Source organism: Citrobacter freundii complex sp. CFNIH9 (genome assembly GCF_002903305.1).
Lineage (GTDB): Bacteria > Pseudomonadota > Gammaproteobacteria > Enterobacterales > Enterobacteriaceae > Citrobacter > Citrobacter portucalensis.
The window spans coordinates 3,898,760-4,129,445 of record NZ_CP026238.1; the positions used below are offsets into that span (position 1 = coordinate 3,898,760).

Consider the following 230,686-nt stretch of genomic DNA (forward strand, 5'->3'; position numbering starts at 1 on the left):
ACCATCGCGGTGACCAATCCCGCCAACGGTCAGCAATTGGGTAGCGTACCTAAAATGGGGGCAGATGAAACCCGCGAAGCGATTAACGCCGCTAACCGCGCCCTGCCAGCCTGGCGTGCGCTGACCGCCAAAGAGCGAGCCAATATCCTGCGCCGCTGGTTCAACCTGATGATTGAGCATCAGGACGATCTCGCCCGCCTGATGACCCTGGAACAGGGTAAACCGCTGGCGGAGGCCAAAGGCGAAATCACCTATGCCGCCTCATTTATTGAGTGGTTTGCCGAAGAGGGCAAACGCATCTATGGCGATACGATCCCTGGCCATCAGGCCGATAAGCGTCTGATCGTCATCAAGCAGCCGATCGGCGTTACCGCCGCGATTACGCCGTGGAACTTCCCCTCAGCGATGATCACCCGTAAAGCCGGTCCGGCGCTGGCAGCAGGCTGTACGATGGTGCTTAAACCCGCCAGCCAGACCCCTTACTCCGCACTGGCGCTGGCGGAACTGGCTAATCGCGCCGGGATCCCGGCTGGCGTTTTCAGCGTAGTGACCGGTTCTGCAAGCGAGGTTGGTAACGAGCTGACCGGCAACCCGCTGGTGCGCAAGCTGTCATTTACCGGCTCGACCGAAATCGGCCGTCAGTTAATGCAGCAGTGCGCCAAAGACATCAAAAAGGTATCGCTGGAGCTGGGCGGCAATGCGCCATTTATCGTCTTTGACGATGCCGATCTCGATAAAGCCGTGGAAGGTGCGCTGGCATCGAAGTTCCGTAACGCCGGGCAAACCTGCGTCTGCGCCAATCGCCTGTACGTGCAGGACGGCGTGTATGAGCGTTTTGCCGAAAAACTCCAGCAGGCGGTGAGCAAGCTGCATCTCGGCGATGGTCTGCAACCTGACGTCACCACCGGGCCGCTGATCGACGAGAAAGCGATAGCCAAAGTGCAGGAACACATCGCCGATGCTCTGGATAAAGGCGCACGCATTATCGCGGGCGGTAAACCTCATGCGCTCGGCGGTAACTTCTTCCAGCCCACCATTCTGGTAGATGTGCCTGATAACGCGAAGGTCGCCAAAGAAGAAACCTTCGGCCCGCTGGCTCCACTGTTTCGTTTTAAAGACGAAGCTGACGTCATCGCTCAGGCCAACGACACCGAGTTTGGTCTGGCCGCCTATTTCTACGCCCGTGATTTAAGCCGCGTCTTCCGCGTTGGCGAAGCGCTGGAGTACGGCATCGTCGGGATTAACACCGGCATTATCTCCAACGAAGTCGCCCCGTTTGGGGGGATAAAAGCCTCCGGTCTTGGCCGTGAAGGATCGAAATACGGCATCGAAGACTACTTAGAAATCAAATATATGTGCATCGGCCTTTAATAAAACAAATACTGGAGAACACCTGATGAGCACCAACAAAGAACTTATGCAACGTCGCAGCAACGCCGTTCCCCGTGGCGTAGGCCAGATCCACCCTATTTTTGCCGAGCGGGCAGAAAACTGTCGGGTCTGGGACGTTGAAGGCCGTGAATTCCTCGACTTTGCTGGCGGTATTGCGGTGCTGAACACCGGTCACCTGCACCCGCAGATCGTCTCTGCGGTAGAAGCGCAGTTGAAAAAGCTGTCTCATACCTGTTTCCAGGTGCTGGCCTATGAGCCGTACCTGGAGCTGTGTGAAATCATGAACAAGAAAGTGCCGGGTAATTTCGCCAAGAAAACCCTGCTGGTGACCACCGGTTCTGAAGCGGTAGAAAACGCGGTGAAAATCGCCCGCGCCGCCACCAAGCGTACGGGGACTATCGCCTTTAGCGGCGCTTACCACGGTCGTACCCACTACACCCTGTCACTGACCGGGAAAGTCAATCCGTACTCCGCCGGAATGGGGCTGATGCCAGGCCACGTGTATCGCGCGCTTTATCCTTGCCCGCTGCACGGCATCAGTGAAGATGATGCTATCGCCAGCATTCACCGCATTTTCAAAAACGATGCCGCGCCAGAAGACGTCGCCGCCATCGTGATTGAACCCGTTCAGGGCGAAGGTGGCTTTTACGCAGCCTCTCCTTCCTTTATGCAACGGCTGCGCGCCATTTGTGACGAACACGGGATCATGCTGATTGCCGATGAAGTACAGAGCGGTGCGGGCCGTACCGGTACGCTGTTTGCCATGGAGCAGATGGGCGTTGCGCCCGATCTCACCACCTTCGCCAAATCCATCGCCGGAGGCTTCCCGCTGGCGGGCGTGACCGGACGCGCCGAAGTCATGGACGCAATCCCACCGGGCGGTCTGGGCGGTACCTATGCCGGTAACCCAATTGCCTGCGCCGCCGCGCTGGCGGTACTGAACATTTTTGAACAGGAAAATCTGCTGCAAAAAGCCAACGAGCTGGGGCAAACCCTGCGCGAAGGCCTGCTGGCTATCGCGGAAACCCATCGCGAGATTGGCGACGTACGCGGGCTGGGCGCGATGATTGCTATCGAACTGTTCGAAAACGGCGACCACACGAAACCAGACGCCAAACTGACTGCGGAAGTGGTGGCGCGTGCACGCGAGAAAGGACTAATCCTGCTCTCCTGCGGACCTTACTACAACGTGCTGCGCATTCTTGTCCCGCTGACTATTGAAGATGCGCAAATCCGCCAGGGGCTGGACATTATCGCCCAATGTTTTGCCGAGGCAAAGCAAGGTTAAACCCCCGAATAAAAACGGGAAATTGTAGGCCGGATAAAGCGCAAGCGCTGCCATCCGGCAATGTTGTGATGCCCGGTGGCGCTACGCTTACCGGGCCTACGGGTAAGGTGCAGGAAGCGACGTCAATAACAATAACGAGGTTTAAAGATGGGGCAAGTGTCACAATCACATGATTTAGGGGGCGGGCTGAAATCACGTCACGTCACCATGCTGTCTATTGCCGGGGTAATCGGCGCAAGTCTGTTCGTCGGTTCAAGTGTGGCGATTGCAGAAGCCGGTCCCGCAGTATTATTAGCCTATCTGTTCGCCGGATTGCTGGTGGTGATGATTATGCGCATGCTGGCCGAAATGGCCGTTGCCACCCCGGATACCGGTTCTTTTTCCACTTACGCCGATAAGGCCATTGGCCCGTGGGCGGGTTACACCATCGGCTGGTTGTACTGGTGGTTCTGGGTGTTAGTTATCCCTCTGGAAGCGAATATTGCCGCCATCATTCTGCACTCCTGGGTACCGGGCATTCCTATCTGGCTGTTTTCTCTGGTTATCACGCTGGCGTTAACCGGCAGTAATTTGCTGAGCGTCAAAAATTACGGTGAGTTCGAGTTCTGGCTGGCGCTGTGCAAAGTGGTTGCCATTCTGGCGTTTATTACCCTCGGTGCGGCGGCGATTAGCGGTTTCTACCCTTATGCCGAGGTTAGCGGAGTTTCACGCCTGTGGGATCAGGGCGGCTTTATGCCCAACGGTTTTGGCGCCGTGATCAGCGCGATGTTAATCACCATGTTCTCCTTTATGGGCGCAGAGATAGTTACCATCGCCGCCGCCGAATCCGATACCCCGGATAAACATATCGTTCGCGCCACCAACTCGGTTATCTGGCGTATCTCTATCTTCTATCTGTGCTCTATTTTTGTGGTGGTGGCGCTGATCCCGTGGAACATGCCGGGCCTGAAAGAAGTCGGTTCTTATCGCTCGGTGCTGGAGCTACTGCATATCCCGCACGCGAAATTGATCATGGACTGCGTCATTTTGCTGTCGGTGACCAGCTGTCTTAACTCCGCGCTGTATACGTCATCGCGTATGCTCTACTCCCTGAGCCGCCGTGGCGATGCCCCCGCCTTTATGGGTAAAACGAACCGTAGCAAAACACCTTATGTGGCGGTATTACTGTCGACAGGTGCTGCGTTCCTCACCGTCATCGTCAACTATTACGCCCCGGCCAAGGTGTTTAAATTCCTGATCGACAGCTCCGGTGCCATCGCGCTGCTGGTGTATCTGGTCATTGCCGTTTCTCAACTGCGGATGCGCAAAATCCTGCTGGCGCGAGGCGGTGAAATTAAACTGAAAATGTGGCTCTATCCGTGGCTTACCTGGCTGGTCATCGCGTTTATTATCTTTGTGCTGGTGGTCATGCTGTTTCGCCCGGCCCAACAGCTGGAAGTTATCTCTACCGGGTTGTTAGCCATAGGAATTATTTGCACCGTGCCCATTATGTCACGCTGGAAAAAACTGCTATCGTGGCAAAAAGCACCATTGCAAAATACGCATTAAACCTGTTCCCGGCGCAGGCCGGGAAATCCTTTCAGGAGTATGACCATGACCGCCATTCCCCAACCGACGGCCATTGATGGATACCGCTGGCTGAAGAACGACATCATCCGCGGTGTGTATCAGCCTGATGAAAAACTGCGTATGAGTCTGCTAACCTCACGCTATGAGCTAGGCGTGGGACCGCTGCGCGAAGCGCTTTCGCAGTTAGTTGCCGAGCGGTTAGTGACAGTAGTTAATCAGAAAGGGTATCGTGTCGCCCCGATGTCAGAGCAGGAATTGCTCGATATTTTCGATGCCCGCGCCAATATGGAAGCCATGCTGGTCGCGCTGGCCATTGAACGCGGCGACGACGCCTGGGAAGCTGAAATTCTGGCGCGCGCGCATATGCTCAGTAAGCTTGAAGCCATTGACGCCAGCGAACAGATGCTCGACGAGTGGGATCAGCGCCATCAGGCGTTTCACTCGGCGATTGTCGCTGGCTGTGGTTCACAATATCTGCTGCAAATGCGCGAACGGCTGTTCTCTCTGGCGGCGCGCTACCGGTTTATCTGGCTACGTAAAACGGTGCTGTCGGTTGAAATGCTGGAAGACAAACACGATCAGCACAAGACGCTGACCGAAGCGATTCTGGCACGTGATGCCACGTGCGCCAGCGAATTAATGCGCCAGCACTTGCTGACGCCGATTCCGATTATTCAACAGGCTATGTCCGGTAAATTACTGACGCAATAAGCCTGAATAACATTACTGTTCCGGAATACGTAAAACCTGCCCAGGATAGATTTTATCCGGGCTTTTTAGCATTGGTTTATTCGCTTCAAATATCTGGTTATACAGGTTGGCATTACCGTAAACCTGTTTGGCAATAGCGCTCAGGGTATCCCCTGATTTCACGGTATAAAACTGGCTTTCGCTCGCGGGTGCAGAAGTTTTAACCTGATCATCTACGCTGGCGATACCAGAGATATTACCAATCGCGATCAGAATTTTTTCTTTCGCTTCCTGACTTAATCCATCACCAGAAACAGTGGCTTTGCCTTCATTAATTTGCACGTCCACTTTATCCGCATCAGGGATGCCGGTTTTGTTCAGGTGTTCCTGCACTTTTTTTGCCAGATCGGCTGTGTCATGGTTTCCAGTGACCGCATCCCACAGTTTTTCACCTGCATCTTTTACGAAATTGAAGAGTCCCATATCCACCTCGGTAATTAACAATCAACACCCAAAAGTGTAGCAGAGGAGAAAGGGACACAAAGAAAACGGCGCCGAAGCGCCGTAGTAGAAAGGAATTAATTACGCGTCTGTATCCAGAAGGCATGGATCAAACCAGGAATGTAGCCCAGCAGCGTCAGAACGATATTGAGGATAAATGCCCAGCCGAATCCCTTCCCCAGCAGCACGCCAAGCGGGGGCAGAATAATAGTAAAAACGATTCTCCAAAAACCCATACACACTCCCTACAAGCAAAAATTAATCATTGTTTAAAAAGAGATTTTATCTCTAAGATTAATCAGTGTAGCTAACTCCTCCCGTCTCGCCCTGCTGTTTTACCCTCCTTTACGCTCTTTACGCTGGCGTACGTTGGCTGTTTATTTTAGAATACACTTAATTTAGACAATACTTAAATACATATGACTGAACTTGAACAACTCCAGGCCAGCGCTGAACAGGCTGCCGCCCTGCTAAAAGCGATGAGTAACCCGAAACGGTTGCTGATTTTGTGCATGCTCTGTGGTTCACCCGGTACCAGCGCGGGTGAGTTAGCCCGTGTTACCGGCCTTAGTCCTTCCGCCACATCCCAGCATCTGGCGCGTATGCGTGAAGAAGGTCTGATAGAAAGCCAGCGCGATGCCCAGCGCATCCTCTACTCCATTAAAAATACGGCCGTGAATTCGCTGATCGCCACATTAAAAACACTGTATTGCCCATAAGGAGCCATCATGACTATTGGGACGATTTCCCCACGCGAAGCGCAGACACTGGTCGCGCAGGGTGCAAAACTGATTGATATCCGCGATGCTGACGAGTATCTGCACGAGCATATTCCTGAGGCACATCTGGCGCCATTACCCGCGCTTGAGCAGGGATCGCTGCCAGCGAATTTACGCGCCGAGCAGGTGATTTTTCACTGCCAGTCAGGCAAACGTACACAAAATGCGGCAACAAAACTGAGCGCCATCGCCGCACCCGCGCAGGTCTGGTTGCTGGAAGGTGGAATTGACGGCTGGAAAGCCGCAGGGTTGCCGGTGGCGAAAGACAGTTCACAACCGTTACCGCTGATGCGTCAGGTGCAGATAGCCGCAGGCAGCCTTGCCCTACTCGGCGTTATTCTGGGCTATAGCGTTAGCAGCGCCTTCTTCCTGCTGAGCGGTTTTGTGGGCGCCGGGCTGATACTCGCTGGCGTAACCGGCTTTTGCGGTATGGCGCGATTACTGGACATCATGCCCTGGAACCGACGTACTCATTAAGCGGTAATCATTGAAACAGCGCTGTACCCGCCGGTTGACGTGATCTATGGTGAGTTCTGCGATAAATGATAAATAAAGGAGCGCAACAATATGTTTAAACCTGGCGATCTGGTTCAACCGCGTATGGGCGGTCCAAAACTGAAGGTTGTCGAAGTCAATGACGATCAAATTGTGGCGGTACAAGCCAGTAATGAAAGCGGTGATAAATTCACGCTGAAAGCAGCTGATGTCACGCGATATACCGAAGAGGGTGATTTCGGCGTTTGCTGAAAATAAGCGGTGAGGATCTCCTCACCGCCTTCGCAATTAGATCAAAAAGTCATCAAGAGATTTACCGGCAGCCAGCGCCTGGGCAATTGGCTTCGGTGTGCGACCTTGTCCGGTCCATGTTTTCGTTTCACCATTGAGATCGATAAAACGATATTTCGCCGGGCGCGGTTGGCGTTTTGTAACTGAACGTGCCGTCGCAGGTGTTATGCTCAGCAGCTCCTCCGGGCTGATCCCGTCTGCCTGCATCTGCGCCAGCAAGGCATTAATTTTTGCCTGCTGTTCTGCACGTTGGCGCTGTAGTTGTTCTTCTTCATCGCGCCGTTCTTTGGTCACTACCCTGAATTTTTCAAGCATATCTTCCAGTACATCAACGGAAAATTCACGCGCCATTGCACGCAGCGAGCGGATATTATTTAAGTTTTTTAACATTGAACTCATATTAACAAAACCTCTTTAACGTAAAACATAAAAACGGTATTACGCTAAATATTGTATGCAACCAATTATTACATTTCCAGTCTAATTTATTCGTTTATCATTAAACAAATAGCCAACTCTGATATTTATAGCATCCATTCTGCTATCGCCCAGACAATATATTCTATTACCCTGATTGCAGCTTTGAATATACCTGCAAGGTATCTCAGCGCATCACTTAAGAAACAAGCCACAGCATCTCGTGGAACCAACGAGTATACCTATTGCACATCAGTCAACATTCAGAAAAGGAGCGCAAAAAATTCAGAAAAACAAGCAACAATAACTCTTTGATCTAAAAAGACTTTAATTAACACAGCAACGAAAACACCAAAACGAACAAAAAACAAACCATTACAGAGCATTTTATCGACAAAAAGACAATAAATAAAAATTTTCAGCTAGTTGCTAGTTATTATCCAGGCAGATATCCTATTAAAAAGCGAAAGCAGCAAGACAAATCACTAGCAGTTAAGGTATTCAAAACCTTTTTTCCCCTTTTTACAAGGAGCATTAACATGTTCTCTCCGCAGTCACGCTTGCGTCATGCAGTAGCAGACACGTTCGCGATGGTTGTTTATTGTTCTGTCGTGAACATGTTGATCGAAATATTCCTTTCTGGAATGAGCTTCGAACAGTCGCTGTATTCCAGATTAGTCGCTATCCCTGTCAACATACTGATCGCGTGGCCATACGGCATGTATCGTGATTTGTTCATGCGCGCGGCCCGTAAAGCCACGCAGGCAGGATGGGCAAAAAATCTGGCGGATGTGCTGGCTTATGTCACCTTCCAGTCGCCGGTGTATGTGATTATTCTGCTGACGGTTGGCGCAGACTGGCATCAGATTACGGCTGCAGTAAGTTCGAACATCGTGGTGTCAATGCTGATGGGCGCTGTCTATGGCTACTTTCTTGATTATTGCCGCCGCTTGTTTAAGGTCAGCAGCTATCATCAGGCTAAAGCCTGACACGCTTCTTCGCGACTGGCACTGCCAGTCGCGTTATTAGTTAGAATTAACGTCGCCAAACAGCCCGCTCAGATAACGTTCAAGCGCAATACGCGAGCTAAAGCCGTGCGGAATACCATAATGCTCATGAGTCTCTCCGGCTAAATACAGCGGGAATTGCTGGTAATGATCGCAAGTTTTAATATCCGTTGCCGGTTCCGCCAGCGAAGAGCTACGCTCTTTCAACGTGGGATGGATAATTAATGCGGTACGTCCCATGCGAGCTTCACGATTAACATACACATAATTTTCGCCACGCCGATAGCCGTACGTTTTCTGCGTCACTACATCAACGGTAAAGCCCACTTTTTCAAGTACGCGCGCCACCTCATCAGGTCGTAAATACATATTATTTTCCTCGTTATCTTTTACTGCGGGCTTACCTTACCTGATTCAGCATTAGCAACGCTTTCAGAAAAGTCCATAAACGAGTGAACACGATGAGACGAATATCTTAAGAACCGTACAGATTTATGTCAGCGCCAACCGCAGTTGGTAGGCCGCCTGTTGCGCCATTTCCGCCGAACTGATATTGGTAAATGACAGCAATATTCCCCCCTTTCCTTCTGACGTTATTCGCCAGCGGCTTAGCGCCTGAACCGCTAACCCGGCCTGATTCGCTTTGCGCACCAGCGCAATATCATCTCCGTCTACACTCACCACCAGTTGAATCCCACCTTCCTGAGGAATGATGCTAAACCCTTGTTCGGTCAGGGCATTTTCCATCCATTGTCGTCGTTCGGCATAATGCTGTCGCATACGTTTTAAGTGTCGCCAGAAGTGGCCGTCTCGCATAAAATCCGCCAGCGTTTGCTGCCATAGAACCGGGACGCTACAGGCCGTTAGCGCCGCTTGCTGGCGAAAGCGTTCAACCTGGGTCAGAGGCACCACCAGCCATGCCGTACGCAAAGCCGGAAACATCGATTTGCTGAACGTTCCGGCATAAATCACCCGCTGAGGCGCATCCAGACTTTTTAGCGGCGGCAACGGCTTACCGTGGTAACGAAATTCACTGTCATAATCATCTTCGATTACCCACGCCTGCGCGCGAGTCGCCCACTCCAGCAACTGGTGGCGACGGTCCAAAGACAGTGCTACCCCCAGAGGGCTTTGATGTGCAGGAGTGAGCAGTACAAAACGCGCCTGCGGGTAGTCGCGGATCCCGGCGCTGACATCCAGACCATCGGCATCCACCACTACCGGCATCAACTCAATGCGTTCCTGAGCCACCACGGGCCGGATCAGCGGAAAACCGGGATCTTCGACCCACATTCCCTCACCGGGATGCGCCAGAGCGCGCAGGATTAACGTCATTGATGCCGCATAGCCTGAAGTGATAAAAATCTGCTCTGGCTGGCATTCAATGCTGCGTGAAACGCGCAGATAATCAACAATTGCCTGGCGTAACACCCGTTCGCCACATACATCGCCCACCGCCAGATCAAAACGCGTTTGGGTGCGTAAACACCGTCCCATCACCCGTGCCCAGACTTCACGCGGAAAAAGATCGAGTGCGGGTAATCCCATCTGAAATAGTTGCGGTCTGGGATTTTCTCCGGCGAAGATGGCAGGCGATGCAGGCGCCCTTTCTGGTCGCAGTTGCTCACTGACAAACGTTCCTGCCTGTCCACGCCGCGCGAGCCAGCCCTGCGCCACCAGCTCTGCATAGGCATTTTCCACCGTCGAGCGTGATACTCCCAGCTCCTGGGCCCAGGTCCGGCTGGAGGGCAATCTGGTACCGGGCTTGAGTTCGCCTTTCTCAATTGCGTTTTTTAACTGGCGGGCGATTTGCTGATAACGTGGCATTTATGGTCTGCTTTTTTGGTAACAATATGGCTCTCTGTTGCAGTCCATTATAGTGCTACATTGCGGGTCATCCAAACGAGGAGAAATACCATGACAATGTTACGCCAGCCCTATTACGAACTCAGTCCCGAAATCTATAACGCTCTGGTTCAGGCAAGCCAAGCGCTGGAAAACTGCGCGCTGGAACCTACGTTGACGGAGCTGATTTACCTGCGGGTCTCGCAAATCAACGGCTGCGCCTTTTGTCTGGAAATGCACAGTAAAGCACTGCGCAAATCCGGTGTTGCGCAGGCCAAACTGGACGCACTGGCAGGCTGGCGGGTGAGTCACCACTTCAGCGAGCAGGAACGTGCGGCGCTGGCGTGGGCCGAATCGGTCACCCAGATTGCCACTACTCACGCCGAAGATGACGTTTATCTGCCGCTGCTCGACCATTTCAGCGCGAAAGAAATTAGCGACCTGACATTTGCCATTAGTCTGATGAACTGCTTTAACCGTCTGGCGGTGGGGATGCGTATGTGATTCTGCGCTGCCGGATGGCGGCATAAATGCCTTATCCGGCCTACGTTGTGCTCTCCTGTTGCCCGTAGGCCCGATAAGCTTAGCGCCATCGGGCAATTTATAACCACCCGTTAGCCTTCCCCCGCCACGCTCATCACCCAGCTCATTATCAATCTAAAATTCCCATATCTTGTATGGTTGAATCTTTTTAAAACTACATCTAGTATCTCTCCTATCAGGACACACACAACCCGACGCCCTTCATCGCGCCGATCCTTTATTTTTAAATGGAAATACGAATCATGCGTATTATTATTTACACTCGCAATAACTGTGTTCAGTGCCACGCCACCAAACGGGCAATGGAAAGCCGTGGTTTTGACTTTGAGATGGTAAACGTCGATTTACAACCCGATTTGGCTGATAGCCTGCGCGATCAAGGGTTTCGCCAGCTACCGGTCGTGGTCGCGGGTGAAACCAGTTGGTCAGGGTTTCGCCCGGACATGATCAACCGTCTGCATCCGGAACACCGTGTGGCCAGCGCATGAGTCAGCTCGTCTACTTCTCCAGCAGCTCCGAAAATACGCACCGCTTTATGCAGCGTCTGGGGCTGCCAGCCATCCGCATTCCGCTTAACGAACGCGAGCGGATCCGGGTAGACGAACCTTACATATTAATCGTGCCGTCCTACGGCGGCGGCGGCACTGCTGGCGCGGTCCCAAGGCAGGTGATCCGCTTTTTAAACGATACGCACAACCGGGCGTTAATCCGTGGAGTGATCGCCTCCGGCAATCGTAATTTCGGTGACGCCTACGGTCGCGCGGGTGATGTCATCTCACAAAAATGCGGCGTGCCGTGGCTCTATCGCTTTGAGCTGATGGGCACCCAAAGCGATATCGACAACGTTCGAAAAGGAGTGAGCGAATTTTGGCAACGACAACCGCAGAACGTGTAATGCAGCCAACGCTGGATTATCACGCCCTGAACGCCATGCTGAATCTGTACGATAAAGCCGGGCGCATTCAGTTCGACAAAGACCATCAGGCCGTGGAGGCCTTCTTTGCCGCCCACGTCCGCCCAAACTCGGTGGCGTTTGCCAGCCAGCAGGAGCGCCTGGAAACGTTGGTGGATGAAGGCTATTACGATGCCAGCGTGTTAGCCCGCTACGATCGCGCGTTCGTGCTGAAGCTATTCGATCACGCCCACGCCAGCGGATTCCGTTTCCAGACGTTCCTCGGCGCATGGAAGTTCTACACCAGCTATACGCTGAAAACGTTCGACGGTAAGCGCTATCTCGAAGACTTTGAGGATCGGGTCACGATGGTGGCGCTCACGCTGGCGCAGGGCGATGAAACGCTCGCGATGCAGCTGACCGATGAAATGCTCTCCGGGCGCTTTCAGCCCGCCACACCAACCTTTTTAAACTGCGGCAAACAGCAACGCGGTGAGCTGGTCTCCTGCTTCCTGTTGCGTATTGAAGACAACATGGAGTCTATTGGTCGGGCGGTCAACTCCGCACTTCAGCTCTCCAAACGCGGCGGCGGCGTGGCATTTTTGCTCTCCAACCTGCGCGAGGCAGGTGCGCCCATTAAGCGTATTGAGAACCAGTCATCTGGGGTGATACCGGTAATGAAAATGCTGGAAGATGCGTTTTCTTATGCGAATCAACTCGGGGCACGTCAGGGTGCGGGGGCGGTGTATCTGCACGCACACCATCCGGATATTTTACGTTTTCTCGATACCAAGCGCGAAAACGCCGACGAGAAAATCCGCATCAAAACGCTCTCGCTTGGCGTGGTGATCCCGGATGTTACCTTTCAACTGGCGAAAGAAAATGCCCGAATGGCGCTGTTCTCACCGTATGACGTGGAACGGATTTACGGCAAACCTTTCGGTGATATCGACGTGAGTGAGCGGTATGACGAACTGGTTGCCGACGAACGTGTGCGCAAAAAATTCATTAACGCCCGCGATTTCTTCCAGCGGCTGGCCGAGATCCAGTTTGAGTCTGGCTATCCTTACATCATGTTTGAAGATACGGTGAATCGCGCCAATCCGATTGCAGGTCGGATCAATATGAGCAACCTGTGCTCGGAGATTTTGCAGGTTAACAGTGCCTCCACCTACGATGAAAATCTCAATTACGCGCAGACCGGGCACGATATTTCCTGCAATCTCGGCTCGTTAAACATTGCCCATACCATGGATTCACCCGACTTTGGTCGTACCGTGGAAACGGCGATTCGTGGCTTAACCGCCGTTTCGGACATGAGCCATATCCGCAGCGTGCCCTCGATTGAGGCCGGAAACAGCGCGTCGCACGCGATTGGTCTTGGGCAGATGAATCTGCACGGGTATCTGGCGCGGGAAGGGATCGCCTACGGTTCGCCGGAAGGGCTGGATTTCACCAATCTCTATTTCTATACCATCACCTGGCATGCGCTGAATACGTCAATGAAGATCGCCCGCGAGCGCGGTCAAACCTTTGTCGGATTCAAACAATCGCGCTACGCCAGCGGCGAGTATTTTAACCAGTATCTGCAGGGCGACTGGCAACCAAAAACCGCCAAGGTTCGCACGCTGTTTGCCGCCAGCGGCATTACGCTGCCGACGCGCGAGATGTGGTCACAGCTGCGTGCAGATGTGATGCGCTACGGCATTTATAACCAGAATTTACAGGCGGTTCCACCCACCGGTTCTATCTCTTACATCAATCATGCCACGTCAAGCATTCACCCGATCGTGTCGAAAGTGGAGATTCGCAAAGAGGGCAAAACCGGGCGCGTTTACTACCCTGCCCCGTTTATGACCAATGAGAATTTGGCCTTGTATCAGGATGCCTATGAGATCGGCCCACAAAAAATCATTGATACCTATGCTGAAGCAACGCGCCATGTCGATCAGGGGCTTTCACTGACGCTCTTTTTCCCCGATACCGCCACCACGCGCGATATCAATAAAGCGCAGATTTACGCCTGGCGTAAGGGCATCAAATCCCTGTACTACATCCGACTACGCCAGCTGGCGCTGGAAGGCACCGAAATCGAAGGCTGCGTGTCATGCGCGCTGTAAGGAGGAGAAAATGACATTATCCCGCGTGAGCGCCATCAACTGGAACAAGATTGAGGATGATAAAGATCTTGAGGTATGGAACCGTCTGACCAGTAACTTCTGGCTCCCGGAAAAGGTCCCGCTCTCCAATGACATTCCGGCCTGGCAAACGTTGAACGCCGCCGAACAGCAGCTAACAATCCGCGTTTTTACCGGGCTGACGCTGCTCGACACCATTCAGAATGTTGCCGGAGCACCAGCGTTAATGGCTGATTCGTTAACGCCGCATGAAGAGGCGGTGCTGTCGAATATCAGCTTTATGGAGGCGGTGCACGCCCGTTCATACAGCTCTATATTCTCTACCCTTTGCCAGACCAAAGACGTGGATGCTGCCTACGCCTGGAGTGAGGAAAATACCCCACTTCAGCGCAAAGCGCAGATCGTTTTGACACATTACGCCAGCGACGAACCGTTGAAGAAAAAAATAGCCAGCGTGTTTCTGGAATCCTTCCTGTTCTATTCTGGCTTCTGGTTGCCAATGTATTTTTCCAGCCGCGGCAAATTGACCAATACCGCCGATCTCATTCGTCTGATCATTCGTGATGAAGCGGTTCATGGGTATTACATTGGTTATAAATATCAAAAAGGTCTGGAGCATATTTCCGAATCCGCACGCGAGGAGTTAAAGAATTTTGCCTTTGACCTGCTGATGGAATTGTATGATAACGAAGCGCGTTATACGGAAGAGTTGTATGCAGAAACCGGCTGGGTGGATGACGTCAAAGCCTTCCTTTGTTACAACGCCAATAAGGCATTAATGAATTTGGGATATGAGGCGCTATTCCCGCCTGAAATGGCGGAGGTTAACCCGGCAATCCTTGCCGCACTGTCGCCCAACGCTGACGAAAACCACGATTTCTTCTCGGGTTCCGGCTCATCTTATGTGATGGGAAAAGCGGTCGAAACCGAAGATGACGACTGGAATTTCTAAATAGCTGCGCGGAATAGTAGATCACTGAAAGGGAACTCAGCCCGGATTGTGCGATCTGATCAATCGCCAAACCAACCAAAATCACCAACCGGACTGAGCGATGCCGATCATAGTACCAATACCCCGTGGCGAACGACGCCTGATGCAGAAAGCTATTCATAAAACGCGTGATAAAAATCATGCCCGCAGACTCACGGCCATGCTGATGCTTCATCGGGGTGAACGGGTCAGCGATGTTGCCAGAACTCTCTGTTGTGCCCGTTCATCCGTTGGTCGCTGGATTAACTGGTTTACGCACTCAGGTATTGAAGGCCTGAAATCCTTACCCGCAGGGCGCTCCCGACGCTGGCCTTTTGAACATATCTGCACCCTGTTACGTGAGCTGATAAAGCATTCTCCCGGCGATTTTGGTTATCAACGTTCACGCTGGAGCACCGAATTACTGGCAATAAAAATCAATGAGATAACCGGTTGCCAGTTACATGCAGGAACCGTTCGCCGCTGGTTGCCATCTGCGGGGCTTGTATGGCGCAGGGCCGCGCCAACTCTGCGTATCCGTGACCCACATAAAGATGAAAAGATGGCGGTAATCCACAAAGCGCTGGATGAATGCAGCGCAGAGCATCCGGTATTTTATGAAGATGAAGTGGATATCCACCTTAATCCTAAAATCGGTGCGGACTGGCAGTTGCGCGGACAGCAGAAACGGGTAGTGACGCCGGGGCAGAACGAAAAATACTATCTGGCCGGCGCACTGCACAGTGGCACGGGTAAAGTCAGCTACGTGGGCGGCAACAGCAAAAGTTCAGCGCTGTTTATCGCTCTGCTGAAGCACCTGAAAGCCACTTACCGGCGGGCGAAAACAATCACGCTGATCGTTGATAACTACATTATCCATAAAAGCCGCGAAACACAGCGCTGGTTGAAAGCAAATCCCAAGTTCAGGGTAATTTACCAGCCGGTTTACTCGCCGTGGGTGAATCATGTGGAACGGCTATGGCAGGCACTTCATGACACGATAACCCGTAATCATCAGTGCCGCTCAATGTGGCAGTTACTGAAAAAGGTCCGCCATTTTATGGAAACCGCCAGCCCATTCCCCGGAGGAAAACATGGTCAGGCAAAAGTGTAGCGGTATTAGGCGCAGCTATTTAGCACTCATTTTCACGGAAAATACCGTACATTTTTCGCGGAAATATTTTAACAGGATCACACTTTTGTCGTGCAAATATAATTGTGTGATCTACACTCAATATCAGCCGCATTATTCGCCTGCATTCCAGCAATTCAGGCGATTTTTCATTGCCATTTACAAAAAATATTAACCCGTTCACATTCGCGCTCAGCCCTTATATCACGGGAAGTCCCGCCATCTGGCCTTTGGCAATATTCATGCCACAACCAAATTCAGGGTTGTCTCAGATTCTCAGTATGTTAGGGTAGAAAAAGGTCACTATTTCCATCAGGTAATATATCGATATAAACAAATAACAGGAATCATTCTATTGCATGGCAATTAAATTAGAAGTTAAAAATCTCTATAAGATATTTGGAGAGCATCCCCAGAGAGCCTTCAAATATATTGAAAAAGGACTTTCAAAAGAGCAGATTCTGGATAAAACGGGGCTATCGCTTGGCGTTAAGAACGCCAGTCTGGCCATTGAAGAAGGCGAGATATTTGTCATCATGGGATTATCCGGTTCGGGTAAATCCACAATGGTACGCCTTCTCAATCGCCTGATTGAACCCACCCGCGGACAGGTATTGATTGACGGCGTAGACATCGCCCGGATATCCGATGCTGAGCTTCGCGAGGTGCGCAGAAAAAAGATTGCGATGGTGTTCCAGTCCTTTGCCCTGATGCCGCACATGACGGTTCTCGACAATACGGCATTCGGCATGGAATTAGCCGGTGTTGGTGCGGATGAACGTCGTGAAAAAGCGTTAGATGCGCTGCGCCAGGTTGGTCTGGAGAATTATGCTCACGGCTACCCGGATGAACTTTCCGGGGGGATGCGCCAGCGTGTAGGCCTCGCCCGCGCATTAGCCATTAACCCTGACATCTTATTAATGGATGAGGCCTTCTCAGCCCTCGATCCATTAATTCGTACTGAGATGCAGGATGAACTGGTAAAACTACAGGCGAAGCATCAACGTACCGTGGTCTTTATATCGCATGACCTCGACGAAGCCATGCGCATTGGCGACAGAATTGCCATTATGCAAAACGGTGAAGTGGTCCAGGTCGGCACGCCAGATGAAATCCTGAATAATCCGGCCAATGATTATGTGCGCACCTTCTTCCGTGGCGTCGATATTAGCCAGGTCTTTAGCGCGAAAGATATTTCACGCCGTAGTCCCGAAGGTTTGATTCGTAAAAACCCCGGGGTGGGTCCACGTTCTGCGCTGCAATTATTGCAGGACAAAGATCGCGAATATGGTTACGTGATCGAACGCGGCAATAAATTCGTTGGCGTTGTCTCTATCGACTCATTAAAAACAGCGTTAAGTCAGGCGCAAGGTATTGAAGCGGCATTGATCGATGAGCCGTTAGCCGTAGATGCACAAACCCCTCTCAGCGAGTTGCTTTCTCATGTCGGTCAGGCCCCGTGCGCGGTGCCGGTTGTAGATGAGGAACAGCAGTATGTGGGCGTCATTTCAAAACGCATGCTGTTACAGGCTTTAGATCGTGAGGGGGTAAACAATGGCTGATCAAACTAATCCGTGGGACACCACACCAGCGGCCGACAGTGCCGCACAAAATGCTGATGCCTGGAGTACGCCATCAGGCGCACCCACTGACGGTGGTGGTGCGGACTGGCTGACCAGCGCACCCGCGCCGGCACCAGAGCATTTCAATATTATGGATCCGTTCCATAAAACGCTGATCCCGCTTGACAGTTGGGTCACAGAGGGGATCGACTGGGTCGTTACCCATTTCCGTCCGGTCTTCCAGGGCATTCGTGTCCCGGTGGATTACATTCTCAACGGCTTTCAACAGCTGCTGTTAGGTATGCCAGCCCCGGTAGCGATTATCCTGTTCGCGCTGATTGCCTGGCAGATTTCCGGCGTGGGGATGGGCGTTGCTACGCTGATTTCCTTAATTGCCATCGGTGCCATCGGCGCGTGGTCGCAGGCCATGATAACCCTGGCGCTGGTGTTGACCGCGCTGCTGTTCTGCGTGGTGATCGGTCTGCCGATGGGGATCTGGTTGGCGCGCAGTCCACGGGCAGCAAAAATTGTTCGCCCGCTGCTGGACGCCATGCAAACCACACCCGCGTTTGTCTATCTGGTGCCGATTGTCATGCTGTTCGGTATTGGTAACGTCCCGGGCGTAGTGGTGACGATTATCTTCGCCCTGCCTCCAATCGTGCGTCTGACTATTCTGGGGATTAACCAGGTGCCAGCCGATCTGATTGAAGCCTCGCGCTCGTTTGGCGCCAGCCCGCGTCAGATGCTGTTTAAAGTGCAGCTCCCGCTGGCAATGCCCACCATTATGGCTGGGGTTAACCAGACGCTGATGCTGGCACTCTCAATGGTCGTCATCGCGTCGATGATTGCCGTCGGCGGACTGGGCCAGATGGTTCTGCGCGGAATCGGTCGTCTGGATATGGGGCTTGCCACCGTCGGCGGGGTTGGGATTGTGATCCTCGCTATCATTCTCGACCGCCTGACGCAGGCCGTCGGTCGCGACTCGCGTAGTCGTGGCAACCGTCGCTGGTACACCACCGGTCCCGTTGGGCTTATCACTCGCCCTTTCACGAAGTAATACACCCGTTGCCCGGTGGCGCATTGCTTACCGGGCCTACAATTCATTAACTTGCACAAAATCATTCAAGTTGCATCGCGGCGGCAAACGAATGTATCCCCAGGAGCGTACAAGTAGTACGTGACTGGGGTGCATGAGTGCAGCCAACAAAGAGGCAGCTTGAAGGATGAAGTGTAATAAGGAACAACGATGCGACAGAAAGTAATTATTGCCACAGCGTTTGCCACCCTTGTCTCCACCAGCACTTTCGCTGCCGACCTGCCGGGCAAAGGCATCACCGTACAGCCAATCCAGAGCACTATCTCTGAAGAATCCTTCCAGACGCAGTTAGTCGCCCGTGCGCTGGAGAAACTGGGTTACACCGTTAACAAAACCAGCGAAGTTGACTACAACGTCGGCTATACCTCCATTGCCTCTGGCGATGCAACTTTTACCGCCGTGAACTGGCAGCCGCTGCATGATGATATGTACGCCGCTGCGGGCGGAGACAAAAAGTTTTATCGCGAGGGGGTATTCGTTACGGGTGCCGCACAGGGTTATCTGATCGACAAGAAAACCGCTGAGCAGTATAAAATCACCAATATCGCCCAGTTAAAAGATCCGAAGATCGCCAAAATCTTTGACACCAACGGTGACGGAAAAGCCGATATGATGGGCTGTTCACCGGGCTGGGGCTGTGAAGCAGTAATCAACCACCAGAACAAAGCTTTCGATCTGGAAAAAACCGTCGAGGTCAGCCACGGTAACTATGCGGCGATGATGGCCGACACCATTACCCGCTTCAAAGAAGGTAAACCCATTCTTTACTACACCTGGACACCGTACTGGGTGAGCGACGTAATGAAACCTGGTAAAGATGTGGTCTGGCTGCAGGTGCCGTTCTCTTCCCTGCCAGGCGAGCAGAAAGATATCGATACCAAACTGCCAAACGGCGCCAACTACGGCTTCCCGGTGAACACTATGCATATTGTCGCCAATAAAGCCTGGGCGGAGAAAAACCCGGCTGCGGCGAAACTGTTTGCCATCATGAAGCTGCCGCTGGCGGATATCAACGCGCAGAACGCAATGATGCACGACGGGAAAGCGTCTGAAGCCGACGTACAGGGTCACGTTGACGGCTGGATCAAAGCCCACCAGCAGCAGTTTGACGGCTGGGTGAACGAAGCGCTGGCCGCGCAGAAATAACCCACTCGCAGGCCTGATGAGTGTAGCGCCATCAGGCCAGTAACCGCATAAATGCCGGATGTTGGTGCGATGCGCCTAATCCGGCCTATCCTCCTTCCCCCAAACGCACAATCCATCACTCAACAAATCAGCAACATTTAATCACTTCCGTTATGATTGTTTTCTGCAACCCATTACTCAGTTGAAAACAATGACGAAAACTACTCAGGGACTTAGCCCTTCGCTGATCCTGTTAATGTCTATTGCCACCGGCCTCGCCGTCGCCAGTAACTATTATGCGCAGCCGCTGCTCGACACCATCGCGCGCAACTTTTCGCTATCTGCCAGTACCGCAGGGTTTATCGTCACCGCGGCCCAACTCGGCTATGCCGCCGGCCTGCTGTTCTTAGTGCCGCTCGGCGATATGTTTGAACGTCGGATGCTGATTGTCTCCATGACGTTGCTCGCGGCTGGCGGCATGCTGATCACCGCCAGCAGCCAGTCGCTGGGTATGCTGATTCTCGGTACCGCTCTGACCGGACTGTTCTCGGTAGTGGCACAGATTTTGGTTCCGCTGGCGGCAACGCTTGCCACACCGGACAAGCGCGGGAAGGTTGTCGGCACGATTATGAGCGGCCTGCTGCTGGGTATTCTGCTGGCGCGCACCGTGGCGGGATTACTGGCGAATCTTGGCGGCTGGCGCACCGTATTTTGGGTCGCATCAGTATTAATGGCGCTGATGTCGGTTGCGCTGTGGCGCGGCCTGCCGAAGATGAAATCCGATACTCATCTTAACTATCCTCAGCTGTTAGGCTCGGTATTCAGCCTGTTTATTCACGATAAATTGCTGCGTACCCGCGCGATGCTGGGCTGCCTGACTTTTGCCAATTTCAGTATTCTGTGGACCTCAATGGCGTTTTTGCTCGCCGCGCCGCCGTTTAACTATTCGGAAGGAATGATTGGTCTGTTCGGTCTGGCGGGTACCGCAGGGGCGTTAGGCGCACGTCCGGCGGGCGGTTTTGCCGATAAAGGTAAATCCCACCTGACCACAACCATGGGGCTGCTATTACTGCTGCTCTCCTGGCTTGCTATTTGGTTTGGGCACGCTTCAGTCCCCATGCTGATTATCGGTATTCTGGTGTTGGACCTTACCGTTCAGGGAGTACACATCACCAACCAGACGGTTATCTATCGCATTCATCCGGATGCGCGTAATCGCCTGACCGCCGGATACATGACCAGCTATTTTATTGGCGGAGCGGCAGGTTCGCTAATTTCAGCCTCCGCCTGGCAGCATGCTGGTTGGGCTGGCGTTTGTCTGGCGGGTACGACCGTTGCCGTACTCAACCTGGTGGTCTGGTGGCGAGGTTTTCACCGTCAGGAAGCCGTAAATTAAGCGTATAGTGCATGTTTACCGCTGATTGGGCTCCACAGGGTGTTAAGGAGCCCATCAGTCTGCTAAGGTTATAACTCATTGAGCCAAGTTATATTAATTTCGGTAATGAAACCTATAACCCTATGGAAAGCCCTGTACCCCAGTCTGAATCCTGTTCGGCAACGTTAACGGAAGGATTCAAAGACAGCCTGCCAATAGTCATCAGCTATATTCCGGTCGCTTTTGCATTTGGTCTCAATGCCACTCGCCTTGGCTTTACGCCGATTGAAAGCGTCTTTTTCTCCTGCATTATCTATGCGGGAGCCAGCCAGTTTGTCATTACCACCATGCTCGCTGCGGGCAGTTCGCTGTGGGTCGCCGCCCTTACCGTCATGGCCATGGATGTCCGCCATGTTTTGTACGGCCCTTCCCTGCGAAGCCGAATAGCCCAGCGACTGAGTAAACCCAAAAGTGCACTGTGGGCTTTTGGCCTTACCGATGAAGTCTTTGCCGCCGCAACGGCAAAACTGGTCCGGGATAATCGGCGCTGGAGTGAAAACTGGATGATCGGCATCGCACTGTGCTCCTGGGCCTCCTGGGTGTTTGGTACGGTGATCGGCGCGTTTTCCGGCAGTGGTTTACTCAAGGATTACCCGGCGGTTGAAGCGGCACTGGGATTCATGCTCCCGGCGCTGTTTATGAGCTTCCTGCTCGCGTCATTCCAACGTAAACAAGCGCTCTGCGTGACTGCCTCCCTGGCCGGGGCGCTGGCTGGCGTCATGCTGTTTTCCATACCTGCCGCTATCCTTGCAGGTATTGTCTGCGGATGCCTGACGGCGCTCATCCAGTCATTTTGGCAGGGAGGTCCTGATGAGCTATGAGGTTCTGCTACTTGGCCTGTTGGTCGGCTGCGTTAATTACTGTTTTCGCTATTTGCCACTCCGTCTTGGGGTAGGCAATGTTCGCCCGACGAAGCGCGGCGCGACGGGCATACTACTCGACACTATTGGCATTGCATCTATTTGCGCCCTGCTGGTGGTGTCTACCGCACCAGAAGTTATGCACGACGCTCGTCGGTTCGTGCCTACGCTGGTGGGGTTTGTCATACTGGGCGCAAGCTTCTATAAGACCCGCAGCATCATCATTCCAACGTTACTGAGTGCTCTGGGCTATGGATTAGCCTGGAAAATGCTTGTTGGCTTATAGATAAAAACAATCATTTTAAAGAAATAATACATTTACTTTATTTGTCACTGTCGTTACTATATCGGCTGAAATTAATGAGGTTATACCCAAATGGATAGTTCGTTTACGCCCATTGAACAAATGCTAAAATTTCGCGCCAGCCGCTACGAAGAGTTCCCTTATCAGGAAGTGCTTCTGACTCGCCTCTGTATGCACATGCAGGGTAAGTTGCTGGAAAACCGCAATAAGATGCTGAAAGCTCAAGGGATTAACGAGACATTGTTTATGGCGTTGATTACGCTGGAGTCTCAGGAAAACCACAGTATTCAGCCTTCTGAACTGAGTTGCGCGCTTGGCTCGTCACGCACTAACGCTACCCGCATTGCGGATGAGTTAGAAAAACGTGGCTGGATCGAACGTCGTGAAAGCGATAACGATCGCCGCTGTCTGCATCTGCAATTGACCGAGAAAGGCCATGCATTTTTGCAAGAGGTGTTACCGCCTCAGCATAACTGCCTGCATCAGCTCTGGTCGTCTCTTAGCACCACCGAAAAAGATCAGCTTGAGCAAATTACCCGTAAACTTCTGACCCGTCTTGATCAGATGGAGCAGGATGGCGCGGTGTTAGAAGCGCTGCGCTAACGCGCCGACTCGCTCAGAAATCCAGATTTATAAATGAAAAAACCGACAGGCCAGCACGCATACTGCTGGCCTGTCTGATAAACAGGTCGGCTCAGCCGATGTGAAAAAAATAAGATCGTGGAGAACAACATGAGCGCAAATGCGGAGACTCAAACCCCGCAGCAACCGGTCAAGAAGAATGGCAAACGTAAAAGTATGCTGCTCCTTCTGACCTTGCTCTTTATTATCATTGCCGTGGCATATGGGATTTATTGGTTTTTAGTACTTCGTCATGTCGAAGAGACAGACGATGCGTACGTGGCAGGGAACCAGGTTCAAATCATGGCTCAGGTATCAGGCAGCGTGACGAAAGTCTGGGCTGATAACACTGACTTTGTAAAACAAGGCGATGTGCTGGTCACCCTCGACCAGACAGACGCAAAGCAGGCATTTGAAAAAGCCAAAACTGCGCTGGCTTCCAGCGTGCGTCAGACGCACCAGTTGATGATCAACAGCAAGCAGTTACAGGCAAGTATTGAAGTGCAGAAAACCGCACTGGCGCAGGCACAAAGCGACTTTAATCGCCGAGTTCCGCTGGGTAATGCCAACCTGATTGGCCGCGAAGAGCTGCAACACGCTCGTGATGCCGTCGCCAGCGCTCAGGCCCAGCTTGATGTCGCGATCCAACAATATAATGCTAACCAGGCGATGATTCTGGGTAGCAAGCTGGAAGATCAGCCCGCTGTGCAACAGGCTGCCACCGAAGTGCGCAATGCCTGGCTGGCGCTGGAACGTACCAGAATTGTCAGCCCAATGACCGGTTATGTATCCCGTCGCGCCGTACAGCCTGGTGCACAAATTAGCCCAACCACGCCGCTGATGGCGGTTGTTCCGGCCACTAACCTGTGGGTAGATGCCAACTTCAAAGAAACACAGCTCGCACACATGCGTATCGGCCAACCGGCGACCGTTATCAGCGATATTTACGGCGATGACGTAAAATATACTGGTAAAGTTGTCGGTCTCGATATGGGTACGGGCAGCGCCTTCTCCCTGCTGCCGGCGCAAAACGCAACCGGCAACTGGATCAAAGTCGTCCAGCGTCTGCCGGTACGTATCGAACTGGATGCGCAGCAACTGGCACAGCATCCATTACGTATTGGTTTGTCTACGCTGGTTACGGTAGATACCTCAAATCGTGACGGACAAATTCTGGCAAGCCAGGTTCGTACCACGCCGGTATCAGAAAGTAATGCACGTGAAATCAACCTTGCTCCGGTCAATAAGATGATCGAAGAGATCGTGCGGGCCAACGCGGGCTAATTCAAAGGTGCGTGTGATGCAACAGCAAAAACCGCTGGAAGGCGCGCAGCTCGTCATTATGACGATCGCGCTGTCCCTGGCGACATTCATGCAGGTGCTGGACTCCACCATTGCTAACGTGGCGATCCCCACTATCGCCGGGAACCTCGGCTCTTCACTGAGCCAGGGAACCTGGGTGATCACCTCATTCGGGGTGGCGAACGCTATCTCTATTCCGATCACCGGCTGGCTGGCAAAACGCTTTGGCGAAGTAAGACTCTTTATGTGGTCAACTATCGCCTTCGTCATTGCGTCATGGGCATGCGGGATGTCCACCAGCCTGAACATGCTGATTTTCTTCCGCGTAATCCAGGGTATTGTCGCCGGTCCATTAATTCCGCTGTCACAGAGCCTGTTGCTGAATAACTATCCACCCGCCAAGCGTTCCATCGCCCTCGCGCTATGGTCGATGACGGTGATTGTTGCCCCGATATGTGGTCCTATTCTTGGGGGCTATATCAGCGACAACTATCACTGGGGCTGGATATTTTTTATCAACGTGCCTATCGGGGCTGTGGTGGTATTGATGACACTGCAAACCCTGCGCGGTCGGGAAACCAAAACCGAGCAGCGGCGCATTGACGCCATTGGTCTGGCACTGCTGGTCATCGGTATCGGCAGTTTGCAGATTATGCTCGACCGCGGCAAAGAGCTGGACTGGTTCGCCTCGCAGGAGATTATCATCCTGACTGTGGTCGCCGTGGTTGCTATCAGCTTCCTGATCGTCTGGGAGCTTACCGACGAGCACCCCATTGTCGATCTCTCGCTGTTTAAGTCGCGCAACTTTACCATCGGCTGTCTGTGTATCAGTCTGGCCTATATGCTCTACTTCGGCGCAATCGTACTGCTGCCGCAGCTGTTGCAGGAGGTATACGGCTATACGGCAACCTGGGCTGGTCTGGCGTCAGCGCCGGTTGGGGTGATTCCGGTGATCCTGTCTCCGATTATCGGCCGCTTCGCGCACAAGCTGGATATGCGTCGGCTGGTAACGTTCAGTTTTATTATGTACGCCGTCTGTTTCTACTGGCGTGCGTGGACGTTCGAGCCGGGTATGGACTTTGGCGCATCGGCCTGGCCGCAGTTTATTCAGGGGTTCGCGGTAGCCTGCTTCTTTATGCCGCTAACCACCATTACGTTGTCCGGCTTACCGCCAGAGCGTCTGGCGGCGGCATCCAGCTTGTCGAACTTTACGCGAACGCTGGCAGGTTCCATTGGCACATCGATTACGACGACAATGTGGACAAACCGCGAGTCGCTGCATCATGCGCAGCTAACGGAATCTGTTAACCCCTACAACCCAAATGCACAGGCTATGTACGATAAGCTGCAGGATTTAGGGATGACGCACCAGCAGGCTTCAGGTTGGATAGCTCAGCAGATCACCAATCAGGGGCTGATTATTTCCGCTAACGAAATCTTCTGGATGTCGGCGGGGATCTTCCTGGTCCTGCTTGGCCTGGTGTGGTTCGCCAAACCGCCCTTCGGTGCGGGCGGCGGCGGCGGTGGCGCACACTAGCTATCTGATAAAAGGGATCTGCGGATCCCTTTTTTATTAGACCTACAATCAGAAGTAATATTTGAATCTCAGACGCCCGCCGTAACGCGCATCTTCGCTGTTATCACCATTATTCGGATTGGCCTCTACCCATGAAGCATAGGCACCGAGGTAGATGTTAAAGTTTTTCATATCCATCACATTGGGGAATAAATATGAGGCATGAATAGTGTGAATGTCATAATTGCCGGGATCGGTGATCCAACAATCGTCCTCACAAACGGCATCGATATTGGTAGCATTGAAGGCTTCGATTTTGTTATGCGCATAGATATAACCCAGTTCAAATCGATGCCACAACGCATTCACCCCAGCGGTAAAATCTGTCTCATCGGTCGCATCCATATAGGCGGTATTCAGGTTAATCACTGCGCCATCTTCCGGGTCCGTTTTTTGACCATTCCAGGTCATGGTAAAACCATAGCCCGTACGATCTGACTGATCGATCCACGTCCCATTTTGGTAATAACCGTAGGCGTTGTTAACGACGTTACTTTCCATCGCTATCGCCGTTGAAAAACGCCCATTTTGCCAGGCGATAACCGGACGGACGTAAGCCACGTTTTTATCGTTGGTTAAATCCATTCCGTGGTACTGCTTCTCGGTATATAACGTACTGCCATTTTCCAGCAATGTGTTAACTTCGAAATACCAGTTGTCGATGGTTTTGCTCAGCAGGAAGTTCCCCCCGCTGTCGCTACGTCCCCGTCCTTCTTTCATCATATAGATATAGCCGTAACCGTCACTGTAGAGATCGTTCGCTGTATTCCCCGAATATTCAACAAACGTATCCTGATTCAGCGGGAACATATCGTAGGCTTCAAAACGACCAACCTTAATTTTCCAGTCATTCTCACGACCAAAGAAGAAAACGGCATCATCGAGGTTCATTTTTCCGGTCAGGTCCGCCAGAGGCTGTACCGAGAACCCTGCAAAATTACCGTTGTCCCGCCGCTGGTAGCCATCAAAGCCCAGCAACAGGCGTCCGTTAATATCCCAGCGTTCATTGGTTCCTGGTGCCCAATCTTTATTCGCTGATGTTCTCATCGATGTCAGGCTACCGGAACGGCTTGCCGCATCCATATTAAATTCGACATCGCCATAGAACTTAATATCGCTGAAGCCGGATAATGTCAGCTTAGGCGGAGTTTCACCTGCTGCAATCGGCTCGGCAGACTGGACATTCACCGTCGGCGTAGCGGCGACCTGCTGCTGCTTCAGCGAGCGAATTTGCGCCTCAGCATCGGATGCCCGTTTTTCGGCATTAACAACACGTTGCTCCAGTTCAGCCAGACGCTGCTCAATAGTGATATTATTTGCTGCCCAAAGGTTATGAGAAAAGCAAGCACCGATCATCAGCGCCAAATATTTAGCCTTCATTTTCATCCCTAAAGTTTAATGTATACCAGATAAGATTTGATAAAAACCCTATCTACCGGCTATTAAAAGAGTCTTGTTATTACCCGGATATCTGGCGCATTCCATTATGTTTTTCTATTAATTATTTATGTTTTTTAGTTTATGTGATCAATACATTCTGGCATCGTTATTTATCCGCATCTTTCTGTTTGCCAGATCACATTTTATTATTTAACAGGTCAAGCATCATTTAAATTAAAATATATTCTCGCCGCAAATATAATAAACACACATTATATTAAGAAATAAAAAACCCCGGACATAAGCCGGGGTTAATTTAAATACTGGAACAGCTAATCAATAAGACTAAATATGCAGTTCCTGCAGTTTCTCTTTCGGTAGCGCCAGCTCTTCATTGCTGTTCACGCGTACATCACGCTCCAGAATATGACGCGCGATATCCTGTGCTTCGCTAAGAGAGTGCATCTGATACGTACCGCACTGGTAAACGTTCAGCTCCGGGATCTGGTTCTGATCCTGTACTTTCAGCACGTCCGCCATTGCCGCTTTCCACGCGTCGGCTACGCGCTGTTCGTCCGGCGTACCAATCAGGCTCATGTAGAAGCCGGTACGGCATCCCATCGGAGAGATATCGATAATCTCAACGCCGTTACCGTTAAGGTGGTTACGCATAAAACCTGCAAACAGGTGTTCCAGCGTATGGATACCTTTCTCAGGCATCACTTCTTTGTTCGGAATGCAGAAACGCAGATCAAACACGGTGATTGCGTCGCCATGCGGGGTGTTCATCGTTTTTGCAACCCGGACCGCGGGAGCTTCCATCCGGGTGTGATCGACAGTAAAACTATCTAACAACGGCATTTAGCCACCTCCGATAAATTTTTTAAAAATAATCTGAACTCTTTGTTCCGGGGCGAGTCTGAGTATATGAAAGACGCGCATTTGTTATCATCATCCCTGTTTTCAGAGATGAAATTTTGGCCACTCCCGAGTGGCCTTTTTCTTTTGTATCAAGCGTGCTTTTCCAGCCACACGCTAAACGGCTCGGTATCAGCCGCTTCGATCTCCTGTTGACGACGCTTTGAAGCCTCGGTTTCAGCAATAAATTCAGCTTCCTGCACTATTTCTAACGGCTCTTCACGCAGCAGATTTCGGTAAGCCTCACCCAACGCTTTGCCCGTGCCGCCAATGCCTTCATCAATCATAGACCGTAGGATCCGGGCAGAGAAAGTCAGTTCAGGATTGTCAAAACAGGCAACCAGTTCATCACAGACCTTCTGATACTCCTCTCCCCCATCGATGCTGTCCAGCGTTTGTGCCACTCGTTTCAGATCGCGGAACAAATCTTTCCCAACCTTCGGCAGCGGGAACTGGGCTGTTTCACAGCCAATACCTAACGTCAGCCCAGGCTTACGCCCTTCGAGAATCACGCGATTCCAGTTTTTACGCGTACACAGCAATTCATCGCTGCTCATTTCCGGGGCATCAGCCAGCGCACACCAGACCATAAACAGATCGAGGAAGCGCACCTGCTGCTCGTCCACGCCGATAGGCGAGAACGGGTTGATATCCAGCGAGCGTACTTCGATGTACTCGATACCGCCACGCAGAAGCGCATCTGATGGCGTTTCTCCACGACGAGTGACGCGTTTCGGGCGAATAGGCGCATACAGCTCATTTTCAATCTGCAGAACATTGCTGTTAATTTGCAGACGCTTACCGTCTTTCTCCAGACCGATCGCCGCGTACTCCTCGGAAGGCGTCTTAATCGCGCGCTTTAATCCTGCCACATACTCATGCAAATCGTTAAACGTAATTCCGAGATTGCTTTGCGACTTATTGGTATAGCCCAAATCACTCAGACGCAGCGACGTTGCGTACGGCAGGTAATACATCCCACAGTCGGTTTTTTCAAACGGCAGAGTTGTTGGTTTTCCTTGCAGGAATGAGGAACAAATGGCCGGGGAGGCACCAAACAAATACGGGATCACCCAACCAAAACGGTAGTAGTTGCGGATCAGACGGAAGTAGCCCGCGGAGATCTTCTCTTTTGCATCCTCACCTTCGGTTACACCGCATTTCGCCTGCCAGAAAGCCATAGGCAGCGAGAAGTTGTAGTGTACGCCCGAGATTGTCTGCATCAACGCGCCGTAACGGTTTTTGAGGCCTTCACGGTACAGCGTCTTCAGGCGACCGGTATTCGACGAACCATACTGCGCCAGTTCTATATCCTGACCTTCGGCAATATAGCAAGGCATGCTCAACGGCCACATACGCTCGTCGCCAAGATTTCTGGCGGTATAACGATGTAAGTCGCGCATGAACGTGAGCATTTTCTCAATGTCGTCACCGGGTGGAGTAATGAACTCCAGCAATGCTTCGGCAAAGTCAGTGGTTATCCACTTATGCGTTAGCGCTGAGCCTAACACCTCAGGATGGCCTGTCGTTGCTAATGACCCATCTGCATTAACACGCAGCGTTTCGCGCTCCAGACCACGTTGAATCCCCTTTAACGCCTGAGGATGGTTTTCCAGCCAGGCCAGCGCCTGTGATACGTCCGGGATCAAATTGACCTCCCGCCTGTCAAAATCGTTTTAATTAGCATAATGGTATTGGTTACCCTGAAGGCTATCCCATAACACAATTAGTGCCACCACATAATGCCTTGTGTCGTAACCGCTGCGACAACAACATAGCGCAGCGCCTTGCCAAGGCATAAGAAAAAGAGAACTGGGCCCCACGAGATGCGCATCCACCCGGCTAACAGGCACAGCAAATCCCCCACAACCGGCATCCAGCTTAATAATAGTGTGACAGCGCCATAGCGCCGCAGCCAGCCAGTGGCTTTTTCTTGCCAGCGCGATGTTTTACGCAATGGAAAGAAACGCCCAAGGATAACGTTAGTTAACCCTCCAAGGCTATTACCCATTGTTGCTGTTAAGACTAAGACCCAGGGATGACTGACCCCGGAAACCAACAAAGCAACCAGAACAACTTCAGAATTGCCGGGTAATAGCGTGGCACTGAGAAAACTGCTGGCAAACAGTGACAGGAGCGACAGTCCATCACTCACAATAACCGGACATCCACGGCATCCATTCCCGCGGCATGCGCCGCCTGTATTCCAAAATCGGCATCTTCAAACACGACGCAACGAGCCGGAACAACCCCCATACGTTCGGCACAAAGCAAAAACGTATCAGGAGCCGGTTTATGGTGTTGTACGTGATCGGCTGCGACTACAGCATCAAAATAGCGACGCAGACCAAGGTGAGCGAGCAGCGCTTCTGCAATTGCGCTTTCACTACCCGTACCTACCGACATAGGACGACGACCATGCCAGGCTTTCACGACATCAACCAACGGCAAAGGCTGGACGCTATCCAGCAGCATGCTTCTCACCTTGTCAGTTTTTTCACGTGCCAGTGCATGAGGATCAAGATCGGCATGGTTTAATTCAATTACCGACTGCGCAATACGCCACGTTGGGGAACCATTGAGAGCGACCATGGCATGTTCATCAAACCGTAGTCCATAATGCCCCAATACCTCATGCCACGCCTTACGATGCGTAGGCTCGGTATCCAGGATGGTACCATCCATATCAAAAATCAAACCCGCATAACGTTCGTACATCGTCTTCTCACAAGCCGAGTGACCAGACGTTATTTTATCGTAATTGATTGATTTTGTCGCTGACAGCGAATTGAGGGGTGTTCAGAGAGTATGTGGAAATGATTTAGAGGGAGGGACAAGATGGTGCATCCGGGAGGATTCGAACCTCCGACCGCTCGGTTCGTAGCCGAGTACTCTATCCAGCTGAGCTACGGATGCATCGGGAATTGCTGATTACTACTGATACTGCGAAGAAGATGGTGCATCCGGGAGGATTACTCGGTTGCGCCTCGCCCTGCGGGCCGTTGCTGAAGCAACGTTATCCTCCCTGGTGCTCGCGATTATCTCGCAGACCATGAAACAACAGTTTTGCTGTTGTCTCGGAGAATATGGTGCATCCGGGAGGATTCGAACCTCCGACCGCTCGGTTCGTAGCCGAGTACTCTATCCAGCTGAGCTACGGATGCATCGGAAAACTTGCTTTACTGCCGATATTGATATCGTGATAAGCGATATCAAGTAAGAGATGGTGCATCCGGGAGGATTACTCGGCTGCGCCTCGCCCTGCGGGCCGTTACTAAAGCAACGTTATCCTCCCTGGTGCTCGCGATTATCTCGCAGACCATGAAACAACAGTTTGCTGTTGCCTCGGAGAAGATGGTGCATCCGGGAGGATTCGAACCTCCGACCGCTCGGTTCGTAGCCGAGTACTCTATCCAGCTGAGCTACGGATGCATCAGGGAAACTTACTTTACTGCAGATTTGATGTCGCTGCTAAAGCGCTATCAAGTAATATGGTGCATCCGGGAGGATTCGAACCTCCGACCGCTCGGTTCGTAGCCGAGTACTCTATCCAGCTGAGCTACGGATGCAAATGGCGGTGAGGCGGGGATTCGAACCCCGGATGCAGCTTTTGACCGCATACTCCCTTAGCAGGGGAGCGCCTTCAGCCTCTCGGCCACCTCACCAACACGCCTCTTGCGAGTGCTTCGAAGAACTTGTTTCTGCTCATCGTCGCTGCGTGGCGCACATATTACTTTCTGGGACTTATAAGTCAAACAATTTTTCCAGAGCTTTTATCGTTTGCACATTTCACGCGCAATTAGTCTGCAAAAACGGCAAAAAGAGTGTTTTATCAACAGATAAATTGGCAATTTCCTGAAGGAGTGAACAAACGGAAACTTCGCAGGAAAAGGCATTACGCGCAGTGGAATCGAAAAAATGGGGAAGACAAAGAAGAAAAGAGAAGAAAAAGAGTAACTCGATCAGGTTGCGCCTCACCAGAAAGGTGAGACGCGAAAACCTTAGTAACTGGACTGCTGGGATTTTTCAGCCTGGATACGCTGGTAGATCTCTTCACGATGGACAGAAACTTCTTTCGGGGCGTTTACGCCAATGCGCACCTGGTTGCCCTTCACCCCTAAAACTGTCACGGTGACCTCATCGCCTATCATGAGGGTCTCACCAACTCGACGAGTCAGAATCAGCATTCTTTGCTCCTTGAAAGATTAAAAGAGTCGGGTCTCTCTGTATCCCGGCATTATCCATCATATAACGCCAAAAAGTAAGCGATGACAAACACCTAAGTGTAAGCAGTCACGGCATCACATTCTGTTAAACCTAAGTTTAGCCGATATACACAACTTCAACCTGACTTTATCGTTGTCGATAGCGTTGATTCAAACGCTGCGGATTGAAGTCCGCAGCGTCGACTTACGCTTATAATTATTACAGTTTTGCGCTGACCCAGCCTTTCACACTGGCTAACGCTGCAGGCAGAGCCGCTGCATCCGTACCACCGGCTTGCGCCATGTCCGGACGACCGCCACCCTTACCGCCGACCTGCTGAGCGACCATTCCAACCAGTTCCCCTGCTTTCACGCGATCTGTCACGTCCTTAGACACACCCGCAATCAGAGAAACCTTACCTTCCACTACCGTTGCCAGAACGATAACGGTAGACCCCAGTTGATTTTTCAGATCATCAACCATGGTACGCAACATTTTCGGCTCAACGTCCGCGAGTTCGCTGACCAGCAGCTTCACGCCGTTGATATCAACCGCTTTGCTGGAAAGATTTGCACTCTCCTGCGCCGCAGCCTGTTCCTTCAATTGCTGCAATTCTTTTTCCAGTTGACGTGTACGCTCCAGCACGGAACGAACTTTGTCACCGATATTCTGGCTATCGCCTTTCAGCAGCTGCGCAACATCGCTTAAGCGATCGCTCTCAGCATGCACGGTTTGGATAGCACCTTCACCGGTTACGGCTTCAATACGACGAACGCCTGCCGCAGTACCTGACTCGGACACAATGCGGAACAGACCGATATCACCCGTACGGCTGGCGTGAGTACCGCCACACAGTTCGGTAGAGAAATCACCCATGCTCAGAACGCGCACATGGTCGTCATATTTCTCGCCAAACAGTGCCATTGCGCCTTTGGCTTTTGCCGCTTCGAGATCCATGATGTTCGTTTCAATCGGCAAGTTGCGACGGATTTGCGCGTTCACCAGATCTTCAACGGCACGGATTTCAGCAGGCTTCATCGCTTCGGTATGAGAGAAGTCGAAGCGCAGCAGTTTATCGTTAACCAACGAGCCTTTCTGTGCCACATGTGTGCCCAGAACCTGGCGCAGCGCTGCGTGCATCAGATGCGTTGCGGAGTGGTTCAAACGAATACGCGCACGACGGGCTTCATCCACATCAGCCTGTACCGCATCACCAATTTTCAGAGAACCCGCAGACAGCTTGCCGATGTGACCGATAGCCTGGCCATATTTCTGCGTGTCGCTAACGGCAAACGCGAAGCCTGCGCCTTTCAGCTCACCCTTGTCGCCAACCTGACCACCAGATTCCGCATAGAACGGCGTCTGATCCAGTACGACAACGGCATCCTGACCTGCGTTAATTGCGTCTACCGCTTTACCATCAACAAACAGCGCGGTCACTTTGCCGTTCAGTTCCAGGTGCTCGTAGCCTTTAAATTCAGAGGCGCCATCAACGCGAATCATCGCATTGTAGTCTGCGCCGAAGCCGCTGGCTTCACGCGCACGACGGCGCTGTTCTTCCATTGCAGCTTCAAAGCCCGCTTCATCAACCTTAATGTTACGCTCGCGACAAACGTCTGCCGTCAGGTCAACCGGGAAACCGTAGGTGTCATACAGACGGAATGCGGTTTCGCCATCCAGCGTATCGCCAGACAGTTTTGCCAGTTCTTCGTCCAGCAGCGCCAGACCACGCTCCAGAGTACGCGCAAACTGCTCTTCTTCGGTTTTCAGAACCTGTTCAACCATAGCCTGCTGACGCTTCAGTTCTTCACCTGCAGAGCCCATGACGTCCACCAACGGACCAACCAGCTTGTAGAAGAAGGTATCCTTCGCGCCCAGCATGTTGCCATGACGTACCGCGCGACGAATGATACGGCGCAGCACATAGCCACGGTTTTCATTCGACGGCACAACACCATCGGCAATCAGGAATGCACAGGAACGGATATGGTCGGCGATAACGCGCAGAGACTTGTTGCTCAGATCGGTTGCGCCAGTGACTTTCGCCACGGATTCGATCAATGAGCGGAACAGGTCGATTTCATAGTTGGAGTTAACGTGTTGCAGCACGGCCGCAATACGCTCCAGACCCATACCGGTATCCACGGACGGTTTCGGCAGCGGTTCCATGGTGCCGTCAGCCTGACGGTTGAACTGCATGAAGACGATGTTCCAGATCTCAATGTAGCGATCCCCATCTTCTTCTGCGCTTCCCGGAGGTCCACCCCAGATATGGTCGCCGTGGTCGTAGAAAATTTCGGTACATGGACCGCAAGGACCGGTATCACCCATCTGCCAGAAGTTGTCTGAAGCATAAGCCGCACCTTTGTTATCACCGATACGGATGATACGTTCGCGCGGAATACCGACTTCTTTTTCCCAGATTTCATAGGCTTCATCGTCAGTTTCATAGACGGTTACCCACAGACGCTCTTTTGGCAGGGCAAACCAGTTTTCACCGGTCAGCAGTTCCCATGCATATTGAATAGCGTCGTGTTTGAAGTAATCGCCGAAGCTGAAGTTGCCCAGCATTTCGAAGAAAGTGTGGTGACGTGCAGTGTAACCGACGTTTTCCAGGTCATTGTGCTTACCGCCCGCACGTACACAACGCTGCGAGGTGGTTGCGCGGGAATAATTACGCTTGTCGAGGCCAAGGAAAACATCCTTGAACTGGTTCATCCCGGCGTTGGTAAACAACAAAGTAGGGTCATTGTTCGGTACCAGGGAGCTGCTGGCAACTACCTGGTGTCCTTTACTATGGAAAAAATCGAGAAACGCCTGACGGATCTCAGCGGTGCTCTTGCTCATAATTATCCTGAAGAAATCAAGCTAACGAAATGTCATTACCAGCATCGGCACGCAAACTGCGCCTCTGGCAATCGAAAAGTGGGAATAAGATAAGTTTTCTTTACTGGGAAGTAAAATCCCGTATGCGGTCAATCGTCAAAATTTCGCCATATTGCCTGAATATCTTCCATCAGATAGCCGCGATAGAGCAAAAAACGCTGGACCTTTATCTTATCTGAAAAATCGACAGGTAAAGGTTCACCGTACTTACGAATAGCCTGCTCGCGTGCAAGCACTGCCCAGTCAATTTCGCACTCACGCATGGCCCGCTCGATAGCTTCACGTGCGATCCCTTTTTGGTTTAATTCCTGGCGCACTCGGGCTGGTCCATAACCTTTGCGGCTACGGCTGGCGATAAACTGCTGCACGAAACGATCATCATCCAGATAACGACTTTCAATACACCAGGCGATGACCTTGTCGTAATCCTCCGGCGTGGCATCAATTTCTTCTGGTCCATTTTTCCCCATCACCGGAGCGGCCAGCTTGCGCCGCAGTTCCTGCTCGCTGTGGTCGCGCATCGCCAGAATGCGTACGGCGCGGTCAAGCAGTCGGGAATAAGCGGAACGGCGGGAAGTTGCTTCTGTCATAGTAAGCCTTCAGAAATGAAAAAGGGCTGCATGATATGCAGCCCTTTACTATATGTGATTCACAACATGCGATTCAAAACAGATTATCAGAAATCTTCGTTCGTTTCTTTTACGTCTTCGCCGCTGTCATCAACGGAGAAATCAGGCGTTGAATCCTGGTTATTGAGCAGTAACTCACGCAATTTCTTCTCAATTTCTTTCGCAGTTGCCGGGTTTTCTTTCAGCCAGTTGGTCGCATTCGCCTTACCCTGACCGATTTTCTCACCGTTGTAGCTGTACCATGCACCGGCTTTTTCAATCAGCTTCTCTTTCACGCCCAGGTCAACCAGTTCGCCGTAGAAGTTGATGCCTTCACCATAAAGGATCTGGAATTCAGCCTGTTTGAACGGCGCTGCAATTTTGTTTTTCACAACCTTAACGCGGGTTTCGCTGCCGACCACATTGTCGCCTTCTTTCACCGCGCCAATACGACGGATATCCAGACGAACAGACGCATAGAATTTCAGGGCGTTACCACCGGTGGTGGTTTCCGGGTTACCAAACATAACGCCAATCTTCATACGGATCTGGTTGATGAAAATCAGCAGCGTGTTGGACTGCTTCAGGTTACCGGCCAGCTTACGCATCGCCTGGCTCATCATACGCGCCGCAAGGCCCATGTGAGAGTCGCCAATCTCACCTTCGATTTCTGCCTTCGGCGTCAATGCGGCAACGGAGTCGACAACGATAACGTCAACCGCACCGGAGCGCGCCAGCGCATCACAGATTTCCAGCGCTTGTTCACCGGTATCCGGCTGAGAACACAGCAGGTTGTCGATATCAACGCCAAGCTTACGGGCATAGACCGGATCCAGCGCGTGTTCCGCATCGATAAATGCACAGGTTTTACCTTCACGCTGTGCAGCGGCAATAACCTGCAGGGTCAGCGTTGTTTTACCGGAGGATTCAGGCCCGTAGATTTCGACGATACGGCCCATTGGCAATCCGCCCGCGCCCAATGCGATATCCAGAGAAAGCGAACCGGTGGAGATAGTTTCCACATCCATGGAACGGTCTTCACCCAGGCGCATGATGGAGCCTTTACCGAATTGCTTTTCGATCTGACCCAGCGCTGCAGCCAACGCTTTCTGTTTGTTTTCGTCGATAGCCATTAATTACTCCTGTCATGCCGCTTTCGGGTTAAACCGCGAAACGTGATAGATAATGTTCTGTTGAGGCAATTATACTGTATGCTCATACAGTATCAAGTATTTTGTAGAAATTGTTGCCACAGGGTTTGTAACGCGTAGACGGTCGCCTGTCGACGTACCGCGTCGCGATCGCCGCTGAAGCATTCCCGACGCGTAATCCCCTCGCCGCTCGCGCTGGCAAAGGCGAACCATACGGTACCTACGGGCTTTTCTTCACTGCCGCCATCCGGCCCGGCAATACCGCTGATCGAGACCGCGAAATGCGCGCGGGCAGCTTTTAGCGCGCCAATCGCCATCTCCACCACTACAGGCTCGCTCACCGCCCCATGCTGGGCCAGCGTCTCTTCGCGCACGCCTATCATCTGTGCTTTGGCTTCGTTGCTGTAGGTCACAAACCCGCGTTCAAACCAGGCGGAGCTTCCGGCAATATCCGTAATCGCTTTGGCCACCCAGCCGCCGGTGCAGGACTCCGCCGTCGTAACGGTCGCCCCACGCGCTTTCAGCGCCAGGCCAACCTGCTCACTTAACTGCATCAGTTCACTGTCGGTCATTTCAGCCTCTGTCAGTTAAAAAATATGCCGGACAAGATAGCACTTTCATAACCAATGTGGGGATGGAGAGAACGTTTTACGAGGGGGATTCCAAAAATTGCTCCGTTGCATAAATAAGACCTGCCAGATGACGATATCAGGGCATCTTATCCGGCCTACAAGAGATTTCTTCCTGTAGGCCGGTGGAGCGATTACTGCACGCGGGCCAGCGCGACCGCCTGACCCAACTGCCACACGGCCATCGCGTAGTGGGTACTGTGGTTGTAGCGGGTGATGGTGTAGAAGTTCGGCAGTCCATACCAGTACTGATAGCCGGTACCAATATCCAGGCGCAGCAGGCTGGCCTGCTGATGATTACCCAACGACTTCTGTGGCGTCAGACCCGCGGCAGCAAGCTGAGAAATGCTGTACTGGGTTTTAAAGCCGTTCGCCAGCCCTGGTGCCTGACCATTTGCCGGCACCGCGACCGTATCGCCTTTCACCCAGCCGTGGCCCTTGAAGTAATTCGCCACGCTACCGATGGCATCAACCGGATCCCACAGGTTAATGTGGCCATCACCATTAAAATCAACGGCATATTGCTTATAGGAAGACGGCATAAACTGGCCGTAGCCCATCGCGCCGGCAAAAGAACCTTTCAAATCGAGCGGATCGTCGCTTTCATCTCGCGCCATCAGCAGGAAGGTTTCCAGTTCACCAGAGAAGTATTCCGCACGACGAGGATAGTTAAACGACAGCGTCGCCAGCGCATCCAGAATCCGCGTTTTACCCATCACGCGGCCCCAACGCGTTTCAACGCCGATAATGCCAACGATAATTTCCGGCGGAACACCATAGACCTGCCACGCGCGGTTCAGCGCATCTTCATATTGATTCCAGAAGGCCACACCATTTTGCACGTTGTCAGGCGTGATGAACTGTTTGCGGTAGCGCAGCCATGCGCCGTTAGGACCGGCTGGCGGTTGAGTCGTCGGTGCCTGGCGGTCCATCAAACGCAATACCGAGTCCAGACGCTTGGCCTGCGACAGGATCTCCTGCAACTGCTGGCGGTCAAAGCCGTGCTTGTTGACCATTTTTTCGATGAACTGCTGCGCGTTGGGATTATTGGCAAAATCACCGCCCGTTTGCATGACGTTGTGCTGTGGCTCAAGCAGGAAGCCGCCGGATGGCGCACCCGTAGTCGTTTGAGTCTCTGAAGGTTTAGGTTTGCTGCTACAGGCAGCGAGCAGTACGAAAAGGGGGAGTAACGCTACATAACGACGCTTGAACATGAGACATCCATTAAACAAATTCAGCCTGGGAGAAGTATGGTAAAGCATCCTCCGGCATACAAGGAAGCGGTAGTCGCTCTCCTTCACAGAATTTACATCCCCTTTCATCTCTGACCTTCACATTTGCGAGCTTTCACGCAATAACTTTCAAATTAAAATATTTATCTTTCATTTTGAGATCAAAATAACACTTTTATATCTTTCAATCTGATTAAAATTAGCCACCGTTTGGCAAGATAACTAAAATCCCTACAGGAGAGAATAATGATCGACACCATCACACTCGGTGCTGAGTGGTTTATCGGGCTGTTCCAGAAAGGCGGAGAAGTGTTTACCGGTATGGTGACCGGTATTCTTCCCCTGCTGATTAGCCTGCTGGTCATCATGAATGCGCTGATTAACTTTATCGGCCAGCAACGTATTGAACGTTTTGCTCAGCGCTGCGCCGGAAATCCACTGTCCCGCTATTTGCTGCTGCCGTGCATCGGCACATTTGTATTTTGTAACCCGATGACGCTGAGTCTGGGTCGCTTTATGCCAGAAAAATACAAGCCCAGCTACTACGCCGCCGCCTCTTACAGTTGCCATTCAATGAACGGCTTATTCCCGCACATCAACCCCGGCGAACTGTTTGTCTATCTAGGGATCGCCAGCGGCCTGACCACGCTGGGGCTTCCGCTTGGCCCACTGGCGGTGAGCTACCTGCTGGTCGGTTTGGTGACTAACTTCTTCCGCGGCTGGGTGACCGATTTCACCACCACTATCTTCGAGAAAAAAATGGGCATTCAACTTGAACAGAAGGTGCATCTGGCGGGAGCAACATCATGACACGTATTCGTATTGAAAAAGGCACCGGCGGCTGGGGTGGCCCCCTTGAACTGGATGCCATTCCGGGCAAGAAAATTGTCTATATCACCGCAGGAACTCGCCCCGCAATAGTCGACAGGATAGCAAGCCTGACCGGTTGGCAGGCAGTTGATGGCTTCAAAGAAGGCGAGCCGCCGGAGAACGAAATTGGTGTGGCGATCATCGACTGCGGCGGCACGCTGCGCTGTGGGATCTATCCCAAACGCCGTATACCGACGGTGAATATTCACGCTACGGGTAAATCCGGCCCGCTGGCTCAGTACATTGTCGAAGATATCTATGTCTCTGGCGTGAAAGAAGAAAACATCACGATAGTCGGCGAGGCATCCGCTGCACCTCAACCTGCAAGCAGCACTATCGGTCGCGATTACGACACCAGTAAAAAGATTACCGAACAAAGCGACGGCCTGTTGGCAAAAGTGGGAATGGGCATGGGTTCAGCCGTTGCGGTTCTGTTCCAGTCCGGACGTGACACCATCGATACCGTCCTGAAAACTATTCTGCCATTTATGGCGTTCGTCTCGGCACTGATCGGCATCATTATGGCTTCGGGTCTGGGAGACTGGATTGCCCATGGACTCGCGCCGCTGGCCAGCCATCCGTTGGGACTGGTTACTCTGGCGCTGATCTGCTCTTTCCCGCTGCTGTCGCCTTTCCTCGGCCCCGGTGCGGTTATCGCCCAGGTTATCGGCGTGCTGATCGGTGTACAGATTGGTCTGGGGAACATTCCTCCGCATCTGGCGCTACCTGCCCTGTTCGCTATTAACGCCCAGGCTGCATGTGACTTTATTCCGGTTGGGTTGTCGCTGGCCGAAGCGCGTCAGGATACTGTCCGCGTCGGCGTGCCATCTGTACTGGTGAGCCGTTTTCTGACCGGCGCACCTACCGTTCTCATCGCCTGGTTTGTTTCTGGCTTTATTTACCAATAAGGGGCACTCAAAAATGACCGTAATTTATCAAACCACCATCACCCGTATCGGCCAGAGCGCCCCGGATGCACTGTGCGACCAGATGCTGATTACCTTTCGTGAAGGCGCGCCAGCGGATATCGAAGAGTTTTGTTTCATCCATTGCCACGGGGACCTGAACGGCTCTTTAAAAGCAGGGATCCAGTTTGAACTGGGCCAGCACCACTACCCGGTCACCGCCGTTGGCAGCGTGGCGGAACAAAACTTACGTGAACTCGGGCATATCACCCTGCGCTTTGACGGGCAGAGCGAAGCGGAATTCCCCGGCACTGTACACGTTGCGGGCCCCGTCCCGGACGGTATCACCCCGGGCTGTATTTTGAAGTTTGTTGCTTAAGATTGAAGGAGATAAAAATGAATCAGGTTGCCGTTGTCATTGGTGGAGGCCAGACCCTGGGGGCATTCCTTTGCCGTGGGCTTGCGACAGAAGGATACCGCGTCGCGGTGGTGGATATTCAAAGCGATAAAGCTGCCAACGTCGCGCAAGAAATTAACGCCGAGTTTGGCGAAGGTACCGCGTACGGTTTTGGCGCAGATGCCACCAGCGAACAGAGCGTGCTGGCGCTGTCGCGCGGAGTGGATGAAATATTCGGTCGTGTCGATCTGCTGGTTTACAGTGCGGGTATCGCTAAAGCCGCGTTTATCAGCGACTTTCAGCTTGGGGATTTCGACCGCTCGCTGCAGGTCAATCTGGTCGGCTACTTCCTCTGTGCTCGTGAATTTTCACGCCTGATGATCCGCGATGGCGTGCAGGGACGCATTATCCAGATCAACTCAAAATCAGGGAAAGTGGGCAGCAAACACAATTCAGGCTACAGCGCGGCAAAATTTGGCGGCGTGGGCTTAACCCAGTCGCTGGCGCTGGATCTGGCGGAGTATGGGATCACCGTACATTCGCTGATGCTCGGCAACCTGCTGAAATCACCAATGTTTCAGTCGTTATTACCGCAATATGCGACCAAGCTGGGCCTTAAGCCAGACGAAGTGGAGCAGTACTACATTGATAAGGTTCCGCTTAAACGCGGCTGCGATTATCAGGACGTACTGAACATGCTGCTGTTTTACGCCAGCCCAAAAGCCTCTTACTGCACCGGGCAGTCCATCAACGTGACCGGTGGTCAGGTGATGTTTTAATGTTGAATTGCCGGATGGCGGCTGCGCTTATCCGGCAAAATCAAAGGAGTACATAATGGTTTCCGCACTGATTACCGTCGCCGCTATCGCCTGGTGCCTGCAACTGGCGCTTGGTGGCTGGCAAATATCCCGCTTTAACCGGGCGTTTGATCAACTCTGCCAGCAAGGTCGGGTTGGTGTTGGTCGCTCCGGTGGGCGTTTTAAACCGCGCGTGGTGGTAGCCATTGCGCTGGATGAGCAGCAACGGGTGACCGACACGTTATTTATGAAAGGTCTTACGGTATTCGCCCGACCAGGCAAAATTGCCACGATAATGGGCAAACATCTTGATGATTTACAGCCTGATGTGATCTTTCCCCATGATCCGTTATCACAGAATGCACTATCATTGGCGCTTAAACTGAAACATGGGTAATTTCGTTGTGAATGCTAATAGCTTGCGAAATTATCATTTTGCAACTTATTAAGTCAGGGTAATCACGCCTATGAAACCTCGTCAGCGTCAGGCTGCCATACTGGAGCATCTGCAAAAGCAGGGCAAATGCTCGGTTGAAGAACTGGCCCACTACTTTGACACGACCGGCACGACCATTCGCAAAGACCTGGTCATTCTGGAAAATGCCGGAACCGTCATTCGTACCTATGGCGGTGTGGTATTAAATAAAGACGAATCCGACCCGCCAATCGATCACAAAACGCTAATCAATACGCATAAAAAAGAGCAGATTGCCGAAGCCGCCGTCCGTTTTATACACGATGGCGACTCTATTATTCTGGATGCGGGTAGCACCGTACTGCAGATGGTGCCGATGCTCACGCGCTTTAGCAACATCACCGTCATGACCAACAGTCTGCACATTGTTAACGCCCTTTCGGAGCTGGACAACGAGCAAACTATCCTGATGCCCGGCGGGACCTTTCGCAAAAAATCTGCGTCATTTCACGGTCAGCTGGCAGAAAACGCCTTTGAGCAGTTCAGCTTTGATAAACTCTTCATGGGCACCGACGGCATTGACCTTAATGCCGGCGTGACCACCTTTAATGAGGTGTTTAGCGTCAGTAAAGCGATGTGCAATGCCGCTCGCGAAGTGATTCTGATGGCTGACTCGTCAAAATTTGGGCGCAAAAGCCCTAATGTTGTATGCAGTCTGGAAAGCGTCGACAAGCTGATTACCGATGCGGGCATCGACCCTGTGTTTCGTCAGGCGCTGGAAGCAAAAGGGATTGAAGTGATCATAACCGGAGAAACCAATGAGTGATGCACTACTGAACGCGGGCCGTCAGACGTTAATGCTGGAACTACAGGAAGCCAGCCGACTGCCAGAACGCCTGGGCGATGATTTTGTCCGCGCCGCCAATACGATTATCCACTGTGAAGGCAAAGTCATTGTCTCCGGTATTGGTAAATCAGGTCATATTGGCAAAAAAATTGCGGCGACCCTCGCCAGCACCGGCACGCCCGCCTTTTTTGTGCATCCGGCGGAAGCGCTGCACGGCGACTTAGGGATGATCGAAAGCCGTGATGTCATGCTGTTTATCTCCTACTCCGGCGGTGCGAAAGAGCTGGATCTCATCATCCCACGCCTGGAAGACAAATCCGTCGCACTGCTGGCAATGACCGGAAAACCGACCTCACCGTTGGGTCTGGCAGCCAAAGCCGTGCTGGATATTTCCGTTGAGCGCGAAGCCTGTCCGATGCGCCTGGCACCGACGTCCAGCACCGTAAATACGTTGATGATGGGCGACGCGCTGGCGATCGCCGTAATGCAGGCGCGCGGCTTTAACGAAGAAGATTTTGCCCGCTCACATCCGGCAGGTGCGCTGGGCGCTCGTCTGTTAAATAAAGTGCATCATCTGATGCGCCGTGACGATGCCATACCTCAGGTGAAGCTCACCACCAGCGTTATGGACGCGATGCTGGAACTCAGCCGCACGGGTCTTGGCCTGGTCGCGGTCTGCGACGACCAGTCACTGGTGAAAGGTGTCTTTACCGACGGAGACCTACGCCGCTGGCTGGTTGGCGGCGGAGCGCTCACCACCCAGGTTAGTGAAGCTATGACTCAGAATGGCATTACGCTGCAGGCGCAGAGCCGCGCGATTGACGCCAAAGAGATCCTGATGAAGCGTAAAATCACTGCCGCACCGGTGGTCGATGAAAACGGTAAACTCACCGGTGCTATCAACCTGCAGGATTTCTATCAAGCCGGTATTATCTAATCCTTCAGACCCAGACGTTTCGCCAGCCGGTGCAGGTTGGCGACGTCTGTTTCCAGCGCCCGCGCACTTGCCGCCCAACTGTGATTATTTTGCGCCAGTGCCCGGCGGATCATCTCCCGCTGGAACGACTCTGTTGCTTCACGCAGATTGTGATGTTGCGGGATCTCCGCAACAACTTCCGCCGCCTGCGGAGCCGGACCTTCGTCCTGCAAGGCAAAATGCTGCGCCTCCAGCACCACTTCATCCCCAGCTCTGGTAGCCCTGGCCAGAACAACCGCCCGGTGAATGGCATGCTCCAGCTCGCGCACGTTTCCGGGCCAGCCGTAATTCAGCAGATGGCTACGCGCGCCGGGGCTTAGCACCACGCGGGAAAGACCCAGCCGCAGTCGGCATTGCTCGCAAAAATAGCCGGCCAGCAGCACCACATCTTCGCCGCGCTCACGAAGAGGCGGTACAAAAAGGGGGAAGACGCTCAGACGGTGGAACAAATCCGCGCGGAAATTCCCGGCCAGCACCTCTTCGCGTAAATCACGGTTCGTCGCCGCCAGCACCCGCACATCCACGCGCAGGCTGCGATCGTCACCCACGCGCTGAATATCGCCGTACTGCAATACGCGTAGCAGCTTAGCCTGTAGCGCCAGCGAGAGTTCGCCTATCTCGTCGAGAAACAGCGTCCCATTGTCGGCCATTTCAAACTTACCGCTACGATTGCTGATAGCCCCGGTAAACGCGCCTTTTACGTGACCAAACAGCTCACTTTCGGCTACGGTTTCCGGCAACGCTGCACAGTTCAGATACACCAGTGGATTCACTGCGCGCGGCGAACCTTCATGGATAGCTTTAGCCACCAGCTCCTTCCCGGGCCCTGTTTCGCCGCTAATCAGCACGTTGAGATCAGACCCCGCCACAATCTCAATTTCTTTTTTCAACTGCATCATATTGGGCGACAGGCCAATCATCTGGGTTTCCGTCACCTGCTCAAAGTTGGTTGACGAACCTGGCAGCATATTCTGGCTTTCCAGTTGTTCAATCAGCAGCGCATTGCTCAGCGCACCCGCCGCCAGCGCGGCAATCAGCCTAAGCTCCTCATCGCTGAAAACATCGAACTGATCGGGCTCCATGCCATCCAGGGTTAACGCACCAATCAAATTTTGACCGGCGAACAACGGCAGCCCAATACAGGCATGCACCTTCAGACTCTCCTGCCCCGGAATCAGACCATCATATGGGTCTGGCAAATCGCTGTCGGCAGGGAAACGAACCACGTCTCCGGCGCGGGCAATCGCCTCCAGACGTGGATGCCCTTCCAGAGTAAAGCGTCTGCCGAGAACATCCTGCGCCAGCCCATCGATCGCCAGCGGAATAAACTGTCGCGACTCGTAGCGCAGCAGTGCCGACGCGTCGCACTCCAGCACCTGACGCAAAGTGGTTATCAGACGTTGAAAACGGTCCTGATGTCCAATACCGCTTTGTAATTCAATGGCGATGCCCGCCAGCACGTCTACGGAAAAGCTCATGACTACCTCATTGTCATTTTGACAATTCATATTGTCATATTGACAATAAAATAAATAGTCATTTTGACTACCACTTAATAAGCATAAAACAATAAAAACATTAAAATCAATAAGATAAAGAGTTGGCACGCAACCTGCAATAAGCAAAACATCTTTTTTAGAAAAACGCTGAATTAATTACTGAGGTTGCTATGTCTATTCTGGTTAAAAATAACATTCATTGGGTTGGCCAACGTGACTGGGAAGTTCGTGATTTCCACGGGACTGAATACAAAACGCTGCGCGGCAGCAGCTACAACAGCTATCTCATCCGTGAAGAAAAAAATGTCCTGATCGATACAGTAGACCACAAGTTTAGCCGTGAATTCGTGCAGAACCTGCGCAGTGAAATTGACCTCGCGGATATCGACTACATCATCATTAACCACGCGGAAGAAGACCATGCAGGGGCGCTGACTGAGCTGATGTCCTGCATCCCGGACACGCCGATTTACTGCACAGCCAACGCCATTGACTCCATCAACGGGCATCACCATCATCCGGAGTGGAACTTTAACGTGGTGAAAACCGGTGATTCACTGGACATTGGTAACGGCAAACAGCTGATCTTCGTTGAAACGCCAATGCTGCACTGGCCTGACAGCATGATGACCTACATGACCGGCGACGCGGTGCTGTTCAGTAATGACGCCTTCGGTCAGCACTACTGCGACGAACGTCTGTTTAACGACGAAGTTGACCAGACCGAACTGTTCGAACAGTGCCAGCGTTACTACGCCAACATTCTGACGCCGTTCAGCCGTCTGGTTACACCGAAAATTACTGAGATCCTCGGCTTCAACCTGCCTGTCGATATGATTGCTACTTCCCACGGCGTGGTATGGCGCGACAACCCGACACAAATCGTGGAAATGTACCTGAAATGGGCGGCGGATTATCAGGAAGACCGCATCACCATTTTCTACGACACCATGTCCAACAACACCCGCATGATGGCGGACGCCATAGCCCAGGGCATCAACGAAGTTGACCCGAACGTGGCGGTGAAAATCTTTAACGTCGCCCGTAGCGATAAGAACGAAGTTCTGACTAACGTCTTCCGCTCTAAAGGCGTGCTGGTCGGTACTTCGACGATGAACAACGTGATGATGCCAAAAATCGCCGGTTTGGTGGAAGAGATGACCGGCCTGCGTTTTCGTAACAAACGCGCCAGCGCCTTTGGCTCACACGGCTGGAGCGGCGGCGCAGTAGACCGTTTGTCTACGCGTTTGCAGGATGCTGGTTTCGAAATGTCGCTGAGCCTGAAGGCGAAATGGCGTCCGGACCTGGATGCGCTGGAACTATGCCGCCAGCACGGCCGTGAAATCGCGCGTCAGTGGGCGCTTGCTCCACTGCCGGAAACAACCGTGAAACCCGCATCCAAAGAAGAAGAATGCGCCTGCGCCGCTGCGGCTGCCGCCGATCTTGGCCCTAGCATGCAGTGCAGCGTGTGCCAGTGGATTTACGACCCGGCAAAAGGTGAACCGCTGCAGGATGTCGCGCCGGGAACACCGTGGAGCGACGTGCCGGATAACTTCCTGTGCCCGGAATGTTCATTAGGTAAAGACGTCTTCGACGTCCTGGCAACGGAGGCAAAATGAGCCGCGGAATTGTCATTATTGGTTCGGGCTTCGCCGCCCGCCAGTTAGTCAAAAATATCCGTAAGCAGGATGCAAATGTCCCGCTGACCCTGATTGCTGCGGACAGCATGGATGAGTACAACAAGCCCGATCTCAGCCATGTTATCAGTCAGTCACAGCGTGCAGACGACCTCACCCGCCAGTCGGCGGGGGAGTTTGCCGAACAGTTTAATTTGCGTCTATTTCCGCACACCTGGGTAACCGACATCGATGCTGATGCCCACGTAGTGAAAAGCCAGGATCAGCAGTGGCAGTACGACAAACTGGTGCTGGCGACGGGCGCTTCAGCCTTTGTACCGCCGGTTACCGGACGTGAGTTAATGCTCACGTTGAACAGCCAACAAGAGTATCGCGCTTGTGAAACGCAGTTGCGTGACGCCCAGCGGGTGCTGATTGTCGGCGGCGGCTTGATTGGCAGTGAACTGGCGATGGATTTCTGTCGTGCCGGTAAAGCGGTAACGCTTATCGACAACGCTGCCAGCATTCTGGCTTCGCTGATGCCGCCGGAAGTCAGCAGTCGCTTACAGCATCGTCTGACCGATATGGGCGTACACCTGCTGTTGAAATCACAGCTTCAGGGGCTGGAAAAAACGGCGTCAGGTATTAGTGCCACGCTCGATCGTAGCCGCAGCGTAGAAGTCGATGCGGTGATCGCCGCCACCGGCTTACGCCCGGAGACCGCACTGGCGCGTCGTGCCGGATTGAACATCAATCGTGGCGTCTGCGTCGATAGCTACCTGCAAACCAGCCACCCGGACATTTATGCTCTCGGCGACTGTGCGGAGATTAACGGTCAGGTGCTCCCGTTCCTGCAGCCGATTCAGCTGAGCGCCATGTATCTGGCGAAAAACCTGCTCGGCGGCAATGCGCCATTGAAACTGCCAGCCATGCTGGTAAAAGTCAAAACGCCAGAACTGCCTCTGCATTTGGCCGGGGAAACCCAGCGCCGCGATCTAAACTGGCACATCGCCGCCGAAGCGCAGGGAATGGTTGCCAGAGGGATGAACGACGAAGGCCAGCTGTGTGCGTTTGTCGTCAGTGAAGACCGCATGAAAGAGGCCTTTGCGCTGCTGAAAACGTTGCCCGTGTAAGTCCGGGATGCCGGATGGCGCCGCTTCGCGTCTTATCCGGCCTACGACTTTGCCCGGCAACGCTGCTACTCATTTATTAACCTCACGCACATGGATGTGCGTTGCCACTTGTCGGTATGCCCCGACATGTTTTCCTTGCCCCGCCAGTCCCGGGGCTTTTTTTATTTTTTCGCCAATGCTCGCGCTGCGGCAATCACGCCCTGCCCCAATGACAACCCGCCGTCGCCCGCCGGTAAACGCTGCGGGAACAGTAAGGTAAAATCACGCAGATAAAACGCCAGACGGGCCGACAATAAGCGGTTATGCATCACGCCACCGCTAAATACTAACGTCTTAATCCCGCGCGCTTCGGCCTGCATTCGCATCAGAGTGGCAAACCCACGCGCCAGCGCGTCGTGAAACGCCCACGCCCTTTCTGCTGGTTTGGCCTGCCAGTTCAGCCATTGCTGCCAAAAAACTGCTAAGTCCAGCTGATTGTCATCAAGCGGCACCGTGACTGGGTGATCAACGCCATCACATTGCGATGCCATCGCCTCAAGCGCACAGGCCGCTTCACCTTCATAACTCAATGATTCCGGTGCACATTGCAACGCGGCAGCAACGGCATCAAACAGTCGTCCGCACGATGACGCCAGCGGAGCGTTAATTCCCCGTTCAATAGCGCGCGCCAGCACGTTCCAGTTTCGATGTTGCAGCACCGATGTTTCCGGATAACGCTGCCAGTCAGGAACAAAACGCAGGCACTGCGCGAGCAGATTACGCCACGGCTGTTTTGCCGCCAGATCGCCGCCCGCCAGCGCTACCGCCGGTAAGCCGCCAAGGTGTTCGCATTCACGATAGTTGACCCGCAAACACTCCCCTCCCCACAGCGCGCCGTTTTCCCCCATACCGATACCGTCTAGCGTCAGAGCAATCACATCATCGCCATTGAGCGGCCAGCCGTGCTCCGCAAGACACGCAGCGGCATGCGCATGGTGATGCAGCACCGTTTCAGTTGGCAGCTCCATTTCACTGGCCCATTGGCTGGAAACATAGCCAGGGTGTGCATCATGCACGATACGCTGCGGCGTAAAGTCATAAATGTTCTGGATCAGGCGTAGTGCATCACGCCATTGTTGCTGAATGCCGTCATCGCTAAGATCGCCCAAATGCTGGCTGATAACCGCTTGCTCGCCGCGCACCAGACAGAAAGTATTTTTCAGATCCGCCCCTAAGCACAGCATCGGCGGCACGTCGCGAAATCCTGGCGGTAGTGCGACCGCATCTGGCACATATCCCCGGGAACGACGCAGCATTTCCCCACTGTCGCGCACCACGGAGTCATCCATCCGCTGCACAATTTCGCGATTATGCAGCAGGAAACCGTCGGCAATGTCGTGTAAATCTTCCAGCGCCTGGGCGTTGGTAATGGCCGGAGGCCTGCCGCTGAGGTTGCCAGAGGTCATCACCAGCGGACAATTCATCTCTTGTAAGAGTAAATGCTGTAACGGATTCGCTGGCAGCATGACGCCAACCTCCGTTAACCCCGGCGCAATGCCCTCGCTCAATGCAGCGACATAGCGTTTCTGCACCAGCACGATCGGCGCAGCAGGGGTAGTCAGCAAACGACGAGCGGATTCCGGTAGTCCGTCATCGCCAGGCAGCATCACTGCCAGAGGTTTCGCCGGACGGTGTTTGCGCAGCCTGAGTAGCGCTACGGCGTTATCATTTCGCGCATCGCACACCAGATGAAACCCACCAATGCCTTTAACCGCCACAATACCACCTGCTTTCAGCCGCGATACCGCCGCCTGCAGCGCCTCTTCTTTCTCCGCTCGCTCACCCGCACAGAACCACTCCAGATGAGGGCCGCATGCCGGACAAGCCACTGGCTGGGCGTGGAATCGACGGTCGTACGGATCGCGATACTCTTTGTCACATTGCGCGCAGAGTGGGAATGACGCCATTACGGTAAACGGACGATCGTAGGGCATGGCGCGGATAATCGTAAAACGCGGACCACAGTGGGTGCAGTTGATAAAGGGGTATCGGTAACGACGTTCACCGGGGGTGTTCATTTCAACAAGGCATTCGGGACAGGTCGCGGCATCCGGAACGATTTGCGTATTCATCGTACCGCCAGCACTTTGACGAATCGAGAAATCGGCAGGCTGCTGCGTCCAGGCGAATGGTTCGCTCTCAACGCTGTCAATGCGCGCCAGCGGTGGGCAGTGTTGATACAACTGCGCAATAAATTCCGCCGGATCTTCCTGTAAGCGCACAACCACACCGTCACCGTCGTTACACACATCGCCATGCAGTTGTAAGCGCTGCGCCAGTTGCCAGACGTAGGGGCGAAATCCGACGCCCTGTACTTTGCCGCGAATACGCAGCTGTACGCCGGAGTGGTTGTTTATTGTCATTAAGTCGTTCCCGCAGTCATCTATCCCGGTTTGCCTGATGGCGCTACGCTTATCAGGCCTACGTGGATGCGAACAGTAGGCCGGATAAGGCAAAGCCGCCATCCGGCATAAGTACTACCGTATTTTACGCGGATTTTCAGATATCAGAACAGCAAAGATGCGGTGGAATCCAGCGCGGCGCGACGACGTTTTTCCGCGCTCAGTTGCTCAAGCTTATTGCGATCCACATATATCAGCGCGTGAGTTGGGCACACTTCCATACAGGCAGGACCGGCCTCACGATGGTGGCACAGGTCGCACTTATTGGCTTCAGCTTTTTCTGCGCGGACGTTCAGACCTGCGCCGCTGTTACGCACGACCGGACGCACGACCACTTCCATTGCGCCGTAAGGACAAGCCACAACGCAGGTTTTACAGCCAATGCAACGTTCCTGCATTACATGAACAAAACCTTTATCACGGCTGATCGCACCGTTCGGACAGACGTTAGCGCACGGCGCGTCTTCGCACTGGCGGCACAGCGTCGCCGTGGAGACATTAACGCCTTTGATGACGTGAATGCGGGGTAAAAAGGTTTCAGGGGTCAGCGATGCGCAGTCCTGGTTATCCTGATGGGATACCACGCAGGCCACTTCACAGGTACGGCAACCAATGCATTTATTGGCGTCTGCAATGATGAAACGGTTCATCAATTTCTCCAGCAATGACAGAATATCTGCCGAAGCATACACAAATCGTGCCAGAATTTAATATACTGTTATTAAAGGAATTTTATTCTGAAGAACGCAAGAAGGGCGTGTCATCGTCACTAGTGACGATGACAAATGACAGCCGTCAGCGCGAAACGAGCGGCGCAACTGAGTCGCGCGCAATGAGTTCACCGGTGAAGGTCTTTGACGGCGTAAACGCCCCGTCACCTAGCATAAAGATCAGACGCCCAATCGTTTCCTGAATCATTTCTGTTACCGGAATTTTAACGCTGGAAAGCGCCGGAATAGTGTATGGCGCGAGGGCGATATCATCAAAGCCAATCACCGACACCTGTGCGGGAACGCTCACACCATGCTCGTGCAACTGCTTCATCGCACCGATCGCCATATCGTCATTGCTGGCCACCAATGCGGTAAAATTGACCTTGCGCGAAAGTAAAGTATCCACACCCGCTGCACCGCAGGCTGGCGTCCATTTCCCTTTAACAATCAGATCATTATTTAGCGCGATCCCATGATGTGCCAGCGCGTCTTTATAGCCTGAAAGTCGCTCCACGCCGGTTGGCGAATCCATCGAGCCGGTAATAAAACCAATCTCTTTATGCCCGGCGGCAATGAGCTGAGTAACGGCGTTAAAGCTGGTCTGCTTTTGATCGCACCATACGCTATGGCTACTGTTTTTCCGCAGGCGTCGATTAAGCACCATAATCGGCTGGCTGTGGGCATCGATGATGTCATCTATCTCATCCACGCTGAGAAAACGCGGATAAATCATAATCGCGTCACAGCGCAGGTCGAGCAGGTACTGGATCGCCTGGCGCTCTTCCTCAGCGCTATGCTTACCGTCAGCCAGTAACAGCTGGCGCCCTTTATCTTCCGCCATCCGCGCGGTATGAAACAGCAGTTCGCTGAAATAGACGCCGTGATAAAGGGTGTTTGTTACCACCAGACCCAGTGTCTGCGTGGTTTTCGCCGCGAGACTGCGCGCCAGCAAATTTGGGCGGTAACCACTCTCTTCAATGGCCTGAAACACGCGGTCTTTGGTTTCCTGGCTGACATAGCCGTTTCCGGAAAGCACCCGGGAAACCGTCGCTTTCGACACTCCGGCACGCCTCGCCACCTCCAGCATCGTGGTCATATTACTCATCCCTTTTCTCTCAATGTGACGCAGTGTACTGCACCGTTTTGCCGCTGTCCTTGCTGCTAAATCGCAGACGCTGACATCTGGTGATCGGAGTCACAATTACAAAAATTGATCAAAATTAAATCTTGATCAGTTAATACAATTTAAACATGATTTTGTGGAACCGGTTTCCTATCTGCGTTTCATCAACCCAGAAAAGCGATCCACGTAAACGGATAAAAAATAACGTACTCTACTGATAAAACAGGATTAAATCCGATGTCCAAGAATTATGCAGCGCTGGCGCGCTCCGTTGTGACGGCTCTGGGAGGCGTCGACAACATCACAGCAGTGACCCACTGTATGACCCGTTTGCGTTTCGTTATCAAAGATGACTCGCAGGTCGACAGCGCGACGCTGAAAACCCTCACTGGCGTGCTGGGCGTGGTGCGCAACGAGAACCAATGTCAGGTGATTATCGGCAACACCGTTTCGCAGGCGTATCGTGAAGTGGTCAGCCTGTTGCCTGCCAACATGCAGCCTGCTGAGCCGCAAATCAAACCCCGACTGACGCTGAAGCGGATTGGCGCGGGGATCCTTGATGCGCTGATCGGCACAATGTCGCCGTTGATCCCGGCGATTATCGGCGGATCAATGCTCAAGCTGCTGGCGATGGTTCTGGAAATGACCGGCGTGCTGGTGAAAGGATCGTCCACGCTCACCATTCTGACCGTCATTGGCGACGGTGCATTCTTCTTCCTGCCGCTGATGGTCGCCGCGTCGGCCGCTATCAAATTCAAAACCAACATGTCGCTGGCTATCGCCATCGCGGGCGTACTGGTGCATCCCAGCTTTATCGACCTGATGGCGAAGGCCGCGCAGGGTGAGCACGTTGAGTTTGCCCTGATCCCAGTGACGGCGGTGAAATACACCTACACGGTGATCCCGGCGCTGGTCATGACCTGGTGCTTGTCATACATCGAACGTTGGGTCGATCGTATAACTCCGGCGGTGACCAAAAACTTCCTCAAACCGATGCTGATCGTGCTGATCGCCGCCCCGCTCGCCATCGTCATCATTGGCCCGATCGGTATCTGGATTGGTAGCGCGATTTCAGCGCTGGTCTATACCATCCACGGCTATCTCGGCTGGCTGTCAGTGGCCATTATGGGCGCGCTGTGGCCGCTGCTGGTAATGACCGGTATGCACCGTGTCTTTACGCCAACCATTATTCAGACCATTGCCGAAACCGGAAAAGAAGGCATGGTAATGCCATCGGAAATTGGCGCCAATTTGTCGTTAGGTGGTTCATCGCTGGCAGTGGCATGGAAAACCAAAAACCCGGAGCTGCGCCAGACGGCGTTGGCGGCCGCCGCCTCAGCCATCATGGCGGGCATTTCCGAACCCGCGCTGTATGGCGTGGCAATCCGCCTGAAACGTCCGCTGATTGCGAGCCTTATCAGCGGTTTTATCTGCGGTGCTGTTGCTGGAATGGCCGGGCTTGCAAGCCACTCCATGGCGGCTCCAGGTCTGTTCACCAGCGTCCAGTTTTTCGATCCGGCCAATCCGATGACCATCGTTTGGGTATTTGGCGTAATGGCGCTGGCGGTAGTGCTTTCTTTTGTATTAACGCTGATTCTCGGCTTTGAAGATATTCCTGTCGAAGATGCAGCCGCGCAGGCCAGAAAAAACCAGGCCGCACAACCGGGCAATATCAATGGAGCCAGCATTTGACTGGTATGAACTGAGGTTAATTATGTCTGTTTTTCCGCAAGGATTTTTATGGGGCGGCGCACTGGCCGCCAACCAATCTGAAGGGGCATACCGGGAAGGCGGCAAAGGGCTGACTACCGTCGATATGATCCCCCACGGCACACACCGCATGCCCGTCAAACTGGGTCAGGAAAAGCGCTTTACGCTGCGGGATGACGAATTTTATCCCAGCCATCAGGCAATCGACTTTTATCATCGCTATAAAGAAGATATCGCGCTGATGGCGGAAATGGGATTTACGGTTTTTCGGACGTCCATTGCCTGGAGCCGCCTCTACCCTAACGGCGACGAGCTGACGCCGAATGAAGACGGAATCGCGTTTTATCGGGCCGTGTTTGCCGAGTGTAAAAAATACGGTATTGAGCCATTAGTCACGCTGTGTCACTTCGATGTGCCTATGCATCTGGTCACCGAGTACGGCTCCTGGCGTAACCGCAAAATGGTGGAGTTCTTTACCCGCTACGCCCGTACCTGCTTCGAGGCCTTTGACGGTCTGGTGAAGTACTGGCTGACGTTCAACGAAATCAACATTATGCTGCACAGCCCCTTTTCAGGCGCCGGGCTGGTATTTGAAGAAGGTGAAAATCAGGATCAGGTGAAATATCAGTCCGCTCACCACGAACTGATAGCCAGCGCCCTGGCGACTAAAATAGCCCATGAAATTAATCCGCAAAACCAGGTCGGTTGTATGCTGGCTGGCGGTAATTTTTATCCTTACTCGTGTAAGCCGGAAGATGTGTGGACCGCACTGGAAAAAGACCGTGAAAACCTGTTCTTTATTGATGTGCAGGCGCGCGGGGCCTACCCGGCTTACTCTGCCCGCGTGTTTCGCGAAAAAGGCGTGGTAATCGAAAAAGCCCCGGAAGACGACGACATCCTGAAAAACACCGTCGATTTCGTCTCGTTCAGCTATTACGCATCGCGCTGCGCCTCCGCTGAAATGAACACGGGCAATACCAGCGCCGCCAACGTGGTGAAGTCGCTGCGTAATCCGTACATTGCCGCCAGTGAATGGGGCTGGGGAATCGATCCGCTCGGCCTGCGCATCACCATGAATATGATGTATGACCGCTACCAGAAGCCGCTGTTTCTGGTGGAAAACGGGCTGGGAGCGAAAGATGAAATCGATGCTAACGGTGAGATCAATGACGACTATCGCATCAGCTATTTACGCGAACATATTCGCGCCATGGCAGACGCGATTGAAGATGGCGTGCCACTGATGGGTTACACCTCCTGGGGCTGTATCGATCTGGTTTCAGCCTCAACCGGTGAGATGAGCAAACGCTACGGTTTTGTCTATGTGGACCGCGATGACGCGGGCAACGGCACGCTGGCACGTACACGCAAGAAATCATTCTGGTGGTACAAAAAAGTCATCGCCAGTAACGGTGCCGATCTGGCATGACGGATCTGCCGGAGGGGGTTACAGCCTTCCGGCAGAAGTACATATTTTCATTTCATTTATTACATTCCGGATTTGGAATCGTCCTTCCAGTTTCAGGTTTGCCCTCCCCCTTTTTTACTGGCATTTTATTCAGTAGTTTTTAATCCTGGCCGTTCACCACAAGGAAGCGTGCATGTTTGATAAAAAGGGCAAAACAGCGGTGGCAATCACCAAACCGGTACGTCGCTTGAAAGTCAGCTATGTCAGAAAACGCCATGAAGATCCAAAAACGGGATATACACGACGAATCAGTCGTCACGCCTCACTCACGCTGAACGGCGACTGGCTGGAACAAGCTGGATTTCCGACCGGTACGGCAGTGAATGTATCAGTGATGCAGGGGAAATTAATTATTGAGCAGGCAATTGAATGACGAGGATACACTGGGAAAACAGGCCGGATGTGGTTCACATCCGGCACTGATACAGTTTACTCTTCTGGTGCTTCCAACTCGGAGAATCCACCGTGTCCTTCCCAACCGGCTAATCGCTGATAGACGGTATCAACCGCATCTTTGATCGGCTGTGTCATCGGGTAGTAAAAACCGACGATGTCCGGTTGAATGCCGAGGAAAATTACCTCACCAACATCGTCTTTCAGCTGATCTACCAGGTAGTTCAGCGGCATGTTGTGGGTGGTCATCATGAACATCTCGGCAATGTCATCAGGATCGATAATGCGGATTTCACCGGGGTTCAGCCCCATATCGGTGGCATCAACAATCAACAAACGTTGCGGACGCAGTTCACGGATGGCGACAATATCGTTCTCCGGCGCGCTACCGCCGTCGATGACAACCCAGTTGCCTTGAGGATTTGCAGCACACATTTCAGCCAGCAGCGGGCCCGCGCCGTCATCGCCCATCATGCTGTTACCCACACATAATAAAACGTCAGTCACGGTGTCTCCTCACCATCAGATAGATGGCGCTTTCCTGGTGTATGTCGTGCAGCATGCTAAGCATCAGCTTGCTCCACTCCTGCTGCTGCGGGGTCTGCACGGCACGCGCATCATCGAACGCGCGCGCCAGCATTTGTACATGGTTGAAATCGATAACGATCTCGCCGTATTTCGGCACGCCTTCCATTTTCCGGCGGGCTTCGCTTCCCTCAGCAAGGGTAGCAATCCATGCCAAATATTCGTCCCATGGACAAGTTAACGCCGCTTCCAGGCAATCGATGATCCCAAGGTGGTGACCAATCGCCAGGCTGTAATAGACAACCTGCTGCGCCTCAGCGGGCGTCGCATCGTTCTCATCAATAAACTTACGGCTCAGTTGACTGAACACCACCGTTTCACTCATCGGATACGCGCCTCTTCGACAACATGGTTAAGATGCGTGACGATCTCGGTCAGACGCGGATCGTTTTCCGCTTCCAGCCAGCGCGCAACCTGATGCTCGCCCTGCCCTAACTGCGTCATATAGTCATCAGCAATCTGGCGACCATAGCGGTATCCCGCCAGACGGCGAGCCTCGCGATCCACCTTCACGCGCAGCGGCTGAACCATGTCCGGATGCAGAATTTCCGCCGGCTGTTCGTCCAGTTCACCCGGCGCACGCGCGTGAATTTTTTGCTCCAGCAGACCCAGCGCCATAGCAAAACCATACAGCGTTGCCGCAGGCGTCGGCGGACAACCTGGAATATACACGTCCACCGGTACGATTTTGTCCGTGCCGCCCCATACGCAGTATAAGTCGTGGAAGATACCGCCGCTGTTACCGCAGGCACCGTAAGAGATACAAATTTTCGGATCTGGCGCAGACTGCCAGGCACGCAGCGCCGGAGAGCGCATGGCACGGGTTACCGCGCCGGTAAACAGCAGAATATCCGCATGGCGCGGTGACGGGACGACTTTGATGCCAAAACGTTCGGCATCAAACAGCGGAGAAAGCGTAGCAAAGATTTCGATTTCGCAACCGTTGCAGCCGCCGCAGTCCACGCGGTAAACGTACGCTGAACGCTTGATGCTTTTCAGCAGCGACGCTTTCATGCTGGCAATGGATTCATCCACCGTCATCGGTACCGGAATACCGTTGGCGTCACGTGGGCCTAATAAATTGCTCATCAGCTGGCCTCTTTCATATGGCGAGTCAGTTCAATACGGTCAGACGGCACCAGGCATTTCTGGCGCTTACAGTCCGGGCAGGTCTCAAAGCTTTCACGGTGGTTTTCCGCGCGGGTATCACCGTTGTGCTTAAGCAGCGCAATGGCGTAATCAATCTCTTTTTGCACCGCAAACGGACGGTTACATACGCGGCAATTGCACAGGCCAAAACGAGACTGCTGCAGGAAATCATCTTTCTTCCACACCGCCAGCTCATACTCCTGCGACAGCTTGATCGCCGCTGTCGGGCAGACTTCTTCGCAGCGGGCGCAGAAAATGCAGCGCCCAAGGTTGAACTGCCACGCCAGCTCATTGGTGACCAGATCGGTTTCTACCGTCAGCGCGTTCGACGGGCACGCGTTCACACAGGCCGCACAGCCGATGCACTGCTGCGGATTATGTTCCGGTTTGCCACGGAAGTTTTTATCGACCGCAATCGGCTCCAGCGGATACGACGACGTCGGTGCCCCGGTTTTGATGACTTTTTTGATAAAGGTAAACATGGCGATTCCTTATTTCAGCGGCGAGTTTTTACGCTCGATGCTGTAGCGCTCAAGTTCTTTGTACGGCACGACTTTGCTCTTCTTCTTACGCACATCAACCACAGTCATACGGTCAGTACAGGAGTAGCAAGGATCGAGGCTACCGATAATCAGCGGGGCATCGGAAACGGTATTGCCACGCAGCATGTAGCGCAGCGTCGGCCAGTTGGCGTAAGTCGCCGCACGGCAGCGCCAGCGATACAGTTTCTGGTTGTCGCCGGTCATGCTCCAGTGGATGTCATCTCCACGCGGCGCTTCAGCAAAGCCCAGTGCGAAACGGTGAGGAATATAGGTAAATCCTTCCACCATCAGCGGACCGCCCGGCAGGTTGTCCAGACCAAAGTCGATCATATTCAGCGCGGTGTAGACTTCATTAATACGGACTTTCAGGCGAGAAATAACGTCGCAGCCCTGCTCGCTGTGAACTTCCATCGGCAGCAGACCATAGCCGACAAACGGGTGATCAGCGCGGGTGTCACGCGCGTGGCCGCTGGCGCGAACCATCGGGCCGACGTTACTGAAGTCACGGGCAATTTCCGGATCAAGCCGACCAATACCAACGGTACGCTGTTCCATGTTCGGCGTGCTGAGCAGCATATCGACCAGTTCCTGCACGTCACGACGCATCTGCTGCGCCAGTTGACGGGTCTGGATCATATCTTCTTTCAGCAGATCACGACGGATACCGCCGATCAGGTTCAGACCGTAGGTTTTACGTGCCCCAGTGAGGATCTCCGCCATCTTCATCGACGTTTCACGCACGCGGAAGAACTGCATAAAGCCGGAGTCAAAACCGGTGAAGTGACAGGCCAGGCCGAGGTTGAGCAGGTGCGAGTGCAGACGCTCAACTTCCAGCAGAATAGCGCGGATCATCTGCGCACGTTCCGGCACCACGATGCCCATCGCATTCTCAACGGAGGTGGTGTAAGCGGTGCTATGCGCAAAGCCGCAGATGCCGCACACGCGATCTGACAGGAACGTCACTTCGTTGTAACCCATGCGGGTTTCCGCCAGTTTCTCCATGCCGCGGTGGACATAGAACAGACGGTAATCGGCGTCGATGATGTTCTCACCGTCAACAAACAGGCGGAAGTGACCGGGTTCATCGGAGGTGACGTGCAACGGGCCAATCGGCACCACGTTATTTTTCTTGTCGCCCAGTTCGTTGATGAACTCGTAGGTTTCAGCATCGGTAGTCGGCGCCGGGCGCTGACGATAATCCATGCTGTCTTTACGCAGCGGATAGAGTTCGTCCGGCCAGTCATCCGGTAACACCAGACGGCGCTCATCCGGTAAACCAACCGGGATCAAACCGTACATGTCGCGCACTTCACGCTCGCCCCAGACCGCTGCTGGAACGCGCGGCGTGACGGACGGGAACTCCAGTTTATTGGCATCGACTTCAACGCGGACGGTTATCCAGCACTTGGTGCCCTGCTCCATCGACATCACGTAATAAACGGCGTAATGACCGCACAGCTGACGTTCGTCGTTACCAAACAGCACGGATAACCAGCCGCCCTGTTTGTAGTACAGGAACTCCACCACTTCCGGCAGGTAGTTCACCTTGACGGTGATCGTCAGCTGATCTTTGGTCTGCCAGGCTTCATCCAGCACCACGCCCGGAAAGGCCTGGTGCAGCGCAGCGAGATATTGTTGACCTAATTTTTCTTCAGACATGCTCAAACTCTCTTAAATCACGCCACCAGCAAGGAGACGAACGCTAAAAACGCAAACCCAAAACCGGCCCAGGTCACGCGTGAAGTGGCGCAAAAACGCAGACGCGCCATGCTGTTTTCGAACAGGGCGATGACCAGCACGCCGAGGACCAGCTTGACGACGGCAATCACCAGCGCCAGCAGCAGTCCACCGGCGGTGAAGGTTTCCATCTGTCCCCACGGCAGGAACACGCCAACGAACATTTGCAGAACGACCAGCTGTTTGAGGCTAATGCCCCACTTCAGCACGGCAAAACCGCTGCCGCTGTATTCGGTCAATGGACCTTCCTGCAGCTCCTGCTCTGCTTCCGCCAGATCGAACGGCAGTTTGCCCATTTCGATAAAGGTGGCGAAAGCACAGGCGCACAGTGCCAGAATCAGCGGAATGCTGCGCGCAGCAGGCCAGTGATAAATGGTATCGGCGATATTGCTGATATGGGTTGAACCCGCAACCTGTGCCGCTACCCACAGCCCCAGCAGCAGGATAGGTTCAACCAGCACGCCGAGCATCGCTTCACGGCTGGCGCCAATGGCGGTAAACGGGCTACCGGTATCCAGTCCCGCGATAGAGAAGAAGAAACGGGCGATGGCGAACAGGTAAATTAAGGTGATCAGATCGCCCAGTTGTGGCAGCGGCGAGCCAACGGTCACTACCGGCAACGCAGTGGCGATAGTCAGCATCACGCCCACCATCACAAACGGCGTCAGGCGGAAAACCCAGCTGGAATCCGCAGGCGCAATGCTCTGACGGCCCAACAGTTTGATAATGTCGCGGTATTCCTGCAAAACGCCCGGACCGCGGCGATTGTGCAAACGCGCACGCGCCACGCGGGTAACACCGGACAGCAGCGGCGCAACGGCAAACAGCACCAGCGCCTGAATTAACGGATATAAAACACTCATTCTCAGGCTCCTCGTGAAACCACAATCACCACCAGCACCGCCAGCTCAATCAGCGCCAGGCGACGGAACAGCACCGGTGCAGCCGCATTCTGCCAGCCCGGAACCAGTGATACCGGGTTCAGCCATTTACGCAGTTTGAGTACCGGGGCAAAGGCTTCTTTCACCGGCATGGCAAAACCGTGCGCGGTAATCACCATTGACTGCTCGTGATCGTAACCACACACCCATGCCGCACCGCGTGAACGCGACGGCAGACGGTTGCCTTTGAAAATGGCCATGATGATGAACGGCAGCAGCGGACACGCGATCAGCAGCAGCGTGATCATTGGCTGAGAAACGGTGGTGTTCGCGGTTTCCAACGGCAGCGGAACGGCAGAGGAGATCATCGGCAGCAGCCACGGCGCAGCAACGCCGCCAATCACGCAGCAGATAGCCAGCGCGACGACGCTCACTCCCATCAGGATTGGCGCGCAGCAGGCATTTTCAGCTTCCTTCGTGCGCGGTGCGCCAAGGAACGTAACGCCATAGACTTTCGCCATACACATCACCGCCAGCGCGCCGGTAATTGCCAGCCCTACCGCCAGCAACGGTCCTAACAGGCTACCGACAAACGCGCCGCTGTTGCCAAGCTTAAAGAAGGATTGGTAGATAACCCACTCACCGGCAAAACCGTTCAGCGGCGGCAGTGCGGCCATCGCCATCAGACCAACCAGCATCGCCAGCGAGATAACCGGCATACGTTTACCGATACCGCCCAGTTTTTCGATATCACGATGACCGGTACGGAACCAGATGCTGCCTGCGCCCAGGAACAGAACGCTTTTGAACAGGCTGTGGTTTACCAGGTGGTACAGACCGCCGGTCAAACCCAGCGCAATCAGTGCCGGTTGATTCAGGGAAATTCCGGTCACGCCAGCGCCCAGACCCAGCAGAATAATGCCGATGTTTTCCAGCGTGTGGTACGCCAGCAGGCGCTGGATATTGTGTTCCATCAGCGCATACAGACCGCCAACAAACGCGGTGATCATGCCCAGCACCAGCAGCGTAATCCCCCACCACAGCGGCGCGTTACCGCCCAGCAGCGACAAGGAGAGAATACCCAGCAGACCAACCTTCATGACGACGGTAGAGAACAGCGCAGCAGCCGGTGCGCTGGCATTGGCGTGTGCCTGTGGCACCCAACCGTGCAGCGGAATAATCCCGGCCAGCAGGCCAAAACCTGCCACGCCCAGCAGCCAGATGTCAGACCCGAGCGGCAGCTCCTGGGTGCGCAGGTCTAGCAGACGCAGCTCCAGCGTGCCGTAACGTTGCCACACCAGGTAGCAGGCGACCGCCAGCAGCAGCGTACCAATACGCCCCAGCGCAAACCAAAGTTTGCCTTCTTTACTGCATCCGGTAAGGAACACGGCACACAGCGCCATGATTTCCGCCATCACCACCAGCGTACCAAGGTTGCTGGCAACCACCGCACATACCGCCGCGGCCATCAGCAGATTCACCAGCAGGCCGTTAGCTTTCACCTGCGGATGACGATGCCAGTCAATGTTGTACAGGCTGACAAACAGGCCGCACAGGCCCAGTGTAATCAGCCAGATAGCATTCAGCGGAGTAATTTGCAGACTGTGACCAATAAACGGCATCACGCCGCTCACTGCCAGCGCATTAGTCAGAACGGTAAAACCCGCGGCTGCCGTACACAGGCTGCCGACTGCACCGCCAACCCCAGCAATCCAGCCGCTCAGCGATTTATGAAATGAAAACAGAAATGCCAGAACCGCAGCCGCTGTAAACCAGGCTACGCCGCTGTTAATCAGTGAAATTGCGCTCATTTTGCATCCCCACTCTGAGCCTGCTGAAACAAGGTGAGATCGCCGAAATCGGTATTGAAAGTCAGCTCACGCTTACGTTTGCTGGCGCGGGCGATATCCATGTTGCTCACCAGATGCAGGGCTTTGGTCGGACACATGCGCACGCAGGCAGGACCTTGCTCGTCAAAACTACACAGATCGCATTTCACCGCGATGGCACGAACGCCAGGAACCCAGTCCAACAGCGAACTCACGCGAGCAGGCGCTGGCGGAGCCGGAGGCGCTTTTGGCGTATTGGCGTTTGCCGGAATGTGTAGCGGACGGCTACCGGAAAACTCTATCGCGCCAAACGGACAAGCGATCCCGCACAGTTTGCAGCTTACGCACAGGCTTTCGTTCAGCTGTACGGCGCCATCAACGCGGTTAATGGCATTAACCGGACACACGGTGGCGCAAGGCGCATCTTCACACTGGTGGCAAAGCTGCGGCGCGGATTCTTTTTCATTTAACATCACTTTCAGGCGCGGCATTGACTGCAGGCCATGCTGGCGATGTGTCTCTGAGCAGGCGGCTTCACAGGTGTGGCAGCCAATACAAAGAGTGGAGTCAGCAATTACAAAACGATTCACCAGGCATTCCTCAGGTGATAGTCATTTTTGACGAAAACATGTCTACCAAATGTCATTTCGACATTTTTCGACATGCCCATTCCCTAAAACGTCGTGACGCAGTATGTAGACCGCATCATGACAAAGTGGGCAGCACCCGAGGCTTAAGCCGGGCTGTGTCCCTCAACCAGCTGGCTTAAATTCACCGGCATATTGTTCTCAACCGCGGTGTACAGGCTGTCGTAGACGGTGGCGATTTTTTCGAGATAGTGCTCCAGCACCTGCTCGCGATCGCGGTTGCTAATACGCTCATCGACCTTACCGTCGATAGTCAATTCTGCCTGTGCAATCAGCTGCTTATCATCACCGTCTTTCGTTTCGACGTAGTATTCGATGGTATGGCTGTTAAAGCCGTCCGCCAGCGTGACGTAGATAGTGAAGTGTTCAAAAAGGACGAAGCAGAGATCCTTGTCCGGTGCGCAGCTCATCGCATGATGCAAACGCGCTTTTGACAGGGTGATCCCCTGAACCAGCGAGTTGCAGTAAATACGCCACTGGTCCTGTAGGCGACGATGCCGTTCAGCGATGTAATCGGCTTTTTCGCTTATTTCCCAAATAGTCATGTCAGGTTACCCGTTTAGCAGAGATGAACAGCCTTAAGCACATTTCATGCCAAAATTAAATTACTTAATTTTCATATAGATAAAAAATCAAAGGCGGGTGACGACATGTCATTTCGTCATCGTCGTCATTGTCACGAATGAAAAAAATCAACCTGGCATGCTTATTGCTTTTAATACGTCAACTTCACAGGAGGCGGTATGCACGAAATAACCCTCTGCCAACGGGCACTGGAATTGATTGAACAACAGGCCACGCAACACGGTGCTAAGCGAGTAACTGGGGTCTGGCTCAAAATTGGCGCATTTTCTTGCGTAGAAACCAGCGCTCTCTCCTTTTGTTTTGATCTGGTATGCCGCGGGACCCTTGCAGAAGGTTGTAAACTCCACCTCGAAGAACAAGAAGCCGAATGTTGGTGCGAATCTTGTCAGCAATACGTCACGTTACTGACGCAACGCGTGCGCCGATGCCCGCAATGCAACAGCGATATGCTGAGAATTGTGGCCGATGACGGCTTACAGATTCGACGTATTGAAATAGATGAAACTCCAGCGCCGGATGGCGACGCTTAAGCGTCTTATCCAGCCTACAGAAACAGCTCGTTTGTAGGCCGGATAAGGCAACGCAGCCATCCGGCAACAGATGTATCGCAAGTAAAAAGATCAGGAGTGAGCGATGTGTACGACATGTGGTTGCGCTGAAGGCAACCTATATATAGAGGGTGATGAGCATAATCCCCACTCGGCGTTTCGCAGCGCGCCATTTGCCCCGGCGGCTCGTCCGGCGCTGAATATTACCGGTGTGAAGACCTCAAATTTCACACCGAGCCAGACTGAAGAAGGCGATTTGCACTACGGTCACGGTGAGGCCGGAACCCACGCACCAGGTATGAGCCAACGCCGTATGCTGGAAGTGGAAATTGACGTACTGGACAAAAACAACCGCCTCGCCGAGCGCAACCGTGCCCGCTTTGCGGCCCGTCAGCATCTGGTGCTGAACCTTGTTTCAAGCCCGGGCTCTGGTAAAACTACCCTGCTGACCGAAACGCTGATGAAGCTGAAAGATAGCGTGCCGTGCGCCGTTATTGAAGGTGACCAGCAGACGGTGAACGATGCCGCCCGTATTCGCGCCACAGGCACACCCGCCATTCAGGTCAACACCGGTAAAGGTTGCCACCTTGACGCACAAATGATTGCTGACGCCGCGCCGCGTTTGCCGCTTGACGATAACGGTATTCTGTTCATTGAAAACGTCGGCAACCTGGTCTGCCCGGCCAGCTTCGACCTCGGCGAGCGCCATAAAGTGGCCGTGCTTTCAGTAACCGAAGGTGAAGACAAACCGCTGAAATACCCGCATATGTTTGCCGCCGCATCGCTGATGCTGCTCAACAAAGTGGATCTACTGCCGTACCTCAATTTTGACGTTGAAAAATGCATTGCCAGCGCCCGGGAAGTGAACCCGGGGATTGAGATTATCCTAATTTCCGCCACCAGTGGTGAAGGGATGGATCAATGGCTCTCCTGGCTGGAGACGCAGCGATGTGCATAGGTGTTCCGGGTCAAATCCGCACCATTGATGGCAACCAGGCCAAAGTCGACGTTTGCGGTATTCAGCGCGATGTCGACCTGACGCTGGTCGGTAGCTGTGATGAACATGGCCAACCGCGCCTCGGCCAGTGGGTACTGGTCCACGTCGGTTTTGCCATGAGCATCATTAATGAAGCTGAAGCGCGCGATACGCTCGACGCGCTGCAAAACATGTTTGACGTTGAGCCGGATGTCGGCGCGTTGCTGTACGGCGAGGAAAAATAAATGCGTTTTGTTGACGAATACCGCGCACCAGAACAGGTGATGCAGTTGATAGAGCACCTGTGCGAACGTGCCGCCCACCTCTCCTACACGGCTGAACGCCCGCTGCGGATCATGGAAGTTTGTGGTGGTCATACCCACGCTATCTTCAAATTCGGGCTCGACCAGTTGCTACCGGAAAACGTGGAGTTTATTCATGGTCCGGGTTGCCCGGTTTGCGTTCTGCCGATGGGCAGAATCGACAGCTGTGTAGAAATCGCCAGCCATCCAGAAGTGATTTTCTGCACCTTTGGCGACGCTATGCGCGTCCCGGGTAAGCAAGGCTCCCTGCTGCAAGCCAAGGCGCGCGGTGCGGATATCCGTATTGTGTATTCACCGATGGATGCACTGAAGCTGGCGCAGGAAAACCCAACGCGTAAAGTGGTGTTCTTTGGCCTGGGTTTTGAAACCACAATGCCAACGACCGCTATCACCCTGCAACAGGCAAAGCAGCGTGATGTGCAGAACTTTTACTTTTTCTGCCAGCACATCACGCTTATCCCTACGCTGCGCAGCCTGCTGGAACAGCCGGACAACGGTATCGACGCCTTTTTAGCGCCGGGCCACGTCAGCATGGTGATTGGCACCGACGCCTATAATTTCATTGCTTCAGATTTCCATCGCCCGCTGGTGGTCGCCGGTTTCGAACCGCTCGATCTCCTGCAAGGCGTAGTGATGTTAATTGAGCAGAAAATTGCAGCCCAAAGCCAGGTAGAAAACCAGTACCGCCGCGTGGTACCGGATGCCGGTAACGCGTTAGCGCAACAGGCCATTGCCGAGGTGTTCTGCGTCAATGGTGACAGCGAATGGCGCGGTCTGGGCGTTATCGAATCCTCTGGCGTTCACCTGACGCCGGACTATCAGCGCTTTGATGCCGAAGCACATTTCCAGCCAGCGCCGCAGCAGGTGTATGACGATCCGCGCGCGCGTTGTGGGGAAGTGCTGACGGGCAGATGTAAACCACATCAGTGCCCGTTGTTTGGCAAAACGTGTAACCCGGAGACCGCGTTTGGCGCCCTGATGGTCTCCTCAGAAGGCGCATGTGCCGCCTGGTATCAGTATCGTCAGCAGGAGTGTGAAGCATGAGCAGCGTACAACTCGCCCACGGTAGCGGCGGTCAGGCTATGCAGCAGTTGATCAACAGTCTGTTTATGGAGGCTTTCGCGAATCCGTGGCTGGCGGAACAAGAAGATCAAGCGCGTCTGGAACTGGCACAACTGGTGGCAGAAGGCGATCGTCTGGCGTTTTCAACTGACAGCTACGTTATCGATCCGTTGTTCTTCCCCGGCGGCAATATCGGCAAGCTGGCCATCTGCGGTACGGCTAACGACGTAGCGGTCAGCGGGGCTATTCCACGCTACCTCTCCTGCGGTTTTATCCTCGAAGAGGGTCTGCCGATGGAGACACTGAAAACCGTTGTTAACAGCATGGCAGCAACCGCGCGCGAAGCAGGCATCGCCATCGTGACTGGCGATACCAAAGTCGTGCAGCGTGGTGCAGCAGACAAGCTGTTCATTAACACTGCCGGAATGGGGGCAATTCCCGCCAACATTCACTGGGGTGCACAGACTCTCAGCGTGGGTGATGTGCTGCTGGTCAGTGGCTCTCTTGGCGATCACGGGGCAACTATCCTTAACCTACGCGAGCAATTGGGTCTGGATGGCGAACTGGTCAGCGACTGCGCGGTGTTAACACCTCTTATCCAGACGCTGCGTGATATTCCTGGCGTGAAGGCGCTTCGTGACGCCACCCGTGGCGGCGTGAATGCGGTCACGCATGAATTTGCCGCAGCATGCGGATTTGGTATTGAGCTGTCGGAAGCTGCTCTGCCCGTGAAGCCAGCGGTGCGTGGCGTTTGCGAGCTGCTGGGTCTGGATGCGCTCAACTTTGCTAACGAAGGCAAACTGGTGATTGCCGTTGAACGCCAGGCCGCTGAAACCGTACTTGCCGCACTGTGCGCGCATCCGTTAGGACGCGATGCGGCAATGATTGGTGAAGTGGTCGAACGCAAAGGTGTTCGTCTTGCCGGACTCTACGGCGTGAAACGAACCCTCGATTTACCACACGCCGAACCATTACCTCGTATATGCTAGCAGCCGGTTGGCAGCATGCTGTAGGCCGGATAAGACGCACTAGCGTCAACATCCGGCGTTAATGCTGCATTATGCCTGATACCGCTTTGCTGATCGGGCCAACGGATTGTATATCCTGGCCAGTTCAGTGGCAGGCCATCCGGCAATAATTTACGACTTATACCTATAATTCATTTACCGTTTTCGCACCGTTCTGCGGTGCTTTCCCTGGAAAAGCAATATGTCGTATACACCGATGAGTGACCTCGGACAGCAAGGCCTGTTCGATATTACTCGTACATTATTACAGCAGCCCGATCTCCCGTCTCTTAGCGAGGCGCTTTCGCAGTTGGTCAAGCGTTCAGCGCTGGCCGACTGCGCGGCTATTGTCTTATGGCAGGCACAAACGCAACGTGCGCGTTATTTTGCAACGCGTGAAAATGGTAAACCCATCGATTATGAAGACGAAACGGTGCTGGCACATGGTCCGGTACGCCGTATTTTGTCTCGCCCTGATGCGTTGCACTGCAACTATCATGAGTTTACGGAAACATGGCCACAATTGGCTTCAGGTGGACTGTATTCTGAATTTGGCCACTACTGCCTGCTGCCACTGGCGGCAGATGGGCGCATCTTTGGCGGTTGCGAATTCATCCGTAACGAAGACCGTCCGTGGAGTGAAAAAGAATATAACCGTCTACAGACCTTCACTCAGATAGTCGGCGTCGTTGCTGAACAAATTCAAAGCAGAGTCAGCAATAACGTCGATTACGATCTGCTGTGTCGTGAGCGTGACAACTTTCGCATCCTGGTCGCCATCACCAATGCCGTGCTCTCCCGACTGGATATTGATGAGCTGGTCAGCGAAGTCGCCAAAGAGATCCACCACTACTTCGACATCGATGCCATCAGCATCGTGTTACGCAGCGATCGCAAAAATAAACTCAGTATCTATTCCACTCACTATCTGGATGAACATCATCCGGCACACGAACAAAGTGAAGTGGACGAAGCGGGAACGCTCTCTGAACGGGTCTTCAAAAGCAAAGAGATGCTGCTGATCAACCTGAGCGAACGTGACATCCTTGCCCCTTACGAACGGATGCTGTTCGAAACCTGGGGCAACCAGCTACAAACCCTGTGTCTGCTACCGCTGATGTCCGGCAATACTATGCTCGGCGTACTCAAGCTGGCACAGTGCGAAGAGAAAGTGTTCACTACCGCCAACCTCAAGCTATTGCGCCAAATCGCCGAGCGCGTGGCTATTGCCGTGGATAACGCCCTCGCCTATCAGGAGATCCACCGCCTGAAGGAACGTCTGGTCGATGAAAACCTGGCGTTGACTGAACAACTCAACAACGTAGAGAGTGAGTTCGGCGAAATCATTGGTCGCAGCGAAGCGATGTACAGCGTACTCAAGCAGGTCGAAATGGTGGCGCAAAGCGACAGCACCGTCTTGATTCTGGGTGAGACCGGAACGGGTAAAGAGCTGATCGCACGAGCCATTCACAACCTGAGCGGACGTAACGCCCGTCGGATGGTGAAGATGAACTGCGCGGCAATGCCTGCCGGATTACTGGAAAGCGATCTGTTTGGTCACGAGCGTGGCGCGTTTACCGGTGCCAGCACGCAGCGGATTGGTCGTTTCGAGCTGGCAGATAAAAGTTCGCTGTTCCTTGATGAAGTGGGCGATATGCCGCTGGAGCTTCAGCCTAAGCTACTGCGCGTTCTGCAAGAGCAGGAATTTGAACGTCTGGGCAGTAATAAGCTGATCCAGACCGACGTGCGCTTGATCGCCGCTACCAACCGCGATCTGAAGAAGATGGTTGCCGATCGCGAATTTCGTAACGATCTGTATTACCGACTGAACGTCTTCCCGATCCATCTGCCGCCGCTGCGTGAGCGCCCGGAAGATATTCCGCTGCTGGTAAAAGCCTTCACCTTTAAAATTGCTCGTCGGATGGGACGCAATATCGACAGTATTCCTGCCGAGGCTCTGCGCACGCTGAGCTGTATGGAATGGCCGGGTAACGTGCGTGAGCTGGAAAACGTGGTAGAACGTGCGGTTCTGCTTACCCGGGGCAACGTGCTGCAACTGTCCCTTCCGGATATTGCCCCTTTGACGCCGTCCACGCCTCCGATGGCAACCGAAGTCGCACAGGACGGTGAAGATGAATACCAGTTGATTATGCGCGTACTGAAAGAAACCAACGGGGTGGTTGCCGGTCCCAAAGGCGCGGCACAAAGGCTGGGGTTGAAACGTACAACGTTACTCTCACGCATGAAGCGATTAGGCATTGATAAGGATGCACTGGTTTAGCCAGTGTGGCTATACTGGGTGATATCTCAACGAAAGGAGGCAGTATGGCGGTATCAGCACGTAATCAATTAACCGGTACGGTGAGCGCAGTCGCTACGGGCGCAGTGAATGATGAAGTTGAACTGACGCTGGCTGGCGGCGCAAAACTGGTCGCGATTGTAACCCATAGCAGCCAGCAGGCGCTGGGTCTGGCGAAAGGGAAAGAAGCAATTGCCCTGATTAAAGCGCCATGGGTGACGCTGGCAACTGAAGACTGTGGTCTGAAGTTCTCTGCCCGCAACCAGTTTGCTGGCAGTGTTTCCCAGGTCACAGAAGGCGCAGTCAACGCCACGGTACATATCAAAACTGACGCAGGCTTCGAGATTGTTGCCGTCGTCACCAACGAAAGTCAGCAAGAGATGAAACTGAGTCAGGGAAGCCGTGTTGTTGCGCTGATCAAAGCCTCAGCTATTCTGATTGCCACCAAAGCGTAGTCGCCATTCATCACCACATGGCTAAGTTGCCCGATGGCGCAATGCGCATCGGGCCTACGCGACAGATGCACTTATTCTCGTAGGCCAGATAAGGCGCAGCCGCCATCCGGCGCACAGCGACCTTATTTTTTCCGCTGGTACTTCTCGGGTAACTCCGGCACTGGACGTTTGTCATCAATCAGGTGACGTACGGTCAGAATCGGGTGGCGCCAGAGCATTCTCGGCCCAGCCCAACGCATAATTTGCTTCATCTCTTCGCGTTTAGCAGGTTGATAACAGTGCACAGGACACTGTTTACAGGCCGGTTTTTCCTCACCAAATACGCACTTGTCGAGGCGCTTTTGCGCATAGGCAAATAACGCATCGTAATGCCCCGGTTCGTCTGAAGCCTGCGGGCACTGGCTCTCGTAGAGCGAAATCATTCTCTGGATCGTCATTTTTTCACGTGCAATGCGTTTGCCGGACATGATGCCTCCACAATTAAGTTGCATAAATAATACACCTTAACTAAGCACAGAACTATTACCTGAAGGTGATACATCCTTAGCAACCTACGCAAATAAGAATTATTTTCATTTGTTTATGCCATGTGCTATATAACATAGCAAAGGCTATATTCGATGATAAATTAACCACTTTGTTGCGAGGGATACTATGCCGCATCTGCCCCATCTGAAGTCATTTCTCCTTGCCAGCGTGTTAACAGCGCTGACGCTGTCACCCGCCTGGGCGAAAGAAAAATTCAAAGTGGTGACCACCTTTACGGTGATTGCCGATATGGCAAGCAATGTAGCAGGTGACGCGGCGGACGTTAGGGAAGGTGCGAACAAGTTCCTGATATGAGATCATCATATTCATCCGGAGCGCATCCCAGAGGGACATCATGAGCCATCAACTCACCTTCGCCGATAGTGAATTCAGCACTAAGCGCCGTCAGACCCGAAAAGAGATTTTCCTCTCCCGCATGGAGCAGATTCTGCCATGGCAGAATATGACCGCTGTCATCGAGCCGTTTTATCCCAAGGCGGGCAATGGCCGACGGCCCTATCCGCTGGAGACCATGCTGCGTATTCACTGCATGCAGCATTGGTACAACCTGAGCGACGGTGCCATGGAAGATGCCCTGTACGAAATCGCCTCCATGCGCCTGTTTGCCCGATTATCCCTGGATAGCGCCCTGCCGGATCGCACCACCATCATGAATTTCCGCCACCTGCTCGAGCAGCATCAACTGGCCCGTCAATTGTTCAAGACCATCAATCGCTGGCTGGCCGAAGCAGGCGTCATGATGACCCAAGGCACTTTGGTGGATGCCACCATCATTGAGGCACCCAGCTCTACCAAGAACAAAGAGCAGCAACGCGATCCGGAGATGCATCAGACCAAGAAAGGCAATCAGTGGCACTTTGGCATGAAGGCCCACATTGGTGTCGATGCCAAGAGTGGCCTGACCCACAGCCTAGTCACCACCGCGGCCAACGAGCATGACCTCAATCAGCTGGGTAATCTGCTTCATGGAGAGGAGCAATTTGTCTCAGCCGATGCCGGCTACCAAGGAGCGCCACAGCGCGAGGAGCTGGCCGAGGTGGATGTGGACTGGCTGATCGCCGAGCGTCCCGGCAGGGTAAAAACCTTGAAGCAGCATCCGCGCAAGAACAAAACGGCCATCAACATCGAATACATGAAAGCCAGCATCCGTGCCAGGGTGGAGCACCCGTTTCGCATCATCAAGCGGCAGTTCGGCTTCGTGAAAGCCAGATACAAAGGGCTGCTGAAAAACGATAACCAACTGGCGATGTTATTCACCCTGGCCAACCTGTTTCGGGTGGACCAAATGATACGTCAGTGGGAGAGATCTCAGTAAAAACCGGAAATAACGCCAGAAATGGTGGAAAAAATAGCCTAAATAGGCTGATTCGATGTGTTTGCGGGAAAAAAATCGGCCCAGATCCGCGAAATTTTAATCAGCGAGTCAGCTTGGGAAGAAATGACCTGCTTATTCGCACCTTCCTTAGCCCTACTTAGCTGTTGTTGCTGTGTATGACAGGTGGTATGAAAAAAGTCATTTTCTCTTTAGCCTTGGGGACGTTTGGGCTGGGCATGGCCGAGTTTGGCATCATGGGTGTACTCACCGAATTGGCGCGGGACGTGGGAATTTCCATTCCTGCCGCTGGCCATATGATTTCGTTTTACGCCTTTGGCGTGGTGCTTGGCGCGCCCATTATTGCACTCTTTTCCAGCCGCTTTTCGCTCAAGCATATTCTGCTATTTCTGGTCACGCTGTGTGTGATTGGCAACGCCATTTTCACCCTCTCCTCCTCGTATTTTATGCTGGCGGTGGGCAGGCTGGTTTCAGGCTTCCCGCACGGCGCGTTTTTTGGCGTTGGCGCAATTATCCTATCGAAGCTCGCCCGCCCGGGAAAAGTCACCGCCGCTGTCGCGGGCATGATTTCGGGTATGACCGTTGCCAATCTGGTTGGCATTCCCGTCGGCACCTGGCTGAGTCAGGAATTTAGCTGGCGCTATACGTTCCTGCTGATTGCCGTCTTTAATATCGCCGTGATGGTCTCGGTCGCTTTTTGGGTGCCCAACATCAGCGATGAAGCAAAAGGAAACCTGCGCGAACAATTTCACTTTTTGAAAAGCCCCGCCCCGTGGCTCATTTTCTCCGCCACCATGTTTGGTAACGCCGGGGTTTTCGCCTGGTTCAGCTATGTCAAACCATACATGATGTTCATCTCCGGTTTTTCCGAAGCGCTGATGACCTTCATCATGATGCTGGTAGGATTAGGAATGGTGTTGGGAAATCTGCTGAGCGGTCGGCTGTCTGGTCGCTATACGCCGCTGCGCATTGCGGTGATAACCGACTTCGTGATTGTGCTGGCTCTGCTGTTGCTCTTTGCCTTTGGCGGGATCAAAGCAGCGTCGCTGACCTTCGCCTTTATTTGCTGCGCGGGCCTGTTTGCCCTGTCGGCACCGCTGCAAATTTTGCTGCTGCAAAATGCTAAAGGAGGGGAGCTGCTGGGTGCGGCTGGCGGGCAAATTGCCTTTAACCTCGGCAGCGCGATTGGCGCCTACAGCGGTGGCATGATGCTGACGCTGGGCTTTGCCTACAACTACGTGACGCTGCCGGCGGCACTGCTGTCGTTTTCTGCGATGTCGTCACTGTTGCTGTACGGTCGCCTGAAGCGCGCAGTACCCCAGATGACACACGCTGCCGGATAGCATCTGCGCTACCCGGCTACGCGAACCTTACTCCTGCGGCCACAGCCAGGCCGCACCGCGTACACCGCTGGAATCCCCGTGTAGCGCCTTGCGTAGAGGCGTTTCGCATTCGCCGCCAAAGACAAACTGCTTAATCAACGTCGGAACGTTTTGATACAGTCGGTCGACATTGCTCATTCCGCCCCCCAGCACAATGACGTCCGGATCGAGAATATTCACCACATGTGCCAGTGATTTCGCCAGACGACGCTCATAGCGGCTCAACGCCTGCTCCGCAAGAGCATCCTGCGCAGTAACAAGACTGATAATTTCATTGCCTTTGAGCTGCTTACCGCTCAGACGCTGGTAGTCGGTGGCAAAGCCGGTCCCGGAAATGAAGGTTTCAATGCAGCCTTGTTTACCGCAATAACAGGGGACTTCCTGTCGGAAACACAGCTCATCTTCGTCCATCCATGGCAGCGGATTATGCCCCCACTCGCCCGCGGTACCGTTACCGCCCGTGTGCGCCCGACCATTCAGTGCCACGCCTGCGCCACATCCAGTGCCGATAATCACCGCAAACACGGTTTGCGCCCCGGCCGCCGCACCATCCACAGCTTCTGAAACCGCCAGACAGTTGGCATCATTTGCCAACCGCACTTCACGATTCAGACGCGAACTCAGGTCTTTGTCAAAAGGTTGTCCGTTAAGCCAGGTCGAGTTGGCATTCTTTACCACCCCGGTGTAGGGCGAGATTGAACCTGGAATGCCCATTCCCACGGTTCCCGTCTGCCCGGTGGCGTTTTCCGCCATCTCCACCAGCGTGGCGATGGTTTCTATCGTTTGCCGATAATCATCACGCGGCGTGGGCAGGCGATGGCGAAAAAGCTGTTCGCCCGCATCGCCAAGCGCAATAACTTCCGTTTTCGTACCGCCCAAATCGATACCTATACGCACTGTTTGCTCCTCTTCCCGATTAACAATGCAAGCATAGCGACAATTCGCTATCATGCCCGCTGGATTTAACGACAAGGCCGTGGAAATTATCATGCTGTGGTTCAAAAATTTAATGGTTTACCGTCTTAGCCGCGATGTTTCTTTGCGAGCCGAAGAGATGGAAAAACAGCTGGCATCAATGACGTTCACCCCTTGCGGTAGCCAGGATATGGCAAAAATGGGCTGGGTTCCGCCGATGGGATCGCACAGCGATGCATTAACGCATACCGCCAATGGCCAAATTATTATCTGCGCCCGCAAAGAAGAAAAAATTCTGCCGTCGCCGGTTATCAAACAGGCGCTGGAAGCCAAAATATTCAAACTGGAAGCTGAGCAAGGTCGCAAACTTAAGAAGACCGAAAAAGACTCGCTGAAAGATGAAGTTCTGCACTCATTACTGCCGCGCGCCTTTAGCCGCTTCAGCCAGACAATGATGTGGATCGATACCGTCAACGATCTGATCATGGTTGACTGTGCGAGCGCGAAAAAAGCCGAAGATACGCTGGCGCTGCTGCGTAAGAGTCTCGGTTCACTGCCGGTCGTTCCGCTGACGATGGAAAACCCTATTGAGCTGACGCTGACCGAATGGGTTCGCTCCGGCACCACGGCGCAGGGCTTCCAACTGCTGGATGAAGCTGAACTGAAAGCGATCCTTGAAGACGGCGGTGTGATCCGTGCGAAAAAACAGGATCTGGTCTGCGACGAAATCGCCGTGCATATCGAAGCGGGCAAACTGGTCACTAAGCTGGCCCTCGACTGGCAGCAGCGCATTCAGTTCGTTATGTGTGACGACGGCTCCATTAAGCGCCTGAAGTTCAGCGACGAGCTGCGCGATCAAAACGAAGATATCGACCGCGAAGATTATGCTCAGCGTTTTGATGCCGATTTCATCCTGATGACAGGTGAACTGGCGGCGCTGATTAAAAGTCTGGTGGAAGGATTAGGCGGCGAAGCGCAACGTTAAGCTGTGTTTAGCGAATGGCGACTCAATATCGCCATTCGTCATTTTTACGATTACAGGTAACGGCAAAGATAGGATGTTGGCTCTGCTACCTGCAGATGAAACTCGCTGTTGCCCGGTACGTTAAACACGTCTCCTGCGGCATACACTTTCCACTCGGTTTCCCCTGGCAGCAGCACGTTCAGTGCGCCACTTACTACCGTCATCTCTTCAGGCGCCGCAGTACCAAAGGTATATTCACCTTCAGCCATCACACCTACACTGGCGCGGCCAGTACTGCTGCTGGTAAAACCGATCGATTTTACTTTGCCGGAAAAGTATTCATTACTTTGAAGCATACAACTGGCCCTATCTCGTGATTAAGTTAGGAACCAATATAGGGGGCTGACGTTCCACCTGTCACGCAAAATTACGCCAGCAATTCCGAAGCCAGTCGGGCAATCAACACATTGGACAGCAGAACCGGGACATCCAGCGACTTTTGCAGTAAATCACGATGACGTTGATGAAACCCCAGGCAGTCCAGCATAAGAACATCAGCACCTTGCTCAAGGAGATATTTCCCGGCATCAATCAGCTGTTGTTCAGAACCTTCTACTGGATTCGCCACGGCGTACACTGGCGGAGTTTGTAACACCTGCCACTTTTGTGTCTGGGCTTTGAGCAATTCAGCAACAGGTACAATGACCCCAACCTGATGCCCTTCGACAATTGAAGCCACTAACGGGGGAATAATGCGTATGGGTTCCAACAAGATACTATTGCGGGCGGTCAGACGGGTGATTGAGGCGGTACTCATCAGCAGGATCACATCAAATCCCTGATTATCGAGAACCTCCACAATGCTTTGCAGCGAGCGTTCCACTTTCTGACGTGAGACATGAGCAAGTTGGTGGTCGCTAAGCAGCGTTAATAACAGCTCGTCACCGGGTGAAGCCCCGTACTCGGCCATCACATCTTCTCGCTGCATCTGCCCCAGCAGACTGTGGTGAGTAATGTGCTGTTCATCAATATATTCCGTCAGGAGCGGTAACATCTCACACATCGGCACAACGCCAATCGTGAGGATAGCCAACGACGTACTCATTTGTTGCTCCACCGTCTTCTTACTTTGCTGTGAAATCCCGGATAAGTGCCGGGCGCTGACCTGTGCTACAAATGCTCAAAAGCGTAGCAGTAGATCGGCGGTGTATTGTGTAAAGATTCCAGATCATTCCAGTACTGGATTGTTATTGTTTAATTTTCAATTTTTACTGTATACGGCGAAATTTAAAATAATGTGATGCACGCCCGGACTGGCACTTTTAAGACTCGTGCCAGAGCGGTCTTCATATCAGGTTTTATCGGGGTCTTCGTAGCGTTTTTTAGCATCCATCGCTTCCTGAGCTGAAGGATGCTCACTGATCAACGAATTCGGTTTAGGGTGGTCGGCACGAAGTTGATACCAGGTTACCGTCTGGCCTGGCGTCCCTTTTTCAACCGTAACAATGGTCGCTTGACGTGGGTAAGGTGGTTGTGTCGGCATAGTTCTTCCTTTTCACTGGATGAACATTAAGTATAGACACCGCCCTGCAACCGTGGCGCTGCCTGCGCCAGTATCCCAAGAATGTCTTCCACTACCTGCGAAGGCGGATTGGTGGCATCAACGATATAGTGCGCAGCCTCACGATACAGAACATCACGCTGGGCGAGCACTTCCTGAACCTCTTCGGTCAACGGTTTGCCGGTTAGAGTCGGTCGTAATCCTTCTTCAGGCGTGGCCTCCAGACGATCAACCAGTACCGATACCGGTGCGCTTAGATAGATAACCACGCCGTGGCTGCGCATGTAATGACGATTAAATTCGGTAAGAATGATACCGCCGCCGGTCGCAACAACCGTGGCAGGAGCGGTGACAGCCTGCAGAGCGGTCGTTTCCTGGGCACGAAACCCTTCCCATCCTTCTCTTTCGACGATTTCCGCCACGGTCATTTGCACGTGCGATTGCAACCAGCGATCGGTATCAACGAACTGGAAATCAATAGCCTTTGCCAGCGCCATACCGGTTGTCGTCTTACCACACCCCCGGGGGCCAACAAGAAAAAGAGGTTGCGTCATCACAGAATTTCCCCAGAGAGCCGCCAACAAGCGGGATCTGATGCGGTTAAAAATATAATCATATCATCAAACTAGTACATCGCCAAAACTGTAAAGAAAAAATTACAGAAAGAATGGCGAGATGAGCGACCCCCTACTATAACAAGAATTCACAATGAATAAAGTGTAAATAATAAATTACATACCCTATTTTCTACGCTGAACTTCCAGCCACCACTTATCCAGTTCAGCCGCAAAATGCTGTCTGTCGCGGGGCGAAAGGCTGTCCGGCCCCCCGGTCTGGATACCGCTGGCTCGCAGTGTATCGATAAAATCACGCATCATCAGACGCTCGCGGATCGTGGCTTCGGTATAGCGCTCGCCGCGCGGGTTAAGCGCCGCCGCACCTTTTTCAATCACTTCAGCCGCCAGCGGAATATCTGCCGTTATCACTAAATCACCGGCGCTGCACTGACGCACAATCTCGTTATCAGCCACGTCAAAGCCCGCAGGCACACGTAATGTGCTGATGAAACGCGAAGGCGGGACGCGCAGGCTTTGGTTGGCCACCAAAACAAGCGGCATTTGCATGCGCTCAGCGGCGCGGTACAAAATGTCTTTAATCACATTCGGACACGCATCGGCATCCACCCATATTGTCATAGTTTCTCCCCACTGGTGTGCTGTCGCACATTGTCGCGTGCTTTTACTTTCAGGCAAAGTGCTGTTTCTCCTTCTGAACATATTCATTCCGCGCTAAGCTTAGCTTTCCCAGATTTACCCTAAATAATTCGGGTTGCAGGCAAGCGGCAAGAGAGTGAGTCCCGATGAGCTTACTCTGGTAAGTGATTCGGGTGAGCGAACGCAACCAACGCACATGCAACTTGAAGTATGACGGGTATAAAACAATGAATATCATCCATAGGGAGTGACAAGATGGACAAGAAAATTGGTTTTATCGGCTGCGGTAATATGGGCAAAGCCATTCTTGGCGGCATGATCGCCAGCGGTCAGGTTCTCCCCGGACAAATCTGGGTCTACACCCCTTCCCCCGATAAGGTCGCCGCGCTACACGACCAGTACGGCATTAATGCGGCGCAGTCTGCACAAGAAGTCGCGCAGATCGCTGATATTGTTTTTGGGGCCGTAAAACCAGGCATCATGATTAAGGTACTGAGCGAAATTACCTCCAGCCTGAACAAAGATTCCCTTGTCGTCTCGATTGCCGCCGGTGTTACCCTCGATCAGCTTGCCCGCGCGCTGGGTCATGACCGTAAAATCATTCGCGCGATGCCAAACACGCCATCGCTGGTGAACGCCGGAATGACCTCCGTCACGCCAAACGCCTTAGTCACGCCGGAAGATACGGCCGACGTGCTCAATATCTTCCGCTGCTTTGGCGAAGCTGAAGTCATTGCGGAGGCAATGATTCATCCGGTCGTTGGCGTCAGCGGTTCAGCACCGGCCTATGTATTTATGTTTATCGAAGCGATGGCAGATGCCGCCGTTCAGGGGGGGATGCCCCGCGCACAGGCTTATAAATTTGCAGCACAAGCGGTAATGGGTTCGGCGAAGATGGTTCTGGAAACGGGTAAACATCCTGGCGAATTGAAGGATATGGTGTGCTCGCCGGGTGGAACCACCATTGAGGCGGTACGCGTCCTGGAAGAACGCGGTTTCCGTTCATCGGTGATTGAAGCGATGATTAAGTGCATGGAGCAGTCGGAAAAACTCAGCCGCTCCTGAGTTAACACCGCCGGACGTCAGGCCGCCGCTTCAGTGCGGTTACGTCCGGAATTCTTTGCTTTGTAGAGAGCCATATCTGCTGATTTTAACCATTCTCGATAGTGTTCAGTTTCAGACGTCAGCGGCGCAACGCCCACGCTAATGCGCAGGTCAACCTGCGGCGCGCAGGATAAACGCAGTTGGGTAAGCCGTTCGTGAACACGAGACATCGCTGCAATCGCGCTGCTCGCTGACGTGCCACACATGATTACCGCAAACTCATCACCGCCAAAGCGACCAATCACATCGCTACCGCGTAAGGTCATCTGTAACTGGCGGGTCAGTGCAACAATGGCCTGATCCCCGACGTCATGGCCCCAGGTATCATTGATACTCTTAAAATGGTCGATATCGATGATAAGGAGCGTGGCATCACGCTGATGGCGGCGGCAATTATCAAATTCATTCCGCAGCAACAGTTCCCAATGACGTCGGTTATAAACCCCGGTCATCCCATCTCGCGTACTCATAACCTGTAAGCGACGTTTATGTTCTGCCAGCCTGATGAGCGTCTGGTAACTCACCCAGGCAAATAGCAACGGGTAAACCACTAACACCGGCAGCGACAGCAGCACACTCAGTTGCGTACTGCTAAAAGCCACGGGAATATCCGTTAACTGTAACGTCACCAGGCAGGAAACCACCATCAACACGGCGCCTGCGATGAAGACACGCATACCCCCTGCGCCCATCAGGTTGATACAGATAATCATCAACAGCGCCGTGGATGGCAGCAAGTTTATCCCCATAATCCCCATCCACATCCCGGCGAGAATGGCATCGGCTTTTAAGTTGGTATATTCGCTATGCAGTGGATCGATAGCTTTACTTGCCAATTGCCATGCCAGATGCGGCCAGACAAACGCCCATCCCACCAGCAAAAGCCACCAGCCTCCGGTTATTGGCTGAGAAACTAATACCGACGCGATAGGGAAAAACATTCCCCCCAGTCCCACCGCTCGCGGCAGCCTGATTCGTCGGGCAAATCGCAGACCGGAACGTTGGTGGTCATTTTGATGAAGCAATATAAATGCTTCATTCGGGACGACCTTCTTTTGATAAAAGTTTTCATCATTCATCGTATTTGGGAATATTCTGAAACAAATTTCCCAAATTATAGGAAGGGGTCTGGTGGCGGAAGTATGATATTTCGGGTGAGCGATTTTACCTGCTCACCCGGAAGTGCTAAGCAGATTTTTTCAGGCAAGCGCTCATAAACTTATTACGATCATCGCCTTTCAGAGACTGTTCCGTCGCCTTGACGTTGCATTCACGCATTTTCTGCTGCTGCGGCGTCAGGCTCTTTTCCTCAGGCGCAGATTTACTGTTTTTCAGGCAATCACTCATATAGGTCTTACGCGCATCCCCTTTTAAGGTCTGCGCCGTGGCCTGCTGATTGCAGGTGGTCATACGCTGTTGTTGCGGGGTTAACGTCTTCTCGGCAGCACCGACGGTAGTTAAAAAAATCAGACCAAAAAGTAACGTCATTAATAATGTAATTTTCATAGCACCATCCTTTTCTGAACGACGACACACAGGTAAGTTTGGCTGCTAACGATAAAAAAACCACCCGACGGCAAAAGTATTGCCGCCGGGTATCAGCTTATTTCAGTCCTAACGCCGCTTTCATGGTGTAAAACAGATCGGTTTGATCGGTCAGGCCAACCACATTCGCCGCATGAGGGCCATAGGCTGCAATACGCAGTTGGCTGCCGGTGTGCTCCTGGGACTCTTCTTCAGAGTTGCCATAGCTAATGACCATCACCGCGCCATCTTTAGTGTTCAGCGCCTGCGTCAAACCTGGTGCTTTGGTATCCGGTGCGACAATCTGGCTGGCATGCGCGTGGTCAGCGGTTACCACAACCAGGGTGTTGCCATCTTTCTTCGCAAAGGCAAGTGCACGCTGCACCGCTTCATCCAGATCGACCGTTTCACCAATTTGTCCACACGGGTTAGCGGCGTGATCTTGTTTATCGATCGACGCGCCTTCTACTTGCAGGAAGAAACCTTTCTCATTTTTGCTTAACAGCTCAATCGCTTTATCCGTCATCTGCGCCAGCGTTGGCACGCTGTCGTTACGTTTTGGATTTGGCGTACAGGTCACTACCGGCTTATCCAGGTTGCCGTGATAAGACGCTTTCGGCCCTTCCCAACGCACTGGCATATTACCGTCTGAGAACAGACCCAACAGCGGTTTATCCTGATTCGCTTCGCTAACAGCCGCCAGCGTCGCGGCATCACTCACCATCTGGTAACCACGGGCCTGGGCTTGTTCTCGCAGCGTTTTACCCTGCCACTCACCTGCCGTAGCGGTTTCAGTAAAAGTCTTTGCTCCGCCGCCTAACGTAACATCCGCACGAGCATTCAATAATTGTTCGGTAATTGACCCTTTACCGCCTTTTTCCAGCGCGTTCGTCGGGCATTTTTCAGCCGTCACGCTCGGACCATAGCATTTACGCGAAGTGACATGGGCAACCAGTGCGGCCGGCGTGGCATCCTGCAATTCAGCCGTGGAAACGTTGCCTGTCGCCAGACCTGCCGCTTTGGCCATTTCCAGAATCGTGGTGTGATCTTTTTCATGAATATCCACACCCAGCGCCCCGTTATAGGTCTTCACGCCGGTTGTCCATGCTGTCGCAGATGCTGCTGAATCTGTCACATAATCGGGCTTGCCCGTTTTCTTATCCAACGCATAATGTGTGTATTGTCCGGTCAACGGTAAAGCATCAATACCTTTAAAAAAGCCGCCCGCGCCTTCAGCATAATTTCGCGCTGCCGTTATTTCGGAGTCGCCCATCCCATCGCCAATCAGTAAAATTATATTTTTGGCCGGTTTATCGTTCAGGGATTCGCGCAGAGCTGCCGTTTGATCGGCAGACAATCGGCGAGCGCCACCCGGCGTGGTGATATCTCCCTGAGCAGCACGATTATCCATAACCGCTACAGTAGATGTTTCTGCATTAATAACCGGGGTAAACAGCAAAGGTAACAGGGCAATAGCCAGAGCGCTTTGTTTCACTTTATATTCTCCATGTATAAATACGGTAAAATTAAAACAAAGCGACTATAAGTATTTGATGTGACACTTTTATGATAATTTGTGGCTACCCCACCACAGATGGATCACAACGCTTTTGGTACGCACTCGCCAGCATTATGTATGTTCGTCAGAAACACGGGCATGCGGTTTCCGCCAGCCAGCGCCCCCTCAATTTGACGAATAAATATTTGTCGATCGTTCCACGCCATATTGCTCAGCATTTCGATGATTACCCGCTCTAACGTTTCGACCTGTGCCGCCAGATCTTGCGATTCTTCTTCTTTTTGCGCGAGCTTAAGTAACAACTCAGTGACGAGGTTTTTCATTTGCCTATTCCCTTAACAAAATATGGGTCACGTTATCATTAAGGCTCACGACTGCCTAGAGGATGAAAGTTGTATTTTTATAAGAAATAAAACGATTTGCGAAAACAATCACAACACAAAATAAGGGAAAATGAGTCCTGAAGCAGGATGATTCAATATAAAAAGGTAAGAAAATTAATAATCACACAAATATATAATACACAATTATGGATTAACAACGCTGACAAGCAGCGTTGTTAATCAGGAACTCAACGAGCCTCGCGCCGACGTCGCAACGCGATAGCCAGTTGCCAGATATTGATAAGCACAATGCTTGCTGTAGCAATGAACACCCAACGGAACCCCGCCATTGCCGAAACCGTTGCCCCCATCAATGGCCCGGCGACGTTGCCAAGGTACATAAATGACTGGTTATAGCCAAAGATGCGTCCGGTTATCTGGTCGCTGGAGTATTTCACCAACAGCGTCTGCACCGCCGGCAACATCGCACCATCAGCAAAGCCGAGCAGAAAACGTAGAATTCCCAACTGCAACGGCGTGGTAACCCACGACATGGCAAAAAACAGCACCACCGCGAAGATTAACGTCGCCATTAAAATCCGCTCAGTACCAATACGGTCGCCTAATTTACCAAGTCGGGGCGCGGAAATCAGAGCAGAAATGCCCGGTACTGAGGCTATCAGCCCACTGAGAAAAGCAATATTCGAACTGTCCGGGACCATTGATTTAATAAACAGCGCCAGAATAGGCCCAATTGAGCCGTTACACAGTTGAATCACCATGGTGGTAAAAAACAGGCTGATCACCAACGCTGGATGCGAAAGCGAGGCAAACACGGCCTTCCCACTCAGACGTTCGCTTTTTTTAATCGTCGGGCGAACGCCCTCTTTGATCAAGAACAGTGTGACCAGAAAACTCACCACCAGCAAGGCGGCGGTAATACAGAATACCGCCCGTAAGCCAACATGATCGGCGATAAAGCCTCCCATCAGCGGTCCGCCAATGACGCCGCTAATTTGCGCCGTAGAGAGCGTACTCAGCGCCCAGCCGCTGCGCTCGCGTGGAACCTGGGACGCAACCAGCGCCATCGCATTAGGAATATAGCCGGAGGTTAACCCCATCACCCCGCGCAGCAGAAAAAGCTGCCAGACGTTAGTGGCAAATGCCTGTAGCAAAATCGCAATGGCCATCCCCAGTGAGGCCCGCAGCAGCATCAGCTTGCGTCCTTTGCGGTCGGCCAGACTGCCCCACATCGGAGAAACAATGGCTGAAATCAGGAAGGTGACGCTGAACGTTAATCCGGACCACATTGATAGCGCTTCATGCGAGGTCACGCCCAGTTGGGAGATATAGAGTGGTAAAAAAGGCAAGATTTGGCTAATCGCCAGTCCGGTAAAAAAGCACCCGAACCAAACGGAAATAAGGTTAACTCTCCAGGATTCCATAAGGACTCATAACGATAATTAGCTGAAAACTGCGAGCAGCTTAACAAATTACTTAGCCGAATAAGGGTCTACAGGTGCGATAAATCACAGTTTAGGATTTTATCTTCCCGCTCATCATATTTGTGATATAGCTCACATCAAACCCATAATATAAACAGGGGATTGTGCTTCCCGCGCGATCTGCGTGTATGTCCCCTTCTAATCCCCTGTCATTCGCCAAAACAATCTGCCAGAAGCCGAGGAAACCTGCGTTTTGTCGTGGTAATGTATGTGCTTTGCATTCATGGAATGGGTTTTTAAGATGGCAAAGTTGCGGGTAGGAATCGTATTTGGTGGTAAATCAGCGGAACATGAAGTGTCATTGCAATCGGCAAAAAATATTGTCGATGCCATCGACAAGACTCGCTTTGACGTTGTGCTGTTAGGTATTGATAAACAAGGGCAATGGCACGTCAGCGATGCCAGTAACTATCTGCTCAATTCAAACGATCCGGCGCATATTGCGTTGCGACCTTCTGAGACCAGCCTGGCGCAGGTACCGGGTAAACAAGAGCACCAGTTGATCGATGCACAAAACGGTCAACCGCTACCGACGGTCGATGTTATTTTCCCAATCGTACACGGTACTTTGGGTGAAGATGGCTCTCTGCAGGGCATGCTGCGCGTGGCGAACCTGCCGTTTGTCGGTTCTGATGTGCTGGGTTCTGCTGCCTGTATGGATAAAGACGTGACCAAACGTCTGCTGCGTGATGCCGGGTTAAACATCGCGCCATTTATTACACTCACTCGCGCGAATCGCAACAGCATCAGCTTTGCCGAAGTGGAATCCCGCCTGGGTCTGCCGCTGTTTGTAAAACCGGCCAACCAGGGATCGTCCGTTGGCGTCAGTAAAGTAACCAGCGAAGCCCAATACGATCAGGCCGTCGCGCTGGCATTTGAATTCGATCATAAAGTCGTTGTGGAGCAAGGGATCAAAGGCCGCGAGATCGAATGTGCGGTACTGGGCAACGATCATCCGCAGGCCAGTACCTGTGGCGAGATCGTGCTGAACAGCGATTTTTACGCTTACGACACTAAATACATTGACGATAACGGTGCCAAAGTTGTCGTTCCGGCAGCAATTGCGCCAGAGATTAACGATAAGATCCGCGAAATCGCCATTCAGGCCTACCAGACTCTGGGCTGTGCCGGTATGGCGCGCGTGGACGTCTTCTTAACTGCTGAAAACGACGTTGTGATCAATGAGATCAACACGCTGCCTGGCTTTACCAACATCAGTATGTATCCGAAGCTGTGGCAGGCGAGCGGTTTAGGCTATACCGATTTGATCACTCGCCTGATCGAACTGGCGCTGGAACGCCATGCTGCGGATAGCGCGCTGAAAACCACTATGTAAACCCGTCAGGATGCCTGATAGAGCTATTGGGCATCCTTTGCTTCATCATTTTCAACGCGGCGGCGGATGATTAATCCGGCCAGCCAAAAGCTAATCACCCAGGTCACCAGCCCCACCGCATAGGTTTGCCATCCCTGCGCTTCAAAACCTAATAACCCCACCACGCCATTCAGAATAAAGATAAGCCCAATAGCGAAGGCATAGTAGTGCCAGTCTCGGCGGATTTTTACAGGCAGGTTCATAACAGCTCCGGTGGAAATACAACACAGGGAGGCATCCTCGCACATTTCCCCGAGGGCGTCTGTGGCCTGTGCGGAATTTCTTAAATGTAACTCAATTTAACTTAAGGTTACATAATTGTGACCGCCAACAAAAAACCGAAATCCAGGAATAATCTCTACCTGAAATTACCATCATTCTGATATTGACATTGCCGATCACCTGTCAGACTCACTCTCAGTTCCAGGCATTACGTCAAAAAAAGCAGGTTATTTCCGGAGGTCTTTATGGCTGATTTTACGCTCTCAAAATCCCTGTTTAAGGGCAAGCATCGGGATCCCTCCTCCCTGCCCGGCAACATTGCGTATGCCGTATTTGTGCTGTTTTGCTTCTGGGCGGGTGCACAGATTTTAAATCTGTTGGCTCACGCGCCCGGCATCTATGAAGAACTGATGCAGCTGCAAATGCAGGAGACAGGACGCCCGCGGGTTGAAATCGGTTTAGGCGTCGGTACCCTCTTTGGACTGATCCCCTTCCTGGCCGGAAGCCTGATTCTTGGCGTCATAGCGGCGGTCATGCGCTGGCGTCACCGTCATCATAAAGATGACTGATTCATACACTTCGCCCGACGGTCATCCACCCGTTTAGCAAACCATGCGGTAGTCAGATTACGCGTGATCTTCGGGCTTTCCAGTTGAATGCCCGGCAGCATTTCACGGGGTAACGTTTTCCCGGTCTTCGCCTCCGCCAGCTTATAAACCTTTTCGTACAATGCGGTTTTTTCAAAGGCCAGGCTGTCACCTTTTTGCAGTTGCTGGCGGATCTCACTCTCGCTCATCCCTAGCTTCCCGGCCAGTTTACGTACCGCCAGCTCCGTTTTGCCCGGCTCACTGCTGCCATAGAGAATCAAATCCCCGTCCATCGCCAGCTTCACTCCGCTGGCTTTACTGACCGCATTCTGGAAAGCTGCATTACGGCTGGCATACCACCCGGCATTAAAATCGGCGAAGCGGAAGATTGGCGCACTGTAATTCGCCGGGTAGTTGAGCAGATGATACGTACCGAACCATAACCCACCACGGCGGCTAAACACTTCCTGACGTACCGTCCCCGCCATTTTCCACGGATACCCGCTGGTGTGCTGCTCAGCAAACGCGATACTGACCTGCATTGGACCACCGGTATGGACCGGATTAAGCGATCCGAACAATGTCTGCCCCATCGGCACCATGTTGATGAAATCATCAAAGATGGCGCTAAGCTGTTTTTCCGTCTTCACCGTATCCAGACGCTCGCTGTAGCTTTTCCCCGTTGGCGAGTTAATCTTTAGCGCGGTATGCACGACAAACAGCGGGATATGCATGCGTTCTGCGCGACGGTCAATCTCTTTCCAGGCTATTTTGCTTAAACCAGGAACGGCCGGATCGGCCTGGAAGTTTGACTCCTGCTGCGCTACCGCCAGCACCGAACAGATGTTTTCAACCGTCGGTGCCAGCTTCTGGCTTTCAAAGGTCTTTGCCAAATCCTGCGCCCATGCGTCCCGGTCTTTCACGCTGGCGGGCATTTTCTGGCGCACCACGCTCGCCACATCGACGGCTTTTTCCCCTTTTTTTAGCGGCTGCGCGGGTTGACTACTGCATCCCACCAGCACTAATGCTGCCAGACCGGACAAGGGGTAAAGACGGGAAACCGTCGACATAACATCTCCTTTTGTTAACTAAGAGTATGGGTAACTTCCTGAATTTCCTGACCATCAAGCTCGCGCTCAAAGCTGCGCAGACGCTTATAAATAGACATTAGTTCCACTAACGTTGTCCAGGAGTTAATCAGATACTGGAACGAGCCGCGCACCTGGCCAAACACGTTGGTGATTTGCGTCATCAAACCGAGCGTAATCGTACCGGCAACAATTGACGGAAACAGCAGGAACAAACCGAAAACGTTATCAACCTGCAGGTAAAGAATACGGGCGATATTGAAGTACATATAGTGAAAATAGAGGCGGAAGTAGTTTTGCCGTACCGCATGGAACAGTTCACGCACCGTCGGTGGCGTCGCACGGTTGCCATCATCTTCGCCATAGACCAATTCTTTACGATAGGCCGCTTCCACGCGCTGGTTTTTAAACTCCAGCCCGGGAAGTTTTATCCCGACCACGGCCAGTAAACCGGTTCCCATCAGCGACCAGACAATCGCGGCAATCACCAGGCCATAAGGCACATGTCCAACAATCGGCAGGTCAGGAACATGGGCAGAGAGCGTAACCAGTACAGGCAGGAAGGCAATCAGCGTCATAATTGCGTTGATAAAGCTGACGCCCATATCTTCCAGCGTAGAAGCAAAACGCATGGTGTCTTCCTGCACACGCTGCGCTGCGCCTTCGATGTGACGCAAATGCTGCCAGTGCGCCATATAGTGTTCGTTCATCGCGGTACGCCAGCGGAACACATAGTGGCTGACGAAGAAGTTGTTCATCACGCCAATGACCACGGCTATCAGCGCAATACCGAGAAAAATGCCCACTTCATGATAGAACTGCTCAATCTTCACCTTGTGTGGTGCGCTGAGCGCAGTTTGAATCAGGTCATAAAATGGCGCATACCAGGCGTTGACGGCGACGCCGACTTCAACCAGAAACCAGGTCACAAAAATAATCAGCGATGTGCCCAGAATAGACCAGTACTGCCAGCGGTGTGGGCTGTAGAGAAACCAGAACAGCGCAAACACCCCGACACAAAGAATGTAGTACGCATAAAAAATCAGGTAATCCAACGACCAGAAACGCGCTGCGCTAATAGGTACGTCTCCCGACGCGCCGGTAATATGTGCAACCCAGGCTCCCCCACCTGCTTGCCAGAATACAACGGCGACCAGTGCCCAAATAAATGCCGAAATAAAGAACGGCCCCGGCTTTGGGAAAAAAGACTTAAACATAGTGCTCTCCTGCTAACTTCTTATCGTTATGACGACTGCTGTGCATTTGCCACCGTGGAGTGCGGAGGCCAGACGGCTTACGCCCAAAAACACAAGCTGAAACCGACAATTGTGACCAAAACCGAGGCACTTAGTTCGCACCTCGGTTATGAAGAATTGTTTCTGTGGTTTTCACACTCGACAACGTTCCAGTATGTGCAGATTATCACAGCGTGAGATCACAAAAGCGAACATCCGCAATCCAGGAAACTCCTGTGTTTACTCATCGTTACGTTTTTCCCACTATCATTGGTTGATAAGCGCTTTGCAATACGCCGATGAGTAGTATAAATACGCATACGCACGACATCCTTTTTCACTTTCTCTAACTCATGGACACCACCGTTGAAACGTAGTCTGCTTTTTTCTGCCGCGCTGTGTGCGGCGTCATTGACATCTGTCCAGGCGGCACAGCCTATAACCGATCCGGTCTTCGCCTCTGATATCGTTGATCGTTATGCCGACCATATATTTTACGGCAGTGGTGCTACGGGGATGGCGCTCGTGGTGATTGATGGTAATCAGCGTGTATTTCGCAGTTTTGGTGAAACACGCCCCGGCAATAATGTTCACCCGCAACTGGATTCCGTAATCCGCATTGCCTCAATTACCAAATTAATGACCAGCGAAATGCTGGTGAAATTACTCGATCAGGGCACGGTCAAACTCAACGATCCATTGAGTAAATATGCACCTCCTGGCGCACGCGTACCCACTTATCAAGGAACACCAATTACGCTGGTGAATCTGGCGACGCATACCAGCGCACTGCCGCGCGAACAGCCAGGCGGCGCGGCCAAGCGCCCGGTATTTGTCTGGCCAACCCGCGAGCAGCGCTGGAGCTATCTCTCAACGGCTACGCTTAAAGCCGCACCAGGATCGCAGGCTTCTTATTCCAACCTGGCGTTTGATCTGCTGGCCGATGCGCTGGGTACCGCGTCCGGTAAGCCTTATCCGCAGCTGTTTGAAGAAAAAATCACCCGTCCGCTGGGGATGAAAGACACCACCTTTACGCCGTCCCCCGATCAGTGTCGACGCCTGATGGTCGCGGAAAAAGGTGCCAGTCCTTGTAACAATACGCTGGCAGCGATGGGCAGCGGCGGCGTCTATTCAACGCCTGGCGATATGATGCGCTGGATGCAGCAGTATCTTTCTTCTGACTTTTATCATCGTAGCCAGCAGGCCGACCGGATGCAGACGCTGATTTACCAGCGTACGCAGTTAACTAAAGTGGTGGGAATGGACGTTCCAGGCAGAGCCGATGCGCTTGGTTTGGGCTGGGTCTACATGGCGCCGAAGAATGGCAGACCGGGAATTATTCAAAAAACCGGTGGCGGCGGTGGCTTCATTACCTATATGGCGATGATCCCACAGCAAAACGTTGGGGCATTTGTCGTAGTGACGCGCTCTCCGCTGACCCGTTTTACCAATATGAGCGACGGTATCAACGAACTGGTTGCAGAGTTGAGCGGGTACAAGCCACAGGTCATTCCTGCATCCTGATTCAATACTCAAAAGGCAAACGGTTAATGCACACCAGTTTGCCTTTATTCATTTCAATGTAACCGCCTTTACGCAATGCTGCGAGAATCTCAGCGACAACCGAGCGTGAAATTCGTGTGCGTTGGTGAATATAGTTCATAACGCCGATGCGTGAACGAAGGGCTTCATCCCATTTCGTCATAGAGATCAATGTCGCGCGGATCTGATCGTAGGAGTTGTTGCCGATCAACTGCAGATCGCGTAATTCAAGCATGGAGTTTTGCCATGCCAACCAACAAAAAGCTTCACGCCAAAGCTGGCACTCTTCAATTATATTAATTGTTTGCGAGGCGGGTAGATGGTATCCCGTACAATCGCTTTCCGTGATTAATCTGTATTGTATATCTGTTTTTATCACACCATCTGAAAGCCCCATAATAAACGGTGCCTGCGCAATACCGACCAGCACATTCTCACCTCGCCTCAGAGAAATTACACCATTTAAAATGATAAAGGTATCGTCACTGTTTATATCACTGGAATAAATTATTTCTTTATCGTTATCACACTCAAAGTGTTTGCCATATTTTGACAAACATTTATCAAGCTTACCAAATTCCACAAGCGGTTTATTTGCAGACAACATTTGGGCATTCCTTGCAATAAATGCCCGTCAAATCCGTGACGGGCATTTTTCTGAGTTAGATTATCTTTTCTTTAACAACAAGAGATGTCTTACCAGGTATATTTAACACCAACATTTGCAGACCAGTCTTGATCAACATCGCCACCACCGAGGTAGTTAGCATCGGTGTATGCGCTGAAGTTTTTGGTAAAGCTGAACTGAGTACCCAGTCCAACACGTACCGCAGAACCTTCTACACCGTTGTCGATAGAGTCGCCGTTTACGTCAGAATCGTTGTTAGAGTCGTCGTAAACGTAGGCCAGTTTGAAGTACGGGGTCAGCGCCTGGTCATCGCTATAAGCGAAGGTATAACCTGCATCGACACCGAGTTCATAACGCATGCTGTCATAAGACTGGCTATCAACTTTCATGTCGTTGCTCAGCTTATAGCCATCACCAGACTGGAACAGACCGGATACGCTGCCGTATGGCGTTACGTAACCTGCGTCACCCAGCTTCAGGTCATAACCCAGTTTCAAGCCAAAGCCCCAGGCGTCAGATGAGGTGCTGCCATCAACATACTCACCGTTGCTCATGTTGGCAGACAGATCGTTGTTGAAGTGAGAGTAGCTTAAGTTACCGTCAACAAAGATGTTGTTGGCAAAGTGAGCAGAAGAGTAGATGTAGGCAGTCTGGCTATCCTGATCCACCTGACCGGTACGGTCGCTCATATCACCTTTCGCGAAGCCTGCTGCAGCACCGACAATCCACTTAGCGTTGTTACCATCAATTTTGGAATCAACACCGACCATGATGCCGTTAACATCCTGATCGTAGTTAATGGTGCCGTTATCTGCATCGAAGCTACCACCGAAGTAGCTAACCCATGCACCACCGTTATCAACCAGACCATGACGCGCGTTAGTCAGACGAGTACCAACGGTATCTTGTTCCAGGTTCCAGATATTGGTGTTAGCAGACGGAATGCTCAGCGCCATGTTCGCGTAGTCTGTCAGTTCCATCTGCTGCAGAACAACGGTGTTACCCTGCTGCTGTGCCTGATAGGTGTAAGCACCCAGGTCAGCTTTGTTAGCTGCAGAGAAGGTCGCGGTGGTATTAGCGTCATTAACGTAGATCAGCTCTTTGCCTTTGTAATCAGCAACAGAACCAGCGCCAGTCGCGTTGTCGATACGGACTTTATAGTTACCGGTTGCGGCCGCTACATGGTCACCATAGTTATCAACTTCAGACTGATCGCCTGAGGTGTCGGAATCGCCGTTACCGTTGATAGTCAGATGACCATCAGAGTTCATCGCGATCACACCATAACCGTAGTTAGACTGAGATTTATCGTTAGTGCGATCGTTGGTCAGATCAGCATTCAGCACATAGTCAGTGCTGTTGATGTCGAAAACACCCGCGTTAACATGGTTATAAGCGTCGGTGTAGCTAGTCAGGTTCAGGGTATCAACCTGCAGTGCATTACCGGTACTGTTACCCACATCCAGAACGCCGTTGTTAGTGACGTTAATGGTGTTTGCATACAGCGCAGCTTCAAGCACATTCCAGCCAGCAGAAACATCATCGGCGATTGTGACAGTACTGTTGTCGATAGACAGCGTATCCGTCGCAACGTGACCATCTTCGTTGATGTTCAGTGCAGAAGCACCGGTCAGAGAGATAGAGTCAGCAACCAGCTCAGAATCACCCACGTTGACGACAGAACCGCTGTTGATGCTCAGGGTATCAATCAGGGAAGTTTTGGTAGTATCCCACTGTGAAGCACCGTTCAGCGTGACGTTGAACAGGCCGCTCTGGTAGACAGCGTTGCCAACTACATGACCATTTTCGTCATAAGAAGTTGTGTCGCTATCAATACCGTAGGTTGAATCCGGCCACAGGCTGTTAGCGGTGATGTCGATCAGCGTAGCGGTGGCTTCAGTGCCTGCAGCGTAGCTGTCATAAACGCCGTCACCATCGGTGTCAACCTGGTGCACGGACATTGCCGCGCCGACCCACTTACTGCCGTTGTTCAGAGTCAGATCCAGACGGTCAGTACCGTCCCAACCATTGGTATCCAGGTCAGCATCGGTATCACGATAAGTGTCAGCACCGTTCGGGAAGAAGTTCTCATCGAAGTTGCTGGAGAACAGCACATCACCCATCAGTGTGGAATTGTTAAATGTTGCGGTGGTCTGCATCGCGTTATCCGCATTTGGATTAGCAATAACCGCTAACGCAATATCGTCTGCAGTATAAGACCCGCTGTAGTCGCTTGCATTGCTGGTGTTACCAAACCAACCGGTGGTGCCTTCGTCAGTCCATGAACCAGAGGTCAGAGTAGAGTCAGTAACAGCGATAGTGTTGTTAAATACTTCACTGCTGTTTACGCCAGTGCTGACGGTATTATCGTCGATATCTGCCCACTCGTAACCCTGAGTCAGGGTTATGCCAGCGACATGAGAGTTGGCGGAGATAGACAGATCAACTTCTTGATCCAGCGTGATAGCTGTACCCAGGTTATAAACGTCGACAACGTGTGTGTCAGCTGCGTCATTATACGTACCGTTGTAGGTATAATGTTCGTAGTTGTCATCGATAGTTGAATTGATGACGTTCATCGCCAGGCGATCGTAGTAATAGTCAGTACCCGTACGGTTAGTACAATCCGTGGTCATACATTCGGATGTCACCATACCGTGAATGGTGCTGTTTTTAATCGTCAGGCTATTGTTATTGCTGTTAGTTGACAGTCCATCATCCAGATAATAAGTAGAAATAACGCCGTTGACAGTGGCGTTATTGATTACCGGATAAATATCACCGTTATAAATACTATCGGTGTCGTAATTGTTCCAACCAACATATCCATCATAATAGACGCCATCCGCATAGGATGCGTCATTATAATGAGCAAACGTTGTGTAGGTGGTCCCAGAGATATCAGTTGAAGCATTCGCCTGAGAAGTGATTGCCAAAGTGCAGGCTAATGCTAAGGAAGGTGCGAATAAGCAGGTCATTTCTTCCCAAGCTGACTCGCTGATTAAAATTTCGCGGATCTGGGCCGATTTTTTTCCCGCAAACACATCGAATCAGCCTATTTAGGCTATTTTTTCCACCATTTCTGGCGTTATTTCCGGTTTTTACTGAGATCTCTCCCACTGACGTATCATTTGGTCCACCCGAAACAGGTTGGCCAGGGTGAATAACATCGCCAGTTGGTTATCGTTTTTCAGCAGCCCTTTGTATCTGGCTTTCACGAAGCCGAACTGCCGCTTGATGATGCGAAACGGGTGCTCCACCCTGGCACGGATGCTGGCTTTCATGTATTCGATGTTGATGGCCGTTTTGTTCTTGCGCGGATGCTGCTTCAAGGTTTTTACCCTGCCGGGACGCTCGGCGATCAGCCAGTCCACATCCACCTCGGCCAGCTCCTCGCGCTGTGGCGCTCCTTGGTAGCCGGCATCGGCTGAGACAAATTGCTCCTCTCCATGAAGCAGATTACCCAGCTGATTGAGGTCATGCTCGTTGGCCGCGGTGGTGACTAGGCTGTGGGTCAGGCCACTCTTGGCATCGACACCAATGTGGGCCTTCATGCCAAAGTGCCACTGATTGCCTTTCTTGGTCTGATGCATCTCCGGATCGCGTTGCTGCTCTTTGTTCTTGGTAGAGCTGGGTGCCTCAATGATGGTGGCATCCACCAAAGTGCCTTGGGTCATCATGACGCCTGCTTCGGCCAGCCAGCGATTGATGGTCTTGAACAATTGACGGGCCAGTTGATGCTGCTCGAGCAGGTGGCGGAAATTCATGATGGTGGTGCGATCCGGCAGGGCGCTATCCAGGGATAATCGGGCAAACAGGCGCATGGAGGCGATTTCGTACAGGGCATCTTCCATGGCACCGTCGCTCAGGTTGTACCAATGCTGCATGCAGTGAATACGCAGCATGGTCTCCAGCGGATAGGGCCGTCGGCCATTGCCCGCCTTGGGATAAAACGGCTCGATGACAGCGGTCATATTCTGCCATGGCAGAATCTGCTCCATGCGGGAGAGGAAAATCTCTTTTCGGGTCTGACGGCGCTTAGTGCTGAATTCACTATCGGCGAAGGTGAGTTGATGGCTCATGATGTCCCTCTGGGATGCGCTCCGGATGAATATGATGATCTCATATCAGGAACTTGTTCGCACCTTCCCTAATTGTGAGACTACAAGTTTCTTTTTCCAAGTGTGCATTTGTCATCCCTCCTCAGGGACGTAATATAGTTGATCCATCAATTATCAATGCAAAGAAAACATTTTATGTTTCGCGGGGAAGATTATGCGGTTTCACAAAGGAAAGGTTCAATTATTCTTTGGTTTAAGTCCGATTACGGACAATAGATATGCAAATTATTCGAAACAGCAAACAAACGTAAAAATCATTTTTATTTTAGACAGTTACATGTAAAACCATTGGCGAAACAATATATTGAAATTATGATTAGCTTAAAAATCAAACGTCAGCAAATAAATGCTGTTAAATCTCGTCACTTAATTAAAAATTAAATTAAACTAAATTCACCATAAAACTAATCACTATTTAAAATAGTCATAATTGCAAAAATAGAGATAACACATAATACCAAGCATTGGTAACATCAACATAACCTCGGCATAACGCCAACTTTCGTAAACCCCTCGCCCTCAGGTTCGGGTATACTACGGCCTTCGATTCCACAAACATCAGGCATACCATGACAGACCTAATCCAACGCCCTCGTCGCCTGCGCAAATCCCCTGCGCTGCGCGCTATGTTTGAAGAGACAACACTCAGCTTAAATGACCTGGTGTTGCCGATCTTTGTTGAAGAAGAACTCGACGATTACAAAGCTATCGACGCCATGCCCGGCGTGATGCGCATTCCAGAGAAACACCTGGCGCGCGAAATCGAACGTATTGCTAATGCAGGCATCCGCTCGGTCATGACCTTCGGGATTTCTCATCACACCGATGAGACCGGCAGCGATGCCTGGAGAGAAGACGGTCTGGTGGCGCGCATGTCGCGTATCTGTAAGCAGACCGTACCAGAAATGATCGTCATGTCCGACACCTGTTTCTGTGAATACACCTCGCATGGTCACTGCGGCGTGTTATGCGATCACGGCGTTGATAACGATTTAACCCTTGCCAACCTCGGCAAACAGGCAGTTGTTGCCGCCGCAGCGGGCGCAGATTTCATCGCCCCTTCCGCCGCAATGGACGGCCAGGTACAGGCGATTCGCCAGGCGCTGGACGCCGCGGGATTCACCGATACTGCGATCATGTCCTACTCCACCAAGTTTGCCTCTTCTTTCTACGGCCCGTTCCGTGAAGCCGCAGGCACGGCGCTGAAAGGCGATCGTAAAACGTATCAAATGAACCCGATGAATCGCCGTGAAGCGATTCGCGAATCGCTGCTGGATGAAGCCCAGGGCGCAGACTGCCTGATGGTCAAACCGGCTGGCGCGTATCTCGATATTCTGCGTGATATCCGCGAGCGCACCGAGCAGCCGATTGGCGCTTATCAGGTCAGCGGTGAATACGCGATGATCAAATTCGCGGCGATGGCAGGTGCAATAGATGAAGAGAAAGTGGTTCTGGAAAGCTTAGGCTCGATCAAACGCGCTGGCGCGGATCTGATCTTCAGCTACTTCGCACTGGATCTGGCCGAGAAAAAAATCCTGCGCTAGCCACTTTGTTGCCGAATGGCGACTTCGCCTTATCGGGCCGACAGTTCCAGGCCCGATAAGTAAAACCCCACCAACAATCACCCTGCCCGATAAAAAGGCTGATCCCCGAGGATCGTCGCCCGGTGCATAATACGCCGCTGCGGCAGATAATCCGCATTGGCATAATGTTGCGTGACGCGATTATCCCAAATCGCCACATCGTTGGGCTGCCAGCGCCAGCGCACCTGAAACTCCGGTTTGGTGATATGGGCGAATAAAAAGCTTAGTAACGCCTCGCTCTCTTTTTCCGTCACATCGACAATTCGCGTAGTAAATCCCTCATTCACAAACAGTGCCTGTTTACCGCTTACCGGATGGGTCCGCACCACCGGATGTAGCAATGGCGGATGTTTCGCCACCGCATCCAGCCAGCGCTGATGCTCCTCTGGTGTCTTGCGGTATTTATATTCCTGGAACGATTTACGGAAATCATGCTCTGCCCGCAGGCCACTCAGCAACTGACGAAACGGCTCAGACAATGCCTCATAAGCAGCAATTCCGCTGGTCCATAGAGTGTCTCCCCCGGCCGATGGCAGCTCTTTTGCTGCCAGAATCGCCCCGGCAGGCGGCGTGTCGATAAAGGTGACATCGGTGTGCCAGTTGTCGTTATCCGGCGGATTATCGTTATGGGTATCCAGCACGATAATTTCCTCTACCCCTTCGGCATGTGGATAGACAGGGTGAATATGCAGATCGCCGAAACGCAGCGCCAGTGCCCGCTGCTGTTGTGGCGTAATCACCTGCTGCCGCAGAAACACCACCTGGTGGCGCAGTACCGCATGATAAAGCTGTTCAAACTGATTATCGCTCAGCGGGCGCGTCAAATCCGCACCAGTGATTTGTGCGCCAATGTACGGCCCCAGCGGGGTAATGCTCAGACGTTCACTCATTGTACTTCTCCATGCCAGGGCGTCAGGCGACGCTGAAGCGCGCGCAGACCCAGTTCTAAAATAAATGCGATAACGGCAATGACCGCGATCCCTGCCAGCACCACATCCGTTGCCAGAAACTCACCGGCTGACTGCACCATAAATCCTAACCCTCGCGTGGCAGCGATCAGTTCAGCTGCCACCAGCGTCGACCAACCCACGCCAAGCCCGATGCGTAACCCGGTGAGGATCTCCGGTAATGCCCCCGGCAAAATAACAAACCACAGCACCTGCGCACGGCTGGCCCCCAGCGACTGCGCGGCGCGCACTCTCACCTGCTGCGCACTTTTCACCCCCGCCAACGCCGACATCGCCACAGGGGCGAAAATAGCCAGATAGATCAACAGGATCTTGGAGGTTTCACCGATGCCAAACCAAATGACCATCAGCGGTAAATAGGCCAGGGGAGGAACCGGACGATACAGTTCAATGATCGGATCGAGAATGCCGCGCATCGTCGGACTCAGCCCCATCGCGATCCCAACCGGAACGCCCAGCAGCACTGCCGCCAGCAGCGCGATAACAATACGCGTCAGACTCGCCGCCAGATGCTGCCACAGCGTGGCATCCATAAACCCTTGCGGCCCGGCAATGACGATCAGCTTTTGTAAAACCTGTCCCGGCGGCGGTAAAAACAGCGGACTGATTAACTGCAGCGCCGCCACCGTCCACCACACCGCCAGAATGACGGCCAACGTACCAAGGCTTAAGGTAATCTGCCGCGAGAACGGCCAGCGCCAGTTCAGCACCCGCTGGCGACGGGGTTTATCATTAATCACCACGCTCATGAGAATGCCTCCCGTTGTTCAAAGACACGACCTAACACGTACTCGCGCATGGCGATAAACTGCGGATCGGACTTAATGCTGCGGCTCGACTCTCCGGCCACAAAGCGACGGGCGAAATTGAGCGGCAGACGTTCCAGTACCCGGCCTGGTCCTGGGGACAGCAATACCAGTTCTGTCGCCATAAACACCGCTTCTTCAATATCGTGGGTAATCAGCAGCACCTGTTTGCCAGTCTCATGCCACAGCTTCAGCAGCAGGGTTTGCATCTGCTCGCGGGTAAAGGCGTCGAGCGCACCAAAGGGTTCATCCAGCAGCAACAGCTGCGGGTTGGCCGCCAGCGCCCGGGCAATGCCGACGCGCTGACGTTGTCCACCGGAAAGTTGCCAGATAAAGCGTTTTCCCGCGCCCTCCAGCCCGACTTTCTGCAACATCTCCAGGGCAATACGCTGACGCTGCGGCTTGTCCACGCCCGCCAGCTGCAGACCAAAAGCCACGTTGTCCTGGACGTTACGCCAGGGCAGCAGACCTTCGTTCTGGAACACGACCCCGCGATCTGCCCCCGGACCATCAACCCTGTTACCCGCCAGCGTGATGCTGCCATGCTGATACGGCACAAACCCAGCAATCAGATTTAACAACGTGGTTTTCCCACAACCGGAAGGCCCGAGTACCACCAGCAGTTCACCGCTATCGAGCGTCAGGTTGATATCCTCCAGCGCCGGTTTTCCACCGTAGCTGGCGGCAAGATGAGAGATTTGCAGCATCATCGCCTCCTTATTTATTGCACGAAGCGATCGGTCACGTACTGGCTGTAATCTGTCGCGACAGCGGGGACTTTGCCCTGCTCTTTAAGGAACTGCGCGGTGTCGATAATCGCTTTGTTCACCGGGCCGGTTAGCTCAGCGGTTTGCTGTTGCGGTGTCAGGTAAGTGTTACCTTTCACCAGCCCCGGAACATCCGCCTCCGGTACACCGCTCAAACGCGACAGTTTGCTGATATTCTCCGACTGCTTCAGCCATTCATCAGGATTAGCGATATAAGGCTGCTGGGCATCGATAGCGCTTTTGGCAAAGGCTTTCACCACCTCAGGATGCTTCTCGGCAAAATCTTTGCGCACCACCCACACGTCCAGCGTCGGTGCCCCCCACTCGCCAACCTGCGAGGAGTCGGTTAACACCTTACCGTCTATTTCCAACGCGTTGACCGCAGGTGCCCAGACATACGCACCATCAATATCTCCGCGCTGCCATGCGGCAATGATCGCTGGTGGTTGCAGGTTCACAATCTCCACCTGGCCGGGTTTAATCCCCCAATGTTTCAACGCCGCCAGCAGGCTGTAATGGGTGGTGGAAATAAACGGCACGGCAATGCGTTTGCCAATCAAATCTTCCGGTTTACTGATGTTTTTCTTCACCACCAGCGCCTCAGAATTGCCGAGCTTTGATGCCAGCAGGAAAACCTCAATAGGCACCTGCTGACTGGCAGCGACCGCCAGCGGGCTGGAGCCAAGATTACCGATCTGCACATCACCGGATGCCAGCGCACGAACGATGCTCGCCCCGCTGTCAAATTTGCGCCAGTCAACGGTCGCCCCGCTCTCTTTGGCAAACGTGTTGTCCGCCTGCGCCACTTTGGCAGGTTCGGCGGAGGTCTGATAAGCAACGGTGACGTTCACCGCCTGCGCCTGAAATGCGATGAATGCCAGTGCGGCAAGAAGTGCGTTACGCGATGAAATAGCCATGATTGTCTGCTCCCCTGTCTTGTTATGGGGGCAGTATTTCGTTGCGGTACAATTTGATAAAGGAATTAAAAATTCTGGCTAAGAACAAAGCGTTTTTAGAAAAAAAGCGGCAATAGTTAGCTATTTCGCTCATTACGGAACGTAGGCCGGATAAGGCGCTTGCGCCGCCATCCGGCAATCAATGCCTGATGCGCTGCGCTTATCAGGCCTACACTCGCTACAACACCCGGCAAATTATTGCGATTTTGTTACATTCGTTACATATCCGCGCCACGATGATTGCCAGCGCGGCGCTGGCAGGCATCATAGAGGCCATTGTCAGCAAGAGAGCAATATCATGATTCATGTTGTGCTGGTGGATGACCATGTGGTGGTGCGTTCCGGCTTTGCGCAATTACTCAGTCTCGAAGACGATCTTAACGTTACCGGTCAGTACAGCAGCGCGGCGGAGGCCTGGCCTGCACTTCTGCATGATGACGTCAGCGTCGCGGTAATGGATATCGCCATGCCGGATGAAAATGGCCTGAGCCTGTTAAAACGACTGCGGGCGCAGAAGCCCGGTTTTCGCGCCATTATTCTCAGCATTTATGACTCGCCCACGTTTGTGCAAAGCGCGCTGGACGCAGGCGCCAGCGGTTACCTGACCAAACGCTGCGGCCCGGAAGAACTGGTGCAGGCTGTACGCTCAGTAGGCATGGGCGGCCATTACCTGTGCGCCGATGCGCTGCGTGCACTACGCGGCGGCGAGCAGCCCGCGCAGGTTCTGGAAGTTCTGACCCCGCGCGAGCGTGAAGTGTTTGATCTGTTGGTTAAAGGTGACAGCGTAAAAGAGATCGCCTTCAAGCTCGACCTCAGCCACAAGACGGTGCACGTTCATCGGGCGAACGTGCTGGGCAAACTGCAATGCCACAGCACCATCGATCTGGTGCATTTTGCCCTCGACCACCAGCTATTGACGGGGCATTAATGTCGCGTAGCCTTCGGCATTGGGTTATTTCTCTGTTTATTCTGCTGGCCTGGGGATCGGGCTGGCTGATGCTGTGGACGCTGGGGTTTTATCTGACCCACAACGGCCAGCAGGCGGCGCTATTTCTGCCGCACGGCGTCTATCTCGCGCTGTTAATTCTGCTTTCTCGCCGTTACTGGCCCGCGCTGATACTGCCGCCGGTGTTGATGTTGTTCTGGCTGCACAGCGAGCAATTACTGAATGGCTATATCCTGCTGGCTGCGCCGTTAATTAGCCTGATTCCGGCGAGCATCGGCCAGTCATACTGGCACCGCTTTCCCCTTTACTGGCAACGCTTAACGCTGCTGCTGGCCGCCGTAACGCTCACCTCATTGCTCAATACCGCCCTGCTTTCACCGTTTATCCAGAGCCCGGCAACGCTGATTGGCCTGGCGTCGTTTACCGGCGGCGTGTTGCTGACGCCGTTTGTTTATCTGATCTATGAATTTCTGCGCCAGCAGCACCGCTATCATCTGCTCGGGCTGGATACCACCAATCCCCCGCTGCGCACCTCGCTTATCATCTGGTGTAGCCTGTTTTTTATTATTGGCATCGGTACTCAGATGGTGCTGTCGCCGGAGATCGAGCGCCTGTTGCTAATCGTGGTGTTTTTACCAAACGTGGTGATGGCGTGGAAATTTGGCTGGCAGGGCGGCGTGTTGTCAGGATTGCTCGGCAGTATGATGATCACTATCGCCCGGCAAATCGGCGTCGGGTTCAGTAACTTACTGGAGCTGGAGATTTTCCTCGCCACCCAGGCTCTGCTGGGTATAGGGCTGGGGATCGCCATCAGCCGCCAGCAGCATCTGGCGCAAAACCTGCACCATTATCGCCAGCGTCTGGAAACCGAACTGGCGGCGCGTCGCGCGCTGACCGAACAGCTGATCCGCACCGAAGAAAACACGCGCAAAAGCCTGGCGCGGGAACTGCACGACGAAATTGGTCAGAACATCACCGCCATTCAAATTCAGTCGCAACTGGTCAAACGCGCACCGGGTCGTGAGCAAACGCTTGAGGCTGCGAATCAAATCAACGACCTGGCCAGGCGTATTCATCACTCCACCCGTCAGCTGCTGCGCCAGCTGCGCCCCCCCGCGCTCGATGAACTGTCTTTTAAAGATGCACTACATCATCTGGTGAATGAATTTGCTTTTGCTGAACGGGGTATTCGCTGCCGCTTTGATTATCAGCTAGAAAATACGCCAGAAAACGAAACGGTGCGCTTCACGCTGTATCGCCTGTTGCAGGAGTTACTCAATAACGTCTGCAAACATGCCGATGCCAGCGATGTGTCGATTACGCTGCGCCAGCGGGAACATTGCTTGTTTCTGGACGTCGCTGACAACGGCGTTGGTATTCTGCCAGAAAAAATTCCCGGTTTCGGTATCCAGGGGATGCGTGAGCGGGTGAGCGCCCTTGGCGGTGAACTGACGCTCGAATCAAACAACGGCACGCGAGTAATTGTTAACCTGCCCACAAATTTGCAACAAACCAGCCGCTAACCAGGAAAAAGTCTTAGTCACTGCGGACTTTCTCTCATCCCCTTTTGCTTTCACTTTCCTATAGTCAGCACAAACGGAGACTGCCATGCATACACGCTCAGCCAGCGAAACAGACCAACAATACCGGGCGCTACGCCCCCGGCTGCTGATGTGTATGGTAATTGGTTACGCCGCGTTTTATCTGACGCGCAAAAGCGTTAACTATGTCCTCCCGGCGCTGCAAACGGATCTGGGTCTGGATAAAGGCGATATCGGCCTGCTTGGGTCACTGTTTTATCTGACCTATGGTCTGTCGAAATTCACCGCCGGGCTGTGGCACGACAGCCACGGACAACGCGCGTTTATGGGTATTGGTCTGTTTGCAACCGGCGTTTTAAACGTGCTGTTCGCCTTTGGTGAATCGCTGACGCTGCTGCTGGTGGTCTGGACGCTGAACGGATTTTTTCAGGGATGGGGCTGGCCGCCCTGTGCCCGACTACTGACCCACTGGTACTCGCGCAACGAACGTGGCTTCTGGTGGGGCTGCTGGAATATGTCAATCAACATCGGTGGCGCCATTATCCCGCTAATTAGCGCTTTTGCCGCCCACTGGTGGGGCTGGCAGGCGGCCATGCTGGCACCGGGGATAATCAGTATGGCACTGGGAATCTGGCTCACCCTGCAATTGAAAGGCACGCCCCAGGAAGAAGGATTACCCACGGTTGGGGAATGGCGGCATGACCCGCTGGAGCTACGTCAGGAGCAGCAAAGCCCGCCGATGGGGCTGTGGCAAATGTTACGTACCACCATGCTGAAAAACCCGATGATCTGGCTGCTCGGCGTATCGTATGTGTTGGTCTATTTGATCCGCATTGCGCTCAACGACTGGGGCAACATCTGGCTGACCGAAAGCCACGGCGTGAATCTGCTCAGCGCCAATGCCACGGTGATGCTGTTTGAAGTTGGCGGCTTGCTGGGGGCGCTGTTTGCCGGATGGGGATCGGATCTGCTGTTCAGCGGTCAACGTGCGCCGATGATTTTGCTGTTCACGCTGGGGCTGATGGTTTCCGTCGCCGCCCTGTGGCTGGCCCCGGTGCACCACTACGCGTTACTGGCAGTGTGCTTCTTTACCGTGGGCTTTTTTGTGTTTGGCCCACAGATGCTAATTGGCCTCGCAGCCGTTGAATGCGGACACAAAGCGGCGGCAGGTTCAATTACCGGTTTTCTCGGGCTTTTCGCCTATCTGGGGGCCGCGCTGGCGGGTTGGCCGCTGTCGTTGGTCATAGAACATTACGGCTGGTCGGGAATGTTCAGTTTGCTCTCGGTTGCCGCTGTATTTATGGGTTTATTGCTGATGCCGTTGCTCATTGCGGGCATTACCCCTTCTCTCAGTCAAAGGATAAAACAATGAAACTGACGCTTACCTCTACCCTGATCGCTTCCGCTCTGACGCTAGCAGCCTTCAGCAACGCAGCCCAGGCGCAGGGCCGTCTGGTGGTGTATTGCAGCGCCACCAACGAGATGTGCGAAACCGAAACCAAAGCCTTCGGTGAAAAATATGATGTGAAAACCTCATTCATTCGCAACGGCTCTGGCAGTACGCTGGCGAAAGTGGATGCAGAGAAGAAAAACCCGCAGGCGGATGTGTGGTACGGCGGTACACTGGATCCGCAATCCCAGGCCGGTGAAATGGGTCTGCTGCAGCCGTATAAATCACCAAACCTCGAACAAATCATGGAGAAATTCCGCGATCCCGCGAAGGTCAAAGGTAATCTCTCTTCGGCGGTTTACGTCGGTATTCTGGGCTTTGGCGTTAATACCCAGCGCCTGAAAGAGAAAAACCTGCCGGTGCCAAAATGCTGGAAGGATCTGACCAAACCTGAATACAAGGGCGAAATCCAGATTGCTGACCCGCAAAGCTCCGGCACCGCCTACACCGCGCTGGCGACCTTTGCTCAATTGTGGGGTGAAGATCAGGCCTTTGATTACCTGAAACAGCTCAACGCCAACGTCTCTCAATACACCAAATCCGGCATTGCCCCGGCGCGTAACGCCGCCCGCGGCGAAACGGCTATCGGCATCGGCTTCCTGCACGACTATTCGCTGGAAAAAGAACAGGGCGCACCGCTGGAGCTGATTTCCCCCTGCGAAGGCACCGGGTATGAAATCGGCGGCGTCAGCATTCTGAAAGGCGCTCGCAACGTCGACAACGCCAAACTGTTCGTTGACTGGGTGCTGTCGAAAGACGCACAGGAGCTGGCGTGGAAGAAAGGCAAATCCTATCAGATCCTGACCAACACCACTGCCGAGACCTCTCCTAACTCGCTGAAGCTCGACGACCTGAAGCTTATCAATTACGACATGGATAAGTACGGCTCGACTGACGTACGTAAGGCGTTGATCAATAAGTGGGTTAGCGAAGTTAAGATGGGTAAATAAGCCCACGTTGCGTTCATTTGCCGGGTGCGGTGTAAACGCCTTACCCGGCCTACATTACCGGAAACGCTATGTCACACACACTTGCACTCCATCCCGTGAAAAAACGGGATGCGATATTTCTTTGGGTTTTGCTCGGCTGGCTGGCGTTTGCCCTGCTGCCTAGCTGGAGCCTGGACTACGGTCTGCTGGAGTCAACGCGGGAAGAAATACTCGCCGCCTACGGCTGGTCGCAGTTCAATATCAGTTGGCTGTGGTATCTGCTGCCAAGCCTGCTGCTGGTGCGCCCATTCCATGAAGCCAGGCGCGAACAGCGCAGCCGCCATTATCTTGACGCGGGTTGGGCATTTTTCTGTATGGCCTTTATTGTCGCCAGCGCCACCCTTGAGGGTCGCGGCTTAGGCTATGCCACCATCGTGCTGTTTGTCGCGCTTGGCGCAATCATGACCCTGGCACTCACCCGCCTCGAATGGCTGGGCGGTGACCGTTTCGTCATCGGCTCACTTACCGCGATTGTCGCTCTGATCGGTATTTTTATCGTCTGGCCAAGCATCGCCATTTTCATTCCGATGTTCACCAACGACGCCGGGGAATTTGCCCCGCTGGCGTTTATGAATGTGCTGTCGCAGGCACATATCATTCAGGTGATCCTCAACTCGATTATGCTGTCGATTGCCGTCGGCGTCGGCTGTACCTTCTTTGGTCTGGTACTGGCTATCTACACCACCCGTATCGCCAGACGTAGCGCCATAATCGGACGTATCTTCTCGATTTTGCCGATCGTCACTCCGCCGTTTGTCGTCGGTTTAGGCGTCACGCTGATGATGGGACGCTCCGGTTACATCACCGAGTTTATGGTCGAATGGTTTGGTTTAACCAACACCAACTGGCTGTATGGCTTTACCGGCATCTGGCTGGCGCAGGTTCTGGCCTTTACGCCGATGGCGTTTATGATCCTCGACGGAGCAATCAAAACCATTCATCCGTCGCTGGAAGAAGCGTCATACACCCTGCGTGCCAGCCGCTGGCAGACCTTTAACGGCGTGTTTGTCCCGCTGCTGAAACCCGCACTGGCTAACGCTTTTTTGATTGTGGTCGTGCAGTCGCTGGCCGACTTTAGTAACCCGCTGGTGCTCGGCGGAAACTTCGACGTGCTGGCAACGCAAATCTACTTCTACATCACCGGTTCGCAGCTTGACTACCAGGCCGCCAGTACGCTGGGTGCCTTCCTGCTGCTGTTTTCGCTGCTGGTGTTCTGCGTGCAGTATATGTGGATTGGTAAACGCTCATACGTCACCGTTTCCGGCAAATCCTACCGGGGCGACGTACAGCCGTTGCCGGTAACGCTGGTATGGAGTGTGGTCGCGCTGCTGGCAGTGTGGATTGCCTTTAACGCCCTGCTCTACGGCAGCATTTTCTATGGTAGCTTCACCGTCAACTGGGGCGTGGACTACACCCTGACGCTGGCGAACTTTACCAAACTGTTCGGTCAGGGGATGAGCGACGGCGCGTGGCCTTCACTGCTCGACACCCTGCTCTACGCCGGGATTGCCGCGCCGATCACCGCGATCTTCGGCCTGCTGATCGCGTGGATCGTGGTGCGCCAGCAGTTTAAAGGCAAGAAGACCATCGAGTTCACCACCATGCTGTGCTTTGCCGTTCCGGGCACCGTCGCGGGCGTATCGTACATTCTGGCCTTTAACAGCGCCCCGGTGTACCTCACTGGTACGGCGGCGATTGTTATTATCTCAATGGTGATGCGTAACGTCCCGGTCGGTATCCGGGCGGGTATCGCGGGCTTAGGCCAAATCGATAAATCACTGGATGAAGCCTCACTCAGCCTGCGCGCCGGTTCTCTGCGTACTATTACGCACATCCTGCTGCCGCTGCTGCGCCCGGCGATCCTCTCGGCGCTGATTTACAGCTTTGTGCGCGCCATTACCACCGTTAGCGCCATCGTGTTCCTCGTCACGCCGGATACCCGCGTAGCGACGGCCTACATCCTGAACCGCGTGGAAGATGGCGAATACGGTGTAGCGATTGCCTACGGTTCCATTCTGATCGTGGTGATGCTGGCGATTATTTTCATCTTTGACTGGCTGATCGGTGAATCACGTACCTCCCGTTCAAAAGCCAAAAACCAGGCGTAATGGAGCGTACTATGACTCAGAAAAATTTCGTTGAACTGCGCAACGTCACTAAACGATTTGGCAGTAATACGGTAATCGACAATATCAACCTCACCATCCCGCAGGGGCAAATGGTGACGCTGCTCGGACCATCCGGCTGCGGCAAAACCACTATTTTGCGCCTGGTTGCCGGGCTGGAAAAACCGAGCGAAGGGCAAATTTTCATTGATGGCGAAGACGTCACCCATCGCTCTATTCAGCAGCGCGATATCTGCATGGTGTTTCAGTCCTATGCCCTGTTCCCGCATATGTCGCTGGGAGAGAATGTCGGTTATGGCCTGAAAATGCTCGGCGTACCGCGCGCAGAGCTGAAAGCCCGCGTCAAAGAGGCGTTGGCGATGGTGGATCTGGAAGGATTCGAAGACCGCTTTGTCGATCAGATCTCCGGCGGGCAGCAGCAGCGCGTGGCGCTGGCCCGCGCGCTGATCCTCAAGCCGAAAGTGCTGCTGTTTGATGAGCCGTTGAGTAACCTCGACGCCAACCTGCGTCGCAGCATGCGCGACAAGATCCGCGAGCTGCAAAAGCAGTTTGATATCACCTCGCTGTACGTCACCCACGATCAGAGCGAAGCCTTTGCGGTTTCTGATACCGTGCTGGTGATGAACAAGGGACACATCATGCAGATCGGCTCACCGCAGGATCTTTACCGCCAGCCCGCCTCCCGCTTTATGGCGAGCTTTATGGGCGATGCCAACCTGTTCCCGGCAACCTTCAGCGACGGATACGTTGATATCTACGGCTATCATCTGCCGCGCCCGATGCACTTTGGTACACAGGGCGAAGGGATGGTCGGTGTGCGCCCGGAAGCGATCACGCTCAGCGATCGCGGCGAGGAGAGCCAGCGCTGCGTGATCCGCCATGTCGCCTATATGGGGCCGCAGTATGAAGTGACGGTGGAATGGCACGGGCAGGAGATATTATTGCAGGTCAACGCTACGCGTCTGCAACCGGACGTCGGCGAGCAGTATTATCTTGAAATCCATCCGTACGGCATGTTTGTTCTGGCGGATGCGGCATAATTTGTGCCGGGCTACGATCAAACAACGGACCAGATAAAATTAATTTGATTATAGAGAAGGAAAAATCCTTATAAAATATTTATTAAGTAAATACATATAAACTTAATTATTCCAAGCCTGAATCATCCTTAATTGGATTCAGGCTTTTTTATTACTTATGCGATCAGCCGCACAACTTTTACAGAGAAAATAGTATGTCATCACGTTTTCAACGGATGAGAGAGATTCAAAAATGTATTTTTACCAGGAAGAAAACCAAATCACTCAATATATAAGTGAGCACGAATTATGGGTATTGGGTCGTGTTAGCGGGATATACAACAAAACAACACATAAAAACGAAAAAATGTTAGAACCGTTGTGGAGGAGATACGATCGAAGTATCGAGGGGATTTTAATCTTTTATTCAAAGATGGAAGCATCAATTTACTCTGTTTACCTAGGGAAGGTGCGAACAAGTTCCTGATATGAGATCATCATATTCATCCGGAGCGCATCCCAGAGGGACATCATGAGCCATCAACTCACCTTCGCCGATAGTGAATTCAGCACTAAGCGCCGTCAGACCCGAAAAGAGATTTTCCTCTCCCGCATGGAGCAGATTCTGCCATGGCAGAATATGACCGCTGTCATCGAGCCGTTTTATCCCAAGGCGGGCAATGGCCGACGGCCCTATCCGCTGGAGACCATGCTGCGTATTCACTGCATGCAGCATTGGTACAACCTGAGCGACGGTGCCATGGAAGATGCCCTGTACGAAATCGCCTCCATGCGCCTGTTTGCCCGATTATCCCTGGATAGCGCCCTGCCGGATCGCACCACCATCATGAATTTCCGCCACCTGCTCGAGCAGCATCAACTGGCCCGTCAATTGTTCAAGACCATCAATCGCTGGCTGGCCGAAGCAGGCGTCATGATGACCCAAGGCACTTTGGTGGATGCCACCATCATTGAGGCACCCAGCTCTACCAAGAACAAAGAGCAGCAACGCGATCCGGAGATGCATCAGACCAAGAAAGGCAATCAGTGGCACTTTGGCATGAAGGCCCACATTGGTGTCGATGCCAAGAGTGGCCTGACCCACAGCCTAGTCACCACCGCGGCCAACGAGCATGACCTCAATCAGCTGGGTAATCTGCTTCATGGAGAGGAGCAATTTGTCTCAGCCGATGCCGGCTACCAAGGAGCGCCACAGCGCGAGGAGCTGGCCGAGGTGGATGTGGACTGGCTGATCGCCGAGCGTCCCGGCAGGGTAAAAACCTTGAAGCAGCATCCGCGCAAGAACAAAACGGCCATCAACATCGAATACATGAAAGCCAGCATCCGTGCCAGGGTGGAGCACCCGTTTCGCATCATCAAGCGGCAGTTCGGCTTCGTGAAAGCCAGATACAAAGGGCTGCTGAAAAACGATAACCAACTGGCGATGTTATTCACCCTGGCCAACCTGTTTCGGGTGGACCAAATGATACGTCAGTGGGAGAGATCTCAGTAAAAACCGGAAATAACGCCAGAAATGGTGGAAAAAATAGCCTAAATAGGCTGATTCGATGTGTTTGCGGGAAAAAAATCGGCCCAGATCCGCGAAATTTTAATCAGCGAGTCAGCTTGGGAAGAAATGACCTGCTTATTCGCACCTTCCCTGGAGGTCGTTATTCTCAAAACGCTGCATATGTTTGAGATACCGTTCCTGATCGTCGGCTGCTTCAAATACATCACCAGCCAGTTCGAAGTACGTTTCTCGGCCACGATTTATCTGGTGTGTTTCTGTTTCTTCAAACAGTTAGCCATGATTTTCATGTCAGTTCTGGCCGGGAAAATGTATGAGAGTATTGGTTTCCAGGGAGCTTATCTGGTGCTGGGGATTATTGCGCTGAGCTTCACGCTGATTTCCGTATTTACCCTTAGCGGTCCGGGGCCCTTTTCCCTGCGGCGTCGTCGCGAAAGCGTCGCGCTGTAAAAGCCTCTTTGCCGGATGCACCACTCACGTGGTTTATCCGGCCTACGATACTAAAAGGCCCGGTAAGCATTGCGCCACCGGGCATCACACGATGTTACTCTTCGATCGCCTGACGGATTTGCTGCAACGACGCGGGATCGTCAATGGTCGTTAGATCGCCAGGATCGCGGCCTTCACAGATCGCCTGGATCGTCCGTCTGAGCATTTTGCCAGAGCGCGTTTTCGGCAACTGCGACACAAACCAGACGTGCGCCGGGCGGCCAAAATTACCAATCTGACTGTCCACCAACGCCATAATCGCCTTCTCTTCCGAATGTGCGATGTCGCGATCTTCAAGGCTGTCGCTCTGTTTCGGAATGACAAACGCGACCGCTACCTGCCCCTTCAGTGCGTCCTTCACGCCGACCACAGCCACTTCGGCAACGTTCGGATAGCTGGAAATACTCTCCTCTATCTCACGCGTCCCCAACCGATGCCCGGCCACGTTGATGACATCATCCGTACGGCCAAGGATGAAGTAATAGCCGTCCGCATCGCGAATACCCCAGTCAAAGGTGGCGTACACCTGACGAGAAAACAGCGACCAGTAGGTATTCACAAACCGCGCGTCATCACCCCAGATAGTCTGGATACAGCCCGGCGGCAGCGGCCCTTCAATCACCAGCATGCCCTTTTCATTCGCTTCGCAGGGCTCACCGGTCACCTCATTGAGCAACTGCACGTTATATCCGTACATCGGCACGCCTGGGCTACCCAGCCGCGACGGGCGGTCGTCCAGCCCGCGAGCGATCGCCATAATCGGCCAACCGGATTCAGTCTGCCAGTAGTTGTCGATAACCGGGACGCCCAGCGTTTCCGTTACCCAACTGGCGGTCGGTTCATCCAGCGGCTCACCCGCCAGATACAGCACCTCCAGCGAGGAGAGATCGTGATTGCGGATTTGCGCGGTCGGGAATTTCTTCAGCACGCGGATGGCGGTTGGGGCGGAGAACATCCGGCTGACCTGATACTTCTCAACAATTTTCCACCATACGCCACAGTCTGGATACGTTGGCAACCCTTCGTAAACCACTGTCGCCATCCCCGCCAGTAGTGGGGCATACACGATATACGAATGCCCAACTACCCAGCCGATATCCGACGCGCAGAAGAACACGCCGCCTGCCTTGCCGCCGAAAATAGTGTCCATCGAGGTCGCCAGCGCGACCGCGTAGCCGCCAACGTCGCGCTGGACGCCTTTCGGTTTACCGGTTGTCCCGGAGGTGTAGAGAATGCAGGACGTTTCGTTCGACTCCAGCCAGGCAACCGGTACCCGCGCGCCGAGATGCTGCTGGCGCAGCGTGGCAAAGTCGAGGTCTCGCCCCTCTACCCGCGCCATTTTCGCCAGACCGCGATCGACTAATACCACATGACGCGGCTGATGCTGCGCCTGATCGATCGCATCATCGAGCAGCTTTTTATACGGCAGGACTTTACCGCCGCGCGCCCCGGCATCCGCCGACACGATAACCACCGGTCGGGCGTCATCGATACGCGCCGCTACGCTGTGCGAGGCGAAACCACCGAACACCACCGAATGGATCACCCCTATACGTGCGCAGGCCAGCAGCGTAATGTGCGCCTCGGCGATCATCGGCATATAAACCAGTACCCGATCGCCACGCTGTACGCCCAGCGACAACAACATCGCCGCCGCGACGTTCACTTCGTCATACAGCTGACGAAAGGTAAACGTGCGTTCTTCTTCAGTTTCTGAAGAAACGGCAATCAGCGCCAACGCGTCAGGCTGTTTCTCCAGCCAGCGGTCAATGGCGTTGTGGCACAGATTGGTCGTACCACCGCAAAACCAGCGGGCAAACGGCGGATTACTGTGGTCCAGTACCTGCGTATACGGCTGCTGCCAGTCAATACGCTGGGCCTGCTCGGCCCAGAACGACTCCGGCTGCGTAATAGAACGTTGATAAAACTCGCTATAAGACATAATGCTCTCCTGTTGAACTTACGCCTTGCCGCGCGCAGGTTTAGATTACATAAAGGTCCATATACTCATTGACCGGCATCTGCTCCAGGCGAGTTCTGTCCAGGGAGACATCCAGGATGCGCTGCTGCTGACGGGTCGGGAACTGACGCGCCAGGTTAATTTTGAACTTCTCGACCAGCTTCGGCATACCGTCGTTACGACGGCGCGCGTGGCCGATTGGGTATTCCACTACCACTTCTTCAAAGCGTGAGCCGTCGGTGAATTCAAGCGTGATGGCATTCGCGATGGCGCGTTTTTCAGGGTCGTGGTAATCGGCAGTAAAGGTCGGATCTTCGAAGCAGTTAATCTTTTCACGCAGGGCGTCAATGCGTTTATCCTGCGCCACGCCGTCTTCGTAATCTGCCGCCGTTAAGCGTCCGAACAGCAGCGGGATAGCCACCATGTACTGGATGCAGTGGTCACGATCCGCCGGGTTATTCAGCGGGCCTTTTTTATCGATGATGCGAATACAGGCTTCGTGCGTACGAATGGTCACTTTTTCGATATCGGCAGCGGTCTTACCTGCGGCCTGTAACTGCTCGTACAGCGTCATCGCCGCTTCTACCGCGGTCTGCGAGTGGAACTCTGCCGGGAAGGAAATTTTAAACAACACGTTTTCCATCACGTACGAACCGTACGGGCGCTGGAAGCGGAAAGATTCGCCTTTGAAAGAGACATCATAGAAGCCCCAGGTTTTCGCCGTCAGTGCAGATGGATATCCCATTTCACCGGTTTTCGCCATCAGCGCCAGACGTACAGCACGTGAGGTGGCATCGCCAGCCGCCCAGGATTTACGCGTGCCGGTATTCGGCGCATGACGATAGGTACGCAGCGACTGACCGTCGACCCACGCCAGCGAGACGGCGTTGAGAATTTCATCCCGGTTAAGGCCGAGCATCTCGGCAACCACCGCCGTGGAAGCGACTTTTACCAGCAGGACGTGATCCAGACCGACGCGGTTGAAGGAGTTTTCCAGCGCGATACAGCCCTGAATTTCATGGGCTTTAATCATTCCGGTTAACACTTTTTTCATGGTTAACGGCGCTTTACCCACCGCCACCGCATTGCGCGACAGCCAGTCAGCCGTCGCCAGAATACCGCCGAGGTTATCGGAAGGATGACCCCATTCTGCGGCCAGCCACGTGTCGTTAAAGTCCAGCCAGCGGATCATCGCACCGATGTTAAACGCCGCCTGCACCGGATCGAGCTGGAACTGGGTACCAGGTACGCGCACACCGTTCGGGACGACGGTACCCGGTACAACCGGCCCCAGCAGTTTTTTACAGGCCGGATATTCCAACGCTTCCAGGCCACAGCCAAGGGTATCAAGCAGGCAATAATGCGCGGTGTCATACGCCACCTTCGAGGTGATCTCGTAGTTCATGACATAATCAACGATATCAACGATTTCACGGTCAAATTCAGGGCGGACGTTCGAAATATGTGCAGACATAGGGTACATTTCCTGTTTTTTTATCTTTAGAGGTTTTGCATTAGCAACGTTTTTCAATCGGGACAAATTCGCGATCTTCCGGGCCGGTATAGTTGGCGGAAGGACGGATAATTTTGTTGTCCTGGCGCTGTTCGATGATGTGCGCCGCCCAGCCGGTGACGCGGGCGATAACGAACAGCGGTGTGAACATTTCAGTGGGGACGCCCATCATGTTGTAAGAGACTGCCGAGAACCAGTCGAGGTTAGGGAACATCTTTTTCGTTTCCCACATCACCTCTTCCAGACGGTCGGCAATGTTGTACATTTTCAGCGAACCGCCCTCCTGAGAAAGCTGTTTCGCCACACGCTTGATCACCTGATGGCGCGGGTCGGCGATGGTGTAAACCGGGTGACCAAAGCCAATCACCACTTCTTTGTTTTCAACGCGTTTACGGATATCCGCTTCGGCTTCATCCGGCGTTTCGTAGCGCTGCTGAATTTCCAGCGACACTTCATTCGCGCCGCCGTGTTTCGGCCCACGCAGTGCGCCAATCGCACCGATAATCGCGGAGTACATATCAGAGCCAGTTCCCGCAATCACACGCCCCGTGAAGGTGGAAGCGTTAAATTCGTGCTCGGCGTACAGCACCAGCGAAATGTGCATCGCCTTTTCCCAGCTTTGTGATGGCTTTTCACCATGCAGCAAATGCAAGAAGTGACCGCCAATAGAATCATCGTCGGTTTCCGGCTGAATGCGCTCGCCGTTATGGCTGTAGTGATACCAGTACAGGAGGATAGAACTGAGCGAAGCCAGCAGTTTGTCGGCAATATCGCGTGCGCCGGAGACGGTATGTCCTTCTTTTTCCGGCAGCGTACAACCCAGCGCGGAAACACCAGTGCGCATCACGTCCATCGGATGCGAGGCGGCAGGCAGCGCTTCCAGTACGGTACGCACGTTAGCGGGCAATCCGCGCAGCGCTTTCAGTTTGCTTTTATAGGCGATGAGCTCATCGCGGGTGGGTAATTTCCCGTGAATCAGCAGATGCGCAACTTCTTCAAATTCACACTGTTGCGCCAGGTCAAGAATATCGTAGCCACGATAGTGCAGATCGTTACCGCTTTTACCCACGGTACATAAGGCAGTATTTCCGGCAGCGACGCCTGACAGCGCAACCGATTTTTTGGGTTTAATGACATGGGTACTATTTTGCAGGATCGTTGTGTCGCTCATGTTGTCCTCGTCATTATTGTAATATGTAGGGTACTAATTTATTGCCGGATGGCGGCTACGCCTTATCCGGCCTACGACGGTTACTTTTTTGTGTACAACGCGTCGAGTTTCTCTTCGAACTGGTAGTAATTGATGCTTTCATACAGCTCGTTGCGCGTCTGCATAATGTCGATAACGTTCTTTTGCGTACCTTCCTGACGCAGCACGTTGTAAACCTTCTCCGCCGCGCGGTTCATGGCGCGGAAAGCTGACAGCGGGTATAGCGCCATCGCAACGTTCGCGCTGCGCAGTTCATCGGTGGTAAACAGCGGTGTGGCGCCAAATTCAGTAATGTTGGCGAGAATTGGTACCTGTACCGCATCGGCAAACTGGCGGTACATCGCAAGTTCGGTAATGGCTTCCGGAAACAGCATGTCAGCGCCCGCTTCGACATACGCCTGGGCACGATCGATGGCAGCCTCTAGCCCTTCCACCGCCAGCGCATCGGTCCGCGCCATAATCACAAAGTTGGGATCGGTGCGCGCATCAACGGCTGCGCGGATCCTGTCGACCATCTCTTCTTTCGAGACGATCGCCTTGTTCGGGCGATGACCGCAGCGCTTGGCGCCGATCTGATCTTCAATATGCAGCGCAGCAGCACCCGCTTTGGAAATCGACTTGACGGTACGCGCCACGTTGAATGCAGACGATCCAAAACCAATATCCGCATCCACCAGCAATGGCAGCGGGCAAACATCCGTAATGCGACGAATATCAGTCAGCACATCATCAAGGGTAGAAATGCCGAGATCCGGCAGACCCAGCGACCCCGCAGCGACACCGCCGCCGGAGAGATAAATCGCTTGATACCCAGCACGTTGAGCCAGCAGAGCGTGGTTGGCGTTGATGGTGCCAACGATTTGTAATGGGTTTTCTTTAGTGAGCGCAGCGCGAAACGCCAGCCCTGGGGAGTGTAGAGACATATCCCGTCCTCTTGTTATCAACTTGTTATCGTTCGTTGATATTTCTAAAGCAAGGGGTATGCCAGGGAGCTTATTTTCTCTTCGATTTAATTTTTTATCTTTTAAAACAACAGATTAAATCCAATGTTTCTATTTTTGTTGCACAAAAGCGTGTCAGCTATCGTTTCATGAAACGTTCCTTCACGTTTCATTGCAACATTTATGAAACACAACTAAACCCTACTACTCGGTTCCTTAATTTTTGGGGTTAGTTATGGCAGATACGCATCTACCGCCGCGAGTGAACGACGATAAACCGGTTATCTGGACAGTCTCGGTCACCCGCCTGTTTGAACTGTTTCGCGACATCAGTCTGGAGTTCGACCATCTGGCGACCATCACCCCCATTCAGCTTGGTTTCGAAAAAGCGGTGGCCTATATCCGTAAGAAGCTGGCCACCGAGCGTTGCGATGCCATCATTGCGGCAGGCTCCAACGGCGCATATCTGAAAAGCCGTTTGTCTATTCCGGTGATCCTGATTAAACCCAGCGGATTCGACGTGCTACAGGCGCTGGCAAAAGCGGGAAAACTCACCTCGTCAATTGGCATCATTACCTATCAGGAACCCCTCCCGGCGCTTCTCGCGTTTCAAAAAACCTTCAATTTGCAGCTTGAACAGCGCAGCTATATCACCGAGGAAGATGCTCGTGGGCAAATCAACGAGCTGAAGGCTGGCGGTACACAAGCGGTAGTTGGTGCGGGGTTGATTACCGATCTGGCAGAAGAAGCAGGCATGACCGGCATCTTTATCTATTCGGCAGCCACCGTGCGCCAGGCCTTTGTCGATGCGTTGGATATGACCCGCTTGACATTACGCAGAAACGGTCAGTACGCCTCTGGCGATACGTTGCGCACTCGCTACGCGCTCGGAGATATGCGCGGTCACTCTGCGCAGATGGAACAGGTACGGCACACCATTATGCTGTACGCCCGTTCGCGTGCGCCGGTCCTCATTCAGGGCGAAACAGGAACGGGTAAAGAGCTGGCCGCACAGGCCATTCACCGTGAGTTTTTCACCCGTCAGGAGAATCGGCGCGGTAAACCCTCACCGCCGTTTGTTGCCGTCAACTGCGGGGCAATCACCGAGTCATTGCTGGAAGCGGAGCTGTTCGGCTATGAGGATGGCGCCTTTACCGGCTCTCGCCGAGGGGGACGCGCGGGCCTGTTTGAAATCGCTCACGGCGGAACCCTGTTTCTTGACGAGATAGGCGAGATGCCGCTGCCGTTACAAACCCGACTGCTGCGTGTGCTGGAAGAAAAAGAGGTTACCCGGGTCGGTGGACATCAGCCGATTCCGGTCGATGTCCGGGTGATTAGCGCCACGCACTGTAATCTGGAACAGGAGATGAAGCAGGGGGAATTTCGTACCGATCTGTTTTATCGGTTGAGCATTTTACGCCTTAAGCTGCCGCCGCTGCGCGAACGGTTGCCCGATATCCTGCCACTGGCGGAAGGCTTTTTAAAACAGTCGCTGGCGGAACTGGACGTGCCGTTTTCTGAGCCTGTTCGCAAGGGGCTGGGGTTAAGTCAGCCGACGTTGCTTAATTATGGCTGGCCGGGGAATATCCGCGAACTGCGTAATATGATGGAGCGCCTGGCACTGTTTTTAAGCGTCGAGCCGCAGCCAGAGCTGAATGTGGATTTTTTACAACAGCTGTTACCGGAACTGGCCATTGTTGCAGACTCACCGCAAGCATCGTCATTGCTGACGCCGCAACAGGTGTTGGCACAATTTGATGGTGACAAAACTGCCGCCGCGCGGTATCTCGGAATTAGCAGAACCACGTTCTGGCGCAGGCTAAAAGAAAAACCGCCGGTACAATGACCGGCGGGTATCGTGTCTTTTACAGTAGCGCGTTATTTTTTCTTGTAAATATTCGCTGTGCCATGGATTTTGTTATCCGTTTGGCCGGAGGTTAATACCACCACGTCAGCACCTTTCTCTTCAGCTTTCTTCAGAAGGTCTTCTTTAGCATCCGAAGTAGAGACTTCATTACTCGTTGAAATATCACCGATTTTTGTATACTGAGACTCAACCTTTTCAAACTCAACCTTCGTCATAAATTCCGCGGCGTACGCGTTGGTCACAACAAAAGCTAACGCACCAATAAGTACTTTAATTCCAGTTTTCATATAAAAGCTCCAGATTTTGTTATATATGCCATCATCGACCCCTGAACATTCGACATGCGAGTCAAGGATGATTAATAAGTAGTTCAGCCTGGCAAAAAGATCCAGAGCAGGCGGAAATATAAAGAGATTTTGCGAATCGTTGATAACAGAAAACCTGTGCCGTCGCGTTATCTGACGCGCCAGGCTTGCACAAAATAGTCTATGAAGTCATTTGCAAATCTCAGCGCGTTTCACTGCGCAGTGTGAGTGAATACGCAGAATGATGAACACACTAAAATTATAGTGTTAGCTGTCACTTAAGCGCTTACTAATGGAAATGTTGTCTATGGAACCTTTGCACGCCGTTGTACTCACCGTCAGCCTGTTTGTTTTAACCTTTTTTAACCCCGGCGCAAATCTGTTCGTGGTAGTACAAACTAGCCTGGCATCCGGACGACGCGCAGGTGTGATGACCGGTCTGGGTGTTGCCTTGGGTGATGCGTTTTACTCCGGCCTTGGGCTTTTTGGTATGGCAACGCTAATCACCCAGTGTGAAGAGATATTTTCATTGATTAAGATTGTCGGCGGCGCCTATCTGCTGTGGTTTGCCTGGAACAGCATCCGCCATCAGGCCACGCCGCAAATGCCCACTCTACAGCAACCGCTTTCCGCTCCCTGGTATGTGTTTTTCCGCCGTGGATTACTAACGGATTTATCAAATCCGCAAACCGTACTGTTTTTTATTAGTATCTTCTCGGTCACCTTAAGCGCAGACACGCCTACGTGGGCCAGACTGATGGCCTGGGCAGGCATTGTGTTGTCTTCCGTTATCTGGCGTATTTTTCTCAGCCAGGCATTTTCTTTGCCTGCCGTGCGACGGGCGTATGGTCGCATCCAACGCGTTGCCAGCCGGGTGATTGGCGCAATAATAGGTGTTTTCGCGCTAAGACTTATTTATGAAGGTATTAGCCATCGATAAGAGAGTTTAACTTGACCATTGTGAGGTAATTGTCCGTAATACCGCCTGAATTTTTAATCGCAGGTTGAGTGGCAGTGAGATGGAACAGGTTGAACCGGTAAACGACACATTACTCCTTACAGAATGGCAGGCGCTGATACGACAAACATCGCCTGACGTTCACACGCTCCTCACATCGTTAAGCGATGAAGAGATCCGCCATTTAGTGACCGTTTTTTATGACTATATGCTCTCCCATGCCCAGAGCGCATTGTTCCTCAATACAGAACAGGTCAGTACCCGCCTCAGCGGCAGTATGTTTGACTGGTTACGCAGCGTGCTTGGCAGCGCGCACGAAGATCTACCGCAACTGCTGGCCAAACAGCGAGAAATTGGCGTGGTGCATGCCCGTATCGGCCTGCCCATCGATCTGGTAAACCGCGGCGCGCGTAAGCTCAAGGATGAGCTGTATCGGGTATTGAAAACCAAAGCTGACGACTCGTCTTCCCTGTTGAGCAATGCTATCTGTTTCAGCAGCCTGGCAATGGATACTGCGCTGGAGGCCATGACCGTCTCCTATTCCCCAAGCCACCAAAACTCTCTGCATACGCAGGAGCAGTATCGCCTGCAGACCATTTACGATGACGTTAACGTCGAGCGCGAACGGCAAATTCGCTCATTTACCGACTGGGAAAATCAGTTTATCTATAACATCGCCATCGGTATGCCTTTCGGTGAGATGGTATTTCTGGCGAATTCTGATTTTGGTATGTGGTTCTCACATAAAGGAAAACACATTCTCGGCAACAGCAATCTGTTGAAAGAAATGGAATCGCTGATAGCAGAGATCGACAACCGCATGACGACCACCTTTTCGCATCAGCATCAGCCAACAGAACCTGAGAGGATGAGCCTGTTGCAGGATGTCCGCCAGCTATCGGCAAAAATCCATTTCCTGCTCGCCTCAATGTTTGACGCACTGGTTAAACAGGAAAATGGTAAAGACTCGCTGACCCAGTTACTTAACCGCCGCTTTATTCCAACCATCATGCGGCGTGAGATTTCGTTAGCGTTACATGCGCGGAAGCCCTTCACCCTGGCGATGCTGGATATCGACTACTTTAAGCAAATTAACGACAACTATGGGCATAATACTGGTGATATGACGCTCAAAAACGTCGCAGCGGTCATTTATGATCATATCCGTAGCAGCGATTACGTGTTTCGCTATGGTGGTGAAGAATTTATGATCCTGCTCGTCGAGTCAGACAAGTCGCAGGCCAGTATTATCCTCGAAACGCTGCGTATGAAGATTGCCGGGATGTGCATGGCGGCATCGGCGGCAGAATCATTTTCTATTACCGTCAGCATTGGCATCGCCGAATATGACTATCATCCCGACTATAAACAGTTGGTTGATAAAGCCGATCGCGCGCTTTATCTGGCGAAAAGTAATGGCCGCGATCGCATAGAGGTATATCAGGAATAACCTTCTCCGCCACAGAGAAATAAATACCCCGTTCAGGGTATTTATCTGATCGGCGATAAATACCGAGCTGTTATTTTTATTCAGGCATATTGACATGATGAAAATAACAGCCACGTAATAAGATGCAAATCAAATACACCAAATCTGAATAGCGCTAGCATATCCCGGTGATGACGCCTTCTGAATGCAGAAGGGGAAATATGAGGGATAGTATAAAATCATGAACGGGAAGAAGAGAACACGCTGGCAGCGCCGTCCAGGCACGATCGGAGGCAAACTGCCGTGGAATGACTGGCGCAACGCCAGCAGCTGGCGAAAAGCCACCCAGTTTCTCCTGCTGGCTATTAATATTTATATTGGCGTAACGTTCTATTACTGGGTCCGCTATTTCGAAACCGCCGGCACCAGCGTCTATATTCCAAGGCCAGGTGGTATTGAGGGATGGCTACCAATCGCGGGTTTGATGAATATCCGCTATACGCTGGAGACTGGTTTTCTTCCGCCTATCCATGCCGCCTCCATGCTGCTGTTAGTTGCGTTTATCCTGATTAGTCTGTTGTTAAAAAAAGCCTTCTGTTCGTGGTTATGCCCGGTGGGCATGCTGTCCGAACTGCTCGGCAATCTGGGGAAAAAAGTATTTGGTCGCAACTTCACGCTGCCGCGCTGGCTGGATATCCCGCTGCTCAGTCTGAAGTATTTGCTGCTGAGTTTCTTTTTGTATATCGCCCTGTCGATGCCTGCGCAGGGGATTCAGTATTTTCTAATGTCGGCCTATGGCATGATTATCGACGTGAAGATGCTCGATTTCTTTCGCCATATTGGCTCCGCTACGCTTATCTTTGTTGTCGTTATCAGCGTCCTGAGCCTGTTTATTCGCAATGCCTGGTGCCGCTATCTGTGCCCTTATGGTGCGCTGCTCGGTCTGTTCTCGCTGCTCTCGCCGTTTAAAATCCGCCGTAACGCAGACAGCTGCATCGACTGCGGAAAATGCGCGAAAAACTGCCCGTCGAATATCCCGGTCGACAAACTGATTCAGGTGCGTACCGTGGAATGCACTGGTTGCATGACCTGCGTTGAATCCTGCCCAGTGGCCTCAACGCTGAGCTTCTCACTGCAAACACCACCAGGGGCGCAAGACAACGGTAAACCGTTATGGCGACAGAGGACGCTATCAGGTGTTGCCATGACGCTACTGGTGCTTGGCATTCTGTTTGCCACCATTGGTTATGCCGTTTATGCCAATGTCTGGGATACGCCAGTGCCCGATCATATGTATTTCCAGCTGATCCCGAAGGCAAAGATGATCGGCCATTAATTTTTTTATCAGTATGTTCAAAACCCTGCCAATTCTGGCAGGGTTTCCCGCCTGTCCTGCCATTTTAAGACAATTGAACTTGTGCCATCGCGCTCTCGTTTATACAACCTTAAATATCATCTGTAATAATTTTTCTATTTTGTTATGGGCGACTGGGATCAAAATAATGAACGGGATAACATCATGACTAAAATAAAACTGGCACTGCTATTACCTCTGTTTATGGCAGGTTGTACGATGAATGACGGGGAATTAAGAAACGCTTACGCTCAGCATTATCAGCAACCTACCGCTTATGTAGATGCTTATAAACAGAAAATAGCCAGTATGGATATTCATGCGCTGGCCCAATATGCCGCCGCAGAAGATAAGAAAAAAATGCGCGGGCAGCCAAGACTGAAAATCGACGAATTTATTACCATTGAGAACGTGCAGGCGAAAGGAAATCGGGTGGTCTACGATTACTCACTGTCCGAAAGCTGGCTGGCGCTGTCCGCAGATAAACAGCGCGAAAAGCAGACCAATATGAATAAAGACCTGATCTACCGTACCTGCTCGCTGGAAACGGTACGTCTGGCGCAGGCAAAAGGGCTGGAAGAAGAGCATAACTATTACAGCCAGTACCCAGACAAAGTCGCCTTTACGCTGAGAACCAGCACGCAGATTTGTCTGCAGAACGGTTTTACACAATAGCCGCAATCACTATGCCTGATGCGCTGCGCTTATCAGGCCTACAATTTGCACGCTGCCGTAGGCCGGATAAGGCGCCAGCGCGCAGATTTGTCTGCAAAACGGTTTTACACAATAGCCGCAATCACAATGCCTGACGCGCTGTGCTTATCAGACCTACGATTTACACGCTACCGTAGGCCGGATAAGGCGCCAGCGTGCAGATTTGTATGCAGAACGGTTTTACACAATAGCCGTAATCACAAAGCCTGATGCGCTGCGCTTATCAGACCTACGATTTGCACGCTACCGTAGGCCGGATAAGGCGCCAGCGCGCAGATTTGTCTGCAGAACGGTTTTACACAAGAACCACAATCACTATGCCTGATGCGCTGTGCTTATCAGGTCTACGATTTACACGCTGCCGTAGGCCGGATAAGGCGCCAGCGCCGCATCCGGCTAAAACATCAGAATTTCCAGGACACACTGCCGACAATGCTGCGCTCGGCGCCGAAGTAGCAGTATGAGAGCAAGTTACAGGCTGCAACGTAGCGCTTGTCGGTCAGGTTGTTAACGTTCAACTGCGCGCTCAACCCTTTAATGCCGATATTCGTTAAGTCGTAACCAATCACCATATCCACCAGTGTGTAGGACGGCAGGGTGTGAGTATTCAGGCGATCGCTGGTAATACCGTTAACGTAGCGCACACCTGAACCCAACGTCAGGCCGTCCAGCGGACCGCTTTTCACATCGTAGCTCAGCCAGGTACTGGCCTGGTTACGCGGGGCGTACACTGCTCGCTTGCCCTGCTCTTCCGGGCTGCTTTTCTTATAGCGAATGTCGGTATAGGTATACGCCGCCTGCAAACGGAAGCTATCCGTCAGTTGGCTAATTGCCTCCAGCTCCACCCCTTCAGATTCAATTTCCCCAATCGAGCGGTACGGATCGGTCGGCTCTTCTTTGGTGGCTATATTCGTCTGATTGATACGGAATACCGATGCGCTGAACTGGCTGTTGAGTCCTTCCGGCTCATATTTCAGCCCGGCTTCCCACTGCTTGCCTTTCATCGGATCCAGCAGATTGCCGTTCTCATCGGCAAAACTGGTTGGCGTAAAGGCAGTGGAATAACTCACGTACGGCGCAAAGCCGTTATCGAATAAATAGAGCAGCGCGGCACGGGTACTGAAGTTGTTTTTATCCAGATCGCTGCGAGTATCCTTGATCTTATCAATGTTAGAAACGCTGACCTGATCGTAGCGACCACCGAGCGTAATACGCCAGCGATCCCATGACATCTGATCCTGCAAATAGTAACCCGTCTGGCGCAGCTTGTGTTTCTCACGCGCATACATGTCGATGTAATCAGGCTTCGCGCCGTACACTGGATTAAAAGCGTCAATCGGCGGGAAAGCGCCGTAGTAACCGGTAGTATTGTTACTGCGATCCTGATAGTCGATCCCCACCAGCAGACGGTGGTTTACCTGCCAGGTATCAAAGCTGCCGTCGAGCTGGTTATCCAGCGTAATCGCCGACATTTTTTCATCGGAGCCGGAGTAACCGCGATTAAGCTCGGTTTCATTCAGCCAGCCCGCCGCATACACCTGATTCAGCTCAACGTCGGTATGCAGATAGCGCAGCTTTTGCCGCACCGACCAACCGCTATCAAACATATGCTCAATGTTGTAGCCCACCATGTTTTCACGGCGATCGTATTTGTCGTAATCATCCTCGCCTTCGTAAAAGGTGTTGGAGATCTTTTGCCCGTAATGCGGAACCACGGTGCCGTCATACGGCAGACCGGAGTGGCTACCGCCTTCCGGGTCGCGGTGCAGATAGGCCATCAGATCCAGACGCGTCTGGTCGGTGATACGCCAAGTCAGGCTGGGCATCAGCGCGTAACGCTCTTCCTTCAATGGACCAAACTGCGAGTCCGCGTAACGCGTCATCCCGCTCAGTCGCGCCGCCACGCGATCGTTATCATCCAGTGCCCCGGTGACGTCAAACGCCGCGCCGCGCTGGTTATTGTTGCCGGCAAACAGCTTCACCTCACCGCCCGCATCAAACGACGGCTTACGTGAGGTCAGCGCCACAATGCCACCCGGGGAGGAACGGCCATACAGTACGGAAGCCGGGCCACGTACGACTTCGATATCTTCGAGGAACCACGGATCGACCACCAGCGAGCTGTGTGAGTTGGTGTCGCCCATCATCTTCAGACCATCGAGATAGACGTTATCCAGGCTACCGTCAGAAAAGCCACGCAGCACGATGTAGTCAAAGCGGTTGGAGGCGCCAATCTGATTGCTGTACACCCCCGGCGTATAGCTGACGGCCTGGCGCACGCTGGTTGCGCCCTGCTCTTCAAACTGTTCACGGGTAACGATCGATACCGACTGCGGCGTTTCAATATCCGGCGTGGCAAGCTTCGTGGCCCCGCTCTGCATCTGCGAGGTGACAACCACCGTATCGTTTTTTGTTGTTTCCTGCGCCAGCAGAGGAAAAGCCACGCTGCCGGTAACCCATCCCACCAGCAGCGCCAAGCGAGTCTTCGCGAACATGAATATCTCCAAAGGCATGTCTAATTGTAAGTGAGAATTATTACCTTTTTGCTGACGGAGATAGCTATGCCGGATGCCAGGTTGCCTATGCGCAGTGCCAAATTGTCAGGAAATCACGTGCGTAAAACGCAAATATGGATTAGCAAAGTTTGAGCAAATCACCGGGTGAAAAGCCGTAACGGCGGCGAAAAGCGGTAGAAAAGTTGGTGGCGTGCTGATAACCCGACATCCAGGCCGCCTGCTGTACGCTATATCCTTCCAGTAGATAGCCGCGTGCACGTTCCAGACGGCAATCGCGCAGGTAGTCGAACACCGAACAGCCATAGGCTGCGCGAAACTTACTGCGCAGGCTGCTGGGACTCATCGCTGCGCGTTGGGCCAGTTCATTAAGGGTGTAGTCATTTTCGGGATTTTGCTCCAGCAGTCGGCGAACGACCTCCAGCCGCTGCTGCTCACCGCTCGCCGCAAGACGTTTACCGCTCTCGACCTGACACACGCTGAGGCCATGACCAAACAGTTGTAATATCAGCCCTTCCAACATCAGCTGACGAGAAACATGGCTAATTGTGCTCTGCTGCGCGTACTGCAGTCCGCTGAGTAAAAACCCCGGCACCTGCCAGATAAGCGTCGGCGTCTGGCATCTTTCCCACTCACGCATCAACGATTCGAGCAACCCCGTGCGACACGCGCCGTCGGGATACAAACCGAGCGATAATGTCCGCAGTTTACAATCAGCATGATGACGGGCACGCATCGTCTGGTGCTCACTCAGGCGTGAGCTAAACGCCATGCCGGAGCGCACCACGTGCTCCTGTCCGTTAAGCGTCAGGATCACGCAGCCTTCCAGTACCACCAGCATATACAAAGGGCTGTCGTGACGAGAGGTGGTTTCGTAGGGTTGCAATACCTGTACATCGGAGTGCGTCACGCACATCCCACATGGGAGAGTCATCTCCTCAATTTCACCTTGCAGAACAGGGCTGCCAGACGGTAAATCCGGCCTTTGTGCCAACTGGGGAAAGCGGTAATCGATCCCGTAGCGCTCACCAAAATCCATAAACTCGCTGACGGAGAAAGTGCGAGCGACGCGTCCGGAGGCATTCAGGGCGGTGGTATTGTTCATGCTGTCTTCTGCACAGGAAATGGGATTAACGGTTTATAACTGAAGCAACATTACCATTACCTGCGCAATACGACAATAATAATGAGAACCATTATCAATATGAGTGATTAGCAGAATAAACAGCTTAATCCAGCCAGTTTAGTTCTGCCGAGGAGACACACGGCGCAGCCTCTTTTAACCAGCGATACAGCAGCTCAATATTTCTAAGCCGTGTTGAAGTCTTTGGCCAGACAAGGTAATAGCCCTCGCCAGTCGCTACCGCATCTTTAAACGGTAACGCCAACATCCCTGCCTGAATGGCCGCCAGGCTTAACAGCAGGTCGGCAACGGACACGCCATGACCGCTCATCGCGGCAAGACTGCCCTGCTCCAGGGTGTCGAACACTTTGCCCCGCGCAAGATTCAACGCCGGAAACTTCCCGGTGCGTTGCAGCCACCGACGCCAGTCACGGCGATCCGCTGAGGGATGAATCAGTTCACAGGCAGAAAGATCGCGCTGCGCCTGCACCAGCAGTGCGGGTGAGCACACCGGGATAAGCCACTCCTGAAACAGCAACCGGCTGTCGGTGTCGTCACCAAAATGGCCATTCCCTAACAGGATCGCACAGTCATACGGTTCACGACCGAAGGATACCGAATCGGTATCCATCCAGACGCTGGAAATTTCGACAACCGGGGTCGGATGCGCTTCACGGAAATGACGCAGCACGTCCAGAAGCCAGCGCATCGTCAACGTAGACGGCGCTTTCAGCCGTAGCTCATGACTGCTGCTGCGAAAGGCATGACACGCGTGTTCCAGACTCTGAAACCCAGCCGTCAACTGCTGCGCCAGCCCTTGGCCAGAAGGCGTTATCTCGATACGCGGGCCGCTGCGGACAAATAGCTCGCAACCAAACCATGCCTCCAGCGTGCGAATATGACGGCTTACCGCGCCCGGCGTCACGTTAAGTTGAATAGCGGCTTTACTGAACGATCCCAGACGGGCTGCGGCTTCAAAAGCCCTCAGGGCATACAACGGAGGTAGCGTCATTCTCAGCTTCTATGTTGAGTTTTACTCACAGTAGAGCGCAGTTTTATTCGTTTTTCAATGCGCCACGCAGGCGGAATACTGATGGAAAATATCATCAGGATAATCAGGTATGAATTTCACTTTACTGGCTGCCTATAGCCTCAGCGTAGTAACCCTGCTGTTAACTCCGGGTCCTGTCGTGGCGCTGATTACCACCACCGCGTCGCAGCACGGCTATCGCCGGGCCTTTCTCACGCTGATTGGCACTAACGGCGCTTCTTTAGTATTGATTGCTCTGGCTGCACTGATGCTAGCTGGTGTGGTATCAATCTCTGCGATATGGCTTGGCGTACTGGGTCTTGTGGGATCGTTGTATATCGGTGTGATGGCGATTAACGGCCTGCGGGCCAGGGACTCACACCTCGGACTGAGTGCGCCAAAACGCGATAACAGCGGGCTTATCCATGGATTTCTGACAGGGGTCGCTAACCCAAAGGACATTTTGTTTTTCGTAGCGTTTTTTCCCCAGTTCATTGCCATTACGCAAGATTTCACCACCAGCATTCTGACGCTAACGCTGGTGTGGGTTATTTTTGATGTTACGGTGCTGTCTTTTTACATCATGGTTTTCAAACGCTGGATGCCAGAGCGGTTTGCCAGACGCAGCGTTTTTATCTCCTCCCTGTTTCTGCTCGCGGTGGCGGTGTTTGGCATTATTTATAATGTACACGCGCTACAAATGCTCTCACCCGCGATGTGATCCCCAACGAATTGTTCAGCCAGACATCTCATCTTGCACCGGGAGGAATAAAATAAGAACAAATCGACATTAACATTATTAATGGATTTATAAACCAGGATTCAGAAAATATAGACGATAACATTTTCCTGGCGTTCAACTGGCACCCTTACCCATGACAACGCATCAACGGCGACAGGTGCCATTTCATTTTCTAAGCGAAGTAAAGGAGTGTTGCCATCTGGTACAACCGTGCTTTCACCGATCTCAAGAACGCCCCGAAAAGAAATGGACACATTGTCTGGCGTATCCGACAACCTTATCCATTCAGTTGTAATCACTAACTTTCGAGTAAACATTCGCTGTCCTTTGCGCGTGGTATATATCCGATAATTTCACAGGTAGATCAATACACTCTTTGAACAAACAGAAATTTGTCCCCCATATCAGTTAAGCATTACTTAACTGAAAGAAAATTGAAGTAATAAAACTCATTCGAAATATGTTTCACAAATTCAACCGGCAGGTTATGTTTGATGAACGTTAACTTTGCAAACTCAATATCGCCGTACACTCGAATACAGAAAGGTTTGACTATCTCGCCCTGCACGCCAAAGCACTCCTGAAGCCGGGTGTCATCCATAAAAATAAAGTCACCTTTTCTGACCTTAATACTTTCATGAAGGCCTTGCCACTTCTCCGGAGTGAGCAGAAAGCTCTCCCATCCATTATTTCTCAACACTTCAATCGTGTGAGTAAATTTAAAATAGTCGTTTTGCATTGTCACATCACCACTCGATGTGGCGTACAAATATTCTATTTTAAATTTAAGTTGTGCATTGAGGCTTTTTTTCTTCCCCTCATCAATTAACCACTGAAGCTCACTGACAATGCTCTTCGAAAATATTTTTCTTTTTTTGGCAATAGCCAGCCAATGCATAATGAATAGATGCTCTGACATTTTAGAGTAGATTTTATGATCCTTTATTGCAATACCAATTGCGACTAACGCACTCCAGGTAAAGGCTTCCAGATCATCCTGATAATGATGTCGTAGCGTACTAACTCTTCCAGAATCCCTTACCACTTAAACCTGCCCAAACAAATCATCATTGTTATTCCACGTCATCCTTGTATTACTCTATTAAAAAATTACTACAACTAAAATCGCCAAAATATGATCCAGATTAACTTATCTCTATGTAATAAACGTGCAAATATAATACATCATACTTATTAATCATTAATCCGGGGTGGCTCAACAATGACTAATAAGAATAATGCGATAAAGATAAAGGTTAATAATAATCACCAGTAATCAATATCACCTTTTGTGATGAGACCTGTAAACAGAAAAAGCAAACTACCGGGCATTCAGCAACCCGGAAGTTTGCTTATTACAGACGAAGTTAATAGAAAATACCGATGATCAGGGTATGCGTTACAAAGCCCACGATCAACGGTACGGCGGTACGTTTAACCACATCAAATGGCGTTATTTTCGCCCCACTGGAAACGGCAATCACCACGCCGGAAACCGGTGAAATTGCCCGCCCCATATGTGATGCCTGTTGCATCGGCAGGATCATGGCAACAGCGTTAGCGCCCATACTTGCCGCGATTTGCGGGATCAGCTCAACGAAAGCAAGGAATGGCGCATTACCCGATCCCATAATAATTGCTGCCGCCAGCGTCACCAGCGCAAACACCACCGCCATAGCAAATGGAGGTAATCCCACGTGCTCCGCCATCAGGATTAATTGATCAATGGCACCAATAACTTTAATCCCGTGAGCAAAAACACCTGCCGCAACCAGTAGCCCAACCACCCCGGTAAAGGCGGTGCCCATGCCTTTAAGGAAATGGCTGAATCCTTCGCATACTGACTTTAAATCACGCACCCGCAGCCACTCAATCAACATGCAGACAGCCATTGAAATGAGCACAATGGTGATAATATTCAGGTTAATACCACTGACGAACATTTCCGATGATCCCACCGCCATCAATATCGGAAGCATCGGGAGCAGCGCATAAAAAGCCGGGGCTTTTCCTGAATCAGTCACCTCAGCGCTACCGATTTCCCGTGGAAGCGTCCCCGCTTTACGGTCGCAATGCCGCTGCCAGAAGAAATGGCAGACGCCGACGACCAGCACGGTTGCCAGCGCTGCGGGTCCCTGGTGGTAAACAACGTATTCCACCACATCCATATTGACCGCTTTAGATCCCCTGATAGCATCGATGGCCGTCGGGGTATACGCCACACCAAGCGAGGTGGCAATAACCCCAGCAGCCGAGGCCGCAGAAAGCCCTAACCCCAGCATAATGGGGAACATCGTCCCCATCAGCAACACGGCAAGCCCGGTAGCGGATGGGATGGCCAACTGCAGGAGGCTGGCGAGCAGATAGGAGAAAAATAGAAGCACATAGGGCGAACGCAGCGCGCGCAAAGGTTTCGTCACGACCCGCACAACCGCTTCATTTGCCCCGATATGATCCATGTAATGTGCAAATCCCATGAGCGCCATAATCATCAGGCCGAGATCGGCAGCACGCGTACTAAAGAGATCGCGCATCACCTCGAAAGGATCGAGAAATGAAATCCCCGTACTGGCAACGCCCTTCGGTAATACAGAACCCCATCCGGTTAACGCCGTACAAATCATCAACACCAGGCCCGCAATGAACAGCACGGGTTCAGCGCGATAACCTTTCAGTATCAGACGCGCGACCACCACGATAACCAGTAGGGCAATTAACACCTGAATCATGACTGAGCTCTCCTCTGCGCGAACTCAGCAAAGGTTTCCTCAATGACCGCTACCACCACATCGCTGGCGGCTCGCAGTGAACGCACCGGTAGATATTCATAAATTGAATGAAAGTTATGAGCACCGGTAAAAATATTCGGGCAAGGCAGTCCTTTCTGCGATAGCACTGCGCCATCATACCCACCACGCATGGCGACAGGTTGCGGGGTAATGCCACACTTCTGATACGCGCGTAACGCAATATCAATCGGGTAGTGTGCATCGCCCTGCAAACTATTGAACACATTGGCATAGCGATCGGTTAAATGACAGACCACGCTGTTTTCTCCCCACAGCGCGCAGGTGCTGACGGCAAGCTGGCGGATATATGCCATACGCGCCTTATACCCTTCTTCGGTAAAATCCCGGATATCCAGCTTAAGTACCGTACGGGCGCTGTTGCCCTGAAGCTGTTTTACCCAGTAATACCCTTCGCGTCCTTCCGTATACTCAGGCGCCTCTCCACCGGGCAGCATCGCAATAAACTTATGCGCCATCAGCAGAGAGTTCTTCAACTTACCTTTGGCCGACATAGGGTGCGCGGACTGGCCGGTAAAGATGATTTCCGCATCACCCGCGTTCCAGTTCTCATAGACAAACTCTCCAATGCCGCAGCAGTCCAGGGTATAGCCAAAATCAGCGCCAAACGCCGCAACATCAAACGCTTTTGCTCCCCGTAATCCCTGCTCTTCATCAGGAACAAAACCGACCTTCACCGGCCCATGCTTAATCTCCGGGTGCGCGATCAGGTACTCCAGAGCATTCATAATCGCGGCGATGGCGGCTTTATCATCAGCCCCTAGCAGACTGGTACCATCCGTCACCAGCAGGTCATCGCCGACATAATTTTTCAGTTCCGGAAATTCACTTTCACGCAGATAAATATTCAGCTCTTGATTCAGACACAAATCCCCACCGCTGTAGTGAAGACGTTGCGCATTTGTGTCCGCGGTCTGTTCCGCGCTGGTATCCAAATGGCCAAAAAAGGAAACGACAGGGATGGTGTCATCGGTATTTCCAGGTAAGGTCGCTGTCACAATAGCGGTATCCCTGACCTCAATGTTTTCCATTCCTAATGCTTCAAGTTCTACTGCAAGTAGTTTTGCCAGTTCCATTTGACCAGGTGAAGAAGGCATTATCCCATTAGCACCATTTTCCCTTGAGGTCGTGGTATTGATTTTCGTGTAGTTAATAAAGCGTTCAACAATATCCATTCCAGGAGATCCTTTAATGTATCATTTACGTGGTACTGCAAGAGAAGATCTGCATACAGCGTGGGTTGAATAATCTGAGAACAAAATAAAATCAGCGCTCATCCCAGAACGCTGATTTTATGGGTGTTACGATAACGATTTATATAAAGGAAGATAAAAAAGGCCAGTAATTATACCAGTGATTAAAAACTCCTTTTGATTGATAAAATCATATTCCCTGTCTGTTTTTACTACATTTTCCATGGTGTTAAGCTAACAGAAGTCATAAACGGCATTCGTATGTCTAAGGGATAATAAAAATCATTTAGATTCTTGCCCCCGATACCGACACAAGACATACCATCGCTATATTTTTTTAATGAACAAATGCTGTAACAGCAACATGCAACCGTTTGCACCTCTCTACAAATAGCCACTTAACGCACTAAAATCCGTGAACAAAATCACAATTACTTCAAAAGCGAAAATTAACATAACGCTTAAAAACAGACAGTTATAAGAAAAACTATATAATACCCCTATAAATAAAGATGAAATCACACTATTCACCATGAAATAGATTCGTAGCGATACTATTTCAACATTACCGTATGGTTCACAGAACAAAACCTGTCGTCATCACTAATGCAAAACAACAAGAACAATAATATTAAATTATCTATATATGACGATTATCAAAATTATACACAGGCAAAAAAAACCTCTCCCCTGAGAAGAGATTCAGGGCAGAGGTAATACGGGTGTTAAGGACATTTTTATAGTTTTGATGATAACAGAAGAGCTTCTTGCTGGATTGAGTATACACACTTCACGACGTTAAGAAAATTCCTAAAAAGAATTAAAAGAAAACACCATTAAAAATCCTTTTTATAATAAAGACATGTTTATCAAATAAAGCAAAATTAGGATAGGGAAAAATTAAATATCACTAATCTATAGTATGACGCAAGTGGGACTCACAACACATCATTACGGACAATGCCGCTACTGATGATGTCTGAATATTCAATAAATTTAATATATTCATACACCGCTCAGCTAACGAGAGTTAAAAAATTATAAAATAAGCTAAACGCAATTTTTCGTCATAGATCACATTTTCCCGACAGAACGATTCCCCTACTCGCCCAGGCTGGTATGATTCAGCAGGTAAATACCTATCAACTCAACCCGAGGCTTTGATGCTGGAGAATGTAATCATCAGATAATCAGCTTACCGACCTTTTCAGGCCGGACTGGTTATCAATGCGCCGAAATCGAATGCGGACACCGCTGTGTGTTTGCACGTTTTGCACATGATGATTAAACAGGTTTTCCAGTATGAATTTATCCCGTCAGGAACAACGTACCTTACACGTTCTCGCCAAAGGTGGCCGTATTGCTCACGTCCGCGATGCATCTGGTCGCGTCATTTCCGTCGAATGCTATAGCCGCGAAGGGTTACTGCTCTGCGACTGCACGCTCGACGTATTCAAAAAACTCAGAACGAAAAAGCTGATCAAATCCGTTAATGGTCAGCCCTACCGCATCAATACCACCGGGCTGAACAACGTTCGCGCCCAACTGGATAATCGCTAAGGAGAGAGAGATGGATATCCCGAAGATTTTTACGATCAGCGAAAGCGCACATCGCATTCATAATCCGTTCACCGCGCAAAAATATGCGACGTTAGGTCAGGTTTTACGGATGCCCCCAGGAACCCGCATCCTGGATCTCGGCAGCGGCTCGGGCGAGATGTTGTGCACCTGGGCACGCGATCATGGAATTTCCGGCGTTGGTATCGATATGAGCCAGTTATTCAGTGAGCAAGCCACCCTGCGGGCAAGTGAATTGGGCGTCACTGAGCACGTGCGTTTTATTCATGCCGATGCAACAGGTTATATCGCCGAAGAAAAATTCGATATTGCCGCCTGCGTTGGTGCAACCTGGATTGCCGGCGGCGTTGCCGGAACGATCAAACAGCTGGAACAAAGTCTCAAACCAGGCGGGATCCTGCTCATCGGCGAACCGTACTGGCGTCAGATGCCCGCAACGGAGGAGATCGCTATGGCTTGCGGCGCGGCTTCAGTAGCCGATTATCTTTCTCTGCCAGAACTCGTTTCGTCTTTCGACCTGCTCGGTTATGACGTGGTGGAAATGGTACTGGCTGACCAGGAAGGTTGGGACAGATACGAGGCGGCAAAATGGTTGACGATGCGCCGGTGGCTGGAGGCAAATCCGGACGATGAGTTTGCCGCCGAAGTCAGAGAACAACTGAGAAGTTCACCAGTCCGCCACGTTGCATTCACCCGGGAATATATCGGGTGGGGCGTGTTCGCACTCATGCAGAGGTAATAAATGCAGTCGGTATAGCCTGGCTGGTTATACCGACTTTTTCATCGCATCATCGCTTACTTCATTAATACTTCAACAAATTTAGCTAACCATTGCGGATGCGCGGGCCATGCTGGTGCCGTCACCAGATTGCCATCAACGTAGGCCTGATCAATGCCAATATCGGCATAATGTCCACCGCTCAGACGAACCTCGGGCGCACAAGCCGGATAAGCGCTACAGGTCCGGTTTTCTAACACCCCCGCCGCCGCTAACAGTTGGGGCCCATGACAAACTGCGGCGATAGGCTTACCGGCAGTGTTGAAATCTTGCACCAGCTTAATGGCATCTGGATTCAGTCGAAGATATTCCGGAGCACGCCCGCCGGGGATCAACAGTGCGTCGTAATCGACGGCCCGCGCCTCGGCAAAATTCGCATTTAACGTAAAACGATGCCCCGGCTTTTCACTGTATGTCTGCGCCCCATCAAAATCGTGAATGGCGGTTTGAACGTAGTCACCCTGACTTTTATCCGGACAGACGGCCTCCACACGATGCCCAAGCATTTGCAAAGCCTGAAAAGGCACCATCGTTTCATAATCTTCGACATAATCTCCGACCAGCATCAGTATCTTCTTCATTCACATCCCCCACTCACGGTTATTAATGATGAGAAATAACGGCCATCTTTACTATAGTCCACACGGTTCATGGCATTAATAAATACAACAGAACAATCGGCCAGATCACAATCCACGGCAAGGCCCGCCAGACGAGGGCTCAGAGCCAACGGCGTGACATATGTTCATGCTGATAAATATAAATTATATATAAATATATAGTTGAGAAATTTTAATAGAAGCCAGCTTCACTCATTATATAAAACTAAGAGATTGCAACGCATATCTCTTGTGCTATATTTCGCATAAAATTTACCCGCGATCATTTTATTTATTATTCAATATTTAAAATACGCAGAATATTTATTATCTATTATTATTTTATTCACCTGATATCAGGTAAAATTACGCAAAGGTTAATCCTATGATGACAAGACGTTCATTCGTCAGACAAGGCCTGGTGACTTCAACGAGTATGCTACTCGCTGGTATGACGGGCTTCAGCTTTAGCCAATTTGCCCGCGCGACAGAGAACCGCCGCTGGCAAATGCCTGATGAAGGCGCACCGCATGCGGCAACCTGGATGGCGTTTGGTGCCAGTGCGGAGATCTGGGAGCCTCATCTGCTACCGGTGGTGCAGGAAAACCTGGCGTTAGTTGCCAAAACCATCGCCGCATTTGAACCCGTGAATATGTTAGTACGCGAAGAAGACAGCGAGCTCGCCGCGCGTCTGTGCGGGCCGTCAGTCAATCTTCTGGTTCACCCAATAGACGATCTGTGGATCCGCGACACCGGGCCGGTGTTTGTGAAAAGCGCCAGCGGCGCGCTCGGCGGAGTGGGATTTAATTTCAACGGCTGGGGCAATAAGCAAGAGCACGAACGAGATGCCGATGTGGCTGAATTTGTTACTGATTACATTCATGCCGAGTTTATTCGCTCGGCGCTAACACTGGAAGGTGGCGGTATTGAGGTAGATGGTGAAGGCACGGCGATTATTACCGAGAGCTGCGTGCTTAACTCCAACCGTAATCCTGGCGTCAGCAAAGCCGAATGCGAAGAAGAACTTAAGCGACTGCTAGGTCTGGAGAAAATCATCTGGTTGCCGGGTATTGCCGGCAAGGATATTACCGACGGCCATACAGATTTTTACGCCCGATTCACGCATCCGGGTACGGTGGTGGCGGGTCTTGAGCAGGATCCGTCATCCTTTGATTACGCGATCACCCGACGTCATCTGGACATATTACGGGCCGCCACGGATGCCAAAGGCCGACGGTTGGAGGTAGTCACGCTGGAAGGACCTTCTACCATCCGACAGACTTATGCGAGCGATGATTTCGCCGCGGGGTATATCAATTTTTATCTGTGTAATGATGCCGTCATTGCACCGCAATTTGGCGATAAGCGCACCGATCGTAATACCCATACTATTTTGCAGGAGCTGTTTGCCGATCGTGAGATTATTCAGTTGAATATCGACGGTATCGCTGCCGGTGGCGGCGGTATTCACTGCGCGACACAGCAGCAGCCTCGTTAATGATTAACAATTGAGTGTGTTGTGGGAAGGTGGGGAAACTCACTTTCCTGGCAATAAAAGAATGATTTTCATATCAAGGTGTAGCCATTAGTTAATATTCAAAAAAAGAGTAGCCCAACTAACATTCACGAAACAAATAATATTAAATAATAACAATTCAATAGCTTTCATCGATCTTTCATGGTATTTATGATCTGCCAAACCTATCGATGAAAACTATCAAAAAATTTATATTGATCGTTTTTATCGATCGACTATTCTGTCTGAAATAATGGCTACTGACGCAACTTTTATTATCTGTACAACCAGCAATATTGTTCTCCTCTGTGTTGCGAAACATAGGGAAATTGTCGAGGATTACGTTTAAAAAACTCACATAACAGATTTTAAAATAGTTTTCAATTAGCGAAAACATCCAATAATACACATTTTAAGCCCTAAATCTAACCTGTTTTAAGTAGATGACTTAAATCGAGAACGGTGATAACTCACTGAGAATTGCGAATGATGATATTGCTAAGAAAAACGGAATCTATGGTCACTCCCGTTTTTGCAACACCGATTTTGACGACAAGTTGGCTTGCTTGAATCTATCCGGCGTCTGAATGGGATTTTATTCCCGCGCCTTGATGAGTTCCGCGCCTGATGAACCTCCAGAAAATATACGGCTTCAATGAGCCTTTCCGTTTTACAGGTTCCTCAACAGGCCGGTGGGCCGTTAGTATCATCAATATCAGTATTCGCAAAACCAGATCAGTAATTCTTTAAACCGGTGTATTTCTGCCGTTATGCTACATAAGTTTGCTGTCGTGCCGTTAGGGCCCAGGCTATTCTGGCCAGCTTGTTTGCCAGAGCACAAGTGACGACAAAGTTGCTTTTCCGGCACAGTAAATCCCTGACCCAATCGGCCAATTTGCCAGACTGGTGTTCCAGTTTTTGTATGAATACCCTGGCACATTGAACCAACAAAGTTCGGATCTTTTTATTACCTCGCTTACTAATTCCCAGCAATGTCGTCCTACCTCCCGTGCTGTACTGCCGAGGTACAAGCCCTGTTGCCGCCGCAAAGTCACGGCTGCTGGCGTACTGCTTCCCGTCGCCAATCTCAGTTGAAATAGTACTCGCTGTCAGTGTTCCGACGCAGGGAATGCTCAGCAAGCGCTGTCCAACCTCATCTTCGTCCAACTTTCGTTTCAACTGGGATTCCAAATCTTTAATCTGCTCAACAAGATAGTGATAATGCTGTTGTAATTTCAGCAATAACTGGCTGAGGTAAAGAGGCAAACTATTATCCTCAAGAATGGTACTCAGTCGGCTAATAACGGCAGCTCCTCGGGGAACGCTAATGCCAAATTCCAGCAGAAAAGCATGCATTTGATTGGTTGTTTTTACCTTATCCTGAACCAGGGATTCACGGACACGATGCAGAGCCCGCATTGCCTGCTGAGATTCCGTTCTGGGCTGCACAAAACGCATAGACGGACGCGATGCAGCTTCACAAATAGCTTCGGCGTCGACAAAGTCGTTTTTATTGCTTTTAACGAACGGGCGGACAAATTGTGGTGATATCAGCTTTGGGGAATGCCCCAACTCTTCCAACTTGCGTGCCATAAAGTGAGAACCGCCACAGGCTTCCATTGCGATGGTTGTAGCGGGGCATGTCGCCAAAAATTCGATCAACTTTGGCCGGGTAAATTTTTTACGGTAAACAGCCTTCCCGCGACGATCCTGGCAATGAATATGGAAAGAGTTTTTACCCAGATCGATACCAATGAGCGCAATGTTTTCCATGATAGTTCTCCGAATGAAAGCCTGTCCTCAGCATAGTACCGGGAAGGAGGGAGTGACCATCTCATTAAATATAAATTTCATTAATACATTTAGAGACTATTTTTGTGTCGGCATCGCGTTTTTTGCATTACAACTGGTCGCTGGCCATCTCAGTAAGCAAGAGGATGTTGCGGGTATAACACTGCATTTTTACGATCTCACTTTACCTCTCATTTCTGCACTGCTGGTTTTATACCGGCAAAAGGCGCTGCCAATTTTGGCTGCCTTTTTCTTGTATGCGCTTTACTCTTACTCTTTATCTTCGGTATTCACACTAACGGCTCAGCTACTGGCTGCTCTCATTAGCCAGACACTCTACTTTTTCTCGACAGGCAAACGAGGCGCGGTTAGCTTTGGTCGTAGCCAGCTTACAACCCTGCGTATTGTCTGGCTCGTGTGTTGCAACGCCTTACTATTCATCTCGATTGATCACTGGTTCCAATCGAACACAGCCTCTGCACCGATCGCAAACCTTTTTACACTACAAACATTAATTAACTTACAGTGGCTGATGAACTCTTGCCTGACTGGCATCCCTTTTTGTTATCTGTTGCTTAGAAGCGTTCAAAATCCTGCATGGTGCATTCTATACATTAAACAAGTAAAGGCGCTGATAAAATCCGGCCCTCCTATTCTGTATCAAGTATTATGGCTGGCGCTGTTACTCTGCATTATGTCCGCTTTGATCGTCATCAGAGAAGATATTCTTATATTTACAGACTATTCATTACTGTGGTTACTTCCAGTAATGCTATGGGGAGTGATCTGTATTGGTCATGCTTTGATATCCCCTGTATGGGTAACAATGCTCATCCTGTTGGGATATTATATAAACAGTTATATTCCACCTAGTAACTATAATAATTATGTACATAGTCTCGTGATTTCCTCCACGATAGTGTTTGTCTTTTCTATTACGATTGTTGTTACCGGTGTACTTGTGGTTCATAACCGAAAATATCTCCGCCGCCTCAAACAACTTTTTAGATCAGAGCCTAACACCGGACTGCCTAACTTTCAGGCCCTGCAAATGGACATCCGTAAACACGCAACAGAGTGCTTGTGTTACATCCGTTGTACAGAGTTGAATACGCTGGAGCAAACTCACGGGATAGAATTCCGTTTTGAATTTGTAAAAGCGCTAAGCGCATATGTACGTAAATTGATTAAGGGTACAGGTGACATTTATTACGCACCAGGTCATGGAATAATTCTTCGCCTTAATGCTGTCCCTGACATTCCTGATCTCTACAAGGACCTAAACTCTTTTCGTTTTATCTGGAAGGACTACCAATTAGGGCTATCTTGTGGTGTGGCATATACCACCGAGAAAAACCTGATTAAAAATTTATCTCAAGCAATTAAGCACCTTAATACCCAAAGCTATATCTCGTTAATGCAGGGGCAACCGTTGTTACTCAGCCCGCAAGTACCAGGTGATAAAATTGTCAGCCAGGCTGTCATTCGTCATATGTTGCAAAAGGCAATTGACAGAAAGTCGTTTGAGCTTATGGCTCAACCCATCGTATCAACGATGCTGGTTGTTCAGCCGATCGTTTCAACCACGGGACTGACACGTTATCACGAGATACTTATTCGGATAAAAATGGTTGATGGTAAGTTAATCTTTCCAGACACCATCCTACCGGTTGCTCGCGAGGCAGGATTACTTCCTGCGCTGGATATCACTGTTATAGAGCAAACATTTCGTTTTATACAGTCACGGCAGAAATCTGACCCAAACAGTCACTTCTCCATTAATCTGACGCCTGACTCGCTTAATAAAATTGATTTTCTTGATAATGTTTTTACATTGTTTAGAAAATACTCAATAGCACCTGAGCGTATAATATTTGAAGTTATTGAATCAGATATCATTGACAACGCTAATGTCACTGATGTTCTGAGAGCACTACGTAAAGCCGGTTCTAAAATTGCTATTGATGATTTTGGCACAGGAGCATCAAGCTATTCACGACTACGAACGTTAGACGCAGATATTCTGAAAATTGATGGTTCCTTCATCCGTAACATACTGACCGATGAATTTAGTCGATGCGCCGTCAGATCCTTCTGCGAAGTAGCAAAACTCAAAAACATGGAAGTAGTCGCTGAGTTTGTTGAAAATGAGGAAATTGAAAAGATGCTAATTACGATGGGTATTGGTTGGTTACAGGGATACCATATAGGGAAACCCGTTCCTATTGAGTTGGCTGAATTATAATTCAGTAATTATAATAATAATTATATTCCTACATTGATTCACTTACCGGCTCCCGTGCCGGTTTTTTTATTCCCTAAAACAAGCGGGACTTTAATTAAAGCAGGTATGCCGCGACCGTTTGACGCGACATACCGTGTTTCATTTTTAACTCAACTCAGCCGAATGCTACGGCCTATTCAGCTTCCATCACTCCCAGGCGCGCTCAGATTTCGCGGCGTCAAACTGCGGCGGCGGTTTGCGAAAACGTCCGGTCAGCCAGGCAAGATACACCAGCCCGACGCCGGCCCATACCAGACCCAGCGTCAGCGATGTCACCTCAAGATTCACCCACAGTACGGCAACCGTGGCGGCACCGACCATTGGCAATACCAGATAGTGCAGCTTCTCCTGCCAGGTATGCTTGCGTCCTTCACGACGCCAGAAGTGGTTAAACACGGAGAGATTAACGAACGTAAAGGCCACCAGCGCACCAAAGTTAATCAACGCCGTGGCAGTCACCAGGTCAAAAAACAGGGCCGACAGCGCCACAATCCCGACCATGATGACGTTCAACGCGGGAGTACGCCATTTGGGATGGACATAACCAAAGTACTTCTCCGGGAAGACGTTATCGCGGCCCATCACGTACAGCAGACGCGAAACGCTGGCATGCGACGCCAGACCTGAAGCCAGCGTATTCACAAAGGTGGTACACAGGAAAATAGACTGGAACAGCTTGCCGCCGACGTACAGCGCAATCTCCGGTAGCGCCGCATCCGGGTCTTTGAATCGGCTAATGTCCGGGAAGAACAGTTGCATAAAGAACGAGGCAGCAATGAAGATCAGCCCACCGTACAGCGCGGTAAGAAAAATAGCTTTTGGAATGGTGCGCGCAGCATCCGGTGTCTCTTCAGATAGGGTCGTCACCGCGTCAAAGCCGAGAAACGAGAAGCAGACAATGGTCGCCCCGGTGATAATCGGGATCAAATGCGCATTCTGGCTGATAAACGGTTGCAGCGACCAGACGGTCCCAACCCCTTCCCCTTTGTGCAGCCCCTGCACCACGAGGAAAATGAACACCACGATTATCGCCACCTGCACCAGTACAAACAGCGCATTGAAGTTGGCTACCAGATTAACGCTTTTCAGATTGGCCGCGGTGAGGATCGCGACGAACATCACCACCCAAATCCATGGCGCAACCCCCGGGAACAGCGCGGAAAGGTAAATTTTCGCCAATAGTACGTTAATCATCGGCAGGAAAAGGTAGTCAAGCAGTGACGACCAGCCGACCATAAACCCGACATGCGGGTTGATGGCTTTTTGCGCATAGGTATAGGCCGAACCGGCCTGTGGAAACTGGCGCACCAGCTTTCCATAACTGATGGCGGTAAACAGTACTCCCGCCAGGGCCAGCAGGTAGGAGGCCGGAACATGGCCATTGCTGATACCCGAAACAATGCCAAAGGTGTCAAACACCGTCATCGGGGTGAGATAGGCAAGCCCCATCACCACCACCTGCCACAGCTTCAGGGATTTACGCAGCTGTGCTTTGCTCGGCTGGGCAGAATGATCAACAGAAGAGTTAGTCGACATAGTTTTCCTCCCCGCTACGAGTCCAGATCTGCGTTCGAAACGTGGGTACAGCAGACCTGGGTCGTGTCGGGGAGGAATGGCATAAAAAAGGCGTCAATGGGGTACTGCACAGATGCGGTCCGTATTTACTGCGGGAGCCATGAATACTCACGCGGGGCGGGTTTTTAAACATTGGCATCATCACATTTCCTCGTCACAAACTCTGTCGGTTATCTGAAGACCCGTTGTCGCCCGCGCTCCATTACGCGACATCCGGGAAATGGCAGGTATTCCTGCAATTTTTACGGGCTGGCTCCGCTCAGCCCGCATGATGCGACTTCTTTTTCAATGACCTGTACAACGGTCAGGCGTTTTTCAGCATCCACTCAATTTCAGTGTCGGTAATCAGACGTTCAAACTGGATAAGCTCATCGTTTTTGCAGGCGTGATACACATGGCTAAACCGCTCACCCAATAGTTCACGCAGACTGTCATTTTGCATAAACTCCCACAGCGCATCGCTCTGGCGAATCGGGAACGGCAGCCCTTCCTGCTCCAGACCGTTACCCTCCACTTCTTCTTGTAACGGCAGTTCGTTATCCAGACCGTGAAGGATCCCCGCCAGGATGGTCGACATCACCAGATACGGGTTGGCATCAGCCCCCGCTACGCGATATTCAACCCGATGGTTATCACGGTCGCCGCAGGGAATCCGCAGCGCTACCGTACGATTGTTGTGCCCCCAGGACGCCTGGGTCGGAACATACATCCCCGGCTGGAAGCGGCGATAGGAGTTCACATTCGGCGCCAGAAGCGCCATTGATGCGGGCATCAGATCAATCATCCCAGCGAGCGCACGCTTTAATAACGCGGAATCATCGCCATTCGCATCAGCCAGCACGTTCTCACCTTTGTTATTCATGACGCTGATGTGGATATGCATCCCGCTACCGGCATGCTCCTCATAAGGTTTTGCCATAAACGTGGCATGCATCTTATGTTTCTCTGCCACCAGCCGTACCAGACGTTTCAGCGCCAGCGCGTCATCGCAGGCGTCGAGCACGTTGTCGGTATGGTAGAGGTTGATTTCAAACTGCCCAGGAGAGGCTTCAGCCACCGCGCCGTCAGCCGGGATCAGCTGTAAACGGGCCAGTTCATCGATATCGTTCAGCACATCTGCAAAGTGGTTCAGGTTATCAACCGAATAAACCTGACTTTGGGTATTACGATCGTCCGTTCCCGGCGCGCATGGCGGCTGCAGATAACCTTCGGGGTCGCGCTTACGATCGAGTAAATAGAACTCCAGCTCTACCGCTACGACGGGGAACAGACCGCGCTGGCGAAGTTTCTGCCAGAGTCGGTTTAGTACGTTCCGCGGCTCAACGTCAAAGGGAGCGCCATCTTCATCCAGCATCGTCAGCATCATCTGCGCAATAAATTCCGGATCGGCAGCCGAAGGGGTTAACGTACCTGCCACGGGTACACAGGTCCGATCCGGTTCGCCAAGCTCCTGGCCTAATCCCGCCTCTTCGACCACATTGCCCAGAATATCCATCGCGAAAACGGATGCCGGGAAATAGCAGCCTTTCTCTAACTTATGCAATCCCGCAACGGGAAGGCGCTTACCGCGAAAACAGCCATTAAGGTCGGTTAACAACACATCCACATACTGCGTATTAGGATAGCGTTCCAGATACTGCTTAACTTCGCGCGCAAACGCGCTACTTCGTCTCTCTTCAGAATGCTGAACAAAATTCTCAACTTCTACGATATTGGTTTCCATGATTCACCGCCGTTGGCCTGGTAAGCTGTTCTGTGATTTGACTGTTAAATATAATGTCCACCCTTCGACTCTGGATGCAAACAAATTGTTTGTCAAATGTTAAATTAAGTTTGCTAGAAGGTTATTCCGCTGCTAGATTGAGAAAATAATGAACGGAATGGCACAACAAGGAACTGTTTGGCAATAATTTATTCCAAAACGTGAGGTCGATCATGGGCAATATATTTGACAAGCCAGTTATTGGTGTAGTGATGTGTAGGAACAGGCTTAAGGGTCACCAGACCCAGACTCTGCAAGAAAAGTACCTAAATGCGGTATTAAATGCCGGAGGATTACCGATAGCGCTTCCCCATGCGCTTGCGGAACCCGAATTGTTGAACGCGCTGTTACCGAAACTGGACGGTATCTTCCTGCCAGGAAGCCCAAGCAATGTGCAGCCGCACCTCTATGGTGAAAATGGCGATGAGTCTGACGCCGATCCCGGGCGTGATCTTCTGAGCATGGCGCTAATTACCGCCGGGCTCGAAAGGCGCATTCCCATTTTCGCCATCTGCCGGGGCTTACAGGAATTAGTTGTCGCCACTGGCGGGACTCTGTATCGTCGCCTGTGCGATCATCCACAGTTCCTGGAACATCGTGAAGATGCGGAACTCCCGGTGGAGCAGCAATATGCACCATCTCATGAAGTCCAGGTTCAACAGGGAGGATTGCTATCTCAGTTAATACCAGGTTGCAGCACGTTTTGGGTCAACTCCTTGCATGGTCAGGGCGCAAAAACCCTTGGCCCGCAGCTGCGCGTGGAAGCACGCTCGCAGGATGGATTAGTGGAAGCTGCCAGCGTCTATGACCATCCTTTCGCGCTCGGCGTGCAGTGGCACCCGGAATGGAACAGTAGCGAATACGCCCTGTCGCGTTTGTTACTTGAAGGTTTTATCACCGCTTGTCAGAACCACCTCGCTGAAAAACAGCGACTCTGACCACTACAGTTAAGGAAATGCAATTATGAGCGATGACGGCCTGGCGCCGGGTAAACGTTTGTCAGAGATCCGCCAGCAATTGGGTCTTTCGCAGCGTCGTGCCGCCGAACTGTCTGGGTTAACGCATAGCGCCATCAGCACCATAGAGCAGGATAAAGTCAGTCCTGCCATCAGTACGCTGCAAAAGCTATTGAAAGTATATGGGCTGTCGCTCTCCGAGTTCTTCGCGGAACCGGAAAAGCCTGACGAACCGCAGGTGGTTATCAATCAGGATGATTTGATTGAGATCGGGAGTCAGGGAGTATCCATGAAGCTGGTACACAACGGAAATCCGAATCGTACGCTGGCAATGATGTTTGAAACCTATCAGCCAGGCACGACAACCGGGGAGAGAATTAAACACCAGGGTGAAGAGATTGGCACAATACTGGAAGGTGAAGTGATACTGACCATCAACGGTCAAACGTATCCTCTTGTTGCAGGACAAAGCTATGCCATTAACACCGGCATACCACACAGTTTCAGCAACACCTCGGCAGGGATCTGCCGCATCATCAGTGCCCACACTCCCACCACTTTCTAATAAGTAGCGGCCTGAGTTTCTCAGGCCTTCTTAAATAACGCGCATTAACAGGGTACATCCCTGGGGCATCGTGCAGCCTGATTTTGCCTGAAAAAGATCAGCAACGAACTTTATCTTATTGATATAAAAGGAGTAGCTATGAACTTTCAGAATCTTAAATATTGGCGTGAGAAAGCCAGCCATTATTCACCAGAGACCCGTTTATTTATTAACGGCGAATATTGTGCCGCCGCTGATAACGAAACTTTTATTACGCTGGATCCGGCAGGACAACGTCCTCTGGCTAAAGTCGCCCGCGGTAAAAAAGCGGATGTGGACCGCGCGGTCACCGCAGCCCGTACCGTCTTTGAACGCGGAGACTGGTCGCAAGCATCACCCGCAGAGCGCAAAGCGGTACTGCACAAACTCGCCGATTTAATGGAGCAGCATCACGAGGAGCTGGCGCTACTGGAAACGCTCGATACCGGTAAACCGATTCGCCATAGCCTGCGTGATGATATTCCCGGCGCGGCACGCGCCATCCGCTGGTATGCCGAAGCTATAGATAAAGTCTATGGCGAAGTTGCCACCACCTCGGTGAACGATCTGGCACTGATTGTGCGCGAACCGGTAGGCGTGATTGCCGCCATTGTACCGTGGAATTTTCCTCTGCTGCTGGCCTGCTGGAAACTCGGCCCGGCACTGGCTGCGGGTAACAGCGTGATCCTCAAGCCTTCCGAAAAATCACCGCTGACCGCCATTCGCCTGGCTGCGCTGGCTAAAAAAGCAGGTTTGCCCGATGGCGTTCTCAGCGTTGTTAGCGGGTATGGTCACGAAGCGGGTCAGGCGTTGTCACAACATCCGGATGTTGATGTGATCACCTTTACCGGCTCGACCCGTACCGGCAAGCAACTGCTCAAAGACGCTGGCGACAGCAACATGAAACGCGTCTGGCTGGAGGCCGGAGGTAAAAGCGCCAATATCGTGTTTGCCGACTGCCCGGATCTGCCGAAAGCCGCCGCTAATGCAGCGGCAGGTATCTTCTATAACCAGGGCCAGGTTTGTATCGCCGGTACGCGTCTGCTGCTGGAAGAGAGCATTGCCGACGAGTTCATCGCCCTGCTGAAAGAACAGGCGAAAAACTGGCAGCCCGGCAACCCGTTGGATCCGGAAACCACGATGGGCACGCTTATCGACAATGCGCATGCCGACACCGTGCACGGTTTTATTCGCGACGGTGAAGCGCAAGGCACGCTGGCGCTGGATGGCCGCAGCCACGTACATCCGGCCGCTATCGGCCCGACTATTTTTGTCGATACCGCACCGCAGGCCCACGTCAGCCGCGATGAAATCTTCGGCCCGGTACTGGTCATCACCCGTTTTAGCAGCGAAGCCGAAGCTCTGGCGCTGGCTAACGACAGTGACTACGGCCTCGGCGCCGCGGTCTGGACCCGCGATTTGTCGCGCGCCCACCGTATGAGCCGTCGCCTGAAAGCCGGCTCAGTCTTCGTGAATAACTACAACGACGGTGATATGACCGTGCCGTTCGGCGGTTATAAGCAAAGCGGTAACGGACGCGATAAATCCCTGCATGCGCTGGAAAAATTTAGCGAACTGAAAACCATCTGGATCTCCCTGGAGTCTTAATCATGACTGAACATACCAGCAGTTATTACGCCGCAAGCGCCAATCAGTACGAACCGTTTCCGACCCTTAGCGAATCGGTTAGCTGTGATGTTTGCGTCGTGGGCGGTGGTTATACCGGACTCTCCTCCGCCCTGCATTTAGCGGAAATGGGTTATGACGTGGTGCTACTGGAATCCGCGCGTATTGGTTTCGGGGCCAGCGGACGTAACGGCGGTCAGTTGGTGAACTCCTACAGTCGCGATATCGACGTCATCGAACGTACCTATGGCCCGGACGCCGCTAAAATGCTCGGTGGAATGATGTTTGAAGGCGGCAATATCATCCGCGAACGCATCAAGCGTTATCAGATCGAATGCGATTATCGTCCAGGCGGGCTGTTTGTAGCGCTGAACCACAAACAGATGGAAACGCTGGAAGAGCAGAAGTCGAACTGGGAACGCTACGGCAACACGCAGCTTGAACTGTTAGACAGCAGTGAAATTCGTCGCGAAGTCAGCAGCGATCGTTATGTCGGCGCGCTGCTCGACCACAGCGGTGGTCATATTCACCCGCTGAACCTGGCGATTGGCGAAGCTAACGCCATTCGTCTGAACGGCGGACGCGTCTTTGAGCAGTCGCCAGTCACCCGTATTCAGCACACCAGCCCGGCGGTGGTCAGCACTGAAAAAGGCCAGGTGACGGCCCGCTTTGTGATCGTCGCGGGCAACGCCTATCTCGGAGACAAACTCGAACCTGCGCTGGCAAAAAGCAGCATGCCGTGTGGCACGCAGGTATTAACCACCGAACCGCTGTCGGCGGAGATGGCGCGCTCGCTGATCCCGAAAAACTACTGCGTGGAAGATTGTAACTACCTGCTCGATTACTACCGTCTGACCGGCGATAACCGCCTGCTGTACGGCGGTGGCGTAGTCTACGGCGCTCGCGACCCAGACGATATTGAGCGTCTGGTGATGCCGAAACTGCTGAAGACCTTCCCGCAATTGCAGGGGGTAAAAATTGATTACCGCTGGACCGGTAATTTCCTGTTAACGCTGTCTCGTATGCCGCAGTTCGGCCGTCTTGATACCAACATTTACTATATGCAGGGCTACAGCGGCCACGGCGTGACCTGTACTCACCTGGCAGGGCGCCTGATTTCCGAACTGCTGCGCGGGGATGCCGAGCGCTTTGACGCGTTCGCCAAACTGCCGCACTACCCGTTCCCGGGAGGCCGCAGCCTGCGCATTCCGTTTACCGCCATGGGGGCGGCATATTACAGCTTACGCGATCGCCTTGGGGTTTAAGTTCTTCCGCGATAAACCCGACGCACAGGGCGATTCCCCCTGTGCGTTTTTTTATTCCTGGAAAGCGAAAAACAGATAACAGGTACGAAAATATCGCAATAGGACATAACCACACTCTTTGCATTGTTTCTCCCTTCCGATCGGATACGCTTTTTTAGATATCGCTGGCGGCATGCGCCAGAACTCAACGGGGGAAGAAACGCGTGTTATGAATACGAATAACGAGGAGACCTTTTATCAGGCGATGCGCCGCAAAGGCGTAAGCAGACGCAGTTTTCTCAAATATTGTAGCCTCGCGGCTACATCGCTTGGGTTGGGAGCCGGAATGACGCCCAGAATTGCCTGGGCGCTGGAGAACAAACCCCGGATCCCGGTAGTCTGGATCCACGGGCTGGAATGCACCTGCTGCACCGAATCATTTATCCGCTCCTCTCACCCACTTGCCAAAGACGTCATCCTCTCCCTGATTTCCCTCGATTACGACGACACGCTGATGGCCGCCGCCGGAACGCAGGCCGAAGAGGTATTTGAAGACATTCTGAGCCGCTACCACGGCCGATACATTCTGGCAGTCGAAGGCAACCCTCCGCTGGGCGAGCAAGGGATGTTTTGCATCAGCAGCGGACGCCCTTTTATTGAAAAGTTAAAACGAGCCGCAGCAGGTGCCAGCGCAATTATCGCCTGGGGAACCTGCGCCTCCTGGGGCTGCGTGCAGGCTGCCCGGCCTAACCCTACCCAGGCTACGCCGATCGATAAGGTGATCACCGATAAGCCGATCGTGAAAGTGCCCGGCTGCCCGCCGATTCCGGATGTCATGAGCGCCATCATTACCTACATGGTGACATTTGATCGTTTGCCTGAACTCGATCGTCTGGGTCGTCCGCTGATGTTCTATGGTCAGCGTATTCACGATAAATGCTACCGCCGCGCCCACTTTGACGCCGGGGAGTTCGTTGAGAGTTGGGACGATGACGCCGCCCGCAAAGGCTATTGCCTGTACAAAATGGGCTGCAAAGGGCCAACCACCTATAACGCCTGTTCCACCACTCGCTGGAATGGTGGCGTTTCCTTCCCCATCCAGTCCGGCCACGGTTGTCTGGGATGTTCGGAAAACGGCTTCTGGGATCGCGGTTCGTTTTACAGTCGCGTGGTTGATATTCCACAAATGGGGACGCATTCAACCGCCGATACCGTGGGCCTCACCGCGCTAGGCGTCGTGGCGGCCGGTGTCGGTGTTCACGCAGTCGCCAGCGCCGTCAATCAACACCACCGCCACAAACAGCAACTAGCCGACGCCGGACAACAGTCTCCAGACAATAAGGATAAACAGGCATGAGCAATTCGTATCAAACCCAGGGATATACGGTCAATAATGCCGGTCGCCGCCTGGTTGTCGACCCCATCACGCGCATTGAAGGCCATATGCGTTGTGAAGTGAACATTAATGAGCAGAACATCATCACCAACGCGGTTTCCTGCGGCACCATGTTCCGCGGGCTGGAGATCATTCTACAGGGGCGCGACCCGCGCGATGCCTGGGCATTTGTCGAACGAATTTGCGGAGTGTGCACCGGCGTACATGCGCTCGCCTCGGTCTATGCCATTGAGGACGCTATTGGCATAAAGGTGCCCGACAACGCCAACATCATTCGCAATATTATGCTGGCGACGCTGTGGTGCCACGACCATCTGGTGCACTTTTACCAGTTAGCCGGAATGGACTGGATTGACGTGCTGAATGCCCTGAAAGCAGACCCGCGCGCCACATCGCAGCTGGCACAAAGCCTTTCAGCCTGGCCGATGTCTTCTCCTGGCTACTTCTTTGACGTTCAAAATCGCCTGAAGAAATTTGTCGAAGGCGGTCAGTTGGGGATTTTTCGCAACGGTTATTGGGGACATCCGCAGTACAAACTGTCGCCAGAGGCCAACCTGATGGGCTTTGCCCACTATCTGGAAGCGCTCGATTTTCAGCGCGAGATCATCAAAATCCATACGGTGTTTGGCGGTAAGAATCCGCATCCGAACTGGATTGTCGGCGGGATGCCGTGCGCTATCAATATCGATCAGAGCGGCGCGGTAGGCGCAGTCGATATGGAACGCCTGAACCTGGTGCAGTCGATCATCACCCGCACCGCTGATTTCATCAACAACGTCATGGTGCCTGACGCGCTGGCTATCGGCCAGTTCAATAAACCCTGGAGCCAGATTGGCACCGGGCTTTCTGATAAGTGCGTCTTAAGCTACGGCGCGTTCCCGGATATCGCCAATGACTTCAGCGCGAAGAGCCTGTTGATGCCTGGCGGCGCGGTGATTAACGGTGATTTTAACAACGTCATGCCGGTGGACCTGGACGATCAGCAGCAAATTCAGGAGTTTGTCGATCATGCCTGGTATCGTTATCCGGACGATCAATTAGGTCGCCACCCGTTCGAAGGGATTACTGAACCCTGGTACAACCCGGGCGATGTCAAAGGCAGCGATACCGATATCAAGCAGCTCAACGAACAGGAACGCTATTCGTGGATTAAAGCCCCGCGCTGGCGGGGACACGCTATGGAAGTTGGGCCGTTGGCGCGTACGCTGATTGCCTATCACAAAGGGGATGCCGCCACGATTGAATCCGTGGATCGCATGATGTCCGCCCTCAAGCTGCCGCTGTCGGGTATGCAATCAACGCTGGGACGTATTCTGTGTCGCGCGCACGAAGCGCAGTGGGCCGTGAGCAAGCTGCAATATTTCTTCGACAAGCTGATGACCAACCTGAAAAACGGCAATCTGGCTACCGCAAATACCGAAAAGTGGGAGCCTGAAAGTTGGCCGCAGCACTGTCGCGGGATCGGTTTTACCGAAGCGCCGCGCGGAGCATTAGGCCACTGGGCATCGATTCGCGACCAGAAGATCGACCTGTATCAATGCGTGGTGCCGACCACCTGGAATGCCAGCCCGCGCGATCCAAAGGGACAAATTGGCGCTTACGAGGCGGCGCTGATGGGCACCCAAATGGCGATACCGGATCAACCGTTGGAGATCCTGCGCACCTTGCACAGCTTCGACCCCTGCCTGGCATGTTCAACCCACGTACTCGGCGACGACGGCAGTGAACTTATCGCCGTCCAGGTTCGCTAAGCGTTAAGGAACGGAACGATGACTGGAAAAACATCCCCACGCGTCGGGGAGGCGCGTGATACCGCCACCAGCCACTATGTGTTTGAAGCGCCAGTACGCTTGTGGCACTGGCTGACGGTGGGCTGCATGTTGGTGTTGATGGTGACCGGATACTTCATTGGCCGACCGCTGCCGTCGGTCAGCGGTGAGGCCACTTATCTGTTCTATATGGGCGACATTCGGCTGGTGCATTTCGCCGCCGCCATGGTGTTCACGGTGATACTGCTGATGCGCATTTACTGGGCCTTCGTCGGTAACCGTTATTCACGCGAACTGTTTATCGTGCCGGTCTGGCGGCGCAGCTGGTGGCAGGGTGCGTATTCTGTGGTGCGTTGGTATCTGTTTCTGGAAAAAAAACCGGGAGATGATATCGGTCATAACCCCATCGCACAGGCGGCGATGTGCGGTTATTTCCTGCTTTCCGTTTTTATGATCCTCACCGGTTTTGCCTTATACAGCGAACATAGCCAGTACGCCATTTTTACCCCTTTCCGCTATGTGACGGAGTTTTTCTACTGGACCGGCGGGAACTCTCTCGATATCCACAGCTGGCATCGGTTAGGGATGTGGTTCATCGCCGCCTTCATCGTAGGCCATGTGTATATGGCGATTCGTGAGGACATCATGTCTGACGAGACCGTCATCTCAACCATGATTAACGGCTTTCGTAGTCATAAGTTTCCTAAGGGTCAGCACGATAAGGAGGCGTCATGAGCGAACCTAACGTCATCGTGATGGGCTTAGGCAACCTGCTGTGGGCAGATGAAGGGTTTGGTATTCGCCTCGCTGAGCGCCTGTACGCCCATTATCACTGGCCTGAATCGGTAGAGATTGTTGACGGCGGCACGCAGGGACTGAATCTGCTGGGCTACGTTGAGCAGGCCAGCCATTTGCTGCTGCTTGACGCCATCGACTACGGGCTTGAGCCGGGAACCCTGCAAACTTACGCCGGAGACAAAGTCCCGAGTTACCTCAGCGCTAAAAAAATGAGTCTGCATCAGAACAGCTTCTCTGAAGTGCTGGCTCTGGCGGATATTCGCGGCCATCTCCCCGCGCACATCGCTCTGGTGGGACTACAGCCGGTACAGCTGGACGACTATGGCGGCAGCCTGACCGACATCGCGCGCGCTCAGCTCCCGGCGGCGGAACAGGCCGCGCTTACGCAACTGGCCGCGTGGGGCATTGCGCCACAGATAAGCGATGAAACGCGTTGCCTGAACTATGACTGCCTGTCGATGGAAAACTATGAAGGCGTGCGTATTCGCCAGTATCGCGTAACGCTGGAGAGATAATTAACATGTTGAATGACCAACCGTTTTCTGCGCTATGGCAGCGAATGCTGGCTAAGGGCTGGCAACCGCTGAGCGCATCTGAACTGGATGACTGGATAACCCGCGTGCATGATGGCGTGGTCCTGCTCAGTAGCGATCCCCGCCGTACACCGGAAGTCAGCGATAACCCGGTCATGATTGCCGAGTTGCTCCGCGAGTTTCCCCAGTTTGACTGGCACATCGCCATGGCGGATCTTGAACACAGCGAGGCGATCGGCGATCGCTTTGGCGTGTTCCGTTTTCCGGCTACCCTGGTGTTTACCCAGGGTGAGCTGCGCGGCATTCTCAGCGGTATCCACCCGTGGGCCGACTTGCTCAACCTGATGCGTCCCCTCGTTGAAGAACGTATACCGCCGGAGTCTGCATGATGAGCGATTCCTTTTTTCATCTGCTGGGGCCAGGAACGCAGCCAGGTGATGACTGCTTCAGCATGAATCCCTTGCCCCTCACCTGCCAGGTCAACAGCGACCCCAGCATGGCAACACTGGAAAACTGTCCGCACAGCCCGGCGGTGATGGCATTGTTAGCCGATGTGCGCCACCAGCTCACCCAGAGAATTCCCGCCAAACAGGATGTGCTGGGATGGGATTTATCCTCGCTCAATGCAGACGATCTCACCTTTCTGAATACGCTACTCGGCGAAGGCGAAGTTTCCGTGCGCATTCAGCATGCTGACGGCAGGGCGAGCGAGATTCAGGAGTCGATTTTCTGCGGTATCTGGCGGGTGCGTTGTCAGGATGACAAGGGGCAATGGCAGGAACATCTGGAAGTAGGCAGCGCACCACGAGCACTGTGGCAGGCGGCAACAATCAATACGCTGCCGGACGATAGCCTGCTGCCTCCGCCTATAGATGGGTTGATGAATGGCCTGACGCTGGCCCAGGAACTGCTGGCGCACGTGCGCGATCCGGCAGCGCAACCCCATAGCATTAACCTCACCCAACTGCCGATTAGCGACGCGGATCGCCTGTTCCTCGCCCGCCTGTGCGGCGAAGGGCACATTCAAATCCGCACCATCGGCTACGGCGAGAGCCAAATCGACGCCACGACGCTGCGCCATGTCTGGCATGTTCGCTGTCTGGATACCCTGAAAGGGCTTCTGCTTGAGAGTTATGAGATCTGTCCGTTGCCGGAACTGGTGTTGGCCGCACCGGAAGATCTGCTCGACTCGCTCGAGCGGCTGGATGAAGTCTGCGGCTGGCTGGCATCCGGCCCGCCTGCCTGATCCCCTCTTTAGACCCGCGTACTTGTCTACTGCGGGTCTGACGTTTTTTTCTTACCTATTCACTCTCTAATGCCTGATGGAGTTCGCATGTGGGACGTCATTGACCTATCGCGCTGGCAGTTTGCGCTGACCGCGCTGTACCATTTTCTGTTTGTTCCCCTGACGCTGGGGCTGATTTTTTTGCTAGCCATCATGGAAACCCTGTTCGTGGTGACCGGCAAAACAGTCTACCGCGACATGACGCGTTTCTGGGGAAAGCTATTCGGTATTAACTTTGCGCTCGGCGTGGCAACCGGCCTGACCATGGAGTTTCAGTTCGGTACTAACTGGTCGCTCTATTCCAACTATGTGGGTGATATTTTCGGTGCCCCGCTGGCGATGGAAGCCTTGATGGCCTTCTTTCTTGAATCCACCTTCGTGGGGCTGTTCTTCTTTGGCTGGCAGCGCTTAAACAAGTATCAGCATTTACTGGTGACCTGGCTGGTTGCGTTTGGCTCTAACATTTCGGCCCTGTGGATCCTCAACGCCAACGGCTGGATGCAATATCCAACTGGCGCTCACTTTAATATTGATACCCTGCGCATGGAGATGACCAGCTTTAGCGAGCTGGTCTTTAACCCCGTCAGCCAGGTGAAATTTGTGCATACCGTGATGTCAGGTTATGTCACCGGCGCCATGTTTGTGATGTCCATCAGCGCCTGGTATTTGCTGCGTGGTCGCAATCGCGAGTTCGCCCGGCGCTCCTTCGCGGTGGGTTCCGTCTTTGGCACGCTGGCTATCCTCGGCACGCTACAACTGGGTGATAGCTCAGCCTTTGAGGTCGCCCGGCTCCAGCCAGTAAAACTGGCGGCAATGGAGGGCGAATGGCAAACCGAACCGGCCCCCGCGCCCTTTCATGTCATCGCCTGGCCGCAGCAGGAGCAAGAGCGTAACGCCTTTGCCGTGAAAATACCGGCCCTGCTGGGTATTCTGGCGACCCACTCTTTGGATACGCCGGTTCCGGGGCTGAAAAACCTGATGGCGGACGCGCTCCCACGCCTGCAGCGGGGCCGGGAGGCATGGTTACTGATGCAGGAAATTGCCAAAGGTAACCGCACGCCTCAGGTACTGAACGCTTTTCACGCTGTGGAGAAAGATCTGGGTTACGGCATCTTGCTGGCGAACTACGCGCCTGACATGAACCACGTTACGCCAGCGCAATATCAGGCCGCGCAACGCGGCACCATTCCGCAAGTGGCCCCCGTGTTCTGGAGCTTTCGCATCATGATTGCATGCGGTTCGCTGCTGCTATTGGTGATGACGATTGCGTTGATACAGACCTTACGCTGGCGTATCGACCAGCATCGCTGGGTACTGCGCATGACACTATGGAGCCTGCCGCTCCCGTGGATTGCCATCGAAGCTGGCTGGTTTATGACGGAGTTTGGCCGCCAGCCATGGGCGATTCAGGATATTTTGCCGACATGGTACGCCCATTCCGCGCTGAGCGCAGGCCAACTGGCCTTCTCGATGGGGCTAATTCTCACGCTTTACACCCTGTTTTTAATTGCTGAGGTCTACCTGATGCAGAAATACGCGCGCCTTGGTCCAGATGCAATGCATAACCAGCAACCAACGCAACAACAGGGATAAAGGAGACAATCATGTTGGATTATGAAACGTTGCGGCTCATTTGGTGGCTGCTGATTGGCATCATTCTGGTGGCCTTTATGGTCACTGACGGGTTTGATATGGGGGTCGGCTGCCTGTTACCGCTGATCGCGCGAAACGATGATGAGCGACGGGTGTTAATCAATAGCGTCGGGGCGCACTGGGAAGGTAACCAGGTGTGGCTCATTCTGGCGGGTGGTGCATTATTCGCGGCCTGGCCGCGGGTCTATGCCGCCGCATTTTCGGGGTTTTATGTGGCAATGATCCTGGTGCTGTGTGCTCTTTTCTTTCGCCCGTTGGCCTTTGATTATCGCGGCAAAATAGCCAATGCACGCTGGCGTGCTATGTGGGACACCGGGTTGGTTATCGGGAGCCTGGTCCCTCCTGTTATCTTCGGCGTCGCGTTCGGCAACCTGTTCCTGGGCGTGCCTTTTATCTTCACACCACAGCTTCATGTGCAATACCTGGGCACTTTCTGGCAGTTACTCTCACCCTTTGCGCTACTGTGCGGCGCATTAAGCCTGATGCTGGTTATTCTGCAAGGGGGTGTTTGGCTCCAGTTGAAGACCGACGGCATTCTTCACCAACGTGCGCTCTCTGCTACCCGTCGTAGCGCAATGCTGGTCGTGCTCTGCTTTCTGTTAGCCGGTTACTGGCTATGGACGGGGATCGACGGCTATGTGTTGCTTAGCCAGGATCCGAATGGTCCTTCCAACCCGCTATTAAAAATGGTAACGACCTCACCGGGCGCGTGGATGGCGCACTTTTATCAGTCACCACTGCTGTTAATTATTCCGCTGCTTGGCATGATGTTCCCGATGCTCGCGATCTATGCCTGCGGGCAACGTCGGGCCGTATGGGGATTTCTGTGCGCTTCACTGACCCAGGCCTGCGTGATCTTCACCGCCGGAATCACCCTGTTTCCGTTTGTGATGCCTTCAAGCGCGTATCCGCTCTCTAGCCTGACGGTGTGGGACAGTACCTCCAGCCAGATGACGCTCAGTATCATGCTGGTTATTGTGCTGATTTTTCTACCGATCGTTCTGCTTTATACCGTGTGGAGTTATTACAAAATGCTGGGACGAATCAATGTAGAAACGATCCGCCGCCACAATCACGAACTTTACTAGGGAGGACCGTACGATGTGGTATCTGTTTTGGTTTGTCGGCATTCTGCTGATGTGCGCACTCTCCACGCTGGCACTGGTCTGGCTGGAGTCGCGGCAGAAATAATACTGCGCGTGCGCTACGCTTTCTGGCTCCCCGGTTTATTCGGGGAGCGTTTTTATCCCCTTTCCATCAGCTCGCCAAGGCGCCGAATCTGCCGTCCCTGGCTATCGAAATTACGCTCATCGAGCCACAGATCGTAGGCAGGTCGAAGTATCGGGTACTCACCGTCAATGATTGAGTACCATGCGGTATCTCGATTACGACCCCGGGTAACGATAGCCTGCCGAAATATACCTTCAAAACTGAAGCCAAAGCGCTCCGCCGCCCTACGGGAAGGCTCATTGAAGGCATCACATTTCCATTCAAAACGGCGATAGCCCAGATCCTCAAAAACGTACTTTAAAAGCAATGATATGACTTCCGTTGAAATTCGCGTGCGTTTCATGCGTACGGAGTAAGAAACATGCCCTACCTCAATCACACCATTTGCGGGATCAATCCGCATAAGAGCAAACGTACCAACAGGTTTCATACTGGTTAAATCGATCACGGCAAAATGCATCGGATCTGTCTGTTCTTCCATGTGTTTTAAATAAACCAGGAAGGCATCAAAAGTTTCAAAAGGTCCGACCGCCAGATATGTCCAGTCACGACAATCGCTTGCTTCGCAGTACGCTTCATACAACTCTTTTGCATGGCGTTCGGTGTTAATGCGCTCAAGCTTACAATAGCGACCTGTAATTTGCTGAGCCTGTGGAAAGGGTGCGCCTTTCCAGTCAGACAAAGTCATACCTACGGGTTGTTGGAATTGATTAAAGACGCCCGGCATATCTGTACCTCTTACAAAACAGAACTAAACCAGCGCAGGGTATGATCAAACTGAGCGGCCCAAAAGAACCACAATGCGTGTTTTTAACGGATCCACACTCTTTAATTGTACAAAAAACAGGCACTATATTTTTGCCCGTAGCGAAAGAAACGTATTTACTGCATTAATGCTAAGAGCTGAATAAATTATAATTTAAATAACCTGAGCCAAACGGCGAATCCCATCAACAATTGCCTCTACCGGATGATTTGCAAAACCAATCAAAATCCCCTGTCGTGAGACATCGCTCTGGTAATAACGACTTAGTGATAGTATTCCCATCCCTAGTAATCTGGCTTGCTCCTCAACTTCATTTCCGGTTAATCCGTTTTGTAGCCAGCACACAATATGGACGCCAGAGTCAGAAGGCTGCACAATCATTTTATCAGCCAGGTATTCTTGAATAGCATTGACCAGCGCAGTTCTTCTTTCATAGCATGCCTTACGAATTCGGCGCACATGACTGGCATAGTGACCATCCTCAATAAAATTCGCCATCACAGCCTGTTCAAGATAACTGGTGCCAAGATCGGAAAAATATTTCGTCACCATAATTTGTTCTTGTAAACCCGGCGGGACAACTAAAAAACCTAAACGGAATTCCGGGTACATCATTTTAGAAAATGTTCCGGCGTAGATTACGCGTTGATTCTGATCTAATCCTTGCAGAGCTTGTAAAGAACGGTCGGCATAACGGAACTCGCTATTATAGTCATCTTCAAATATCCATGCCTGATTCAACTTCGCCCATTCCAGCAACTCAAAACGCCGGGATAAACTCAACGTTCCACTTAATGGATATTGATCCGACGGGACGACATAGGCCAGCTTAGCGTCAGGAAAATGATCAATACCATAGCGGACGTTCATTCCCTCGCTATCTACCGGTACGGGCCTCACCATCGCGCCAACTGACATGAAGGCTCCGCGGGCGCCTTTGTAACCCGGGTCGTCCAGCCAAACGTCACTTCCTGCCGACAGCAATGCTCGTGCAGTAATGTTCAATGCCTGTTGAATACCATTTACGATGATTATCTGTTCTTCGTTACAGTTCACTCCACGCGTTGTTTTAATGTAGCGGCAAACCGCTTTTCTCAATGGAAAGTACCCGCAAGGATGAGTGTGAGCGCCCAGTTGATGCCGGGATTGTCTCCAGACACGTTGCAGTAGCTTTCCCCATAACGCATGCGGGAAGAGATCCGTACACCCGACACCAACCGCAAATAGGCGGTTCATGCCGCGCCCTTCATACTCATTTGACCACAAATCGCGAACAGGATTATTTCGACTGTGAACCTGTTCATCAGGCGAGACGACGTCCCCCGACGCCATCTTTGGATAGCTATTGCTGATACTCCGATCCGGAATATTATGTGAGACATACGTTCCAGACCCTTTACGGGTCAGGATATACCCTTCATCTAATAGCCTGTCAAAACCGGCGATCGCTGAGTTTCGTGAAATTGACATCATCTCGGACAATGCCCTGGTTGACGGCATTTTTGTTCCTGGCGGCAATCGCCCTTCGAGGATGTGATCGCGGAGGATGTGGTAAACCTGCTCCTTAACCGCGCCTTTTCCTAAAACAAATCCTTGAAATAAAGGCGCATTGTTTTTCTTCATTGTATTAACCTTTATACTAAAAGTGGATCCTATCAATATATCGAAAGTGTCTCTTTACGAGAATTTATAAAGTTCTTAGTATCATCATACTAACACATTACTCGTATAAAATATCAGGATATATATGACTAACATGAATACCGTCACTATTGAAAGTGCAGAACAAAAAGACTACGCCAGCTGGCTTCCTTTATGGATAAACTATCAAACATTTTATCGCACTAAAATTTCAGATGAAGTAACAAAATTAACGTGGGAGCGTTTCCTTACCCCGAGCGAACCTGTTTATTGTGCTGTTGCCAAATATGATGGAAAAATAGTGGGACTGGTGCATTATCTCTTTCACCGTTCAACATGGGCAGAATCCAACTATTGCTATCTCGAAGATTTATTTGTTAGCGAAGAGGTACGTGGCCAACATATCGGTAAACAGCTTATCGAGTATGTCCAACAACAAGCCAAAAAACACCACGCGTCAAGATTATACTGGCATACGCATGAAACCAATCTCCGCGGACAACGACTGTATGACTGGGTGGCCCAAAAGAGCGGGATGATCGAATATCGTATGTAAGGATAATAATACTCAGGATAGTATTTAATTATTCAGTACTAAAAATAAGCCTCTGAGTAGATATACTCAGAGGATGTCTCGGTGACAAATCCCCCCAACCTGAATAAGATAAGGAAAAAAACCAGCGATAAGCAAATTCTTAAGAATCAAAAAGGTAAAGAGCCAGCATGGCAACGATAAAGGATGTTGCAGAGTTAGCGGGAGTGTCCACCGCAACAGTTTCACGTGTTATTAATCAAACCGCATGGGTTGAACCCGTGACGCGTGAGCGTGTTGAAAAAGCCATGCGCGAACTGAACTATCATCGCAATGCCGCCGCTATTGCATTAGCGAAACGCAGCGGTGACATGCTCGGGTTATTGACCGGCAACCTTGCCGATCCCTTTTTTGCCAGGCTTGCCCGAGGCGTGGAAGAAGTATCACGCCAGCAGCAATTTCGGCTGATGGTATGCAGCGGTGGCCACGATGAAGGAATGGAAAAATCAGGACTCGATTTCCTGATAAACCAGGGCTGCGAAGCTATTGTGGTCCATGCCAGTAGGCTGTCTGAAAAGGAACTGTTGCGATATGCCGCTCATTTTCCCGCCATGGTGGTCGTGAACCGCTATATTGCCGGGATGGCCAATCGCTGCGTGTGGCTGGAAAATAGTCAAGCAGCTAAAACAGCCACGCTACATCTCCTGGAACAGGGGCACCGTTGTATTGCCTGCGTGACAAGTGATTTACCGATTATCGATCGCCGTGAGCGGCTGGAAGGTTATCGCCAGGCGCTGGCCGAATATGGCATTACGCCAGATAAAAACTGGGTGATTAGCGTGCCCTTTAATGAAGAAGGTGGCGAACGCGCTGCACACCAGCTGCTTAATTGCGGCATTCCTTTCACCGCAGCAGTGACGTTTAATGATGTAATGGCTGCCGGGATTATGCGCATCCTCCATCAGCAGGGAATTACACTTCCGCAGCAGCTTTCGATCGTTGGATTTGATGATGTGGTGATGGCCCGCTATCTCTACCCCGCACTCACAACAATGCATTATCCCGTTGAGCGCATGGCTCGCTGCGCTTCGCAGCTGGCGATACAGCTTTTTAAGGGCGCAACCCAGCGTCCCAGCGTGAATAGTTTCACTGCGGATTTAGTAATCCGCGATTCTGTTCTTCCCCCCTCTCTCTGAAATCAATGCGTAAATCGTCAAGCCCCTGAATTGTGATCGACTTCAAGTTTAACGTCTTCATGTAATCGCTTACATGAGGGCCAATGAGCGATCACAGTCAGGCAAAAGGGTGTTCTCTACTCTTGGGCGACCTTACAGACTGGAGATTCATGAATGAATGCCTCTCAAAATCAGAAAAAAACACTCTCATTTGGACTGGCAGTAATCCCTATTTTAGCCATGCTACTGCTGTTAATTATTGGCTACGGCATCATGGGGCTACGTATTGAGCCTTTGTTGCTATGTTCTGCTGCAGTCGCCGCGGGTATGGCCTGGTGGCAAGGGTATTGCTGGGAAGACATCATTAATTCGGTGGTTGATAAACTCGCCAAAGCAATGCCGGTTATCATGATTCTTATCTGTGTCGGCGGCCTGATTGGTACATGGATGTTCAGCGGCACCATCCCTTACATGGTGTACTGGGGACTTAAACTCATCAGCCCCGAATACATTCTCATCGCCGCATTCTTTTTGACCAGCGTCGTATCGGTGTGTACCGGAACCTCCTGGGGTTCCGCCGGAACGGTTGGCGTAGCATTGATGGGCGTTGCCGCCGGACTGGATGTTTCGATGGCAGCAGCGGCAGGTGCCGTTGTTTCTGGCGCTTACTTCGGTGACAAGATATCGCCGCTGTCAGACTCCACCAACTTTGCGGCCATTGTTGCAGATACCACCCTTTTCGAGCATATCCAGCACTTATTATGGACCACCATTCCCAGCTTTCTGCTTGCCGCCGTGGTTTATCTTATTGCCGGCCACAGCAATATGCTGGGCGAGGTCGCCACGCCGCAACGGGTTACCGATATTGTCAACGCTCTGGAGTCGCTATACCACTTCAATATCATTCTGATTTTGCCACCGGTTATTGTGTTGTGGGGCGCGATTCGTAAAAAGCCGGTCATTCCTTTAATGCTGAGTGCATGCGTATTAGCCCTGATTCTGGGCGTTGTCATGCAAGGACTCAGCATCAAGCAGGGACTGGATGCCTTTATAGATGGATTCAACATTACTATGTTCCCGCAAGGGAGTGAGGGCATTATTGCAGATGTTCCGCGCCTGCTGAACCGCGGCGGAATGTTCTCAATGATGAGCACTATCCTTCTGGTATTTTGCGCATTCTCTTTTGCCGGTGCCTTAACGTTAACCGGCGCACTCAACATTATCATTAACCGCTTACTGACGGTCATTCACAGTGTCGGTCAGTTAATTGCGGCAACCATTGGTACCACCCTTCTGGTGACCGGAGCGACAAGCGACGGCAAGCTGGCTCTTCTGGTTCCAGCTGAACTGTTTAAAGACGCATATCGTCGTATGGGACTGGATACCAAAAATCTGTCCCGCACCATTGAAGACGCTGGCACCGTCATTGAGCCGTTGTTGCCGTGGACCGCTGCCGGAGTTTATATGGCCACGACATTAGGAGTGAGCACGCTGGATTTATTGCCATGGGCGATTCAGTGCTATGCCGCAATCTTCTTCGCCTTGATTTACGGTTTCACGGGAATCGGTATTGCGAAGGCGCCATCAGTGGCAGAAACAGAAAAAAATATTACGGCAACAGAATAGGGAGAGCATGTAATGGATTTTAATAAGATTATCGATCGTCACGATACCGCCTCGCTGAAATGGGACTTTATGGCGCGATATTTCGGCGAGGATACACATCAACTGTTGCCAATGTGGGTGTCTGATTTTGACTTTACTTGCCCGCCCGCTGTTCAGGAGGCTTTAACTCACCGCGTCGGGCACGGTATTTTTGGTTACAGCGAACGACCACAAAGCTACTTTGATTCATTAATTTCATGGTTCTCAACCCGGCATCAGCTGGAAATCAAGCAAGAGTGGATCTGCAGTATTGAAGGTGTTGTTCCGGGATTATCGCTACTCGTACAAATGCTAAGTCAACCCGGTGAAGGCGTGGTCGTTCAGGGGCCTTATTATGGTTCATTCGCTAAAATTATCTCTCTGAACGGCAGACAGCTGCTGGAAAATCCGTTGTATGAGGACCCGGCTACCGGTTATCAAATGGATTTTGCTCACCTGGAAATGTTATTCCGGACTGAACGTCCGCCGCTGATGATTTTATGTAATCCGCATAATCCAACCGGTCGTTGTTGGTCTGCACAGGAGCTGGAACAGCTACTTACGCTATGCGAGACCTATGATGTGACGTTGCTGTCTGATGAGATATGGGCAGATTTATTGCTTCCTGGAGAACAATTTACTTCAGTTCTGCATCTGGGAGAACGCTGGCATTCGCGTGTAATTTCAGCTACTTCAGCCAGTAAAACGTTTGGTTTGTCGACATTGCGTATTGCTAATTTTCTGATACCGGCACCGGCATTGCGTGAACACTTTTTACGCCGTCTGGATGCACATGGACTGGATGTATTCAATGCGCTATCCGTCGAGGCGAGTACGGCTGCATGGCAACATGGTGCACCATGGTTAGACGATTTACTTGGCTATCTGGCTGAAAATCGACGCTGGTTTATTCAACAAATTGATGAATATCTCCCATGGGCTCGGGTTGTTCCTTCCCAGGCAACGTATCTACTGTGGATAGATTGCAAAGCGCTTGGACTGGATGATGAGCAGCTCAAATGGGTAATGCTTGATGTTGCCGGTATTGCGCCTTCAATGGGAAATGGCTTTGGTCCTGCTGGAAAAGGTTTTATCCGCCTGAACATGGGATGTCCACGCGCCTACCTCGAAAAAGCGGTAGAGGGCTTGAAGCGTATTGCATTTACATCCTGTTGAATCTGCTCAGTAAACGAATCGGCCCTGGCACAGGGCCGCTCGATATTATCAGCCATTTCGACGAGGCCTGATTAACGGCCTCTGAACTACCAACCAAGAATGGCGATGCGGAGAACGTGGTGCAGGTTACCCGAAAAATAAGATGTGCGCTGAAAACCGCAGTAAACGGGCTTTGCGTTGATTTCGGTAGACTTGAGAAGAGTTTGAAATGGTGCCGATAATAGGAGTCGAACACTCAATAAATTTCGTGTCTGGTCATCACCTGCCGACCTTCGCAACCGAATGATTTTTGAGCTATTTCACACTTTCTTAAAGGCCATTCATTCTTAGCAGAATAAACGCCCCGACACTTTAGACGGGGAAATCATGAAAGTAAACAAAGATGATCGCTATCTGATAACAGACGCTTACGGCGTGTATTACTGCCGGATAGTGCTTCCGGCGTATTTGCATGACGCTTTCGGAGGCAAGAAAACTCTTGTTCGAAGTCTCAAGACAAGCGATCTCCGTGTGGCACGACGCAAGCGGGATGCAATAGTGACTGAATACGAACGAGTGAGAGAGTTAGCCGCACCGCCAAAGCCTGACAGCATTCAGGATACGATCAGCTATCTCCAAAGCGTGGCGAAGTATGCCAGAGCGTCACCAGTGGCACAAAGTGCAGAAACAAGAAATAGCAGGCGGGAACCTTCCGCAACACCCAATAATAACAAGGCTAACAAGCTCGCGCCCTCCTGCCCTTCACTGGTAGGTATGCTGGATGTGTATCTGTTACAAAATGCCGATGTTAAGAAGATTGGCACACTGTCAAAAGATAAACGAGCCGTTACCGTGTTTCTGTCTTATCTAAAACGCTCCGACATTCAGCTAAGTGACATTACCCGTACTACCGTAAGCGGATGGTGTGACTACATGAAAGAGAATGGTAGAGCCATACAAACACAGGCTAATTTCCTCTCTTCGATGGCTGGAATCCTCGATCTTGCCGCTGCCCGTTATCACGATGCCCCGCCGCTTGAAAAAAACCCTTTCAGAGGGCATAAGCTCAACACAGCAAAGAGCAGAGAAAGTTATGAAGCATTCACCGATCAGGATGTGATCGCCCTTCTGAGAGGCTTACAGGAAGCCGGAGAGGGGGAATTATTCGATGTGGCAAGCATTGCCGCTTACAGCGGAATGAGGATCGGGGAAATCTGCAATTTGAAGCCAGAGCACATTATTGTGATCGACAATGTTCACCTCTTCCATGTGCAGGAAGGGAAAACCTCAAACGCTGCCAGGGTTGTTCCTATTGCCTCTAAAATCCTGCCGATGGTGTTGGAACGCTGTCAGAAGCCCTACAACGGCTTTTTGTTCTACCGTGCCAGCATCACTAAGAGAGAGGACGGGAAGCGCTCAAGCTGGCATGTAAACCGCTTTGGACGGCTTAAACGTGACATTCTGCCGGATAGTGAAAACAAGGTGTTTCACTCGTACCGCCACACATGGATCAGCAAGCTAAACGCCGCTGGAGTGGATGAATCTCGTATTGCCTTGCTCGCGGGTCACTCGTTTGGAGAAACGGAGTCTTTCAAGACGTATTCTAAATCCGTTCCTGAGCGTATCGTGAAAGAATTGCAGAGTTATGTTGAGCTAATAAGCTACAAATGAAAAAAGGGGCGCAAGCCCCTTATTTTTTAAACTCCGTAGTAACAGTGTCAGATTCAGTTTTCTTAGGTGCATTATTCACCACCCTTTGTTTCACCGTACCGCCTACAGATTTATTCCCCTGCGTTTTAATAGCAATTACATTAACTGTAGCAGTGCTAACAAGTCTGATCTGTTCAAATTCAAGATCGAATTGCATCGCGTATTCAGATTTATAATCGTAGGAGATGCCCGAGAGAATAACATTCTCGTACACTTTGTGCTCTGTCACTAATGTAATAGGCTGACGACTATCAAAGATTTTATCAAGATACTGGATAGCCTGAGAAATACGAGTACCATTTACACCAGCACTGTATAAGAGGTCTTTCTCTAACCTTATCGGAGTTTCGGTAATAATACCGGATAGCTTGAATGTATTATTCTTAATCTGAACGTGATCGTTCACCTCTGCCCCGCTCTCGACGGGATAGCTTGTAATGTCTGCCTGTCTGCGTATTCCCGTATCTGTGACAGCATCAAACACAATAGCTTGATAATTCTGAATGTAGTTATCTGAGGCTGAATTATAAACAGATGCAAGGATAGTGAATCCGTTTTCACCTTTGGTACGTGTAGAGCTGCTGTTATTACTGTTTGAGGTTGAATTGATTCGGGAAGAATCGCCCCCAATAGTTAAACTACCTGGTGTTGCCATTTATTCTTATTCCTTGAGAATAGGCGGTATTACCCGCCCGTTGATGATTGTCCAGAGGAAACAGCAAGTACCATGCGCTGATTGTTCTGATTAATACGCTGATCTACGCTCGCATTTAGCATGTTTCCGAATGTCGGATCAGGGGCAATAGTGAGAGAGATCATTCCTTCCGGTAGATTATTTTGTAATACCACTGGCTGCACCACTGTATTATTAGCTGGCGGTGTCGCTGTAATGGTTGCTGATTGTTTCAGCATAGAAACAGGAGAATAATCACCGTTGGCGCTCTGCGCGTAGTTGCTCACGTCTTTAGCGTCGCTTGTCCCGTTCCACCAATCATGGAAAGTATCGAATACATTATGCTCATGACCATCCGCTTTAGGCTGGCTGGCTCCATAAGCGTTAGCCACAGGATTACTTCCCGCATGTACAGGTGCTGACGTAGTGCCGTAATGCTGGCTCACCGCTTCTTTAGTGCTGTTGTCACCAGTAAGAAGGTTTAGCTTACCAGTGATCCAGTTGGAGAGTTTCAGCAATCCTACGGCAGCATCCCCCGCCGCTCGTCCGACACCCTCAAAGAAGGGTAAAGCGTCCTGCATGGCTTGTTTCCACTCTTTCACCGTTTCAGGGTCGAGAGAGTCCATAAACCCTTCAAAGAATGCCAACTTCTGGCTATCAGTTAGAATGTCCATTTCCTGATTAAACTTACGGTATGCAACAAGCTGATCCTGTTGTTCCTGGTTCAACCATTGCCCGTTACGCTTGAGCACGTCCACCTGATCAGTGATCGCTTTTCCCTGATTAGAAAATGCCTTGTGATACAAGCCTAAATCGTCTGCAAGGTCTTCCAGGTTGTGAAGGATTTGCTCTTGTGAATAGCCTTTCCCCTGCATGGTGTTAGTGTAAGCAGAAACGAAGCCAAACGGATTGGATTGGTAGGATTTCAGATCGTCTTTTGTGAATCCCATGTTCAGGGCTGTATCTACAGCAGCGTTTCCACCTTTCCATTGTCCAGACTTCTTATCAAAGGTGCTGTTGGTGTAGCTGTCTGCCAGCTTTTCTGAAATGTCTTTTCCGTTATCCAGTAGCTTACGCTGCCCTTGAATTCCCATACCGGAATCAATACCGTTAGCCGTGGCATACTGCGAAAGTGCCTGCAAAACGTTGTAATCCACCCCGCCCAGCTTCGCACGCTGTACAATCTCGCTACGCTCTTCCTGTGCCGTTACAGCGTCTTTCCCCCATGAATAAGCACCATACGCAGCCGCACCAATACCAGCGCCAGCAAGCGCACCAGTGCCTAATCCCATCAAGCCGCCTGTAATCGCTCCAGAGCCGCCAGCGGGAGCCGTAGCGCCTCGTTTAGCTGCTTGCCTACGTTCAGCGTTAATGCGTCTGTAACCCTGCTGTAAGCGCTTAATCTCACTGTTCTGACGCTGTAGGCTGATCGTTCCATCAGCATAACTGCGGGTTATTTTGCTGGCCTGTAATGCAGCCTGGGTTAGCTCAACATTGGTAAGATGTTGCATTGATTTAAAGCTGCTCGCGGTATCGAGCAATTTTAACTCTGCCCGTTCACGGCGCTGTGCGTTTCTCGCGGCCTCTTTTGCTGCCAGGGCTTCCACACGGGCTTGCGCCTTCGCTGCCCTTGCCTTTTCTCGTTCATCGTTGCTACGAGGCTTAGAGGCTTTCTTATTCAGCTTATCTAATTCTCTTTCAGCAGACTTTAGCCCCTGGCTGAATCTCTTCATGTTTATTGTGGGGTCTTTAATACCTTTCGCTTTCTTCTGAATCTGGTCAAAAGCATCAAGAGCTGTCTTCATAGAATTACGGTCAACGCTGAATGTCACCGTGTTCTTGATAGAACTTGTGTTAATCTCAAGCATCAGCACCGCCTTTCTGATCTAAAAAATGATGAATCGCTTGCTCTACAGTTTCACCACGAAAAATACGTTGTCTCACGCCGTTATAGTCAACATCTAATAATCTGCACATTGCAGCAACATTCAATAGCCCTTCGGCATCAGAGGCCGATAATTGAACATGTAGCCCTCTGTTAGATTTCAAAATTAAGTACATACTCTTTCCTCACGCTGAAAATAAAAAAGGGGCAAGGGCTGGCGCATTTGCTTTGCGTGTTCCAGTGCCCTACGCCCCCTGATTAAAAGCTCTTCTGTTATTTTCCAGACGTGAAGAGCTAACGTCTATCGCTCATTATTCTGCGACGCTACCGAAAATGATCGCTTGTGGAACATTAACAATTGGCAGATAGCTACACTCTGTAGCCACTTCTGGGAAGCCCCAACGCTGATCAACAATCACATACTGGTGATACAGATCCGCGCCTTTGCCTTGTGTCGCATGGCGAACACCAACACCAGAGTGAAGAACGTAAGCGTTTGATTCTGGAGTCATTACAGGAATACTCACGAAGCCATCAACCCCGATTTTGTCAGTGATGAGGCTATAGCCTGTCACGTCGATCACGGTTACGCCGTTTAGAGTCCAGGTTTCAAAAGCAGGATTTGCGCCTTTCGTGCGGGTGTAGAAGTTATCGCCCTGCTCCAGAGGAAGCGTATACACCATGAAATCTTTCACTGACGGATGATAGCGAAGCGCTACGGCAGCTTTACCAGAAGCCAGGATCACTACACCCTGTTTAGCCTGTGCAAGTGCTGATCCCAGTTTAACATTCTGGATTCGTCCGATCTCGCTTAGTTGCTGGAATACGTTAACGTCTGCGCTAATGTCCATCGTGTAGGTGGTTTTACTGCCACCTGCGAGGAAATCTAAATTGCCCTGTCCGGCGTATTGTGACTGTACACGAAGCCCTAATAGTGCCTCTACAAGGTCAACCTCTACGGTGTTGCTCACCTGTGCATACTGCGCATCGCTGAAATCACTAATTGCGAGGGTAATTTGATCAGCAGTGTCTACGGTTCCACGCGCTTTATACTGCTCAAGGTCACGAGAGGTGACGGAGTTAAGGGAGTTAGTGTATTTAAGCTGATAGAGGGCATTGGTAAATTCTGGGCGTTCTGCACTGTTCCAATCTGACTGTGCATAGGGCATCTTTTCAGGTGCAACGAGATTTTTCACATCTGTGATTTTCTCAAGAGCGATTGAGTTAACATCGTGGTTCTCAATTTTGAATAATCCAAGATTAGTTACAATCTGGTTTAGTTGAGTAGAGAATGTAAACGGGCTGGCAAAGTCGTACATGTTACCAGAAAATAAATCTGAATAAGCCATTCTTATTATTATCCTTAATTAGGTGGTGCGTAGAGCTACGGTGTCGTAGTCTGTGAAAGTAAAGCCAAGAGTCGCTAATTGCGCTTGAGCCAGAGATTTATTCAGGCTTCCAAATTCAACGCCAACCAGGGCTAAAATAGTATGCTCTGGAGAAGCTACAATAAACGCCTTATCACCAGCGCTTGCAGGTTCTACGACAACATACGCAATGTTACCAGGGGTGGCAGCTTTCGCACCTGTAGCGTCTACAAGGTCGCCAACAATAAGATCGGCAGGAATACCGGATTCCACACGGATCAGCTTATCCTGCATAATTGCATCACTTGCGTGAGCGATGATTTTATAACGGGCGTGGCTGTTATTCCCGTTAAGAGTTTCAAATGTTCCAAATTGCATTGGTTATTTTCCTTTTGCTAATAGTTTTAATCGTTCCTCAAGCCCTGATGATGGGTGAGGGGTATTTGATTTTGTGATCGTGGCTGTAGGCCAGAATTTCTCTGTAGCCTGTCGAATCTCTTCGACACTTACGCCTAATACATGCGCCGCCTGTTTCATCATCTTTTCAGTGAGGACAAGTGAAGAGGATTTGTGAGTGATCACGCGGTCATAGTTCATCAGAAACATGAAGAAGTTTCCTTAATCGTAACTTTTTTGTTTATAGGAGATAAAAATAAACCCCAGTGAAGGGGCTTATGGGGGAGGCTGGCAATCTTAGGAGTAAATCCAGCCCAGACTATTAAAAGTGTTTACACATTAGCAATAATAGTCAGTGGAATCTCATTAACTACTCAACCTTTCGGGAAGATCAATAATTAATAAGAGGGGTGCTTACATTACTGTAAGCTACAGGCAAACCATTATTCAAACACCTAATCATGTAGACATGAAACAGTTTCCCATTCATTTAAATAATGTCGTCTGACAACTACACGTTGTTATAAACAAAGTAATAGCTGTAAAGAGCGGAATTGCTCTTCTATAAAATCACTCGTTGTGAATTATTGCTTTCAAAGGGAAGGTGTTCTCCACCGGATACCCTCTATTTATTTAGAAGAGGCAATAAATAAAGCAGTGGAGAATCCTTGCCAGAAACAAACGAAACGTAGCAATAAAGAACACAACCAAAAATCAAGAGGAATGATTTTAGAGAAGAGGGCTATCCCTACAAGGGGAGGAATAGCCATCTATGGGAGAAGTGATTCGAATACTTACCCTATAACTCCATTATGACACAAAAAGCACAATTTGTCAATCAATTTCTAAACATTTATGTTATAGCGCATTCCTCTGCAATGCCAGAGGCTTTGAATTCTTCAATAATTTCATCCACTTGATCTTTAACATCCTGAATACTTGCTACAAGTTCGTTAAGCTCTTCCAGCAATGCTGGATCATCCTGTAGCCCTTCAACCTGCATACAAGCTGTAGAGATGCTCCCTAACTCGCTACAAGCTGTCATCATAAGCGCCACCACCTGCATCAGGCTTTGTGGGGTTTTGTCTTGCTGCATAGTGTTTACGGCTTCCAGGAGTGGGATGTGATGTTCATAGTGGAATTGGTGCAGGACGTCTGTTAGCCATTCAGGGTGATTATTCTGCATCTTGCATACGCTCCTTAATACCTTTGATAGCCTGAATCCCTGCCAGGAATGGCGCGGCCTCTGTAGCCAGCACATCAATGATAAGTGAGATCTCTTCTATTTTATTTTCTTTTTCGAGAGAGAGGGCTTGTTCGAATAGGTATTCTACGTATTCAACTCGTTCTTTAAAATGTGGGTGTTGTGTGATTTCTTCAATCATAGTTGTCATTCTCCGTTAAAAATAAGCCGTCAAGTTCTCTCACTCCGGCTACGGTGTTATTCATTGCGTTGAAATTGAGGTAATGGCATAAAGAGGTAAAGCCCAAAACTTGCCATTTCTTTAAATTTGAATCATCCCAACTATAAACTTTGCGTTTACGTGGTTTGTAATACACTCCGCTCGAGCTTTCGAGAAGATCATTTAACGCGGCCCACTCTTCCACAGAGGGCGGTGTTGAATGTACTTCTTCAACGTGTTCTATTAATTCCCCTGGGATTTCCTCAAGAGATTTAATGTAGAGGCGGGATGATTTGATTCTGTTTACGTTCTCTCGCTCAAGGCGGGTGATAGTATTACGTTCTTTTTTACTCATTGCACCCCGTGTTAATTGTTAGAGGTGATGAAAGAGACATTGTGAGACACATCAAAATCATAATAGTTGCTCTTACGAGTGAGCGTAATAACATTGGCTTGTTGCATCAGAGATAGCCAATACCTAACACCGGATTCACTGTAGCCCAGAGCGCTTGATAATTGTTTAATGCTGGAACGGAATGTTCCATTCTCTCTATGCAATGAGGCGATGTGTAAATAAATTCGTCTGCATACTTCGTTACAGCCAAGTTGAAACTTTGTATCTTCGTTCAGTAGGTATAGATTATTGTTCAATTAGTCCTCCTTAGTTCCAGTTGCGTTTAACAGTGGCAATTCCCACATTCATTAATTCTCTTGTTTGCTTCTGGGTTAGTCCGTTAGCTTTATGCTTCTGTATTTCGGCGCGTGTATTGTCACCCTTCGATGTATCTCGCTTCTTCCTCACTTTACCAAAGTTGAAGCATTCAATCTTTGCACCTGGGAAATAATGCTCTTTGATGTATTCAGCAGTAGCCAGATCCGGAACTACGAACACCAGAGGGTGATCAGTGTCAGCATTACGTACAGATGTACGGCTAATAAACTGGTAGCACCGTTCATAATTCATCGCGGCTCGTTGCTTCTGTTCAAATTCTTCAACATCCCATCCGTTAAGCTCCGCATACTGCCGCCATTTACCCTGGAAATCTCGATCAAGATTGCTGCATCCAAGAAACACAGCATTGTGAATGTGCTGGTAATGGTTCAGACCATAGGAAGCCATTGAAACACGCTCACCACGGGCAGAATTTGAAAGAATTTCATCTCCTATCGTAGTAAACTGACACAAGGCTTTATCCCTGTTAGTGGCAAAGATAAATTCTCCTGGCACACGCTGGATAATTTCCTGTAGATGCTCCTGAAACACTTTCTGCAATGCTGTTAAGGTGCATCTGTTCTCACATACGGCGACCAGAGAGATCGGCACACGCTTGTGCTTACGTCTTTCAATTGGTGGCTGTAGATGTTCACCAGCTTCCTCTACTACGTATTTCGCCAAATTTTCAGCAGTCCAGACAAACAAACTACGAGAAGAGCCAGCACCTAAGAGTGTAAATTGTTCAGCCCATTCTACCGATCTGATTATTGGTGACGCAGTAAATGCAAACAGGTGTTTATTTTCTTCATAAAGAAGTCCAGCACCTTGCATAATCGCCCAGAGTAGGCGCTTTAACTCAGCACCGCTCGCCTGTTTTTCATGCCAGTATTTATAAAATTCATCCCGACAATCTTCACGCAGGAATAACAATCCGTCCCGCTCTTCCAGCCATTCCAGGAATGGGAAGTTTTCTTCCGTCCGATCAGTATGCTGCACTTTGATGTAAGCGCCAAACATTGCATCAGGGATTTCGTCAGTTACCACACTGAAATTTTTCAGGAGGTTTTGTAATTCAGGCTCGAATTCTGCACGATAACAATAATGGATGAAACATTGATGAGTGCAGATAATTACAGAGTGTTCGAAGTCATTCTCCAGAGTTGACACCAGGTGATTCACTGCTTCTGTTTCAGTGTCTACGTGATAACTCTTAACCCGTCTGTCTTTGAGTTCCTCCCTCACCTGTCCACATAATTCATGTGTTGGCATTACCAGGAGATAACGAGGTGGAATTGCTTCGGAATTTGTTAATAAACTTGAATTGATGTAGTGCTGTAATGTGGTGGATTTTCCAGATCCGCAAATTGCATCAACGTAGGTTATTCTTCTTCTTTGGTTCATTAGGTTCCTCTTGTTGTAGGATGTTATTTTTGACAATGGAGTTAACCAGGGCCGGAATACTTACGCCTTTAATTGTGGCGGCTTCGCGGAGTGCCTCGTAAACTTCTGGACTAAAACGAATGTTCATCATTGGTTAATTTCCTTTCGGTGTTGGTCATAACGGGCGAGAGCGTCAACGAACATTTTCATTCGGTCTGTATACTCCCTCGATTTTGCTGCTTGCATGGATGCGTAAATAACGTGGCGTTTCACCTTACCACTCACCAGATCATTAAACACCTGGTCACTGCTGTAATACTTCAATAACTACCTCCTTCGAATTTTGGATGCAAAAAGCCCCAGGCAGTTACCCCGCCCAGGGCTGAAAAGTTTCAGAAGGTTTTCTCCCCTTCATACTTACCATAGTACACTATTTTAATAACGTTTGTCAACCCGTATCACGAAATTATTTTACTGTCAACAGATTTTAATAAATAGGATAAGACGGCAACTCAAGGGAGGGTATCATTTCCGGCTCTTCATGCAAGTGAGCCGATTTTGTAGCTACGCTACATTGCACAATCAACCTGATTACGAGGGTATCAAGTAAGAGGAGGTATCATTTTAAATGATAAGTCCTTTTACATTTATTTTGATACCTTCGGAAAGTGTAGGCGAACAATGAGCCAGCGATCAGCGGGTGAATGTTGCATGAAAAAGTATCTGCACATTAGTGATAATGTCATAAACACCTTGCACCAGATAAACAGACAGCCTAATTAATTAGGGTGGTTGTTAGTTGGTGTTTGATAGAGATCGATGTATGACATTAAGCATGTTTGAGCGTTGTAAGCTCAAGAGAGAGAAAACCAATTAACTAACTTTAAGTTAGTAGGGTTTTAGTTGGTGTTTGTCAGTGAGTGAAGCGAACATGACAAGTTATCTCTACAGGAGAATACCTTCTTAGCAATCTAATCTGGTGCAAAGGTCGCTCTCCTGTATAGCTATCTTCCATGCGCGTGATCAGCGCATACCAAATCTTTATGGAGAATTAACCCTACATCCCTCGTTTCACTCATGATTGCGTGTTAATCGCGAATACTCGCCCCCATAGCGCCGGAAAAATCCCACGCTAAATACATTCTAAATACCCGCTAAACCCCAGGTATAGCAATGCTTAATCTATTCTAAATAACCCGCCTGTAACGCTCTCTGAGCGCCTTTCAATCTATCAAAACACTTTACCCTCAATTATCAACAATCCAGTAATGGCGCGGCCTGTGGCCTCACCTGGCATAGCACAGCCTCATCTTGTGGGCGTAACTATTCCTCCTGATGCTTGAGAATGCTTAACGACTTTTTCAAGAAATGAAACGCCGCTGATTTTTTCATGCCAAAATCCGTCAATTGATTAGCATTCTAATCATTTCATCATAAAACCAGTTTCAAGTGAATAAACTCTGCATACTCCGTGCATACTGGCAGGTTAGCGCCGTCCTCGCCTAACACCATCAAATTTACCAACATAAAATCAATGAGATAGACAATAACCACACACAACCTCTTGTAGTGTGATGTTCTTGTGCTGCCGCTCTTCTTCGTACCAATCTGAGGATTTGGCAACGTGCAAACACATGTTTATAAATGCCAACAATCTGATTTTATTGAAGATATTTTGAAATTATGCAGATTTCGATCTGGGTGTGCCTGATCTTCGCGTTCAGCACTGGACACAATCGCGCCATCAACCACACACAACACAGATCAATTTTTTATCACTTATCTTGCAACTCACTGAAATTGATCATAATGTTTATTTCATCGGTTTAGATGTGTGACCTTGAAGGAGAGTAAATTGAACAGAGCAGTAGTGTTAGACGAACAGCAAGCTAAAGCGATCAGGGAGTGGCTAAACGCTCATAACAAGAGCCTGATAGCTGACGTTTCGTTAATGATGCAAGCCGCCGTACTACGTGTGGGTGATGCCGTCGCTTTGCGCTTCGACGAAGTGATCAACGGAGAGATAGACATAGAAGAACAGAAGACAGGGAAGCGTAAAGCCCTCACCCTTCCGGCTCCAGTGGTGCAGATGATAGCTCGTCGCCGTGCTGAGTATCCGCATGATGTGCATGTGTTCAGGAGCCAACGTAACCGATCAATGAACAAGCAAGCGCCTGTACGACGCGAAGAAGTGAGTAAGCAGATCGCAGAAGCCGCTAAAGCTATCGGGATTCATGGCACTGTCTCAGCACACAGTTTTCGAAAGGCGGGGGGGAATGCGCTTTTCAAGCGCTCTGGAAATAACCTGGCCCTCGCTATGACCGTGCTTAATCACAGCAACATCACCGACACCAGGCGCTATCTGGACTTAGACAAGCAAGCCGTTAGCCGGGTGATCAATGAGATGGACTTATAAGGGGGACACATGAAAAACAGCTTACTGGTGCTGACGCTGGCGCTATTGCCAGCCCTCGCCCACGCTGGGCGCATCACATTAACTTTGACTGACGAACAGAAGACAGACAACGCGAAGATCTGCGTTTATAGTAACGCAAATTATACAGAAACAGTGACGATCAGACCGTCCGAACAGTGCAAGTACACCAAAACATTCGAGGAATAGCGATGAGTAAAAACTACGAGAGCCACCGTAAAGCGATAGTTAGTAAGGGTATCCCGTCAGACCTGTTAAGGCGGATTACGGATTCTGACATTCAGGTGATCAATACATTTTTAACACGAGTGAACAAACTGGAGCTAACGCAGCAGGAGAGAGACTGGATTATCAACACGATCAACACGCAGTAAATGAAGAAGTGGCGAAGGCTGGCAACTTGCCGGAAGACAGCCCCCGCCGTATTCAACAATCCCAACGGAGAGTTAGAGATGCCGAATCAGCACATTATGGCGTTAGCGCTCGCGCTGTGCAACGTAGAACGAGGTCAACCGGTTAAAGTACCAGCAAGCTTCATTTGCTTATGATGTGGCTACAGGCTTTGAGAGGATGATACAAGGGGGCGCAAAGCCCCCTTTTTTGTTAGAGAAACTATCAATCAACAGGATAGGCATCATCAAAACAATCATCACACACCGGATGATCTTGTACATAAGAGGTTGCAGGGTTATCGCAAAATTCACACTGTTCACCTGGTGGTGGCGTAGACTCATCACAAGCTACGCAGTAACCGTCTTCTTCGTTGTACTCAGCCCCGCATTCTTCACACGTAATCATACCCATTTCTAATCTCCCATTGCAGTAGGTTTCAACACCTGAGATCACCCAAGGTTAAAAGGGATTATGGGGTTAATGACGTTGTTTCACAATACGGAATAGGTAAACTCACCGGATACCTTACCAATTAAATAAAGGGAATTAGCGCTGTGTCACCATGTACATAGAGGGGGTGTTTAGGCTCACCTGTTGCATTGATTTTAAAGCATTTAGTGTGAGCGGGTAATAAAGCACGTATTGCAGCAGATCGTTGAAAATGCCGTCCCTCATTGCCCCATGCAGCAACCACTATGCCAGCATTAGCTACCGTTTCAACTATGTAGCGATCATTATCAGCACCAACCGGATCAGCAACTTTCATCATCTCGAAGCGGTTTGTATGTACGAATGCAAAGAGGTTAACAATACGTACTCCCCCCATTCCCCACCCCTGAGCAAACGAGATACAACGCCCAAGCGTAGGATCATCTTGTTCAGCATCAGCATAAGAAGGGTTCAGACCTATAAAGACCACATAGGGCTTTATTTCATCCCAGGTCCTGGTTATTGAATAGCGATACTGCTTACAATCTGAGAACACCGCACTTTTTAACATTTCCATTTGAAAACCTTCGTTTGAGTGGCTCTATTACCCATAACAGGTTTATCAAGTTGCTAAGCGCTAGACTTCCGTTAAAACAAGAAACTTCCGACGGCTTCATGCGTTAGCGACTGCGTACAGCACATCAACCAGCTTTACGGCGTCCACATCATTCCATGTCCAATAAGATGATAATTGATGATGGTTATCGCTATCAGGTTTCCCTAAAACGCCTTGCACTATTGCTTGATGATCCTGGGATGCAGTAACGCGCACACTGTTTGCCATTTGTATGAAGTAGGTAATCCCTTTGAGGCCGTCACGCTCTATCTTTTTCTTATGCGTGTCCACGTTCTGGGATGTGACAGTGATCTGCATAGCTTCTTCGCTCTGATAGTTAAGATTATTCTCAGGTTATCCAGCAAACTTAAAATGTGCAACTAACAGATTTCAGGCAATAGCAGCCATAAGGCCTCGTTGGTGCCAGTCTTAAAACATGGCGTTAGCTGCTCGTGCTAATTTGATTTCCTCTCGCTCTTCCTGTTTCTTAGCAAGCCAGGCTTTCCCTTCCGGCGTTGCCAGGAATTTACGAGCGTGAATCTTACGGTTGTTGCGCTTTGTCGCGGCGCTTTTGGTCATGTTTACCATGCTCTCACCTTGATTTGTTAATTTTCCATGCTGATCAATAGATTGGAGGCTATCGCGGATTGAGGAACAATGACAAATACAAAACCTTTGGGTAATACCCCACCTTTACGTGCCGTGATGGGCACATAAGAAAACGGGGAGCGTAGCGACTTCGTTAGAAGATTCGGCAATGTATCAATAACGTGATTTATCAGGTGATCGTTGTGTTCCGGTGATCGCTACCGTGGCAGAGCCGGATTCTTTCCCGATCCGGTTAGTGTCCCATCATTTACGCCTGTTTATCCATCCATCACAGCTCCACACAAAGCCCAGGGGCTTACGAATGGATCTGTTATGAACTGCCTGATCTTCGCGTTGCTTCACAGCAAGAATGATCAAGTAGCCCCCGCACGAAGGGGATCACGTTACAGCTTCGTTATCATGTTGTGTGGGCCTGGCTGCCCTGTTAGCACGATTCAGTTTTACAAAGCAAGTGATGCTGGTCATGCAAGATTCACATGCTTCTACAGGTTGGACGCTTCGCACACCTGCCCATGCAATGTATACTGATAACCGCCCATACATCACACAGGCGTTTAGACGTGTTAAGGCAAAATCAAAAGTGGCGGGGAAAATCACGTAAGCCTTTGATTTTGTTAGAATGGTGCCGATAATAGGAGTCGAACCTACGACCTTCGCATTACGAATGCGCTGCTCTACCAACTGAGCTATATCGGCCCTGATAAGGACATGCCCACGAATGTGAACACGGGGTAGAAGGTTAAAACTAACCGGGCGATGCGTCAATGGCCTTGCGAATCAAACGCCTAATTTTGCATCATCCGGTTTCAATAACGCACGAATCGTGTCGTCACAGGTGTCCTGGTACGCGGCAAGGGTATTCTATAACCAGCGGCGAACACGCTGCTCATAGCGTATCCATTCCGGCCCGAAATGTTTTCGCAGTTGTTCCTCTTCAAAGTCAATATGTAATCTGGCAACCACCAGTATAAACAGCGGTGCAGCCAATATTCCAATCAGGCTACCAACGTAGAGAGAAAAAGCTAACTGGAGTCCACTCATTCCAAGATAGATTGGATTGCGGCTCCAGGCATAACATCCGCCAGTAACAAGCGTGGTCGATTTCTCTGCATGCAGTGGGTTTAGCGTCGTACGTTTCTTCCGCATCTGCCACGCGGTATGCAGTATCATCGCCAGACTGACGCTAGCCAACAATGCACTTATTACGATAGTCACCGCGCCAAATGTGAAACGCGGGCTCGCCGTAAACGCATCCGCGATGAGGAATAATAATAGGATGAGTGGTGGTGGAAGCCAGACTCTTAATTTTTGCAGGAAATGACGCATGGCTATGGACTAACCTCGGAAGCGGTTTGATTAACGCTGATATCACTATAAATACCCCGTTTAAGATACATAAACAAACGGTGCACACCTCACTATAGGACTTTTTACTTAACCAGGCAGACAGGCAGCGATGCAAAGACGCCCATACCAGAGGCGTCTGCCCCTGGTGTTCAGGAAAAAATCATGCTGCAGGCCATGTCAGCTCAGAGCACATACTCGTTTAAAGGTTTACCCTTCAAATGTAAAAACCGTGTCAAAAATGAATTACGTAGATAAAGGTGAATCCGACGCTGATTCAAACAAATCTACAGACTGCTGGTAATACCGGATAAAATCATTAAATGTCACTGGCGGTAGAAACTGATACCCTTGCAGATAGTCAACATTATTTTTTCCCAGCCATTGTTGCTGATAGTCATTTTCAACGCCCTCAGCCACCGTACGTAACCCCATAAGTCCTGAAAGGTGAGTAATTGACTCGAGCATAGGGATATATTGATCAGCCTCTTTAATTTCCTTAATGAAGCTTTTATCAATTTTGATTACATCCAGGTCTAACTCATTGAGATAGCAGAGATTAGCGTATCCAGTACCAAAATCATCCAAAGCGAACAAAACACCTTTATTTCGTAACGAACGAATAAGCTCTTTGATTGCAGGCGTGATCGTGAACGTCTGGTTCTCTGTTATCTCTATCATCAATTTTATCGGCAGACCTTGCGTTATCTCCATAAAATTAAGGCATTCCCAATAGAATACGGGATTATTTAAACCTGACGGACTGACATTAAAAGAAACGAACAGAGTTTTATTAATGCTTGCGCCTCCAGAGACCAGATTGCGCGCAACAGCGGTCATTAAATAGCTAGTTAACTCATTGATTAAGCCACTTTTTTCAGCCAATGGAATAAACTCTCGCTGAGAAATAGCATAGTTATGTCCCTGTGGCCAACGAGCCAAGACCTCAACACCACAAACATCGCCCCTGATATTCACGATGGGCTGAAAATAAGGAATGATCTCCTCATTCCTTATTGCCATACTCAGTCTACTAGTATCCGAAACATCATATGCGTCAGTGTAAACTGCATCCCTATTCACATTATTATTGATTATAGAGCTTTCATTTAATAAATTATTTCGGGTTAAAAAGATAACAGTTTCATTAAAATTGGAAAAGCCGAGGCGAGCAGTAATTTTATCCCGATATCGATACACTGACTTAATTGTTAGCGAATTAGCAATACAGAAATCATGCAGTTTTTCTTTTGTGAATGATGAATACAGCATTTCTTCTTCAAATTCAGTCAAGTTAAAAGTAAACATCGGTGAATCTTTATTGACCTCCACAACTTTGTTAGGTGCCAATAGACTCTCTTTTAATTGAGCGATCAACTGCTCCGACAATTCCCCCCCATTGATAAAGGAATAGTCTTCATATCCCCGATTAACAGGCAGGGTTTCGCACATCCGCAGAACAATACAGTGTATGTTGATGAACTGTGTACTGTTTCTCTGAAGCCATTTTTTGACCAATAATAATGGCAACCGGTTATCGATCACCAGCAAGCAGGACGGATATTGCGACATAACTGACTGCGTGCCAGAAATAAATGTCCGTGCATCGATCAATACCAGATTTGGTAACCATGCTTTTATTCCTGAAAAAAGGAAAGTATCATAACTGAGCAGAAAAATTTTTTCGTATTCATAGTTATCACCAACTTAAATTTATGGCATAGCAGGTCCCTCGCTCTATTCACGAGAGAATATACAACACCTTCGACCTCCAATAATCATAAGGCGATTCGTGATATAACTTTATCCATAAGCCATATCACGTAAATTCAGAATTTATAATCACAGTTATCCATATGAGTATTCTCATCACACCGTAAGTTCCATTTAAAAATTGAAAAAGAAAAAACTCCATTTCTTAATCAGTACAAATCCCTTTACTCACTTTCACTTCATTACAAAACAAAAAGCTATAAATACAAAATTTACAAAACATATAACTACAATGGCCAACAGAATAACATATTACCGTAGTTTATGCTGACCGACAAACTAAGAGAGGATGTCGTAGATCTTGTATTCATAAACATTTCCGGCAATATGCACGACATATTGTTTCATCGACTCTAAATTTATTGCTACATTTTCTATAGCGAGTGACAGTATAGGTTCAATATATAATCAGGGCATATTGGTTCAGACCCACCCCCCTAATGATTAAGTTTTAAGCAACCCTGACCAACGGGTAGGTATTTCTGCAACGCTACGATAAATTTCCGGTTTTTTGTTTTCAACTCACTACTATGCCAGGTCTCCCCCGGTAACACATAACGCATGGTGGCTTCATCATCAGTTGAGTGACACCCCTGGTGTACGATAATTTTGAAAAAAGTATTCCCTGTGTTTTTCAACGTCCCGTTTATCTCATCAATGGTGTAGGCCAGGTTCATTTTCCTCGGACGAACGACCAATATGGTATCCATAGCGATCACCGGGAGAGCCTGTCCGCCTTTCCCTTGATTACGCTCGGTAAACAGCGTTATCGGCATTTCACGAAACAGTATTCGGTAATAGCGTTCTTTATCATCCTGCGGGCCACGATAGAAAATCTTAAAAAACTCACTTGCCTGCGGTGCCAGTGAAAAACGGAGCGGAGTAAACAAAAGTTCGCCTTCGGCAATAGCACTTCTGTTTTCACCTCCCGGTCCCGGTTTATCTATTTTAACTGCGCTAATACTGTACACGTTCTGTTTCTGGCTATCGTTATAGATTCGTTTACTGATAAATGATTTATCCGATGGCATCTCATAAATAGTCGACTCCAGGTAGACGGCCTGTGCGGAGAACACCGCCAGCCCGGAAAGCAAGGCCAATATCCATCTTAGCGCCAAACGACAGTGGCTCATGGCGTCACTCCCACCCAGTTCGCCGTCACTTTTATCTCTCCGCTGGCACTGACAACACCTTCCCAATCCGCACCGGAAACGGTCAACATCGAACGCGAATCATTCATTGGGAAAAGCAATTTTAAATCAGTCGCAAAGTAGCTTCCATCATCTGTATTATTTGCGTCCCAGGGCGTCTGTTGCCATTGCGCATCTCTCATGCTGATTGCCGCTTCACTACAACTATTTCGTTTCTGTACCACGCCACCCGACTGACTGTTGTACTGAAGGAAGGCGGGAATGGGGACAGATAACCCACCTTGCGTAGAGGTGAACAGGCAATAAGGCACATTGTTTATCGTCGTACTTTCCCCAATAACTTGTGCGGTAATGCTATCAGCCTGACGAGGCCCCGAGACCGTCACGGTGTAATCCATCTCAATCGGAGCGGTCTCGCCAATTGTGCCGCTGCCGCTTGCCGAGGTGCTGTTATCCGATGAGATAATACTGATCCCATATTCCTTTGGAACAATATTGAGCTGTAGCGAAGGAGTAAACTGGTAATACCCCGACTCTGGCGTCACGCTATTTGTAAAAGCAAATGTAAATGGTTGGCTGTTTGTGATACTGACGCCACGATCCACCATATTTTTCAGGAATGTTTTCGACAGAAAAACATAGACATACTCACCACTATTACTAAAAACATTATAATAAACCGACGTCGAGCTAAAGTTAGTCCAGGTTTGACCATCACCAGAATATTTTATTGTGGCAGCCGCAGGCGTAAAACCGAGCAAACCGCTATCCGCGTACATACGAATACGTAGTGAAGCCGTCAGATTGCTGGTTTGATTTAAATTATATGAAATCATCTTACAGATAACGCCATCTTCACGACTGACCACACCCAGCTCACAATAACCACTGTCTTTAGTGATGCTCGGGGTGCCATCACTGGCAACCCATAACTCCTGAAATGCATTGGTAGAAACCAAAGATAAATGACCTATTTTATTTAATGTATAAGGTCTGATATACCAATTACCGCTGCTCTGGTCTTTACAACGTTGCCCAGCCGCATAATCATAGTCAATCGTGGTTCGACAAAAATTAAGGTTATATGTCTCTGCGCTTCCGACCGACATATTGCGGAAGTATTCATACGCCGAGTCTGTCAGCGATGCAAAACCATAGTATCCACCGGCGATTCCGGATCCGGTTGCTTTGGTGTGATAAAAACCAAATTGATCGGTTAGCTCGGCAGCAATATAGCCAGATGCAGGGCAATTAGCACCAGTGGTGCAACGAATACCCCGGAATGGTTCACTGATTGGCGAATTATCAATCCACATATCTTTATAATATGAGGTATTGGCTACCCAACCAACGATACCCATATATCCCAGGCTATCCTGGTCGTTTCCATATTTTACCCAGGTGTTCGACCCACTAATGCGAGGATCGAGAGAGGACGGGGTAATAAAGTATTCGTTATCAACATTGTTTTCTATAAACAAATAGTTGTTGTTGACCGCCGCCTGAGTGGAAGCCGAGAGCGCCCAGGCGGATGGAGATAACGCGGCAAAGACACAGCCGAGAATAAGGGAAAGAGATTTATTCATTATTAATACCTTATCGTTGTGCCATCGTGGTTTGCGTTGCACATTTCACATCGCCAACCCACGCCGCGCCGCGTGCTTTTTCCAGATCCAGATCGGCTTCACATACCCTGCCACTGGCAGAAATTAACGTAATAACCGGATACTTTTTATCAATATCGATAGCAAACTCACCTTTTGCATCCGTACGTGTTTTACCGATGTGGTTATGAATATCGGTATTTGCAGCCAACTGTCCATCGGGATAACGAATGCGACCGAATACGGTGACCATGCTTTTCACTTCAGGGTTGATAACGCCAACGTTGCCCGGATAAAGCGTCAGTTCCTGTTTTCGCCCTGAAACAATATCGAAGCTGTCTTCAGAATTTTTATCATTAAGGATCTCCAGCTTGTACTGAGCATAAGGCGGCAACGCAATAAAATTTGATTTACCGCTAAGAAGATAATTGCGGTTATTAATCTTCGCAGCCAGTTTCCCCTCGCCGGTCAAATCTGTTTTTACGATAACGCCAGAACGCTGTCTCTCTTTACTCAGACCAAAGTCTTTACCTGCCCATGCCAGAGAACCCTGGGAAGAGAAGTTCATATTGGTGGAGTTGTCAGCAGAACGCGTTACCGATACGGTGCCAGCGTTATATTTCGTGTCATAACTTAGATTGCCGTTTACCGAATAATTATTGTCGTAATACTGTTCACCACTCAGACGCGTTGATGCCGATAATCCGACCGATTTAATCGGCCCTTCAGCATACTGTTTTCGTGCACTGAGATTACCCTGGGTGCTGCCATAGCGATCTCGGGAGACGCCCATGCTCAACCAGGTCGCCAACGGCAACGATAAGTCCAGGCTGACATAACGTTCCTGTCGCCCATCGTCATTTCGGTTGTTGTAGTAATAACGCTGAATTCCTGCACGTAACCCAATCGTGGCATACCTTCCCGAATAGAGAGTCGTGTTGTAATCAAGATTACGGTATTTATTGCCTGAGTAACGATTCTCCGTCTGACTAACAGTGAGTGAACCACCATGAGGAATAAACTTTCCGAGGTTAAGAGTTCCGCCAATGGAATAGTTATCACGCTCCTGCATAGGCAAGCGATCGCCAATTTTACTGTCTTCACGAGATGCCCAAAGGGAACCATATCCCTCAGGGACATTGAGATTAATGTTACTGATGTTTCGCCATGATGAATCGTTCGCTACCAACATCTGATTGCCAATACTGACGTATTCATTCACATTCAGCGTGACATCCGTTTCATTAACAGCATTGTTGTCAAAACCGTAGAGCGTGGACTTCAGGCCCAGCCCCGACAATATCGCCAGCGTCACCGATGCGGCCCCCCCGGCAATCCAGGTCTGCTCACTACCCAAATCCTGATAGTGGTTACGCTTATAGCTCACCCGATCATAATCCAGCGAACCACCAAAAAACTGCCATGAGAGCTGATGAACTCCGGCAGCTTGTTGGCGATCAAAGATCTTATTAACCCGGCTGACACGACTATTAATTGTCCGCCCATTGACCACGATATCTACCGTGACGTCGTAAACACCATACGGAAAGCGACTGGTATCAATTTCATAGCTGCCCATATTAAAGTTCTGCACGCTGAGCAAACGTCCATCGCGGAAGACATGAACCTCACCAGCGGCTGGCAAAAATACGGTAATCGGCGTGAGTGAAAGCGCGGTATTCTCAACAACCGTACTTCCTTTGTTCCCGTAGCTCACACCGTAAATTTTCCCACCATTCAGCGCATTCAGGCTGGCAATAGACTGGACATTCCATGTATCAAGCATCCCCAGCGCCAGTCGATACCCTTCATAATCGCGCTCATACATCGCACGATAAAGTTTACTGGTACCATTGCTGTCACCGATACCGTAAAACGAACCGTTAACATTAATGTGGTGCTCCCGCAGCGATGTTGTATTGTCCATCGTCAGATAGCTGCGGGTACTGCTGCCATTTCGGTAATCGTTATAGTAGGTACCAAAGTTGTAGTTCAGGACGTTAGACAGAGTTTCAACGCTGGAAGGTCCAAGCAAGCTACTGCGCGCGACAATCGCTTCAGTTAACGCATCTTTGCTGACAATCATCTCCAGGTGAAATGATGAGACATTAAGTTGCAGTCGAGCATCATCTGACAGTTCAATATTCGTATTATCGTGAAACTTTACATCACGGATTTTTTCCACTAACGCGCGGGTTTTCTCGGATAACACAGCATTATTGGGCAATTCAGCAAGAGTCAGTGCTTTAACTGTAATATTGCCATCAACAAGCGAAATCACCGCATCGGCAATTTTTTGCTGACTTTTCTCATCAGTCTCGTTGTAACGGATATAAACCGGCACCGTCATTCCCTGCTCCAGTGAACGAGCGAAAGCGCTGGGAATAACGTAATTACCCACTTTTACTGGGGCTGCATGTGAAGTTCCTGGTGTCAGCGCAAGAAAAAGACAAATGCTACCGCCAACAATATATGTTGTTGTCATATGCATCCTTACAATCCGGTATTTTTATTTTTCCCGTACAGATGGCTGCTATTGACCATCACTTCACTGTAATAAACTGCTTACCGTGCCAGATCCCAATGCGTGAGCGGCTATTACTAATGTCGGTGAACTGCAGTTTTATTTTTGTACCTGGCATAATGTAATAACGTTCACGACAGCCCCGCCCCTGATCGCGAGCATTATCTTTGCAAGCCCCATAGGCGATTACTCGAAATGAAACATTGCCAGTATTGCTAATAACATCACCATTACGATTATATTCAAAACGCTCTTTTCGCGGCGCAACAACCAAAATCGTTCCAATTTCTGCTGACGCTGTCGCAACAGCGAATTTATTGGCCCGGGTTTCCGCGCTCTCGGTGACCGGCTCATCTATCCATTGCAGACGATAATAACGCTCGACATCATCAGCTGGCCCTTTATAAAAGAAGCGAAAAACATCCTTTGCCTGACCAGGCAGAATTAGATTGGCAGGCGTAGAGAGTAATCCCCCGGAATTAACGGGTTTTATTTCGACTCCGCCCGCTAAGGGTGATGACAGTTGTTTTACCGATACGCTGACATAACGAGCCGAATCTGTCGTATTAGTGATTTCTTTCGATAATGAACTCTCAGTAGAAGTCATTATCGACGTGATATCACCGACGTTAATTGCCCAGCTGGAAAAAGATATTACCAACCCTACCAACATTGCTGCCGGTAAATATTTATTCATGACACCATTCCTGATAAGTTCGGGAGAAGTTCTCCTCCCGAACTTTTATTTCTTAGGCGGACGGAGTCGTCCAGGTTGCATTGAACTGTACTTTTACATCCCCAGTCCAATAGCCGTCTGGCAGTGCAGAGTAATCCGTTACCGGAGTGCTACCATCAGAAGTCGCAGACGCAATGGTGAATTTGAAGTTGGATTGATCGCTGACGCGGTCAGCACCGTTGTAAGCGCCATCAGCCATCAGGCTTTCAAGACCAGAAGTCGAGCTGGAATTTACCAGGACAGTATCTGATGAATTAGTCAACGCGGTGCCATTCCATGCCACCCCTACGTTCAGGGTAGACGCATCGCCACTGGCGTTGGTCAGAGTATTGCTAATAATCTGAGCGGTCAGTTCAAAATCAGTTGCCGTTTCCTGGCCCTGAATAGTCACATCAAACGCGCCATCCTGGGAGTTGAAGCCATTCAGACCTTCCGCATACTGGAAAGTCAAAGAGTTTAGCGGAGTGACGACCAACATGCTGGTGGTATCTTTTGTTGCCGTCGCGTCCCACGAGGCCGTTGCAGAAGCAGTGACATCTGCCATTGCATTTGCCGCAACAAATACAGACGCTAGAGAGGTCACTAATAATAATTTTTTCATTTTTATCTTCTCCTAAGAACAAACTCACCACCGAGTCTTATTATTAAGTCACTCCAGCGGTTCCATTAATTGCGAGCCATAATTGCCGCGCCCAAAAATTATCATTTGAATTAAGTAACATCTCAACAAACCCTGAAACGCAAAAATTACAAAAAGACTAAGAATTTTCCCACTAAAACGATAATATAAGAAGTTTCCTAAGTTTAATTTACTTAAATAACACCATGACTCAGAACTATCACCCAAATAAATAAGACAAATCAAACAATTCATCTTTTTTATGTTTTTGATAAATATCAAAAAGATCATACAAATACCACGAGAGCAAAACCCTTACAAAACATAAAGATAATTAACACCTCCATAGTTTCTCTATAATGCTTATTATTTGTTGCAATTATGCTAAATTTTTAACGCCGCAAGAAAATTCTCATGATATATCCATTTGCGAGGGAATATTCTTATAAAAAAATCATTCACCTACAGAAACCACATTCTAATTGATAATTATTTGACAAAATTAAAACCAGGAATTTTCCATATAAAATGAATATTCCTGGCTTATCAGGAGAGATAATGATTATCGTTAAATAGAAAATTAGATAAAACGTTTTAAACCAAGATAACTATTAATAGTTACGGTACGTACCCTATGTAAGGTAATCAAATTCTGCTGTTCAAGTGATTTTAATGAGCGGCTAACGGTTTCAATTTTAAGATCGAGATAACTGGCAATTTCCTCCCGAGAAAATGGCAAGCGAAGCGTCGTTTCTGGCCTGCCGATGCGCAAATGCATCTCGTAAAATTCCACCAGGAAAGCCGCGATCCTGGCCTCAGCATGTTTATTCGCATAGCGCCGCAGTTTTTCAACAATGAATCCATTGTCCCTGCAGAGAAACTTTATGACTGCAGCAGCAACCGAAGGCTCCTTCTCTGCTACCTTGAACAACCGCGCAATATCAATGTGGCAAACCTCTGCAGCCGTTGCGGCCTGGATAGTTGTCAGATACTTCCCTCCTTCGACAGCATCCAGCGCCATGATATCTCCCGGAACATAAAAGCGGCTGATATAAACGTTATCGCCACATTCCACGCTGGACTTGCAGTACCCCTCATGGATAACAAAAAGCATCTCCGCGGTTTCATCCTGCCGAGCGAGTATCTCCCCAGCTTTAAACCGCCTTCTTTTGTCTATTAATTTGTATTGATTATCACGGTCAATCGCCGCTCCCTTTGGGCACAGCGAACAATGACGGGGAGGAAACGGGTTGCCAAGCGGCACAACAGGAATGCTAAGTTTGTGAATATCCGATTTCACGCAACAACTCCTCATAAAAATGAGATTGATTCTAATAGATCGGGCCATGGGAACAATACGTGAAACGAAGACCAGGAAAATTCATGCAGGAAGGGAAAATTCTGTGATACGTCGCCTTTCGGGCGCTGGTGAGAGCATAGGTCAAAAACAGACTGATGCGGATGATGTTAAAACGCAGGATAGAAAAATAAATGCGGCAGCGAAGTGAAGGTTAGAATTAAGCGGGAGATGCCTTAATAGCTTTAAAATTAAGAGCGCTATTATGGCATCGCCCGTTTTCAATTACGCCCGGACCGTGTCGTCACCGAAGCCAACCCACTTATATGTGGTCAGTGCTTCCAGTCCCATTGGGCCACGTGCGTGCAGTTTTTGCGTGCTCACCGCCACTTCCGCACCCAGTCCGAACTGGCCGCCATCGGTAAAACGAGTAGAGGCGTTTACATACACGGCAGAAGAGTCCACTTCATTCACGAAACGGTTGGCGTTGCTGAGCGTGCGCGTCAGTATGGCGTCCGAGTGCTGGGTACCGTGTTCGCGAATATGGGCGATAGCACCATCCATATTTTCGACCACCACAACGTTCAGATCCAGAGACAGAAACTCGTTATCCAGCTCTTCCGGTTTTAGTGGCACCAGTTTGGCAGGGCCATGCAGAACCTGCATCACAATTTCATCACCGTGCAGCGTAACACCGCTATCCGCCATCTTTTGGCTTAACGCAGGCAGGAAACGCTCAGCAATATCCTGATGCACCAGCAGAGTTTCTACAGTGTTACAGGTGCTTGGACGCTGGGTTTTGGCGTTAACGATAATCTTCAGGGCCGGGGCGATCTCCGCGGTATCATCAACATAAATATGGCATACGCCAATACCGCCGGTGATGACCGGGATGGTCGACTGCTCACGGCACAGCTTATGCAGACCCGCGCCACCGCGAGGGATCAGCATATCGATGTACTTATCCATCCGCAGCATTTCAGCGACCAGCGCGCGGTCCGGGTTATCAATTGACTGTACGGCAGCCGCGGGTAAACCGCAGGCTTCCAGCGCCTTTTGGATAACAGCCACGGTGGCGGCGTTGGTCCGGTAGGTCTCTTTCCCACCGCGCAGAATCACCGCATTGCCGGTTTTCAGGCACAGTGAGGCAACGTCAACGGTGACGTTTGGACGCGCTTCATAAATCACGCCAATCACGCCCAGCGGGACGCGACGACGCTCCAGACGCAGACCGCTATCCAGCAGGCCGCCGTCAATCACCTGCCCTACCGGGTCGGCAAGATTACAGACCTGGCGCACATCGTCAGCAATCGCTTTCAGACGCGCCGGCGTCAGCGCCAGGCGGTCGAGCATCGCTTCGCTCAGGCCGTTGGCTCGCGCCTGCTCAACATCTTGTACGTTCGCGCTGAGGATGCTTTCCGTTTGCGCTTCCAGCTCATCAGCAATGGTTTCCAGTACGCGATTTTTTTCGCGACTGGAGAGCAGCGCCAGCTTGTATGACGCGGCTTTGGCAGCAATGCCCATTTGTTCCAGCATATGCCTGTTCCTTAACGGGTGATCATGTCGTCGCGATGGACAGCAACCGGACCGTATTCATAGCCCAGGATGGTGTCGATCTGTTGTGAGTGGTGTCCGGCAATACGGCGCAGCGCGTCGCTGTTATAGCGGGTGACGCCGTGGGCAATATCGCGCCCTTCGAGATTGCAGATGCGGATCACCTCACCACGAGAAAAGTTACCTGTCACGCTTTTAATGCCTTTTGGCAGTAATGAGCTGCCGCGTTCCAGAATTGCTGCGGTCGCGCCCTCATCGACGGTAATCTCTCCGGCAGGCGGCGCGCCAAAGATCCAGCGTTTACGGTTCTCCAGCGGAGAGGCTTGAGCATGAAAACGCGTCCCAACGGAAACGCCTTCCATCACGTCGCCAATCACGCCCGGCTTGCTGCCTGCGGCAATAATGGTGTCAATCCCGGCGCGGCATGCGACATCGGCGGCCTGCAGTTTTGTGCCCATGCCGCCGGTTCCCAGACCTGAGACGCTATCCCCGGCAATGGCGCGCAGCGCATCATCAATGCCGTGCACGTCTTTAATCAGCTCAGCCTGCGGGTTGGTGCGTGGATCGGCGGTGAACAGCCCCTGCTGATCGGTCAACAGCAGCAGCTTATCGGCTCCAGCCAGAATTGCCGCCAGCGCGGAGAGGTTGTCGTTATCGCCGACTTTAATCTCGGCGGTCGCTACGGCGTCATTCTCATTAATGACAGGAACAATGTTGTTATCCAGCAGCGCGCGGAGCGTATCGCGGGCGTTGAGGAAGCGCTCTCTGTCTTCCATATCTGCACGCGTCAGCAGCATCTGCCCGATATGAATACCGTAAATCGAGAACAGCTGTTCCCACAGTTGAATCAGTCGGCTCTGCCCGACCGCCGCCAACAGCTGTTTCGAAGCTATCGTTGCCGGGAGCTCCGGGTAACCAAGATGCTCACGTCCGGCGGCAATCGCACCAGAGGTAACGATAACAATACGATGCCCTGCGGCATGGAGCTGCGCGCACTGGCGAACCAGTTCTACGATGTGGGCGCGGTTCAGGCGGCGGGATCCGCCCGTTAACACACTGGTGCCAAGTTTTACCACCAGCGTCTGGCTGTCACTCATGATTCTCTGCCATTCAAAATTGGGGAAAATGATATCAAACGAACGTTTTAGCAGGACTGGCCCCGGTTGCCAACAGCCAGCGCACAAAGCATGAAATTTTATTGCGCAGGATCAGCAAGCGTAGCGGCAGATTTTGACGCATTTATTACAGAAACAAAAAAACATCCTTTTTTAAAAATATTCTTACTTTGTCATAAAACGTTCATTGCCAGACGTTAAAAACCCTCCTGTCTTTTAACGGGGATCACACCCAGTGAATATTAGCGCGTACTTTTAATCAGGAATGAAAATGAAAAAGAGCACTCTGGCATTAGTGGTGATGGGAATTGTTGCGTCGGCATCCGTACAGGCAGCGGAAGTGTATAACAAGAACGGTAATAAGCTGGATTTGTACGGCAAAGTAAAAGCCATGCATTACATGACGGATTATGACAGCAAAGATGGTGACCAAAGCTATATCCGTTTAGGTTTTAAAGGTGAAACGCAAATTAACGATCAACTAACCGGTTATGGTCGTTGGGAAGCAGAGTTTGCCGGCAATAAAGCTGAAAGCGACTCTAACCAACAAAAAACACGTCTGGCCTTCGCCGGTGTGAAATTAAAAGATTTTGGCTCGTTTGATTATGGTCGTAACCTGGGCGCGCTGTATGATGTGGAAGCCTGGACCGATATGTTCCCGGAATTTGGTGGCGACTCCTCCGCACAGACCGATAACTTTATGACCAAACGCGCCAGCGGTCTGGCAACTTACCGTAACACCGACTTCTTCGGCGTCGTGGATGGCCTGGATCTGACCCTGCAATACCAGGGTAAAAACCAGGATCGCGATGTGAAAAAACAGAACGGCGACGGTTTTGGTACTTCTGTTACCTATGACTTTGGCGGCAGCGATTTCGCGGTGAGCGGCGCTTATACCAACTCCGATCGTACCAACCAGCAGAATCTGCAAACTCGCGGTACGGGTGATAAAGCTGAAGCCTGGGCAACCGGCTTAAAATATGATGCTAACGATATTTATATTGCGACGTTCTATTCTGAAACACGCAATATGACGCCAATTTCCGGCGGCTTCGCCAATAAAACACAGAACTTCGAAGCGGTTGTTCAGTACCAGTTTGACTTTGGTCTGCGTCCGTCACTGGGTTATGTGCTTTCTAAAGGGAAAGATATTGAAGGCGTCGGCAATGAAGACCTGGTGAATTATATCGACGTGGGCGCAACGTATTATTTCAACAAAAATATGTCCGCGTTTGTTGACTATAAAATCAACCAGCTGGATAGCGATAATAAACTGGGCATCAACGATGATGACATCGTTGCTGTCGGTATGGTCTACCAGTTCTAATTATACCCGTCATATTTCAAGCTGCATGTGCGTTGGCTTTCCTCGCTCACCCCAGTCACGTACTTATGTACGCTCCTGGGGATTCGCTGCGTCGCCGCCTTCCTGCAACTCGAATTATTTAGGGTATAGCATAAAAAAATGCCGGATGGGGTTGCGCCGCCATCCGGCATTTTACTGTTCATTATGCCGTTAACTTAACCGGTTCATCCTTAAAGTCGTCAGCAGGTTCCAGCGCCAGATTCAGCGTCGTCAACAAGCCACGTAATTTTTCATGGAATTCACGTAAGGTGTATTCCAGTCGCTCTACCACTTCAGTCTCTTTCACCGGCACCGCCGTCCAGTTACCGTCTTTATCAAACAAACCAAACTGATAGCTGTACGTGAAACGTTTTTCCTGCGCCTCCAGTTCCATCCACCAGCCCCAGAACTCGCGTTTCTCAGGGGCGGGTTTCACGTTGACGCAAACAGCCAGACAATCGAAAAAAAATCGATTATCTTCGCACTGCCCTTCCCGGATATACGGGCCAAGCGCGGTGAATTTCTTGATCAATCTACTTTTCGGATGCCCACTCGGTAACGTCATTACGATCTCCTTAGGTGAAGCACCTGTTTTACCAAATCGCTAAAATTTAGCAAACTTTTAACACAATCTCTGATTGATCCAACCGGTTATTTCCTGCAACCCTTTGTCAAAATTGCGATACACCGGGTTGAAGGGGATCTCCAGTAGCTTACCGTCTGAAGATGAAGATGTGATTAAACGTGACTCTTCTTCCGGGCTAAACGGATCGTTCTTCCAGAATCCCGAGAGCATTGGCGTCGGGCAGCGTCGCCCCAGCAGGCCCTGCACTTTTAATGAATAGCGATTAAGCTCAACGCGCAGCGCTTCATCGGAAGCGTCATGCATCCCCAGGCGGCTGGCCAGTACATCAAGGTACATTTCCGGGACGCTCGCCTGACGCTGCGGGTCGCTAAGCAGCGCATGAACCACTGGCCCCAGACAGGCCACCGCCTTCAGACGCGATGATTCCAGATACGCCAGACGTACCGCTACGTTAGCGCCAAAGCGGAAACCGAAGGCAGCCACGCGGGTGTGATCCACCCAGGGAACATTAGGCAGCGCTTTTAATACATGCTGATGCAGCAGGCTGGAATCCTGAGTCAGTTTCCATTTTGACGAGAACCCAACCGACGGCATATCCAGCGTCAGCATGGCTATACCCCGTGGGGCAAAATAGCGCTCATACAGGGTGTAGTAATCCGTTTGCATGGAATCGAGACCACCACACATCAGCACCGTCGGGAACGGACCGTCACCTTTTGGCATATGTAAGAAGCCGGTGATCGGCGCACCGCCAGCGACGGGAAACTCCATCTCACGCAGCGTGCCCGGCAATCGCTGTGCGGCCTCTTCATAGGCGCGATTCGCCAAAGCCTGTGCCTGCTCTGCCAGCTCATCGCCTTTCAGGTGTGGGTAAGCAGCAATGTTGTACAACGTAGACGCATGCAGCCAGTGGCGTCCGCTCACCTGCGGATCCTCTTCCATAGACGCTTTCTGTTGCCAGTCCATCGCCTGCTTCGCCCACTCATAGATCCAGTTCCCACCGCGATAGCCGATAACCGTATCGTAGAGTTCTTTATCTGTACGCTCGGCTTCGCTCATCACGATACGAGCCTGCACCTCAAGGATTTCACGCGGGTCGACGCCGCGCCAGATCCACATCAGGCGATTCACCATGCGATACCAGTGCGGAATGGTTTTGCCATCCAGGGCAGATTGTACGGACGGCTGCGCGCCGTGATTAAAACGACGAACCAGTGTTGACGTTTCAGGGTGTTTGAAGCGGGGTTTAAACAGGACTTCGCTGAGGTTAGCCTGTGACATGATTGCAGCCTCCATGAGTACTCACTAAGGCATAGTGTAACCTGACACAGCACAAAAAGAACAACGCCCGGCAGTTGCCAGGCGTTGAAAACTTTTTAGATTAGCGACCAGAGATCGGCGGGACGAACACTACGCCCATATCCCACGGCTGCTCAATCCAGGTATCCTGAGGGATATCAACAACATAATCATTCACCAGCGGGCGACCAGCCGGCTTAGCGAAGATAGTGACGAAATGCGCTTTAGGATACATTTCGCGGATCGCAACGGCGGTACCACCGGTGTCAACCAGGTCATCGATTACGATGAAACCTTCACCGTCGCCTTCGGCACGCTTCAGCACTTTCAGTTCGCGCTGGTTGTCGTGATCGTAGCTGGAGATGCATACGGTATCGACATGACGAATACCCAATTCACGCGCCAGCAATGCGCCCGGCACCAGACCACCACGGCTAACGGCAATAATGCCTTTCCATTGTTCAGAAGGCATCAGGCGGCTTGCCAGTTTACGTGCATGGATCTGCAACATGTCCCAGGTGACGACGTATTTTTCGCTCATGTGAAGTGTCCCAGCCTGTTTATCTACGGCTTAAAAAGTGTTCGAGGGGGAAATAGGTTGCGCGAGATTATAGAGATCTGACGCACTAAAAACCAGTGTTTCGCGGAATCCGCGCCTCTTTTTGCATGCTTTATGCTAGCCGTCAGCGGAGAAAGTGGTATTCTCAATCGCATCGCGCAAGCCTGACTTGTGGTGTTTTTAATTCTGCTAACCCCGTGGCCTGCAAGCAAGTTTTGTAGGACATCGCCAAGGAGACTCAACGTGTCTGAACTGTCTCAATTATCCCCGCAACCGCTATGGGATATTTTTGCCAAAATCTGTTCTATTCCTCATCCGTCCTATCATGAAGAGCAGCTCGCTGAACACATTCTGAGCTGGGCCCAAGAGAAAGGTTTCCACGTCGAGCGCGATCAAGTCGGTAATATCCTGATTCGCAAACCCGCTACCGCAGGCATGGAAAACCGCAAGCCGGTCGTTCTGCAGGCGCACCTGGATATGGTCCCGCAGAAAAACAACGACACCGTGCATGACTTCACTAAAGATCCTATCCAGCCTTATATTGACGGCGAATGGGTGAAAGCCCGTGGCACCACGCTGGGTGCGGATAACGGCATCGGTATGGCGTCTGCGCTGGCCGTTCTGGCTGATGACAGCGTAGTACACGGTCCGCTGGAAGTGCTGCTGACCATGACCGAAGAAGCGGGTATGGATGGCGCGTTTGGTCTGCAGGCTAACTGGCTGCAGGCAGATATCCTGATCAACACCGACTCAGAAGAAGAAGGTGAGATCTACATGGGTTGCGCAGGCGGTATCGACTTTACCTCTAACCTGCCGCTGTCCCGTGAAGCAATCCCGGCTGGATTCCAGAGCTTTAAGCTGACGTTAAAAGGCCTGAAAGGCGGTCACTCCGGCGGCGAAATCCACGTGGGTCTCGGTAACGCGAACAAACTGCTGGTACGCTTCCTGGCGGGCCACGCTGAAGAGCTGGATCTGCGTCTGGTTGATTTCAACGGCGGTACGCTGCGTAACGCGATTCCGCGTGAAGCCTTTGCCACCCTCGCCGTGGCTGCAGATAAAGTTGATGCGTTAAAAGCGCTGGTCAACACCTATCAGGAAATCCTGAAAAACGAACTGGAAGCCAAAGAGAAGAACCTGGCTCTGCTGCTGGATGCCGTAACTCAAGACAAAGCCGCGCTGACCGCTCAGTCTCGCGACAGCTTTGTGCGTCTGCTGAACGCCACCCCGAACGGCGTAATCCGCAACTCTGACGTCGCCAAAGGCGTGGTAGAGACCTCTCTGAACGTCGGCGTCGTGACCATGACTGACGATAATGTACAGATCCACTGCCTGGTTCGCTCGCTGATCGACAGCGGTAAAGACTACGTGGTAAGCATGCTGGATTCACTGGGCAAGCTCGCTGGTGCTAAAACCGAAGCCAAAGGTGCGTATCCAGGCTGGCAGCCGGATGCTAACTCCCCGGTTATGCACCTGGTTCGCGAAACCTATCAGCGTCTGTTCAACAAAACGCCGAACATCCAGATTATCCACGCGGGTCTGGAATGTGGTCTGTTCAAGAAACCGTATCCAGATATGGACATGGTTTCCATCGGGCCAACTATCACCGGTCCGCACTCCCCGGATGAGCAGGTTCATATCGAAAGCGTCGGCCATTACTGGACGCTGCTGACTGAACTGCTGAAGTCTATTCCGGCGAAGTAAGATTCTGCGCTAAATGCCGGATGACGCTACGTTTATCTGGCCTACATGCTGATTTGTAGGCCGGATAAAGTTGTTACGTAGCCATCTGGCCTGCACGCTGGTTTGTAGGCCGGATAAGGCGTTTACGCCGACATCCGGCAATTGTTCTGAATCACAGCCCCAATAGCAGTTGTCTTTCCATTTGTGGATCCAGCAGCGTGACGTGTAATCCCACCAGCCTGACACCTCGCCCTCCCCTACGCTCGTCCCAGGTCTTGCGCGCTGTCGTAATTAAGTCATCTTTATTTAAGCGCGGCCAGACGTGCTCCTGCGTAGTCTGCTGAAAATCATTAAACTTAAGTTTTATCCCCTGGCGAGCGATCAGCAGATCCGGCTTTACCTTTGCCAGACGCCGTTCCAGTTCAGGATAGAGCCGTTCAATTATCGCCTCACACTCCGACCACTCGTGAATATCTTCCGCCAGCGTACGCTCCACGCCGACGGATTTACGCAGCCTGTCGTTGTTGACGTCCCGCTCGTCAATCCCCTGACTGCGCTCCCACAGCACGCGACCAAACTTGCCGAAGCGTTTGAGCAGCATTGCCAGGTCGTATTTTTGAACATCTTCGCAGGTACGTAATCCCATTGATTCCAGCTTAGCGGCGGAGACTTTGCCAACGCCGGGAATTTTGCCTAACGGTAATGTTCTGAGAAATTCAGGAACATCGGCAGGGGTAATCACATATTGCCCATTGGGTTTGTTGAGATCGGAAGCTATTTTTGCCAGAAATTTTACCGGCGCAATTCCGGCAGAGGCGGTTAACTGTAACTCGTTAAAAATTGTCTGACGGATTTCCTGAGCGATCAGCGTAGCTGAGCCGTGGCAGTGGGTGCTGTCGGTCACATCCAGATAGGCTTCATCCAGCGAAAGGGGTTCTATCAGCGAGGTATAGCGAGAGAAAATAGCCTGAATCTGGCGGGAGGCTTCTTTATAGGCCTCGTAACGACCAGGTAATAAAGTGAGATGCGGACACAGCTTTAATGCCATTCCAGTTGGCATTGCGCTACGCACGCCAAATTTGCGCGCCGGGTAATTGGCCGTGCTGATGACCCCCCGACGTTCACGACTGCCGCCAATAGCAATGGGAATGTCGCGCAGGGCGGGGTTGTCGCGCATTTCCACTGCCGCGAAAAAGCAGTCCATATCGACATGTATGATTTTACGCATCGTTTGTCTCCCACATCACTGTTTAAGTATACAGTATTTTTATGTTGTGAGAAGTCTGGTTGTACCTAATGCTGGGCCGTTCCAGACCCATTATCCATCCAGCACGAATAAGACCCAATGAAGCGCAGTAACCAGCAAAATACGCCAGTGTCTGACTGCCTTTAAGCGCAATTTTCCGTATAAAGAAAAACTAAAGTGTAAACGCCGCACGAGAGACTTGCGAAAAACTCTCTTGGTGCTAATGTGAGCGCTCCAGATCCAGATTTATCCGATTTGGGGATTCTTTTTGCCGTCCTGGCGTGTGTGATCGTTTTATCAAGGAATAAGCAGTATGCGTAAAATCGCATTTTTTCTTGCGATGCTTTTATTGCCGTGCGTTTCATTTGCCGGTTTGCTGAGCAGCAGCAGCCCGACTACGCCTGTCAGCAAAGAATATAAGCAGCAATTAATGGGCTCCCCCGTTTATATCCAGATCTTCAAAGAAGAGCGAACCTTGGATCTGTACGTCAAGATGGGCGAACAGTATCAATTGCTCGACAGTTATAAGATCTGTAATTATTCCGGTGGCTTAGGTCCGAAGCAGCGTCAGGGTGATTTCAAAAGTCCGGAAGGGTTTTACAGCGTTCAGCGTGGACAGCTGAAACCAGATAGTCGCTTCTATAAAGCGATTAACATTGGTTTCCCTAATGCCTACGACCGCGCACACGGTTATGAAGGTAAGTACCTGATGATCCACGGTGCCTGTGTTTCCGTCGGCTGCTACGCAATGACCGACAACGGCATTGATGAGATTTTCCAGTTTGTGACAGGTGCTCTGGTGTTCGGGCAGTCCAGCGTACAGGTTAGCATTTACCCGTTCCGCATGACCGATGCCAACATGCAGCGCCATAAGTTCTCGTATTACAAAGATTTCTGGGCCCAGTTAAAGCCGGGATACGATTACTTTGAACAAACACGTAAACCACCGACCGTCTCCGTCGTCGATGGTCGTTACGTCGTCAGCAAGCCGTTGAGTCACGAAGTGGTTCAGCCGCAACTGGCATCAAACTACACGCTCCCCGAGACAAAATAATGCCCACTCGCCTGGCATAATCTTTTGCCAGGTTTCATTGCCGGTTAACGGTTGAGTGGCAATCACGGTGACCACATCATTGGGTGTGGTCTCTGAACTAAAATCGATTTCCACATCCTGATCCAGCAATGTCGCCACGCCAAACGGCGCACGACGCGTGATCCAAAACAGGTTGGTCGAACAGAAGGCCATCACATAGCGTCCGTCAGACAACAACATGTTGAAGACGCCCTTCTCCCGCAGCTCTCCTGCCAGCATTGCGATATATTTAAACACTGCCGTCATATTGCCAGGCGTGCGCGGATAACGCTCCGTCAGCTTGTGGAGCAGCCAGCAGAAAGCTTTTTCGCTGTCGGTTTCCCCGACCGGGCGGAAATTTCCGGTTTCCAGCGATTTATAGCCACTGAGCTGTCCATTATGAGCATAGGTCCAGTTGCGTCCCCACAATTCGCGGGTAAAGGGATGGGTATTTTCCAACGCCACTTCGCCACGGTTCGCCTGACGAATATGGGCAATCACGGAACAGGATTTGATGGGGTAGTCTTGTACCAGTTTGGCGATAGGCGAATTAAAGCTGGGTTGCGGATCTTTAAACGTACGGCAGCCCTTACCTTCATAAAACGTAATACCCCAGCCGTCTTTGTGCGGCCCGGTCCCTCCGCCGCGCTGAACCAGCCCGGTGAAGCTAAAGCAGATATCGGTTGGCACATTGGCGCTCATCCCGAGCAGTTCGCACATACATCACCTACCTTAAAACCGTGAACTGCCTGATGGCGCTGCGCTTATCAGGCCTACGTGGCGCTCATGTAGGCCGGATGAGGCTTCAGCCACCATCCGGCAATCGTCTTCTTATGGTTTAACCATCTCTTTTTCGATCAGCTGGATCAGAATATGGATCACTTTGATATGAATTTCCTGAATACGGTCAGCGTAGCCAAAGTGCGGCACACGAATTTCGATATCCGCGCTGCCCGCCATTTTTCCGCCATCTTTACCGGTCAAGGTGATCACTTTCATCCCTTTCTCACGCGCTGCGGCAATCGCTTTAATTACGTTACCGGAATTACCCGAAGTCGAGATGCCTAGCAGGACATCACCTTCACGACCCACGGCTTCTACGTAGCGAGAGAACACATAATCGTAACCAAAATCGTTGCTGACGCAGGAGATATGGCTGACGTCAGAGATAGCGATAGCAGGGTAACCAGGACGGTTTTCACGATAGCGTCCGGTCAGCTCTTCGGCAAAGTGCATCGCGTCGCAATGGGAACCGCCGTTACCGCAAGAAAGCACCTTACCGCCCGCTTTAAAGCTGTCTGCCAACAGGACCGCCGCGCGCTGAATGGCGTGAATATTGGCGTCATCTTTAAGAAAATTAGCCAGCGTTTCCGCCGCTTCGCTCAGTTCGTTACGAATAAGATCCTGGTACATGAGGATATCCTTCAGCATGAATGTAAATGACAAGATGCAGTGTACCGGATAGCGCTACCAGCGAGAAGTACAAGCCACAGGAATGGCTACGGCTTTTGATTTTTTGTGCCGGTTAAAACAGCAACAATGTGAGCTTTGTTGTAATTATTTTGTAAACACATTGCTAAAAGAATTTACATCCACTACAAACATATCATCACAAGTGGTCAGACCTCCTACAAGCAAGGGAGCTTTTCGTTATGATGATTTTGAGTATTATCGCTACGGTTGTTCTGCTCAGCGTTCTGTTTTATCACCGCGTGAGCTTATTCCTCAGCAGTTTAATTTTGCTCGCCTGGACGGCTGCGCTTGGCGTGGCTGGCCTGTGGTCAGTCTGGCTGCTGGTTCCTCTGGCCATTATCCTCGTGCCGTTTAACTTTACGCCGATGCGCAAATCCATGATCTCTGCGCCGGTGTTCCGCGGCTTCCGTAAAGTCATGCCACCGATGTCGCGTACTGAAAAAGAAGCGATTGATGCCGGTACAACCTGGTGGGAAGGTGACCTGTTCCAGGGCAAGCCTGACTGGAAAAAACTGCATAACTATCCTCAACCGCATCTGACCGCTGAAGAACAGGCGTTTATTGATGGTCCAGTGGAAGAAGCGTGCCGTATGGCGAACGACTTCCAGATAACCCATGAACTCGCGGATCTGCCGCCGGAACTGTGGGCATATCTGAAAGAACACCGCTTCTTCGCGATGATCATTAAGAAAGAGTACGGCGGGCTGGAATTCTCAGCATATGCTCAGGCTCGCGTTCTGCAGAAACTCTCCGGCGTTTCCGGGATCCTGGCGATCACCGTTGGCGTACCTAACTCATTAGGCCCAGGCGAACTGCTGCAACATTACGGCACCGAAGAGCAGAAAAATCATTACCTGCCGCGTCTGGCTCGCGGTCAGGAGATCCCATGCTTTGCTCTGACCAGCCCGGAAGCAGGCTCCGACGCAGGGGCGATCCCTGATACCGGCGTGGTTTGTATGGGCGACTGGCAGGGCCAACAGGTGCTGGGTATGCGCCTGACCTGGAACAAACGTTATATTACGCTGGCGCCTATCGCCACGGTACTGGGTCTGGCATTTAAACTCTCTGACCCGGAAAAACTGCTGGGTGGTGAAGAAGATCTCGGTATTACCTGTGCGCTGATCCCAACCTCAACGCCGGGTGTACAAATTGGGCGTCGTCACTTCCCGCTGAACGTGCCGTTCCAGAACGGTCCGACCCTCGGTAAAGATGTGTTTGTACCGATTGATTACATCATCGGTGGTCCGAAAATGGCCGGTCAGGGCTGGCGCATGCTGGTGGAATGTCTGTCTGTAGGACGTGGTATTACCCTGCCGTCTAACTCGACGGGCGGCGTGAAATCGGTCGCAATGGCCACCGGCGCGTATGCGCACATTCGTCGCCAGTTCAAAATCTCCATCGGCAAGATGGAAGGTATTGAAGAGCCGTTGGCACGTATTGCCGGTAACGCCTACGTGATGGACGCTGCGGCATCACTGATTACCTACGGCATTATGCTGGGTGAAAAACCGGCGGTGCTGTCGGCTATCGTGAAATATCACTGTACCCACCGCGGGCAGCAGTCAATCATCGATGCGATGGATATCACTGGCGGTAAAGGCATTATGCTTGGCGAAAGCAACTTCCTCGCCCGTGCTTATCAAGGTGCGCCAATCGCCATTACCGTTGAAGGTGCCAATATTCTGACCCGTAGCATGATGATCTTCGGTCAGGGTGCAATTCGCTGCCATCCGTATGTTCTGGAAGAGATGGCTGCGGCGCAGAGTAACGATGTGAATGCGTTCGACAAGCTGCTGTTCAAACACATCGGTCACGTTGGCAGTAACAAAGTGCGCAGCTTCTGGCTTGGCCTGACACGTGGCTTAACCAGCAGCACGCCAACCGGCGATGCGACCAAACGTTACTACCAGCACCTGAACCGCTTGAGCGCCAACCTGGCCCTGCTTTCAGATGTGTCCATGGCCGTACTGGGCGGTAGCCTGAAGCGTCGTGAACGTATCTCCGCGCGTCTGGGCGATGTGTTAAGTCAGCTGTATCTGGCCTCTGCGGTACTGAAACGTTATGACGATGAAGGCCGTAATGAAGCGGACCTGCCGTTGGTTCACTGGGGCGTTCAGGATGCGTTGTACAAAGCGGAACAGGCGATGGACGATCTGCTGAAAAACTTCCCGAACCGTCTGGTCGCGGGCTTGCTGAACGTGGTTATCTTCCCGACCGGTCGCCACTACGACGCACCGTCTGACAAGCTGGACCATAAAGTCGCGAAGATTTTGCAGGTTCCAAGTGCTACTCGTTCTCGTATTGGTCGCGGTCAATATCTGACGCCAAGCGAGCATAACCCGGTTGGTTTGCTGGAAGAGGCGCTGCTGGATGTCATTGCAGCCGACCCTATCCACCAGCGGATCTGTAAAGAGTTGGGTAAAAACCTGCCATTTACCCGTCTCGACGAACTGGCGCACAATGCGCTGGCGAAAGGGCTGATTGATAAAGATGAAGCCGCGATTCTGGTGAAAGCCGAAGCGAGCCGCCTGCGCAGTATCAACGTGGATGACTTTGAACCCGAGGAGCTGGCGACTCAGCCGGTAAAGCTGCCAGAGAAAGTGCGTAAAGTCGAAGCCGCATAACGATATACGCACAACGTTTAGCCCCGCTTAATGCGGGGCTTTTTATTGCCACATTTTCATTAATGCTCATGCTACAGTGTCAAAATGTTGTTCAACGAGGAGCCTCGATCGTGCCTGGTTTGAAAATTACTCTGCTGCAACAACCCTTGATCTGGATGGATGGCCCGGCCAACCTGCGCCATTTTGACCGACAACTGGAAACCGTCGCCGGACGTGATGTCATCGTGTTGCCCGAGATGTTTACCAGTGGATTTGCCATGGAAGCGGCAAATAAATCGTTGCCGCAGGAAGAGGTCGTCAGTTGGATGCGCGCCAAGGCGCAACAGACTAACTCCCTGATCGCTGGCAGCGCTGCTATCCAGTCTGAACGCGGCCCGGTAAACCGCTTTTTTCTGGTTGAGCCCGAAGGTAATGTGCATTTCTACGACAAGCGCCATCTGTTCCGCATGGCGGATGAGCATCAGCATTACCAGGCGGGTGACGCGCGCGTTATTGTTGAATGGCGCGGCTGGCGCATTCTGCCGTTGGTCTGTTATGACCTGCGTTTTCCGGTATGGTCGCGCAATCGCAACGATTACGACCTGGCGTTGTATGTTGCCAATTGGCCTGCGCCGCGTTCGCTGCACTGGCAGCTTCTGCTTGCCGCACGGGCGATTGAGAACCAGGCTTATGTAGCAGGATGTAACCGCGTGGGCACAGACGGTAACGGCCACCATTATCGCGGTGACAGCCGGGTGATTAATCCGCAGGGTGAGATTATTGCCACCGCCGAGCCGCATCAGGCCACACGCATTGACGCCGAGCTGTCACTCTCAGCGCTGCGCGAGTATCGCGAGAAGTTTCCCGCCTGGCAGGACGCCGACCCGTTTACGCTATAACTATCGCCTTCACTCCCGCTGCACTACGTTTCTTGTGGCGGGATTGTTTCACTCCGTAACCAACCGCAAAACAAATTCGCGTGGCGACATGCGGTGAGCATCGTATTCTGCAAAGGATAATCACTCGTAACCAGCGGGTGGCAGACAATGTCGATAATTTCCTTATCAGGATTTCAATAATGAAGAACTTCTTACGCATGACTTTGCTGGCGGCTACCTTAGCGGGCGCTTCTTTTAGTACGCTTGCAGCAAACGTATCCAATGTTCCTGCTCCAGCTCAGGACCCGGTCGTTCAGCATCTTAAGCTGACCAACGACCAGGTGGCGCAGATTAAAAAACTGCACCAGCAGCTTGAAACCAACGTAAGCCAGATTTCGGTGAAAGATGTTAAAGACGGCGCGTTGATTGACGTCATCAAGTCCGGGAAATGGGATGAAGCTGCCGTTCAGAAACAGCTTTCTGCGTTCAGCAACATCGAACAGCAGGCGCGTTATTATCGCGTAAAATACTATTTTGACCTGAACAAAGTGCTGACCCCAGAACAGCGCCAGCAGGTGCAAAAAGATATCGCACAGACGCTGAGCGAGTAATTGTCAGAGCCTGAGTCAGCAATGATTCAGGCTTTTCGGTAAAATTTCCTGCTCAAACAGAAAGCCCTGTACAGCATCTGCGCCGCTCATACGGCAAATGGCATAATCCTGTGGCGTTTCTACTCCCTCAATGACAACCCGCTCACCCAGCCCACGAAATTGATTGACCAGAACCCTCAACTGCCACTCCGATGTTCTGAACTGATGAAACATTCCACTTTCAATTTTGATGGCATCGAAACGGATGCCCGACAGCCGCCAGACAAAAAATAGCTCAGGCGAAACATCATCCAGCCACACGCGAAACCCGTGACGCACCAGCGTTTTTACGGCAATGCATACGGCCTGCTGCTCTGCCTTATCCAGGCGCATCATGGAGCCCGGATCCTGAATTTCAATAACAATCCTCCCCTGATGCACCTGCTTTGTGAGACGTGTGATCCATGACAGACTGGTCAGCATCCTGACGGATAAATTCAGCGAATAGCTTCCAGAGAGGGCCAGCACCCGCTGCATTTGCCATAGAAAAAGCTGCTGTTTTGCCGTGATGGAAAGGTGCTTGAAAAACAAATCCAGTGGGAGCGGTGTGCGTACCTGACTTAACACCTCACAGACATCCAGCGATGCGTCATCAAAAAAATGAATGCGCTGCAAACGGATCCCGGTGATCCGCAGCAGCTCGGCGTTGCGGGGAAGTTCTGGCACATAACGGGCCTGTTCGCTGAAACTGTTCATATCATTCCATTATTTTTATTAAAAGGACGTCGTGCATCCTGCAGCCACGGGATACGGCGATCGTTTGGGTATATCAGGCAAAAGTGCGTCGCCAGACGATGCGCCTCGACCAGGTCGCGCTGTTGCAACGCCAGTAAGATTTGCGTGAAGGAGACATTAGGGTCTGGGTGAACGCGCACATAATCAGGCGCCCAGCGGCGAACTGCCTCCAGCCAACGTACGTCCCGGGTACGCTGATACCGTTGCAGATACCCCATCTGGACATCAAACCGATAGCGACTGGTAAGAAGCCAGCCTCCTACAGGGAACTGTTCGGCAAGATGCCACTGCGTTGACTGCCTCTCCGCCAGCGTCAATTGCTGTTGCGTGTGCAGCGTGAGAAGCAGCAATGGCGCGACGGTCAGTAACGAGATAAACCCTGCCGCGCGAATCAGCGACGTCGACGTAAGCGCCAGGCGTATTCCCGTTCGCGCGCTGTCTGCACATCGAAGCAACAGGATCAACAGCAGCCAGTGTGGCGTTGACTGCCTAACGGGGTATTCCGTCAACATATGAATAACCACCGGCAGTGCCGCCACCAGGCAGGCGCGACGCCAGCAATTACCGTGCAGCCAGAGCCATAAACCACCCGCTATAAAACAGAGCGCCCCTGCCAGCCCAACCAGACCGCCCTCCACCAACCACAGCACCAGTTCGTTGTGCGGATGCGAAATGCTGCCCAGCCCCAATGGCCCCGCGCGTTCGAGAAACACGGCAGCAAAACTGCCCACGCCCCCCCCCCATCCACGGACGTTCGGCAAATAATGCCAGCGACGTTTTCAACACCGTCCAGCGCACTTGAGAAGTCGTCAGATGATCGACCGTGACCACAGACAAAAAATGGCGGGCCGTGGCCCCTATCGCTACGCCTAACGCCAGCGGCAGGAGAAGTAGCAGCAGCGTGCGCCGTTGCGCCGGGAAAACCGCCAGCAGCAGCACTTCACCGATTACCAGAGACAGGTAGCCGGTTTGCGACTGAGATTCATGCAGCACAAATCCCATCATTACCAGGCCTATCCCAATGGCAATTCGATACCCGCGGTGCAGACGTAAAAAGAGCGGCGCTGACAGCAGCACACCGCATGCCATGAAGCTGGCCATCAGGTTGACCTGCTGAAATATCCCGTAGGGTCGCGTACCGCGCCGCCAGGCAAACTCCCAGTATTCAACGCCCGGCAAATGCCAGTACTGATAGACAAACGCCAGACATTCAATGACGCACGCTCCCCATAGCAGAGCCAGCAGTGCCGTTAAGGTGTTTGCCGTGAGCGGAATTTGTAATGTGACCAGATAGACGCTCACACCGCCCAGTAACGCCCCCGCCACCAGCAGTGCCTCGGCCTGCCAGACATCAGGCGTTAGCAGGCAAAGCAACGTCAGGATAAACGCCCCGACTGTAAAACCCGCAGCGGGAACAGTGATGCGCCAGCGTTGACGAGGCACCAGCATCAATACGCTTGCAGACAGTACAACTGCGTAGATCCAGCTCGTAATATTAAGCGGCAACGACAGACCGCTGCCGCCGTTGTTCGGCCAGTAGAGATGCATGACCCCACACCAGAAAAACAGACTAATACCGAGCAATAATTTCTGCGCAGGCAGCGGCGCAATGCGATTCAGTACGTTCATCATGCTACTGGTAGTTCAACGTCCAGGTCCCGCTGGCGCTGAACGGACCGTATTCGAGAGACTGATTTTTTATCGCCGATGGCTCCGCTGCGACCCACGCCAAGAAATTCAGCGTCATCGAACCTTCTGTTATCTCTTTGACTGACGTGCTCTCATCAAGGCGGATTGCCGTGCCGTCCTCTTCGCTCATCCCAATCCCGATCCCTGACGCACCGCCTTGTTCACTGTTATCCAGCGCCAGATGATCGGTCAGCTCCGCATCCTCACGACCGCTGAAGGTAACCGAGATCCCACGGAAAACCTCAGGGTTGCAGTCGCGTAACTGGATGCTGAATTTTTCCGGCTTACTGCGCCCCGAGAGATAGAGATCCTGTGTCGCGATTTGCTTGAAATCGACCTCGATTTTGTCGCCTCCCGGTGCAAGGCTGCAGGCCAGGGCTCTGATGGTGCCGTGAAAATACATATCGCCGCCGACCAGTTTGGTGTCGGCCTGCGCCATGCCACCTAGCAGTAACATACTGGTCGCGAATAACGCCGAGAATCTCATGACATCCCCCTACTGAAACTGCGCGACAACGGTGGCAGAGGCTTCAAATTCACCTTCTTTCACGCTTCCCACGCCCGGCTTTGCCACCGGCGCGGCGGTGAGATTCCAGTCGCCCTGATTCTGGTAAAATCCCTTCACGTTGTAGAATTGATTGGGCACGACGGTGCCACCGCTTTCGTCTTTAAGCATAATGCCGAGATCGTCGCGCTTTTGTCCGCCGCTCAGCGTGCCAAGGAGATTACCGTTAAACCCCGCCGTGCCTGACGCCGTGGTCGTTTGTATACCAAGATTAATGTTCAGCGCGCCCTGATCGAAGCTCCCACCTTCACAGACCACATGTATAGGGACTGACTTGCTGTAGTTAGTGCCGTTGAGCCGGGCAGCGGATCCAGGCAGATCGCCAAACTCAATGCTGATTTTGTCTCCCCGGTTGAAGGTGCATTTGTCCGGGACGGTAATTAGCCCGGATTTAATCACCACGCGAGAAATCGCCGTGGTTGGCGTAGGTCCCGCGCTTCCCATGCGCCCGGCCACCTCCACCAGCGACTGGGAAGTGATATTGATGCCATTGATAATGGGTTTAGTGACAATAAACGTCACTTTCCCTTTTGAACCACTTTCAACGTTAGTCGCTCGCGTGTAGCCCTTACGCTTTTTACAGCTGTTGTTGCTGTTGCGGTTTGAAACATTGGTAAAAGGCGCCTGCACATATTTTTTATAGCCCCCGGCAACCCACACCTGAACTTCCACATCCAGATACTCGTTTAGCCGAAAACGGTTCGCCCCCTGATTTGAAGGCGGCATCGTGGTTGTGGTGGTGTAGTAAATTGGTGCTCGGGAGATGTCAGCCTGTTCGCAATAGAAATTCACCACATACCAGCCGCCCAGATTCCATGGGAACGGCTCCGTTCTGCCACCCACGTGGTTTTTACTGACATCCAGCGAGCTCAGTTCAATATCGTACTGATGCGGCGACCCACCTTCCGGCTCACCTTCTCCCTGTGTAAATGCCTGCCCGGCCAACGGACAGCCTGCCAGCACCAACCACAACAGCGTTTTACGTAATACGCTCATAGATACTCCAGCTTAAGTCTGACCAGACCGTTAAATTCTCCGGCGGTCACCTCTCGCCCAAAAGATTCCAGCGCGGCAAGAAAATGAATGGCGTTATCGCCCGGTTTGAGGATCCACATGCGTTGCGGTTGGTTCAGGTGGATTAACTGGTTACGTTCAGTCAGTAGCCGGATGCCCGCGCCGCGAACATCGCCACGAATGCGCCCCAAATCGCTGTTTTCCGGTGCGCCTTCAGCCATTAGCGTCATCGAAACACCACGCTCCACCGTGCTGTGCGCAAGCTCAGGCATCTCACTGGTCTGCCCGGGGAAATCCCTTAAGGTATGACCGGAGCCCTTTAAACAGCCATTCAGATACAGCGTGACCAATACCGGATCGCTGCGATCGCCGCCCTGGCGAAATCGGCTGGCGGAAATATCACCAAGATCGATAGTCTGATCGCGGGAGGCCATATCCAGCACGCACGGCGAAACGAACACCCGACCATGAAAGCGGACGTTGCCATACTCACCGGACACGTTGCTCATATCCTGGCGACCGCTTGTGGCCTGAACCGAGCAGGCCATGCCCGCCATCAGCAGAGCGCAAAGCATCTTTTTCATTTACGAATCCTGTTACCGGGGCTGTTGCTCCATCGGCAATGCTTTACACACATTGCCTGTGCAGCTGAATTTCAATTCGGGATGACCGCCAAAATCGTTCACATACATCATGCTGAACTGGCTAACGCTGCCGTCGGCCACGCTGAAATCGAGAGAGGACTTTGGTGAAACCATAATCCCAGGGAAGTCAGTCAGCCTGTCGCCGCCCTGCGCTTCAGGCTTGCGGCTTAAGCCGATTAAGGTAACGAAGTACGGCGTTGGGTTATCCACACTCCAGCGCTGCCCCTGCTTATGAAAGACCAGTTGGTTTTGCCACACGGCGCCCGGTGTTTCCGGCACGATGGCGGTCGGACGGTAGAACAGTTTGATGCGCGACTGCATCGCCAGTTGCAGCACGTTCGGCTTATCCGGCTTGGGCGGAATTTCACGCACGTTCAGGTAGAACAGACTTTCGCGATCCTGCGGCAAAGCGTTAATACCGCTGGTTTTTGTCACACGCGCAATGCCCTTTTGCCCGCCGTTAATCCGTTGTAGCGGCGGTAAAACCATCAACGGCGAGGTAATTTTTGTTCCATTGGCGTCTTCCACCCACGACTGAGCCAGAAACGGAATGCTCGGACTGGTGTTGGTTAAGTTCGCACTGACAGATCGCACATCACCGGTGATAATCAGACGGGTACGGTCAAGTGCAATGCCCGCCCATGAGGCGTTGATCTCTGCAATAAAAAGCAGACCGCAGACCACGGGTTTGAGCCAACGCTGCACGGAGTAAAATGCTTGATTTTTCATAACAAAATTCATTCAGGTTATTGATATTATTCACAAGGCAACAGCACGTTACCTTCCGGGTTGATTTGTTGCGGCACCTGTAAGTGACACTGCGCGCGACCGCCCCAGGCAACAGAAAGACGCTCGGCTGGATTCACACCCGCAATCCAGGCCATGCCGTTTTCCATCACCATGGCGACGCTGACACCGTTGGCGTTAAACACTTCGGCACCAAACGGCGGTACCGAACCATCTTTCAGGCGCAGCAGCGCCATCATTTTTTGCCCCTGCGCCACGGCGAAGCGCTGATAACCAATCGCGCCTTCCGTCAGAGTGTTGGTGACAATGGCTTTAGTCGCGGAAATGTCCTCGTCCATTGCGTCCACATCGATACGGGGGTGATGCTGCCAACTTACTGATTTAGTGTATGATGGTGTTTTTGAGGTGCTCCAGTGGCTTCTGTTTCTATCAGCTGTCCCTCCTGTTCAGCTACTGACGGGGTGGTGCGTAACGGCAAAAGCACTGCCGGACATCAGCGCTATCTCTGCTCTCACTGCCGTAAAACATGGCAACTGCAGTTCACTTACACCGCTTCTCAACCCGGTACGCACCAGAAAATCATTGATATGGCCATGAATGGCGTTGGATGCCGGGCAACCGCCCGCATTATGGGCGTTGGCCTCAACACGATTTTCCGCCATTTAAAAAACTCAGGCCGCAGTTGGTAACCTCGCGCATACAGCCGGGCAGTGACGTCATCGTCTGCGCGGAAATGGACGAACAGTGGGGATACGTCGGGGCTAAATCGCGCCAGCGCTGGCTGTTTTACGCGTATGACAGGCTCCGGAAGACGGTTGTTGCGCACGTATTCGGTGAACGCACTATGGCGACGCTGGGGCGTCTTATGAGCCTGCTGTCACCCTTTGACGTGGTGATATGGATGACGGATGGCTGGCCGCTGTATGAATCCCGCCTGAAGGGAAAGCTGCACGTAATCAGCAAGCGATATACGCAGCGAATTGAGCGGCATAACCTGAATCTGAGGCAGCACCTGGCACGGCTGGGACGGAAGTCGCTGTCGTTCTCAAAATCGGTGGAGCTGCATGACAAAGTCATCGGGCATTATCTGAACATAAAACACTATCAATAAGTTGGAGTCATTACCGGCTTAGGGAAGGTGCGAACAAGTTCCTGATATGAGATCATCATATTCATCCGGAGCGCATCCCAGAGGGACATCATGAGCCATCAACTCACCTTCGCCGATAGTGAATTCAGCACTAAGCGCCGTCAGACCCGAAAAGAGATTTTCCTCTCCCGCATGGAGCAGATTCTGCCATGGCAGAATATGACCGCTGTCATCGAGCCGTTTTATCCCAAGGCGGGCAATGGCCGACGGCCCTATCCGCTGGAGACCATGCTGCGTATTCACTGCATGCAGCATTGGTACAACCTGAGCGACGGTGCCATGGAAGATGCCCTGTACGAAATCGCCTCCATGCGCCTGTTTGCCCGATTATCCCTGGATAGCGCCCTGCCGGATCGCACCACCATCATGAATTTCCGCCACCTGCTCGAGCAGCATCAACTGGCCCGTCAATTGTTCAAGACCATCAATCGCTGGCTGGCCGAAGCAGGCGTCATGATGACCCAAGGCACTTTGGTGGATGCCACCATCATTGAGGCACCCAGCTCTACCAAGAACAAAGAGCAGCAACGCGATCCGGAGATGCATCAGACCAAGAAAGGCAATCAGTGGCACTTTGGCATGAAGGCCCACATTGGTGTCGATGCCAAGAGTGGCCTGACCCACAGCCTAGTCACCACCGCGGCCAACGAGCATGACCTCAATCAGCTGGGTAATCTGCTTCATGGAGAGGAGCAATTTGTCTCAGCCGATGCCGGCTACCAAGGAGCGCCACAGCGCGAGGAGCTGGCCGAGGTGGATGTGGACTGGCTGATCGCCGAGCGTCCCGGCAGGGTAAAAACCTTGAAGCAGCATCCGCGCAAGAACAAAACGGCCATCAACATCGAATACATGAAAGCCAGCATCCGTGCCAGGGTGGAGCACCCGTTTCGCATCATCAAGCGGCAGTTCGGCTTCGTGAAAGCCAGATACAAAGGGCTGCTGAAAAACGATAACCAACTGGCGATGTTATTCACCCTGGCCAACCTGTTTCGGGTGGACCAAATGATACGTCAGTGGGAGAGATCTCAGTAAAAACCGGAAATAACGCCAGAAATGGTGGAAAAAATAGCCTAAATAGGCTGATTCGATGTGTTTGCGGGAAAAAAATCGGCCCAGATCCGCGAAATTTTAATCAGCGAGTCAGCTTGGGAAGAAATGACCTGCTTATTCGCACCTTCCTTAGTTTTCAGACCACATAAAAATACCCTAAAAGACCTGGCATCTGGTGAAATGGCCACATTGAATAATGTGGCAACACAATTACTGCTCTATCTGTTGCAAAATGGTAAAGAGATATCCTCGCGCGATGAAATTCTGCGGAATGTTTTCCAGCATAATGGCGCCAGAGCGACGGATGCTAATCTCAATCAGCACATTTCATTTCTGCGCAAAGCAATAACGTCTACGGGCCATCCTGCAGAACTGATCGTCACCATTCCGCGAATAGGATTTCGGATGAGCGACGCCAGTATCAATATTCAGCAACTGGAGGAATCGCAAGCGCCCACCAGAATAGTCAATGTTGCATTGACGCCCAGGAAAAAGAAACGAAACCTGTGGCCTGTCACGATAACAACGTTAATTACCGGCATCGCCGTGCTGGCGACAGCGTGGTTAACATGGATACCCAATGAAATCGCGATGACGGACGCGGCGATCCTGCGAACTATCGACTACGAGCAATGCCGTGTGCATATATTAGGAAACGCCCTCACCGACACCATAACCGAAAAAAAAGCGCTGGATATTTTCAAGTCCGTGGGTATTAACCCCAACTGTTCGTACCCAAAAGATCTGTATCTCAATACCTGGGCGAGCAACCATAATCTGGTTGAGTGGTCGTTTGCCGCTGAATGCGGGCTAAACCTCGGCTATTACCATTGCATCAGCCAGTATCGCCATCATGAGGAATGATATGAAGCAGGAAAGCGATCACTCTCCTTTACTATGGTCAGTCGTGATTGCCATTTTTGGGCTAGCGGCTATCGCTTTTTTTATTATCGCCGGGAATGCGAAAAAACAAGAAATCAGTTTTTCCTGCTCCTCGGAATTCACGTCGATACTCGACATCCAGAATACAAAAAAGGAACTCCACGGAATAATGCTGATAACCAGCTACAACTCCGGACACCTTTCATTGTCAGTCCAGGGGAAACTCAAAAGTGACGACGGCGAGTTCGCTGTTAACCGAAAACTGTTCTTTCGCTATGCCCGTCCACTCGGCCATACCGCAGGCGTTTTTATGCTCACTCCCGATGGTCGGGAAAAATCCCCCGATGATGACGCAACGGACGCTGTCGACTATCTCTTCTTCGACGCTTACGAACGTGCCGACAAGCTGTATATGCTAAAGCACCTGAATGAGGAAACGGTTCTTATTGGCGATAACTTCTCACCCCGCTTCGCCTGCGTGATGAATCACTTCGCGAGTTAATCGCCTTCTGGATATGCGTCGGGTTAAGGATGACCTGATGTGTTGCCCACCCGAAAGCTCGGGCGCCGTCGATAAAGTATGGTAATGAGATTATTATTTTTGGCGGGCTAAAACGACGAAAGCCTGAATCATTTCTGATTCAGGCTTTCTGAATAGTGGCGGAATGGACGGGACTCGAACCCGCGACCCCCTGCGTGACAGGCAGGTATTCTAACCAACTGAACTACCACTCCGCGTTGTGTTCCGCTTGGGAACGAAGCGAATATTACGGATTGCCTCGCGCCTCGTCAACGCTTTTTCTCACGTTTTTAATCGTTTGCTGCAAAAATCACCCGAATGGCCATTTTCATACGGTAAACGTACAAACTATGCCCGCCAGAGGCAACTTCCGCCTTTCTTCTGCACCAGGTCAAGGCGTGACTCATGGGCCGCTAACTCTTCATCAGTAGCGAAAACAACGCGTAGTTTGCTGGACTGTCGCACAATACGCTGGATCCCCGTGTCATTCTGCTGCTGGCTGTCGCCTTCTATTGAGAACGCCATCGTGGTCTGCCCGCCGGTCATCATCAGATAAACGTCGGCCAGAATCTGGGCATCGAGCAATGCGCCGTGCAGGGTTCGTTTACTGTTGTCTATCTCATAGCGCGAGCATAACGCATCAAGGCTGTTTCGCTTGCCAGGAAACATTTTCCTCGCCAGCGCCAGGCTATCGGTTATTTTGCAAAATTCATTCGTCTTCGGAATATCACGCTTGAGCTTCGCGAATTCGTAATCCATAAAGCCGATATCGAACGATGCGTTATGGATGACCAGCTCCGCGCCGCGAATGTAGTCGAGAAACTCGTCGGCTACATCGGCAAACGTAGGTTTATCGAGCAGGAATTCGTCTGCGATTCCGTGTACGCCGAACGCTTCCGGGTCCACCAGCCGATCCGGCTTCAGGTAAACGTGGAAGTTATTGCCGGTCAGGCGGCGGTTCACCACTTCAACCGCACCGATCTCAATGATCTTGTGGCCTTCATAGTGGGCGCCAATCTGGTTCATACCGGTGGTTTCGGTATCGAGGACGATCTGTCGTGTAATTCCAGTGCTCATAACGGTCATTTATGTCAGACTTATCGTTTGATTTCGATTTGCTAAAACAGGAAGTCTACCAGAGATGCTTAAACAGGTAGAAATTTTCACCGATGGTTCTTGCCTGGGAAATCCAGGGCCTGGTGGTTATGGGGCGATTTTACGCTATCGCGGGCGCGAAAAAACCTTTAGCGAGGGCTACAACCTCACCACTAATAATCGCATGGAGCTGATGGCGGCAATCGTTGCGCTGGAAGCCCTGAAAGAACAGTGTGAAGTGATACTCAGCACGGACAGCCAGTATGTGCGTCAAGGCATTACGCAGTGGATCCACAACTGGAAGAAGCGCGGCTGGAAAACAGCAGATAAAAAACCGGTGAAGAACGTCGATCTGTGGAAACGTCTCGATGCCGCGCTGGGGCCGCATCAAATCAAATGGGAATGGGTTAAAGGCCATGCGGGCCATCCGGAAAACGAACGCTGCGATGAGCTTGCGCGCACCGCGGCCATGAGCCCGACTCAGGATGATATTGGGTATCAGACTGAGGCTTAAGCGTCCGGTTTACGGTATTGCCGGGTCGCGCCAACGGCATGACGGATAGGCGTTTTGCTTTTATTTTGTTTCATCGGGTTGAGCGTAAGCGGAATGGTTCGCTTGCGCGCAACCACCAGCTGTAAACAGCCCAGCGCGGGGATATGGGCACTTAACATTTTCCCGCCCTTCTTGTTCCAGGGCAGAACATGAAAACGACTATAGTGCAGCACTTCAAAATTCAGTAATGATAGCCAGTCCAGTTGACGCATGAGGGTAAACATCCGACTGTTATAGGGCGATGTCTTGCGCAATACGGGCACCAGTTTACGCAATCCCATCAAGCTTACCGGGTTAAAACCGCTCAGAATCAACCAGCCGTCATCAATCAACACGCGATCGGCTTCACGCAGTAGGCGATGCGGATCGGAGCACCACGGTAACGTATGGGCCAATAAACAGACATCCACGGACTTATCGGCAAAGGGAAGATGCAAAGGATCGGCCGTCACCTGCATGGGAGATCCCTGCAAAGAAACATTTACCTGATGAGAAACCGCGCACGCTTCAGAATCGATTTCTGCGCTTAAATTACCAACCTTAAGCAGATGAAAACCGTACATTTTTGCAAACCACGGGTTAAGCTGATGCTCCAGCGCCTCACGATAGTGTTCGCCCCAGGGCAAATCATCCCAGCTAACGGGCGCTACGACAGTTTGAGGGATCCTTGCCGGTTTCATCACAACCTTCCGTTACGCATTGAGAGGTAATATATGAATCTTAACAGTATTCCTGCATTTCAGGACAATTACATCTGGGTCCTGTCAAATAATGACCAGCATTGTCTGATTGTGGACCCGGGTGAAGCGGCTCCTGTTTTGAAAGCCATTGCAGAGCATAACTGGGTGCCGGAAGCCATTCTGCTAACCCACCATCATCAGGATCACGTTGGTGGAGTGAAAGAACTCCTGCAACATTTCCCACAAATAGTGGTATACGGACCGGCTGAAACGCAAGATAAGGGAACGACACACGTAGTCGAAGATGGCGATATTGCACTCGTTTTGGGGCATGAATTTAGGGTAATTGCTACTCCGGGTCACACTTTAGGACATATCTGTTACTTTAGCCATCCTTACTTATTTTGTGGTGACACGCTCTTTTCTGGCGGTTGCGGTCGACTTTTCGAAGGTACAGCAACTCAAATGTATCAATCACTTAAAAAAATAAACGAACTTCCTGACGATACATTAATTTGTTGCGCACATGAGTACACATTAGCAAACATGAAGTTTGCCTTAAGCATTCTCCCGCACGATTCGTTCATAAATGAATATTATCGTAAAGTTAATGAGTTACGCGTAAAAAAACAAATGACACTACCCGTAATTCTGAAAAATGAGCGGCGAAATAATCTTTTTTTGAGAACGGAAGATATTGATTTAATTAATGAAATCAACAAAGAAACAATATTGCAACAACCTGAAGAGCGTTTTGCCTGGTTAAGGTCAAAGAAAGATACGTTCTGACAATTCCGGGTTGCCTTTTGAAAACTTCGCCGTTATGATCGGTCGTCTTTTAAGCAACTATTGACACACACATGAAGGCAAAAGCGATATTACTCGCCTCTGTCCTGCTTGTTGGGTGCCAGAATACTGGTAACGTCCAACAACACGCACAGAGCCTTTCTGCAGCTGGTCAAGGGGAAGCAGGAAAGTTTACAAGTCAGGCGCGATGGATGGACGACGGAACATCTATCGCTGCTGATCAAGATTTGTGGGCTTTCATTGGTGACGAGCTAAAGATGGGAATTCCGGAAAACAGCCGGATTCGCGAACAGAAACAGAAGTATTTACGCAATAAGAGCTATCTCCACGATGTAACTTTACGGGCAGAGCCGTATATGTACTGGATAGCCGGGCAGGTTAAGAAACGTAACATGCCTATGGAACTGGTACTACTACCCATAGTGGAGAGCGCTTTTGATCCTCACGCAACGTCTGGCGCCAATGCCGCAGGTATTTGGCAGATCATTCCGAGCACGGGGCGCAATTATGGTTTAAAACAGACCCGCAGTTATGATGCACGTCGCGACGTTGTGGCTTCCACCACCGCCGCGCTGGACATGATGCAGCGTCTGAACAAGATGTTTGATGGCGACTGGCTGCTGACCGTTGCTGCTTATAATAGCGGTGAAGGTCGTGTCATGAAGGCAATCAAAACGAACAAAGCACGTGGTAAACCCACTGACTTCTGGTCGTTGCCATTGCCTCAGGAAACGAAGCTATACGTGCCTAAAATGCTGGCATTGAGCGATATACTCAAAAACAGCAAACGCTATGGCGTACGTCTGCCAACAACAGACGAAAGCCGCGCGTTGGCACGTGTTCGCCTGAGTAGCCCGGTTGAGATGGCTCAGGTTGCTGATATGGCGGGTATTTCCGTCAGCAAGCTGAAGACCTTCAATGCAGGCGTGAAAGGCTCCACGTTGGGTGCCAGCGGCCCGCAATATGTGATGGTGCCAAAGAAGCACGCAGAGAAGCTGCGTGAGTCTCTGGCTTCAGGCGAAATTGCAGCCGTGCAGTCAACGCTGGTCGCGGATAACACGCCGCTGAACAGTCGTAGCTACAAAGTTCGCTCTGGCGATACGCTTTCTGGCGTCGCGTCACGCCTTGGCGTGAGCACCAATGACCTTAAGCAGTGGAATAATCTGCGCGGGTCATCCCTGAAAGTGGGTCAAAACCTGACGGTGGGTGCGGGTACCAGCGCACAGCGTCTGGCGAACAACAGCGATAGCATCACCTATCGTGTGCGTAAAGGCGACTCGCTGTCGAGCATTGCCAAACGTCACGGGGTTAACATCAAAGATGTCATGCGCTGGAACAGCGATACGGACAATCTACAGCCAGGCGATCAGCTCACGTTGTTTGTGAAAAACAACGGTATGCCGGACTCCTGATAGCATTGTAGAAATGAAGGCACTGGATTCCCCCCAGTGCCTTTTTTATTTATCCCGCTTTATGTGCTTCAACCATTATCGTGTCGCTGGTAAACGAGCCATCTTCCTGTAACGCAAAGTAGGCTTTCACGTCTGCAGAAGCACTTTGTTGGTATGCACGAATCGCGTCGCTCAACGCCGCGGGCGTGCGCATCCTCGCGACCCACGAACTGAACTCCAGTGGCAGGCGATCGGTTAACAAAGTATCGGCAATCAAATTGGCATCGTTGATTAACGACAGCCACTCTCCACTGGAATAGTTACGAACGTGCGAGGTATCGCGTAACGCCTCCACGGTTTGCAACCAGATATCACGTACAGGGTGGCCTGGCGACATCACATCCATCACAATCAATACACCACCGGGCTTCAGAACGCGGTTCACTTCCCGCAGCGCGCGTCCGACATCATGCCAGTGATGCGCAGAATAGCGGCTAATCACCACGTCAAATTCGCTATCTTCAAATGGCAGACTTTCGGCATAACCCTGGCGTGTGGCGACATTCTCCAGGCCCCTGTCATTTGCCGCCTCAGCGACCACCTCAAGCATCTGCGACGATAAATCATAAGCCACAACCTGCTTTACGTGTTGCGCGGCTACAAAGCTGGCATGCCCCGCTCCACATCCCATATCCAACACACGGGCCTGCGGAAATGCCGACAACCTTTCCCCCAGACGCTGCAAGTCACGGCCAGAGGCGTGCACCGCACTGGTTAAATAGGCATTAGCCTGAGAGCCAAACTGTTTTTCGACGTTGTCATGGTGAGAGCGTGTTGTCATTGTGTTGTCCTTCGGTTGTTGTGAAATTGGAAGGGCAACCATCACAGGCCTGCCCTACGGCAGACCTGACACACCGTTATTGTTCAGGTTTGCCGGGACTGAATTCAACGAGTAGCGGGTTGTGATCGGATGCACGGGTGACCAGCACAGAGGCTTCACTCACGTTCAGACCACGATAGAACACAAAATCGAGAGGGCGACCAAACGCGCGTCGGCGCTGATCGTCGGTAAAACGTACCTGGCGCAGCGACATTTCTCGCGCAAAGCGGTACAGCGCATTCATCCGTCGACGGCTCCAGGCATTGAAATCGCCGGCCATAATAACCGGACCGCTGTGATGAGCAATCTGATCGCCAATGGGAAGTAACTGCTTACTATAAACATCGACGCCGAGGCTAAAGTTAACCGCGTGGATATTCACCACCATTAATAATCGAGAGTCAGGCAGCGGATACACCGTTACCAGAGCCGATTTCGCCAGCCGTAAAATAGGCTCACGCTCGCGCAATGGACAACAGTAAACAGGATGAGCAGCAGAGAGCGTCATGACGCCAGAGGGATGCTGAGGCAGCACAAAGGCAGGAACCTGATCGGCAGCAAGGTAGTTAGCGGTCGCAAACTGCACCAGTTCTGGCGTGGTTTGCGCTTCCTGTAATAATACCAGATGCGCATCTTTGCCAAAATTCTTCAGCACCGACTGCCATTCTGCGCGCTGCTGTTTAAAAATATTCCATACCAGCACGCGAATGCGGTCTTCACTGCTTAACGGAACGCCTGCGGGTAATGCCTGGCCAATATGCGCAAACGACCCCGGCGGTAAAATCCGCTCGGCGGGTTGTCCGGCAACATAACGCATGGCATAGGTGTTTTTTCGCACTTTAGACTTTCAAACCTCTGTAACGTCAACCAGTCCGCAGCCGGACTGGTTCTTCTGTTATAGGGATTTTAGCACTCACTTTCAACGAACAATTGCAGTTTGTTTTGTAAGTGGGCGCTTACATCAATGATTTACCCCAGAGCAACACGCACGGGTTTATCAAGACGACCGCTGACACCCATCAGCAGGAAAGCTACCAGAACAATGAGGGCACCAATCCACGGCGTCTGTGCTAAACCATAATGCTCGACCGTTTGCCCGCCAATCACTGACCCCAGCGCAATCCCAATGTTAAACGCCGCAATGTTTAACCCTGACGCCACATCTACAGCATTAGGCGTAAATTGCTCCGCTTTCTGTACCACGTAGACCTGCAACCCCGGCACGTTACCAAAGGCAAAGATCCCCATCACCAGAATGGTAGCCAGCGCGGCGTACTGCGTAGAGGCCGTCAGTTGGAAGACCATCAGCAGAACAAACAGCGCGGCGAAAATGAATTTCAGCGCAGGAACCGCACCATGCTTATCTGCCAGCTTACCACCCCAGATATTACCGATAGCCACTGAAACACCGTAACCCAGTAAGATCCAGCTTACTGCTGCCGGGGAGAATCCCGCCAGATCCTGCATCATCGGTGCAAGGAAGGTGAATGCCGTGAATACACCGCCGTAGCCCAGTGCCGTAACGGCGTAAATCAGCAATAGACGGGGATGAGTCAGCACCTTCACCTGGTCGCGAATGCTGGCGGCAGCACGACCGGGAATGTTGGCAGGGATCAGTAACTGGCTACTGATCAGTGCAATCACGCCTAACATTGATACCGCGAGGAAAGTCTCACGCCAGCCAAAGTGCTGACCGATAAATGTTCCCAGCGGCACGCCGGTGACCAGCGCCACCGTTAAGCCACCAAACATAATGGCAATGGCGGAAGCCGCTTTCTCTTTTGGCACCAGACTTGTCGCGATGGTAGAACCAATCGAGAAGAATACGCCGTGTGCCAGCCCAGTCAGCAGACGAGCGACAATGAGTGTCATATACCCGGGTGCCTGCCATGCCAGCAAATTCCCCGCCGTAAACAGAACCATCAGCGCAACCAGTAACTGTTTACGTGGCAGGCGTCCGGTCAGAGCGGTCAGTACCGGTGCGCCAATTGCCACACCCAGCGCATAGATTGAAACCAGCATCCCGGCGGAAGGTAACGAGATCGCCAGCTGTTGAGCGATGGTCGGCACCAGACCAACAATCACAAACTCAGTAGTGCCTATAGCGAAGGCACTTATTGTTAGTGCAAATAAAGCGAGAGGCATAAATAACTCCGTAACATCAGTAATCAGATGACACGCAGTATGCCTGGATGTTTTAATGACAAAAATATTCAAAATCTCAATATAATTTTGCGTCAGGTGCAAAAATGAAAGCAACCTCCGAAGAACTTGCAATTTTTGTGGCGGTAGTGGAAAGCGGCAGCTTTAGCCGGGCGGCAGAACAGCTTGGACAAGCCAATTCTGCGGTCAGCCGGGCAGTAAAAAAGCTGGAGATGAAACTGGGCGTCAGTTTGCTTAATCGCACGACCCGACAGCTAAGCCTGACCGAAGAAGGAGAGCGCTACTTCAGGCGGGTGCAGCAGATACTGCAAGAGATGGCTGCAGCAGAAACGGAAATCATGGAGTCGCGTAATACTCCGCGCGGCCTGCTGCGCATCGACGCAGCAACACCGGTGATGTTGCATTTCCTGATGCCGCTAATCAAGCCGTTCCGGGAGCGGTATCCCGAGATGACGTTGTCTCTCGTCTCCTCAGAAACGTTCATCAATCTTATTGAACGAAAAGTGGATGTTGCTATACGAGCGGGTACACTGACTGACTCGAGTCTACGTGCGCGTCCGCTATTTACCAGCTATCGTAAGATTATTGCCTCACCGGACTACATTGCCCGTTTTGGCAAGCCAGAGAGCGTCGAGGAGTTAAACCAGCATCTGTGTCTGGGGTTTTCCGAACCAGTTTCACTCAATACCTGGCCGATTGCCTGTAGCGACGGACAGCTGCATGAGGTCGAGTGCGGAATTTCTTCCAACAGTGGAGAAACGCTAAAACAGCTTTGCCTGAATGGCAACGGCATCGCATGTCTTTCAGATTATATGATAGATAAAGAGATCGCGCGGGGTGAACTGGTGGAGTTATTGGCAGATAAACGTCTGCCGGTAGAGATGCCTTTTAGCGCAGTTTATTACAGCGATCGTGCCGTCAGTACGCGCATCCGGGCATTTATCGACTTTTTAAGTGATTATATAAGAACAGCTCCCGAAGGAGCTGTGAAAGAGGGTTAATGGGTACAGAGGGTCAGGCAATTAATCCCAATCAGGGGCCAGGCCTTCCGGGCTGACCAGACGATCGTTGCAGTCCAGTGCCGCGATCGCTTTTTTATCTTCGGCATCCAGATGCAGTTCCAGCGCCAGCAGGTTGCTTGCCAGGTTTTCACGTTTGGTAGAAGAAGGAATTACGGAGTAACCTTCCCCCATTGCCCATGCCAGAATAACCTGCGCCGGGGTCGCGTTATGTTTCGCGGCAATGTGCGCAATCACTTCATCTTTCAGCGCTTTGCCGTAAGCCAGCGTCATGTAAGAGGTGATGTGGATACCGTGTGCTTTCGCCCAGTCAACCACCTTACGGCTCTGCAAATACGGAGACAGCTCAATCTGATTGGTCGCAATGTTCTCTGCGCCTACTGCGGCAATGGCTTTTTCCATCAGCGGAATGGTGAAGTTTGAGATACCAATTTCGCGAGTCAGCCCCTGCTGTTTTGCTTCGAGCAGCGCCTGCATGAATTCCTCAACAGATACCGCATCACCTGGAGATGGCCAGTGGATCAGCGTCAGATCGACATAATCTGTACGCAGCTTCTTCAGGCTTTCTTTCAGACTTGGGATCAGTTTTTCTTTGCTGAGATTTTCAATCCAAATCTTGGTGGTGATATACAGCTCGTTACGCGGTACGCCGCTTTCGGCAATCGCCTGACCAACAGCCGCTTCATTATCATAGATTTGCGCAGTGTCGACAGCACGGTAGCCTAGCTCAAGCGCCGTTTTAACAGAAGCGATAACCACGTCGTCTTTCAGGCGGAAAGTACCTAAACCGAATGCAGGGATAGTCATAGAATTCCTCTTTTTAATCACTATGTTCGTTAACTGAGAGGATTATGAGCTTAAGCTCTTTATAGAAAAAGAGTGAAAAATGCAGAGGATTTTTGCGGATTCAGCAATAATTAAATTGCAGACAAAGAAAAAGCCCTGAGCGTTAGCTCAGGGCTCTTAATAAGTGGCGGAACGGACGGGACTCGAACCCGCGACCCCCTGCGTGACAGGCAGGTATTCTAACCAACTGAACTACCGCTCCACCGAATTTCTTTGTCACCACCCGGATTTTCATCCCGGTTTACTGCAATTTGATGCCTGGCAGTTCCCTACTCTCGCATGGGGAGACCCCACACTACCATCGGCGCTACGGCGTTTCACTTCTGAGTTCGGCATGGGGTCAGGTGGGACCACCGCGCTACAGCCGCCAGGCAAATTCTGTTTATCAACACACCTCCCGGGCATGTCGATGTCATCTGTAATCAAACTGAATCTTGTGTCTGTCTTTCGCCAAAACATCTTCGGCGTTGTAAGGTTAAGCCTCACGGTTCATTAGTATCGGTTAGCTCAATGTATCGCTACACTTACACACCCGACCTATCAACGTCGTCGTCTTCAACGTTCCTTCAGGACCCTTAAAGGGTCAGGGAGAACTCATCTCGGGGCAAGTTTCGTGCTTAGATGCTTTCAGCACTTATCTCTTCCGCATTTAGCTACCGGGCAATGCCATTGGCATGACAACCCGAACACCAGTGATGCGTCCACTCCGGTCCTCTCGTACTAGGAGCAGCCCCCCTCAATTCTCCAGCGCCCACGGCAGATAGGGACCGAACTGTCTCACGACGTTCTAAACCCAGCTCGCGTACCACTTTAAATGGCGAACAGCCATACCCTTGGGACCTACTTCAGCCCCAGGATGTGATGAGCCGACATCGAGGTGCCAAACACCGCCGTCGATATGAACTCTTGGGCGGTATCAGCCTGTTATCCCCGGAGTACCTTTTATCCGTTGAGCGATGGCCCTTCCATTCAGAACCACCGGATCACTAAGACCTGCTTTCGCACCTGCTCGAGCCGTCACTCTCGCAGTCAAGCTAGCTTATGCCTTTGCACTAACCTCCTGATGTCCGACCAGGATTAGCTAACCTTCGTGCTCCTCCGTTACTCTTTAGGAGGAGACCGCCCCAGTCAAACTACCCACCAGACACTGTCCGCAACCCGGATTACGGGTCTACGTTAGAACACCAGCCATTAAAGGGTGGTATTTCAAGGATGGCTCCATGCAGACTGGCGTCCACACTTCAAAGCCTCCCACCTATCCTACACATCAAGGACCAGTGTTCAGTGTCAAGCTATAGTAAAGGTTCACGGGGTCTTTCCGTCTTGCCGCGGGTACACTGCATCTTCACAGCGAGTTCAATTTCACTGAGTCTCGGGTGGAGACAGCCTGGCCATCATTACGCCATTCGTGCAGGTCGGAACTTACCCGACAAGGAATTTCGCTACCTTAGGACCGTTATAGTTACGGCCGCCGTTTACCGGGGCTTCGATCAAGAGCTTCTCCTTACGGATAACCCCATCAATTAACCTTCCGGCACCGGGCAGGCGTCACACCGTATACGTCCACTTTCGTGTTTGCACAGTGCTGTGTTTTTAATAAACAGTTGCAGCCAGCTGGTATCTTCGACTGATTTCAGCTCCATGGGTAAACCACTTCACCTACATATCAGCGTGCCTTCTCCCGAAGTTACGGCACCATTTTGCCTAGTTCCTTCACCCGAGTTCTCTCAAGCGCCTTGGTATTCTCTACCTGACCACCTGTGTCGGTTTGGGGTACGATTTCGTGTTACCTGATGCTTAGAGGCTTTTCCTGGAAGCAGGGCATTTGTTACTTCAGCACCGTAGTGCCTCGTCATCACACCTCAGCGTTAATAAGGTACCGGATTTACCTGGAACCTCCGCCTACATGCTTAAACCGGGACAACCGTCGCCCGGCTAACATAGCCTTCTCCGTCCCCCCTTCGCAGTAACACCAAGTACAGGAATATTAACCTGTTTCCCATCGACTACGCCTTTCGGCCTCGCCTTAGGGGTCGACTCACCCTGCCCCGATTAACGTTGGACAGGAACCCTTGGTCTTCCGGCGTGCGGGTTTTTCACCCGCATTATCGTTACTTATGTCAGCATTCGCACTTCTGATACCTCCAGCATACCTCACAGTACACCTTCAACGGCTTACAGAACGCTCCCCTACCCAACAACACATAGTGTCGCTGCCGCAGCTTCGGTGCATGGTTTAGCCCCGTTACATCTTCCGCGCAGGCCGACTCGACCAGTGAGCTATTACGCTTTCTTTAAATGATGGCTGCTTCTAAGCCAACATCCTGGCTGTCTGTGCCTTCCCACATCGTTTCCCACTTAACCATGACTTTGGGACCTTAGCTGGCGGTCTGGGTTGTTTCCCTCTTCACGACGGACGTTAGCACCCGCCGTGTGTCTCCCGTGATAACATTCTTCGGTATTCGCAGTTTGCATCGGGTTGGTAAGTCGGGATGACCCCCTAGCCGAAACAGTGCTCTACCCCCGAAGATGAATTCACGAGGCGCTACCTAAATAGCTTTCGGGGAGAACCAGCTATCTCCCGGTTTGATTGGCCTTTCACCCCCAGCCACAAGTCATCCGCTAATTTTTCAACATTAGTCGGTTCGGTCCTCCAGTTAGTGTTACCCAACCTTCAACCTGCCCATGGCTAGATCACCGGGTTTCGGGTCTATACCCTGCAACTTAACGCCCAGTTAAGACTCGGTTTCCCTTCGGCTCCCCTATTCGGTTAACCTTGCTACAGAATATAAGTCGCTGACCCATTATACAAAAGGTACGCAGTCACACCCCGAAGGATGCTCCCACTGCTTGTACGTACACGGTTTCAGGTTCTTTTTCACTCCCCTCGCCGGGGTTCTTTTCGCCTTTCCCTCACGGTACTGGTTCACTATCGGTCAGTCAGGAGTATTTAGCCTTGGAGGATGGTCCCCCCATATTCAGACAGGATACCACGTGTCCCGCCCTACTCTTCGAGTTCACAACACATGCACTTTTGTGTACGGGACTTTCACCCTGTATCGTGCGACTTTCCAGACGCTTCCACTAACACACATGCTGATTCAGACTCTGGGCTGCTCCCCGTTCGCTCGCCGCTACTGGGGGAATCTCGGTTGATTTCTTTTCCTCGGGGTACTTAGATGTTTCAGTTCCCCCGGTTCGCTTCATTACGCTATGTATTCACGTAATGATAGTGTGACGAATCACACTGGGTTTCCCCATTCGGAAATCGCCGGTTATAACGGTTCATATCACCTTACCGACGCTTATCGCAGATTAGCACGTCCTTCATCGCCTCTGACTGCCAGGGCATCCACCGTGTACGCTTAGTCGCTTAACCTCACAACCCGAAGATGTTTCTTTCGATTCATCATCGACTTGCAAAAATTTGAGAGACTCGAACACACCATTTTTCATTTCTTATTACGGAGAAATGAAACAGTGTGTCGTTTCAATTTTCAGCTTGATCCAGATTTTTAAAGAGCAAATATCTCAAACGTGACTCGAAAGTCAGTTTTGAGATACTTCGGTCGGCGACTTTCACTCACACATACCAGCAAGTGGCGTCCCCTAGGGGATTCGAACCCCTGTTACCGCCGTGAAAGGGCGGTGTCCTGGGCCTCTAGACGAAGGGGACACTGAAGTCTCAATCGCAAGACGCCTTGCTATTTACTTTTCATCAGACAATCTGTGTGAGCACTACAAAGGCAGGTTCTTTAAGGTAAGGAGGTGATCCAACCGCAGGTTCCCCTACGGTTACCTTGTTACGACTTCACCCCAGTCATGAATCACAAAGTGGTAAGCGCCCTCCCGAAGGTTAAGCTACCTACTTCTTTTGCAACCCACTCCCATGGTGTGACGGGCGGTGTGTACAAGGCCCGGGAACGTATTCACCGTGGCATTCTGATCCACGATTACTAGCGATTCCGACTTCATGGAGTCGAGTTGCAGACTCCAATCCGGACTACGACATACTTTATGAGGTCCGCTTGCTCTCGCGAGGTCGCTTCTCTTTGTATATGCCATTGTAGCACGTGTGTAGCCCTACTCGTAAGGGCCATGATGACTTGACGTCATCCCCACCTTCCTCCAGTTTATCACTGGCAGTCTCCTTTGAGTTCCCGGCCTAACCGCTGGCAACAAAGGATAAGGGTTGCGCTCGTTGCGGGACTTAACCCAACATTTCACAACACGAGCTGACGACAGCCATGCAGCACCTGTCTCAGAGTTCCCGAAGGCACCAAAGCATCTCTGCTAAGTTCTCTGGATGTCAAGAGTAGGTAAGGTTCTTCGCGTTGCATCGAATTAAACCACATGCTCCACCGCTTGTGCGGGCCCCCGTCAATTCATTTGAGTTTTAACCTTGCGGCCGTACTCCCCAGGCGGTCGACTTAACGCGTTAGCTCCGGAAGCCACGCCTCAAGGGCACAACCTCCAAGTCGACATCGTTTACGGCGTGGACTACCAGGGTATCTAATCCTGTTTGCTCCCCACGCTTTCGCACCTGAGCGTCAGTCTTTGTCCAGGGGGCCGCCTTCGCCACCGGTATTCCTCCAGATCTCTACGCATTTCACCGCTACACCTGGAATTCTACCCCCCTCTACAAGACTCTAGCCTGCCAGTTTCGGATGCAGTTCCCAGGTTGAGCCCGGGGATTTCACATCCGACTTGACAGACCGCCTGCGTGCGCTTTACGCCCAGTAATTCCGATTAACGCTTGCACCCTCCGTATTACCGCGGCTGCTGGCACGGAGTTAGCCGGTGCTTCTTCTGCGAGTAACGTCAATTGCTGTGGTTATTAACCACAACACCTTCCTCCTCGCTGAAAGTACTTTACAACCCGAAGGCCTTCTTCATACACGCGGCATGGCTGCATCAGGCTTGCGCCCATTGTGCAATATTCCCCACTGCTGCCTCCCGTAGGAGTCTGGACCGTGTCTCAGTTCCAGTGTGGCTGGTCATCCTCTCAGACCAGCTAGGGATCGTCGCCTAGGTGAGCCGTTACCCCACCTACTAGCTAATCCCATCTGGGCACATCCGATGGCAAGAGGCCCGAAGGTCCCCCTCTTTGGTCTTGCAACGTTATGCGGTATTAGCTACCGTTTCCAGTAGTTATCCCCCTCCATCGGGCAGTTTCCCAGACATTACTCACCCGTCCGCCACTCGTCACCCAAGGAGCAAGCTCCTCTGTGCTACCGTTCGACTTGCATGTGTTAGGCCTGCCGCCAGCGTTCAATCTGAGCCATGATCAAACTCTTCAATTTAAAAGTTTGATGCTCAATGAATTAAACTTCGTAATGAATTACGTGTTCACTCGTTGAGACTTGGTATTCATTTTTCGTCTTGCGACGTTAAGAATCCGTATCTTCGAGTGCCCACACAGATTGTCTGATAAATTGTTAAAGAGCAGTTGCGACGCGCTTTAGCGCTCTGTCGCGAGGTGGCGTATACTACGCTTTCCTCTTTCAGAGTCAACCTTCATTTTCAGGTTTTTCTCTTCAACCGAACCGGCTGTTTGTGTGAAGTGATTCACATCCGCCGTGTCGATGGAGGCGCATTATAGGGAGTCGACTCAGGAAGACAAGCGGAAAAATGCATTTTTGTTTCAACCGCTCACCTTTTATCCACAACGCTTACTTTTGCTGCTTTTTTATCGCCATTGGCAGGTCTGCCAGACTATTTATGACCAAATCTGCCGCATTTTCTGCTTCCGGCGTGACGGGTTTGCCCGTGCGGACCAATACCTTCGTGCCAACATTCGCAGCTGTCGCCGCCTGCATATCTTCAATTTTGTCGCCTACCATATAAGAAGCGGCCATATCGATATGCAAGAAGTCTCGGGCGGAGATAAACATACCAGGATGCGGTTTACGGCAGTCGCAGACCTGACGATACTCTTCTACAGCACCCTGCGGGTGATGCGGGCAGTAGTAGATGCCATCCAGCTCAACGTCGCGATCGGCCAGCGACCAGTCCATCCATTCGGTCAACGTTTCAAACTGCGCCTCAGTAAATTTACCACGCGCGATACCAGACTGGTTCGTCACGATAATAAGCGCGTAACCCATCTTTTTAAGTTCACGCATGGCATCAATAACGCCGTCGATAAACTCAAACTCGTCGATCTCATGTACATAACCGTGGTCCACATTAATGGTACCGTCACGGTCGAGAAAAATTGCGGGTACAGACTTTGCCACCTTTTATAGCTCCTGAATAAGGCATGTGACTCTAGTATCGCATGTTTCAGCGGGCAAGAAAGTGCTCATCGTGCAAAGCCCGATTGATTTAGACGTCTGGATGCCTTAACATCCATCTTGTTGACGGCTTCGACCGTACCTGACAGACGAAAATGCCACGGCTAACTTAATTACGATAATAAATAACCAATGATTAAACTTTCGAATATCACCAAAGTGTTCCAGCAGGGGACTCGCACCATTCAGGCGCTAAATAATGTCAGCCTGCATGTTCCTGCCGGGCAGATTTATGGCGTTATTGGCGCCTCCGGTGCCGGTAAAAGTACGCTCATCCGCTGCGTTAACCTACTCGAACGCCCTACCGAAGGCAGCGTTCAGGTTGGCGGTCAGGAGCTGACCACGCTTTCTGAGTCGGAGTTGACTAAAGCTCGCCGTCAAATCGGCATGATTTTTCAGCACTTTAACCTGCTCTCTTCCCGTACGGTGTTCGGTAACGTCGCACTACCGCTGGAACTGGATAACACGCCAAAAGAAGAGATCAAACGCCGCGTAACAGAACTGTTGGATTTGGTTGGTCTTGGAGACAAGCACGATAGCTACCCGGCCAACCTTTCCGGTGGACAAAAACAGCGTGTGGCGATCGCCCGTGCGCTGGCAAGTAATCCCAAAGTGTTGCTGTGCGATGAAGCCACCAGCGCACTCGATCCGGCAACGACCCGCTCGATTCTGGAATTATTGAAAGAT

Annotated in this window: 218 protein-coding genes, 9 tRNA genes, 3 rRNA genes and 5 pseudogenes (2 of these 235 cut by a window edge); 108 read left to right on the forward strand and 127 right to left on the reverse strand. The window is 51.5% G+C overall.

Features of this window, described 5'->3' with window-relative positions; genetic code table 11:
* The 4 genes from gabD to csiR form a co-directional block, all read left to right on the forward strand.
* A protein-coding gene (gabD, locus tag C2U43_RS19815; protein ID WP_103285675.1) for an NADP-dependent succinate-semialdehyde dehydrogenase crosses the window boundary here: on the forward strand, nucleotides 1–1,371 show its 3' portion. 78 nt of this gene lie to the left of the window's left edge; only the last 1,371 of its 1,449 coding nucleotides appear in the window; its start codon lies beyond the left edge, outside the window; it ends in the stop codon at nucleotides 1,369–1,371.
* Nucleotides 1,372–1,396: 25 nt separating this feature from the next.
* A complete protein-coding gene (gabT, locus tag C2U43_RS19820; RefSeq protein WP_103285676.1) occupies nucleotides 1,397–2,680 on the forward strand; it encodes a 4-aminobutyrate--2-oxoglutarate transaminase in 1,284 nt (427 codons plus the stop codon).
* 147 nt (nucleotides 2,681–2,827) lie between these two features.
* Entirely contained in the window at nucleotides 2,828–4,228 is a 1,401-nt protein-coding gene (gene gabP / locus C2U43_RS19830; RefSeq protein WP_032944690.1) for a GABA permease, read from the forward strand.
* 45 nt (nucleotides 4,229–4,273) lie between these two features.
* A complete protein-coding gene (gene csiR, locus C2U43_RS19835; protein ID WP_032944692.1) occupies nucleotides 4,274–4,960 on the forward strand; it encodes a DNA-binding transcriptional regulator CsiR in 687 nt (228 codons plus the stop codon).
* A gap of 12 nt (nucleotides 4,961–4,972) precedes the next feature.
* Here the strand turns inward: csiR and lysM are convergent, their stop codons facing one another.
* Nucleotides 4,973–5,422 carry a peptidoglycan-binding protein LysM gene (gene lysM, locus C2U43_RS19840; RefSeq protein ID WP_003037241.1) on the reverse strand — a complete coding sequence of 150 codons (450 nt, stop codon included), beginning with the start codon at nucleotides 5,420–5,422 and terminating at the stop codon, nucleotides 4,973–4,975.
* A gap of 95 nt (nucleotides 5,423–5,517) precedes the next feature.
* Nucleotides 5,518–5,676 carry a YqaE/Pmp3 family membrane protein gene (locus tag C2U43_RS19845; RefSeq protein WP_003037242.1) on the reverse strand — a complete coding sequence of 53 codons (159 nt, stop codon included), beginning with the start codon at nucleotides 5,674–5,676 and terminating at the stop codon, nucleotides 5,518–5,520.
* Nucleotides 5,677–5,859: 183 nt separating this feature from the next.
* Here C2U43_RS19845 and C2U43_RS19850 point away from each other — a divergent pair, with 183 nt between their 5' ends.
* The 3 genes from C2U43_RS19850 to C2U43_RS19860 all read left to right on the forward strand — a co-directional run bounded on the left by C2U43_RS19850 (nucleotide 5,860) and on the right by C2U43_RS19860 (nucleotide 6,966).
* Nucleotides 5,860–6,159 (forward strand): ArsR/SmtB family transcription factor, encoded by a 300-nt coding sequence (locus C2U43_RS19850; RefSeq protein WP_057067657.1) that lies wholly within the window; start codon nucleotides 5,860–5,862, stop codon nucleotides 6,157–6,159.
* A 9-nt stretch (nucleotides 6,160–6,168) separates the two neighbouring features.
* Complete coding sequence (locus C2U43_RS19855; protein WP_032944694.1) at nucleotides 6,169–6,696, forward strand: rhodanese family protein; 528 nt, start codon at nucleotides 6,169–6,171, stop codon at nucleotides 6,694–6,696.
* A 90-nt stretch (nucleotides 6,697–6,786) separates the two neighbouring features.
* On the forward strand, nucleotides 6,787–6,966 hold the full coding sequence (locus tag C2U43_RS19860; protein ID WP_003825999.1) for a hypothetical protein: 180 nt from the start codon (nucleotides 6,787–6,789) through the stop codon (nucleotides 6,964–6,966).
* Nucleotides 6,967–7,002: 36 nt separating this feature from the next.
* On the opposite strand, the gene stpA is transcribed toward C2U43_RS19860, so the two are convergent.
* Nucleotides 7,003–7,404 carry a DNA-binding protein StpA gene (gene stpA, locus C2U43_RS19865; RefSeq protein ID WP_103285678.1) on the reverse strand — a complete coding sequence of 134 codons (402 nt, stop codon included), beginning with the start codon at nucleotides 7,402–7,404 and terminating at the stop codon, nucleotides 7,003–7,005.
* 557 nt (nucleotides 7,405–7,961) lie between these two features.
* On the opposite strand from stpA, the gene alaE reads away from it, so the two are divergent.
* Nucleotides 7,962–8,411 (forward strand): L-alanine exporter AlaE, encoded by a 450-nt coding sequence (alaE, locus tag C2U43_RS19870; RefSeq protein ID WP_003037259.1) that lies wholly within the window; start codon nucleotides 7,962–7,964, stop codon nucleotides 8,409–8,411.
* Between the two features lie 36 nt (nucleotides 8,412–8,447).
* Here alaE and C2U43_RS19875 read toward each other — a convergent pair whose 3' ends face one another.
* Nucleotides 8,448–8,798, reverse strand: coding sequence for a DUF2002 family protein (locus C2U43_RS19875; RefSeq protein ID WP_003037262.1), 351 nt, complete (start codon nucleotides 8,796–8,798; stop codon nucleotides 8,448–8,450).
* A gap of 123 nt (nucleotides 8,799–8,921) precedes the next feature.
* Entirely contained in the window at nucleotides 8,922–10,256 is a 1,335-nt protein-coding gene (gene pdxR, locus C2U43_RS19880; protein WP_103285679.1) for a MocR-like pyridoxine biosynthesis transcription factor PdxR, read from the reverse strand.
* Nucleotides 10,257–10,346: 90 nt separating this feature from the next.
* On the opposite strand from pdxR (C2U43_RS19880), the gene C2U43_RS19885 reads away from it, so the two are divergent.
* From C2U43_RS19885 to emrB, 15 genes are all read left to right on the forward strand, one after another.
* Nucleotides 10,347–10,778, forward strand: coding sequence for a carboxymuconolactone decarboxylase family protein (locus C2U43_RS19885; RefSeq protein WP_003825991.1), 432 nt, complete (start codon nucleotides 10,347–10,349; stop codon nucleotides 10,776–10,778).
* Between the two features lie 281 nt (nucleotides 10,779–11,059).
* Nucleotides 11,060–11,305, forward strand: coding sequence for a glutaredoxin-like protein NrdH (gene nrdH, locus C2U43_RS19890; RefSeq protein WP_048236625.1), 246 nt, complete (start codon nucleotides 11,060–11,062; stop codon nucleotides 11,303–11,305).
* Nucleotides 11,302–11,712, forward strand: coding sequence for a class Ib ribonucleoside-diphosphate reductase assembly flavoprotein NrdI (nrdI, locus tag C2U43_RS19895; protein WP_003825987.1), 411 nt, complete (start codon nucleotides 11,302–11,304; stop codon nucleotides 11,710–11,712). The genes nrdH and nrdI overlap by 4 nt, the downstream gene beginning before the upstream one ends.
* A complete protein-coding gene (gene nrdE, locus C2U43_RS19900; RefSeq protein WP_103285680.1) occupies nucleotides 11,685–13,829 on the forward strand; it encodes a class 1b ribonucleoside-diphosphate reductase subunit alpha in 2,145 nt (714 codons plus the stop codon). Before nrdI ends, nrdE begins: the two co-directional genes overlap by 28 nt.
* Before the next feature lie 10 nt (nucleotides 13,830–13,839).
* Nucleotides 13,840–14,799, forward strand: coding sequence for a class 1b ribonucleoside-diphosphate reductase subunit beta (gene nrdF, locus C2U43_RS19905; protein WP_048215699.1), 960 nt, complete (start codon nucleotides 13,840–13,842; stop codon nucleotides 14,797–14,799).
* Nucleotides 14,800–14,899: 100 nt separating this feature from the next.
* Nucleotides 14,900–15,931 (forward strand): IS630-like element ISEc33 family transposase, encoded by a 1,032-nt coding sequence (locus tag C2U43_RS19910; RefSeq protein WP_001395480.1) that lies wholly within the window; start codon nucleotides 14,900–14,902, stop codon nucleotides 15,929–15,931.
* Nucleotides 15,932–16,308: 377 nt separating this feature from the next.
* Nucleotides 16,309–17,511, forward strand: coding sequence for a glycine betaine/L-proline ABC transporter ATP-binding protein ProV (gene proV / locus C2U43_RS19920; protein WP_003825980.1), 1,203 nt, complete (start codon nucleotides 16,309–16,311; stop codon nucleotides 17,509–17,511).
* Nucleotides 17,504–18,568: a glycine betaine/L-proline ABC transporter permease ProW gene (gene proW / locus C2U43_RS19925; RefSeq protein WP_032944705.1), complete on the forward strand. Its 1,065-nt coding sequence runs from the start codon at nucleotides 17,504–17,506 to the stop codon at nucleotides 18,566–18,568. The genes proV and proW overlap by 8 nt, the downstream gene beginning before the upstream one ends.
* A gap of 189 nt (nucleotides 18,569–18,757) precedes the next feature.
* Nucleotides 18,758–19,753 (forward strand): glycine betaine/L-proline ABC transporter substrate-binding protein ProX, encoded by a 996-nt coding sequence (gene proX, locus C2U43_RS19930; RefSeq protein WP_003825976.1) that lies wholly within the window; start codon nucleotides 18,758–18,760, stop codon nucleotides 19,751–19,753.
* A 190-nt stretch (nucleotides 19,754–19,943) separates the two neighbouring features.
* Nucleotides 19,944–21,128: an MFS transporter gene (locus tag C2U43_RS19935; RefSeq protein WP_103285681.1), complete on the forward strand. Its 1,185-nt coding sequence runs from the start codon at nucleotides 19,944–19,946 to the stop codon at nucleotides 21,126–21,128.
* Nucleotides 21,129–21,250: 122 nt separating this feature from the next.
* Entirely contained in the window at nucleotides 21,251–21,988 is a 738-nt protein-coding gene (locus C2U43_RS19940) for an AzlC family ABC transporter permease (RefSeq protein ID WP_048236632.1), read from the forward strand.
* Nucleotides 21,978–22,313 (forward strand): L-valine transporter subunit YgaH, encoded by a 336-nt coding sequence (gene ygaH, locus C2U43_RS19945; RefSeq protein WP_003825969.1) that lies wholly within the window; start codon nucleotides 21,978–21,980, stop codon nucleotides 22,311–22,313. The genes C2U43_RS19940 and ygaH overlap by 11 nt, the downstream gene beginning before the upstream one ends.
* 90 nt (nucleotides 22,314–22,403) lie before the next feature.
* A complete protein-coding gene (gene emrR / locus C2U43_RS19950) occupies nucleotides 22,404–22,934 on the forward strand; it encodes a multidrug efflux transporter EmrAB transcriptional repressor EmrR (protein WP_003037300.1) in 531 nt (176 codons plus the stop codon).
* Between the two features lie 129 nt (nucleotides 22,935–23,063).
* Nucleotides 23,064–24,236, forward strand: coding sequence for a multidrug efflux MFS transporter periplasmic adaptor subunit EmrA (gene emrA, locus C2U43_RS19955; protein ID WP_003825968.1), 1,173 nt, complete (start codon nucleotides 23,064–23,066; stop codon nucleotides 24,234–24,236).
* Between the two features lie 16 nt (nucleotides 24,237–24,252).
* Complete coding sequence (gene emrB, locus C2U43_RS19960) at nucleotides 24,253–25,791, forward strand: multidrug efflux MFS transporter permease subunit EmrB (protein ID WP_003825966.1); 1,539 nt, start codon at nucleotides 24,253–24,255, stop codon at nucleotides 25,789–25,791.
* A 48-nt stretch (nucleotides 25,792–25,839) separates the two neighbouring features.
* Here the strand turns inward: emrB and C2U43_RS19965 are convergent, their stop codons facing one another.
* From C2U43_RS19965 to mltB, 16 genes are all read right to left on the reverse strand, one after another.
* Complete coding sequence (locus C2U43_RS19965) at nucleotides 25,840–27,210, reverse strand: carbohydrate porin (protein WP_103286015.1); 1,371 nt, start codon at nucleotides 27,208–27,210, stop codon at nucleotides 25,840–25,842.
* A 345-nt stretch (nucleotides 27,211–27,555) separates the two neighbouring features.
* Entirely contained in the window at nucleotides 27,556–28,071 is a 516-nt protein-coding gene (luxS, locus tag C2U43_RS19970) for an S-ribosylhomocysteine lyase (RefSeq protein WP_003037312.1), read from the reverse strand.
* Between the two features lie 149 nt (nucleotides 28,072–28,220).
* Nucleotides 28,221–29,777 (reverse strand): glutamate--cysteine ligase, encoded by a 1,557-nt coding sequence (gshA, locus tag C2U43_RS19975; RefSeq protein WP_008785615.1) that lies wholly within the window; start codon nucleotides 29,775–29,777, stop codon nucleotides 28,221–28,223.
* Nucleotides 29,778–29,854: 77 nt separating this feature from the next.
* Entirely contained in the window at nucleotides 29,855–30,283 is a 429-nt protein-coding gene (locus C2U43_RS19980; protein ID WP_003825961.1) for a YqaA family protein, read from the reverse strand.
* On the reverse strand, nucleotides 30,280–30,846 hold the full coding sequence (gene yqaB, locus C2U43_RS19985) for a fructose-1-phosphate/6-phosphogluconate phosphatase (protein ID WP_003825960.1): 567 nt from the start codon (nucleotides 30,844–30,846) through the stop codon (nucleotides 30,280–30,282). Before yqaB ends, C2U43_RS19980 begins: the two co-directional genes overlap by 4 nt.
* Nucleotides 30,847–30,967: 121 nt before the next feature.
* A tRNA-Arg gene (locus tag C2U43_RS19990) sits at nucleotides 30,968–31,044 on the reverse strand.
* Nucleotides 31,045–31,215: 171 nt separating this feature from the next.
* Nucleotides 31,216–31,292: transfer RNA gene (locus tag C2U43_RS19995), tRNA-Arg, on the reverse strand.
* Between the two features lie 191 nt (nucleotides 31,293–31,483).
* A tRNA-Arg gene (locus C2U43_RS20000) sits at nucleotides 31,484–31,560 on the reverse strand.
* A gap of 60 nt (nucleotides 31,561–31,620) precedes the next feature.
* A tRNA-Arg gene (locus C2U43_RS20005) sits at nucleotides 31,621–31,697 on the reverse strand.
* Between the two features lie 3 nt (nucleotides 31,698–31,700).
* Nucleotides 31,701–31,793: transfer RNA gene (locus C2U43_RS20010), tRNA-Ser, on the reverse strand.
* A gap of 336 nt (nucleotides 31,794–32,129) precedes the next feature.
* Entirely contained in the window at nucleotides 32,130–32,315 is a 186-nt protein-coding gene (gene csrA, locus C2U43_RS20015) for a carbon storage regulator CsrA (RefSeq protein ID WP_000906486.1), read from the reverse strand.
* A gap of 238 nt (nucleotides 32,316–32,553) precedes the next feature.
* Nucleotides 32,554–35,181, reverse strand: coding sequence for an alanine--tRNA ligase (gene alaS, locus C2U43_RS20020; RefSeq protein WP_103285682.1), 2,628 nt, complete (start codon nucleotides 35,179–35,181; stop codon nucleotides 32,554–32,556).
* 128 nt (nucleotides 35,182–35,309) lie between these two features.
* Nucleotides 35,310–35,810, reverse strand: a complete 501-nt coding sequence (gene recX / locus C2U43_RS20025) for a recombination regulator RecX (protein WP_008785618.1) — start codon at nucleotides 35,808–35,810, stop codon at nucleotides 35,310–35,312.
* Between the two features lie 86 nt (nucleotides 35,811–35,896).
* Nucleotides 35,897–36,961: a recombinase RecA gene (gene recA / locus C2U43_RS20030; protein WP_003037330.1), complete on the reverse strand. Its 1,065-nt coding sequence runs from the start codon at nucleotides 36,959–36,961 to the stop codon at nucleotides 35,897–35,899.
* Nucleotides 36,962–37,053: 92 nt separating this feature from the next.
* A complete protein-coding gene (gene pncC, locus C2U43_RS20035) occupies nucleotides 37,054–37,551 on the reverse strand; it encodes a nicotinamide-nucleotide amidase (protein WP_048225249.1) in 498 nt (165 codons plus the stop codon).
* 191 nt (nucleotides 37,552–37,742) lie between these two features.
* Nucleotides 37,743–38,822, reverse strand: coding sequence for a lytic murein transglycosylase B (mltB, locus tag C2U43_RS20040; protein ID WP_103285683.1), 1,080 nt, complete (start codon nucleotides 38,820–38,822; stop codon nucleotides 37,743–37,745).
* A gap of 264 nt (nucleotides 38,823–39,086) precedes the next feature.
* Here mltB and srlA point away from each other — a divergent pair, with 264 nt between their 5' ends.
* From srlA to gutQ, 7 genes are all read left to right on the forward strand, one after another.
* A complete protein-coding gene (gene srlA / locus C2U43_RS20045; protein ID WP_003037339.1) occupies nucleotides 39,087–39,650 on the forward strand; it encodes a PTS glucitol/sorbitol transporter subunit IIC in 564 nt (187 codons plus the stop codon).
* Nucleotides 39,647–40,618, forward strand: coding sequence for a PTS glucitol/sorbitol transporter subunit IIB (gene srlE / locus C2U43_RS20050; protein ID WP_008785620.1), 972 nt, complete (start codon nucleotides 39,647–39,649; stop codon nucleotides 40,616–40,618). The genes srlA and srlE overlap by 4 nt, the downstream gene beginning before the upstream one ends.
* A 13-nt stretch (nucleotides 40,619–40,631) precedes the next feature.
* Entirely contained in the window at nucleotides 40,632–40,994 is a 363-nt protein-coding gene (srlB, locus tag C2U43_RS20055; RefSeq protein ID WP_103285684.1) for a PTS glucitol/sorbitol transporter subunit IIA, read from the forward strand.
* A gap of 17 nt (nucleotides 40,995–41,011) precedes the next feature.
* A complete protein-coding gene (srlD, locus tag C2U43_RS20060) occupies nucleotides 41,012–41,791 on the forward strand; it encodes a sorbitol-6-phosphate dehydrogenase (protein WP_003037345.1) in 780 nt (259 codons plus the stop codon).
* 55 nt (nucleotides 41,792–41,846) lie between these two features.
* Nucleotides 41,847–42,206, forward strand: coding sequence for a transcriptional regulator GutM (gene gutM, locus C2U43_RS20065; protein ID WP_008785622.1), 360 nt, complete (start codon nucleotides 41,847–41,849; stop codon nucleotides 42,204–42,206).
* Nucleotides 42,207–42,276: 70 nt separating this feature from the next.
* Complete coding sequence (gene srlR / locus C2U43_RS20070) at nucleotides 42,277–43,050, forward strand: glucitol operon DNA-binding transcriptional repressor SrlR (protein ID WP_103285685.1); 774 nt, start codon at nucleotides 42,277–42,279, stop codon at nucleotides 43,048–43,050.
* The gene (gutQ, locus tag C2U43_RS20075) at nucleotides 43,043–44,008 is read left to right on the forward strand and encodes an arabinose-5-phosphate isomerase GutQ (RefSeq protein WP_003825938.1); all 966 of its coding nucleotides are present in this window, start codon (nucleotides 43,043–43,045) and stop codon (nucleotides 44,006–44,008) included. Before srlR ends, gutQ begins: the two co-directional genes overlap by 8 nt.
* Here the strand turns inward: gutQ and norR are convergent.
* Nucleotides 44,005–45,525 (reverse strand): nitric oxide reductase transcriptional regulator NorR, encoded by a 1,521-nt coding sequence (gene norR, locus C2U43_RS20080; RefSeq protein WP_103285686.1) that lies wholly within the window; start codon nucleotides 45,523–45,525, stop codon nucleotides 44,005–44,007. The genes gutQ and norR overlap by 4 nt on opposite strands.
* A gap of 191 nt (nucleotides 45,526–45,716) precedes the next feature.
* On the opposite strand from norR, the gene norV reads away from it, so the two are divergent.
* Both norV and norW read left to right on the forward strand, forming a co-directional pair.
* Nucleotides 45,717–47,165, forward strand: coding sequence for an anaerobic nitric oxide reductase flavorubredoxin (gene norV, locus C2U43_RS20085; protein ID WP_048225258.1), 1,449 nt, complete (start codon nucleotides 45,717–45,719; stop codon nucleotides 47,163–47,165).
* The gene (norW, locus tag C2U43_RS20090; protein WP_103285687.1) at nucleotides 47,162–48,295 is read left to right on the forward strand and encodes an NADH:flavorubredoxin reductase NorW; all 1,134 of its coding nucleotides are present in this window, start codon (nucleotides 47,162–47,164) and stop codon (nucleotides 48,293–48,295) included. Before norV ends, norW begins: the two co-directional genes overlap by 4 nt.
* A gap of 161 nt (nucleotides 48,296–48,456) precedes the next feature.
* Here the strand turns inward: norW and hypF are convergent, their stop codons facing one another.
* From hypF to C2U43_RS20105, 3 genes are all read right to left on the reverse strand, one after another.
* Nucleotides 48,457–50,697, reverse strand: coding sequence for a carbamoyltransferase HypF (hypF, locus tag C2U43_RS20095; RefSeq protein ID WP_103285688.1), 2,241 nt, complete (start codon nucleotides 50,695–50,697; stop codon nucleotides 48,457–48,459).
* A gap of 143 nt (nucleotides 50,698–50,840) precedes the next feature.
* A complete protein-coding gene (gene hydN / locus C2U43_RS20100; protein ID WP_003037366.1) occupies nucleotides 50,841–51,386 on the reverse strand; it encodes an electron transport protein HydN in 546 nt (181 codons plus the stop codon).
* Nucleotides 51,387–51,531: 145 nt separating this feature from the next.
* A complete protein-coding gene (locus tag C2U43_RS20105; protein ID WP_103285689.1) occupies nucleotides 51,532–52,545 on the reverse strand; it encodes a LacI family DNA-binding transcriptional regulator in 1,014 nt (337 codons plus the stop codon).
* Nucleotides 52,546–52,809: 264 nt separating this feature from the next.
* On the opposite strand from C2U43_RS20105, the gene ascF reads away from it, so the two are divergent.
* The 3 genes from ascF (at nucleotide 52,810) to C2U43_RS20120 (ending at nucleotide 56,123) form a co-directional block, all read left to right on the forward strand.
* A complete protein-coding gene (gene ascF / locus C2U43_RS20110; RefSeq protein WP_032944740.1) occupies nucleotides 52,810–54,264 on the forward strand; it encodes a PTS cellobiose/arbutin/salicin transporter subunit IIBC in 1,455 nt (484 codons plus the stop codon).
* Between the two features lie 22 nt (nucleotides 54,265–54,286).
* Nucleotides 54,287–55,711, forward strand: a complete 1,425-nt coding sequence (locus C2U43_RS20115; protein WP_008785629.1) for a 6-phospho-beta-glucosidase — start codon at nucleotides 54,287–54,289, stop codon at nucleotides 55,709–55,711.
* Nucleotides 55,712–55,883: 172 nt separating this feature from the next.
* Nucleotides 55,884–56,123, forward strand: coding sequence for a SymE family type I addiction module toxin (locus C2U43_RS20120; RefSeq protein WP_008785630.1), 240 nt, complete (start codon nucleotides 55,884–55,886; stop codon nucleotides 56,121–56,123).
* A 56-nt stretch (nucleotides 56,124–56,179) separates the two neighbouring features.
* Here the strand turns inward: C2U43_RS20120 and hycI are convergent, their stop codons facing one another.
* From hycI to hycA, 9 genes are all read right to left on the reverse strand, one after another.
* The gene (hycI, locus tag C2U43_RS20125) at nucleotides 56,180–56,650 is read right to left on the reverse strand and encodes a hydrogenase maturation peptidase HycI (RefSeq protein ID WP_003037382.1); all 471 of its coding nucleotides are present in this window, start codon (nucleotides 56,648–56,650) and stop codon (nucleotides 56,180–56,182) included.
* The gene (locus C2U43_RS20130; RefSeq protein WP_003037385.1) at nucleotides 56,643–57,053 is read right to left on the reverse strand and encodes a formate hydrogenlyase maturation HycH family protein; all 411 of its coding nucleotides are present in this window, start codon (nucleotides 57,051–57,053) and stop codon (nucleotides 56,643–56,645) included. The genes hycI and C2U43_RS20130 overlap by 8 nt, the downstream gene beginning before the upstream one ends.
* A complete protein-coding gene (gene hycG / locus C2U43_RS20135) occupies nucleotides 57,050–57,817 on the reverse strand; it encodes a formate hydrogenlyase subunit HycG (RefSeq protein ID WP_003037388.1) in 768 nt (255 codons plus the stop codon). The genes C2U43_RS20130 and hycG overlap by 4 nt, the downstream gene beginning before the upstream one ends.
* Nucleotides 57,817–58,359 (reverse strand): formate hydrogenlyase complex iron-sulfur subunit, encoded by a 543-nt coding sequence (locus C2U43_RS20140; protein WP_003825918.1) that lies wholly within the window; start codon nucleotides 58,357–58,359, stop codon nucleotides 57,817–57,819. The genes hycG and C2U43_RS20140 overlap by 1 nt, the downstream gene beginning before the upstream one ends.
* A 9-nt stretch (nucleotides 58,360–58,368) precedes the next feature.
* Nucleotides 58,369–60,078, reverse strand: coding sequence for a formate hydrogenlyase subunit HycE (gene hycE / locus C2U43_RS20145; protein WP_003037393.1), 1,710 nt, complete (start codon nucleotides 60,076–60,078; stop codon nucleotides 58,369–58,371).
* Nucleotides 60,079–60,095: 17 nt separating this feature from the next.
* Entirely contained in the window at nucleotides 60,096–61,019 is a 924-nt protein-coding gene (locus C2U43_RS20150) for a respiratory chain complex I subunit 1 family protein (protein ID WP_003825914.1), read from the reverse strand.
* Between the two features lie 2 nt (nucleotides 61,020–61,021).
* Nucleotides 61,022–62,848 carry a formate hydrogenlyase subunit 3 gene (gene hycC / locus C2U43_RS20155; protein ID WP_003825912.1) on the reverse strand — a complete coding sequence of 609 codons (1,827 nt, stop codon included), beginning with the start codon at nucleotides 62,846–62,848 and terminating at the stop codon, nucleotides 61,022–61,024.
* On the reverse strand, nucleotides 62,845–63,456 hold the full coding sequence (hycB, locus tag C2U43_RS20160) for a formate hydrogenlyase subunit HycB (RefSeq protein ID WP_003825909.1): 612 nt from the start codon (nucleotides 63,454–63,456) through the stop codon (nucleotides 62,845–62,847). Before hycB ends, hycC begins: the two co-directional genes overlap by 4 nt.
* A 143-nt stretch (nucleotides 63,457–63,599) precedes the next feature.
* Entirely contained in the window at nucleotides 63,600–64,058 is a 459-nt protein-coding gene (hycA, locus tag C2U43_RS20165) for a formate hydrogenlyase regulator HycA (RefSeq protein ID WP_008785633.1), read from the reverse strand.
* 198 nt (nucleotides 64,059–64,256) lie between these two features.
* Between hycA and hypA the strand changes: the two genes are divergently transcribed.
* From hypA to C2U43_RS20200, 7 genes are all read left to right on the forward strand, one after another.
* A complete protein-coding gene (gene hypA, locus C2U43_RS20170) occupies nucleotides 64,257–64,628 on the forward strand; it encodes a hydrogenase maturation nickel metallochaperone HypA (RefSeq protein WP_008785634.1) in 372 nt (123 codons plus the stop codon).
* Nucleotides 64,629–64,731: 103 nt separating this feature from the next.
* The gene (gene hypB / locus C2U43_RS20175; protein WP_003037409.1) at nucleotides 64,732–65,604 is read left to right on the forward strand and encodes a hydrogenase nickel incorporation protein HypB; all 873 of its coding nucleotides are present in this window, start codon (nucleotides 64,732–64,734) and stop codon (nucleotides 65,602–65,604) included.
* Nucleotides 65,595–65,867 (forward strand): hydrogenase 3 maturation protein HypC, encoded by a 273-nt coding sequence (hypC, locus tag C2U43_RS20180; protein WP_003037411.1) that lies wholly within the window; start codon nucleotides 65,595–65,597, stop codon nucleotides 65,865–65,867. The genes hypB and hypC overlap by 10 nt, the downstream gene beginning before the upstream one ends.
* Nucleotides 65,868–66,989 carry a hydrogenase formation protein HypD gene (gene hypD / locus C2U43_RS20185; RefSeq protein ID WP_003825899.1) on the forward strand — a complete coding sequence of 374 codons (1,122 nt, stop codon included), beginning with the start codon at nucleotides 65,868–65,870 and terminating at the stop codon, nucleotides 66,987–66,989. It abuts the gene before it with no gap.
* On the forward strand, nucleotides 66,986–67,996 hold the full coding sequence (gene hypE / locus C2U43_RS20190; RefSeq protein ID WP_103285690.1) for a hydrogenase maturation carbamoyl dehydratase HypE: 1,011 nt from the start codon (nucleotides 66,986–66,988) through the stop codon (nucleotides 67,994–67,996). Before hypD ends, hypE begins: the two co-directional genes overlap by 4 nt.
* A gap of 220 nt (nucleotides 67,997–68,216) precedes the next feature.
* Complete coding sequence (gene flhA / locus C2U43_RS20195) at nucleotides 68,217–70,295, forward strand: formate hydrogenlyase transcriptional activator FlhA (RefSeq protein ID WP_103285691.1); 2,079 nt, start codon at nucleotides 68,217–68,219, stop codon at nucleotides 70,293–70,295.
* 44 nt (nucleotides 70,296–70,339) lie between these two features.
* Nucleotides 70,340–70,768 carry a TOBE domain-containing protein gene (locus C2U43_RS20200; RefSeq protein ID WP_003825890.1) on the forward strand — a complete coding sequence of 143 codons (429 nt, stop codon included), beginning with the start codon at nucleotides 70,340–70,342 and terminating at the stop codon, nucleotides 70,766–70,768.
* Between the two features lie 122 nt (nucleotides 70,769–70,890).
* On the opposite strand, the gene C2U43_RS20205 is transcribed toward C2U43_RS20200, so the two are convergent.
* Complete coding sequence (locus C2U43_RS20205; protein WP_003825888.1) at nucleotides 70,891–71,235, reverse strand: nitrous oxide-stimulated promoter family protein; 345 nt, start codon at nucleotides 71,233–71,235, stop codon at nucleotides 70,891–70,893.
* Nucleotides 71,236–71,422: 187 nt separating this feature from the next.
* Between C2U43_RS20205 and C2U43_RS20210 the strand changes: the two are divergent.
* The 4 genes and pseudogenes from C2U43_RS20210 to araJ form a co-directional block, all read left to right on the forward strand.
* A pseudogene (locus C2U43_RS20210) lies at nucleotides 71,423–71,581 on the forward strand (metal ABC transporter substrate-binding protein); the annotation flags it as partial.
* 70 nt (nucleotides 71,582–71,651) lie between these two features.
* Entirely contained in the window at nucleotides 71,652–72,632 is a 981-nt protein-coding gene (locus tag C2U43_RS20215; protein ID WP_000019450.1) for an IS5-like element ISKpn26 family transposase, read from the forward strand.
* Nucleotides 72,614–72,793 carry a hypothetical protein gene (locus tag C2U43_RS30110; RefSeq protein WP_327003636.1) on the forward strand — a complete coding sequence of 60 codons (180 nt, stop codon included), beginning with the start codon at nucleotides 72,614–72,616 and terminating at the stop codon, nucleotides 72,791–72,793. Before C2U43_RS20215 ends, C2U43_RS30110 begins: the two co-directional genes overlap by 19 nt.
* Before the next feature lie 27 nt (nucleotides 72,794–72,820).
* Nucleotides 72,821–73,993, forward strand: coding sequence for an MFS transporter AraJ (gene araJ, locus C2U43_RS20225; protein WP_032942515.1), 1,173 nt, complete (start codon nucleotides 72,821–72,823; stop codon nucleotides 73,991–73,993).
* 27 nt (nucleotides 73,994–74,020) lie between these two features.
* On the opposite strand, the gene mak is transcribed toward araJ, so the two are convergent.
* Entirely contained in the window at nucleotides 74,021–74,929 is a 909-nt protein-coding gene (mak, locus tag C2U43_RS20230; RefSeq protein ID WP_057068902.1) for a fructokinase, read from the reverse strand.
* Nucleotides 74,930–75,020: 91 nt separating this feature from the next.
* Here mak and rdgC point away from each other — a divergent pair, with 91 nt between their 5' ends.
* Nucleotides 75,021–75,932 carry a recombination-associated protein RdgC gene (rdgC, locus tag C2U43_RS20235; RefSeq protein ID WP_003021479.1) on the forward strand — a complete coding sequence of 304 codons (912 nt, stop codon included), beginning with the start codon at nucleotides 75,021–75,023 and terminating at the stop codon, nucleotides 75,930–75,932.
* Between the two features lie 50 nt (nucleotides 75,933–75,982).
* Here rdgC and ppnP read toward each other — a convergent pair whose 3' ends face one another.
* From ppnP to C2U43_RS20260, 5 genes are all read right to left on the reverse strand, one after another.
* Entirely contained in the window at nucleotides 75,983–76,267 is a 285-nt protein-coding gene (ppnP, locus tag C2U43_RS20240) for a pyrimidine/purine nucleoside phosphorylase (protein ID WP_003021477.1), read from the reverse strand.
* A 71-nt stretch (nucleotides 76,268–76,338) separates the two neighbouring features.
* Nucleotides 76,339–77,016, reverse strand: coding sequence for an AroM family protein (locus tag C2U43_RS20245; RefSeq protein ID WP_003830963.1), 678 nt, complete (start codon nucleotides 77,014–77,016; stop codon nucleotides 76,339–76,341).
* 246 nt (nucleotides 77,017–77,262) lie between these two features.
* Nucleotides 77,263–77,454 carry a protein YaiA gene (yaiA, locus tag C2U43_RS20250; protein WP_003021472.1) on the reverse strand — a complete coding sequence of 64 codons (192 nt, stop codon included), beginning with the start codon at nucleotides 77,452–77,454 and terminating at the stop codon, nucleotides 77,263–77,265.
* 26 nt (nucleotides 77,455–77,480) lie between these two features.
* Nucleotides 77,481–78,026, reverse strand: a complete 546-nt coding sequence (aroL, locus tag C2U43_RS20255) for a shikimate kinase AroL (protein ID WP_008783910.1) — start codon at nucleotides 78,024–78,026, stop codon at nucleotides 77,481–77,483.
* A gap of 186 nt (nucleotides 78,027–78,212) precedes the next feature.
* Nucleotides 78,213–78,668 (reverse strand): YaiI/YqxD family protein, encoded by a 456-nt coding sequence (locus tag C2U43_RS20260; protein WP_103285692.1) that lies wholly within the window; start codon nucleotides 78,666–78,668, stop codon nucleotides 78,213–78,215.
* A gap of 273 nt (nucleotides 78,669–78,941) precedes the next feature.
* Between C2U43_RS20260 and proC the strand changes: the two genes are divergently transcribed.
* Nucleotides 78,942–79,751, forward strand: a complete 810-nt coding sequence (gene proC / locus C2U43_RS20270; RefSeq protein ID WP_003021462.1) for a pyrroline-5-carboxylate reductase — start codon at nucleotides 78,942–78,944, stop codon at nucleotides 79,749–79,751.
* Nucleotides 79,752–79,768: 17 nt separating this feature from the next.
* Here the strand turns inward: proC and adrA are convergent, their stop codons facing one another.
* The 5 genes from adrA to C2U43_RS20295 all read right to left on the reverse strand — a co-directional run bounded on the left by adrA (nucleotide 79,769) and on the right by C2U43_RS20295 (nucleotide 84,601).
* Entirely contained in the window at nucleotides 79,769–80,884 is a 1,116-nt protein-coding gene (gene adrA, locus C2U43_RS20275) for a diguanylate cyclase AdrA (RefSeq protein ID WP_095533161.1), read from the reverse strand.
* 91 nt (nucleotides 80,885–80,975) lie between these two features.
* Entirely contained in the window at nucleotides 80,976–81,296 is a 321-nt protein-coding gene (psiF, locus tag C2U43_RS20280) for a phosphate starvation-inducible protein PsiF (RefSeq protein ID WP_003830956.1), read from the reverse strand.
* Nucleotides 81,297–81,393: 97 nt separating this feature from the next.
* Complete coding sequence (gene phoA, locus C2U43_RS20285) at nucleotides 81,394–82,809, reverse strand: alkaline phosphatase (protein ID WP_008783904.1); 1,416 nt, start codon at nucleotides 82,807–82,809, stop codon at nucleotides 81,394–81,396.
* Nucleotides 82,810–82,913: 104 nt separating this feature from the next.
* Nucleotides 82,914–83,156 (reverse strand): sigma-S stabilization anti-adapter protein IraP, encoded by a 243-nt coding sequence (locus C2U43_RS20290; RefSeq protein ID WP_103285693.1) that lies wholly within the window; start codon nucleotides 83,154–83,156, stop codon nucleotides 82,914–82,916.
* 248 nt (nucleotides 83,157–83,404) lie between these two features.
* Nucleotides 83,405–84,601 (reverse strand): multidrug efflux MFS transporter, encoded by a 1,197-nt coding sequence (locus tag C2U43_RS20295; protein ID WP_048226321.1) that lies wholly within the window; start codon nucleotides 84,599–84,601, stop codon nucleotides 83,405–83,407.
* Nucleotides 84,602–84,902: 301 nt separating this feature from the next.
* Here C2U43_RS20295 and ddlA point away from each other — a divergent pair, with 301 nt between their 5' ends.
* Nucleotides 84,903–85,997, forward strand: coding sequence for a D-alanine--D-alanine ligase (gene ddlA, locus C2U43_RS20300; protein WP_100272916.1), 1,095 nt, complete (start codon nucleotides 84,903–84,905; stop codon nucleotides 85,995–85,997).
* A 23-nt stretch (nucleotides 85,998–86,020) separates the two neighbouring features.
* On the opposite strand, the gene C2U43_RS20305 is transcribed toward ddlA, so the two are convergent.
* A complete protein-coding gene (locus C2U43_RS20305; protein WP_103285694.1) occupies nucleotides 86,021–86,239 on the reverse strand; it encodes a DUF2754 domain-containing protein in 219 nt (72 codons plus the stop codon).
* A 264-nt stretch (nucleotides 86,240–86,503) separates the two neighbouring features.
* Between C2U43_RS20305 and C2U43_RS20310 the strand changes: the two genes are divergently transcribed.
* Nucleotides 86,504–86,827 (forward strand): DUF2755 family protein, encoded by a 324-nt coding sequence (locus C2U43_RS20310; protein ID WP_032942507.1) that lies wholly within the window; start codon nucleotides 86,504–86,506, stop codon nucleotides 86,825–86,827.
* Here C2U43_RS20310 and C2U43_RS20315 read toward each other — a convergent pair.
* Nucleotides 86,812–87,915 (reverse strand): DUF1615 domain-containing protein, encoded by a 1,104-nt coding sequence (locus C2U43_RS20315; protein WP_008783898.1) that lies wholly within the window; start codon nucleotides 87,913–87,915, stop codon nucleotides 86,812–86,814. The genes C2U43_RS20310 and C2U43_RS20315 overlap by 16 nt on opposite strands.
* 14 nt (nucleotides 87,916–87,929) lie before the next feature.
* The gene (gene sbmA, locus C2U43_RS20320) at nucleotides 87,930–89,150 is read right to left on the reverse strand and encodes a peptide antibiotic transporter SbmA (RefSeq protein WP_008783897.1); all 1,221 of its coding nucleotides are present in this window, start codon (nucleotides 89,148–89,150) and stop codon (nucleotides 87,930–87,932) included.
* Nucleotides 89,151–89,534: 384 nt separating this feature from the next.
* Here sbmA and ampH point away from each other — a divergent pair, with 384 nt between their 5' ends.
* Nucleotides 89,535–90,692: a D-alanyl-D-alanine-carboxypeptidase/endopeptidase AmpH gene (ampH, locus tag C2U43_RS20325; RefSeq protein ID WP_003830945.1), complete on the forward strand. Its 1,158-nt coding sequence runs from the start codon at nucleotides 89,535–89,537 to the stop codon at nucleotides 90,690–90,692.
* 1 nt (nucleotide 90,693) lies between these two features.
* On the opposite strand, the gene iprA is transcribed toward ampH, so the two are convergent.
* The 4 genes from iprA to C2U43_RS20345 form a co-directional block, all read right to left on the reverse strand.
* Nucleotides 90,694–91,317, reverse strand: a complete 624-nt coding sequence (gene iprA / locus C2U43_RS20330) for a hydrogen peroxide resistance inhibitor IprA (protein WP_103285695.1) — start codon at nucleotides 91,315–91,317, stop codon at nucleotides 90,694–90,696.
* A gap of 89 nt (nucleotides 91,318–91,406) precedes the next feature.
* A complete protein-coding gene (ehaB, locus tag C2U43_RS20335; RefSeq protein ID WP_103285696.1) occupies nucleotides 91,407–94,316 on the reverse strand; it encodes an autotransporter adhesin EhaB in 2,910 nt (969 codons plus the stop codon).
* Nucleotides 94,240–94,458, reverse strand: coding sequence for a hypothetical protein (locus C2U43_RS30115; protein ID WP_327003646.1), 219 nt, complete (start codon nucleotides 94,456–94,458; stop codon nucleotides 94,240–94,242). Before C2U43_RS30115 ends, ehaB begins: the two co-directional genes overlap by 77 nt.
* Nucleotides 94,440–95,420, reverse strand: a complete 981-nt coding sequence (locus C2U43_RS20345) for an IS5-like element ISKpn26 family transposase (protein ID WP_000019450.1) — start codon at nucleotides 95,418–95,420, stop codon at nucleotides 94,440–94,442. The genes C2U43_RS30115 and C2U43_RS20345 overlap by 19 nt, the downstream gene beginning before the upstream one ends.
* Before the next feature lie 608 nt (nucleotides 95,421–96,028).
* Here C2U43_RS20345 and hemB point away from each other — a divergent pair.
* The gene (hemB, locus tag C2U43_RS20350) at nucleotides 96,029–97,003 is read left to right on the forward strand and encodes a porphobilinogen synthase (protein ID WP_103285697.1); all 975 of its coding nucleotides are present in this window, start codon (nucleotides 96,029–96,031) and stop codon (nucleotides 97,001–97,003) included.
* Between the two features lie 77 nt (nucleotides 97,004–97,080).
* Here hemB and tauD read toward each other — a convergent pair whose 3' ends face one another.
* From tauD to tauA, 4 genes are read right to left on the reverse strand one after another with little or no spacing between them, the layout of a single operon-like run.
* Nucleotides 97,081–97,932, reverse strand: a complete 852-nt coding sequence (gene tauD / locus C2U43_RS20355) for a taurine dioxygenase (RefSeq protein ID WP_057067134.1) — start codon at nucleotides 97,930–97,932, stop codon at nucleotides 97,081–97,083.
* The gene (gene tauC / locus C2U43_RS20360; protein WP_008783892.1) at nucleotides 97,929–98,759 is read right to left on the reverse strand and encodes a taurine ABC transporter permease TauC; all 831 of its coding nucleotides are present in this window, start codon (nucleotides 98,757–98,759) and stop codon (nucleotides 97,929–97,931) included. Before tauC ends, tauD begins: the two co-directional genes overlap by 4 nt.
* Nucleotides 98,756–99,523: a taurine ABC transporter ATP-binding subunit gene (gene tauB, locus C2U43_RS20365; protein WP_048235995.1), complete on the reverse strand. Its 768-nt coding sequence runs from the start codon at nucleotides 99,521–99,523 to the stop codon at nucleotides 98,756–98,758. The genes tauC and tauB overlap by 4 nt, the downstream gene beginning before the upstream one ends.
* Nucleotides 99,524–99,537: 14 nt before the next feature.
* Nucleotides 99,538–100,500, reverse strand: coding sequence for a taurine ABC transporter substrate-binding protein (tauA, locus tag C2U43_RS20370; protein ID WP_103285698.1), 963 nt, complete (start codon nucleotides 100,498–100,500; stop codon nucleotides 99,538–99,540).
* Between the two features lie 337 nt (nucleotides 100,501–100,837).
* Here tauA and C2U43_RS20375 point away from each other — a divergent pair, with 337 nt between their 5' ends.
* From C2U43_RS20375 to C2U43_RS20415, 9 genes and pseudogenes are all read left to right on the forward strand, one after another.
* Nucleotides 100,838–101,467, forward strand: a complete 630-nt coding sequence (locus tag C2U43_RS20375; RefSeq protein WP_008783889.1) for a response regulator transcription factor — start codon at nucleotides 100,838–100,840, stop codon at nucleotides 101,465–101,467.
* On the forward strand, nucleotides 101,467–103,008 hold the full coding sequence (locus C2U43_RS20380; protein ID WP_032942497.1) for an MASE1 domain-containing sensor histidine kinase: 1,542 nt from the start codon (nucleotides 101,467–101,469) through the stop codon (nucleotides 103,006–103,008). The genes C2U43_RS20375 and C2U43_RS20380 overlap by 1 nt, the downstream gene beginning before the upstream one ends.
* Before the next feature lie 85 nt (nucleotides 103,009–103,093).
* Complete coding sequence (gene uhpC, locus C2U43_RS20385) at nucleotides 103,094–104,398, forward strand: MFS transporter family glucose-6-phosphate receptor UhpC (RefSeq protein WP_003830933.1); 1,305 nt, start codon at nucleotides 103,094–103,096, stop codon at nucleotides 104,396–104,398.
* The gene (locus C2U43_RS20390; RefSeq protein ID WP_003830932.1) at nucleotides 104,395–105,426 is read left to right on the forward strand and encodes an ABC transporter substrate-binding protein; all 1,032 of its coding nucleotides are present in this window, start codon (nucleotides 104,395–104,397) and stop codon (nucleotides 105,424–105,426) included. The genes uhpC and C2U43_RS20390 overlap by 4 nt, the downstream gene beginning before the upstream one ends.
* A gap of 68 nt (nucleotides 105,427–105,494) precedes the next feature.
* Nucleotides 105,495–107,573 (forward strand): ABC transporter permease, encoded by a 2,079-nt coding sequence (locus C2U43_RS20395; RefSeq protein ID WP_008783887.1) that lies wholly within the window; start codon nucleotides 105,495–105,497, stop codon nucleotides 107,571–107,573.
* Between the two features lie 11 nt (nucleotides 107,574–107,584).
* Nucleotides 107,585–108,631 carry a ferric ABC transporter ATP-binding protein gene (gene fbpC / locus C2U43_RS20400; RefSeq protein WP_008783886.1) on the forward strand — a complete coding sequence of 349 codons (1,047 nt, stop codon included), beginning with the start codon at nucleotides 107,585–107,587 and terminating at the stop codon, nucleotides 108,629–108,631.
* A gap of 511 nt (nucleotides 108,632–109,142) precedes the next feature.
* Complete coding sequence (locus C2U43_RS20405) at nucleotides 109,143–110,123, forward strand: IS5-like element ISKpn26 family transposase (protein WP_000019450.1); 981 nt, start codon at nucleotides 109,143–109,145, stop codon at nucleotides 110,121–110,123.
* The gene (locus C2U43_RS30120; RefSeq protein WP_103285699.1) at nucleotides 110,105–110,308 is read left to right on the forward strand and encodes a hypothetical protein; all 204 of its coding nucleotides are present in this window, start codon (nucleotides 110,105–110,107) and stop codon (nucleotides 110,306–110,308) included. Before C2U43_RS20405 ends, C2U43_RS30120 begins: the two co-directional genes overlap by 19 nt.
* Nucleotides 110,268–110,588, forward strand: a pseudogene (locus tag C2U43_RS20415) (MFS transporter); the annotation flags it as partial. The gene C2U43_RS30120 and the pseudogene C2U43_RS20415, both read left to right, overlap by 41 nt.
* Before the next feature lie 94 nt (nucleotides 110,589–110,682).
* Here the strand turns inward: C2U43_RS20415 and prpE are convergent.
* The 4 genes from prpE to prpB form a co-directional block, all read right to left on the reverse strand.
* Nucleotides 110,683–112,569, reverse strand: coding sequence for a propionate--CoA ligase (gene prpE / locus C2U43_RS20420; protein ID WP_103285700.1), 1,887 nt, complete (start codon nucleotides 112,567–112,569; stop codon nucleotides 110,683–110,685).
* A gap of 40 nt (nucleotides 112,570–112,609) precedes the next feature.
* A complete protein-coding gene (locus C2U43_RS20425; protein WP_032942477.1) occupies nucleotides 112,610–114,061 on the reverse strand; it encodes a bifunctional 2-methylcitrate dehydratase/aconitate hydratase in 1,452 nt (483 codons plus the stop codon).
* Nucleotides 114,062–114,101: 40 nt separating this feature from the next.
* A complete protein-coding gene (prpC, locus tag C2U43_RS20430) occupies nucleotides 114,102–115,271 on the reverse strand; it encodes a bifunctional 2-methylcitrate synthase/citrate synthase (protein WP_103285701.1) in 1,170 nt (389 codons plus the stop codon).
* Nucleotides 115,272–115,351: 80 nt separating this feature from the next.
* Nucleotides 115,352–116,233 (reverse strand): methylisocitrate lyase, encoded by an 882-nt coding sequence (gene prpB / locus C2U43_RS20435; RefSeq protein WP_003830903.1) that lies wholly within the window; start codon nucleotides 116,231–116,233, stop codon nucleotides 115,352–115,354.
* Between the two features lie 253 nt (nucleotides 116,234–116,486).
* On the opposite strand from prpB, the gene prpR reads away from it, so the two are divergent.
* A complete protein-coding gene (gene prpR, locus C2U43_RS20440; protein WP_057067073.1) occupies nucleotides 116,487–118,097 on the forward strand; it encodes a propionate catabolism operon regulatory protein PrpR in 1,611 nt (536 codons plus the stop codon).
* Between the two features lie 32 nt (nucleotides 118,098–118,129).
* On the opposite strand, the gene yahO is transcribed toward prpR, so the two are convergent.
* Nucleotides 118,130–118,405, reverse strand: a complete 276-nt coding sequence (gene yahO / locus C2U43_RS20445; RefSeq protein ID WP_032942474.1) for a DUF1471 family periplasmic protein YahO — start codon at nucleotides 118,403–118,405, stop codon at nucleotides 118,130–118,132.
* Between the two features lie 325 nt (nucleotides 118,406–118,730).
* Here yahO and C2U43_RS20450 point away from each other — a divergent pair, with 325 nt between their 5' ends.
* The 4 genes from C2U43_RS20450 (at nucleotide 118,731) to C2U43_RS20465 (ending at nucleotide 122,839) form a co-directional block, all read left to right on the forward strand.
* Nucleotides 118,731–119,363 carry a LysE family transporter gene (locus C2U43_RS20450; RefSeq protein WP_003830900.1) on the forward strand — a complete coding sequence of 211 codons (633 nt, stop codon included), beginning with the start codon at nucleotides 118,731–118,733 and terminating at the stop codon, nucleotides 119,361–119,363.
* Nucleotides 119,364–119,442: 79 nt separating this feature from the next.
* Entirely contained in the window at nucleotides 119,443–120,831 is a 1,389-nt protein-coding gene (locus C2U43_RS20455) for a diguanylate cyclase (RefSeq protein WP_103285702.1), read from the forward strand.
* 220 nt (nucleotides 120,832–121,051) lie between these two features.
* Nucleotides 121,052–122,146 carry a 4Fe-4S binding protein gene (locus C2U43_RS20460; RefSeq protein ID WP_103285703.1) on the forward strand — a complete coding sequence of 365 codons (1,095 nt, stop codon included), beginning with the start codon at nucleotides 121,052–121,054 and terminating at the stop codon, nucleotides 122,144–122,146.
* Nucleotides 122,147–122,329: 183 nt separating this feature from the next.
* Complete coding sequence (locus tag C2U43_RS20465) at nucleotides 122,330–122,839, forward strand: hypothetical protein (RefSeq protein ID WP_233899549.1); 510 nt, start codon at nucleotides 122,330–122,332, stop codon at nucleotides 122,837–122,839.
* 443 nt (nucleotides 122,840–123,282) lie between these two features.
* On the opposite strand, the gene foxA is transcribed toward C2U43_RS20465, so the two are convergent.
* The 3 genes from foxA to C2U43_RS20480 form a co-directional block, all read right to left on the reverse strand.
* Nucleotides 123,283–125,391 (reverse strand): ferrioxamine B receptor FoxA, encoded by a 2,109-nt coding sequence (gene foxA, locus C2U43_RS20470; protein ID WP_103285705.1) that lies wholly within the window; start codon nucleotides 125,389–125,391, stop codon nucleotides 123,283–123,285.
* 121 nt (nucleotides 125,392–125,512) lie between these two features.
* Nucleotides 125,513–126,496: a helix-turn-helix transcriptional regulator gene (locus C2U43_RS20475; RefSeq protein ID WP_103285706.1), complete on the reverse strand. Its 984-nt coding sequence runs from the start codon at nucleotides 126,494–126,496 to the stop codon at nucleotides 125,513–125,515.
* Nucleotides 126,497–126,620: 124 nt separating this feature from the next.
* On the reverse strand, nucleotides 126,621–127,526 hold the full coding sequence (locus tag C2U43_RS20480; protein ID WP_103285707.1) for a LysR substrate-binding domain-containing protein: 906 nt from the start codon (nucleotides 127,524–127,526) through the stop codon (nucleotides 126,621–126,623).
* A 109-nt stretch (nucleotides 127,527–127,635) separates the two neighbouring features.
* Between C2U43_RS20480 and C2U43_RS20485 the strand changes: the two genes are divergently transcribed.
* Nucleotides 127,636–128,265 (forward strand): LysE family translocator, encoded by a 630-nt coding sequence (locus tag C2U43_RS20485; protein ID WP_079935108.1) that lies wholly within the window; start codon nucleotides 127,636–127,638, stop codon nucleotides 128,263–128,265.
* A 101-nt stretch (nucleotides 128,266–128,366) separates the two neighbouring features.
* Here the strand turns inward: C2U43_RS20485 and C2U43_RS20490 are convergent, their stop codons facing one another.
* The 4 genes from C2U43_RS20490 to pepT all read right to left on the reverse strand — a co-directional run bounded on the left by C2U43_RS20490 (nucleotide 128,367) and on the right by pepT (nucleotide 132,268).
* On the reverse strand, nucleotides 128,367–128,603 hold the full coding sequence (locus C2U43_RS20490) for a hypothetical protein (protein WP_020996594.1): 237 nt from the start codon (nucleotides 128,601–128,603) through the stop codon (nucleotides 128,367–128,369).
* Between the two features lie 98 nt (nucleotides 128,604–128,701).
* On the reverse strand, nucleotides 128,702–129,331 hold the full coding sequence (locus C2U43_RS20495; protein WP_048226383.1) for a DUF2913 family protein: 630 nt from the start codon (nucleotides 129,329–129,331) through the stop codon (nucleotides 128,702–128,704).
* A gap of 322 nt (nucleotides 129,332–129,653) precedes the next feature.
* Nucleotides 129,654–131,015, reverse strand: a complete 1,362-nt coding sequence (dcuC, locus tag C2U43_RS20500) for a C4-dicarboxylate transporter DcuC (RefSeq protein ID WP_003830889.1) — start codon at nucleotides 131,013–131,015, stop codon at nucleotides 129,654–129,656.
* Entirely contained in the window at nucleotides 131,012–132,268 is a 1,257-nt protein-coding gene (gene pepT / locus C2U43_RS20505; protein WP_103285708.1) for a peptidase T, read from the reverse strand. The genes dcuC and pepT overlap by 4 nt, the downstream gene beginning before the upstream one ends.
* 1,320 nt (nucleotides 132,269–133,588) lie before the next feature.
* Here pepT and C2U43_RS20515 point away from each other — a divergent pair.
* Both C2U43_RS20515 and C2U43_RS20520 read left to right on the forward strand, forming a co-directional pair.
* Nucleotides 133,589–133,846, forward strand: coding sequence for a YjhX family toxin (locus C2U43_RS20515; RefSeq protein ID WP_008783846.1), 258 nt, complete (start codon nucleotides 133,589–133,591; stop codon nucleotides 133,844–133,846).
* A gap of 10 nt (nucleotides 133,847–133,856) precedes the next feature.
* On the forward strand, nucleotides 133,857–134,603 hold the full coding sequence (locus C2U43_RS20520) for an SAM-dependent methyltransferase (RefSeq protein ID WP_103285709.1): 747 nt from the start codon (nucleotides 133,857–133,859) through the stop codon (nucleotides 134,601–134,603).
* 56 nt (nucleotides 134,604–134,659) lie between these two features.
* On the opposite strand, the gene C2U43_RS20525 is transcribed toward C2U43_RS20520, so the two are convergent.
* Nucleotides 134,660–135,223, reverse strand: coding sequence for a DJ-1/PfpI family protein (locus tag C2U43_RS20525; protein WP_103285710.1), 564 nt, complete (start codon nucleotides 135,221–135,223; stop codon nucleotides 134,660–134,662).
* Nucleotides 135,224–135,626: 403 nt separating this feature from the next.
* Between C2U43_RS20525 and C2U43_RS20530 the strand changes: the two genes are divergently transcribed.
* A complete protein-coding gene (locus C2U43_RS20530) occupies nucleotides 135,627–136,739 on the forward strand; it encodes an agmatine deiminase family protein (RefSeq protein ID WP_103285711.1) in 1,113 nt (370 codons plus the stop codon).
* Between the two features lie 786 nt (nucleotides 136,740–137,525).
* On the opposite strand, the gene C2U43_RS20535 is transcribed toward C2U43_RS20530, so the two are convergent.
* Complete coding sequence (locus tag C2U43_RS20535) at nucleotides 137,526–138,530, reverse strand: IS110-like element IS4321 family transposase (RefSeq protein ID WP_000427623.1); 1,005 nt, start codon at nucleotides 138,528–138,530, stop codon at nucleotides 137,526–137,528.
* Between the two features lie 52 nt (nucleotides 138,531–138,582).
* Between C2U43_RS20535 and C2U43_RS20540 the strand changes: the two genes are divergently transcribed.
* Complete coding sequence (locus C2U43_RS20540; RefSeq protein WP_233899550.1) at nucleotides 138,583–140,793, forward strand: EAL domain-containing protein; 2,211 nt, start codon at nucleotides 138,583–138,585, stop codon at nucleotides 140,791–140,793.
* Nucleotides 140,794–140,979: 186 nt separating this feature from the next.
* Here C2U43_RS20540 and C2U43_RS20545 read toward each other — a convergent pair whose 3' ends face one another.
* Together C2U43_RS20545 and C2U43_RS20550 are read right to left on the reverse strand one after the other, a co-directional pair.
* Nucleotides 140,980–142,368 (reverse strand): APC family permease, encoded by a 1,389-nt coding sequence (locus tag C2U43_RS20545; protein WP_103285712.1) that lies wholly within the window; start codon nucleotides 142,366–142,368, stop codon nucleotides 140,980–140,982.
* A 343-nt stretch (nucleotides 142,369–142,711) separates the two neighbouring features.
* Nucleotides 142,712–144,130, reverse strand: a complete 1,419-nt coding sequence (locus tag C2U43_RS20550; protein ID WP_003830879.1) for a glutamine synthetase family protein — start codon at nucleotides 144,128–144,130, stop codon at nucleotides 142,712–142,714.
* Between the two features lie 212 nt (nucleotides 144,131–144,342).
* On the opposite strand from C2U43_RS20550, the gene puuD reads away from it, so the two are divergent.
* The 13 genes from puuD to cbdX all read left to right on the forward strand — a co-directional run bounded on the left by puuD (nucleotide 144,343) and on the right by cbdX (nucleotide 157,203).
* The gene (puuD, locus tag C2U43_RS20555; protein WP_048236024.1) at nucleotides 144,343–145,107 is read left to right on the forward strand and encodes a gamma-glutamyl-gamma-aminobutyrate hydrolase; all 765 of its coding nucleotides are present in this window, start codon (nucleotides 144,343–144,345) and stop codon (nucleotides 145,105–145,107) included.
* A 25-nt stretch (nucleotides 145,108–145,132) separates the two neighbouring features.
* Nucleotides 145,133–145,690 carry an HTH-type transcriptional regulator PuuR gene (puuR, locus tag C2U43_RS20560; protein ID WP_003830877.1) on the forward strand — a complete coding sequence of 186 codons (558 nt, stop codon included), beginning with the start codon at nucleotides 145,133–145,135 and terminating at the stop codon, nucleotides 145,688–145,690.
* Nucleotides 145,691–145,828: 138 nt separating this feature from the next.
* Nucleotides 145,829–147,316, forward strand: a complete 1,488-nt coding sequence (gene puuC, locus C2U43_RS20565) for an aldehyde dehydrogenase PuuC (RefSeq protein WP_103285713.1) — start codon at nucleotides 145,829–145,831, stop codon at nucleotides 147,314–147,316.
* Nucleotides 147,317–147,318: 2 nt separating this feature from the next.
* Nucleotides 147,319–148,599, forward strand: a complete 1,281-nt coding sequence (locus C2U43_RS20570; RefSeq protein WP_048214853.1) for an NAD(P)/FAD-dependent oxidoreductase — start codon at nucleotides 147,319–147,321, stop codon at nucleotides 148,597–148,599.
* 208 nt (nucleotides 148,600–148,807) lie between these two features.
* Nucleotides 148,808–149,935 carry a hydrogenase 1 small subunit gene (gene hyaA, locus C2U43_RS20575; RefSeq protein ID WP_100247274.1) on the forward strand — a complete coding sequence of 376 codons (1,128 nt, stop codon included), beginning with the start codon at nucleotides 148,808–148,810 and terminating at the stop codon, nucleotides 149,933–149,935.
* Nucleotides 149,932–151,725 carry a Ni/Fe-hydrogenase large subunit gene (hyaB, locus tag C2U43_RS20580; protein ID WP_032942453.1) on the forward strand — a complete coding sequence of 598 codons (1,794 nt, stop codon included), beginning with the start codon at nucleotides 149,932–149,934 and terminating at the stop codon, nucleotides 151,723–151,725. Before hyaA ends, hyaB begins: the two co-directional genes overlap by 4 nt.
* 18 nt (nucleotides 151,726–151,743) lie before the next feature.
* A complete protein-coding gene (hyaC, locus tag C2U43_RS20585) occupies nucleotides 151,744–152,478 on the forward strand; it encodes a Ni/Fe-hydrogenase b-type cytochrome subunit (RefSeq protein ID WP_032942451.1) in 735 nt (244 codons plus the stop codon).
* Nucleotides 152,475–153,056, forward strand: a complete 582-nt coding sequence (gene hyaD, locus C2U43_RS20590; protein ID WP_008783836.1) for a hydrogenase 1 maturation protease — start codon at nucleotides 152,475–152,477, stop codon at nucleotides 153,054–153,056. The genes hyaC and hyaD overlap by 4 nt, the downstream gene beginning before the upstream one ends.
* 5 nt (nucleotides 153,057–153,061) lie before the next feature.
* Nucleotides 153,062–153,463, forward strand: a complete 402-nt coding sequence (hyaE, locus tag C2U43_RS20595) for a hydrogenase-1 operon protein HyaE (protein ID WP_103285714.1) — start codon at nucleotides 153,062–153,064, stop codon at nucleotides 153,461–153,463.
* On the forward strand, nucleotides 153,463–154,320 hold the full coding sequence (locus tag C2U43_RS20600; protein WP_103286017.1) for a hydrogenase expression/formation protein: 858 nt from the start codon (nucleotides 153,463–153,465) through the stop codon (nucleotides 154,318–154,320). Before hyaE ends, C2U43_RS20600 begins: the two co-directional genes overlap by 1 nt.
* An 87-nt stretch (nucleotides 154,321–154,407) precedes the next feature.
* A complete protein-coding gene (gene appC, locus C2U43_RS20605; protein ID WP_103285715.1) occupies nucleotides 154,408–155,952 on the forward strand; it encodes a cytochrome bd-II oxidase subunit 1 in 1,545 nt (514 codons plus the stop codon).
* Nucleotides 155,953–155,963: 11 nt separating this feature from the next.
* Nucleotides 155,964–157,100, forward strand: a complete 1,137-nt coding sequence (gene appB / locus C2U43_RS20610; RefSeq protein WP_057068765.1) for a cytochrome d ubiquinol oxidase subunit II — start codon at nucleotides 155,964–155,966, stop codon at nucleotides 157,098–157,100.
* 13 nt (nucleotides 157,101–157,113) lie between these two features.
* Nucleotides 157,114–157,203 carry a cytochrome bd-II oxidase subunit CbdX gene (gene cbdX, locus C2U43_RS20615; protein ID WP_003830863.1) on the forward strand — a complete coding sequence of 30 codons (90 nt, stop codon included), beginning with the start codon at nucleotides 157,114–157,116 and terminating at the stop codon, nucleotides 157,201–157,203.
* Between the two features lie 52 nt (nucleotides 157,204–157,255).
* Here cbdX and C2U43_RS20620 read toward each other — a convergent pair whose 3' ends face one another.
* Nucleotides 157,256–157,969, reverse strand: a complete 714-nt coding sequence (locus C2U43_RS20620) for a GNAT family N-acetyltransferase (RefSeq protein WP_048236034.1) — start codon at nucleotides 157,967–157,969, stop codon at nucleotides 157,256–157,258.
* Between the two features lie 192 nt (nucleotides 157,970–158,161).
* Nucleotides 158,162–159,631, reverse strand: coding sequence for a MocR-like pyridoxine biosynthesis transcription factor PdxR (gene pdxR, locus C2U43_RS20625; protein WP_103285716.1), 1,470 nt, complete (start codon nucleotides 159,629–159,631; stop codon nucleotides 158,162–158,164).
* Nucleotides 159,632–159,755: 124 nt separating this feature from the next.
* Here pdxR (C2U43_RS20625) and C2U43_RS20630 point away from each other — a divergent pair, with 124 nt between their 5' ends.
* The 5 genes from C2U43_RS20630 (at nucleotide 159,756) to C2U43_RS20650 (ending at nucleotide 165,826) form a co-directional block, all read left to right on the forward strand.
* Nucleotides 159,756–160,205: a GNAT family N-acetyltransferase gene (locus C2U43_RS20630; RefSeq protein ID WP_032942441.1), complete on the forward strand. Its 450-nt coding sequence runs from the start codon at nucleotides 159,756–159,758 to the stop codon at nucleotides 160,203–160,205.
* 167 nt (nucleotides 160,206–160,372) lie between these two features.
* Nucleotides 160,373–161,377, forward strand: a complete 1,005-nt coding sequence (locus C2U43_RS20635) for a LacI family DNA-binding transcriptional regulator (RefSeq protein WP_008783828.1) — start codon at nucleotides 160,373–160,375, stop codon at nucleotides 161,375–161,377.
* Between the two features lie 153 nt (nucleotides 161,378–161,530).
* The gene (gene nhaC / locus C2U43_RS20640; protein WP_008783827.1) at nucleotides 161,531–162,982 is read left to right on the forward strand and encodes a Na+/H+ antiporter NhaC; all 1,452 of its coding nucleotides are present in this window, start codon (nucleotides 161,531–161,533) and stop codon (nucleotides 162,980–162,982) included.
* 12 nt (nucleotides 162,983–162,994) lie between these two features.
* Nucleotides 162,995–164,176, forward strand: a complete 1,182-nt coding sequence (locus tag C2U43_RS20645) for a MalY/PatB family protein (RefSeq protein WP_103285717.1) — start codon at nucleotides 162,995–162,997, stop codon at nucleotides 164,174–164,176.
* 366 nt (nucleotides 164,177–164,542) lie between these two features.
* Complete coding sequence (locus tag C2U43_RS20650) at nucleotides 164,543–165,826, forward strand: tyrosine-type recombinase/integrase (RefSeq protein ID WP_103285718.1); 1,284 nt, start codon at nucleotides 164,543–164,545, stop codon at nucleotides 165,824–165,826.
* Between the two features lie 19 nt (nucleotides 165,827–165,845).
* Here the strand turns inward: C2U43_RS20650 and C2U43_RS20655 are convergent, their stop codons facing one another.
* The 11 genes from C2U43_RS20655 to C2U43_RS29440 form a co-directional block, all read right to left on the reverse strand.
* Entirely contained in the window at nucleotides 165,846–166,520 is a 675-nt protein-coding gene (locus C2U43_RS20655; protein ID WP_103285719.1) for a phage baseplate protein, read from the reverse strand.
* Nucleotides 166,521–166,549: 29 nt separating this feature from the next.
* On the reverse strand, nucleotides 166,550–168,406 hold the full coding sequence (locus tag C2U43_RS20660; RefSeq protein ID WP_103285720.1) for a hypothetical protein: 1,857 nt from the start codon (nucleotides 168,404–168,406) through the stop codon (nucleotides 166,550–166,552).
* Nucleotides 168,399–168,599, reverse strand: a complete 201-nt coding sequence (locus C2U43_RS20665; RefSeq protein WP_057173259.1) for a hypothetical protein — start codon at nucleotides 168,597–168,599, stop codon at nucleotides 168,399–168,401. The genes C2U43_RS20660 and C2U43_RS20665 overlap by 8 nt, the downstream gene beginning before the upstream one ends.
* 135 nt (nucleotides 168,600–168,734) lie before the next feature.
* Nucleotides 168,735–169,772: a major capsid protein gene (locus C2U43_RS20670; protein ID WP_103285721.1), complete on the reverse strand. Its 1,038-nt coding sequence runs from the start codon at nucleotides 169,770–169,772 to the stop codon at nucleotides 168,735–168,737.
* 18 nt (nucleotides 169,773–169,790) lie between these two features.
* Entirely contained in the window at nucleotides 169,791–170,168 is a 378-nt protein-coding gene (locus C2U43_RS20675) for a hypothetical protein (RefSeq protein WP_057173257.1), read from the reverse strand.
* 3 nt (nucleotides 170,169–170,171) lie between these two features.
* Complete coding sequence (locus C2U43_RS20680; protein WP_045890506.1) at nucleotides 170,172–170,396, reverse strand: hypothetical protein; 225 nt, start codon at nucleotides 170,394–170,396, stop codon at nucleotides 170,172–170,174.
* Nucleotides 170,397–171,039: 643 nt separating this feature from the next.
* The gene (locus C2U43_RS20685) at nucleotides 171,040–171,372 is read right to left on the reverse strand and encodes a hypothetical protein (RefSeq protein WP_102004720.1); all 333 of its coding nucleotides are present in this window, start codon (nucleotides 171,370–171,372) and stop codon (nucleotides 171,040–171,042) included.
* On the reverse strand, nucleotides 171,362–171,571 hold the full coding sequence (locus tag C2U43_RS20690) for a hypothetical protein (protein WP_046883285.1): 210 nt from the start codon (nucleotides 171,569–171,571) through the stop codon (nucleotides 171,362–171,364). Before C2U43_RS20690 ends, C2U43_RS20685 begins: the two co-directional genes overlap by 11 nt.
* Nucleotides 171,564–171,944, reverse strand: a complete 381-nt coding sequence (locus C2U43_RS20695; protein WP_101827211.1) for a hypothetical protein — start codon at nucleotides 171,942–171,944, stop codon at nucleotides 171,564–171,566. Before C2U43_RS20695 ends, C2U43_RS20690 begins: the two co-directional genes overlap by 8 nt.
* 306 nt (nucleotides 171,945–172,250) lie before the next feature.
* Nucleotides 172,251–173,705 carry a DEAD/DEAH box helicase gene (locus tag C2U43_RS20705; protein WP_158654557.1) on the reverse strand — a complete coding sequence of 485 codons (1,455 nt, stop codon included), beginning with the start codon at nucleotides 173,703–173,705 and terminating at the stop codon, nucleotides 172,251–172,253.
* Complete coding sequence (locus tag C2U43_RS29440; RefSeq protein WP_158240159.1) at nucleotides 173,674–173,835, reverse strand: hypothetical protein; 162 nt, start codon at nucleotides 173,833–173,835, stop codon at nucleotides 173,674–173,676. The genes C2U43_RS20705 and C2U43_RS29440 overlap by 32 nt, the downstream gene beginning before the upstream one ends.
* A 1,704-nt stretch (nucleotides 173,836–175,539) precedes the next feature.
* Between C2U43_RS29440 and C2U43_RS20710 the strand changes: the two genes are divergently transcribed.
* From C2U43_RS20710 to C2U43_RS20720, 3 genes are read left to right on the forward strand one after another with little or no spacing between them, the layout of a single operon-like run.
* On the forward strand, nucleotides 175,540–176,100 hold the full coding sequence (locus C2U43_RS20710; RefSeq protein ID WP_158654559.1) for a tyrosine-type recombinase/integrase: 561 nt from the start codon (nucleotides 175,540–175,542) through the stop codon (nucleotides 176,098–176,100).
* A gap of 9 nt (nucleotides 176,101–176,109) precedes the next feature.
* Nucleotides 176,110–176,307 (forward strand): hypothetical protein, encoded by a 198-nt coding sequence (locus tag C2U43_RS20715; RefSeq protein ID WP_103285724.1) that lies wholly within the window; start codon nucleotides 176,110–176,112, stop codon nucleotides 176,305–176,307.
* Nucleotides 176,308–176,309: 2 nt separating this feature from the next.
* Nucleotides 176,310–176,492: a hypothetical protein gene (locus C2U43_RS20720; RefSeq protein WP_103285725.1), complete on the forward strand. Its 183-nt coding sequence runs from the start codon at nucleotides 176,310–176,312 to the stop codon at nucleotides 176,490–176,492.
* 241 nt (nucleotides 176,493–176,733) lie between these two features.
* Here C2U43_RS20720 and C2U43_RS29445 read toward each other — a convergent pair whose 3' ends face one another.
* The 15 genes from C2U43_RS29445 to proB form a co-directional block, all read right to left on the reverse strand.
* On the reverse strand, nucleotides 176,734–176,922 hold the full coding sequence (locus C2U43_RS29445) for a hypothetical protein (RefSeq protein WP_139134468.1): 189 nt from the start codon (nucleotides 176,920–176,922) through the stop codon (nucleotides 176,734–176,736).
* Nucleotides 176,923–177,043: 121 nt separating this feature from the next.
* The gene (locus C2U43_RS20735; RefSeq protein ID WP_103285726.1) at nucleotides 177,044–177,517 is read right to left on the reverse strand and encodes a DUF1643 domain-containing protein; all 474 of its coding nucleotides are present in this window, start codon (nucleotides 177,515–177,517) and stop codon (nucleotides 177,044–177,046) included.
* Nucleotides 177,518–177,613: 96 nt separating this feature from the next.
* On the reverse strand, nucleotides 177,614–177,874 hold the full coding sequence (locus tag C2U43_RS20740; RefSeq protein WP_023300783.1) for a hypothetical protein: 261 nt from the start codon (nucleotides 177,872–177,874) through the stop codon (nucleotides 177,614–177,616).
* Nucleotides 177,875–177,985: 111 nt separating this feature from the next.
* Nucleotides 177,986–178,144 carry a hypothetical protein gene (locus C2U43_RS29450; RefSeq protein ID WP_158654561.1) on the reverse strand — a complete coding sequence of 53 codons (159 nt, stop codon included), beginning with the start codon at nucleotides 178,142–178,144 and terminating at the stop codon, nucleotides 177,986–177,988.
* A 641-nt stretch (nucleotides 178,145–178,785) separates the two neighbouring features.
* Nucleotides 178,786–178,861 (reverse strand) — tRNA-Thr (locus C2U43_RS20745).
* Between the two features lie 165 nt (nucleotides 178,862–179,026).
* Nucleotides 179,027–179,380, reverse strand: a complete 354-nt coding sequence (locus C2U43_RS20750; RefSeq protein WP_233899551.1) for a methyltransferase family protein — start codon at nucleotides 179,378–179,380, stop codon at nucleotides 179,027–179,029.
* Nucleotides 179,381–179,755: 375 nt separating this feature from the next.
* Nucleotides 179,756–181,081 (reverse strand): EAL domain-containing protein, encoded by a 1,326-nt coding sequence (locus C2U43_RS20755; protein WP_233899552.1) that lies wholly within the window; start codon nucleotides 181,079–181,081, stop codon nucleotides 179,756–179,758.
* A gap of 638 nt (nucleotides 181,082–181,719) precedes the next feature.
* Entirely contained in the window at nucleotides 181,720–182,415 is a 696-nt protein-coding gene (locus tag C2U43_RS20760) for a fimbria/pilus periplasmic chaperone (RefSeq protein WP_048226424.1), read from the reverse strand.
* Complete coding sequence (locus tag C2U43_RS20765) at nucleotides 182,412–184,019, reverse strand: fimbrial protein (protein WP_103285729.1); 1,608 nt, start codon at nucleotides 184,017–184,019, stop codon at nucleotides 182,412–182,414. Before C2U43_RS20765 ends, C2U43_RS20760 begins: the two co-directional genes overlap by 4 nt.
* Before the next feature lie 10 nt (nucleotides 184,020–184,029).
* Nucleotides 184,030–186,522 (reverse strand): CS1-pili formation C-terminal domain-containing protein, encoded by a 2,493-nt coding sequence (locus C2U43_RS20770; protein WP_103285730.1) that lies wholly within the window; start codon nucleotides 186,520–186,522, stop codon nucleotides 184,030–184,032.
* 58 nt (nucleotides 186,523–186,580) lie between these two features.
* Nucleotides 186,581–187,258 (reverse strand): hypothetical protein, encoded by a 678-nt coding sequence (locus tag C2U43_RS20775; RefSeq protein WP_103285731.1) that lies wholly within the window; start codon nucleotides 187,256–187,258, stop codon nucleotides 186,581–186,583.
* 52 nt (nucleotides 187,259–187,310) lie between these two features.
* Nucleotides 187,311–187,898: a common pilus major fimbrillin subunit EcpA gene (gene ecpA / locus C2U43_RS20780; protein WP_003830835.1), complete on the reverse strand. Its 588-nt coding sequence runs from the start codon at nucleotides 187,896–187,898 to the stop codon at nucleotides 187,311–187,313.
* A gap of 598 nt (nucleotides 187,899–188,496) precedes the next feature.
* On the reverse strand, nucleotides 188,497–189,216 hold the full coding sequence (locus tag C2U43_RS20785; RefSeq protein WP_048236043.1) for a Crp/Fnr family transcriptional regulator: 720 nt from the start codon (nucleotides 189,214–189,216) through the stop codon (nucleotides 188,497–188,499).
* 282 nt (nucleotides 189,217–189,498) lie between these two features.
* On the reverse strand, nucleotides 189,499–190,749 hold the full coding sequence (proA, locus tag C2U43_RS20790) for a glutamate-5-semialdehyde dehydrogenase (RefSeq protein WP_103285732.1): 1,251 nt from the start codon (nucleotides 190,747–190,749) through the stop codon (nucleotides 189,499–189,501).
* Nucleotides 190,750–190,760: 11 nt separating this feature from the next.
* On the reverse strand, nucleotides 190,761–191,864 hold the full coding sequence (gene proB / locus C2U43_RS20795; RefSeq protein WP_003031373.1) for a glutamate 5-kinase: 1,104 nt from the start codon (nucleotides 191,862–191,864) through the stop codon (nucleotides 190,761–190,763).
* Nucleotides 191,865–192,153: 289 nt separating this feature from the next.
* On the opposite strand from proB, the gene phoE reads away from it, so the two are divergent.
* On the forward strand, nucleotides 192,154–193,209 hold the full coding sequence (gene phoE, locus C2U43_RS20800) for a phosphoporin PhoE (RefSeq protein WP_003830831.1): 1,056 nt from the start codon (nucleotides 192,154–192,156) through the stop codon (nucleotides 193,207–193,209).
* 181 nt (nucleotides 193,210–193,390) lie between these two features.
* On the opposite strand, the gene crl is transcribed toward phoE, so the two are convergent.
* The 3 genes from crl to gpt form a co-directional block, all read right to left on the reverse strand.
* Nucleotides 193,391–193,792 (reverse strand): sigma factor-binding protein Crl, encoded by a 402-nt coding sequence (crl, locus tag C2U43_RS20805; protein ID WP_008783790.1) that lies wholly within the window; start codon nucleotides 193,790–193,792, stop codon nucleotides 193,391–193,393.
* A 57-nt stretch (nucleotides 193,793–193,849) separates the two neighbouring features.
* A complete protein-coding gene (gene frsA / locus C2U43_RS20810) occupies nucleotides 193,850–195,094 on the reverse strand; it encodes an esterase FrsA (protein ID WP_048214870.1) in 1,245 nt (414 codons plus the stop codon).
* Between the two features lie 100 nt (nucleotides 195,095–195,194).
* Nucleotides 195,195–195,653, reverse strand: coding sequence for a xanthine phosphoribosyltransferase (gpt, locus tag C2U43_RS20815; RefSeq protein ID WP_003031380.1), 459 nt, complete (start codon nucleotides 195,651–195,653; stop codon nucleotides 195,195–195,197).
* Between the two features lie 261 nt (nucleotides 195,654–195,914).
* Between gpt and pepD the strand changes: the two genes are divergently transcribed.
* Nucleotides 195,915–197,372, forward strand: coding sequence for a cytosol nonspecific dipeptidase (pepD, locus tag C2U43_RS20820; protein WP_071444638.1), 1,458 nt, complete (start codon nucleotides 195,915–195,917; stop codon nucleotides 197,370–197,372).
* Nucleotides 197,373–197,523: 151 nt separating this feature from the next.
* Here pepD and dinB read toward each other — a convergent pair whose 3' ends face one another.
* On the reverse strand, nucleotides 197,524–198,579 hold the full coding sequence (gene dinB / locus C2U43_RS20825; RefSeq protein ID WP_003830824.1) for a DNA polymerase IV: 1,056 nt from the start codon (nucleotides 198,577–198,579) through the stop codon (nucleotides 197,524–197,526).
* Between the two features lie 331 nt (nucleotides 198,580–198,910).
* On the opposite strand from dinB, the gene dpaA reads away from it, so the two are divergent.
* Entirely contained in the window at nucleotides 198,911–199,651 is a 741-nt protein-coding gene (gene dpaA / locus C2U43_RS20830; protein ID WP_003830823.1) for a peptidoglycan meso-diaminopimelic acid protein amidase, read from the forward strand.
* Here dpaA and C2U43_RS20835 read toward each other — a convergent pair.
* On the reverse strand, nucleotides 199,622–200,389 hold the full coding sequence (locus C2U43_RS20835; RefSeq protein WP_003031388.1) for a class II glutamine amidotransferase: 768 nt from the start codon (nucleotides 200,387–200,389) through the stop codon (nucleotides 199,622–199,624). The genes dpaA and C2U43_RS20835 overlap by 30 nt on opposite strands.
* A 111-nt stretch (nucleotides 200,390–200,500) precedes the next feature.
* The gene (lpcA, locus tag C2U43_RS20840; RefSeq protein WP_003031390.1) at nucleotides 200,501–201,082 is read right to left on the reverse strand and encodes a D-sedoheptulose 7-phosphate isomerase; all 582 of its coding nucleotides are present in this window, start codon (nucleotides 201,080–201,082) and stop codon (nucleotides 200,501–200,503) included.
* 239 nt (nucleotides 201,083–201,321) lie between these two features.
* Here lpcA and fadE point away from each other — a divergent pair, with 239 nt between their 5' ends.
* The 3 genes from fadE (at nucleotide 201,322) to C2U43_RS20855 (ending at nucleotide 205,234) form a co-directional block, all read left to right on the forward strand.
* Nucleotides 201,322–203,766: an acyl-CoA dehydrogenase FadE gene (gene fadE, locus C2U43_RS20845; protein WP_003830821.1), complete on the forward strand. Its 2,445-nt coding sequence runs from the start codon at nucleotides 201,322–201,324 to the stop codon at nucleotides 203,764–203,766.
* Nucleotides 203,767–203,876: 110 nt separating this feature from the next.
* On the forward strand, nucleotides 203,877–204,644 hold the full coding sequence (locus tag C2U43_RS20850; protein ID WP_048214872.1) for an amidohydrolase: 768 nt from the start codon (nucleotides 203,877–203,879) through the stop codon (nucleotides 204,642–204,644).
* A gap of 179 nt (nucleotides 204,645–204,823) precedes the next feature.
* A complete protein-coding gene (locus C2U43_RS20855) occupies nucleotides 204,824–205,234 on the forward strand; it encodes a Spy/CpxP family protein refolding chaperone (protein WP_003830819.1) in 411 nt (136 codons plus the stop codon).
* A 15-nt stretch (nucleotides 205,235–205,249) separates the two neighbouring features.
* On the opposite strand, the gene C2U43_RS20860 is transcribed toward C2U43_RS20855, so the two are convergent.
* From C2U43_RS20860 to C2U43_RS20890, 7 genes and pseudogenes are all read right to left on the reverse strand, one after another.
* Nucleotides 205,250–205,969 (reverse strand): EAL domain-containing protein, encoded by a 720-nt coding sequence (locus tag C2U43_RS20860; RefSeq protein ID WP_048236084.1) that lies wholly within the window; start codon nucleotides 205,967–205,969, stop codon nucleotides 205,250–205,252.
* A pseudogene (locus C2U43_RS20865) lies at nucleotides 205,966–207,640 on the reverse strand (O-antigen ligase family protein). Before C2U43_RS20865 ends, C2U43_RS20860 begins: the two are co-directional and overlap by 4 nt.
* Before the next feature lies 1 nt (nucleotide 207,641).
* Complete coding sequence (locus C2U43_RS20870) at nucleotides 207,642–208,184, reverse strand: fimbrial protein (RefSeq protein ID WP_103285733.1); 543 nt, start codon at nucleotides 208,182–208,184, stop codon at nucleotides 207,642–207,644.
* A gap of 9 nt (nucleotides 208,185–208,193) precedes the next feature.
* Nucleotides 208,194–209,258 (reverse strand): fimbrial protein, encoded by a 1,065-nt coding sequence (locus C2U43_RS20875; RefSeq protein ID WP_057068865.1) that lies wholly within the window; start codon nucleotides 209,256–209,258, stop codon nucleotides 208,194–208,196.
* Nucleotides 209,255–209,860 (reverse strand): fimbrial protein, encoded by a 606-nt coding sequence (locus tag C2U43_RS20880; protein ID WP_048214874.1) that lies wholly within the window; start codon nucleotides 209,858–209,860, stop codon nucleotides 209,255–209,257. The genes C2U43_RS20875 and C2U43_RS20880 overlap by 4 nt, the downstream gene beginning before the upstream one ends.
* Before the next feature lie 12 nt (nucleotides 209,861–209,872).
* Nucleotides 209,873–210,649 carry a fimbrial biogenesis chaperone gene (locus C2U43_RS20885; protein WP_103285734.1) on the reverse strand — a complete coding sequence of 259 codons (777 nt, stop codon included), beginning with the start codon at nucleotides 210,647–210,649 and terminating at the stop codon, nucleotides 209,873–209,875.
* A 26-nt stretch (nucleotides 210,650–210,675) separates the two neighbouring features.
* Nucleotides 210,676–211,023 (reverse strand): annotated as a pseudogene (locus C2U43_RS20890) (FimD/PapC C-terminal domain-containing protein); the annotation flags it as partial.
* 57 nt (nucleotides 211,024–211,080) lie between these two features.
* Here C2U43_RS20890 and C2U43_RS20900 point away from each other — a divergent pair.
* The 5 genes from C2U43_RS20900 (at nucleotide 211,081) to C2U43_RS20915 (ending at nucleotide 214,251) form a co-directional block, all read left to right on the forward strand.
* Nucleotides 211,081–211,778, forward strand: a protein-coding gene (locus tag C2U43_RS20900; RefSeq protein WP_103178130.1) for an IS1-like element IS1B family transposase whose coding sequence is annotated in 2 segments (ribosomal slippage) — nucleotides 211,081–211,330 and nucleotides 211,330–211,778 — 699 coding nt in all. Because the reading frame shifts where the segments join, the coding sequence is not laid out codon by codon here.
* A 90-nt stretch (nucleotides 211,779–211,868) separates the two neighbouring features.
* Nucleotides 211,869–212,849 (forward strand): IS5-like element ISKpn26 family transposase, encoded by a 981-nt coding sequence (locus tag C2U43_RS20905; protein ID WP_000019450.1) that lies wholly within the window; start codon nucleotides 211,869–211,871, stop codon nucleotides 212,847–212,849.
* The gene (locus C2U43_RS30125; RefSeq protein WP_327003680.1) at nucleotides 212,831–213,016 is read left to right on the forward strand and encodes a hypothetical protein; all 186 of its coding nucleotides are present in this window, start codon (nucleotides 212,831–212,833) and stop codon (nucleotides 213,014–213,016) included. Before C2U43_RS20905 ends, C2U43_RS30125 begins: the two co-directional genes overlap by 19 nt.
* The gene (locus C2U43_RS20910; RefSeq protein WP_103286018.1) at nucleotides 212,973–213,731 is read left to right on the forward strand and encodes a winged helix-turn-helix domain-containing protein; all 759 of its coding nucleotides are present in this window, start codon (nucleotides 212,973–212,975) and stop codon (nucleotides 213,729–213,731) included. The genes C2U43_RS30125 and C2U43_RS20910 overlap by 44 nt, the downstream gene beginning before the upstream one ends.
* A 1-nt stretch (nucleotide 213,732) precedes the next feature.
* Entirely contained in the window at nucleotides 213,733–214,251 is a 519-nt protein-coding gene (locus C2U43_RS20915; RefSeq protein WP_003830806.1) for a hypothetical protein, read from the forward strand.
* A gap of 156 nt (nucleotides 214,252–214,407) precedes the next feature.
* Here C2U43_RS20915 and C2U43_RS20920 read toward each other — a convergent pair.
* Together C2U43_RS20920 and dnaQ are read right to left on the reverse strand one after the other, a co-directional pair.
* A tRNA-Asp gene (locus C2U43_RS20920) sits at nucleotides 214,408–214,484 on the reverse strand.
* Between the two features lie 133 nt (nucleotides 214,485–214,617).
* Entirely contained in the window at nucleotides 214,618–215,346 is a 729-nt protein-coding gene (gene dnaQ / locus C2U43_RS20925) for a DNA polymerase III subunit epsilon (RefSeq protein ID WP_100247263.1), read from the reverse strand.
* Here dnaQ and rnhA point away from each other — a divergent pair.
* Nucleotides 215,300–215,878 (forward strand): annotated as a pseudogene (gene rnhA, locus C2U43_RS20930) (ribonuclease HI). The gene dnaQ and the pseudogene rnhA overlap by 47 nt on opposite strands.
* Here rnhA and C2U43_RS20935 read toward each other — a convergent pair.
* Nucleotides 215,875–216,597 carry a class I SAM-dependent methyltransferase gene (locus C2U43_RS20935; RefSeq protein ID WP_048214878.1) on the reverse strand — a complete coding sequence of 241 codons (723 nt, stop codon included), beginning with the start codon at nucleotides 216,595–216,597 and terminating at the stop codon, nucleotides 215,875–215,877. The pseudogene rnhA and the gene C2U43_RS20935 overlap by 4 nt on opposite strands.
* Before the next feature lie 33 nt (nucleotides 216,598–216,630).
* Here C2U43_RS20935 and gloB point away from each other — a divergent pair, with 33 nt between their 5' ends.
* Together gloB and mltD are read left to right on the forward strand one after the other, a co-directional pair.
* The gene (gene gloB / locus C2U43_RS20940; RefSeq protein ID WP_008783773.1) at nucleotides 216,631–217,386 is read left to right on the forward strand and encodes a hydroxyacylglutathione hydrolase; all 756 of its coding nucleotides are present in this window, start codon (nucleotides 216,631–216,633) and stop codon (nucleotides 217,384–217,386) included.
* A gap of 71 nt (nucleotides 217,387–217,457) precedes the next feature.
* Nucleotides 217,458–218,816, forward strand: a complete 1,359-nt coding sequence (gene mltD / locus C2U43_RS20945; RefSeq protein ID WP_032942416.1) for a murein transglycosylase D — start codon at nucleotides 217,458–217,460, stop codon at nucleotides 218,814–218,816.
* Between the two features lie 49 nt (nucleotides 218,817–218,865).
* Here mltD and C2U43_RS20950 read toward each other — a convergent pair whose 3' ends face one another.
* From C2U43_RS20950 to C2U43_RS20960, 3 genes are all read right to left on the reverse strand, one after another.
* Nucleotides 218,866–219,636 (reverse strand): class I SAM-dependent methyltransferase, encoded by a 771-nt coding sequence (locus tag C2U43_RS20950; RefSeq protein ID WP_048226448.1) that lies wholly within the window; start codon nucleotides 219,634–219,636, stop codon nucleotides 218,866–218,868.
* A 76-nt stretch (nucleotides 219,637–219,712) separates the two neighbouring features.
* On the reverse strand, nucleotides 219,713–220,513 hold the full coding sequence (locus C2U43_RS20955) for an endonuclease/exonuclease/phosphatase family protein (RefSeq protein ID WP_008783770.1): 801 nt from the start codon (nucleotides 220,511–220,513) through the stop codon (nucleotides 219,713–219,715).
* A gap of 131 nt (nucleotides 220,514–220,644) precedes the next feature.
* Entirely contained in the window at nucleotides 220,645–221,820 is a 1,176-nt protein-coding gene (locus C2U43_RS20960) for an MFS transporter (RefSeq protein WP_003830796.1), read from the reverse strand.
* 104 nt (nucleotides 221,821–221,924) lie between these two features.
* Here C2U43_RS20960 and yafC point away from each other — a divergent pair, with 104 nt between their 5' ends.
* Nucleotides 221,925–222,839: a DNA-binding transcriptional regulator YafC gene (gene yafC / locus C2U43_RS20965; protein WP_103285735.1), complete on the forward strand. Its 915-nt coding sequence runs from the start codon at nucleotides 221,925–221,927 to the stop codon at nucleotides 222,837–222,839.
* Nucleotides 222,840–222,860: 21 nt separating this feature from the next.
* Here yafC and dkgB read toward each other — a convergent pair whose 3' ends face one another.
* The 7 genes from dkgB to gmhB form a co-directional block, all read right to left on the reverse strand.
* Nucleotides 222,861–223,664 (reverse strand): 2,5-didehydrogluconate reductase DkgB, encoded by an 804-nt coding sequence (gene dkgB / locus C2U43_RS20970; protein ID WP_003830794.1) that lies wholly within the window; start codon nucleotides 223,662–223,664, stop codon nucleotides 222,861–222,863.
* Between the two features lie 164 nt (nucleotides 223,665–223,828).
* Nucleotides 223,829–223,905, reverse strand: a tRNA-Asp gene (locus C2U43_RS20975).
* 54 nt (nucleotides 223,906–223,959) lie between these two features.
* A 5S ribosomal RNA gene (rrf, locus tag C2U43_RS20980) occupies nucleotides 223,960–224,075 on the reverse strand.
* A gap of 99 nt (nucleotides 224,076–224,174) precedes the next feature.
* A 23S ribosomal RNA gene (locus tag C2U43_RS20985) occupies nucleotides 224,175–227,082 on the reverse strand.
* A gap of 221 nt (nucleotides 227,083–227,303) precedes the next feature.
* Nucleotides 227,304–227,379: transfer RNA gene (locus C2U43_RS20990), tRNA-Glu, on the reverse strand.
* 85 nt (nucleotides 227,380–227,464) lie between these two features.
* A 16S ribosomal RNA gene (locus C2U43_RS20995) occupies nucleotides 227,465–229,006 on the reverse strand.
* Together the 16S, 23S and 5S rRNA genes with 2 tRNA genes alongside form the textbook arrangement of a ribosomal RNA operon.
* Before the next feature lie 369 nt (nucleotides 229,007–229,375).
* Nucleotides 229,376–229,942, reverse strand: coding sequence for a D-glycero-beta-D-manno-heptose 1,7-bisphosphate 7-phosphatase (gmhB, locus tag C2U43_RS21005; protein WP_103285736.1), 567 nt, complete (start codon nucleotides 229,940–229,942; stop codon nucleotides 229,376–229,378).
* A 189-nt stretch (nucleotides 229,943–230,131) separates the two neighbouring features.
* Between gmhB and metN the strand changes: the two genes are divergently transcribed.
* On the forward strand, nucleotides 230,132–230,686 hold the 5' portion of the coding sequence (gene metN / locus C2U43_RS21010) for a methionine ABC transporter ATP-binding protein MetN (RefSeq protein ID WP_003829140.1). 477 nt of this gene lie beyond the right edge of the window; 555 of the gene's 1,032 nt are visible here — the first part of the coding sequence; its start codon is at nucleotides 230,132–230,134; the stop codon falls past the right edge of the window.

Excerpts from the sequence above, each read along its gene's own strand:
- gabT (WP_103285676.1), top strand. The coding sequence starts at position 1,397 with ATGAGCACCAACAAAGAACTTATGCAACGTCGCAGCAACGCCGTTCCC.
- gabP (WP_032944690.1), top strand. The coding sequence starts at position 2,828 with ATGGGGCAAGTGTCACAATCACATGATTTAGGGGGCGGGCTGAAATCA.
- csiR (WP_032944692.1), top strand. The coding sequence starts at position 4,274 with ATGACCGCCATTCCCCAACCGACGGCCATTGATGGATACCGCTGGCTG.
- lysM (WP_003037241.1), bottom strand. The coding sequence starts at position 5,422 with ATGGGACTCTTCAATTTCGTAAAAGATGCAGGTGAAAAACTGTGGGAT.
- C2U43_RS19845 (WP_003037242.1), bottom strand. The coding sequence starts at position 5,676 with ATGGGTTTTTGGAGAATCGTTTTTACTATTATTCTGCCCCCGCTTGGC.
- C2U43_RS19850 (WP_057067657.1), top strand. The coding sequence starts at position 5,860 with ATGACTGAACTTGAACAACTCCAGGCCAGCGCTGAACAGGCTGCCGCC.
- C2U43_RS19855 (WP_032944694.1), top strand. The coding sequence starts at position 6,169 with ATGACTATTGGGACGATTTCCCCACGCGAAGCGCAGACACTGGTCGCG.
- C2U43_RS19860 (WP_003825999.1), top strand. The coding sequence starts at position 6,787 with ATGTTTAAACCTGGCGATCTGGTTCAACCGCGTATGGGCGGTCCAAAA.
- stpA (WP_103285678.1), bottom strand. The coding sequence starts at position 7,404 with ATGAGTTCAATGTTAAAAAACTTAAATAATATCCGCTCGCTGCGTGCA.
- alaE (WP_003037259.1), top strand. The coding sequence starts at position 7,962 with ATGTTCTCTCCGCAGTCACGCTTGCGTCATGCAGTAGCAGACACGTTC.
- C2U43_RS19875 (WP_003037262.1), bottom strand. The coding sequence starts at position 8,798 with ATGTATTTACGACCTGATGAGGTGGCGCGCGTACTTGAAAAAGTGGGC.
- pdxR (WP_103285679.1), bottom strand. The coding sequence starts at position 10,256 with ATGCCACGTTATCAGCAAATCGCCCGCCAGTTAAAAAACGCAATTGAG.
- C2U43_RS19885 (WP_003825991.1), top strand. The coding sequence starts at position 10,347 with ATGACAATGTTACGCCAGCCCTATTACGAACTCAGTCCCGAAATCTAT.
- nrdH (WP_048236625.1), top strand. The coding sequence starts at position 11,060 with ATGCGTATTATTATTTACACTCGCAATAACTGTGTTCAGTGCCACGCC.
- nrdI (WP_003825987.1), top strand. The coding sequence starts at position 11,302 with ATGAGTCAGCTCGTCTACTTCTCCAGCAGCTCCGAAAATACGCACCGC.
- nrdF (WP_048215699.1), top strand. The coding sequence starts at position 13,840 with ATGACATTATCCCGCGTGAGCGCCATCAACTGGAACAAGATTGAGGAT.
- C2U43_RS19910 (WP_001395480.1), top strand. The coding sequence starts at position 14,900 with ATGCCGATCATAGTACCAATACCCCGTGGCGAACGACGCCTGATGCAG.
- proV (WP_003825980.1), top strand. The coding sequence starts at position 16,309 with ATGGCAATTAAATTAGAAGTTAAAAATCTCTATAAGATATTTGGAGAG.
- proW (WP_032944705.1), top strand. The coding sequence starts at position 17,504 with ATGGCTGATCAAACTAATCCGTGGGACACCACACCAGCGGCCGACAGT.
- proX (WP_003825976.1), top strand. The coding sequence starts at position 18,758 with ATGCGACAGAAAGTAATTATTGCCACAGCGTTTGCCACCCTTGTCTCC.
- C2U43_RS19935 (WP_103285681.1), top strand. The coding sequence starts at position 19,944 with ATGACGAAAACTACTCAGGGACTTAGCCCTTCGCTGATCCTGTTAATG.
- C2U43_RS19940 (WP_048236632.1), top strand. The coding sequence starts at position 21,251 with ATGGAAAGCCCTGTACCCCAGTCTGAATCCTGTTCGGCAACGTTAACG.
- ygaH (WP_003825969.1), top strand. The coding sequence starts at position 21,978 with ATGAGCTATGAGGTTCTGCTACTTGGCCTGTTGGTCGGCTGCGTTAAT.
- emrR (WP_003037300.1), top strand. The coding sequence starts at position 22,404 with ATGGATAGTTCGTTTACGCCCATTGAACAAATGCTAAAATTTCGCGCC.
- emrA (WP_003825968.1), top strand. The coding sequence starts at position 23,064 with ATGAGCGCAAATGCGGAGACTCAAACCCCGCAGCAACCGGTCAAGAAG.
- emrB (WP_003825966.1), top strand. The coding sequence starts at position 24,253 with ATGCAACAGCAAAAACCGCTGGAAGGCGCGCAGCTCGTCATTATGACG.
- C2U43_RS19965 (WP_103286015.1), bottom strand. The coding sequence starts at position 27,210 with ATGAAGGCTAAATATTTGGCGCTGATGATCGGTGCTTGCTTTTCTCAT.
- luxS (WP_003037312.1), bottom strand. The coding sequence starts at position 28,071 with ATGCCGTTGTTAGATAGTTTTACTGTCGATCACACCCGGATGGAAGCT.
- yqaB (WP_003825960.1), bottom strand. The coding sequence starts at position 30,846 with ATGTACGAACGTTATGCGGGTTTGATTTTTGATATGGATGGTACCATC.
- csrA (WP_000906486.1), bottom strand. The coding sequence starts at position 32,315 with ATGCTGATTCTGACTCGTCGAGTTGGTGAGACCCTCATGATAGGCGAT.
- alaS (WP_103285682.1), bottom strand. The coding sequence starts at position 35,181 with ATGAGCAAGAGCACCGCTGAGATCCGTCAGGCGTTTCTCGATTTTTTC.
- recX (WP_008785618.1), bottom strand. The coding sequence starts at position 35,810 with ATGACAGAAGCAACTTCCCGCCGTTCCGCTTATTCCCGACTGCTTGAC.
- recA (WP_003037330.1), bottom strand. The coding sequence starts at position 36,961 with ATGGCTATCGACGAAAACAAACAGAAAGCGTTGGCTGCAGCGCTGGGT.
- pncC (WP_048225249.1), bottom strand. The coding sequence starts at position 37,551 with ATGACCGACAGTGAACTGATGCAGTTAAGTGAGCAGGTTGGCCTGGCG.
- mltB (WP_103285683.1), bottom strand. The coding sequence starts at position 38,822 with ATGTTCAAGCGTCGTTATGTAGCGTTACTCCCCCTTTTCGTACTGCTC.
- srlA (WP_003037339.1), top strand. The coding sequence starts at position 39,087 with ATGATCGACACCATCACACTCGGTGCTGAGTGGTTTATCGGGCTGTTC.
- srlE (WP_008785620.1), top strand. The coding sequence starts at position 39,647 with ATGACACGTATTCGTATTGAAAAAGGCACCGGCGGCTGGGGTGGCCCC.
- srlB (WP_103285684.1), top strand. The coding sequence starts at position 40,632 with ATGACCGTAATTTATCAAACCACCATCACCCGTATCGGCCAGAGCGCC.
- srlD (WP_003037345.1), top strand. The coding sequence starts at position 41,012 with ATGAATCAGGTTGCCGTTGTCATTGGTGGAGGCCAGACCCTGGGGGCA.
- gutM (WP_008785622.1), top strand. The coding sequence starts at position 41,847 with ATGGTTTCCGCACTGATTACCGTCGCCGCTATCGCCTGGTGCCTGCAA.
- srlR (WP_103285685.1), top strand. The coding sequence starts at position 42,277 with ATGAAACCTCGTCAGCGTCAGGCTGCCATACTGGAGCATCTGCAAAAG.
- gutQ (WP_003825938.1), top strand. The coding sequence starts at position 43,043 with ATGAGTGATGCACTACTGAACGCGGGCCGTCAGACGTTAATGCTGGAA.
- norR (WP_103285686.1), bottom strand. The coding sequence starts at position 45,525 with ATGAGCTTTTCCGTAGACGTGCTGGCGGGCATCGCCATTGAATTACAA.
- norV (WP_048225258.1), top strand. The coding sequence starts at position 45,717 with ATGTCTATTCTGGTTAAAAATAACATTCATTGGGTTGGCCAACGTGAC.
- norW (WP_103285687.1), top strand. The coding sequence starts at position 47,162 with ATGAGCCGCGGAATTGTCATTATTGGTTCGGGCTTCGCCGCCCGCCAG.
- hypF (WP_103285688.1), bottom strand. The coding sequence starts at position 50,697 with ATGACAATAAACAACCACTCCGGCGTACAGCTGCGTATTCGCGGCAAA.
- hydN (WP_003037366.1), bottom strand. The coding sequence starts at position 51,386 with ATGAACCGTTTCATCATTGCAGACGCCAATAAATGCATTGGTTGCCGT.
- C2U43_RS20105 (WP_103285689.1), bottom strand. The coding sequence starts at position 52,545 with ATGACCACGATGCTGGAGGTGGCGAGGCGTGCCGGAGTGTCGAAAGCG.
- ascF (WP_032944740.1), top strand. The coding sequence starts at position 52,810 with ATGTCCAAGAATTATGCAGCGCTGGCGCGCTCCGTTGTGACGGCTCTG.
- C2U43_RS20115 (WP_008785629.1), top strand. The coding sequence starts at position 54,287 with ATGTCTGTTTTTCCGCAAGGATTTTTATGGGGCGGCGCACTGGCCGCC.
- C2U43_RS20120 (WP_008785630.1), top strand. The coding sequence starts at position 55,884 with ATGTTTGATAAAAAGGGCAAAACAGCGGTGGCAATCACCAAACCGGTA.
- C2U43_RS20130 (WP_003037385.1), bottom strand. The coding sequence starts at position 57,053 with ATGAGTGAAACGGTGGTGTTCAGTCAACTGAGCCGTAAGTTTATTGAT.
- hycG (WP_003037388.1), bottom strand. The coding sequence starts at position 57,817 with ATGAGCAATTTATTAGGCCCACGTGACGCCAACGGTATTCCGGTACCG.
- C2U43_RS20140 (WP_003825918.1), bottom strand. The coding sequence starts at position 58,359 with ATGTTTACCTTTATCAAAAAAGTCATCAAAACCGGGGCACCGACGTCG.
- hycE (WP_003037393.1), bottom strand. The coding sequence starts at position 60,078 with ATGTCTGAAGAAAAATTAGGTCAACAATATCTCGCTGCGCTGCACCAG.
- C2U43_RS20150 (WP_003825914.1), bottom strand. The coding sequence starts at position 61,019 with ATGAGTGTTTTATATCCGTTAATTCAGGCGCTGGTGCTGTTTGCCGTT.
- hycC (WP_003825912.1), bottom strand. The coding sequence starts at position 62,848 with ATGAGCGCAATTTCACTGATTAACAGCGGCGTAGCCTGGTTTACAGCG.
- hycA (WP_008785633.1), bottom strand. The coding sequence starts at position 64,058 with ATGACTATTTGGGAAATAAGCGAAAAAGCCGATTACATCGCTGAACGG.
- hypA (WP_008785634.1), top strand. The coding sequence starts at position 64,257 with ATGCACGAAATAACCCTCTGCCAACGGGCACTGGAATTGATTGAACAA.
- hypB (WP_003037409.1), top strand. The coding sequence starts at position 64,732 with ATGTGTACGACATGTGGTTGCGCTGAAGGCAACCTATATATAGAGGGT.
- hypC (WP_003037411.1), top strand. The coding sequence starts at position 65,595 with ATGTGCATAGGTGTTCCGGGTCAAATCCGCACCATTGATGGCAACCAG.
- hypD (WP_003825899.1), top strand. The coding sequence starts at position 65,868 with ATGCGTTTTGTTGACGAATACCGCGCACCAGAACAGGTGATGCAGTTG.
- hypE (WP_103285690.1), top strand. The coding sequence starts at position 66,986 with ATGAGCAGCGTACAACTCGCCCACGGTAGCGGCGGTCAGGCTATGCAG.
- flhA (WP_103285691.1), top strand. The coding sequence starts at position 68,217 with ATGTCGTATACACCGATGAGTGACCTCGGACAGCAAGGCCTGTTCGAT.
- C2U43_RS20200 (WP_003825890.1), top strand. The coding sequence starts at position 70,340 with ATGGCGGTATCAGCACGTAATCAATTAACCGGTACGGTGAGCGCAGTC.
- C2U43_RS20205 (WP_003825888.1), bottom strand. The coding sequence starts at position 71,235 with ATGTCCGGCAAACGCATTGCACGTGAAAAAATGACGATCCAGAGAATG.
- C2U43_RS20215 (WP_000019450.1), top strand. The coding sequence starts at position 71,652 with ATGAGCCATCAACTCACCTTCGCCGATAGTGAATTCAGCACTAAGCGC.
- araJ (WP_032942515.1), top strand. The coding sequence starts at position 72,821 with ATGAAAAAAGTCATTTTCTCTTTAGCCTTGGGGACGTTTGGGCTGGGC.
- rdgC (WP_003021479.1), top strand. The coding sequence starts at position 75,021 with ATGCTGTGGTTCAAAAATTTAATGGTTTACCGTCTTAGCCGCGATGTT.
- ppnP (WP_003021477.1), bottom strand. The coding sequence starts at position 76,267 with ATGCTTCAAAGTAATGAATACTTTTCCGGCAAAGTAAAATCGATCGGT.
- C2U43_RS20245 (WP_003830963.1), bottom strand. The coding sequence starts at position 77,016 with ATGAGTACGTCGTTGGCTATCCTCACGATTGGCGTTGTGCCGATGTGT.
- yaiA (WP_003021472.1), bottom strand. The coding sequence starts at position 77,454 with ATGCCGACACAACCACCTTACCCACGTCAAGCGACCATTGTTACGGTT.
- aroL (WP_008783910.1), bottom strand. The coding sequence starts at position 78,026 with ATGACGCAACCTCTTTTTCTTGTTGGCCCCCGGGGGTGTGGTAAGACG.
- C2U43_RS20260 (WP_103285692.1), bottom strand. The coding sequence starts at position 78,668 with ATGACAATATGGGTGGATGCCGATGCGTGTCCGAATGTGATTAAAGAC.
- proC (WP_003021462.1), top strand. The coding sequence starts at position 78,942 with ATGGACAAGAAAATTGGTTTTATCGGCTGCGGTAATATGGGCAAAGCC.
- psiF (WP_003830956.1), bottom strand. The coding sequence starts at position 81,296 with ATGAAAATTACATTATTAATGACGTTACTTTTTGGTCTGATTTTTTTA.
- C2U43_RS20290 (WP_103285693.1), bottom strand. The coding sequence starts at position 83,156 with ATGAAAAACCTCGTCACTGAGTTGTTACTTAAGCTCGCGCAAAAAGAA.
- C2U43_RS20295 (WP_048226321.1), bottom strand. The coding sequence starts at position 84,601 with ATGGAATCCTGGAGAGTTAACCTTATTTCCGTTTGGTTCGGGTGCTTT.
- ddlA (WP_100272916.1), top strand. The coding sequence starts at position 84,903 with ATGGCAAAGTTGCGGGTAGGAATCGTATTTGGTGGTAAATCAGCGGAA.
- C2U43_RS20305 (WP_103285694.1), bottom strand. The coding sequence starts at position 86,239 with ATGAACCTGCCTGTAAAAATCCGCCGAGACTGGCACTACTATGCCTTC.
- C2U43_RS20310 (WP_032942507.1), top strand. The coding sequence starts at position 86,504 with ATGGCTGATTTTACGCTCTCAAAATCCCTGTTTAAGGGCAAGCATCGG.
- C2U43_RS20315 (WP_008783898.1), bottom strand. The coding sequence starts at position 87,915 with ATGTCGACGGTTTCCCGTCTTTACCCCTTGTCCGGTCTGGCAGCATTA.
- sbmA (WP_008783897.1), bottom strand. The coding sequence starts at position 89,150 with ATGTTTAAGTCTTTTTTCCCAAAGCCGGGGCCGTTCTTTATTTCGGCA.
- iprA (WP_103285695.1), bottom strand. The coding sequence starts at position 91,317 with ATGTTGTCTGCAAATAAACCGCTTGTGGAATTTGGTAAGCTTGATAAA.
- ehaB (WP_103285696.1), bottom strand. The coding sequence starts at position 94,316 with ATGACCTGCTTATTCGCACCTTCCTTAGCATTAGCCTGCACTTTGGCA.
- C2U43_RS20345 (WP_000019450.1), bottom strand. The coding sequence starts at position 95,420 with ATGAGCCATCAACTCACCTTCGCCGATAGTGAATTCAGCACTAAGCGC.
- hemB (WP_103285697.1), top strand. The coding sequence starts at position 96,029 with ATGACAGACCTAATCCAACGCCCTCGTCGCCTGCGCAAATCCCCTGCG.
- tauD (WP_057067134.1), bottom strand. The coding sequence starts at position 97,932 with ATGAGTGAACGTCTGAGCATTACCCCGCTGGGGCCGTACATTGGCGCA.
- tauC (WP_008783892.1), bottom strand. The coding sequence starts at position 98,759 with ATGAGCGTGGTGATTAATGATAAACCCCGTCGCCAGCGGGTGCTGAAC.
- tauB (WP_048235995.1), bottom strand. The coding sequence starts at position 99,523 with ATGCTGCAAATCTCTCATCTTGCCGCCAGCTACGGTGGAAAACCGGCG.
- tauA (WP_103285698.1), bottom strand. The coding sequence starts at position 100,500 with ATGGCTATTTCATCGCGTAACGCACTTCTTGCCGCACTGGCATTCATC.
- C2U43_RS20375 (WP_008783889.1), top strand. The coding sequence starts at position 100,838 with ATGATTCATGTTGTGCTGGTGGATGACCATGTGGTGGTGCGTTCCGGC.
- C2U43_RS20380 (WP_032942497.1), top strand. The coding sequence starts at position 101,467 with ATGTCGCGTAGCCTTCGGCATTGGGTTATTTCTCTGTTTATTCTGCTG.
- uhpC (WP_003830933.1), top strand. The coding sequence starts at position 103,094 with ATGCATACACGCTCAGCCAGCGAAACAGACCAACAATACCGGGCGCTA.
- C2U43_RS20390 (WP_003830932.1), top strand. The coding sequence starts at position 104,395 with ATGAAACTGACGCTTACCTCTACCCTGATCGCTTCCGCTCTGACGCTA.
- C2U43_RS20395 (WP_008783887.1), top strand. The coding sequence starts at position 105,495 with ATGTCACACACACTTGCACTCCATCCCGTGAAAAAACGGGATGCGATA.
- fbpC (WP_008783886.1), top strand. The coding sequence starts at position 107,585 with ATGACTCAGAAAAATTTCGTTGAACTGCGCAACGTCACTAAACGATTT.
- C2U43_RS20405 (WP_000019450.1), top strand. The coding sequence starts at position 109,143 with ATGAGCCATCAACTCACCTTCGCCGATAGTGAATTCAGCACTAAGCGC.
- prpE (WP_103285700.1), bottom strand. The coding sequence starts at position 112,569 with ATGTCTTATAGCGAGTTTTATCAACGTTCTATTACGCAGCCGGAGTCG.
- C2U43_RS20425 (WP_032942477.1), bottom strand. The coding sequence starts at position 114,061 with ATGTCTGCACATATTTCGAACGTCCGCCCTGAATTTGACCGTGAAATC.
- prpC (WP_103285701.1), bottom strand. The coding sequence starts at position 115,271 with ATGAGCGACACAACGATCCTGCAAAATAGTACCCATGTCATTAAACCC.
- prpB (WP_003830903.1), bottom strand. The coding sequence starts at position 116,233 with ATGTCTCTACACTCCCCAGGGCTGGCGTTTCGCGCTGCGCTCACTAAA.
- prpR (WP_057067073.1), top strand. The coding sequence starts at position 116,487 with ATGGCAGATACGCATCTACCGCCGCGAGTGAACGACGATAAACCGGTT.
- yahO (WP_032942474.1), bottom strand. The coding sequence starts at position 118,405 with ATGAAAACTGGAATTAAAGTACTTATTGGTGCGTTAGCTTTTGTTGTG.
- C2U43_RS20450 (WP_003830900.1), top strand. The coding sequence starts at position 118,731 with ATGGAACCTTTGCACGCCGTTGTACTCACCGTCAGCCTGTTTGTTTTA.
- C2U43_RS20455 (WP_103285702.1), top strand. The coding sequence starts at position 119,443 with ATGGAACAGGTTGAACCGGTAAACGACACATTACTCCTTACAGAATGG.
- C2U43_RS20460 (WP_103285703.1), top strand. The coding sequence starts at position 121,052 with ATGAACGGGAAGAAGAGAACACGCTGGCAGCGCCGTCCAGGCACGATC.
- C2U43_RS20465 (WP_233899549.1), top strand. The coding sequence starts at position 122,330 with ATGACTAAAATAAAACTGGCACTGCTATTACCTCTGTTTATGGCAGGT.
- foxA (WP_103285705.1), bottom strand. The coding sequence starts at position 125,391 with ATGCCTTTGGAGATATTCATGTTCGCGAAGACTCGCTTGGCGCTGCTG.
- C2U43_RS20475 (WP_103285706.1), bottom strand. The coding sequence starts at position 126,496 with ATGAACAATACCACCGCCCTGAATGCCTCCGGACGCGTCGCTCGCACT.
- C2U43_RS20480 (WP_103285707.1), bottom strand. The coding sequence starts at position 127,526 with ATGACGCTACCTCCGTTGTATGCCCTGAGGGCTTTTGAAGCCGCAGCC.
- C2U43_RS20485 (WP_079935108.1), top strand. The coding sequence starts at position 127,636 with ATGAATTTCACTTTACTGGCTGCCTATAGCCTCAGCGTAGTAACCCTG.
- C2U43_RS20490 (WP_020996594.1), bottom strand. The coding sequence starts at position 128,603 with ATGTTTACTCGAAAGTTAGTGATTACAACTGAATGGATAAGGTTGTCG.
- dcuC (WP_003830889.1), bottom strand. The coding sequence starts at position 131,015 with ATGATTCAGGTGTTAATTGCCCTACTGGTTATCGTGGTGGTCGCGCGT.
- pepT (WP_103285708.1), bottom strand. The coding sequence starts at position 132,268 with ATGGATATTGTTGAACGCTTTATTAACTACACGAAAATCAATACCACG.
- C2U43_RS20515 (WP_008783846.1), top strand. The coding sequence starts at position 133,589 with ATGAATTTATCCCGTCAGGAACAACGTACCTTACACGTTCTCGCCAAA.
- C2U43_RS20520 (WP_103285709.1), top strand. The coding sequence starts at position 133,857 with ATGGATATCCCGAAGATTTTTACGATCAGCGAAAGCGCACATCGCATT.
- C2U43_RS20525 (WP_103285710.1), bottom strand. The coding sequence starts at position 135,223 with ATGAAGAAGATACTGATGCTGGTCGGAGATTATGTCGAAGATTATGAA.
- C2U43_RS20530 (WP_103285711.1), top strand. The coding sequence starts at position 135,627 with ATGATGACAAGACGTTCATTCGTCAGACAAGGCCTGGTGACTTCAACG.
- C2U43_RS20535 (WP_000427623.1), bottom strand. The coding sequence starts at position 138,530 with ATGGAAAACATTGCGCTCATTGGTATCGATCTGGGTAAAAACTCTTTC.
- C2U43_RS20545 (WP_103285712.1), bottom strand. The coding sequence starts at position 142,368 with ATGTCGACTAACTCTTCTGTTGATCATTCTGCCCAGCCGAGCAAAGCA.
- C2U43_RS20550 (WP_003830879.1), bottom strand. The coding sequence starts at position 144,130 with ATGGAAACCAATATCGTAGAAGTTGAGAATTTTGTTCAGCATTCTGAA.
- puuD (WP_048236024.1), top strand. The coding sequence starts at position 144,343 with ATGGGCAATATATTTGACAAGCCAGTTATTGGTGTAGTGATGTGTAGG.
- puuR (WP_003830877.1), top strand. The coding sequence starts at position 145,133 with ATGAGCGATGACGGCCTGGCGCCGGGTAAACGTTTGTCAGAGATCCGC.
- puuC (WP_103285713.1), top strand. The coding sequence starts at position 145,829 with ATGAACTTTCAGAATCTTAAATATTGGCGTGAGAAAGCCAGCCATTAT.
- C2U43_RS20570 (WP_048214853.1), top strand. The coding sequence starts at position 147,319 with ATGACTGAACATACCAGCAGTTATTACGCCGCAAGCGCCAATCAGTAC.
- hyaA (WP_100247274.1), top strand. The coding sequence starts at position 148,808 with ATGAATACGAATAACGAGGAGACCTTTTATCAGGCGATGCGCCGCAAA.
- hyaB (WP_032942453.1), top strand. The coding sequence starts at position 149,932 with ATGAGCAATTCGTATCAAACCCAGGGATATACGGTCAATAATGCCGGT.
- hyaC (WP_032942451.1), top strand. The coding sequence starts at position 151,744 with ATGACTGGAAAAACATCCCCACGCGTCGGGGAGGCGCGTGATACCGCC.
- hyaD (WP_008783836.1), top strand. The coding sequence starts at position 152,475 with ATGAGCGAACCTAACGTCATCGTGATGGGCTTAGGCAACCTGCTGTGG.
- hyaE (WP_103285714.1), top strand. The coding sequence starts at position 153,062 with ATGTTGAATGACCAACCGTTTTCTGCGCTATGGCAGCGAATGCTGGCT.
- C2U43_RS20600 (WP_103286017.1), top strand. The coding sequence starts at position 153,463 with ATGAGCGATTCCTTTTTTCATCTGCTGGGGCCAGGAACGCAGCCAGGT.
- appC (WP_103285715.1), top strand. The coding sequence starts at position 154,408 with ATGTGGGACGTCATTGACCTATCGCGCTGGCAGTTTGCGCTGACCGCG.
- appB (WP_057068765.1), top strand. The coding sequence starts at position 155,964 with ATGTTGGATTATGAAACGTTGCGGCTCATTTGGTGGCTGCTGATTGGC.
- cbdX (WP_003830863.1), top strand. The coding sequence starts at position 157,114 with ATGTGGTATCTGTTTTGGTTTGTCGGCATTCTGCTGATGTGCGCACTC.
- C2U43_RS20620 (WP_048236034.1), bottom strand. The coding sequence starts at position 157,969 with ATGCCGGGCGTCTTTAATCAATTCCAACAACCCGTAGGTATGACTTTG.
- pdxR (WP_103285716.1), bottom strand. The coding sequence starts at position 159,631 with ATGAAGAAAAACAATGCGCCTTTATTTCAAGGATTTGTTTTAGGAAAA.
- C2U43_RS20630 (WP_032942441.1), top strand. The coding sequence starts at position 159,756 with ATGACTAACATGAATACCGTCACTATTGAAAGTGCAGAACAAAAAGAC.
- C2U43_RS20635 (WP_008783828.1), top strand. The coding sequence starts at position 160,373 with ATGGCAACGATAAAGGATGTTGCAGAGTTAGCGGGAGTGTCCACCGCA.
- nhaC (WP_008783827.1), top strand. The coding sequence starts at position 161,531 with ATGAATGCCTCTCAAAATCAGAAAAAAACACTCTCATTTGGACTGGCA.
- C2U43_RS20645 (WP_103285717.1), top strand. The coding sequence starts at position 162,995 with ATGGATTTTAATAAGATTATCGATCGTCACGATACCGCCTCGCTGAAA.
- C2U43_RS20650 (WP_103285718.1), top strand. The coding sequence starts at position 164,543 with ATGAAAGTAAACAAAGATGATCGCTATCTGATAACAGACGCTTACGGC.
- C2U43_RS20655 (WP_103285719.1), bottom strand. The coding sequence starts at position 166,520 with ATGGCAACACCAGGTAGTTTAACTATTGGGGGCGATTCTTCCCGAATC.
- C2U43_RS20660 (WP_103285720.1), bottom strand. The coding sequence starts at position 168,406 with ATGCTTGAGATTAACACAAGTTCTATCAAGAACACGGTGACATTCAGC.
- C2U43_RS20665 (WP_057173259.1), bottom strand. The coding sequence starts at position 168,599 with ATGTACTTAATTTTGAAATCTAACAGAGGGCTACATGTTCAATTATCG.
- C2U43_RS20670 (WP_103285721.1), bottom strand. The coding sequence starts at position 169,772 with ATGGCTTATTCAGATTTATTTTCTGGTAACATGTACGACTTTGCCAGC.
- C2U43_RS20675 (WP_057173257.1), bottom strand. The coding sequence starts at position 170,168 with ATGCAATTTGGAACATTTGAAACTCTTAACGGGAATAACAGCCACGCC.
- C2U43_RS20680 (WP_045890506.1), bottom strand. The coding sequence starts at position 170,396 with ATGTTTCTGATGAACTATGACCGCGTGATCACTCACAAATCCTCTTCA.
- C2U43_RS20685 (WP_102004720.1), bottom strand. The coding sequence starts at position 171,372 with ATGCAGAATAATCACCCTGAATGGCTAACAGACGTCCTGCACCAATTC.
- C2U43_RS20690 (WP_046883285.1), bottom strand. The coding sequence starts at position 171,571 with ATGATTGAAGAAATCACACAACACCCACATTTTAAAGAACGAGTTGAA.
- C2U43_RS20695 (WP_101827211.1), bottom strand. The coding sequence starts at position 171,944 with ATGAGTAAAAAAGAACGTAATACTATCACCCGCCTTGAGCGAGAGAAC.
- C2U43_RS20705 (WP_158654557.1), bottom strand. The coding sequence starts at position 173,705 with ATGAACCAAAGAAGAAGAATAACCTACGTTGATGCAATTTGCGGATCT.
- C2U43_RS29440 (WP_158240159.1), bottom strand. The coding sequence starts at position 173,835 with ATGATGAACATTCGTTTTAGTCCAGAAGTTTACGAGGCACTCCGCGAA.
- C2U43_RS20715 (WP_103285724.1), top strand. The coding sequence starts at position 176,110 with ATGAAAAACAGCTTACTGGTGCTGACGCTGGCGCTATTGCCAGCCCTC.
- C2U43_RS20720 (WP_103285725.1), top strand. The coding sequence starts at position 176,310 with ATGAGTAAAAACTACGAGAGCCACCGTAAAGCGATAGTTAGTAAGGGT.
- C2U43_RS29445 (WP_139134468.1), bottom strand. The coding sequence starts at position 176,922 with ATGGGTATGATTACGTGTGAAGAATGCGGGGCTGAGTACAACGAAGAA.
- C2U43_RS20735 (WP_103285726.1), bottom strand. The coding sequence starts at position 177,517 with ATGGAAATGTTAAAAAGTGCGGTGTTCTCAGATTGTAAGCAGTATCGC.
- C2U43_RS20740 (WP_023300783.1), bottom strand. The coding sequence starts at position 177,874 with ATGCAGATCACTGTCACATCCCAGAACGTGGACACGCATAAGAAAAAG.
- C2U43_RS29450 (WP_158654561.1), bottom strand. The coding sequence starts at position 178,144 with ATGGTAAACATGACCAAAAGCGCCGCGACAAAGCGCAACAACCGTAAG.
- C2U43_RS20755 (WP_233899552.1), bottom strand. The coding sequence starts at position 181,081 with ATGTCGCAATATCCGTCCTGCTTGCTGGTGATCGATAACCGGTTGCCA.
- C2U43_RS20760 (WP_048226424.1), bottom strand. The coding sequence starts at position 182,415 with ATGAGCCACTGTCGTTTGGCGCTAAGATGGATATTGGCCTTGCTTTCC.
- C2U43_RS20765 (WP_103285729.1), bottom strand. The coding sequence starts at position 184,019 with ATGAATAAATCTCTTTCCCTTATTCTCGGCTGTGTCTTTGCCGCGTTA.
- C2U43_RS20770 (WP_103285730.1), bottom strand. The coding sequence starts at position 186,522 with ATGACAACAACATATATTGTTGGCGGTAGCATTTGTCTTTTTCTTGCG.
- C2U43_RS20775 (WP_103285731.1), bottom strand. The coding sequence starts at position 187,258 with ATGAATAAATATTTACCGGCAGCAATGTTGGTAGGGTTGGTAATATCT.
- ecpA (WP_003830835.1), bottom strand. The coding sequence starts at position 187,898 with ATGAAAAAATTATTATTAGTGACCTCTCTAGCGTCTGTATTTGTTGCG.
- proA (WP_103285732.1), bottom strand. The coding sequence starts at position 190,749 with ATGCTGGAACAAATGGGCATTGCTGCCAAAGCCGCGTCATACAAGCTG.
- proB (WP_003031373.1), bottom strand. The coding sequence starts at position 191,864 with ATGAGTGACAGCCAGACGCTGGTGGTAAAACTTGGCACCAGTGTGTTA.
- phoE (WP_003830831.1), top strand. The coding sequence starts at position 192,154 with ATGAAAAAGAGCACTCTGGCATTAGTGGTGATGGGAATTGTTGCGTCG.
- crl (WP_008783790.1), bottom strand. The coding sequence starts at position 193,792 with ATGACGTTACCGAGTGGGCATCCGAAAAGTAGATTGATCAAGAAATTC.
- frsA (WP_048214870.1), bottom strand. The coding sequence starts at position 195,094 with ATGTCACAGGCTAACCTCAGCGAAGTCCTGTTTAAACCCCGCTTCAAA.
- gpt (WP_003031380.1), bottom strand. The coding sequence starts at position 195,653 with ATGAGCGAAAAATACGTCGTCACCTGGGACATGTTGCAGATCCATGCA.
- dinB (WP_003830824.1), bottom strand. The coding sequence starts at position 198,579 with ATGCGTAAAATCATACATGTCGATATGGACTGCTTTTTCGCGGCAGTG.
- dpaA (WP_003830823.1), top strand. The coding sequence starts at position 198,911 with ATGCGTAAAATCGCATTTTTTCTTGCGATGCTTTTATTGCCGTGCGTT.
- C2U43_RS20835 (WP_003031388.1), bottom strand. The coding sequence starts at position 200,389 with ATGTGCGAACTGCTCGGGATGAGCGCCAATGTGCCAACCGATATCTGC.
- lpcA (WP_003031390.1), bottom strand. The coding sequence starts at position 201,082 with ATGTACCAGGATCTTATTCGTAACGAACTGAGCGAAGCGGCGGAAACG.
- fadE (WP_003830821.1), top strand. The coding sequence starts at position 201,322 with ATGATGATTTTGAGTATTATCGCTACGGTTGTTCTGCTCAGCGTTCTG.
- C2U43_RS20855 (WP_003830819.1), top strand. The coding sequence starts at position 204,824 with ATGAAGAACTTCTTACGCATGACTTTGCTGGCGGCTACCTTAGCGGGC.
- C2U43_RS20860 (WP_048236084.1), bottom strand. The coding sequence starts at position 205,969 with ATGAACAGTTTCAGCGAACAGGCCCGTTATGTGCCAGAACTTCCCCGC.
- C2U43_RS20870 (WP_103285733.1), bottom strand. The coding sequence starts at position 208,184 with ATGAGATTCTCGGCGTTATTCGCGACCAGTATGTTACTGCTAGGTGGC.
- C2U43_RS20875 (WP_057068865.1), bottom strand. The coding sequence starts at position 209,258 with ATGAGCGTATTACGTAAAACGCTGTTGTGGTTGGTGCTGGCAGGCTGT.
- C2U43_RS20880 (WP_048214874.1), bottom strand. The coding sequence starts at position 209,860 with ATGAAAAAGATGCTTTGCGCTCTGCTGATGGCGGGCATGGCCTGCTCG.
- C2U43_RS20885 (WP_103285734.1), bottom strand. The coding sequence starts at position 210,649 with ATGAAAAATCAAGCATTTTACTCCGTGCAGCGTTGGCTCAAACCCGTG.
- C2U43_RS20905 (WP_000019450.1), top strand. The coding sequence starts at position 211,869 with ATGAGCCATCAACTCACCTTCGCCGATAGTGAATTCAGCACTAAGCGC.
- C2U43_RS20910 (WP_103286018.1), top strand. The coding sequence starts at position 212,973 with ATGACCTGCTTATTCGCACCTTCCTTAGTTTTCAGACCACATAAAAAT.
- C2U43_RS20915 (WP_003830806.1), top strand. The coding sequence starts at position 213,733 with ATGAAGCAGGAAAGCGATCACTCTCCTTTACTATGGTCAGTCGTGATT.
- dnaQ (WP_100247263.1), bottom strand. The coding sequence starts at position 215,346 with ATGAGCACTGGAATTACACGACAGATCGTCCTCGATACCGAAACCACC.
- C2U43_RS20935 (WP_048214878.1), bottom strand. The coding sequence starts at position 216,597 with ATGAAACCGGCAAGGATCCCTCAAACTGTCGTAGCGCCCGTTAGCTGG.
- gloB (WP_008783773.1), top strand. The coding sequence starts at position 216,631 with ATGAATCTTAACAGTATTCCTGCATTTCAGGACAATTACATCTGGGTC.
- mltD (WP_032942416.1), top strand. The coding sequence starts at position 217,458 with ATGAAGGCAAAAGCGATATTACTCGCCTCTGTCCTGCTTGTTGGGTGC.
- C2U43_RS20950 (WP_048226448.1), bottom strand. The coding sequence starts at position 219,636 with ATGACAACACGCTCTCACCATGACAACGTCGAAAAACAGTTTGGCTCT.
- C2U43_RS20960 (WP_003830796.1), bottom strand. The coding sequence starts at position 221,820 with ATGCCTCTCGCTTTATTTGCACTAACAATAAGTGCCTTCGCTATAGGC.
- yafC (WP_103285735.1), top strand. The coding sequence starts at position 221,925 with ATGAAAGCAACCTCCGAAGAACTTGCAATTTTTGTGGCGGTAGTGGAA.
- dkgB (WP_003830794.1), bottom strand. The coding sequence starts at position 223,664 with ATGACTATCCCTGCATTCGGTTTAGGTACTTTCCGCCTGAAAGACGAC.